The following is a 224479-nucleotide window of genomic DNA, read 5'->3' on the forward strand; positions in this document are numbered from 1 at the left end:
CCCTCCCAAGACGAGACTGTCTGGCCGGGTTTGGGCAAGTGTTTGCGTGAAGCCGGAGCGCTGCGTGGGCGGCAACAGCACCGGGTGAGCATGGCGCTGTCGAGTGAGCAGTGTGTTTCAGGGGTGTTGGAGCTACCCGCTCATCTGGTCGCCGACGAATGGGCCACCGAAGTCCAGTTGGAGGTCTCGCAATTGCTGGGCAAGCCCGCCGATGAAGTTCATTTTGATTTTTATCCTGAAATCCAAACCCACGAAGCTGTCCAGCGAGTCCATTGGGTGGGCTGCACGCAATCGCAAATAGACGACTACAAAATTTGCACACGAGCGGCCGGGTGGCAGCTCGAGAGTGTCGAGCCTGCCGTGTTGGCCGCACAAAGGGCGGTTGCCGCTTTGCAAGGCGGCATGGGCAGTGTGTTGACCCAGTCCACACAAGATTGGCAATTTCGCGTGCAATCCGTCAAAGAGTTGGCGGCACAGATGCAGGGGCACCCGCTGGATTTGATGGCCGAACCAGGACTGCATCAAGCCATGAAAACAGAGGCAGGGGCGCGACTGATGGCGGCGGGTTTGGCCTTGAGGGTGTGGTTGTGATGGCCGCCTTGAATTTGCTCAATTACCCCGGTTTGGACCGGCAACGCAGACGATTTCATCGGCGATGGACCTTGGCTGCGGGCGTTGCAACAGGGAGCTTGGTGGGCTTTTTGCTGCTGCATTGGAGTGATTCATACAGGCTGTTTTTGCAGCAAGAGCAGCAGCGCCTGAATGCCCACGTCAGCGCACAAAAACTGCAACAGCAAGCGGCCAATCAATCGAAACTTCAGCAAGGCCAAGGGCAACTGCAGTTGCAGCACTTGCAACAGGTGGCAAAGCAGCACAAGGCATGGGAGGCATTGAATCGCGCCTTGCAACAAGAGGCTGCCCAGGGTGGATTGCAATTGTTGAGTTTGCAGTTGACCTCCGATCGTCTGGAGTTGCAGGGCCGAGCCAAAGACCTCAACAGCATGAACCAATCCAGAGAGCGGCTGTCGCAACAATTGCCTTGGGTCTTGAGCTTGACCCGGGCCCAGTTTGTCGCCGATGGGCTTGGCTCCAACCCGAGTCCAGTGCTGCCCGACCGTTCGGCTGCCGTGGAGTTTGTCTGGCACGCCGATGGGCTGGGGCTGGGGGCCCGGTATGAAAAACCCGGTGCTGCTTCGCCCTCAGGCTCCCCGGAAAAGGCTTCGCCATGAGGGCCATGGCGCAGCATTCCAGCTCATTGCAAAGTATCCGGTCTCAGTCATGGACAGGGCTTTGGCAGCTTTGGCGATCTGAAGGCCCCAGTTGGCTGCAAAGACAAGCTCGGCGGATCTACCGGCGGTGGGTGTATGCCTGTACGGCTTTTTTTGCGGTGCTGTTGGTGATGGGGCTTTGGCAGGCCGAAACTTTGGAAGAACTCTGGCAAGCCCAGGGTGTGTTGGCCGATTTGCGTGTTCAGGTGGCGACGCAGCCTCGTGACTTGCCTGGAGCGTCAGACTCGGCAAAGGGGGAGGCGGCCCAGGCGCTGTCACAGAGCTTGGCCCATTTGCCGGGCGTGTCGTCGCGGTCACTGCTTTGGCCTGCTTTGCAACAAAGCTTTGAGCGCCACCGTTTGGAGCTGTTGTCCCTGCAACCTGTGAGTGACAAAGTGGCCGCGCCCTTGTCCAGTCAGGCCGTGGCCTTGCGTTTGAGGGGGCGCTTTGACGATTGGGGACGTGCCTGGACCGCCTTGAGTGAAGGCATGCCCGTGTGGACGATGGAGCGTTTGCGCATCACCCCACAAGCCCATGCGCCGTGGGTCGACATCGACGTGCTCTTGCGTGTTTGGTTGCGTGCAGACCAGGATGGGGACAAGGCATGGCGAGGACAAACCGTATCCAACACGGTGAGCACTCAGGGACCGGCCCTGTTTTTTCATGGTGCGCCCGCGGGTTCTGAGATGGTCATGGCGCTTGCGCCTGCAGGACTCGACGGTGCATTGGCAGCGCCACAAACCGCAGCGGTGGATTCGCCTGATCCCAAGCACTGGCCCATGGCAGGGGTGCGATTGTTGGGCGTATGGCATGGGCCGCAGACCGTCCACGCGATATTGGCGTTCGGGCCGCATTGGGTCAGCGCTCAGGTGGGGCATCGCGTGAGCCAGGAGGGTCACCGCTTGGTGGCCATTGGCGATCAGGCGGTGAGCTTGCGTGCAGGTCTGGAACCCGTCAGGGTGTTGACTTTTGATAAGGCCTTCAAATGAAACAGATGGTTCAGCGTTTGACGGTGTCTGCCATTTTTTTGTGCACGGTGGGGACAATGGGGGCTTGGGGGGCGGAAGTCAGACCCGATGTTGAGCGATCAGCGTCTTCCGGCGGTGTGGCGTCCCCAATGCAAACGATCAGTTTGAATTTTCAGAACATCGACATCAAGACCTTGCTCCAGGTGTTTGCCGATTTCACAGGCCTGAATTTGATTGCCACCGACAGCGTCAGTGGCCAAGTGACCGTGCGCTTGACCGAAGTCCCCTGGCCTCAAGCCTTGCAAATTGTGCTGCAGTCCAAGGGTCTGGCTTCGCGGCAAGAGGGCCGAGTGCTGTGGGTCGCACCGCAAGAAGAATGGGCCTTGCGCGAGAAAAAACAACTCGAAGCACAAGCCGCCCTGGAGGCCGTCAGCCCCCTTCAATTGATGACCGTGCGTTTGCAATATGCCCGCGCTAGCGAGGTGGCCCAGCGTTTGCAAGGAGGGGGACTTGCACCGGGCGGCAGTGGGGGGCGTTGGCTCAGCAGTCGGGGCAGCGTCTTGTCGGAGCCTCGCACCAATCAGTTGTTTGTGTCTGATTTGCCCGCCCGTTTGGCCGATGTGCAAACGCTGCTGGCGCAGTTGGATGTGCCGGTCAGGCAAGTCCTGATCGAGGCCCGAATTGTCGAGGCGGATGACCAGTTTGGTCAGTCATTGGGCATCAGGTTGGGTGCCGGTCTGGCGGTGCCTTTGCGCGTGAACAACCGCAGCAACACCTTGGCCCTGGGGGCCACCAACTCGGCCACCGGGGCGGGGGTGGTGACCGGGAATCAGGTGAATTTTCCGGCCGGGTCGGCTGGGCAGACCCTGAATACGCCCGCCAATTTTGCCGTGTCACTTTTTAACGCTGCGGCAGACCGTTTCATTAATGTGGAAATTTCAGCTTTGGAAGCCGATGGTCGTGGCAAGGTGGTCTCGCGCCCCAGGGTGGTGACGGCCGATCAAACCAAGGCCCTGATCGAGCAGGGCACCGAATTGCCCTACCAAACGGCTTCGGCCAGTGGTGCCACATCGATCACCTTTCGCAAGGCCAATTTGAAGCTCGAGGTCACGCCGCAAATCACCCCAGACGGGTCTGTGGTGCTGGATGTCGATGTCAACCGAGACAGTGTGGGGCAAATCACGCCCGCTGGGTATGCGATCAACACCAAGCACGTCAAAACTCAGGTGCGTGTAGAAGATGGCGGTACCGTGGTGCTGGGGGGCATTTACGAAGAAACAGACCGCAACAATGAGTCCAAAGTGCCCGGTTTGGGCGATGTGCCCGGCTTGGGTTGGTTGTTCAAGAACCGAGATCAGGCACAGCGCAAAAGCGAGTTGCTGATTTTCTTGACGCCTCGGGTCATGGCCGATGACCCGGCGCTGACCCCACCTTGAGTCGCACATTCCGCACAGACGTTCAGGCGTCTCAGTGTGGGCAATCGTTGGAATACACTTCAGGTTTATTCAAGAGGCGCTGGCTGGAGACCCTTGGTCAGCCCTGACTATCCTGTGCGAGATTTCATTGAGCATCATCTTTGTGGGCCTTCCGGGCTCGGGTAAAACCACCATCGGTCGGCATCTGTCACGTCGACTGGGCGTGCCCTTCGTCGATTCCGACCATGTGATTGAGCACCGACTGGGGTGTTCAATTCGGGAGTATTTCGAACACCAGGGCGAGGACAGTTTTCGCGATGTCGAGCAACAAGTGATCGATGATTTGACGCTGTCTCATCAGGGGGTGATCGCAACCGGAGGCGGTGCGGTGTTGCGCGAAACCAATCGCCGTCATTTGCATGCGCGGGGTCATGTGATCTATTTGCGGTCCACACCTGAAGATGTCTACCGGCGTGTGCGCCACGATACAGGGCGGCCCTTGTTGCAAGTCGATGACCCGTTGAGCCGCCTGAGGGCGCTGTTTGAAGCCCGCGACCCGCTTTACCGAGAAACGGCGCATTTTGTCCTGGAGACTGGACGCCCCTCGGTGGCCACACTGGTCAACATGATCATCATGCAGTTGGAGTTGGCTGGGCATTTGCCTGCCTCTGGTCTGGACCCTCAAGCCTGACTCAGAGCGACGGATGTCAGACTTTTGAAGTGGGTCAGGCATTTGGGGTCCGGCTTTGGACGTCCCCCCATTGACCTTGGGTGAAACCTGATGTGGGGGACGGTTTTGAAAAATGGTGCAAAATAGAACGATCGTTCTTTTTATGCCCCATGACCGACCCCAAACACCCCCGCAAAACCACCCCTGCGCCCAGTGCAGAAACGGGCCGCCGCGTGCTGATCAAGGGCCAGCAAACCAAGACCGTGATCATTGATGCCGCTTTGGGTTTGGCCTCTCAAATTGGCCTGGAAGGATTGTCCATTGGTGCCGTGGCCGAAGTCACAGGCATGAGCAAATCGGGTGTGTTTGCGCATTTTGGCTCGCGTGAAGAGCTGCAAATTTCGGTGATTCGCGAATACCACGACCGTTTTGAGGCCGAAGTGTTTTACGCGGCCATGCAGCAGCCCCGTGGTGTGCCGCGGTTGCAGGCGCTTTTTGACAATTGGATGGTTCAGACCTCGGCTGAAATCGATTCGGGTTGCATTTACATCAGTGGAGCCGTGGAGTTTGACGACCGCACTGGGCCCGTGCGCGATGCCTTGGCCCGTTCGGTGGCCACATGGCAAACCGCCTTGCGCCGGGCTGTGGAGCTGGCACAAATTGAGGGACAGCTCAGCCGAGCGTCCGATGCCCATCAAATCGCTTTTGAAATCCACGGCCTGATTTTGGCCTTGCATTACGAGGCTCGTTTTTTGCGTGATCCCAGCGCATCAGAGAGAGCGCGACGTGGTTTTCTGCACATTTTGGACCGCTATGCGAGCAACGCGCAGGCGGCGTCAGATCCCCAAGACCTGGTGGTCAAGCCTTGAGTTTGACTGTTTAGACACTTCACCCTTTTCAATCAGGAATACCCATGCCCGTCTACAACCCCCCCCTGCGCGACATGCAGTTTGTCTTGCACGAATTGCTCAACGTGAGTGCCGAACTCAAGGCCTTGCCCAAGCACGCCGACACCGACGCCGACACCATCAACGCGGTGCTCGAAGAAGGCGGCAAATTCGCAGCCGAAGTTGTTTTTCCCTTGAACATTTCGGGCGACACCCAGGGCTGCCAGCTCAACCGCGACACACACGAGGTCAAAGCGCCCGACGGTTTCAAGGCCGCTTATGAGCAGTACGTGGCCGGTGGCTGGCCATCGCTGAGCTGCGATCCCGACTTCGGCGGCCAGGGCTTGCCCTTTGTGGTCAACCAGTGCTTTTACGAAATGCTCAACTCGTCCAACCAGGCTTGGACCATGTACCCGGGCTTGAGCCATGGCGCCTATGAGTGCCTGCACGCCCACGGCACGGACGAGCAAAAAGCCCTGTATTTGCCCAAGATGACCAGCGGCGAGTGGACTGGCACCATGTGCCTGACCGAGCCGCATTGCGGCACCGATCTGGGGATGTTGCGCACCAAGGCCGAGCCACAGGCCGATGGCACCTACAAGCTGAGCGGTCAAAAGATTTTCATCAGCGCAGGCGAGCACGACCTGGCCCCCAACATCGTGCACTTGGTGCTGGCCCGTTTGCCCGACGCGCCCCCCGGCAGCAAAGGCATCAGCCTGTTCATCGTGCCCAAGTTCAATGTGGCCGCCGACGGCAGCATGGGCGAGCGCAATGGCATTTACTGTGGTGGCCTGGAGCACAAGATGGGCATCCACGGCAATGCCACTTGCCAAATGGTTTTGGACGGCGCGGTGGGCACCCTGGTGGGCCAACCGAACAAAGGCCTGGCTGCGATGTTCGTGATGATGAACGCCGCCCGTCTGGGTGTGGGTAACCAGTCGCTGGGTCTGACCGAAGTGGCTTACCAAAACGCGCTGGCCTATGCCAAAGACCGCGTGCAAATGCGCTCGCTCACCGGCGTCAAAGCCCCCGGCAAACCTGCCGACCCGATCATCGTGCACCCCGATGTCCGCCGCATGCTGATGACGGCCAAGGCCTATGCCGAAGGTGGCCGTGCCCTGGCCTGCTACTGCGCTTTGCTGCTGGACAAAGAGATCAACCACCCCGATGAGGCCGTGCGTGCCGAGGCCGCCGAAGTCGTGGCCCTGCTCACACCCATCGTGAAAGCCTTCACCACCGACAACGCTTGGGAAGCCACATCGGCCTGCCAGCAGGTGTTTGGCGGCCACGGCTACATCAAGGAGTGGGGCATGGAGCAGTTTGTGCGCGACGCCCGCATCAACATGATCTACGAAGGCACCAACACCATCCAGTCGCTCGACTTGCTGGGCCGCAAAGTGTTGGGCAACCAGGGTGCCACACTCAAAAAGTTCGGCAAACTGGTCGAGCAACTGGTCAAGGCCGAAATGGCCAACGAAGCCATGGGCGAGTTCATCAAGCCGCTGGCCGATCTGGGCCAAAAGCTCACGCAACTCACCGGCGAAGTCGGCATGAAAGCCATGAGCAATGCCGACGAAGTGGGTGCTGCTGCGGTGGACTATTTGCGCGTGGTGGGCCACCTGGTGCTGGGTTACTTCTGGGCCCGTTCGGCGCAGATCGCGCTGGCCAAACTGGCCGAAGCCGAAGAAGAGGCGCAGCGGCCCGATCCGTTCTACCAGGCCAAATTGCAGACCGCGCGGTTTTACTTCACCCGCCTGATGCCCGAAACCTCGACACTGATGCGCCGCATCCGCGCGGGCAGCGATGTGTTGATGGACACCGACGCCGCGCTGGCCTGAGCCCACTTTCAAAAAGGGAGAACCCCATGATCAAAAGCGCATTGACCTTGAGCTTGGGCTTGCTGAGCCTGGCCGCCCACGCCCAAATGAGCCCGGTGGGCCTGTGGCGCAGCATCGACGACGAGAGCAAGCAGCCCAAAGCCGAAATTCGCATCAGCCAAAACGCAGCAGGGGGCTTGTCGGGCGTGGTCGAACGGTCGCTGCAAAACAACCCCAACACCGAGCCGAACTGCAACTTGTGCACCGATGACCGCAAAGACAAACCCAAAATCGGCATGGAAATCATCCGGGGCGGTCAACAAAGTGACGGCAAAGCGGTATGGGAGGGTGGGAAAATCCTCGATCCCGAGAACGGCAAAAACTACAGCCTGCGCCTGACCCCGATCGACGGCGGTAAAAAACTCGAAGTCCGGGGTTTCATCGGCGCGCCCATTTTGGGACGCACGCAAACCTGGATTCGGGTTCAGTGAACCGCCTCGCCCCATTCATTTGACCTCAAGGACCACCATGTCTGACATCCTGACCCACACCGACGCGGGGGTGATGACCATCACCTTCAACCGCCTGGACAAGAAAAACTCCATCACCTCGTCCATGTACGCGGCCATGGCCGACGCGGTGGCCCAAGCCGCTGCCGATCCCGCCGTTCGGGTCGTGGTGTTTCAGGGGCACGAGAGCATCTTCAGCGCGGGCAACGACATCGGCGACTTTTTGAACCAGCCGCCTTCCACACAAGAGTCGCCCGTATTCCGTTTCCTGCGAGGCATTGCCACCTTCGAAAAGCCACTGCTCGCCGCTGTGGCAGGGCCTGCCGTGGGCATCGGCACCACCATGTTGTTCCATTGCGACCTGGTCTATGCCGGTGACAACGCGGCGTTCTCCATGCCTTTTGTCAACTTGGGTCTGTGCCCTGAGGCGGCTTCGAGCTTTCTCGCGCCGCGCATGTTTGGCTACCACCGCGCCGCCGAAGCCTTGTTGATGGGCGAGCCCTTTTTTGCCGAAGCCGCGCAAGAGGTTGGTCTGGTCAACCGCGTGGTGCCACCCACCGAAGTCAACGGCTACGCGCAGGCGCAGGCCCGGAAGTTGGCCGCCAAGCCGCTCACTTCACTCATCGCCACCAAGCGCTTGATGAAGGGCGGCGATCAACAGGCCGTGCTGCAAAAGATGGACGAAGAAGGCCAAAGCTTTGGCCGCATGCTGCGTGAGCCCGCCGCCAAGGAGGCCTTTGGTGCGTTCATGGAAAAGCGCAAACCCGACTTTTCCAAACTTTGAAGGCTTGGGGCTGCTGAGCGCGGTTCTTCCCTAGAATCGCAGGCATGCCCCACCGTTCACCTGACCCCATCGTTCTGGAACCCGAGTACATCGAAGGTTTTCGCCAGATCTACGAAGAAAAAATCGTCTTCAACAAAACCTTGGGCTTGAAGCTCGTCAAGGTCACGCCAGACGGCGTGGAGGCCCGCATCGAGATGCGGCCTGAGTTGGTCGGGCACTTTGCCTACAACCGCATCCATGGCGGCGTCATCAGCGCGGTGCTCGACGCCATTGGCAGCGCGGCCGTCATGGCGGCGTTGGCGGCCAAACACATGGACGAGCCACCCGCCAAGCGTCTGGAGCGCTTTGCCAAGCTGGGCACCATCGACTTGCGGGTGGACTACCTGCGCCCAGGCATTGGCGAGCACTTCACCATCACCGCCAACGCCTTGCGTGTGGGCTCGCGGGTGGGTTCATCGCGCATGGAGTTTTGTGGGCCTGACTGCACCTTGATGTCCACGGGTGCTGCGGCTTACATCGTGTCCTGAGCGCCACAAGCCGAATCACTCCGCAGGCACGGGCCTGGGCTTGCCTTGGTCGTCCACTGCGACATAGGTCAGATTTGCTTCAGTGACCTTGATGTACTGGCCCTGCAACTGAAATCGTTCGGCAAACACCTCCACCTTGACGGTGACCGAGGTGCGGCCCACGCGCACGATGCGTGAGAAAAACGACAGGATGTCGCCCACCTTGACGGCCTGTTTGAAGATGAACTCGTTCACCGCCACGGTGACCATGCGCCCGCGTACACGCCGCGCGGGCAACACGGCTCCGGCCAAGTCGACCTGCGCCATGACCCAGCCGCCAAAAATATCGCCGCTCGCGTTGCAGTCGGCGGGCATGGGGATGACCTTGAGCACCAGCTCTTGGTCGGTGGGCAAAGACACGGTGTTGGGGCGTTGGGGTTCAGACATGGGCACAATCGGTGGTTATCGTTGAACTGGATTGTCCTTTATGCGCCACCACGGCGAACCTGCCGCCTCTGCTTCCCCCCATTCACCCCAGACCGGCTCAGCTTCCGGCAAGGCCGCTCAGCAGCCTGCCGGGGGCGACTGGAAAACCTTGTCGCGCCTTTTGCCCTATTTGTGGCAATACAAATGGCGCGTGGTCATTGCGCTCAGCCTCATGGTGTGCGCCAAGCTGGCCAATGTGAGCGTGCCCCTGCTGCTCAAGGAGCTGGTGGACGCCATGAGCCTCAAGCCCGGTGACCCTCAAGCGGTCTTGGTGGTACCGGTGGCCTTGTTGGTGGGGTACGGCGCTTTGCGCTTGCTGACATCCGCATTCACCGAATTGCGCGAGCTGGTGTTTGCCAAGGCCACACAAGGCGCTTCGCGCAGCATTGCCCTGCAGACTTTTGAGCATCTGCACGCTTTAAGCCTGCGTTTTCATTTGGCCAGGCAGACCGGAGGCATGACACGCGACATCGAGCGGGGCGTGCGCGGCATCGAGTCGTTGATTTCGTATTCGCTGTACAGCATCATCCCCACGCTGATCGAGGTGGGCTTGGTGCTGACCATTTTGGCGGTCAAGTTTGACGCCTGGTTCGCGGGCATCACCTTGGCAGCCTTGGCGTTTTATATTTTCTTCACCGTGCGCGTGACCGAGTGGCGCACGCAGTTTCGCAAGCAGGCCAACGAGTTCGACTCGGCCGCGCACACCCGCGCCATCGACTCGCTCCTGAACTACGAAACCGTCAAGTACTTTGGCAACGAGCGCTTTGAGGCGGGTCGTTACGACGAAAGCCTGGAGCGCCTGCGCCTGTCGCGCTTGAAGGCACAAACCTCTTTGTCGGTGCTCAACACCGGTCAGCAGCTCATCATCGCCTCGGCCCTGGTGGCCATGCTTTGGCGGGCCACTGAAGGGGTGGTGGCCGGGCGCATGACCTTGGGTGACCTGGTCATGATCAACGCCTTCATGATCCAGCTCTACATCCCGCTCAACTTTTTGGGTGTGCTGTACCGCGAGATCAAACAAAGCCTGACCGATCTGGACAAGATGTTTGTGCTGATGGACCGTGAGCGCGAAGTGGCCGATGCGCCCGCTGCGCCTGCGCTGGCTTTGCAGGGTGCGCCCGATGTGGTGTTTGACCGCGTGTCTTTTGCCTACGAAAGCGACCGCCCGATCCTGAAAGACATCAGCTTCACCATCCCGGCTGGCAAAACGGTGGCAGTAGTCGGGCCTTCGGGTTCGGGCAAGTCCACGCTCGCGCGTTTGATGTTCCGCTTTTACGACGTGCAGAAAGGCTTCATTCGCATTGCCGGGCAGGACATCCGGCAGGTCACCCAAAACAGTGTGCGCCAAGCCTTGGGCATCGTGCCGCAAGACACGGTGCTGTTCAACGACAGCGTGGCTTACAACATCGCCTATGGCCGCCCGGGGGCGAGTCAGGCCGAGATCGAGGGTGCGGCGCGTTCGGCCCGCATCCACGACTTCATCGCCTCCACGCCCAAGGGTTACCAAACTTCGGTGGGCGAGCGGGGGCTGAAATTGTCGGGTGGCGAAAAGCAACGCGTGGCCATTGCCCGCACCTTGCTCAAGGACCCGCCGATATTGGTGTTTGACGAAGCCACTTCGGCGCTGGACTCCGCCAATGAACGTGCGATCCAATCCGAGCTGGCCAATGTGGCGCAAAACAAGACCACCTTGGTGATTGCCCACCGCTTGTCCACGGTGGTGGACGCACACGAGATTTTGGTGATGGATGCGGGCCAGATCATTGAGCGCGGCAACCATGCCGAGCTGCTGGCCCAACAAGGCCGCTACGCCAGCATGTGGGCGATGCAGCAATCGGGCGAGTGAACCCGGGTTCTCCTGTAGGTCGGACCTTCAGGTCCGACGTTGTGCACCACCACCTCTTGAAAATGTCGCTGCGCGAAAAGATGGCCGTGCGACCCTAAAGGCCCGACCTACGAGGGATGGTTTCGCAGGGCCTTCAGGTCCGACAAGCAACGTTTTGCGCAGCGACCATGGCGGGCGTGCTGCGCGGATTTCAGCGTTCGTCGAAACTGATCACCACGCGTTCGCTGGTGGGGCGGGCTTGGCAAGACAGGATGAAGCCTTGTTCGACTTCGGGCTTTTCGAGGGTGAAGTTCTTCTCCATCTCGGTCGTGCCTTCCATGACCTTGCAGCGGCAGGTGCAGCACACCCCGGCTTTGCACGAATAGGGCAGGTCCAGGCCCAGCGACAAGGCGATGTCCAGGATCTTCTCGTTGCGGTTCATCGGCATGTTGTAGGGCTTGCCGTCCAGCACCACGGTGAGTTGAACTTCGCCTTGTTCACGGGTGGCGGGGTGGCCCAATACGGCTTTGGCGCGGACCTCGGGGGCCAGGGCATCCAGCGTGGGTGAGCTGAATCGCTCGGTGCGGATGCGCTCGGCTTTGACACCAGCCGTCAGGAGTGCCTGCTCAGTGGCTTCGATCATGGCTTCCGGGCCGCACACAAACACCTCGTCCATGCTGCCCACAGGCAAGAAGGCGTCGATGATGGCCTGCACCTTGGCCGCGTCGATGCGCCCTTCCAGCAAAGGCACTTCTTGTGCCTGGCGCGAGAGCACATGGATCAAGGTCAGACGCGAGGGATAGCGGTCCTTCAGGTCTTGCAGCGCTTCGTTGAACATCACACTGTCCATGCGGCGGTTGCCATAGACCAAGGTGAACTTGCTCTCGGGTTGGTCTTCCAGGGTGCTGGCCAGGATGGACAGGATGGGCGTGATGCCCGAGCCTGCTGCAAAGCCCACGCGGTGAATGGCGCGGGGGCGCTGCACCACAAAACGGCCATCGGGCGGCATCACGCGCAAGGTGTCGCCTGCTTGGAGTTGGGTGGCGGCCCAGTTGGAGAACACGCCGCCTTCCACGGGGCGAATGCCCACTTCGAGCACGCCGTTCTTTTGCAGCTGGCTGCGGGCCGAGCTGATGGAGTAACTGCGGCGCACATCCGCGCCGTTGATGTCCGCACGCAAGGTCAGAAACTGGCCCGGCTGGAAGTCGAAGCTGCTGCGCAGATCGGCCGGCACGTTCAGCGTGATCGCCACGGCACCAGCCGCTTCGGGTGAAATGCGTGCGATCGGGAGGTCATGAAATCGGGGTGCGGACATGGTGCTTCAGGGCGGCAAGGCCGCTCAGTAAGGTTTGAAGTAATCGAAGGGCTCCATGCAAGCCAGGCACCGGTAAAGGGCCTTGCAGGCGGTCGAGCCGAAATGGGAGGTTTCGGTGGTGTTGGCCGAGCCGCATTGCGGGCAGTTCACCACCTCGGGCTTGGCCCCACGGGCTGCAAACTGCACCACGTTGGCCGTGCCCGAACCCGCGCTGCTGCAGGCGTGCGGCGGGGCGATGCCATAGGCGCGCAGTTTGTCTTTGGCGGCGTCGGTCATCCAGTCGGTGGTCCAAGCTGGGGCCAGTTGCGTGACCACGCGGCCTTGCAGGCCGTGGGCCTGCAACAGGGCTTTCACATCGTCCTCGATCTGGCCCATGGCCGGGCAACCGCTGTAGGTGGGCGTGATGACCACCTCCAGCCCGGCATCCCCTGCACGCACATCGCGCAAGATGCCCAGTTCGCGCAAAGTGACCACCGGAATTTCCGGGTCGGTCAAGGCGTCGAGCAGGGCCCAGGCGCGGGCCATATCGGCGGTGCTGGGCTGAGAAGTGAGGGTGGACATGGCTTGGCTTGGCTTGGGGATTACCAGGTGGCTTGAGGATGGGCGCGGGCCAGGCTTTGCATTTCGGCCAACACAAAACCCAGGTGCTCGGAATGGAGGCCTTGTTTGCCTGTGGGCACAAAACCGCCATCGGCCGGGCGCTTCAGGGTGGCCTCTTGCAGGGCCTCATTCACGATCTGGTTCCAGTCGTTTTGCAAGGCGGCCATGTCGATGCCCGTGCCGTTGGCCAGCGCGGCGGCTTCATGCGGGCTGCTGGCCCAAAACTCCTGGGTGTAGGGCATCAGCTGGTCGAGGGCCATTTGCGCTTTGGCATGGGACTCGTCAGTGCCGTCGCCCAGACGCACCAGCCAGTCGCGTGAATGGCGCAGGTGGTAACGCACTTCCTTGAGTGACTTGGCGGCAATCGCGGCCAGTTGTGTGTCTTTGGAGTTTTGCAGCTGGTCCCAGACCAGCACCATCAGGCTGCTGTACAAAAAATTGCGCGCCATGGTCATGGCGAAATCGCGGTCGCCTTGGGCCGTGGCCGACATCAAGGGCATGTGCGGCAATTCGCACAAGGTGTAGTTCTTGAAGTCGGGCACGTCGCGGAAATACGCCAGCGTGTCTTCGGTGGCGCCGCCGCCTTGCAGCTCGGCCGCGTGCTGGTAAAGCATGCGGGCTTGGCCCACCAGGTCCAGGCTGTTGTTGGACAGCGCGATGTCTTCTTCGAGGATGGGGCCGTGGCCACACCATTCGGCGTTGCGCTGTCCGAGGATCAGCGCGTTGTCGGCCAGGTGCAGCAGGTAATCGACCGGCGCGTTGAGCGCGGCCGTTGGGGAGTTGGGCGTGTTCATAAGGGTGTTGGGTGCGTGACGCTCAACGCTGAGCGCCGAACGGCTTTACATGTGGCCGACTTCTTCTGGAATCGCGTAGAAAGTGGGGTGGCGGTAGACCTTGTCGCTGGCCGGATCGAAGAATTCGGGCTTGTCATTGGGCTCGCTCGCCGAAATATTGGCCGAGGGCACGACCCAGATGCTCACGCCTTCCTGGCGGCGGGTGTAGACATCGCGTGCCATTTGCAAAGCGTGCTCTGAATCGGATGCGTGCAGGCTGCCGCAATGCTTGTGTTCCAGGCCTTGCTTGGAGCGGACAAAAACCTCCCACAGAGGCCATTCTTTCAATGCGGCGGTGCTCATGCTGCTTCCTTCATCTGACGTTGCTGTTGTTTCTTGGCGTGGGCCAGGGCCGCTTCGCGCACCCAGGCGCCGTCGTTCCAGGCCTTGACGCGAGCACCCAGGCGCTCTTTGTTGCAGGGGCCGTTGCCGTTGACGGTGGCCCAAAATTCATCCCAGTCGATCTGGCCGTAGTCGTGCGCTTGGCGGGCTTCGTTCCACTTCAAATCTGGGTCGGGCAGGGTCACGCCCAGCACCTTGGCTTGGGGCACGGTGGCGTCCACAAACTTTTGGCGCAGGTCGTCGTTGCTGATGCGTTTGATGCCCCAGCGCATGCCTTGTGCGCTGTTGGGGCTGTCGGCGTCGGGCGGGCCAAACATGGCCAAGCATTTCCACCACCAGCGGTTCACGGCGTCTTGCACCATGGCTTTTTGCTCGGCAGTGCCTTGCATCATCACCAGCAAGGCTTCGTAGCCTTGGCGCTGGTGGAAGCTTTCTTCTTTGCACACGCGCACCATGGCGCGGGCATAAGGGCCATAAGAGCAGCGGCACAGAGGCACCTGGTTCATGATGGCCGCGCCATCGACCAGCCAGCCGACCACGCCCACATCGGCCCAGTTGAGCGTGGGGTAGTTGAAGATGGAGCTGTATTTGGCCTTGCCGCTGTGCAGGGCGTCGAGCATTTGGTCACGGCTGGTGCCCAGGGTCTCGGCAGCGCTGTACAGGTACAGGCCGTGACCGCCTTCGTCTTGCACTTTGGCGATCAGGATGGCTTTGCGCTTCAAGCTGGGGGCGCGGCTGATCCAGTTGCCTTCGGGCAGCATGCCGACGATTTCGCTGTGGGCGTGCTGGCTGATTTGGCGCACCAGGGTCTTGCGGTAGGCCTCGGGCATCCACTCGCGGGGCTCGATGCGGCCATCGGCGTCGATGCGGGCGTCAAAGGCGGCTTGCAGGGCTGCGTCTTGAGCGCTCAGGGCTTTGGGGACGGCCTTCAGGCCGGTTGATTTGGCTTCCTCGGATGAGTCCGGGACGCTGAAAGATTGCGTGTACATGGGCTTCTCCCGCGCCAAACAGGATGGGATGATCGAGGCGCGGATGCCAGTATACCAATTAACCGACCGTTCGGTCGGTTAATTTGAATCCTTCATCATCAGGGTTTGCACTTATTTTTTGCGTTGAGCACTGAACTCAGCACACGTCACGCTGAACGCTCAAGACGACTCCACAGCCCAATTTTTGCCAGACCCACGCGCCAAGGCTGGGCCGACCACATCCAAAGCCTTGCGGATCTGGTCTTTGAGGGTGAAGGGTGGGTTGATGACGAACATGCCACTGGCCACCAGGCCGCCCTCATCGCCTGGCCCCCGACCAATCGCTAACGTGGCATTGAGCCAAGGCTTTTGCGACTGATTCGACAAAGTGCGCAGGCGTTTGGGCAGGTCGTGCGCCTCTGGGCGCGGAATGATCGGGTACCAAACCAAATAAGTGCCTGTGGAAAAGCGCTTGAGGTATTCCTGGATGACACTGGCGACCTTGCTGTAATCCGACTTGATCTCGTAGCTCGGGTCGATCAACACCATGGCCCGCTTGGAGCCTGTGGCCGATGGCGGTGGCGGTAGCAGCTTTTTGAGGGCCTCAAAGCCGTCTTCGCGGCTCACCGTGACCGTGCGTCCGGCTTCGAGCTGGGCGATGTTGGACATCAGGGCTTTGCTGTCGGTGGGGTGCAACTCGAACAGCCGCAAGCGGTCGCGCGATGCGTGGCGCATCAGGCGTTGCATCAAAAAGGGCGAGCCGGGGTAGATCTTGGCTTGCCCGTTGGGGTTGAAGCTGGCGATCTGTTCAAGGTAGTCTTGAACGGGCTCGGGCAGACTGTCGAGCTTTTCTGCTGCGGCCAGTAGTTTGAAGAGGCCGTCCTCGGCTTCGGCACCTTTTTGCGAATAATCACCGTCCAGGCGGTACAAACCGGCCCCAGCGTGGGTGTCAATGAGGGTGATGCCGGCCTCTTTTTGCATGAGGTGGCGCATGGTGGCAAGCAAGGTGATGTGTTTGAGCACATCGGCATGGTTGCCTGCGTGGAAAGCGTGTCGGTAACTGAACATGCGTCGATGGTAACCAATAACGCCCGCAAGTCCTTGATTTTTCGTATAATAGAAGGCTTCGCAGCGATTTTGTGGCCCCGCGGCGAAGACGCCCAGACCTGAAAAGGTCCAAGCAATCTCCCACCTAAGAGGTTCCCAACAGAGGAACACCGACCGTGGAAAAGGGCCCGACAAACCTTTCTTCAAAGAGAAAACTCATGACAACTACTTTCAGCGCCAAACCCGCTGAGGTCGTGCACGAGTGGTTTGTGATTGACGCGACCGACAAGGTCCTCGGACGAGTAGCCAGCGAAGTTGCTCTCCGTTTGCGCGGCAAACACAAGGCCATTTACACGCCTCACGTCGACACCGGTGACTTCATCGTCATCATCAATGCTGCCCAGCTCAAAGTGACGGGCACCAAGACCATCGACAAAGTGTATTACCGTCACTCGGGCTATCCCGGCGGTATCACTGCAACCAACTTCCGCGACATGCAAGCCAAGCACCCTGGCCGCGCACTCGAGAAGGCTGTCAAGGGCATGCTGCCCAAGGGCCCACTCGGTTACGCCATGATCAAGAAACTCAAGGTGTATGGCGGCGCTGAGCATCCACACACCGCCCAACAGCCTAAAGTGCTGGACATCTAAGGAGCCTTGAGATGATTGGTGAATGGAACAATGGCACAGGCCGTCGCAAATCCAGCGTCGCCCGCGTGTTTCTGAAAAAAGGCACTGGCAAGATCACGGTCAACGGCAAGGACATCCAAGCCTACTTTGGCCGCGAGACTTCGATCATGATCGCCAAGCAACCCCTCATGTTGACCAACCATGCCGAAACTTTCGACATCATGATCAACGTGCACGGCGGTGGCGAATCCGGTCAAGCCGGCGCATCGCGCCACGGCATCACCCGCGCCCTGATTGACTACGACGCTTCGCTCAAGCCTATGCTGAGCCAAGCTGGTTTTGTCACTCGCGATGCCCGTGAAGTCGAACGTAAAAAGGTCGGCTTGCACTCCGCTCGTCGCCGCAAGCAGTTCTCCAAGCGTTAATCTGCTTTGCCTGTTTGGCCAAAAAGCCGCTCCGGTTCGCCGCAGCGGCTTTTTGTTTGGCCGCTTGAGATTGGAAAAGCCCATGAGCCCAGTAGCGTTACTGGATTGGCTGAGCGGTAATTCCCGACCAGCGCGCTATACTATTTGGCATTGAACCGGAGAAACCCCATGAGCGCTCTTGCTGAAAATATCCAGACCGAAATGCCCGAACCGATTGTCTTCACCGACAGCGCGGCCGCCAAAGTGGCCGACCTGATTGCCGAAGAGGGCAACCCTGATTTGAAGCTGCGCGTGTTTGTGCAAGGCGGTGGCTGCTCGGGCTTTCAGTACGGTTTTACCTTCGACGAAATCACCAACGAAGACGACACCACCATGAGCAAAAATGGCGTGTCGCTGTTAATCGACGCGATGAGCTACCAGTACCTGATTGGCGCCGAAATCGACTACAAAGAAGACCTGCAAGGTGCGCAGTTCGTCATTAAAAACCCGAACGCCACATCGACTTGCGGCTGCGGCTCTTCTTTCTCGACCTGATCTTCAGCCAGGGTCAGTGGGCTGACCCTCAATCAACGGGGGTAAATGGCCCCCAAAACACGGGCGCCTCGGGCGCCCGTGACGCTTGGCAGGCTGGAAGTTTCGCGCCGTACCGTTTTGAACGCGAGCCAAGCAAAAGCGGCAGCTTCCACTTGCAAAGGGGGTAAGCCCCGAACTTGGCTGTTGGTCACCTGAAGACCCGGCAGATGATGGGCCAAACGGCGCATGAGTTGCTCGTTCAAAGCCCCGCCGCCACACACAATCAGCTCTCGGGCCAAAGGAGCCTGATGCTGAATGTCATGGGCACAGGCCATGGCCGTGAATTCGGTCAAGGTGGCTTGAATGTCCTGAGCCCTGTAGCCGTCGATGGGCAAGCGTGTTTTCAACCAAGCCGGGTTAAACAGGTCTCGACCTGTGCTTTTCGGGGGCAAGCGTTGTAAAAAGGGTTCAGCCATCAAGGTGGCCAACAAATCAGGGTTCACAATTCCCGTGGCCGACCAAGCACCCTTGTGGTCAAAGGATGCGCCTGTGTGGATGGAACACCAGTAATCCATGAGTGCATTTCCCGGTCCACAGTCCCAGCCGAGAACAGACCCATCAGGATGAAGCACACTCAAGTTGGCAATGCCGCCGATGTTGAGCACGGCGACCGTGGTGTCACTTTGTCCAAAAACACCGTGGTGAAAAGCTGGAACCAAGGGGGCTCCTTGACCGCCCGCTGAAAGATCCCGGTTGCGAAAATCGCAGACCACGTCCATGCCCGTGAGTTCGGCGAGCAAAGAAGGGTTGATCAGCTGAATGGTGTAGCCCACCGCGGCTTGTTGCGTTGCCGGATCACCATCGAACTCGAGAGGTCTGTGGCGCACAGTTTGTCCGTGTGCACCCAAAGCTGTGATGTCACTGGGTGTGAGTTGTGCCTGGGCGAGCAAATCATGGGCCACTTGAGCGTAATGGCGCGAAATACCATTGCCTGCGAGCGCAGCTCGGTGAAGTTCATCAGGACCGCTTTCATTGAGTTGCATCAAGAGGTCTCGGAAAGCAGGCGCAAATGGCACAAAAGAATGGGCCAGCACACGCAGTTGACCCGATGGCTCAATCTGGGCTGCTACACCATCCACACCGTCCAGAGATGTACCGGACATCATGCCCATGAAAATGGCTGGGATCATTTGGAAAATAAGAGCTGAGATTGTGCAAGAACGGACGTTCGTGGTGGTGCATCAAAAAAGGGCCTTGCGGCCCTTTTATTGGATGTTGCTTTCGCGCATTTGAGCTGCAGCCTGTAGCTGCATTCGCGCCTGGGCGACCAAGGTGTTAAAGCGGGGTTTTTCAGCTGGGCTGATGGGTGTGCTTTGCGCCATTTGAATGATTTTTTGAGGATCAACGTGAACACCGCTAACTCGGAATTCAAAGTGCAGATGTGGACCCGTGGACCAGCCTGTCGAGCCCACGGCACCCACCACTTGACCCTTTTGCACCGTTTGGCCTTTTTTGACCTGTATGCGGCTGAGGTGAGCGTAAACGGTCGAATGGTTGCCACCGTGATTCACAATCACCATATTGCCGTACCCGCCCTGAACGCCGGCAAATGCCACAACGCCATCACCAACGGATTGAGCAGGTGTGCCTGTGGGCGCTGCGTAATCCACACCTTGGTGTGCACGCATGGTCTGAAAAATGGGGTGCAGACGCATGCTGAAGCCGCTGGTTTTTCTGGAAAAAGCCAATGGTGCAGCCAAATACGCGCGGCTCAGGCTTTTGCCCTCCATGTCGTAGTAACTTCCTTTTTGACCGGGGTCCTGAAACCAGACCGCTTCAAATTGTTGGTTGTCGTTGGTGAACTCTGCACTGAGCACGCGCCCTGTTCGCAATGGCTCACCATCGGCTTCCAGAACTTCATAAACGACTGAAAAACGTGCACCTTTTCGCAAAGTTCGGTGAAAGTCGATTTGGTTCGAGAAAATTTGTGTCAATTGGTTGATCACTGGATCGGGCAGTCGCGCTTCATCGGCAGCGTCGTACAAGGATCGAGCCACAGTGCCACCGGTCATGCGCAGACTGGTGTTCATGGGAGACGCTTCTAAAGCGGCCTCGAGACCTTGAGGGGTGCGCTTGATGACCAAGCGTTGAAAAAAGGTGTCGTTTTCGTTCTTCAGCCAACGAACGCGCAAGCTGCGCAATTGTTGATCGCTGTTGACCTCCGCTGAAACAGAACGACCGGCTTGTTGAAGTGCAAGTTTCGCCAGCGGGTTTTTACGCAAAAAAGCAGCTGTTTCAGGGTCCACCAAGCCCAGACGGCGCAGCAAGTTTTCAGGGGTGTCGGCGGAGCGTGTGGTGTCGGTGCGGGTCAGTTGGAGATCTACCAAATCAAGCGATGCGGCTTGTGCCTGAATGTGGGCAATGTCAACAGGCGTGGTGATGTTGACCACTGGCAGATCTGAAATGTCTGGCCCCAAGTTGGCGACTGCAAATGCACCTCCACCACCAGCAATAAGCAAGGAAGCCAAGCTGGCCATCAGTGTTTTGGGGTATCGGGTGATCCCACGTCTTAAGGCATCAAAAGCACCTGTCAAAAACGGGTGTTGACCATCGACCCAATCGAGCAAGCGTTGCACAGCCAAAAGCACAGCACCCAAAAAAGCAGTGCAAACAAACAAAAAAGCAACGAGCAATGAGGTCAGCCGAGACTGAAGAGCAATTAAAAAGGACATCAATTTTGCGATGTTGGCAGCCACCGTGAATAACAAAGATGGGCTGGTAAAAGGGCGGACAATGGCCGCCTCTAAAATAAGCGACTTTGACGATGGCCCATTGTAGTGGGCCACCGCTTTTTGACGCCAGAAAAAACCCTTATGAATCAAGCGCTTGTTACAAAATTCCCGTTAACTGATTCGGTGGTGAATGCTTTAGAAGTCACTTTGAGGGGCTGCGAAGAGTTGATTCCCAAAGAGGACTGGTCGCAAAAGCTCGCCAAATCGGAGGCTACCGGCGTTCCCTTGCGCATCAAGTTGGGTTTGGATCCCACGGCACCGGACATCCACATCGGTCACACCGTGGTGCTCAACAAGATGCGGCAACTTCAGGATTTGGGGCATCAGGTCATCTTTTTAATTGGTGACTTCACCAGCTTGATTGGTGACCCATCGGGCCGCAACAGCACCCGCCCGCCGCTCACGCCCGAGCAAATCAAGCTCAATGCCGAGACGTACTACAAACAAGCCAGTTTGGTGCTGGACCCGTCCAAAACAGAAATTCGCTACAACAGTGAGTGGAGTCTGCCCTTGGGCTCCATGGGCATGATTCAGCTGGCGGCCAAGTACACCGTGGCGCGCATGATGGAGCGCAACGATTTCCACGACCGCTTCAAGGCCGGCACCCCGATTTCGGTGCACGAGTTCCTGTACCCGCTGATGCAGGGTTACGACTCGGTCGCGCTCAAAAGTGACCTGGAGTTGGGTGGCACCGACCAGAAGTTCAACCTGCTGATGGGGCGTCACCTGCAAGCCGAATACGGCCAGGAGCCACAGTGCATCCTGACGATGCCGCTGCTCGAAGGGCTGGACGGTGTGGACAAGATGTCCAAGTCCAAGAACAACTACATCGGCATCAGCGAAGAGCCCAACACCATGTTCGCCAAGGTGCTGAGCATTTCAGACACCTTGATGTGGCGCTGGTACACCCTGCTGTCGTTCAAGTCGATGGCCGAGATCGAGGCGCTGAAAAAAGAAGTCGAAGACGGGCGCAACCCCAAGGATGCCAAGGTCATGCTGGCCAAGGAAATCACCGCCCGATTCCACAGCGCAGTTGCGGCCGATGCGGCCGAGCAGGATTTCATCAACCGCAGCAAGGGGGGTGTGCCCGACGACATCCCCGAGCTCAGTCTGTCAGGCGCGCCCATGGGCATTGGGGCTTTGCTCAAGTCAGCGGGCCTGGCCCCGTCGACCACCGAAGCCGGACGCTTGGTCGACGGCGGCGGTGTGCGTGTGGACTCCAGCGTGGTCAGCGACAAGGGTCTGAAACTCGAAGCGGGCACTTACGTGGTGCAAGTGGGCAAGCGCAAGTTTGCCAAGGTCACGCTGTCTTGACTGGGGGCTGGCGCACGGACAGCTCATCCAGCGGGGGTATGCTCAGCCCATGAAAAGATTTGACGCGTGGATGACGCCGACCCGCATGCTGTGGGCTTCGGTGGTGGTGGCGCTGGTCACCATTGCCATGAAAACCGGGGCTTGGTGGTTGACCGACTCGGTCGGTTTGCTGTCGGACGCGATGGAGTCGCTGGTCAATTTGGCCAGTGCGGTGTTCGGCTTGATGATGGTGACGATTGCGGCGCGCCCTGCCGACGACGACCATCCCTACGGTCACCACAAGGCCGAGTATTTCTCTTCGGGTTTTGAAGGCATCCTGATCTTGGTGGCCGCCTTGGGCATCATTTGGGTCGCGGCTCATCGCTTGTTCGATCCCCAGCCGATTGAGCAGGTGGGCTGGGGCCTGGCCTTGTCGGTGGGCAGCTCGGCCCTGAACGGTTTTCTGGCCTGGCTCATGTTTCGCGCAGCCCGGCAGCACCGCTCGCTGGCGCTTGAAGCCGATGCTCGGCACTTGGTGACCGACGTCTGGACTTCGGCCGGGGTGGTGGTAGGCATTGCCCTGGTCAGCGCCACAGGCTGGCTGTGGCTGGATGCCGTGGTTGCCATCGGCGTGGCCCTGAACATTCTGAAAGAAGGCTGGAGCCTGGTTTGGCGGTCTTCGCAGGGCCTCATGGACGAAGCGCTGGAGCCTGAAGTGCTGGCCGATGTACGGCGCGTACTCGACGGCTTTGCACACCAGCGCGGCGAGACCGAGATCATCCGTTTTGACCACCTGAACACCCGCAAGGCTGGGCAGCGCCGTTTTGTGGACGTGCACATGCACATGCCCGCCAGCTGGACGCTGGGACGAGCCGCTGCTTTGCGCGCCAGCGTGGAGCAGGCACTGATGAGCGAGGTGCCCGGTTTGCGGGCCACCATCCAGCTTTTGCCCAGCGATGTGGAAGCGCACTTTGACGATGCGAGGGACTTGAAATGATCGCGGTGTTGCAAAGGGTGAGTGAAGCCAGTGTGCGGGTTGAGGGGGCGGTGATTGGCCAGATTGACGCGGGCTTGCTGGTGCTGCTGTGCGCCGAAAAAGGCGACACCGAGGCGGTGGCCGACAAGATGCTGGCCAAAATGCTCAAGCTGCGCATCTTCAGCGACGAGGCGGGCAAGATGAACCGGAGCGTGCAGGACGTGGGTGGAGGTTTGCTGGTGGTCAGCCAGTTCACCCTGGCCGCCGATGTGGCGGGGGGCAACCGCCCGAGCTTCACGCAGGCGGCGGCACCCGAAGATGGTCGGCGCTTGTATGCGCACTTTGTGGCGCAGGCCCGAGCCGCGCACCCGGTGGTGCAGACGGGTCAGTTTGCGGCCGACATGAAGGTGTCGCTGGTCAATGACGGGCCGATCACCATTCCGATGCGCATGAGCGCATGAGCGCTTGAGTTTGTCCAGGTCGGTGTGTCAACCTGCGACCCGTCGTGTAGGTCGGAGCTTCAGCTCCGACAATGACCGCTTCGGTACAGATCCGCAGTGTGGCTGAAGCCACCGACCAGGCTGTGGACAAGCATGTCGCCGAGCAACCAGCATCACCGCCACCGATAATCGGTGCATGACTGCCAAAATCCAAAACGCGACAAACGTTCGCTTTGACCAGCTTGCGCTGGCCCCTGCCACCCTTCAAAACCTTGAACAACTGGGCTACACCCAGATGACGCCCATCCAGGCGGCCAGCTTGCCTTTGACGCTCGCAGGACAAGACCTGATCGCCCAAGCCAGCACGGGCAGTGGCAAAACCGCTGCTTTTGGCCTGCCCCTGATTGAGCGCCTGCAAACGGCGGGCTCGCCCAGCGCGGCCATTCAGGCCGTGGTTTTGTGCCCCACCCGTGAATTGGCCGATCAGGTCACGCAAGAAATCCGCCGACTGGCGCGTGCCCGCCAGAACGTGAAAGTTGTCACCCTGTGTGGCGGCGTGGCTTTGAGAGGTCAGACCGTGAGCCTGGAGCACGGTGCCGATGTGGTGGTGGGCACGCCCGGACGCATCCTGGACCACCTGGAGCGCGGCTCGCTGAGTTTGGCGGGTGTGAACACGATGGTGCTGGACGAAGCCGACCGCATGCTGGACATGGGCTTTTTTGACGACATCGCCAAAGTGATGCGCCAGTGCGCCAAAGACCGTCAGACCCTGTTGTTTTCGGCCACCTACCCCGAGGGCATCGCCAAGCTGGCGGCGCAGTTCATGCGCTCACCGCAGACCGTGAAAGTGGAGGCGCAGCACAGTGCGCACAAGATTCGCCAGGTGTTTTACGAAGTGAGCGAAAGCCAACGCCTGGACGCTGTGTCGAAACTTCTGGCGCATTTCCGCCCCGAGCGCACGCTGGCCTTTTGCAACACCAAGCAGCAGTGCCGCGATCTGGTGGCGGTGCTTCAAGCCCAGGGCTACAGCGCGCTGGCGCTGTTTGGCGAGCTGGAGCAACGCGAACGTGATCAGGTGCTGGTGCAGTTTGCCAACCGCAGTTGTTCGGTGTTGGTGGCCACCGATGTGGCCTCACGCGGGTTGGACGTGGAAGGGCTTGAAGCCGTGATCAACGTGGACGTGACGCCCGACCCGGAAATCCACATCCACCGCATTGGCCGCACGGGCCGGGGCGATGCCGAGGGCTTGGCGCTGACGCTGGCCAGCATGGACGAGATGGGTGCGATCGGCAAGATCGAGGTCATGCAGGGCCGCGAGTCGACTTGGGCCCCTTTGGCCGATGTGGTGCCCGCTGCGGGTGGTTTGTTGAAGCCGCCCATGCGCACGCTGCAAATCGTGGGTGGGCGCAAAGAAAAGATTCGCGCAGGCGACGTGATGGGCGCGCTGGCGGGCGAGTGTGGTTTGACCCGCGAGCAGGTGGGCAAGATCAATGTGAACGAGTTTTCGACTTATGTGGCGGTGCAGGCGGATTTGGCCAAGAAGGTGGAAGCTCAGTTGTCGCACGGCAAGATCAAGGGCAAGAGCGTGAAGGTTCGGTTGCTCTGACGTTTTGCCTTTCGCCTGTTGCTTGGACGGTGTGTGCCTTTCGCTGGGACGGTGTGTGAGGGGATGCGGCGGGTTCCTCATACCGGGGTACCGAAAATCGTCACCCGCCGCATCCCCTCACACACCTGAGTGGTCAGTCATTGATCCGGCCCTGTGAAGTTTGCATGAACGCTTTTTTTGTGGGAGCGGCGCCCTCGCCGCGATCGAGCCTCGCGGACCACCACCCATCGCCCCGAGGGCGGGGCTCCCACAATGCCACCATCGCTGATCACTGTCCCCAAGGCAAGCCTTGCACTTCAAAGGTCACAGGGCCGGATCAATAGGCGAGAGATGGGCTGTTAAAGGGCGGTTTTTGGTTCAAACCATTGCCTCAGGTTTGGCATGACTCAGAGAACAGCGGGTTTTAAAACCGCACCTCGGCCTCGAATGGGGTGGGGCCGGGTGACGATTTTCGGTACCCCGGCATGAGGAACCCGGCCCCACCCCATTCGAGGCCTCTCTTGCTCAAACCCATCGAGGCGAGCCTACCCAGCGCAAACCGTTCGAGACCTCACCGCAACAACCAGAAAAAACGAACTCAAAGGTAAGGGTTCTTCAACCCCAACCCCGCCAAAATAGCCACCTCATAGGCCTCCATCTCTTCGGCGTCGGCGGTACTGGTCTCATGGTCCCAGCCTTGCGCGTGCAAAGTGCCGTGCACCAGCAAATGCGCGTAATGCGCCGCCAGCGTCTTGCCTTGCTCTTTGGCCTCTCGCGCCACCACCGGGGCGCACAGCACCAAATCGGCCATCACCACAGGTTCCTGCTCGTAATCAAAGGTCAGCACATTGGTGGCGTAGTCTTTTTTGCGGTAGCTCTTGTTCAGTTCTCTGCCTTCTTCTTCGCCCACGATGCGCACCGTGATTTCAGCGTCATCGGCCAAGGCATGGCGAATGGCGCGGATGACCGCGTGGCGGGGCAGGGCGGCGCGGTGGCGGGCTGCATCAGGAATGTCGCCAAATTGCAGGGACAGCTGGAGTTTTTGGAGGGCCATGGGCGTGCTGGATTCAGAGTTCAATCGTCGGTGGGCAAGGGCTTGCGGCGTGTGGTGACGCCCGCCCGCATGGCGGCGCTGCCTTGCGCGTCGTAGGCGTCCACAATGCGGGCCACCAGCGGGTGACGCACCACGTCGGCACTCGAAAAGCGCGTGAAAGCAATGCCCTTGACGCGCTTCAAGACCCGCTCGGCGTCGATCAGCCCGCTCAGTTGGCCTTTGGGCAAGTCGATCTGGCTCACATCGCCCGTGACCACGGCTTTGGCGCCAAAGCCGATGCGGGTCAGGAACATCTTCATCTGTTCGGTGCTGGTGTTTTGCGCCTCGTCCAGGATCACAAAGGCGTTGTTCAGCGTGCGCCCGCGCATGAAGGCCAGCGGCGCGATCTCGATGGCGTTGCGCTCAAAGGCCTTTTGCACCTTGTCGTAACCCATCAGGTCGTACAGCGCGTCGTACAGCGGGCGCAGGTAGGGGTCGACCTTTTGCGACAGGTCACCCGGCAAAAAGCCCAGTCGCTCGCCCGCTTCCACCGCTGGGCGCGTGAGCACAATGCGTTGCACGCTGCTGCGCTCCAGCGCGTCCACCGCGCAAGCCACGGCCAGGTAGGTCTTGCCGGTGCCAGCCGGGCCGATGCCAAAGGTGATGTCGTGGCTGGCGATGCTCTCCAGATAGGCCGCCTGCACCGGGGTGCGGGCCTTCAGGTCGGCGCGGCGGGTTTGCAAGGCGGGCAAGTCGGCTTCTTCGCCGCCGCTGTCGCCCACCAGCATGAGTTGCACCATGTCGGGTGCAATCGGGCGGTCAGCGCGTTCGTAAATCGCCTGCAAAATCTCCATCGCCCGCAGGGCCACGGCCTTGGGGCCGTCCACCTTGAACTGCTCGTGACGGTGCGCGATGCTCACCTGCAGGCCCGCTTCGATGGTGCGCAAGTGCGCATCCATGGGGCCGCACAGGTGCGACAGGCGGGTGTTGTTGTGCGGCGTGAAGGTGTGTCTGACGATCAAGTTGATAATCCTGAAAGGGCGCGGTGACAAGTGGTCGAAAACCGTGCATTTTCTCCCATCACAGGCATTTAAGGCGTCACCCCCATGATTGGCAAACTCACCGGCATCCTGAGCGACAAAAATCCACCCGAGGTGGTGGTGGACTGCCACGGCGTGGGCTATGAAGTGAATGTGCCCATGAGCACCTTTTATAACCTGCCGGCCACGGGCGAAAAAGTCACCTTGGTCACGCACTTTGTGGTGCGCGAGGACGCGCAAATCCTCTACGGCTTTGCCACCTTGAGCGAACGCGAAGCCTTTCGCCAGCTGATCAAAATTTCCGGCGTCGGCCCCCGCACGGCCCTGAGCGTGCTGTCGGGCATGAGCGTGACCGATCTGTCGCAGGCCATCACCACGCAAGAAGTCGGCCGTTTGGTCAAAGTGCCCGGCATCGGCAAAAAAACCGCCGAGCGTTTGCTGCTCGAACTCAAAGGCAAACTGGGCGGCGACCTGGGCGGCTTGTTTGCCGTACACACCCCCGACGCGCAAAGCGATATCCAGCAAGCCTTGCTGGCGCTGGGCTACAGCGACAAGGAAGCCGCTGCGGCCCTCAAGAGCCTGCCCGTGGACGTGGGGGTGAGCGAGGGCATCAAGCTGGCGCTCAAGGCCCTGAACAAATAAGCATTTGGGTAGCCTTGTGTTTGGATATCCATTGGATATACTGAAGACATGAAAACCACCGCATTGACCATTTCCACCTGGGGCAACAGCCATGGCATCCGGCTCAGCCGGGAATTGATGCAGTCGCTTGGCATCACGCCTGGCACGCCTTTGCAGGCCACGGTGGTGGCCAAAGGTTGTCTGGAGTTGCGCGCCGTGCCCCAGCGCCCGAGCCTGCAAGACAAGCTCGCCGCCTTTGACCCTCAGGTGCACGGTGGTGAGGTCATGCCCGATGGGCCGCAAGGCGTGGAGTTCGGAGCTGGCACCGAGGGCTTCAAGTGAGCCGGGCCGTTTGGGTGCCTGAGCGGCAAGACATCATCTGGATCAACTTCAACCCGCAGGTGGGCCGCGAGATGCGCGACATGCACCCCATGTTGGTGCTGTCGCCCAAAGCCTTCAACGACAGGACCTCGATCGTGATTGGCTTTCCCATGTCCACGGCAGCCTACAACGCCACCAACCCGTTTGCGATTGACAACAGCAAAACGGCCAAACAACCCAGTTACATCATTTGCAACCAGCCCAAGAGCATTGACTGGCGTCAGCGCGGCGCGACACCGCACCCCTGGAAGCGGGTCAGCGACGCCATTTTCCAAACCGCTCGTCTTGAGCTCAACGACATCATCGAGTTGGTCACCCCATGAGCATCCGCACCGACGACTTCGCCCCCCAGCCCGAACCCCGGGTCATTTCTGCGTCCCCCGTGTCCCACCAGGAAGAGGCCATTGAGCGCGCCCTGCGCCCCAAGCTGCTCGATGAATACGTCGGCCAAGTCAAGGTGCGCGAGCAACTGGAGATTTTCATCAGCGCGGCCAAGATGCGCGAAGAGCCGCTGGACCATGTGTTGCTGTTTGGTCCGCCTGGTCTGGGCAAGACCACGCTCAGCCACATCATTGCCGCCGAATTGGGTGTGAACCTGCGCCAGACCAGCGGCCCGGTGCTGGAAAAACCCAAGGATTTGGCGGCGCTGCTCACCAATCTGGAGCGCAACGATGTGCTCTTCATTGACGAGATCCACCGCCTGTCGCCTGTGGTTGAAGAGATTTTGTACCCCGCGCTCGAGGACTACCAGATCGACATCATGATCGGCGAAGGCCCAGCGGCGCGCAGCATCAAGCTCGATTTGCAGCCCTTCACCCTGGTGGGGGCGACCACCCGTGCGGGCATGCTCACCAATCCTTTACGCGACCGCTTTGGCATCGTGTCGCGGCTGGAGTTCTACACACCCGAGGAGCTGACCCGCATCGTGACCCGCAGCGCCGGGCTGCTCAAAGCGCCGATTGACCCAGAAGGCTCGTTTGAGATTGCTCGCCGCTCACGCGGCACGCCGCGCATTGCCAACCGCCTGCTGCGCCGTGTGCGCGACTATGCGGATGTGAAGGGCGACGGCACCATCCACAAGGCCATCTCGCAAAAGGCCCTGGTCATGCTGGACGTGGACCCCGAAGGCTTTGACCTGATGGACCGCAAACTGCTGGAAGCGGTGATCCACCGTTTTGACGGCGGGCCTGTGGGCTTGGACAACATCGCCGCCAGCATCGGCGAAGAGCGCGACACCATCGAAGATGTGATCGAGCCGTATTTGATCCAGCAAGGCTATTTGCAGCGCACCCCGCGTGGGCGCATCGCCACACTGGCGGCTTTCAAGCATTTGGGCGTCACGCCGCCCAAGTCGTTTGGGCAATGATGTAGCCGCTCAGGCGCTCGTTTCGTCTTGGCCCAGCGCATCCAGGTGCGAGGTGTCGCCCCAGCCCACCAAGGACAAGCCCTGCGGTGTCCACAACAGCCGGTTGACGGCGGTGTTGGTCAGTTGCCAAGTGCGAGGGGCTTGTAAATCCAATCGGGTGGCCGCGCGGTACAGAATGTCCAGCACCCCCCCGTGGGCCACCATCACGATTTGCTGACCGGGGTGCCGTGCGGCCAGTTCGCTGACTGTACCCACAATGCGCTCGCGCAACATTTCCAACGATTCGCCACCCTCAGGCGGTACCCAGTCGGGCGTTCGTTTGCGCCAGTGCCAAGCGTGATCGGGCAACTCGACTTCAATCTCGGCAAAAGTCCGACCTTGAAAGGCACCAAAGTGTCGTTCGCGCAGCCCGGGGTGCGTGGTCACGGTTTGACCCGTGGCCTGCGCAATGGCCAAGGCTGTGGTGTGGGCGCGAGACAAGTCACTGGCGTAAATCGCATCCATGGCGTCACGCTGCACCAATGCCTGGGCCAAGTGTTGCGCCTGGCGCAGACCCACGTCGTTCAGAGGGATGTCCAGATGGCCTTGCAGTCGGGTGTCGACGTTCCAGGCGGTTTCTCCGTGGCGGATGGCCAGAATGCGGGTCGGTTCCATGTCGTGTTGGCTTCAGCGCGGCAGCTCAATGTTGACCCGACGTGGGCCAGCAGGCGGGTTGGGGAAATTGGCCAGTGCAGCTTGAAACAAGGTGGCAAAAATCGGCACGCTGTCGCTCCAGGGGCCCGCGTGGCTGGCGCGGGTTTCGTACACCACCTGGCCCGATTTGAGGTCGCGCATGATCAGGCTGACCTCGCGTCGGTAATGCGTGGGCGGCGGAAAGCGCATGCCCATGCCCAATCCGATGTGCGATCCGAACCCCGATCCGATGCTGATGCTGCCCTGGGGAATCCAGCCTGGCCCGGTGATGGGGCGGCCCCACGGGTCGGCTGGGTACTGGGTGCCATTGAAGCCCACCATCACACTCAGGCTGGCACCGGCATCGTCACGCACCAAACCCACGGCTGTCATGGCGGCTTGGGCCTGTTGCTCGGCCAGACCCGCTTCGGGGTTGTTGGCTTGCGAAGGCAGGCGCTCGAAGCGGTATTTGGCCCCTTGCAAACTCATGCCGGGCGGCACCGCCGCCACAGAGACCACATCGCTGTCCACCAAGCGCATGGATGCGCAGCCGCTTAAAAGCGTCAAAGCCAGTGTGGCCAGAAACACTTGAACGAGCCGAATGATCTGCGGGGTATCTTTGAGCATGGGTGGACTCCTGAGGATCACATCGAGATGACCTGAATGCCGGGCAAGGACGCTTCCTTGAACTCTTCTTCGTCAAAGGCCTTGTCGCCTGCATCGTCGGCAATGCCGGTGATTTTCAGGTCCTTGAAGCCGTACAGCTTGGCGTCCATCAAGTGCGAAGGCACCACATTTTGCAGCGCCGCAAACATGTTTTCAATCCGGCCAGGGTGCTTCTTTTGCCACTCGCGCAGCATGTTGCCCACTTGCAGGCGCTGCAGGTTTTCCTGGCTGCCACACAGGGTGCACGGAATGATGGGGAACTGTCGGTGCTCTGCCCAACGGATCAGGTCGGTCTCGGCCACATAGGCCAGTGGGCGGATCACCATGAACTCGCCGTTGTCACTGACCAGTTTTGGGGGCATGCCTTTGAGCTTGCCGCCAAAGAACATGTTCAAAAAGAAGGTCTGCAGCATGTCGTCGCGGTGGTGGCCGAGCGCGAGCTTGTTGCACTTGAGCTCCCGTGCTACGCGGTACAAAATGCCCCGACGCAGACGCGAGCACAGGCTGCACATGGTCTTGCCTTCAGGGATTTTGTCTTTCACGATCGAGTAGGTGTCTTGCGTCTCGATGTGGTACTCCACGCCCAGCTCTTTGAGGTAAGCGGGCAGGATGTGGTCCGGAAACCCCGGCTGCTTTTGGTCCAGGTTGACCGCCACCAGCTCGAAGTCCACCGGGGCGCGAGCCTTCATCTTGAGCAGGATGTCCAGCATGCCGTAGCTGTCTTTGCCGCCCGACATGCAGACCATGATGCGGTCGCCCGCTTCGATCAGGTTGAAGTCACTGATGGCTTGGCCCATTTGGCGGCACAGGCGTTTTTCGAGTTTGTGGGTTTCGCGTTCGATCTTGATCGCTTTGGCAGCCTCTGATTCGGCTTGTGCTTGTACCCAGGCGTTGTCTGCTTCTGTATCTGTGTTCATGAGGTTCACCACTGTCCGGTTTCCATGCGAATGGCCACTTCGCAGTCTTCAAAAATTTCAAGTTTGGCAATCTTGACGCGCACGCCCAACACGCCGGGCAACTGCATCAGGCGGTTCGAGAGTTTGCCGATCATGGTTTCGAGCAGGTTGATGTGCTCGGCGGTGCATTCGTCGATGATGATCTTGCGCACTTTGCGGTAATCCAGCACCGAGTGAATGTCGTCGTCGCTGGGCAGCAGCGGCTGCGTGCCCAGGTTCAGCTCGGCATCGACCTGAATCGGTTGCGGGTCGGTTTTTTCGTGTTCTAGGATGCCCAGGTTGGCGTCAAAGCGCAAACCGGTCAACTCCAGGGTTTGGTGTCCGGCAGGGGTTTTCATGTCGGGCTTTTGATTTGAAAGATTTCAACCCCAACCGCTTCGCAGTCCGGGTACACATCGGGTTTACAGCTGGACAGGCGCACCGCTTGCACCTGCGGGTGCGCGATCAGCTCGCGCATCAGGTCATCGCACAAAGTCTCTTGCAACACGATGTGACCTTGGGCCACCCGGCGCGCAATCACCTCGCGGATGAAGTCGTAGTCCACCACCTCGGCCAGGTCGTCTTGTGTGGGAGTGGATGCGCTGTAGGGCACGAACAGTTCCACATTGAAGACGATGCGCTGGGGGCCGAGCTTTTCAAAGTCGTGCGCACCAATGCGCACGTCCACCGTGTGGTTTCGCAAAAACAGGCGGCGGCAATTCAGCGCCAAATCGGTCATCAGCTCGCTCATGCAGGGTCTTTCGGTTCACCCAAAAACATCACGTCGCGCGCCAGAGGCACCAGGTGTTGGCCGTTGTCCACACACACCGTGGTGCCCGTGATGCAGGGGTTTTGCGCCAGAAAAACGCAAGTGGCAGCCACCTGCGCCGGATCGATCGGCTCGCGCAGCAGGTTCACGCGGCTGTTGCGGTCAAAGTTCTCTTGGGTTTGTGGGCCGCTCAAAAACATCAGGCCCGGGGCCACCCCGCATACGCGCAAGGGGGCCAAGGCTTGCGCCTGTAAGGCCACAGCACGCTCCAGCGCCAGTTTGGAGACGGTGTACGAAAAATAGTCCGGGTTCAGGTTGAACACCTTTTGGTCCAGGATGTGGACCACGCTGCGCTGGCCGGGCGTGGCCTTGGGCGCGGCCTGCTGGGCCATCAGCGAGGCCAGCAGCATGGGTGCGATCAAATTCACTTCGAGTTGCTGGCGCGCGCCGGGCAGGTCCATTTGCTTGCCCTCGTCCGGCTCGAAGAGTGAGGCATTGTTCACCAAACAATCGAGCGGCCCGGTGGTCTGCATGATGTGCGCCATCATGCGCTCGACCTCAACGCTTTGTGACAGGTCGGCTTGCACCAAGCGGACGGTGGCACCTTGGGTCTCAAATTCGGTTTGCAGTGTGTTTTGCAGCGCCAAGGCCGCATCAGCAGAGCGCTGGTAGTGGCACCACACCTGCCAGCCCGCTTGCGCGAATGCCCGGCACAAAGTCGCGCCCAGACGCAGTGCGCCGCCAGTGATCAGAACGTGTTTCAAGAAGATGCCGCTGCGAAGGTTAAAAGGGACAATTATCGGCGATGGCCCTGCCGACTGCGTGGGCAGGGGGATAGCGTGTCTGTGAAAGGCAGACAAAGGATAATCGCAGCGTGACCGACGCTTACCCACTTCCCCCTGAGCTGACTCTGCGCATCCACCAAGTCATCGCGCAAGCGGGTGGCTGGATGGGTTTTGACCGTTTCATGGCCATGGCTCTGTACGAGCCAGGGCTGGGTTATTACACCAATGTCTTGCAGAAATTTGGTGCCATGCCGTCCTCGGGCAGCGATTTTGTGACCGCGCCGGGCATGTCGCCCTTGTTTGGCCAGACCCTGGCGGTGCAGGTGAACGAGGCGCTGGCCGCCACAGGCACGGACGAAGTCTGGGAGTTTGGCGCAGGCACCGGGGCTCTGGCCCTGCAGTTGTTGGACAGTTTGGGTGACGCCGTCAGCCGCTACACCATCATCGATTTGTCGGGCACTTTGCGCACTCGGCAGGCCGACACTTTGCTCAAACATGCCAACAAAGTGCGTTGGCTGGATGCCTGGCCCGGTGCCATCGAGGGCGTGGTGGTGGGCAATGAGGTGCTGGACGCCATGCCGGTGCAGCTGCTGCAGCGCACGCAAGGCGTCTGGCACGAGCGCGGGGTGGTCAGCGCTGGAGAAGAATTCGCTTGGCAAGATCGCATCACCGACTTGCGTCCGCCCCTCGAGATCGAAGGCGAGCACGATTACCTGACCGAAATCCACCCCCAAGCCGAGGCCTTCACCACCAGCCTGGCCGAGCGGCTGCTGGTCGGACGCGGCGGGGCGGCGTTCTTTTTGGATTACGGTTTTCCTGAGGCCGAATACTTTCACCCGCAGCGCCACATGGGCACCGTCATGTGCCACCAGCTGCACCAAGCCGACGACAACCCCTTGGTGGCGGTGGGCCAAAAAGACATCACCGCCCATGTCAACTTCACCGGGGTGGCCTTGGCGGCGCAAAATGCCGGGCTGAATGTGTTGGGCTACACCAGCCAAGCCTGGTTTTTGCTGAACCTGGGTTTGGCCGAGCGCATGGCAAACGCCAGTTTGGCCGAGCGCAGCCAGGCCCAGCGCCTGATCAACGAGCACGAAATGGGCGAGTTGTTCAAGGTGATCGGTTTTTCCACCTCCGCCGATGTGTCCGCCCAGGGTTTTGCCCGTGGTGACCGCTCGCACCGCCTGTAAACGTCTTCGAAGGAACGGTATGTTGCGTTGGTTGATTGTGGTGTTGCTGGTGCTCATTGTGTTCAGCGGTTTGCAGCCTTGGCTGCAAAAGTTGGGCTTTGGCCGCCTGCCAGGCGACTTCCGATTTCGTCTGTTCGGGCGTGAATTTTTCCTTCCTATTGCCAGCACTTTGCTGCTGAGCATGGTGGCTGCAGGCATCGCACGCTGGGTTTGAGCGGACTGCATTCAGCAGTTTTTCTTCAGCCATCAACCCTAAATTTTCAGGGTTTTGGTTGACTTCATAGGGGGGGGAGTGAGTAAAATTTTTACATCAAAAGTTTTACTTAAATGACGATCTCCATGTTTCTACGCATCTTGATTGCTGGCCTGTTCTTATCGGTAGTACTGCCCGCTCGGGCGGATTTGCCTATGACCGTGGAAGACCTGATTACCGACAAAGGCAAGTTCAAATTGGACTTGTCGCTGGCGTATGCCAATGCAAATCGCCAAGGGGTGTTTGCAGGTGAGCCCATCACAGTACAAACGGGAGCCACATCGTTCGTTACCTTGCCCTCGCTTGTCGGCGAGAGCACGGGCAACAGCGACACCCGCGTGGCAACGTTTGGTTTGCGTTACGGCCTCACCAGCAAGGCAGAAATTTATACACGTTTGAGTGGCACCCATTCCCAGCAGCGCATCAGCGGTGCGGGTGGATTCGCCAAAAGCAGTGACTCTGGTTTTGCCGACGCGTGGGCGGGGGTCAACTACCAATTCAAAAAGGACGATGAAACACCTGCTGTTCTGGGGTTTGCCGAATTGGCTTTGCGTGAAAAGCAAAGCAATACCAGTGCCAGTTTTAAATCCACAATGTTGGGCGTGACGGCCTACAAAGCCATTGATCCCGTGGTTTTTTCGTTCACCGGAGCCTACCGTTTCAGCCAACACCGACAAGACGGCGCACAAACTGTTAAGCCCGGCAACTTGCTCCTGCTCAACCCGTCGGTGTCCTTTGCCGTCAACGACCGCGTGACATTGACCACCGGCGTTCAATGGACACGTCGCACAGCCGAACGAATAGACGGTCAAGCCCAAGGTTTAGCCCGAACAGGGACCGATTTGATTTTGGGTGTGGGCTATGGCTTTGACAAGGGCAACACCCTCAACACCAGTTTCAAACTCAATGCATCAGGCCAAGGTGGTGCTGAATTGCGGACGAGTTGGTTGTACACGTTTTGAAAAAAAGCGGGCGGCCAACGCCGCCCGACAGGAATTGGTGGTGCTGATACACCGCCAATGAAGTTGGCCGCGCGACCACGCTGCCAAAGGTGCCTCGGGAGTCTGTTTCGAGGCTTGTTGTTGTAGTTTTCAAAATGAGGAGTCTATTATGAGTAAGTTCAAACATGCCGCACTCGCGCTGGTGGCAGCCAGCCTGATGGCGGTACAGGCGCAGGCCACTGAAGTACAGGCGCAGAGTCCGCAAGCCATGCCAGTTGCGACCTTCAGTCAGGCCGACATCAACACGATGTTCGAGCAAGCCGGAAAGCCGATGCAGTTGGTGGCCTTGTCTGGGCAGGAGATGAAGGATACCTAGGGTGCTTGGTTTTGGATGTATTTTTATGCACCCCAAATTGCGGTCGCAACGACATGGATGGCCAACACTGGATGGCGAACAATCCCCAGTTGGTACCATAGTTTCCGTCAACGCTGGTAATTCCTAATGGCCTTTCCATTCGATCTTTTGGATTTGGTATTGCCTGAGATCGCTCAGTGGATGGCAGGCAAGTCCAATTCGGAAAAGCGACGATTTCGTCGTGCCGGATTGGGCTTGTTCATTTTGGGAGTGTTATTTGCCGCCAGCTCGTTGCTTTTCCCAAAAGTAGCGATTTGGGCCTTCAACTCTTTGGAGTGGGCATATTTCATGGCATTGCTTTTTTCTGGTTGTGGGGTGGGTTTGTTGGCTTGTATTTGGTACGACCCAAAAAAGCACATTAAATTTAGTGATGAGGGCCAAACATGATGGGGAGACAAGCTTGGAGGATTTGGCTTTGGTTGGGAGTTTTGAGCCTGGGCGTCGCCCATGGCGTTCAAGCTCAAATGTCGACTGCGATGGTCAACACGCACAGCGATGTGTTGCAAGTGCCAATCAAAAATTGGAAAACTCTGCGAGATGCGCAAGTGGTCAAGCAAGACTTGGATTACTCGTGCGGTGCCGCTTCGTTGGCCACCTTGCTGAACTATTTTTATGGCCAAGATTTGACAGAGGAAGCGCTTCTCAAGGCCATGGACAAAGGCGATGGACGGGCCAGTTTTGAAGACATGGCCAAGGCCATACCGCAGTTTGGCTTCAGGGCGCAAGGATTTGCGGCCAGTTGGGAGCAGCTCACACGCTTGAAAATGCCCGTCATTGTCTATGTCAAGCATCGAAAGAACGACCACTTTTCTGTGTTGCGAGGCATCAACCAGGACACCGTGTGGTTGGCCGATCCCAGTTTGGGCAACAGGACTTACAGCCGACAACAATTTTTGGCCATGTGGCAAACGCGCCAAGATTCAGAAAACGCCGATTTATCCGGGAAGTTTTTGGCGATTTTGCCCATGCAGGCCGAAGCCAAGCAGGTGGGTATTTTTTTCACTAAAACACCAGTGCGACATACCGGTATGGCCTTGCAAATGCTTGCCCATCAAAGGCAGTCCAATTGAGTGGTTTGTTCGCGTTACAGATCGATTAAAAGGGAGGGGGTAAAAATGAAAAAAGGATTCAAAGGTTCAAATCAAGGCTATATCTGGGCTTGCTTGTTGGGGTTGGGTCTGTCGGGAATGACAGCAGTAGCGCAAGTCCATCCAAGTCCGGACAAGCCCGCTTCAGTAATGAAGCAAGACGAAGAAGCGGGCCGTTGGCTCATGACGCAGATGGCTTTGCTTGAATCTTTGCGACAAATACCCGAACAATTTGACTTGGGTTTGCAGCAGGCTCAAGCTAAGGGCATGCCGCCTAAATTGGCTAAATTGGTTTTGCGCTCAAGTCGTGAGGTTTATGACTTGAAGCAACTTGAACCCCAAGCCTTGGCCTTGCTGCTCAAAGGTCTGGGTTCTGAACATTTGCAAGCCTGGACCGTGTTTTACAAAACGCCTTTGGGCCAGAAAATTGCACTCGCCGATATCCAAGGCGCAAGCGCTCAAACCATGGGTTTTGTGATGGAGAACGCACCCAAAATCATGGCTGAATTGGCCGCAGACACTGCTCGAATGGCCTTGCTCCAATCCGTGGTGGATGCGACCATGGCGGTGGATCGGGCCGTTTCCATGAACATGGCCATGAGTTTGGCCATGGAGTGGGCGATGGTGTCGGCGATGCCCGATCAACCGGGTAAACCCACTTTCAACCAGCTACAGGACCACTTGGAGCAGCAACGGTTCGTGATGCGCAGTCAAATGTCGCAATGGGTGTTGGCGCACGCTGCGCATGTGAACAAGAGTTTTGGCATTTCCGAGCTTCAGCAATTACTGGCACAAGCCAACTCACCTGCAGGCCAGGCGCTTTTCCTCGGCTTTGGCCAAACCTTTGCTCTTTGGATGAACCAGTACGCGCAGCGCTTGAGTCAATCGGTGAGTCAAGGCCTCCAGAAACAAGGTGTCTGAAGATCAGGGTCAGGTGCAACAAGCGCGCCAAACCCCGAACGTGTTACAGTGCGACACGCCATTGGCGACTTATGCCCATCTCGCTCTTACCGAGCCGATAGCGCATCCCGGCAGAGGGATGCCAGTCTTGTCCTCCACTGTGCTCATCGCCCGCCATGCTTTTTAAGAGCTGGGCCCAGACGATTTTTTGCTTCCTTTTTGACGCACCTCTGCACGGTGCTGTTGTTGGGCAGGCCTTGCGGTCTGCGTATGGGGGCGCTTTTTTGGCAGCAGGACATGCCAAGACCCGTGCCGCTGCACAGCCCCCAAGAGGGCCGAAAAAAGCGGTTCGACCCCCTTCGTTAAAATACATGACTCTTTCATATTGTTCACACCAACCCATCTCCATGGGAAAATTCCGAATTCAGCCGTGCTCCAGGGCTTTGCCCAATGGCGCATTTGGCGCGCAAGTGTCCGTGGCCAGTGGCCGTGGCAGCGCCAGCACCGACCGCGTGATGCGGTTTGTGCCCGAATTTGCAACCCCTGCCGCCGCCAGCCAATACGCCCTCGATGAAGGCATGTTGTGGGTAGAGCGCCAGACGACAAAACCGATCCTGCTTTGAGAAAGACGTTTTAAATGGCTAAAGAAGAACTGATTGAACTGATGGGCGTGGTCAACGAGGTGTTGCCCGACACCCGTTTTCGTGTGACCTTGGACAACGGCCACCAACTGATTGCTTATTCGGCTGGCAAGATGCGCAAGAACCACATCCGCATTTTGGCGGGCGACCGTGTGACGCTCGAACTCTCGCCTTATGACCTGAGCAAAGGCCGCATCAGCTTCCGTCACTTGGCGGGTCGCGCGCCCATGGCACCCCGTCGTCCGCCCGCTCGCTGAGCTTGTCCGGCGCTTCGCCTTGACCTGAATCAGGGCGGTGAGGCCTTGAATCGTGCAGCATGGCCCCCAAGTGTTTTTGAAATACAGGGGATTCCATGACCGATTCAGCCAAAGCCTTGCACATTGTTTGTCCGCATTGCCACACCACCAACCGCGTGCGTGAGGCTGATTTGCAGCACGCACCTGATTGCGGGCAGTGCCACCAAGCTCTTTTTGACGGCCATCCGCTGGCACTGGACGCGGCCAACTTTGACAAGCACATCGGCCGAAGCCATGTGCCGGTGCTGGTCGATTTTTGGGCCCCTTGGTGCGGTCCATGCCGGATGATGGCCCCGGCTTATGAGCAGGCCGCTGGCCTCTTGGAGCCCCAAGTGCGGGTGGCCAAACTCAACACCGAAGAAGCGCAGGCCATTGCCGCCCGTTTCAACATCCGCAGCATCCCCACACTCGCATTGTTTGTTGGCGGCAAGGAAGTCGCCCGTCAGGCGGGTGCTTTCCGCACGGCGCAAGACATCGCCGACTGGACGCGTTCGCATTTGTGAGGGGATCAAAACGCATCTTGGTGTAGGAGCCTCCCCTCGTGTGCGATTGACCCGAGACACGCCCTTCAAGCCCATCGCCCACGGGGTGGGCTCCTACAAAGAAGCTGCGACCGCTTTGACGCGGGCTTTGGAGATTTGCTCGCCGATTTGCGGACCTTTGAGGCCTTGTGCGGCCGCTGCCTGCGCGATGGGTGCGGTTTCGACCGACAGCGCGGCCTGCTGGGCTTTGAGCAAGCGCTCGGCCTGTGGGTAAGCCACCTCTTCAAACCCCAGCCGTCCCCGCGCATCGCATTCGCAGGCTTGCAGCACCCGTGCAAAGCGCTCGGCTTGGCGAATGGCGTCACAACGGTCGAGCAAACGCATCAAGGCTTCTGGCCCCAGTTCGGCGCTGCGGTGGATGTTGCCGTGTTCACGCGCCACCACTTCGGCCAGTTCTTTGCCCTCGATCGGCACGCGCAGGCGCTCACACACCTTTTGCAGCAATTTGACGCTGCGCCCTTCGTGGCCGATGTGGCGCGGCAGCACCTCGGCGGGTGTCGTGCCTTTGCCCAGGTCGTGCATCAGGCAGGCCACACGCACCGACAGCGGCGTGTTCAGGCGGGCGGCCATGTCCATCACCAGCATCATGTGCACGCCCGTGTCGATCTCGGGGTGGTATTCGGCCCGCTGGGGAACACCCCACAGGCAGTCCAGCTCAGGCAGCAGCACCTTCAGAGCGCCACAGGCACGCAGCACTTCAAACATGCGCGAGGGTTTTGTGCTCATCAACCCACGCGCCAACTCCTGCCAGACGCGCTCGGGCACCAGGTGGTCCGCCTCGCCGTCTTCGACCATCTGGCTCATCAGTGCCAGGGTGTCGCTCGCCACAGAAAAGTCGGCAAAACGCGCCGCAAAGCGTGCCAGCCGCAGGATGCGCACCGGGTCTTCGGCAAAGGCGTGTGTGACATGGCGCAGCACTTTGGTCTGCAGGTCGCGCTGACCGTCAAAAGGGTCAACGATGTGTCCAGCCCAGGTGCTGGGTGGCTGGTGCGCCAGTGCCTCGGGCACAGCCATGGCGTTGACCGTGAGGTCGCGCCGGGCCAGGTCTTCTTCGAGCGTGACGTCGGGCGCGGCCTGCACCGCAAAGCCTTTGTAGCCCCGCGCCGTTTTGCGTTCGGTGCGGGCGAGGGCGTATTCCTCGCGGGTTTGCGGGTGCAAAAACACCGGAAAGTCCTTGCCCACGGGCAAAAAGCCCTGCGCGGTCATGGCTTCGGGCGTGCTGCCCACCACCACCCAGTCGCGGTCATTGACGCGTTCACCCATCAAGGCATCACGCACCGCACCGCCAACGACAAAAACCTGCATGTCCGTGTCTGCCTTCAGCGAGAAAGCCGGAAAGGCTCTTCGAAGTCGATGAAGTCCTGCTCGGCCAGCGCCTCATCGATCCAGGCTTTGACGCCAGGCAGGGCGCACACGCGCTCCATGTAGGCGGCCACATCGGCCGGCACCGGCAGGGCGTAGGTTTTCAGGCGCATGACCACCGGGGCAAAGTAGGCGTCGGCCACAGAAAATTGGCCAAACAGCATGGGGCCGCCGTGTTCTTGCAGCAGGCCGCTCCACAGGCTGCAGATGCGGCCCAGGTCGGCGCGCACAGCGGGCTTGTCGCGCAGCGCCAAAGCCCCGATGTCGGGCAGGTGCGCCTCGATGTTCATGGGGCAGGCGCTGCGCAAGCCCACAAAGCCGCTGTGCATTTCGGCGCAGATGCTGCGCGCCCGTGCCCGGGCGGCGCGGTCTTGCGGCCAGAGTTGTTTGTCGGGGAACTGCTCGGCCACATATTCGGCAATCGCCATGGTGTCCCAAACGGCCAGGCCATCGTGCACCAGCACGGGCACCTTGCCCACCGGGTTGACGTCTTTGAGCGCGGCCTTGAACTGCGAGTCGGGCGCGAAGCTGTCAAAGCGGACAAAGACCTCTTCAAAGTCGATTCCCGCCTGGCGCAGCAGCACCCAGGGGCGCATGGACCACGATGAATAGTTTTTGTTGGCAATGTAGAGCTGGATCATTGTTTTCTCCCGTGAATCAAGCCCGACATGTTAGCGGAGGCTGAGCTCATGACCTGTTGCAAGTGCCAGCCTTGCAGGCACACGGGGGCGGGTGTTGCGCGACAGGTGTACTGACAGGCTTGAGTGCGTCAGCAAAGTCCGAGATCTTGGCTGACCTGGTTTCAGCGTCCCGCGTGTTCGCGCCAGTGGTTGAGGCGGCTGCGAGGACCGCGATGGCCCAGATAAGCCGATGCCACGCCCTCAGCCGACGCGGCACTGATGCCCAGCGCCGTCAGGCCAGGCAGCTCACCTGTGGCCACGTTGTCCACCTTCATCGAAGCCAGGTTGTCCCGACTCATCAGCGGTTCGCCCGGAGCCAGTTCCATGGCCGCAGCCTGCAACCAGCCCACCCAATGCGGCAAAGCCAAGATCGGGCGACCTCGGCCGTGGTTCACACCAGCCCACTGCCCTGCACGCTGAACCAGCTCACCCAAGGTCAGCACATCGGGGCCGCACAACTCATAGGTTTGGCCAATGGTTTCGGGCTTTTGCAGACAAGTCACCACGGCGCGAGCCACATCACCCACCCAAACGGGTTGAAAACGGGTCTGGCTGCCTGCCAAAGGCATGAAGGGCACCAAGGCTTGCAGGTCGGCAAACAGGTTGAGGAACTTGTCTTCGGCACCAAAGATCACGCTGGGACGCAAGATCGTCAGGTCAAGCTTGGCATGACGCAACACCGCTTCACCCTTGGCCTTGCTTCGTTGGTACATCGAGGGCCCATGCTCATGGGCACCCAGCGCACTGACATGGACCAATCGCTGCACATGGGCGTCTTTCATGGCGCGAGCGATCTTGGCCGGCAAGTCAACATGCACCTGCTCAAAACGTGCTTCATCACCATGGAGCACAGCCACCAAATTGACCACCGCATCATGGCCGGGCATGAGGCGGGCCAGATCGGCCTCGCTGTGCACCGAAGCTTCTATCACCGTCAGGCCCGGTAAGCTTTGCACGCAGGCGGCATGCAGGGCGCGTCGCGTGGGTACGGTGATGTCATTGCCCAGACGAGCCAGTTGTTCGCAGACCTGCCGACCCACAAAACCGCTGCCACCCAGCACCAGAACGCGGGGTTTGCTCATTCGCTCAAACCCGTGATCGCCTGCTGCATGGCGTCCATGGCTTGGTCAACGATTTGGGTGCGCCACTCGTCGGTATCGACGTAAAACGCGTCCATCAGCGCCTGCTTGATTTGCTGGCGCAGGGCATCGGGGGCTTCGGGGTGCAGGTGCAACCAGTGGTCGCCACGCAGTGCGCCAATGACCAGGTCTTGCGTTTGTGTGCCGTATTCCATGGCAATGCCGGTGTATTCGGCTTGCGGGCACTCTTGGTAGGCCGACATCCACATCAGGCCTGTGAGGAAAGCCGAGGTCGACGAGCCGTCGTAAATGGAGGTGATGCCCTGGCCCCACCAGGCCTTGGCGCGGGTGTAGGCCGCTGCGTCGTCGGCGCAAGCAAAGATGCGCTCGCCCACGCCGCTGGGGCCCAGACCCGTGTGCAAGTCAATCCAGGCCATTTTTTGGCATTGCTGGCCGTACTTTTGCAGCACCTGACGCACCGTGAGGTTGCTCCAAGTGGGGGCTTGGCCGCCAAAAAACAGACCGTCAGGAAAGTCGTGTTGGCCTTTCGAGACAGCGGCCTGGAAGGCTTTCATACCACGCTGGGCAATGTACTGGGCAGTGGCTGCCGCATTGGCGGCATCCGGAGGCCAGACTTCGGGCAGCAGCAGCGGGTGGATTTCCTGGTAAGCGTCGTTGGCAGGCAGGGGTTTCGTGAAATCCTGAAAGTTGCGGTTGATGTCCACGTTTTCGTGGGTCACGCGTCGAACATGCGAAAACCCGTGCGGGTTGAGGGCGTGGATGTAAAGCACGGCCACCCCACTGGCCTTGCACGCATCGCGCCAAGCGGTGTTTTGCAGGGCGTGGATTTGCACACCCGAGCCGCAATAGCCCTCCACGCCGTGGCAGGCGCTGCTGACGATCAGCAGCTGCTGGGCGTCGGGTGCACCGTCCAGCACCACGTCCATGGCCAGCTCTTCGCCGTCACGGCCCTTCAAAGGGTGGATGTTGGCGTCAACGCTCAAGCCCGCAGACTTTGCAGCGTTCAAAAACTTCTGGCGAGCTTCGGCGTAGCTTTTGGAAAAGCCGGTTTGGATATCTGTCATGCAGGTTTTCTTTTCAAGCGGTTTGTGTCGGATTGGCCAGCCACTGTGTGGCCAATTCCACCCAATAGGTGCCGCCCAGCGGGATCAGGTCGTCGTTGAAGTCGTAGCTGGGGTTGTGCAGCGTGCAGGGGCCGCCGCCGTGGCCCATTTCGCGGTGTGCGCCATCGCCATTGCTGATGAACACATAGGCGCCGGGTTTGGCCTGCAACATGTACGAGAAGTCTTCTGCGCCCATGGTGGGCTCCTGGGCCACCACATGGTCGGCCCCCACAATGCCGCCCATGACTTGACGGGCAAACTCGGCTTCGGCAGGGCTGTTGATGGTGGGTGGGTAGTTGCGGTGGAAGTCGAATTCGCATTGCGCATCAAAGGCCGTGCAAATGGACTCGGCCACTTGCTTCATGCGCTTTTCGATCAGGTCGAGCACTTCAATGCTGAAGGTACGCACGGTGCCCTGCAGCTCGCACGAATCGGGCACCACGTTGGTGGCTTCGCCCGCGTGGATCATGGTGACCGAGATCACGCCTGCATCCACCGGCTTTTTGTTGCGGGTGATGATGGTCTGAAAGCCTTGCACCATCTGGCAGGCGATGGGCACCGGGTCGATACCGTTGTGCGGCAGCGCGGCGTGGCTGCCTTTGCCACGGATGACGATTTTGAACTCGTTGCTCGACGCCATCACGGGGCCGGCGCTCACGGCGAAAGTGCCCACCGGGGCACCCGGCCAGTTGTGCATGCCAAACACGGCCTGCATGGGGAACTTGTCAAACAAGCCGTCCTTGATCATCTCGCGGGCACCGCCGCCGCCTTCTTCGGCGGGTTGGAAGATCAAATACACCGTGCCGTCAAAGTCGCGGTGCTTGGAGAAATGCTTGGCCGCTGCCAGCAGCATGGCGGTGTGGCCGTCGTGGCCGCAAGCGTGCATCTTGCCTTGGTGTTTGCTGGCGTGGGCAAAGGTGTTGAACTCCTGCATGGGCAGGGCGTCGATGTCAGCGCGCAGGCCAATGCCGCGACCGCAAGCGCCGCCGTCACGCCCGTGCACGATGCCCACCACCCCGGTGGTGCCCATGCCGCGGTGAATCGGGATGCCCCAGTCCGTCAGCTGCTGCGCCACCACGTCGGCGGTGCGCACCTCCTGAAAGCACAACTCGGGGTGAGCGTGGATGTCTTTGCGAATGGCCGCAATGCTGGCCGCGTCGGTGAGGATGGAGTCGATGATTTTCATGCTGAACAGTCTAGCGGGACTTCCTGAGCCACGCCATCACCCCTGTGCGCTTGGGGGACATCGGGTATCAGGGTTTTCCCGTGATCCTTCGCTTGCGAAGTGGTGGCTACAGGGGGCGCAGTATTTGTAGGTCGGCGGCTTCAACCCCGACATGGGGCCTTAGCCGAAGCGAAGAATGTCGGCGCTGAAGCTACCGACCTGCGGGGGGAGAGTCTTTTGTAGGTCGGTGGCTTCAGCCCCGACATGGGCCTTAGCCGAAGCGAAGAATGTCGGAGCTGAAGCTACCGACCTACGGGGGGAGAGTCTTTTGTAGGTCGGTGGCTTCAGCCCCGACATGGGCCTTAGCCGAAGCGAAGAATGTCGGAGCTGAAGCTACCGACCTACGGGGGGAAGGTCTTTTGCAGGTCGGTGGCTTCAGCCCCGGCAAAGCCATAGCTGATACCCGACAATCTCGCTTCCAGCTTCAGCTTTGCCACATGACCACCACCGACACCCCCATCACCGTGCGAGGCGCTTGTCCACACGATTGCCCCGATACCTGCGCCTTGTTGACCACGGTAGAAAACGGCCGTGCGACCAAGGTGCAGGGCAACCCGGCCCACGCCCTGACCGATGGCGTGCTGTGCACCAAGGTGGCACGCTACACCGAACGCACTTATCACCCCGAGCGTCTTTTGCAGCCGCTCAAACGTGTCGGCCCCAAAGGTTCGGGCCAGTTTGAGCCCGTGAGTTGGGATGAAGCCCTGGACGACATCGCGACACGCCTGAAAACAATTGCTGCCCGCGACCCGCAAGCCATCTTGCCTTACAGCTATGCGGGCACCATGGGCCTGGTGCAAAGCGAGTCGATCGCGGCGCGGTTTTTCCACCAGCTGGGCGCGTCGCTCTTGGACCGCACAATTTGTGCCTCGGCCGGGGCCGAAGCGCTGACCCAGACCTTGGGCAACAAGGTGGGCATGAAGGTGGAGTTTTTTGCTGAATCCAAGCTGATCGTCATCTGGGGCAGCAACTCGATTGGCAGCAACCTGCACTTTTGGCGCATCGCTCAAGAGGCCAAGCGCAGCGGCGCGAAGCTGGTGTGCATCGACCCCCGCCGCAGCGAGACAGCCGAAAAATGCCACGAACACATCGCCTTGCGCCCCGGCACCGACGCCGCGCTGGCGCTGGCCCTCATGCACGAGCTGATCGTGCACGGCTGGCTCGACCAAGACTACATCGACCGCTACACCCTGGGCTGGGACGCCTTGAAGGCCCGCGCTTTGCAATGGACGCCCGAACGTGCCGCCGAGGTGTGCGGCGTTCCGGCCCTGCAAATCCGCCAACTGGCCCGCGACTGGGGCAGCACCCAACCCGCCGCCATTCGCCTGAATTACGGCATGCAGCGCGTGCGCGGCGGCGGCAACGCAGTGCGGGCGATTGCCTGCCTGCCTGCGCTCACGGGCGCGTGGCGGCACCGGGCGGGCGGGGTCTTGCTCAGCAGCTCGGGGCACTTCCCGGTGCGCCGGGCGGCTTTGCAGCGGCCCGACCTGCTGGGCGAGCGGCGCCCCCGCACCATCAACATGAGTACCATTGGCGACGACTTGCTTCGCCCGTCATCGCCCACGTTTGGCCCGCAAATCGAAGCCTTGATCGTTTACAACAGCAACCCGGTGGCGATTGCACCCGAGTCGGGCAAGGTGGTGCAGGGCTTTGGCCGCGAAGACCTGTTCACCGTGGTGCTGGAACATTTTCAGACCGACACGGCCGATTACGCCGACTTCATTCTGCCCGCGACTACCCAGCTGGAGCACTGGGACATCCACACCAGCTACGGTCACACCGACTTGCTGCTGAATCGCCCCGCGATTGCGCCCGTGGGCGATGCACGCACCAACACCGACATCTTCCGGGCGCTGGCTGCACGTATGGGGTTTGACGACCCGTGTTTCGCCGAGAGCGACGAAAGCCTGTGCCGCAGCGCGATTGGCGATGAAAAGGACTTTGATCAGCTGCTGGCGCATGGCTTCGCCTCTTTGCCCGTGCCCGATGCGCCCTTTGCGCAAGGCGGCTTTCCATCGACTTCGGGCAAGTGCGAGTTTTTCAGCCAGCGCCTGGCCGATCAGGGCTTGGATGGCCTGCCCGACCACCTGCCCAATTACGAGTTGGCCACGCCCGGTGGGCGCTACCCGCTGGCCATGATCTCGCCGCCTGCGCGTAACTTTTTGAACTCGACCTTTGTCAACGTGCAAAGCCTGCGTGACATCGAAGCCGAGCCAGTGCTGGAAATGCACCCTGAGGATGCAGCCGCCCGGGGCATTGCCGACGGCGCGGTGGTGCGTGTGTTCAACGACCGGGGCACCTACCACTGCAAAGCGCGGGTGAACCAGCGTGCGCGGCCCGGCGTGGTCAATGGCCTGGGCATTTGGTGGCGCAAGCTGGGGCTGAACGGCACCAACGTGAACGAGCTGACCAGCCAGCACCTGACCGACTTGGGCCGTGCGCCCGTTTTTTACGACTGCTTGGTGGAGGTTGCGACCGATACCGCCTTCAAGCCGACTGTCCATTCAGCGGCCACAGCCTGACCCTTCAAAAAACCCCATTCAAACACCATGCCCGAACTGAACATCGAACGAAAACACACCCTGGGACTGGCCGGGGCACGCGCCGTGGCCGAACGCTGGCGCGAACAGGCCGAGCAGGAGTGGGGCATGGCTTGCGAGTCAGTACCTGGCGAATCGGAAGACCGCATGCGCTTTGCACGCAGTGGTGTGAGCGGTGAGTTGGTTGTGACCGACACACGTTTTGACCTGCAGCTGAAACTGGGCTTTTTGCTGGGGGCTTATAGCGCAAAGATCGAAGAGAAAATCAAGTCCAATCTGGACGAGTTGCTGGGGCCGTCGCCGCAGGCCTGAACATGCAGGAGGCCTCTGACGATTGATCCGGCTCTGTGAAGTTAGAAGTGAACAGCTTTGCCTGAGAACCCCAATCCCTGTGGGAGCCCCGCCCTCGGGGCGATGGGTGGTGGTCTGCGAGGCTTGATCTCGGCGAGGGCGCTGCTTCCACAAAAAAGCGTTCATGCAAACATCATCGGGCTGGACCAAAAGGCTCAGTGATCAACGCTGCAATCCCTGTGGGAGCCCCGCCCTCGGGGCGATGGGTGGTGGTCTGCGAGGCTTGATCGCGGCGAGGGCACCGCTCCCACAAAAAAGTGTTCATGCAAACATCATCGCGCTGGATCAAAAGGCTTGGCGATCAGCACCCCAATCCCTGTGGGAGCCCCGCCCTCGGGGCGATGGGTGGTGGTCTGCGAGGCTTGATCTCGGCGAGGGCACCGCTCCTACAAAAAAGCGTTCATGCAAACATCATCGGGCTGGATCAAAAGGCTTGGCGATCAGCACGCCAATCCCTGTGGGAGCCCCGCCCTCGGGGCGATGGGTGGTGGTCTGCGAGACTTGATCGCGGCGAGGGCGCTGCTCCCACAAAAAAGTGTTCATGCAAACATCATCGGGCTGGATCATCAGGGCAAATCTTTGCTGGCTTCGGTCATGGCGGTGTTTCTGGGGCCGACTTGACCCAAGCGGCTTTTCAGGGATTGCGGCTGGCGCGTCAGGACCGCCGCGTAGTTGGTGGTGTTGGACAGCACTTTTTTCACGTAATCACGCGTCTCATGGAAAGGGATGTTCTCGGCCCAGATGGCCGCTTCGAGCACCGGGCCATTGCGCCAGTTGCGGGGGCGGCCAGGCCCGGCGTTGTAGGCGGCAGCCGCCATGGGCATGGAGCCTTCAAAGTCGTCCAGCACGAGCTTGAGGTAACCCGTGCCGATGGCCACATTCACCTCGCGGTCGGTGATCTGGTCAGGGGTGAAACTGCTCAGGCCGATTTTTTTGGCGGTCCATTTGGCGGTGGCGGGCATGACCTGCATCAGGCCCGAGGCCCCCACATGCGATCGGGCGTCCATGATGAAGCGGCTTTCTTGGCGGATCAGGCCGTACACATAGGCTGGGTCCAGACGGATTTGCTCAGCCCGGCGCACCACGATGTCGCGCAGGGGCAGCGGAAAGCGCTGTTCAAAGTCGATGAGGTCGCGGGTCCGGTCACTGGTGTTGATGCAGCGGTCCCACACCTGGCGCTGGCAAGCCAGGTCGGCCGCGGCCAGCAGTTCGCGGTCGTTCATGCCGCCGGGCGTGTGCAAATTGGTGCTGTAGTTCCACTCGCGGTTGCCTTCCGGGCGCAGGCCGATGTTGATGGCGTACAGCGCACGTTGCAAGCCAGGGTTGGTCAAGGCGGCGGACTTTTCCTGGGGCGTGAGGGGGGCGGGGCGCTCGGGCACGGCGATGGGCTGGCCCAGGTCTTCCAGAGCCAATTGTTCATAAAAGCCCCGCACACTGGCGATGCTGCGCAGCAGCTTGTGTGCTTCTTGTTTTTGCGCGGCATCGCTGGCGGCGGTGGCCAGCAGGGCGCGTGCACGCCAATACACCCAGGTGGGGTCTTTTTGTGATTCGGGGCTCATGGCTTGTGTGGCGCTCAGCACTTGCCGCCACTGGCCCTGGCGCATGGCGGCGCGCACCTTCCAGCCCAGCAGATCGTCGTTCAAATCACTGTCTTTTTGCACTTTGGCAAAGTAGCTGGTGGCGTTGTCCTGCAGTTTTTGGGCCGCTTGCTTGCCAATCACGCCCCAGGTCCAGTGGCGCTCTTCGGCACTGAGCATCAGGTCCCAGTGCTTGTCCAGTCGCGCTGCGGCCTCGTCTGGGTTGCTGGCGGCCAGGCGGATCAGGGCCAAAACCGCCAGCTCCTTGCGATTTCGTGTGATGGCAATGATGCGTTTGTCCAGGTACTTGGCCGGGTCGGCGTGGATCAGGGTCACTTGCTCGGACAAGCGTGGGGCTTCGATGTCCACCGCGTCTTTGGCGGGTCTGGGGCGGTTGGCGTCCATGGCCAAGCGCGCCTTGCGCCACAAGTCCAGGCCGTTGATTTGTTTGCCTGAATGCAAATGGTCGGCCACATAAGTGCAGCCATCGTCGGCCTCGCGCAGGGCGTACCACAGGCGTTTGGCTTCGTCGGCCACATGGGCCTTGCTGTTCATGGCCTCGGTGGCCAGCGCATAGCAGCGCACCTCGCGGTCATCGCGCATGCGAAAGTGTGGGTATTCGGCGGTGAAGGTGGCCCAGTCGCGGCGTTTGCCCAGCTGCAGCAGCCAGTCGTTGCGCAGCCGGTCTTCGTAGTAGCTGCCCGCATAAGCGTCCAGAAAACCGCGAATTTCGGAGTGGGGTGCCGTGTCCAGCCGTGCGCGCAGTTCCCAATAGGCGGCGAGCGGCTCCAGCACATGGCCCCGCACCTGCGGCAGCAGCGCGGCCAGGCGGACTTTGTCGTTTTTGCGCGAAGCCTGGTGCATTTCCAGCATCAGCTCATCGCCCTTGTTTTGCGCTTGCGCAGCAAAACTGGCCAGACCTGTCAGGGTCAGTGCACTCAGCAGTGTCAGAATCGGTATCAGTCGCTTGATTGAATAAGGCATGGGTTGATTATGGACAAAGCACAAGCCAAGAAAGCCTTGCGAAAGGCCTTGATTGAAGAACGGTTGAATCTGCCGGACCGATTGGCGCGGGCCGAGGCCTTGCAGCGCGTCATGCGCATCTGGCTGTTTGACCGCCCAGACACCGTGATTGGCGCTTATTGGCCCATCAAAGGCGAGTTTGACCCGCTGCCCGCGCTGCACCGCTGGAAAGAAGACGGCGAACTGCACGGCGAACCCCAGCGCCGCCGCATTGGTCTGCCTGTGGTCAACAAGCAGCACAAAACCCTGACGTTTCACACCTGGTACCCCGGCTGCCCCATGGAAGAAGACGCCTACGGCATCCCCAAACCCAAGGACACCGAAGTCATCGTGCCCACCTTGCTGTTTGTGCCCTGCGTGGGCTACGGCATTGGTGGCTACCGCTTGGGCTATGGCGGCGGCTTTTACGACCGCACCCTGGCCACTTTGCAGCCCAAGCCTTTTACGGTGGGTTTGGGTTACACCCACGGGTTTTTGGACGATCTGGAGCCCGAAGACCACGACGAGCCGCTGGACGCGATCCTGAACGACAACGGCGTGGTCTGGCCGGTTTGAACTGAAGCAATATGGCAAGACCCAAATCCGCAACCCACGACATCAAACGCGACGCGATCCTGGACATCGCAGCGCAATGCTTTGCACAGCGCAGTTACCCTGCGGCCAGCATGAATGAGATCGCCACCGCGTGTGGCACGTCCAAAGCCCGGCTGTACCACTATTACGAGAGCAAAGAGGCCATTTTGTTTGACCTGCTGGACCGCCACACCCAGCGGCTGCTGGCGCTGATTGCGCAAACCCAAGCCACCGCCCAGCGCAAAGACCTGAACGATCGGGCAGCGCTGCACGAGTTGGTGCGGGCCTTTTTGCGGGAATATGAAACCTCGGCCACCCGGCATGCGGCACTGCTCAACGACACGCAATTTTTGAGCGACGTGCCCGACCTGGCCTTGCCTGCCAACGGCTTGTCCCCGCGTGAACTGATCCTCAATCGTCAGCGTGACATCGTGGCCGCCATGACCCGATTTTTGAAGCGTGCTTATCCCGAGCGCCTGACCCCGACCAACCAGACCGCCCTGACCATGATGCTGCTGGGCATGATCAACTGGACCTTCACCTGGCTGCGCCCCGGCGGCCCCATCAGCTATGCGGCCTTCGCCGACGAGGTCATTGGCATGTTGGAAAAGGGTTTGGGTGGCGTGTGAAGGACAGGATCTGCGGTGTTTTGTAGGTCGGCGGCTTCAGCCCCGACATGGACTTTTGCCGAAGCCCACCCTGTTGGACCTGATGCCACCGATCCACAGAGAAATTGGCCAACGAAGCGCTCCTGCCGATCCCACCTTCTTGGCTTGCAAAAATTCAACAATCCGTAACGCATTTCGTTTAGGTAAAATTCGTCCCATTCATTGACCGGAGAAATTTCCATGTCCAGCGCTCCCACCAAAGCCTTCGCCAGCCAGGCCGATTTGACCGAGAAGAAGATCACCTTTGAGCAACTCAGCGAGCACTGCTGGGCCTACACCGCCGAGGGTGACCCCAATTCGGGCGTGATCATCGGTGACCGTTTCATCATGGTCAGCGACGCCACCGCCACGCCCGCCATGGCGCAAGACCTGATCAAAAAGATCCGCACCGTCAGCGACTTGCCCATCAAATACGTGCTGCTGACCCATTACCACGCGGTGCGTGTGTTGGGCGCTTACGCCTACGCCGCCGAAGGTGCGACCGAGATCATTGCCAGCGAAGGCACTTTGGACCTGATCAAGGAACGCGGCGCACAAGACATGAAGAGCGAGATGGAGCGCTTTCCGCGCCTGTTCCGTGGCGCAGACAGCATCCCCGGCCTGACCTGGCCCACCATGGTGGTGGGTGGTGGCAACCCCACAAAAGGCGAAGTGCCCGGCAAGCTCAGCATCAACTTGGGCGGCGTGGTGGTACAGATCTGGCATCCGGGCCCCGGCCACACCCGTGGCGACACCATCGCTTGGGTGGAAGAAGAAAAAGTGCTGTTCTCGGGTGATCTGGTCGAATACGAAGCCGGTGTCTACACGGGCGACGCGCAGCTTGAAGAGTGGCCCGCTACGCTCGAAGCCCTGCGCGCCCTGAAGGCCGAGTTCATCGTGCCCGGTCGCGGCGAAGCCATGAAGGGCAATGACAACGTCAACAAGGCCCTGGACTATACCCAGCGCTGGGTCACGACTTTGTTCCAGGCTGGCAAAGAAGCTGTGGCGGAAAACATGGACCTCAAAGCCGCCATGGCCCACACCCGCAAAAGCATGGACCCGGTGTTTGGCCATGTCTTCATTTACGAGCACTGTCTGCCGTTTGACGTGACCCGCGCTTACGACGAAGCCAGTGGCATCAAGAACCCCCGCATCTGGACGGCCGAGCGCGACATGGAGATGTGGAAGGCGCTGCAAAGCTGAAGACGCCCCACGCTCTGCATCCGGCCCGATGATGTTCGCATCGACGCTTTTTTGTAGGAGCGACGCCCTCGTCGCGATAGAGTCTCACAGACCACCAAACATCGTCCCGAGGGCGGGGCTCCCACACGGATCTTTCAATTCAAACTTCACAGGGCCAGATCAATCAAAGCGGTTTGCAACCGCTTTCAGCGCTCAAGGCCTGAGCAAATCTCGCAGATCCTGCTCATAAGCCCGCATCCTGCGGGCAGCCCTTTGTCGCTGTTCGGCGGTGGTGGTGTTGTGCAGCTGGGCCAAGTTGTCGCAGGCCTGCTTGGACATCTGCGCTGTGATGGCGCGGTCCGACTCTTGCGCAGGGGTCCATGCTCTTTGCCAAACGGCCAACAAGTTGGTTTCTGTTTGGGTCGCATTGGCTCTGCCCTGCGAAGACTGCCGCAAGACGGACAGCAAATCCTGCTCACGCCGCAGTCTTTCTTGGCGTCCCCACTCTGGTGTCCAAGCCGACTGGCTGACTTGAGTTTTGACCAAAGCGATTTGAGTCAGGTTGAGATCACCATAAAAAGAGCGGTAGCGCTCCAAGGTCTTCTCGACCCTGCGCTCCAGTCGCTCGCTGGCATTGCCTTGCAGCCACTCCTTGTCCCAGTCTTCGTTTTTCCTGTCCAAATGCCGCGCCAAGTGGCTCAATTGGCGTGGCCCCAGCATCTGCACCACCGGGACCGCTTGTGCCGCCGCCACACGCACGCTTCGGTCCATCAGGCCCTGCACGTCGCTCCAAACGCTGCACACCTGGCTGGCTTGCAGGTTGTTCTGGCTCAACTCGCTGACGCGTTGGAGCAAGTCGCTGTAAGTGGCCAACTCTTGTCCACGGTGCCAGCGGTAAACATTCGCCAAAGCTTCTTTGGCCCGATCGGACTGGGCGTCATTGAACGAAAGGGCGCTGTCCAGCCACCAATAGGACAAAGTGGGCAGTTGTTGGTAACCCAATTTGATGGCACTGCAACCCTGCAAAAAAGGCAGCGCCAGCCACAGCGCCCACCATCGAATCATCGGGCCCTGTCGAACTTGGCGGCCCCATAAGCCAGGTAAGCCCGAAATCCCAAATATTGAAATGAACATTTTTGATGTGCCTTGGTTGGCCGACATCATATGTCTGACAGCCAAAAGCGATAATTGATATGAATATCAATACCGTCATCCAGCGGTGGCCAAATGAGAAAGTAGACCCAGTCATGACCCCTCTATCCCAGCTCCCCATTGATGTCGTCGTGATGGCGGCTGGCAAAGGCACCCGCATGAAAAGCCGCCTGCCCAAAGTGCTGCAACGCTTGGCGGGTGTGCCGCTGGTGCAGCATGTGTTGAACACCGCCGCGCAGCTGAACGCCCGCTCGGCCGTGGTCATTACTGGGCACGGTGCCGACCAGGTCGAGCCCCTGTTGCTGGCACCGGGCCAGGCCATGGCGGTGCAGTGTGTGCGCCAGGAACCCCAGCTGGGCACCGGTCACGCTGTGCAGCAGGCCGTGCCTGCACTGGCCGACGATGGCGTGGTGGTGGTTTTGTCGGGCGATGTGCCCTTGACGCAGGCCGACACCTTGCAAGCGCTGATTGAGCAGTGCGGCGGCAAGCAGCTGGCCCTGCTGACCATCGACTTTGCCGATCCGACGGGCTACGGCCGCATCGTGCGTGAGGGCACTCAGGTGCAGGCCATCGTCGAGCACAAAGACGCGACCGAGGCGCAGCGCCAGATTCAAGAGGTGTACAGCGGCATCATGGCCGTGCCCGCCCATTTGCTCAAAGGCTGGTTAGGCCGCATCGACAACCAGAACGCGCAGGGCGAGTACTACCTGACCGATGTCGTCAAGCTGGCGGTGGCCGATGGTTTGCCGGTGGTGGCGCACAAGATTGCCGACCCGCTGCAAGTGGCAGGCATCAACAGCCCGGTGCAACTGGCCGAGCTCGAACGCGCCCACCAACTGCGCCAGGCTCAGCGCCTGATGGAGCAGGGTGTGCGCCTGAAAGACCCGGCCCGCTTTGACCTGCGTGGCCAGCTGGACTGTGCGCAAGACGTCGAGATTGACGTGAACTGCATTTTTGAAGGCCAGGTGTCTTTGGGCGAGGGCGTGAAAATTGGCGCGAATTGCGTGATTGCCAACTGCACCATTGAAGCGGGTGCCGTGATCCACCCCTTCACCCACATTGACGGCGAAAAACTCGGCGTTACGGTGGGCGAGGGTGCCTTGATTGGCCCGTTTGCCCGCCTGCGCCCCGGTGCGCAGCTGGGGGCCGAAGTGCACATTGGCAACTTTGTCGAGGTCAAAAACTCCACCTTGGCCAAGGGTGCCAAAGCCAACCACCTGGCCTATCTGGGCGACGCCACTGTGGGTGAGCGCGTGAATTACGGCGCGGGCAGCATCACTGCCAATTACGACGGCGCCAACAAACACCGCACGGTGATCGAGGCCGATGTGCACATTGGCAGCAACTGCGTGCTGGTGGCACCCGTGACGATTGGCGCAGGCGGCACCGTGGGCGGCGGATCGACCATCACCAAAAGCACCGAGCCTGGGGCCTTGAGCGTGGCGCGCGGCAAGCAGGTCAGCATCGCGAACTGGGCGCGGCCCCAGAAAAAGCCCAAGGCCTGAGCCTGGTCAGTTCAGCGGCGTGTTCAGTGGCCAGTTCAGCGTTGTTGATCGGACTTTTTCAGAGCCGCCCAGGCCATGCGATCCACCCAACTCGGGGCGATCAGCTTGAGCCAGCGGCTCAAATACCCGGTCGGGCTCATGAGCACATCGCGCTGACGTCGCTCGGTGCCTTCCAAGATTTTGCGCACGCACACGTCGACGGGCATGGCTTTGTCTTCGCTCAAGCCGCTGGAGCCTGCAGGCTGGCCCAGCGCATTGAAGCCTCGGCGGCGGATGTCGGTGTCCACCACCCCGGGGTAGGCCACCGTCACCGACACCCCATCGGCCTGCAATTCGGTGCGCAGCGCTTCCATGAAGCCATTCATCGCAAATTTGCTGGTGCAGTAAGCCGTGCGACCGGGCACACCCACCAAACCCGCCAGCGACGAGACCGCCACGATGCGGCCGCGTGAGGCTTTGAGGTGCGGCAGCGCGGCATGGGTGCACCAGAGGGTGCCCCACAGGTTGACCCGCATGAGCTCTTCGTACCAACCCAAATGGGCGGCATCCACATCTTGCAGCAGGGCGTGTGCGGAAATACCGGCGTTGTTGATCAGCGTGTCGATCCGGCCAAATTGCTGCAGGGTCCGGGCGATCAGGGCTTCGCAGTCTGCGCGCACGCTGACATCGGTCGGCACGCACAGCACTTGCGCCCCATGCGGACGGCAGGCGGCAGCCACCGCCTCGAGCTTGGCCGCCTGGCGGGCCGCCAGCACCAACGCCACGGCAGCGCCTTTTGATTGGGCCAACTGGGTGGCCATTTCAGCCCCAATGCCTTCCGATGCGCCCGTGATGATGATCACATTCATGCCTGTTCTCCTTTGGGTGGGCTTGCCGAAGATCGGCTCGCCCGGCTTGACCGGGGATTCTTTCACACCTGTGTGCTCAGGGGGCCAACTGTAAGATCTCGACCCAATCGAATGATTCATTCGTTTGGTTTTATATTGGTGCCATGCAAACCCTAACTGCCAACGAAGCCAAAACCCAGTTCGGTCATTTCATCGATCTGGCGCAACGTGAGCCCGTGCGCGTCATGCGCCGTGATCGTGTGGTCGGCGTCATGGTCTCCGCGCACGACTACGAAGCCATGCTTGAGTTTTACGCCAACCGCCTGCAGCACACCTTGGTGGACACGGCCACCAAGGCTGAGCATGCGGGCTTGACCTCTGAGCTGCTGGAAGATTTGCTGCGTGACGAGTCTTAAGCGGGTCATTGACACCAACATCCTCATCAGCGCCGCGCTCTCTTCGCAAGGCGCACCCGCCAAGCTGGTGCAGTCGGCATTGGCGCAGCACCGGCTGGTGTTTTCTCAAGCCACGTTTGATGAGCTGCGCACGCGGATTTACCGACCCCAATTTGACCGGTACATCTCTTTGGAAGACCGCGAGCGTTTGTTGCGCGACTTCAGCGCCTGTGCGATTTGGGTGGAGTCAGGAGAGCCTGGGCAGTATTGCCGTGATCGCGATGACGACCATTTCATTGAAGCCGCACTGAAAGCACCGGCGCACTGCTTGGTCAGCGGCGACAAGGACTTGCTGGAAGCGCCTGAGGTGCTGGGGCTGCGCATCGTGTCTGTTCACCAAGCGCTGGATCTCTTGGCCAACGATTGATCCGGCCCTGTGAAGTTTGCAGTGAAAGGCCTGTCTTGGGCTTAGCGGTCAGCCATGCAATCTGTGTGGGAGCCCCGCCCTCGGGGCGATGGGTGGTGTTCTTCGAGGGTTATTGCGACGAGGGTGCCGCTCCTACCAATAAGTGTTCATGCCAACTTCACCGAGTCGGATCAATGAGCGATTGGGAATACCGGCCAAGCCGTCGTGAACTTGGCCCGTTTGGTGGCAAAAAACGCTTTCACGTTGCGCACATTGGTGTCTTGCGTGAACAGGGTTTGGCTGATCGCCAGGTAGTGCGGCATGTCGCGGGCCTGCACCACCAGCATGAAGTCGGGGCCGGGCGACACGCGCCAGCACTGCTGCACGGCGTCGTGTGCCACAGCGCGGGCTTCAAAGGCGTCCAGGTGTTCGCTGCCTTGGCGGTCCAGCGACACCTCGACCAAGGCGTTCAGGCCGTGGCCCAAGCTGGCGGCCAGTTTGTCGGTGCTCAGCACCGCCACCTGACGCTCGATCCAGCCACCATCGGTCAGCCGCTTGACGCGGCGCAGGCAAGTGGGGGGCGACACGTTCACCCGCTCGGCCAGTGCCACATTGCTGATGCTGGCATCACGCTGCAGGGCGTCCAGCAGTTGCAGGTCAATGGTATCGAGTAAATTTTGTTCCATTTATGTGCAGTTAATTGAATATTGTTTCAACTGTAAATTGGGGTGAAATTAAAGTCAAATCGGGGGTTAATATTGAACTGAAATTTCTTTTGTTAAAGCCTAACATCGCCCCAGTTTGATCCAAACACCTCATTCAGGAGCTTCAACATGTGTGGCATCGTCGGCGCCGTTTCTTCCCGCAACATCGTTCCCATCCTCGTGCAAGGCCTGCAACGGCTCGAATACCGGGGCTATGACTCCTGCGGCGTGGCCGTGCACGCGGCCAGCTTGAACGGCGGCACGGGTGGTCTGCAGCGCGCCCGCAGCACATCGCGTGTGGCCGAGCTGATGGACCAAGTCACCGCCGTCCACATCGAAGGCGGCACCGGCATTGCCCACACCCGTTGGGCCACACACGGTGCGCCCGCTGTGCACAACGCGCACCCGCACTTCAGCCACGGCACAGGCGCGGCGGACGCCAAACCCGGCAAGGTCGCGCTGGTGCACAACGGCATCATCGAAAACCACGAAGAACTGCGCGCCGCCCTGCAGGCCAAGGGCTATGTCTTCAGCAGCCAGACCGACACCGAAGTCATTGCCCACTTGGTGGACAGCGTTTACGACGGCGACATTTTTGAAGCCGTCAAAACCGCCATCCGCCAGCTGCATGGCGCATACGCGATTGCCGTGTTCCACAAAGACGAACCGCAGCGGGTCATCGGTGCTCGCGCAGGTTCTCCGCTGATTTTGGGCGTGGGCCAGGGCGAAACCTTTTTGGCCAGCGACGCGATGGCCCTGGCGGGCGTGACCGACCAGATCGTGTACTTGGAAGAGGGCGACGTGGTCGACATCCAGCTGGGCAAATACTGGGTGGTGGACCGTGAGCACAAGGCCGTGACCCGCGCCGTGAAAACTGTGCACGCCCACAGCGGCGCGGCTGAACTCGGGCCCTACCGCCACTACATGCAAAAAGAAATCTTCGAGCAGCCGCGTGCGATTGCCGACACGCTCGAAGGCGTGGAGGGCATCACGCCCGAGCTGTTCGGCGACGGCGCTTACAGCACCTTCAAGGCCATCGACAATGTGTTGATATTGGCTTGCGGCACCAGCTACTACAGCGGCTGTGTGGCCAAGTACTGGATCGAAGCCATTGCCAAAGTGCCCTGTCAAGTCGAGATCGCCAGCGAATACCGCTACCGCGAATCGGTGCCCAACCCCAACACCCTCATCGTCACCATCACCCAAAGCGGCGAGACCGCCGACACCCTGGCCGCGCTGCGCCACGCGCAAAGCCTGGGCATGACACACACGCTGACCATTTGCAACGTGTCCACCAGCGCCATGGTGCGTGAATGCAAACACGCTTATGTGACCCGTGCCGGGGCCGAGATCGGTGTGGCATCGACCAAGGCCTTCACTACGCAGCTGGCAGGCTTGTTCTTGCTCACGCTGGCGCTGGCACAGACCAAAGGGCGCCTCAGCGACGAAGAAGAAGCCGGGCACATCAAGGCCATGCGCCACCTGCCTGCCGCACTGCAAGCTGTGCTGGCGCTGGAGCCGCAAATCATCAGCTGGGCCGAAGAATTTGCCAGCAAGGAAAACGCGCTGTTCCTGGGTCGCGGCACGCACTACCCCATCGCCCTCGAAGGCGCGCTCAAGCTCAAAGAAATCACCTACATCCACGCCGAAGCCTATGCCGCAGGCGAACTCAAACACGGCCCGCTGGCCCTGGTGACCAGCGCCATGCCGGTGGTGACGGTGGCCCCCAACGACCAGTTGCTCGAAAAGCTGAAAAGCAATATGCAGGAAGTGCGTGCCCGCGGCGGTGTGCTTTATGTGCTGGCCGACGGTGACACGAAGATCGAAAGCAGCGAAGGCGTCAACGTGATTCGCATGCCTGAACATTACGGCGTCCTCTCACCCATCCTGCATGTGGTGCCGCTGCAGTTGCTGAGTTATCACACGGCTTGTGCGCGGGGGACGGATGTTGACAAGCCTAGGAATTTGGCGAAGTCGGTGACCGTGGAGTGATCTGTGCCACATGCACCCCCGGCCGCCGCCCATCGTTCCACTTTCCCCCCAGCGCCCGCTCAATCTGCGCAGCCAGTTGCAGCAGCAAACCGTCTTTGGCTTGGGCGGCTTGAGCCTGGATGCCCAGAGGCAGGCCATTGTCTTGTGAGGCCATGGGCAGTGAGATGCCGGGGATGCCGCACAGGTTGGACAGTGGGGTGTAGGCGAAGTTTTGCCAGAGGTTTTCAAACCAGTCGTACACCGAGGGGTTGTCGCTGATCGTCAGGTATTCGGTGGTGCCCAGCAGGGGCGTGGGCAGCGCGGTGATGGGGGTGAGGATGATGTCCCATTGCTCAAAAAACTCGCCAAAGCCGCGCGAGGTGGTGTTGAACACGGCCTGCATGCGGGCACGTTCGGCGTAGCTGGTTTTGAGGCCTTCTTCCCAGATTTTGATGTTGATCGGCTCCACCAAATCGGCCGGGGGGCGTTCCAGCCCCAAGGGCTTGATCAGGTTGGTGATGGTCTGCGCAAAGTTGCTGATGTAGCAGGTGGTCTGCGCGGCAAACGCGGCTTCCAGGTCCACTTGGGGCAGTGCCCATTCAACGTGATGGCCCAGACTCTCCAAGAAGCGGCCCACGCGTTCGAGTTCAGCCGCAAAGTGGGGCACGGCGCGGTAGTGGCCCCACTCGTGCGACAAGGCGATGCGCAGTCGCCCCGGATCGCGCTCGATGAGTGTGCTGTAGGGCTCGGCTGGCGACCAGTAGGGCATGAACTCGCCGGGTGCGCCGCCACGGCAATGGTCCACAAAGGCAGCGGTGTCGCGCACAGTGCGGCTGTGGCAGCCTTGGGTGGACACCAGGCCTGTGAGGTCGGAGGCGGCGGGTGCGATCGAGAACACGCCGCGCGAGGCCTTGAGGCCAATGTTGCCGTTGAAGCCGGCCGGGATGCGGATCGAGCCGCCGCCGTCGGTGGCATGTGACAAGGGCAGCACGCCCGCCGCCACTGCAGCGGCCGTGCCCGCCGACGAGCCGCAGGTGGTGTAGGCCAAATTCCAGGGGTTGCGTGTCACGTACACGGCCGGGTTTTCGGCCGAGCTGCACACGCCAAATTCGGGCGTGGTGGTGCGGCCGATCACGTTGAGCCCGGCCTGCTTGATGCGCCCGGCCAGGTAGCTGTCAGCCGTGGCCCGGTTGCCACGCATCAAGCGTGAGCCCATTTCTTGCAATCGGCCTTTGAGCGTGGGCCCCAAGTCTTTCATCAGGTAGGGCACGCCTGCGAAAGGGCCTTGGGGGTTCATGCCGTCTCGGGTGGGCTCGGTCACCAAGTCTTCAAACACCTCGACCACGGCGCTCAGCTGTGGGTTAACCCGTGCAATGGCTTCGGCCGTTTGGCTGGCCAGCTCGGTAGGGGTCAGCTCGCCACGCTGGACACGCTCGGCCAGGCCGACCGCGTCGTGTTGGGCCCATTCTTCCCAGTTCATGATGCATGGCATATGGATTCACCTTTGTGCGCTGTTGGCATTGCCCTTGTTCAGGCAAATTAAAGCAGACTCAATCCGGCTGGGCTGTCGCGGTGGCTTAAAAACTTCGTGAGAAAATTCCTGCCACCCCCAAAAATGCCGCTTGCAGCGTTGCGCTCCTGGCTTTCCAAGTGAAGAAATGAACCCCGCCATGAAACTGTGCATCTTGGACAACGATGTGTTGGACCCCGCCGCCGCCCCCATTTGGGGCAGTTATGCCGCCATGTTTGAACGCTTGTTGCGCGGCGTGGGCTTTGAGGGGGAGGTGGACGTGTTCAGTGCGCGGCATGGCCAATACCCAGCTTCTTTTGCACCCTACGAGGCCGTGTTGTTGACGGGCAGCCGCGCCGATGCGTTTTCGTCAGAGCCTTGGGTCGTGGCCTTGCAGGGGCATGTGTCTGACTTGTTGGCGCAACAAAAAAAGCTCATCGGGGTGTGTTTTGGGCACCAGCTGGTGGCGCATTGCCTGGGGGCCAAGGTGGCGCGTGCAGCGCAAGGCTGGGGCCTGGGCCGCACCACCTACACATGGCACGAACCCGGTCTTTTCAGTGACCAGCCCGAGCAGGTGAGTTTGCTGGCCAGTCACCAGGACCAGGTGCTGGCGTTGCCGACAGGTGCCCGCTTGCTGGCCAGCAATGCCCATTGCCCCATAGCCGCTTACGCCATCGGGCAGCAGGTGTTGTGCATACAAGCTCACCCTGAATTTGAGCCGGAATACAGCGCTTTTTTGCTCGGCAAGCGACGCCAGGCACATGGCGAGGCCCTGTATCAAGCGACATTGGCCAACTTGCCGGGTGCACACGATGGTCCGCGCATGGCCCGTCTGATGTTGACCTTCATGGGGGCTGCATGAGAGGCACGGTGGCCGCGCGTGGTGTGCGCCAGCCGCGCATCGAGACGCGGCGCTCTGAAGTCCATGGGCTGGGTGTTTTTGCCTTGGACACGTTTGCACCAGGCGAGACCATTGTGGAATACGTGGGTGAAATCGTTGATCTGCAAGAAGCTTTGCGGCGTCACCCGCACGACCCGAATGATCCGCACCACACTTTTTATTTCCACATCGATGATCGGCGGGTGATTGACGGCTTGCATGGTGGCAACGATTCGCGATGGATCAACCATTCTTGCCAGCCCAATTGCGTGCCGGATCAGGTCAAGGGCAGAATTTTCATCAAGGCCCGGCGGCCGATTTTTCGGGGTGAAGAGCTGAGTTTTGATTACGGACTGGTCAGCGATGAACCTTTGACCGATGAACTCAAAGCGGCTTACCCGTGCTTTTGTGGTGCCAAAAAATGCAGGGGCACGCTGCTGGCCTCCAGTTTGACCGCTTGAGGTCTGCGGATCACGGCTTACAAGGGGTACTGTCGATCTTGGCGCTTTTGGTCGCGCAGCATGAACAGGTAAAGACTTTCCACTTTCTCGCGTGCCCAAGGGGTTTTGCGCAGAAACTTCAAGCTCGATCCGACGCTGGGGTCGTGCGTGAAGCAGCGAATCGGGATGCGCTTGCCCAAGTCATCCCAGCCGTAATGGTCGGCCAAGCGGTTCACAAGGGTTTCCAGGGTCAAGCCGTGCAGGGGGTTGCGCACTTGCGTGCTTTGGGGAGCCGGTGCGGGCAGCTTGTCAGGGGGCGTTTCATCGTCGTGCATGGCTTATTGTCCGCGCAAAACGACGCCAAAACGGGGGCTCAAGCCTTGGACAGGTTCCACAAACGTTTCAACAGCATCAAGCTGACCGGCTCGCGCAAGCCCTGGGCCATGAGTGCACGCGTGAGCGCCAAATTTTCCAAAGGGGTCAGGGGCTTGGGTCTGGCCTTGGCTTGGGGTGTCGGCAAGGGGGTGTGGTGATGTGGTGTCAGGTTTTTCATGGTGTTCTGGCGCGAGTGAAATGCTTGGCCACACAATTTAAGCGCCACAGCCAGGCTTGTTGGTGGGCTTGCGCACACAGGCAGCGATGGGGCATGGGCTTGGCCAAGTCATTGGGTGTGCGTTGATGTGGGGCAAGGCGGGCGCCTTACTGGTTTGAAAGTAGGGACTCACCGTTTCAGGGAATTCAATCGAATACCGTTGGGCGATAAGGTGTATAGCTAGAAAACAGCGCATGTCTGAACCGTTTTGGATGAGATGTGATCGCTTGGTTTTGCACCTCAAAGGACACGCACATGTGCATTGATTTGGTTTTGGCCGACCCACACCCGGTCATGCTCGATGGCTTGTCCGATGCGTTCAACGCTTCGCCTGATTTTTCCGTCAAAGCCTGCGTGAGCAACGGTGACGATGCTTTGCGCGCGGTGCACCAATTCAAGCCCGCCATTTTGGTGATGGATTTGTCCTTGTCCAAAAGAAGCGGCATTGCCTTGATCGAAGAGTTGAATGCGCTTGAATCGTCCACGCATCCGGTGGTGTTCACGGGTGCGAGCATTGGAGAGGTCATGCGGGTCATCGACATGGGGGTGCCCGGCCTGGTTTCAAAAGACAAATCCAAGCAAATTTTGACGGTGTGCATCAAGGCGGTGTACCAAGGTCAAAAGTGGTTAGACCGTGAACTGTCCATGAAAGCCATGTCCTTGTTGTTGGAACAACAAAAAGCCAAGCTTCAAACCCCGACCACCTTGACGCCCCGCGAATTGACCGTGGCCCGCATGGTGACGGAAGGCTGGCCCAATAAAAAAATCGCCAGCAAGTTGTTCATCAGCGAGGGAACGGCCAAGCTGCACCTGCACCACATTTACCAAAAGCTCAATTGTCCGGGGCGCATGTCTTTGCAGCGGCTCATGCAGGACAAAGGTTTGATGTAAATGTGTTTCATCGAACAAATGAAAACCAGTAGAGCGCATAAAGTGAGTATCAGCATGGCGCAACTTTGGGTTGCCCCGCAGCCTCAGCAAGGCCGTGTTTGCATGACTTTTGCTCACTGTTCGAAGGATTTAACCATGACCATTCGCGTTTTATTGTCATCAAGGCACAAAGTCGTCTCGGAGGGGATTGCAGCAGTGCTGCGAACGCACCATGACATGAATTTGGTGGGCATGGCAGACACCGATGAGCGAACGCAGGTGTTGTGCAGCGAGGTTGAACCGGATGTGATTTTGATTGGCATGCATGCCAATGGCCATCAAGATTTGAACTTGATGCACCGACTGTCCTTGCATTTGCCCGTCAAGAACATGGTGGCGTTTTCGGGAGATTCAGACCGCAACTCGATTTTGGAAATTCTCGATGCGGGGGCCAAGGGCTATGTGTCCACCACCAGCAGCATGGACGAGTTGATGTCGGCCATTCGTGCGGCCGCTGCCGGGCGGGTGTATTTGTGTCAGGCCGCTGCCACCGAGATGGTGGCGTGTGTGCGCAAGTCCAAAGCGGGTGATGGCACGGCTCGCAAACAATTGGGTGGACGTGAAGAGCAGGTCTTGCGTTTGATCGCGGACGGCTACTCGTCCAAGGAAATTGCCCGCAATTTGCTCATTGCTCCCAGCACCGTCGAGGTGCATCGCCGCAACATCATGCGCAAGGTGGGTTTGCACAAAGTGGCCGACCTGACGCGCTATGCCATTCGCAATTTGATGGTGTCGGTGTGACCCGCAAATTTGGGCGTGTCGGCCCATGGCCACCAGCCAAGGGGCAGGCTGCCGTGCCCGCTCAGGCCCCGGCCAGGATGTGGGTGGCCAGGGCTTCGGCCACTTTGATGCCATCCACGCCTGCTGACAAGATGCCGCCGGCATAACTGGCACCCTCGCCTGCGGGGTAAATGCCCCGGGTGTTCAGGCTTTGAAAATCGTCGCCCCGTGGTATGCGCAATGGCGAGGAGGTGCGTGTTTCCACCCCGGTCATCACGGCGTCGGCCATGTCGTAGCCTTTGATTTTTCGGCCAAACACGGGCAGTGCTTCACGCATGGCAGACACGGCGTAGTCGGGCAATACATCGGCCAAATCGACCAGTTTCACACCGGGTTTGTAAGACGGTTGCACGCTGCCCCAGGTGGTGGAGGGGCGCTGTGCCAAAAAGTCGCCCACCAGCTGACCGGGCGCTTCGTAGTTGCCACCGCCCACTTCAAAGGCGCGGGTTTCCAGCTGGCGTTGCAGTGCGATGCCAGCCAGTGGGTGTGCTTGGGGTGTGGGCTGGGTGGCCCAAGCCTGGGCCTCCAGTGCCAGTTGTGCCCCGTCGATGTCGCCAAAGGCGGCTTGCCAGGCGGCGGTGTCCAGGGGGTAGTCGGGCGGATCGATGCCAACCACCATGCCCGCGTTGGCATTGCGTTCGTTGCGCGAGTACTGGCTCATGCCGTTGGTGACCACGCGACCCGGTTCACTGGTGGCCGCCACCACGGTGCCGCCGGGGCACATGCAAAAGCTGTAAACAGCGCGGCCGTTTTGGGCGTGGTGCACCAGTTTGTAGTCGGCCGCGCCCAGCAGGGGGTGGCCCGCGTGACGTCCCCAACGGGCTTGGTCAATCACGCTTTGGGGGTGTTCGATGCGCACACCAATCGAAAACGCCTTGGCCTGCATGGCCACGCCTCGGCGGTGCAACATGACAAAGGTGTCACGCGAGCTGTGGCCCAGGGCCAGCACCGCGTGACGCGTGGGCAAGGTGTAGCTTTGGCCGGTTTTGGCGTCCAGCACCTGCAAACCCGTGAGCTGATGACCTTCCTCTGCGGTCGAGAGCAGCACATCGCTGACGCGTTGTTCAAAACGGATTTCACCGCCCAGGGCGATGATTTGCTCGCGGATGTGTTCGACCACCTTGACCAGTTTGAAGGTGCCAATGTGGGGGTGTGCGGCGTACAAGATGTCGGCAGGCGCACCGGCCTTGACGAATTCATCCATCACCTTGCGGCCCAGATGGCGCGGGTCCTTGATTTGGCTGTAGAGCTTGCCGTCAGAAAAGGTGCCTGCGCCGCCTTCGCCAAACTGCACATTGCTTTCGGGGTTGAGTGTTTTTTTGCGCCACAGGCCCCAGGTGTCTTTGGTGCGTTCACGCACGGGTTTGCCGCGTTCCAGCACGATGGGTTTGAAGCCCATTTGCGCCAGCACCAGGGCAGCAAAAATGCCACAGGGGCCGAAACCCACCACAACCGGGCGCTCTTGCAAACCGGCCGGGGCTTGGGTCACCATGCGGTAGGCCATGTCGGGGGTGGGGCCGATGTGCGGGTGGCCTGCATGGCGGGTCAGCAATCCGGCTTCCAAAGCGGCCTCTGCCAGCGTGAGGTCAACGATGTAAACCGCCAGCAACTCGGCCTTGCGGGCATCGAAGCTTCGCTTGAACACATGCAGGCTCGAGATGGCCGTGGTGTCAATGCCCAGTGCCTGTGCGCACAGTCGCCTCAGCGCTTCCATCGGGTGGGCCACGGGGGCTCGGTCGGCTTCGGTTTCAGAAGGTGCGTCGCTGGCGCGGCGCACTTCCACGGGCAGGGCAGACAGGGGGAGTTTGAGTTCGGTGATGCGGATCATGGCGGCTCGTGGTTATCAAGCAAGGCCACGATTTTACGTGCTGCTTCAGCGTGGTGCGTGCTGCCGGGTCTTGGACGGGCTGTAGCCGAAGCGTTTGCGGTCCCTGTGGTCCCTGTGGTCCGTGGGTCACGGTTGTCGACGTATTCATGGGCGGGTCATCAAGGTGTGCAAAATGCAGAACAATGCAATTTCACTGTGAAGCTGCTCAATGCAGATTTGCCGATTTGGTAGACAGCTTTCCAAGCGAGCGCCTGCATTCACCGCCCGCAACCCCCATACCGCAGTGCGCAGGTGCACTGTCTTCACCCATGCTGGAGAAACCACATGTCAAGTTCACAAGCCAAATCGGGTGCCCATGCGCTCAAGCCGGTGCTAGGCACCTTGCAGCTGTGGGGCATCGCCGTCGGGCTGGTCATTTCTGGCGAATACTTCGGCTGGAGTTACGGTTGGGCATCGGCTGGCACCTTGGGATTTCTGGTCACCACCCTGTTCATTGCGGCGATGTACACCACCTTCATCTTCAGTTTTACCGAGCTGAGCACGGCCATTCCCCATGCCGGTGGTCCTTTCGCCTATGCCAAGCGTGCCTTCGGCCCCTCCGGCGGCTATTTGGCCGGTGCGGCCACGCTTGTGGAGTTTGTGTTCGCCCCGCCTGCCATTGCCTTGGCAATGGGGGCTTATCTGAACGTGCAGTTCCCCTCGCTGGACCCCAAGTTGGCAGCACTGGGTGCCTATCTGGTGTTCATGACGCTCAACATCGTCGGTGTTCAGATTGCTGCCACTTTCGAGTTGTTCATCACCGTCATTGCCGTCCTTGAGTTGCTGGTGTTCATGGGCGTGGTGTCTCCCGGCTTTTCCATGGCCAACTTCACCAAGGGCGGGTGGTCTGGCCAGGACGACTTCAGCTGGGCCGCAGTTCCCGGCATGTTTGCTGCCATTCCGTTTGCCATCTGGTTTTTCCTGGCGATAGAGGGCGTTGCCATGGCCGCAGAAGAAGCCAAAGACCCCAAGCGCTCCATACCGATCGCCTACATCACCGGCATCCTGACCCTGGTGTTCTTGGCTGTGGGTGTGATGGTGTTTGCAGGTGGTACCGGCGACTGGACCCAACTTTCCAACATCAACGACCCCTTGCCCCAGGCCATGAAATTCATCGTGGGTGAAAACAGCGGCTGGCTGCACATTTTGGTGTGGCTGGGCCTGTTCGGTCTGGTGGCGTCGTTCCACGGCATCATCATGGGCTATTCGCGCCAGATCTACGCCTTGTCCCGCGAGGCATTCTTGCCTTCTTACTTTGCCAAGGTGCATCCCCGCTTCAAGACCCCGCACCGAGCCATACTGGCCGGCGGCTTCGTTGGCATTGTGGCCATTTACAGCGATTCTTTCATCACCATCGGTGGCCAGTCCCTGACCGCAAACATTGTCACCATGTCGGTGTTCGGTGCCATCCTGATGTACATCTTGAGCATGCTCAGCCTTTTTAAACTGCGCCAGTCAGAACCCTCCATGGTCCGCCCTTTCCGTGCGCCGTTCTACCCCTTCTTTCCAGCGTTTGCGCTGTTCTGTGCGCTGGTCTGCATGGCCACCATGATCTTTTACAACCCTTTGATCTTTGGTGTGTTTCTGGGCTTTATGGTCTTGGGCTATGGTTACTTTAAGATGACCAAACAACAACGTGCGGACGCCATGCCCAAGGGCGTGAGCGCCCCCACAGCCCACTAAACCCTGGTTTTTTGTGACCTGCCACTTGACCCATTCACTGACGTGCCAAGACACCCCTACCAGCACACCGTCGCAAGCCATGTCTATGGTTTTCGGGACCTCAAAGACCTCATGGCCAAGGCGACGCCTTTGCGCTCCGGAGACTTGCTGGCCGGCGTCGCAGCACACACGGCGCAGGAGCGGGCTGCCGCCCAGATGGCCTTGGCGGAATTGCCCTTGCGCACCTTCCTGACAGAGGCTTTGGTGCCCTACGAGTCGGACGAAGTGACCCGTCTCATTTTGGACACCCACAATGTTGAAGCATTTGCGGTGGTGAGTCACCTCACGGTGGGCGACTTTCGCAACTGGCTGCTCAGCGATGCGGCAGACACCGAGGCGCTGAGCGCTTTGGCACCCGGTATCACCCCCGAGATGGCAGCGGCTGTGAGCAAGCTCATGCGCAACCAGGATTTGATTTTGGTGGCCAAGAAATGCCAAGTGATCACTGCATTTCGCAACACCATCGGCTTGCCTGGCCGCATGGCGACGCGCTTGCAGCCCAATCACCCCACGGACGATGCCACGGGTATCGCCGCCAGCTTGTTGGATGGTTTGCTGTACGGCAGCGGGGATGCCGTCATCGGTATCAACCCCGCCACCGACAACGTGGCGCAAGTGATGAAGTTGGTGCACATGATGGCGGATGTCATTGCGCACTACGAGATCCCCACCCAGAGCTGCGTGCTCACCCATGTGACCAACACCATCCAGGCCATTGAGCGTGGTGCGCCTGTGGATCTGGTGTTCCAGTCGATAGGTGGTACCGAGGCCACCAACCGCAGCTTTGGTTTGAACCTGGCGCTTTTGGCCGAGGCCCGCAGCGCGGCCCTCTCGCTGAACCGGGGGGTGGTGGGTGACAACGTGATGTATTTCGAAACCGGGCAGGGCAGCGCACTGTCTGCCAACGCCCACCAAGGCATGGACCAGCAAACCTGCGAGACACGCGCCTATGCCGTGGCACGCGCTTTCAAGCCCTTGTTGGTGAACACGGTGGTGGGCTTCATCGGCCCTGAGTATTTGTTTGATGGCAAGCAGATCATTCGCGCCGGGTTGGAGGACCACTTTTGCGCCAAGCTGCTGGGTTTGCCCATGGGCTGTGATGTTTGTTACACCAACCACGCAGAGGCCGACCAAAACGATATGGATGTGTTGCTCACCTTGCTGGGGGCGGCGGGTTGCAACTTCGTGATGGGTGTTCCCGGCTCGGATGACATCATGCTGAACTATCAGACGACGTCTTTCCACGACGCCCTGTATGCCCGCAAGGTGTTGGGCTTGCGGCCCGCACCAGAGTTCGAGGCTTGGCTGCAGCGCATGAATATTTTCCAAGGCCAAGGTGCCAACTTGGTGCTGCCCCCTGGGATGCCAGCCGCGTTCGAGCAAGCTTTGTTGCCCTTGGCCTGAGGTGGTGCATGTCTGACAAACCCTTGCCCGTCACCGCCAACCCGTGGGTGGCGTTGCGCCAATTCACCGATGCCCGCATCGCCTTGGGGCGTTCAGGCGTGAGCTTGCCTACAAATGCGCACCTTGCATTTCAATTCGCCCACGCTCAGGCCCGAGATGCCGTGCACCGCGACTTGAATGGCCCTGCCTTGTCAGAGCAGCTCAGCGCTGCGTGGCCTGGTCTGCCGGGTGCGGTGCTTCAACTGCACAGTGCTGCGACCGATCGGAACCATTATTTGCAGCGTCCCGATCTGGGGCGTCGGCTGGACATGGCGTCGCGTGAGCTGTTGGCGCCTTCTGAAGGGACCTTGGAGGCGCGACCGTTTGACCTCGCGTTGGTGATCGCCGACGGACTGTCGGCTTGGGCCATTGAGCAAAACGCTGCGCCGTTCCTTGCCGCTTTGCATCAGCGCATGGCGGGAGAGCGTTGGCAGGTCGCGCCCTTGTGCGTGGTGCGCCAAGCCCGTGTCGCCATCGGTGATGAAATCGGGCAGGCGCTGGGCGCCAAAACCGTGGTGGTGTTGATCGGGGAGCGCCCCGGATTGAGCTCGCCGGACAGCATGGGTCTGTACCTGACGTGGATGCCTCGTGTGGGGCTCACGGATGCGAGCCGCAATTGCATCTCGAATGTGCGACCTGCTGGGCTGTCGTATGACGAAGCCGCCCACAAACTGCACTTTTTGCTGGCTCAGGCGCGACAGCGCCAGCTGTCCGGGGTGGCGCTGAAAGACGAAACAGCCTCAGCGGTCACCGCCCTGAACGCAGGCCACGGCAACTTCTTGCTGAGGTAAGCCGCGGCCGCAGCGCGCCTCAAGCGGGCAAATAGCCTTCGACGGAGAGGTAGCGCTCGCCGGTGTCGTAGTTGAAGCCCAAGACGGTGCTGCCTGCTGGAATTTCAGGCAGCTTCTGGGCAATGGCAGCCAACGTGGCGCCGCTGGAGATGCCCACCAACAAGCCTTCCTCGCGTGCGCTGCGGCGGCCGTACTCGCGGGCTGCTTCGGCTTCGACTTGAATCACGCCATCGAGCAAGTCGGTTTTCAGGTTTTTGGGGATAAAGCCTGCGCCAATGCCCTGAATGGGGTGTGGGGAGGGTGAGCCACCGCTGATCACCGGTGACGCAGAGGGCTCCACGGCAAATACTTTCAGCTGCGGCCATTGGGCTTTGAGCACCTGTGCCACACCGCTCAGGTGTCCGCCAGTTCCCACCCCGGTGATGATGTAGTCGACGCCGCCGGGGAAGTCGTTGGCGATTTCGAGGGCCGTGGTGCGCACATGCACATCGATGTTGCTGGGGTTTTCAAACTGCTGGGGAATCCAGGCGCCAGGGGTCTGGGCCTTGAGCTCTTCGGCGCGGGCGATGGCACCCTTCATGCCTTTTTCGCGAGGGGTCAGGTCAAAGCTGGCACCATAGGCCAGCATGAGGCGACGGCGCTCAATGGACATGCTGTCAGGCATGACCAAAATCAGCTTGTAGCCTTTGACGGCTGCAACCAGCGCCAAGCCAACACCGGTGTTGCCCGAGGTCGGCTCAATGATGGTTGCGCCGGGCTGCAGCACGCCGCTGCGCTCTGCGTCTTCGATCATGGCCAATGCAATCCGGTCCTTGATGGAGCCGCCCGGATTGGCACGCTCGTTCTTCACATACACCTTGTGGCTGTTGCCGAACAGCTTGTTGATGCGGATGTGGGGCGTGTTACCGATGGTTTGCAGAACGTTGTCAAATGTCATGGTGGGTCTTAGTGTGGGGATCGTGGTCTGGGTATTTTGATGCAAAGTTAGAAAACAGCTTCGACAATTGGGTCATATCGTTATTCCTGCACGGACAGGACTGATAATCGAGGGGTGAAGCTCGCCAGGCCACCGCTGGTGCAATTCTGGAAACAGAGCACTGGAGGAACGTCCGGACTGCACAGGGCAGCGTAGCAGCTAACGGCTGTCCACCGACAAGTCGGCCACGCCAGTGGCAGGCCCTAAGGTGAGGATCAGAGCAACAGAGACGAGCCGATTCAGTTCGGGTGAAACGGGCAATCTCTACGCGCAGCAATACCAAGTAGGCACACGTTGACGGGGCCCCCGGAGTGTGCGGGTAGGTAGCATCGAGCCGTCCGGGTGACCGGCGGCCCAGAGTAATGGTGGTCACATGGGGGAAACCCCGTGCACAGAATCCGGCTTATCGGCGAGCTTCACACTTTTTTCAGACCACAAAAAAACCCGCCGAAGCGGGTTTTTTTGTGAGTGGCCAAGAGCCCATCAGCCGCGAGACGGCATCAAACTGCCCGCCAGAGCAAAGACCGAGTTGGGCGCGGTGATTTTCAGCGTACTTTTGGGCTTGGCAAACACGCCGCGTTTGACCGATGGTGCCGGTGCTGGCTCCACTGTCACGCCTTTGGTGCGTTGCTCCGCCACCAATTGGCGCAAGCTGATGGACTGCAGGTGGGTCAGCATTTTTTCATTCAGGCTGGCCCACAGGTCACTGTTCATCCAGCCGCCTTCAGCGGCCACTTCTTCGTCAGAGGGCGCATCGACTGCGCCCACGATGTCGGCCATGGTGATTTTTTCGGCGTTGCGCGACAGCGAGTAGCCGCCGCCTGGGCCGCGGGTGCTTTCGACCAAGCCTTGTTGGCGCAGTTTGCTGAACAACTGTTCCAGGTAGGACAGCGAAATTTGGTGGCGCACGCTGATGGCGGCCAGGGAAACAGGGCCGCGGTCTTCGCGCAGTGCAACGTCGATCATCGCGGTGACGGCAAATCGGCTCTTAGTGCTCAAACGCATGGTGTGCTCCTTAGTACGTTGGACAAGCCCTCATGGGCATTGACCCGGTCACGGTTTGCGATCTTCGCTAATGTGACTGAATGGTAATTTTCTCAGACTCTTGACACAAATGGGGATTGCCCGTTTCTTTTCAAGGGTAAATCCTGTGCGTTTTTGTCGGAAATCCATCAGAAGCGTTCATAGCCTTCGAGTTGTCGCCACTGACCCACTTCAAGCGGTGCCACACCCAAGCGCCCTACCCGCTGGCGGCGCAGGTCCTGCAAAGGGCATTGCTCGTCGAGCCAGCGCCCCAGGTCCAGTCCGTCGATGTCTTTGCCCGCGATGCGCAGCACCGTGAGTTGCTCGGTTTGGCGGTTGATGCTGGCGCGGATGCCCGGGCCGTTCAGGGCCTTGATCAGACCCTCTGGCACTTCGCCGCCCACGGTGGCCATCCATTCTTGTTCCATGGGACTGCGGCGGTCTTCCAGGTGGCGCAGCACAGCCACGTCGTCCGTGAAGATGCACAGCCCGCTGGCCGGTTTGGCCAGAGGCAGGGGCATTTGCATTTTGGACAAGCGCTCAGGCCCCCAAATGCCGGGCTGGGGGGCTTTGAGGCCCACGGTGTCTTGCAGCCAGGCCAGGTTGGCCACCCGGTGCGCGGGTTTGAACAGCACCAAAGTCATGGGGGCCAGCGCCGCCATGGAAACCAAACGGTTGACCTGAACAGCCTGCTCGGGGCGCACGCGCCGGGCCGGGTCGGTGACCACTTTGCCCGCCACTTGCACGCCGCCGGCCACGATCAGGGCTTCGGCTTCGCGGCGCGAACAGTTTTGCTCGGCGGCCACGCGTTTGGCCAGGCGGATGCCTTCTTCAGAGGAAATCATCGATGCTTTCAAAAATACTCAAAGCGAATCAAGACAGGGCTTGTTCGCGGATGTGGTCCACATGCGCTTGCAGCGAACGGGCCGCCACGGGCCACAGGCGCGGCGGCACATCGTCGTAGGCTTTTTCCACCCATTCCTGCAAGCTGCCCTGGGGCAGGGCCTGCATGGCGGCGGCGATTTTGGCCTCGCGCTTGAGGCGGTGCGCTTTCAGGTGCGTGATGGCCTGGTGGGCAAAACCCAGCACATGGCCGTGTGCGGGCAAGATGAATTCGATGCCACCGGTCTCGCAGGCTGCAGCCAGTTTGTCGAGTGAATCCAAATAGTTGCCCATGTGGCCGTCCGGCGGGTCGATCACGGTGGTGCTGCCGTTGAGCACATGGTCGCCCGAAAACAGCAGGCCGTCTTCTTCCAGCACCAGGCACAGGTGGTTGGCCGCGTGACCGGGGGTGTGCACCACCCGCAGGGTGTGGGTGATTTCACCTTGGACGCCAATGCCTTGCAGCACCAGTTTTTCGCCATCGGCCAGCTCGCGCTCGGGGGTGAAGCGGCTGTTGGCGCGGGCCGTGGGCTTGGAGGCCAGGCCCAGGATGGGTGGCTTGTGGGTGCACAGCGCCTGCAAGGGGGCTGCGCCGGGGGAGTGGTCCGGGTGTGAGTGGGTGCAGACAATGGCTTTGATCTGCCCGCCTGCGGCACGCCACAGGCGCTGAAGGTGCTCGTCGTCGGCCGGGCCGGGGTCGATGGCGATGTAGCCGGTGTCCGGGTCACCCACCAAATAACTGTTGGTGCCGGGGCCGGTCATCACGCCGGGGTTGGGGGCCGTGAGGCGCTGCACGTTCTTCAGCAACGGGACAGGTTGGTCGGTCTGCCAGTCCAGGTGGTGGTGGATTTGCCCGTCGGGCGTGACCAGGGCCAGCTCGCCAAAGGGGGCTTCATGTTCCATGTAACGCGCTTCGTTGCCCGCCAGCCAACCCGCGCGTGGGCAACTGGTCCACAGCGGCTCGTCGTTGACGGCGCAGGCTTGCAGGACCGCATCCACGTTGGCAAATGCTTTGAGGCGGTCGAGTGTGCGGATGGTCGGAAAGATGATGAAGAACTGGCCGGCTGCATGGCGGTCCAGCGCATCTTGTGGGCGCACCCAGACGGGCTCGAACTGCTCGGATTCGTCGGCCACCGGGGTTTGGCCTTCGGGCATGCGGGCGACCAAAAAGGGCACGTCAAAGCGGCGCGGCAGGTCGCGGTCGGTGATCCAGTGGGCCAGCACGAACACCTGGTCGGCGGCCAGTGTCAGGCCTTGGGACTGGCATTGGGCGGCAAAGGGGGCTTTGCGGTTGATCTGCGCGATGTCCTTGTTGTCTGCCCAGCGTCCAGCGGCATGGCGGGCGAACAAGATGCCCAGCTCTTCAAAGCTTTCGCGGATGGCGGCAATCGCTTGCGTCAGGTGCAAGTCGCTTTGTTTGTCTCGGCGCGTGGCCAGGCTGTGCGCTTGGGCGTCGGCCGCGTCAATGCCCCCGCCCGGGAACACATAGGCACCGGGCGCGAAGCTGGCCGTCATGGAGCGGCGGGTCATCAGGACTTCGAGCCCGCCGGGGCCGTCGCGCAAAAGCAGCACGGTCGCTGCGGGGCGCAAAGGGGCGGGTTCGCGTTGGGGGTAGAGGAGTTGGGATGTGCGTGCCATGCCCCATTATCAGGGGCTGATGCCCCGTCCCCGGGCGATAATCGCGGCCATGCACATCCGCTTTACCAAGATGCAAGGGGCCGGCAACGATTTTGTCGTGCTCGACGAGACGCAAGCCCGCCTGGGCCTCACCACGGCCCAATACCGCTTTTTGGCCGACCGCCACTTTGGCGTGGGGGCCGACCAAATTCTGACCGTGCGGCCTTCACCCGCACCGGGGCTGGACTTTGAATACGTGATCCACAACGCCGACGGCGGCGAGGTGGAGCATTGCGGCAATGGTGCCCGCTGCTTTGTGCGTTATGTGCGCGACAAAGGCCTGACCGACAAAAGCACGGTGCGCGTGAAGGTGCAGCAAGGCGAAATCGAGCTGCGCATGAACCCCGATGGCCGTGTCACGGTGGACATGGGCGCGCCGGTGTTCGACTGGGAGCGTGTGCCCTTCAACCCCATGGGCCTCATCAGCGACCAGGTCAATGGCTGGCCGGTGTTCGATTTGGCCTTGGGGGATTTGGGCATCGCACGCGTGGGTGTGGTGTCCATGGGCAACCCGCACGCGGTGCAGCGCGTGGACAACGTGGACACTTTCCCGGTGCTGGCCCAGGGCCCCTTGATTGAAAACCACCCGGCTTTCCCCAAACGCGTGAATGCGGGCTTCATGCAGATCGTCTCGCGCAGTCAAATTAAGCTGCGGGTGTTTGAGCGCGGCGCGGGCGAGACCCTGGCCTGCGGCACGGGCGCTTGTGCGGCGGTGGTGGCCGGCATTCGTCAGGGCTGGCTGGACAGCCGTGTCGATGTGCAGACCCACGGCGGGGTGCTCACCATCGAGTGGGCTGGGCAGGCTGACAGCCCGGTGCTGATGACCGGCCCGGCCACCTCTGTTTTTGAGGGCAGCATCGACGTGCCTGACACCCTTTGAGTATCTGGAATAAGACATGAACAAGCCCGAGCCCATGAGCCCGATCACCGAGGACGACATCGCCAACTACCTGGTCAACACGCCAGACTTTTTTGAGCGACATGCTTCTTTGCTCGCTGCTGTGCAACTGACGCACCCGCAAAGCCACCGTGCCGTGAGCCTGCAAGAACGCCAGGCGCAGATGCTGCGTGACAAGATCAAGGTCTTGGAGCATCGGATCATGGACATGATCCGTCACAGCAACGAAAACATGGTGTTGACTGACAAGTTGCACCGCTGGTCATGTGAGTTGCTCGTCACGCCACCAGAGCAGCTGGCCGAATCGACCGTGGACAATATCCGTGAGTTGTTTCAGGTTCCCCAAGTGGCTTTGCGCTTGTGGTCATTGGATGCGACCCATGCGCGGTCGGATTTTGCCCAAGGTGTGACGGATGCCACACAAGATTTGGCCTCTTCCCTGGACAGTCCTTATTTAGGCCCCAACACCGGTTTTGAAGCCGTGCAGTGGCTGGCCGAGCCGGCACAGGCGGCTTCGTTGGCACTGCTGGCCTTGCGATCGGCTCCTGGACAGGCCTCATTTGGTTTGCTGGTCTTGGCCTCGCCCGATCCGCAGCGCTTCAACAGCCAGATGGGCACCGATTTGCTGGAGCGCTTGGCTGAGCTGGCCGGTGCCGCTTTGTCCATGTTGCGCAGCAAAACCTGAGAGTTTTTTGTGGTCAAGCCTGTGCCCCAAGCGCCTGAGCCCGACACGCCGTGTCAGGGGGGGGACGTCTCGTTGCCACGGGGGGCAAGGCCTGGGGTGAGCGATTTAGAGGTGCACAGCGCTGGCCCCTTGATGGATCCCTTGGTACAGCGCTATCTGGAGCATGTGCGTTTTGAAAAACGTCTGGCTGAACGCACCTGCACCTTGTACCGTCTGGACCTGATGCGTTTGCTCGACTTGGCCCAAGCGGCAAAGCTGACTTTGCTGCAGGTGCAGACTGGGCATGTCCGCCGCTGGGTGGCGCACATGCACAGCGCTGGTCGCAGCGGGCGGGGCCTGGCACTCATTTTGTCCGCTTGGCGTGGTTTTTACGTTTGGTTGGGACGGGAGGGTCTGATGACCCATAACCCGGTGGTGGATGTGCGTGCACCCCGGGGGGGCAAGCCTTTGCCCAAAGCTCTGGGGGTCGATGAAGCCGTGCAACTGGCCGAGCACTTGGAACACGATGACGATCCCTGGCTTGAAGCGCGCGATGCGGCCATGGTGGAGCTGCTGTATGGCAGTGGTTTGCGTGTGTCTGAGTTGACGGGTTTGGACGTTGTGCCCAGCACCGAGGCGGCTCGCGCTGGACGCGGCTGGATCGATGTGCCCCAAGCAGAGGTTCAAGTGCACGGCAAAGGGGGCAAGCGCCGCAGCGTGCCCTTGGGTCAGGCAGCTTTGCAAGCCTTGGCGCATTGGTTGCCTTTGCGCAATCAGATTCCTGGGATGTTGATGCAGCCCATGCCGGGTGCCTCGTCCGCAGCACTGGCACTTTTCCCGGGGCGACATGGCACGCGTTTGACTGTCCGCTCGGTCGAGCAGCGCCTCAAGCGACGCAGCCAGTTGGCGGGTTTGTCCACGCCGGTGCATCCGCACATGCTGCGCCACTCGTTTGCCAGCCATTTATTGCAGTCCAGCGGTGATCTGCGTGCTGTGCAAGAACTTTTGGGTCACGCCAGCATCAGCAGCACGCAGGTGTATACACGGTTGGATTTTCAACACTTGGCCCAAGTCTACGATGCGGCGCATCCCCGAGCCAAACGCCAATAGAGCCCTGAATGGACGGCTTCAAGGAGCCATTTGAGCGAGTCCGCATGTGCAGGTCAGTGCAAGTCCCCTGACGCGCATTCGCCTTGTAATGGTCGCTACACTCCCCAACTCTTGTTGTTGACTTTTTTGTGGAGCATTTCATGGCCTTGATTCCTGCGACCATCCTGACTGGCTTTTTGGGCTCGGGCAAAACGACGCTGCTCAAGCGTGTGCTCACCGAAGCCCATGGCCAGAAGATTGCCGTCATCGAAAACGAGTTTGGTGAAGAAAACATCGACAACGACATCCTGGTGTCCGAGACCGAAGAGCAAATCATTCAGATGAGCAACGGTTGCATTTGCTGCACCATTCGGGAAGACCTGCGTGCCACGCTGCAACTGTTGGCCGCCAAGCGCCGCAAAGGTTTGCTCAGCTTTGAGCGCATCGTCATCGAGACCACAGGTTTGGCCGACCCAGGCCCAGTGGCACAGACGTTTTTCATGGACGATGAGATCGCAGAGACTTTTTTATTGGATTCGATTCTGACGCTGGTCGATGCCAAGCATGCGGCCCAGCAACTCAATGACCGCCAGGAAGCTCGCCGTCAGGTGGGTTTTGCCGACCAGATTTTCATCAGCAAGGCCGACTTGGTGTCCCCCCAAGAGTTGGATGCCTTGCAGCACCGCCTCAAACACATGAACCCGCGTGCGCCGCAAAAAGTGGTTCACTTTGGCGAAGTGGCCTTGAAGGAAGTGTTTGACCTCAAAGGCTTCAATCTGAACGCCAAGCTGGACATCGACCCTGATTTTCTCAGCGAAGACGGTCATGACCATGTACACACTGAGCATTGCGATCATCCTTCTCATCAACACGATGACCACGTCCACACAGAGCACTGTGATCACCCTTCACATGACCACGAACACAGCCAGGGTCACGGACACCACCATCATCACGATGACGATGTGAAGAGTTTTGTGTTCAGGTCGGAACGCGCCTTTGATCCGGCCAAGCTTGAAGACTTTCTGGGTGCCATTGTCAACATTTATGGGCCACGCATGCTGCGTTACAAAGGTGTGCTCAATATGCGTGGTACTGAACGCAAAGTCATTTTCCAGGGTGTGCACCAGCTCATGGGCAGCGATCTGGGCCCAATGTGGGCTGAGGGCGAGGTGAAAATGAGCAAAATGGTGTTCATTGGCATTGATTTACCCAAAGATATTTTGTTGCAGGGCCTGGAGCAATCTTTGGTGTAAGGGGATCGAGGATTGTTTGCCTGGTCGGGCTTTTTGCACGAACTTGCCATTAATCCGTGACCTGTCATATTTCTTAGCTTCTTGTCGCTACAATCGCCCGCCTACGGCACTGCCTTTTGGCGGCGTTGCTAAGCCCCACAAGGTCTATAACAAGGGTTTGGGAGAACATGATTTGTTCACGACTTGCCTCTTGGTACGTCGTGATCAAAATGCCTTTTTACACGGCTAGGAGACAAGACGTGAAGACCTCGAAATCAACAAAAACCGATCCATCGGCAGAGAAGGCGGCGACAAAGGCTCAAGCCAAGGGCAAAGAATCTGCTCCGAATGTGCAGGTCTCTCAGTCCGACTCCCCCAAAACACCTGCCAAAAAAGTGGCGTCTGCCCAAAAGGCTAACGCCAATGCCGCGGCCCCACCTGCGTCCACACCTCCTGTGACGGCGGCCAAGAAAACCGTGCCGGTCAAAGTCAAGGCAGCAAGTCCTGCTGCCCAGCAGCCGGTTTCTCCAACCCCAGCGACTCCCCCTGTGACGGCCAAGACCGTCAAAGCAACGTCTGCCAAAAAAGAAGTTGCAGCAGCATCTCCAGCGAAATCTATGAACGTCTCATCAGTGGAAACCACCAACACATCCTCGGAAGCTGTGGAAGCAGCCGCCGTGGCCGCCCCCGATCAATTGGTACGCGCCACCCGGCCTTCTGCACGTTTGGCACAAATCACTGTGCCTTCTTTGCCACCCGCCGTGGCCTCAACAGCTGCCAAATCGAGCTTTTTGCCCAGCACATCGTCACCTGCACCCGCGGTCACTTATGTGCCTGTCAAGAAAGACCCCAAACTGGCCAACAACTGGAAAACAAAGAAGGCTGAGGAGTTGACCGATGCCGAAATTCTGGCCATGTCGGACGATGAGTACATGAACGACACGCAGATGGCGTTTTTCAGACTCAAGTTGACGCGTCTCAAACAAGACATCCTCAACAGTGCGGGGCAAACCACCGAGCATTTGCGAGAAGACACTGTGGTGGTGCCCGATCCTGCAGACCGTGCCACCATTGAAGAAGAGCATGCCCTTGAGCTGCGCACCCGGGATCGCGAGCGCAAGTTGCTCAAAAAAATCGAGCAATCCATTGTCCGCATCGATGCCGGAGATTACGGTTTTTGCGACGAAACCGGAGAATCCATTGGCGTGGGGCGCTTGTTGGCCAGGCCAACGGCCACTTTGTCGCTAGAGGCTCAACAGCGGCGAGAGCTCAAGCAAAAAATGTTTGGCGATTAAGTTGTTTTCCAGCTTAAAACCAAAAACCCCTTCTAGGGGTTTTTTTACATTTAAAGATTCATAAGTTGTATTTTTGCCAATAACTTAAAAACCTTTTTGGCTTGTGTTTTTTGATTTTTTATTAGTTGAGAGGTTACTTTCAGTGACTCTGCTAAGTCTCTAATTTACAAAGAAATTTATCAACTTCATGGTTTTAAAATCGCGGCTAAGCTGTTGATTTCATTGAAAAAAATCGATCTATACCATTCCGGAATCGGCGGTTTCCTGATACAGTGCAAAAAAGTGCAATTAAGTGGGTAAAAGTGCCCGACGTTGCCGTTTGTGACTGAAAAAAGGGTCTTTGCAGTGTTTCAAGGGGCTTCATCGCTGAGTCTGGATGCCAAAGGGCGGTTGTCTGTGCCGACCCGGCACCGTGACGTCTTGAGCGCCACTGCGCAAGGCCAATTGACCATCACCAAGCACCCCCATGGTTGCTTGATGTTGTTTCCCAGACCCGAGTGGGAGAAGTTTCGCGAACGCATTGCCCAATTGCCCATGTCTGCGCAATGGTGGAAGCGGATTTTTTTGGGCAATGCCATGGATGTCGAGATGGACGGCACTGGACGTGTGCTGATCTCCCCCGAGTTGCGCCAGGCTGCTGGGATTAGCCGGGACAGCATGCTCTTGGGTATGGGTCATCACTTTGAGCTGTGGGACAAAACCAGGTACGAGGCACAAGAGGCGCAGGCCATGCAGGGTGAAATGCCCGAGGTGTTCAAGGACTTTTCTTTCTGACCACCATGACCAACACCTTACTTACCCACACCACCGTCCTTTTGAACGAGGCTGTCAGCGAATTGCTGGAGGCCTCCGCAGGCGTGCAGGGCTCTTACGTCGATGCCACTTTTGGGCGAGGCGGCCATTCCCGTTTGATCTTGTCCAAACTCGCCAGTCAAGGGCGGCTTCAAGCCTTCGATAAAGACTTGGAGGCCATTGCAGAGGCTGAGCGAATCAATGATGAGCGGTTTTCCATCCGCCATGAAGGTTTTTCTCATTTGGGGGACTTGCCGCCTGGCAGTGTCGATGGCGTGCTGATGGACTTGGGCATCAGCTCCCCCCAGATCGACAGCCCCGAGAGGGGTTTTTCTTTTCGTTTCGATGGCCCCCTGGACATGCGCATGGACACCACGCGCGGGGAAAGTGTGGCCGAATGGCTGGCAACAGCCACGGTGGATCAAATCACGGAGGTGATACGTGACTATGGCGAAGAACGGTTTGCTTTTCAGATTGCAAAGGCGCTTGTGGCTCGCCGACAAGAGCGGGGCCCAATTTCAACCACCGCCGATTTGGCCCAGCTCGTGGCTGACACGGTCAAAACCCGCGAGCCGGGCCAGAACCCTGCAACGCGGACATTTCAGGCTTTTCGGATTTTCATCAACGCAGAGCTTGAAGAGCTCGAACAAGCGCTAGCGGCCAGCATTCATGTGCTCGCACCCGGTGGGCGTTTGGTGGTCATCAGTTTCCATTCGCTGGAAGATCGGATCGTCAAACAGTTCATGGCCAAGCACTCCAAGGAAGTGGTGGATCGGCGTGTGCCGTTTGCTGAGCCCGTGAAGATGCGTTTGAAGACCTGCGGGCGGATTCGCCCCAGCGACGATGAGGTGAAAGCCAATCCCCGCTCCCGCAGTGCCATCATGCGCATGGCCGAGCGGACCGAGGTGCCTGCATGACTCGCCTGAGCCTTTTCTTGTTGATCGCCACGGTGGCCAGTGCGTTGTATTTGGTGCACAGCCATTACGAGTCCCGACGTCTGTTCATGGCCTTGGAGATGGCACGCAAGGAAGCCAAGCGCTTTGCAGTCGAACATGACCGTTTGCAGGTCGAACAACGAGCTCAAGCTACGCCCTTGCGTGTGGAGCAAATTGCACGGCAGCAGTTGCAAATGCGCACGGCCTCACCCGCCATCACCCAGTACGTCATGATGGGGGGGCAGGGCCCAGCTCCCACTGCGCAGGGGGGTCGCCCATGAGCCGTGGTCGCAGCGTGCAGCTGTCGTCCAGTCCTTTGCTGGCCAGCAAAACACCCGTTTGGCGCAGCAAACTGATTGTGGCGGCCATGGCTTTGGGCTTCACAGGTCTGGTGGGGCGGGCTGCTCATGTGCAGGTCATTGAAAATGATTTTTTTATACGCCAAGGTGAGGTGCGTTTTGCGCGAACACTCAGTTTGGCTGCCAATCGGGGGCGCATACTCGATCGCAATGGTGTGCTGCTGGCATCCAGCGTGCCCGCCCCCAGCATTTGGGCCAATCCCGAAGACATAGATCGGGCAGACCCGGTCAAGTTGCGCCGATTGGCCAAACTGCTGGAGATGACGCCTGCCGAGTTGGACAAGAAGTTGCATGACGACGAAAAGACGTTTGTGTGGTTGCGTCGCCAGCTCGATGAGCCTGTGGTCAAAGAAATTTTGGCGCTCGGCATCAAAGGTGTTTACGACATCAAGGAATACAAGCGGCTCTACCCTGAGGGTGAGGCGGCAGCACACATTGTGGGATTTACCAATGTGGAAGACCAAGGCCAAGAGGGCGTGGAGCTGGTGTTCCAAAAGCAGCTGTCTGGCAAGTCGGGTTCGCGTCGCGTGATCAAGGACAGATTGGGCCGCGTGGTGGAAGCCGTGGGCGAAACGGTGCCCCCCGAAGATGGCCAAGACCTGCAACTGAGCATTGACAGCAAAGTCCAGTTTTACGCTTATCAAAAATTGCGTGAAGCGGTGCTGGAGCACAAAGCCAAAGCGGGCAGTGTGGTGGTGCTGGATGCCCAAACGGGCGAAATCCTGGCTTTGGCCAATTACCCCAGTTACTCGCCAGACAAGCGGGGCAATCTGGGGGGGGAGCAGTTGCGTAACCGGGCTTTAACCGACACCTTTGAGCCGGGCTCGACCATGAAGCCGTTTGCAGTGGCTTTGGCCCTTGAAAAAGGTTTGGTCAGACCTGAAACCATGATCCAGACTGCACCCGGTCGGATCAACATCACCGGGTCCACCATTTCGGATGCCCACCCGCACGGATTGCTTTCCGTCAACGAGGTCATTCAGAAATCCAGCAACGTGGGCACTGTCAAAATGGCCATGCAGTTGCAGCCGCGAGAAATGTGGGAAATGTTTGCACAAGTGGGTTTTGGTCAAAAACCCCAGCTGCCCTTTCCTGGTGTGGTGAGTGGGCGTTTGCGGCCCTACAAATCATGGCGTCCGATTGAGCAGGCGACCATGAGCTATGGGTACGGCATATCCGGCAGCTTGTTTCAAGTGGCCCGTGCCTACACCGTGTTCGCGCGAGATGGTGAAGTGGTGCCTGCTACCTTGCTCAAGACCGATGGACAGGTTCACGGTGAGCGGGTGCTCAGCGTTCAAAACGCCAAGGCCATGCGCAAGATGTTGCAAATGGCTGCAGGCCCGGGCGGAACGGCACAAAAAGCTCAAACCATGGGTTATTCCGTGGGGGGCAAAACCGGCACCGCTCACAAGCAAGAGGGCAAAGGGTACGCAGGCAAAAAGTACCGGGGGTTTTTTGTCGGCATGGCGCCCATTGAGGCTCCCCGGATCATTGTGGCCGTGATGATCGATGAGCCCAGCAATGGTCGTTATTACGGCGGTGATGTGGCCGCTCCGGTGTTCAGTCAGACAGTTCAACAAACCTTGCGCTTGATGGGGGTGCAACCCGATATTGCCGTGAAACCACAAATTGTGGCCAAGTCGGTGGAGGAGTCATTTTGATCCACACCTTGCACACCGCAACCGAGGCCGCTCAATGGTTGAGCAGCCGAGTGAGCGGTGTTTTGCGCACCGATAGCCGCATGGTTGGGCCTGGCGATGCATTCATTGCCTGGCCAGGAGCTGCCACCGATGGGCGCAGGTATTTGATGCAAGCCTTGCAACAAGGCGCGAGCGCGTGTTTGATGGAGGCCCAGGACCATGAGCCTTGGCTTGAGGCTGTGTCGCCTGAATGGCATTCGGCCTTGGCTGTCATGCCAGGTCTGAAAGCCCAGACGGGTTGGGTGGCCGATGCCTATTACCAACACCCCAGTCAAGCGCTGAGTGTGCTGGCCGTTACGGGTACCAATGGCAAGACTTCGACGGCTTGGTGGTTGGCACAGGCGCTGTCATCACCGGTGTTGCAGCAAACCTGCGGTTTGGTGGGAACTTTGGGTGTGGGTCAATTGCCGTATTTGCACAGCACGGGCATGACCACCCCTGACCCGGTGCTGTTGCAGCGCCAGTTCCGTGCGTTTGTCGATGACGGTGTACGCCATTGCGCCATCGAGGCGTCCTCGATTGGTTTGGCCGAGCATCGACTCGACGGCACCCGCATGGGTGTGGCGGTTTTCACCAATTTCACCCAAGACCATCTCGACTACCACGGGGACATGTCCCATTATTGGGCGGCCAAAGCCGCCTTGTTTGCCTGGCCGGGCCTGCATTCGGCTGTCATCAACATGGATGATGCACAAGGTGCTGCATTGGCGCGTCAACTGGAAAACACGGATTTGTCTGTCTGGACCTGTTCACGCCGTGGCCCCGCACGTTTGCAAGCGGTGGCATTGCCTCACCCACAAGGTATCGCCTTTGAAGTGCATGAGGGTCATGAAGTCCAGACCTTGTACACCGGTTTGCTGGGCGACTACAACATCGACAACTTGTTGGGCGTTTTGGGTGCCATGAGGGCATTGGGCATTGGCTTGGCGCAAGCCGTACAAGCCTGTCGCCACCTGACTTCGGTGCCAGGACGCATGCAAGCGGTGACCTTGGATCAGTCCTTGGATCCCGCCATCGGTGATCAGCAACAGCTTCCCATGGTGGTGATTGACTACGCCCACACCCCTGATGCGGTGTCACATGCTTTGCTTGCTTTGCGCTCTGTGGCCTCGGCCAGAGGGGGACAGCTGTGGTGTGTTTTGGGTTGTGGTGGCGACCGTGATGCGAGCAAACGGCCACAAATGGCTGCTGCTGCACAGGCCGCTGCCGATCAACTGATGCTCACCAGCGACAACCCTCGATCTGAATCACCAGAGGCCATTGTCAATGACATGATCGCCGGTCTGATTCGGCCAGAGCTCGTGCGCGTTCAACTTGACCGTGCGAGGGCTGTGAGTGAGGTGCTTGCTTTGGTCGATGTCAAAGATGTGGTGTTGGTGGCCGGCAAAGGCCACGAGACCACGCAAGAAATCATGGGTGTTTTCCATCCCTATTCAGACGAGTCGCAAGTTGTGTCGGCATTGAAACTGCGCTTCGCATGCCTTGATGGGGTGGTGCAATGATGGCGCATCACACCCCCATGAAGTTGAATCTCAACCAAGCCTTGCTCTGGCTCAGCCATGCACAGGGTGTGGGTTTGACGTCCGTGCTGGCCGATCGCGTGCACACCGACAGCCGCAGTTTGCAATCGGGTGATTTGTTTGTGGCCCTGAGAGGTGAGCGCTTTGATGGCCATCAGTTCATCGGCCAAGCCAAAGCGCAAGGAGCCGTGGGCGTGGTGTGTGAACCCTCGGGTCAAGATTTGGCCATCCATCATGGCTTGCCCGCTTTGATTGTCCCTGACGCCCGCATCGCCTTGGGTGAACTGGCTCAAGGCTGGCGCTCGCAGTTCAATCTGCCCCTGATTGCGGTGACGGGCAGCAATGGCAAAACCACCGTCACTCAAATGATTGCGTCCATCTTGCGCGAGCACGCAGGTGAACAGGCCTTGTCCACCCAGGGCAACCTGAACAATGACATTGGCGTGCCACTGACCTTGCTCAATCTGCGCGCCCACCACACCATTGCTGTGGTCGAATTGGGCATGAACCATCCGGGCGAGATTGCCTATTTGGCTCGCTTGGCCCAAGCCAACGTGGCTTTGGTCAACAACGCACAACGTGAACACCAAGAGTTCATGGGCACCGTCGAAGCTGTGGCCCACGAAAATGGTGCGGTGTTGCATGCCTTGCCTTCCAGTGGTGTGGCCATTTACCCTGCAGACGAAACCTTCACGCCCGTGTGGCAAGCGCTGTCGGGTGCGCGTGCCCAACGCACCTTTGCCATGCCAACGGGTGGCATCCCAACCGCTCAAGTTGCCCATTCACGCGTGGACGTCTGTGCGGATGACGTGGTTTGGCAATCCGATGCTTGGCAATTCGCGTTGGTCACGCCTCAGGGGACGGCCCCTGTTTTGCTGCACATTGCAGGCCGTCATAACGTCAAAAATGCATTGGCTGCAAGCGCCTGCGCACTGGCAGCGGGCGTGCCGTTGGCCACTGTGGTGCAAGGTTTGCAAGCATTTGAACCCGTGAAAGGCCGTTCACGGGCATGGGTTGTGCCAAGCCCATTGGGCAGCATCACCTTGGTAGATGACACCTACAACGCCAACCCTGACTCTGTGCGTGCAGCCATTGATGTGCTGGCCGAGTTGCCCGCACCCCGTTTGTTGGTATTGGGTGACATGGGCGAAGTGGGTGATCAGGGGGCCGAGTTTCATGCCGAAGTCGGCCGCTATGCAGCCGAGCGCGGCATCGAAGTTTTTTACACCTTGGGCGACTTGTCCGAGCATGCCGCTCGCGCATTTGGTGCGGCCCATCATTGCGCCAGCATGGACCAGTTGTTGGCCCTTGTGTTGCACAACATGCATCAATTTCAAAGTGTGCTGGTCAAAGGCTCGCGCTTCATGAAGATGGAGCGCGTGGTTCAAGCCCTTCTGTCACGGGGCGATGACCAGCGCACAGCACATCACGATCAAAAAGGGGAGGCCCATGCTGCTTAGTTTGGCCCAATGGTTGCAAAGTTTGTCACCCGAGTGGGGCTTTTTGCGCGTTTTTCAATACATCACCTTCCGTGCCGTGATGGCCGCGATGACGGCCTTGTTGATTGGTTTGGCCGCAGGGCCGTGGGTGATCCGTCGCCTGACATCTCTCAAAATTGGCCAGCCTATCCGAGGCTATGGCATGGAGTCTCACCTGTCCAAAAGTGGCACGCCCACCATGGGGGGGGTGCTGATTCTGTTGTCCATTGCAGTTTCCACCTTGTTGTGGTTTGACCTGTCCAACCGATTTGTCTGGATTGTGTTGATCGTCACCCTGGGTTTTGGTGCCATTGGTTGGGTGGATGACTGGCGCAAGGTCGTCAACAAAGATCCTGAGGGCATGCGCTCGCGTGAAAAGTACTTCTGGCAATCGGTGGTGGGCTTGCTGGCGGCGCTGTATTTGGTGTTCAGTATTTCAGAAGTGTCCAACATGCGCGTGCTCGACTTGTTTGGCAAATGGGTCTTGTCAGGCTTTGATGTCAACTTGCCGCCCAAGGCAGGCCTGCAAGTGCCGTTTTTCAAAGAAATCAACTACCCCTTGGGCGTCTTGGGCTTTGTGGTCATGACCTATTTGGTCATTGTGGGCGCCAGCAACGCGGTCAACCTCACCGATGGCTTGGATGGTTTGGCGATCATGCCTGTGGTGATGGTTGGTTCCGCTTTGGGTGTGTTTGCTTATGTGACGGGCAGCTCGGTTTATTCCAAATACCTGTTTTTGCCACACATCCCAGGTTCGGGCGAGTTGATGATATTTTGCGCAGCCATGGCGGGTGCCGGTTTGGCGTTCTTGTGGTTCAACACGCATCCAGCGCAGGTTTTCATGGGTGATGTGGGGGCTTTGGCTTTGGGGGCTGCGTTGGGCACCATCGCGGTCATCGTGCGACAGGAAATCGTGCTGGCCATCATGGGCGGTATTTTTGTGGTCGAAGCTTTGTCGGTCATGGCCCAAGTGGCTTGGTTCAAATACACCAAAAAGAAATACGGCCAAGGTCGACGCATTCTGAAAATGGCCCCATTGCACCACCATTTCGAAAAAAGCGGCTGGAAAGAAACGCAGGTGGTGGTGCGGTTCTGGATCATCACCATGCTGCTGTGCCTGGTGGGTTTGTCAACCCTGAAGCTGAGGTAAGCCATGCAGCTTCAGGGTCAACACGTTCTGATTCTTGGTTTGGGTGCTTCGGGCCTGACAATGGCCCGTTGGTGCGCGCATGCCGGGGCCAGTGTCACCGTGGCCGATACCCGTGACACGCCACCCCAGTTGCTGGCTTTGCAAGCCGAATGGCCTGATGTGCGTTTTGTTCCTGGGCCTTTTGCCGCGGGATTGGTCGAAGGCACTTCGGTGCGAGCTGTCTTTCGAAGCCCCGGCCTGAGCCCGGAGGTGGTGGCCCCGGTGCTGGATGCGGCCAAAGCCATGGGCTTGTGGCAAGGCGGTGAGCTGAGCCTGTTTGCAGCAGGCTTGCAAGACTTGAAAACCCGATTTGGCTACGCACCCCAGGTGTTGGCCATCACCGGCACCAACGGCAAAACCACAGTGACTTCGTTGACCGGGCAGTTGGTTGCGCGTGCAGGCAAAACGGTGAAAGTGGCAGGCAACATTGGCCCCACATTGCTCGACACCTTGACTCAGGCCATGGCCCAAGCCAAGGCCCAGCTGGCGCAGGATGAGGTTTTGGAACAAACAGAGCCTGAAGTGGTCAGCCGTGATGCCGAGGTCAGCAACGCAGACGATGCATCGCTTTCGCAAACAGAACAGATAGCGATTCCACTGCAAGCTGCAGTCGAACCCAGCACAGAGCACAACGAGGCCCCTGCGGTGTTGGACAGTGCCATGCCCTTGGACGCGCAAGCCACTGACAACGAAGAAAATTCAGCCCAAGCCCAGGCCAGCGAAGTGGAAGACGCCACCCAGATCGAGGACGAAGAGTTGACGGTCCCCCAAGCCGCGGTCATGGCACCTGTGCTGGTGCACCCCATGGCCCAAGCATTGCCGCAAGTCTGGGTGCTGGAGTTGTCGAGCTTTCAACTCGACAGCAGCGAGGGCTTTGAACCCACTGCTGCCACCGTTTTGAACCTCTCGCAAGACCATTTGGACTGGCATGGCAGCATGGCCGCCTATGGCCAAGCCAAAGCCAGAATTTTTGGTAAGCAGGCTTTGATGGTGCTCAATCGCGATGATTTGCAAGTCATGGACATGCGTCCAGCGCCCATCAAGGTCAAACTGCAAAAACCCATGGAGCGTGCCTGCTTGACCTTTGGTGCAGACATGCCTCAAAGGCCGGGGGACTTCGGCATTGAAGTGACCCATGGCATGACCTGGTTGGTTCGTGCGCTGGAGGCCGATGAAACGCGTCGCCGCCGCAAAGACGAAGCAGAAGAGTTGCACTTTCAGCGCTTGATGCCGGCCGATGCCTTGCGCATTCGGGGGCGGCACAACGCCGTCAACGCCTTGGCGGCGTTGGCCTTGGCGGCCAGTGCTGGATGTGCTTTGGGACCCATGCTGTATGGACTGCGTGAGTATCGGGGTGAGCCGCACCGAGTAGAGCCGGTGGCCATCGTCCACGACGTTGAGTACTTTGATGATAGCAAGGGCACCAATGTGGGAGCCACGGTTGCCGCTTTGCAAGGCCTGGGTGCCGAGCGAAGCGTGGTGGTGATCATGGGCGGGGAGGGCAAGGGTCAGGATTTTTCACCTCTGGCCGCGCCCGTCGCAAGGTATGTCCGGGGTGTGATTCTGATTGGTCGGGATGCGCCCGTCATTCGTGAGGCCTTGCTGGGCACAGGTGTTCCATTGAGCGATGCGCAGGACATGCACGATGCAGTGAGGCAAGCGGCTGGCCTGGCACATTCGGGTGATGCTGTGCTGATGTCGCCCGCCTGCGCCAGTTTTGACATGTTCGACAACTATGGACACCGGGCGGAAGTGTTTTGCCAAGCTGTGGCGGCTTTGGCTCAAGATGCTGGCGTGTCCATGGAGGGCGGCCTGTGAGCGAAACCTTGAACTTGGCCCAGCGCATGCAAACCACGTTGGCACGTTGGGGGGCGGTTTTTGGCGGTGCTGTGGGTGGAGCGGTCCATGCCCAGGCCTTGCCGGTCAATTTGGGTGGCTACGAATTTGCCCGCCCACCCTCCAGCACAGCAGCCAGTTTGCAGGGCGTGGACAAAGTCTTGGTCGGGGTTGTGGTGGCCTTGCTGATGTGGGGCATGGTCATGGTGTATTCGGCATCGATTGCCATGCCGGATAACCCCAAATTTTCTCGTTATACACACACCCACTTTTTGGTGCGGCATGCCATCTCGATGGTGGCCGGTTGTGTCATGGCCTTGTTGGCCTTCCAAGTGCCCATGCAAAACTGGGAGAAAGTCGCCAAGCCCTTGTTTGTGCTGTCTTTGCTCTTGCTGGCCTTGGTGTTGATTCCGTTTATTGGCAAAGGGGTCAATGGTGCCAGGCGTTGGATTTCCTTTGGCGTGATCAATTTTCAGCCCTCGGAGCTGGCGAAGTTGGCCACCATCATTTATGCCGCTGACTACATGGTCCGCAAAATGGATGTGAAGGAAGACTTTATTCGTGCCGTATGGCCCATGGGCACTGCAGTGGCTTTGGCTGGGGTGTTTTTGCTGGCTGAGCCTGACATGGGGGCTTTCATGGTGATCGCCATCATTGCCATGGGCATCTTGTTTCTGGGTGGCGTCAATGCCCGCATGTTCTTTCTGATCTTTACCGTTTTGGTCTCTGCCTTTGTGATCATGATTGCGGTGTCTCCATGGCGTCGAGAGCGAATTTTTGCCTACCTGGACCCCTTCAGTGCCGAACATGCTTTGAGCAAAGGTTACCAGTTGTCGCACTCCTTGATTGCCATCGGCCGAGGCGAAATTTGGGGTGTTGGTTTGGGCGGGAGTGTCGAGAAATTGCATTGGCTGCCCGAGGCGCACACGGACTTTTTATTGGCCGTGATTGGTGAAGAGTTTGGATTGATCGGTGTGTCCTTGGTCATCTTTTTGTTCTTGTGGCTCAGTCGGCGAATCATGGTGATTGGGCGTCAGGCGATTGCGCTGGAAAAAGTGTTTTCAGGTTTGGTGGCGCAAGGGGTCGGTATCTGGATTGGATTTCAGGCCTTCATCAACATGGGTGTGAACCTGGGCGCTTTGCCCACCAAGGGGCTGACTTTGCCACTGATGAGCTATGGCGGGTCCGCCATCATGATGAATCTGATTGCGATTGCCATCGTTTTGCGCATTGACATTGAAAACAAAAAAATGATGCGTGGAGGGCGACCATGAACACCAAGACGAAAACAGCCTTGGTCATGGCCGGGGGCACAGGGGGGCACATCTTCCCGGGATTGGCCGTGGCCCAGGCACTGCGAGACGCGGGCTGGCGTGTGCATTGGTTGGGCGCCCCCAACAGCATGGAGCACGATTTGGTGCCTGCTCGAGGTTTTGCTTTCGAATCGGTGGATTTTGCGGGCGTACGCGGCAAAGGTTTGCAGACACTGATGGTCTTGCCTTGGCGTTTGCTGCGGGCATTTTGGCAAAGCGTGCAGGTGATTCGACGTGTCCAACCCGATGTGGTGTTGGGTTTGGGGGGCTACATCACATTTCCTGGCGGGATGATGGCCAGCTTGTGGGGCAAACCGTTGATTTTGCATGAGCAAAATTCGGTGGCGGGCATGGCCAACAAGGTCTTGGCGCAACTGGCTGATCGGGTGTTCACGGCTTTTCCGGGTGTTTTCAAAACGGGGCAGTGGGTGGGAAATCCCCTGCGTCGAGCCTTTACCGAGCAGGCATCGCCCGCTGAACGCTACGCCGCCCGCACAGGTCCCTTGCGCTTGCTGGTCGTGGGGGGCAGTTTGGGGGCCAAAGCCTTGAATGACATGGTGCCCAAGGCTTTGGCCTTGTTGCCACCAGAAAGCCGTCCACAAGTGGTCCACCAAAGCGGTGCCAAACAAATTGAAGCCTTGCGAGCCAATTACCAGGCGGCGGGTGTGCAGGCTGAATTAACCCCCTTCATTGACGACACGGCCACAGCCTTTGCTCAGGCCGATTTGGTGATCTGCCGTGCGGGTGCCAGCACCGTGACCGAATTGTCGGCTGTAGGTGTGGCGGCCATGTTTGTGCCTTTTCCATTTGCGGTGGATGACCATCAAACCACCAATGCCCAATTTTTGGTGGCATCGGGCGGTGGTTGGTTGATCCCGCAATCTGAATTGACCGCTGAAAGTTTGGCAGAACGGTTGAAAGCTCTGGATCGGGACCAATTGCAGGATGTGGCTGAAAGTGCCTGGGTCCATAGAAAAACAAATGCAACAAGAGAGGTTGTGATGGCTTGTGAGGAGTTGGCAGCATGAAACACGCCATCCGTAAAATTCATTTCATTGGCTTGGGCGGCTCGGGCATGAGCGGCATCGCCGAAGTGCTGTTCAATCTTGGCTACCAAATTTCTGGCTCAGATCTGGCCGACAGTGCGTCCTTGCGGCGCTTGGCTGGTTTGGGTATTCAAACCCATGTCGGACATGCGCCCGAAAACGTGAGCGATGCCGACGCCGTGGTCACCTCGACGGCTGTCAAGTCTGACAACCCGGAAGTATTGGCCGCCAAGGCACGGCATGTGCCCATCGTGCCCCGTGCAGTCATGTTGGCCGAATTGATGCGCATGAAGCAAGGGGTGGCCATCGCAGGTACACACGGCAAAACCACCACCACCAGCTTGGTGGCCAGTGTCTTGGCCGAGGCAGGCTTGGACCCCACTTATGTCATTGGCGGGCGCCTCAACAGTGCAGGCACCAACGCTAAATTGGGCACGGGTGACTACATTGTGGTGGAAGCCGATGAGTCGGATGCCTCATTTTTGAACCTGCTGCCGGTCATGGCGGTGGTGACCAACATTGACGCTGACCATATGGAGACGTACGGCCACGATCTGGCCCGCTTGAAGGGGGCCTTTGTTGAGTTCTTGCACCGCATGCCTTTTTATGGGACAGCGATTGTTTGCAGTGACGATCCAGGCGTGCGATCCATTGTTGACCAAATTGCTCGGCCGGTGACCACATACGGTTTGCAAGCCGGTGCGCAAGTGCGGGCTGTGGACGTGAGGGCCGAAAACGGCCAGATGCATTTCACAGTCAAGCGGCAAAACGGCATCACTTTGCCGGATCTGCCCATCGTGCTGAATTTGCCCGGTGAGCACAACGTGCTCAATGCCTTGGCCGCTATTTCGGTGGCTGTGGAATTGGGTGTGGATGATGCTGCGGTGCAGCGTGCATTGACGCAATTCAAAGGGGTGGGTCGGCGCTTTCAGCGTTACGGCGAGGTGCCCACGGCCGATGGCCAAGGTCACTTCACCGTGATTGACGATTATGGTCATCACCCTGTCGAGATGGCAGCCACCCTGGCGGCCGCACGCGGGGCCTTTCCTGGTCGCAGGTTGGTGTTGGCCTTCCAGCCCCACCGATACAGCCGCACCCGCGACTGCTTTGAAGATTTTGTCAAAGTGATTGGCCACGGTTGCGACAGCGTCTTGCTTTGTGAGGTGTACGCCGCTGGAGAAGCACCCATCGTGGCGGCCGATGGTCGCTCATTGGCCAGGGCACTGCGTGTGGCAGGAAAGGTCGAACCCGTCTTTGTGGACCAAGTCACCGACATGCCCCAGGCGGTCATGGACAATGCGCGCCCCGGCGATGTGCTCATTTGCATGGGGGCTGGCTCTATTGGTGCAGTCCCGGCTCAAGTGGTCGAGTGGGCGTCTTGCAGCGCGTCCAAAAAGGAGAAGTCATGACGGACCATGTCTTGCAAGTGGGTGATGTGTCTGCGCTGAACATGGGCAAAGTGGCCGTGTTGATGGGCGGGAATTCGGCCGAACGCGAAATTTCATTGATGTCGGGTCAAGGCGTGTTGAACGCTTTGCAGAGCGCTGGTGTCAATGCTCTGCCGTTTGATCCTGCCGAACGCGATTTGAGTGAGCTCAAGCGCGAGGGTTTTGACCGCTGTTTTATTGCCCTGCATGGACGCCACGGTGAAGATGGCACGGTGCAAGGGGCGCTGGAATTGATGGGCATTCCCTATACCGGCTCAGGCGTGATGTCCTCCAGCATGGCCATGGACAAAGTCATGACCAAACGTGTCTGGCTGGCCGAGGGCTTGCCCACGCCGCGTTACGTCTTGGTGAACAAAGCCGATGTTCACCTCACATCGGGGGCAGATTTGGTGGCCAAGCTGGGTTTGCCCATGATTGTCAAACCGGCGCGTGAAGGTTCATCCATCGGGGTGAGCAAAGTCAGTCATGTTGACCAAGTGCGGGCGGCCTTGTTGGCCGCGGCCGCATGCGACAAAGACATCCTTTGCGAACAGTGCATCGTGGGAGATGAGGTCACTTGTCCTGTGTTGGGCGAAGGTCGCAACGCCCGTGCTCTGCCTGTGATTCGCATCGTGGCACCTGATGGTGATTACGATTATCAGAACAAATATTTCACGGACGACACCCAATATCTTGTGCCCAGTGGATTGCCTGCTGAGGAAGAAGCCCAGATTGAAGCGTTGGTGATCAAGGCTTACCAGGTCTTGGGTTGCAGAGGCTGGGGCCGCATCGACGTCATGATCGATGCCAGCACACGCCAACCTTATTTGCTGGAAATCAACACCTCACCGGGCATGACCAGCCATTCTTTGGTGCCCATGTCGGCGCAAGCTGTGGGACTGGACTATCAGGCGTTGTGCTGTCAATTGTTGGCCAATGCGGCCATGGATGCTCAGGAGAGGGTGGCATGAAAAAAACGGCCCCCATGCCCATCGACATCCGGCTCATGAACATGGCTTCAGCGTTGTTGCTGGTCGTGGTGCTGAGCCTTTTGTTGGGCAGTGGGTTGTGGTGGTTGCTCAGGCATCCGATGTTTGCGATACAAGCCATTGCGGTTCATGGAGAGGTTTCGCGCAACAACGCGGTGACCTTGCAGAACCATGTCATGCCGCAACTGAAAGGGAATTTCTTCACCATCAACTTGGATGAAACACGGGACATTTTTCAGTCCGTCCCTTGGGTGCGTGTGGCGGTGGTACACCGGGATTTCCCAAATCGATTGCGCACCGTTTTGCAAGAGCACCATGCCTTGGCATTGTGGGGTGAAGAGGGGACCAGCACTTTGCTCAATGAACAAGGGCAAGTGTTCGAGGCCAATATTGAGGACCTGGATGTCGACAAATTGCCTCGACTGAAGGGACCGGACGCTCAATCGATGACAGTCGCACGCATGTTCAATGTCTTGCGTCCGCAGTTCGCAGCAGTGGATATGGAAATTGACCAGCTGGAACTGACGCCCAGGGGCGGCTGGCGGGTTTTGACCCAGTACGGGGCTTTCATTGAGCTGGGTCGGGGTACGGAGAAGGAGTTGGTGGCAAGGTTGAATCTTTTCTTCAAAACCTTGTCCCAAGTGACATCTCGTTATGACCGAACTGTCACGGCATTGGCTGGGGCAGATTTGCGTCACAAGGATGGTTATGCGCTGCGTTTGAGAGGCGTCAGTACCTTGGAAACAGACATCAACAATAAGAAACCATGAGCAATCAGGTTCGCAAACACAACGGAAACGGTGGTTGAAATGGCAAAAGAGTACAAAGACTTGGTGATCGGCTTGGACATTGGCACATCCAAGGTCATGGCTGTGGTGGCCGAAGTGTTGCCAGATGGTTCATTGAAAATTGCTGGCTTGGGCATTGCACCTGGCAATGGACTCAAGCGTGGGGTGGTTGTGAACATCGATGCCACCGTGCAAAGCATCCAACAAGCCTTGAAAGAGGCTGAGCTGATGGCCGACTGCAAAATTGTGCATGTCAATTGCGGCATCACGGGCAGTCACATCCGTGGCTTGAACTCCAGTGGCATGGTGGCCATCAAGGACAAAGAAGTGACTCAGGCCGATGTCGCTCGCGTCATGGAAACTGCGCGAGCCATCAACATCTCCTCTGATCAACGTTTGCTCCTCGTGGCACCACAAGAATTTGTGATCGATGGCCAAGAAGTCAAAGAACCCATAGGCATGAGCGGCATGCGCCTGGAGGCGAAGGTGCACATTGTCACGGGGGCACAAAGCGCTGCTGAAAACATCATCAAATGTGTGCGACGCTGTGGCCTGGAGGTGGATCAGCTGTTGCTCAACCCCCAGTCGTCGAGTTTGGCCGTGTTGTCTGAAGATGAGCGCGAACTCGGTGTGGTGTGTGTGGACATTGGTGCAGGCACCACAGATGTAGCCATTTTTTCAAATGGCTCGATTCGCCACACGGCCGTGATTCCCATTGCGGGTGACTTGATCACCAGCGACATCGCCATGGCCTTGCGTACCCCCACAAAAGACGCTGAAGACATCAAGGTAGAAAGCGGCTACGCCAAGCAGTTGTTGGCCGATCCGCAAGCCCAAGTCGAAGTGCCTGGTTTGGGTGATCGGGGCCCCCGTATGCTGAGCAAACAAGCCCTGGCTGGTGTGATTGAGCCGCGCATTGAAGAGATCTTCTCTTTGGTGCATCAGGTCATCCGGGAGTCGGGTTATGAAGAAGTGCTGTCCTCCGGCATTGTGCTGACAGGCGGCAGTGCGGTCATGCCGGGCATGGTTGAGTTGGGTGAAGACATTTTTCTTAAACCTGTCCGCCGTGGCTTGCCCAAGTATTCGGGCGGCTTGGCCGACATGGTCAGTCAACCCCGGGCGGCTACGGTGATGGGCCTGCTCGAAGAGGCACGCCTTGCTCGCTTGCGTGGCTACAAGGTGACACAAAAGAAGAGTTCAGTGAACAATGCTTTTGGTCGTTTCAAAGACTTTATTGTGGGGAACTTTTGATGGAATGGAACAAAAAATTCCTGGCCCGACCCAGCCCACCCAACACAGACAGCAGTGAAGACATTGACTTCTGGCAAAAATTTTTTCACCGATCCAGACAACTTCAGAAATTCAGATTTAGGATATCACCATGACCATTGAAATGATCCAAACCGAAGAGTTCAACCAAGGCACCCAGATCAAAGTGATCGGGGTTGGCGGAGGTGGCGGCAACGCTGTTGAACACATGATTGAGCGTCAGGTTCAAGGCGTTGAATTCATCTGCGCCAACACCGATGCACAAGCCTTGGCCCGCAGTGCGGCGCATCGTTTCATTCAATTGGGACAAACGGGTCTGGGTGCAGGCAGCAAGCCAGACAAAGGCCGTGAAGCCGCCTTGGCTGCTGAGGCCGATATTCGCAGCGCCATTGAAGGTGCGCACATGTTGTTCATCACGGCCGGCATGGGCGGAGGCACCGGCACCGGTGCTGCCCCTGTGATTGCCCGAATTGCCAAAGAAATGGGCATTTTGACTGTGGGTGTGGTGACCAAGCCCTTCGATTTTGAAGGCAACCGCCGCATGAGCAATGCCGACCAAGGCATGCTCGAACTGGAAGCCTGCGTTGACTCATTGATCGTGGTGCTCAACGAGAAACTGCTCGAATTGCCCGGTGGCGATGACATGACGCAGGACGAAGCCTTCGCTCACGCCAACGACGTGCTCAAAAATGCGGTGGGCGGCATTGCTGAAATCATCAATGTCCCGGGCCATGTGAACGTCGACTTCGAAGACGTGCGCACCGTGATGGGCGAACCCGGCAAGGCCATGATGGGCACAGCAGCCGCCAGCGGCCCCGACCGTGCACGCATTGCCGCCGAGCAAGCTGTGGCTTGCCCCCTGCTTGAAGGTGTCGACCTCAAAGGTGCTCGAGGTGTTTTGGTGCTGATCAGCGCCGCCAAAGGCTCCTTGAAGTTGGCCGAATCCAAGCAGGCCATGAACACCATTCGTGCCTGTGCCTCCGAAGACGCCCATGTGATTTATGGCACGGCCTACGACGAAAGCTTGGGCAATGACATCCGTGTGACCGTGGTCGCGACCGGTTTGTCACGCAAAGCTGCGGCACGTCCGATCCTTGAAGTGATTCATACGGGCAACGGTGCCGACACGACTGTTTTCGCGCGAGGTGTTCAGGATGTGGTGGTGCCCACCATGCGAGCCCCCGCCAGCACAGGCAGTGGCAGTGGCATGAGCACACCTGCCGTGTGGCGCAACAGCCGCACCACCGCCGCAGCCCGCGTGGATGGCATGGTCAATGCCGGTATGGACGACATTGAGATTCCGGCGTTCTTGCGCAAACAAGCCGATTGAACAGCGCACCGCCCCTTCATTGCCATCCTTCAAGGGCTGACGGTCGTGACCGCTCGGCCCTTTTTTCTGTGCTTGGGTCAGGGCGGACAGCATGGCATGACTCTTGTGAGAATGGAAGTTGGGCCAGCCTCGGGGCGCAAGGCAAACCCTGTCAGCACAGCGTCTATGTCAGCGAATTAAAATGCTTTCATGCTTGCTCAACGCACCCTCAAAACCCTCACCCAGGCCGTTGGCGTGGGTTTGCACAGTGGCCAACGTGTCGAATTGACGCTGCGGCCAGCCGCACCCGACACAGGCATCGTGTTCAGGCGTGTGGACTTGCCTGAGCCGGTGGACATTCCTGTGAGGGCCGAGTCGGTGACCGACACCCGTCTGGCCTCCACCATCTCGGTCGGGCAAGCCAAGGTGTTCACGGTGGAGCACCTCATGTCGGCCTGCGCAGGCTTGGGCATTGACAACTTGTATGTCGACATCACCGCCGAAGAGGTGCCCATTTTGGACGGATCGGCCTCGTCGTTTGTGTTTTTGCTGCAAAGCGCGGGCATCGTCGAGCAAAACGCGCCCAAGCGCTTTTTGCGCGTGCTCAAAACCGTGCAGGTCAGCGAAGGCGAGGGCAACAACATCAAGTGGGCCAAGCTCGAACCCTTTCACGGCTACAAACTCAGCTTCGAAATCGACTTTCGCCACCCTGCTGTTGACTCGACCGGGCAGCAGGTGGTGTTCGACATGTCCGAGGGCGTGTATTCGCGTGACATTGCCCGGGCCCGCACCTTTGGCTTTACCAAAGACGTGGAAATGATGCGTGCCAATGGCCTGGCGCTTGGCGGAGGCTTGGACAACGCCATCGTCATGGACGACTACAAGGTGCTGAACGCCGACGGCCTGCGTTACGACGACGAGTTTGTGAAGCACAAAATCCTCGACGCCATGGGCGACCTGTACATCGTGGGCAAACCCCTGCTGGCCGCCTACAGCGCCTTTCGCTCGGGCCACGCCATGAACAACCAGCTGCTGCGAGCACTGCTGGCCCAACCCGACGCCTATGAGATCGTGACGTTTGACAGAGCCAGTCAAGCACCCAAAGGTTTTGCCGCTTTGCAGCCTGCTTGGTAAGGCTCTGGCCCATGGTTTTGACGGCCATGTGTGTATTGATTTTGTAGGAGCCCACCCTGAGGGCGATGGCACGCGCACCACCTATTGATCCGGCCCTGAGAAGTTTGAAGTGGAAGGCTTGCCTTGGGGACAGTGATCAACGATGGGGGATTTGTGGGAGCCCCGCCCTCGGGGCGATGGGTGGTGGTCTACGAGGCACTATCGCGGCGAGGGCGCCGCTCCCACAAAGAAAGCGTTCATGCAAACTTCATCGGGCCGGATCAATAGGCACGCCATGGCCCCTGTCACGGGTGAATCAGGAGGCAAAGAGGCCTTGGGATAACATGGTCTGCATGACCCTCAGCCGACAACAAATCACATTGCTCGTCACATTGACGCTGGTCTGGGGCTTCAACTGGCCCATGCTCAAACTGGGGGTGAGCTATTTTCCACCGCTCTCGTTTCGCAGTTTGAGCATGTGGATGGGCTTGCCGTTTTTGGCGCTGGTGCTGTACGTCAAAAAAATTCCCTTCAAGATCCCGCAATCTGACTGGCGAGAGCTGTTCATCTTGGCTGCGACCAACATGCTCATTTGGCATGTGCTCATCATTTTGGCCGTGCAAAATCTGTCGAGTGGGCGGGCGGCCATCTTGGGTTACACCATGCCGATTTTTTCGGCCCTGATTGGCGTGGCCGCCTACGGCGCGGTGCTCAAGTGGCGCGGTTGGTTGGGCTTGGCGGCGGCCTTGCTGGGCGTCATGCTTTTGATGTGGCATGAGTTCAGCACCATCGCGGGCAAACCGTTGGGTGTGGCCCTGGGTCTGGTGGCCGCAGCTTTTTGGGGTTTGGGCACGCAACAAATTCGGCACACCCGCATTCAGGTACCTACTCTGACCATCGTGTTCTGGATGACCTGCATGAGCACTTTGTTGATGAGTTTTTTGGCTTTTCTTTTTGAGCGTGACGCCTGGGGACCTCCCCCGTCTGTGACCTGGGTCTCGGTGGTGTACAACGCGTTTGGGGTGTTTGTGTTTGCCCAAGCTGCATGGTTGTCATTGGCCAGAAACTTGCCGCCCTTGGCCTCCACACTGAGTGTGATGTTCATCCCGGTACTGGGGGTTTTCAGCGGGGCTTATTTTTTAAACGAGGTCTTGCACTGGCAGGACTGGGCGGCCATTGTGTTGATTGTGGTGGCCATTGCCTCTGTGTTGTGGCCCAGCCGCACGCCCCAGCCTTGAGTCGTGAACACCATGCACACCGACCTGACCCTTTTGAGCGCTGCTGACTTGCACCAAGCCTATGCCTTGGGCCAGACCGACCCGGTGGCGGTGACACAAGCACATTTTGCACGCATCGCGCAGCGCAACCCGAGGCTGCACGCCTTTGTCCATGTGTGCACCGAGCTGGCTTTGCAACAAGCCCAAGCCAGTGCCCAGCGTTGGGCCAAGGGCCTGCCGCTGGGGCCACTCGATGGGGTGCCTTTGGCCTTGAAGGACAACATCGATGTGGTCGGTATGCCTTGCACGGCAGGCACGGCGGCCTATGCACAGCGCTGGCCGCAGCAAGACGCGCCGGTGTACGTCAAGTTGCGTGATGCGGGCATGGTCTTGTTGGGCAAGCTCAACATGCACGAAGCCGCTTTGGGGGCCACCACCGACAACCCCGTGTATGGCCGTTGCATCAACCCGCAGCGTGAGGGCTACACACCGGGCGGCTCCAGTGGGGGCTCTGCAGCCGCTGTGGCCGATCATTTGTGCCCACTGGCCATGGGCACCGACACCATGGGCTCGGTGCGCATTCCCGCCGCTTATTGTGGTGTGTTTGGCTTGATTCCCACGCGTCAGCGCCTGGACATGCAAGGCATCGTTCCTTTGAGCCCCACACTCGATGTGGCCGGCCCGCTGGCCAGAACCGGGCGTGACTTGGCCGAGGCGGCCGCTCGCCTGTTGGGACTGAGCCGGGCACCCGAGACAAGCACCAACATTTGGCAGGGCTTGCGCGTGGGCATCTTGCCGCAAGCCTCAGAAGTCGAAATGGACGCAGCTGTCCATCAGGCGTGGCAGAACACACAAGCGCGTTTGCAAGCCCGGGGTGCGCAATTGCGCACGCTGCAGTGGCCCGATTGGGTGCCCGCTGCCAGCCGCTTGCACGCCTTGTTGATGAGCGAGTGGGAAGGGGCCGAGTACTGGATGGAGGCATTGGGTCCTGATCTGACGGGCCTGAGCCCTGGCTTGCAAAAAATGCTCAACTACGGTGCCCGACTGAGCCCTGAAAAACGGGCCACCAGTCGGTCTGCCATTTTGGGCATGCGGGCGCAGGCCGGTGATTTGTGGGCTGATGTGGATATCCTGCTCTTGCCCACCACACCGCACACCAGCTTCGCCCACACCGAAGCCGCACCAGCCAGCCAGGCCGACTGGGCGTGTCTGGCCAACATCCTGGGGGCTCCCGCCTTGTCCTTTCCTTACCCTACAGACGGCTTGCCTGTGTCATGCCAATGGCTGGCCGCTCCGGGCCAAGACGAAAAGTTGTTGTCGCTGGCTTGCGCCATGGACAGTTTTTGGGCCTGAAAAATCGCGTCAAAAAGCGCGCATGTGCTTTCGCTTTGTACGGCTGGATGACTTGCAGGGCAGGTGCCTACAGCGCCATGTCCGGGTGATCGCAGGGTCTCCTGCGTTTTGCACAAACCCACCACGTTCAACGGGGGGTTGAGCGGATCTGCAAAAAGGCCCACAGCGCATCCATTGAGCTGCTTTGGGGCAATGCCCAAACTTGATCCACCAAGGCTTGGGCCGTATCGGAGCACCATCCACTGGCCAACAGCAAGGTGCGGGCTTTGTCGGTGACCTGCTCCGGGCGCAAGGGGTTTTCGGGGTCGCCCAGCACGCTGCTGACTTCGCTCACCCAGATTTGACCGTCGGTCAAGCGTGCGTGCAGCTTGGCACCAAACCTCTGCGGGTAAGCCTGGTTTTGCTCTGCGCCGCAACTCAGTTCCACATGTTCGCGCAAGCGGGTGCAGCTGGGCTCGCTCAGGGCATGGGCTTGTGTCGCTTCCAAACCAAAACCGCCATGGCACAAGGCCCATGCCACGCCATGCTGGAGGCTGAACTTGCCTTGTAAAGGCGTTTGGGGTGCAGCTTGGTCCGCAAACGACAAGGCCACGGCATAGGTTTCGAGGTGCAAATGTTCGATGCGTTCTGGTGAAAGACCTTGTGCGTGCAGCTTCAGGGCGCATTCAATGGCCGGGTGCACATGCCGACAAGCGGGCCAGGGCTTGAAGCTGACCTCGTGCAAACGCCAAGGCGCCTTGTGTGCCCCTTGCAGCAAAGACTCGGCACGCCCGGCGTCCAATGGCCCGCCCGTGGCCTGCAGCCAACCCAAAGGGCCTTCCAAAATGGACAAAGGACCGGTCATGCCCGCCGCCGCCATGTCGGCCGCCACCAAACCGGCTTGTGCGCTGTGCCCGGTGGCCATTTGTTTGGCCAAGCCCGGCTCCAGGCGGCACTGCCAGACACCGGCCGATTGCATGCCCGCCAGGGCCAAAGCGTGTTGTGTGCGCGTGGCGTCCAGGCCCAGCAATTGAGCGCAGGCCATGGCGCTGGCAAAAACGCCAGTTGTGGCGGTGCTGTACCAGTGCGCGTAATGGCTGGGGCCACTGAGCAGGCCCAGCAAAATGCCAGCCTCATAGCCCACCACCAAGGCATCGAGCAAAGCTGGCGCACTGGCGTTTTCGCGTTGAGCCATGGCCAACACGGCAGGCACGACCGTGTCGCCCGGGTGCACCACGGCTTCGCGGTGCACATCGTCCATTTCGTGGCAGCTGCCCAACGAACCGTTCCAGCGGGCCGCTTCGGCAGCCATCAAGCCACGGTGGCCACAAACCCATATGGGGCCGGGTGCTTGTTTCAGTGCCCAGCGCTGCAGCACTTCACCCAGTTCGGTGCTTTGCCCCAGATGCGCACAGCCCATCCAGTCGATCAGGTGCAAGGCAGCGCGTTGCCGGTCGTGTTCGCCCACGGGTTTGCGCAAGGCTTGCACCAGCCATGCGCTCCAAGACGTGGGGCTGGGGCTGCCCATCAGCGGCCCTTGAAAACAGGAGGTCTTTTTTCGTTGAAGGCCAGCACACCCTCGTGCCGGTCTTCGGTGTCCACCAACTGGTTGTAGGCCTCCACCTCAAACCGATACGCCGTGCGCAGTTCCATTTGCCCACCGTAGCGGATGGACTTTTTGACTTGGCGAACGGACAAAGGGGCGTTGCGGGCCAGGGTCTGTGCCGTGCGCAGGGCTTGGTCAAGCACTTGATCGGCGGGCAGGGTCTGATTGACCAAACCCCACTCCAGTGCTTGCTCTGCAGTAAAGGCCTGCCCGGTCAACATCAATTCTTTGGCGCGGCGCTCACCGATGGCGCGGGGCAGGTTTTGTGTGCCCCCCATGCCGGGCATGATGCCCAGGGTCACCTCGGGCAAGGCAAAGCGGGCGTTGTCGCTGGCGTACATGAAGTCGCAGCACAAGGCCATTTCCAGGCCCCCGCCGTAGGCATGACCATTGATGGCCGCTATCACCGGCAAAGGCAAATCCACCAAGGCCCAGGACATGCGCTCAAACACCTCGTGCTGCTGCGTCCATTGCGCACGCGTCATGCCTTTGCGCTCTTTCAGGTCGCCGCCCGCGCAAAAAATGCGGGACCCCGCACCGGTCAGCACAACGCAGCGCACGCCTTGCGCATCGCTGCTCAGTGCCAGCCACAGGTCCAGCAGTTCCTGGCCCATGCGGGTGTTGATGGCGTTGCCCACATCGGGGCGGTTCAGGCTCACTTGCAGCACGCCCTCTGCAGGGCGTTGCAACAACAAGGTGTCGTGGGGGGCCGAGAGGTCCATGGTTATGGGGCTTCGCTGGGGCACCGTTTGGGGGGTCAATTGGGCGCGTATTGCTGCCCACCATCGACATGCAGCACCGTGCCGCTGAGGTAGCCACAAACCGGTGAGGCACACAGCACCGCCAGTCGGGCGATTTCATCGGGTTCGGCCAAACGGCCAAACGGCAATTTTTGGGTCATCTCCAGCCAGCGCGAGGCGTCGCCCAGTTTGCTGGCCGCTTGTTGTTTGAGCACGCCTTCGATGCGGTCGCTGCGGGTGGGCGAAGGGTTGATGCCGAACACCCGCACGCCCTTGCGCACGCTGCCCGCGCCAATGCCCTGGGTGAACGAGATCAAAGCGCCATTGGCCGCCGAGCCGCAAATGTATTCGTAGCGCGGTGCCGCCCCGGCCATGCCGATGATGTTGCAAATCACGCCAGAGCCGCGTGACTCCATGGCCCCCAGATACAGCCGGGTGAGGTTGATGTAGCTGAACAGCTTGAGTTCCCACGACGCACGCCATGCGTCTTCTGCGATGTCGTGGATGCTGCCGCCCGGAATCGCGCCAGCGTTGTTGACCAGGATGTCTGCAGTTGGAAACAGTTGGAACAAAGCGCGGTCCGAGCCGGGTTGTGACAAATCAATCTCCGCGATCTCGGGTGCAGGCAAGCCCTCTTGGGCAAAGGCGGCCAAAGCGGCGTCCAGGTTGCTGCGCTGGCGAGACACCAACACCGGCTTGGCACCTTCGCGGGCAAAGTTCAGCGCAATGGCCAGACCGATGCCTTTGGAGCCACCTGTGACGATGACTTGTTTTTGATCGAGTTCGAGGTTCATGCAAAAGGCCTGCAAAGGGGGCAAGTCAATGGGCTTGCCCGGGTTTCAAAATCAAGACAGCGCCAGAGGGTTGCGCATCCCCATCAGGCGTTGGGCGCAGGCACCTGGGCGGTGTACCAGTCGGCAATCTGACCGCCGGTCTTGAAGCACACCTGGGGTGACTTCATCAGCAAGTCCAGCATGCGCTCAAAACTGGCAAAGCGGTGAGGCACGCCAATCAGGTGCGGGTGCAGGCCGATGGCCAACACGCGGGGGTGCGAGGTCGCTTCGCGCTCAAACAATGCCAGCGTGCGTGCCAGGCGCTCGTACATTTCATCGCTGGTGTGTTTCTCGATGGCGTACACGATCGAGTCGTTGATTTCCAGGTTGTAGGGCATGGCCAGCAAGGGGCCGTTGCGTGTTTGCATCCAACTGGGCACATCGTCGACCACCCAGTCAAACACATAGTCCACGCCCTGTTTTTTCAGCAACTCGGGGGTGTCGTGTGTTTCGCGCAGACCGGGGCTGAGCCAGCCTCTGGGGCGCTGGCCCGTGAAGCGCTCGATCATGTCCAGGCTCATCGCGATCAACGATTCTTCGGACTCGCCTTGGTTGTGGTTCAGGCTTTTCTGGTGTACCCCGTGGCCAATGAACTCCCAACCAGCGTCGTGCATGGCTTGCGCTGCATGAGGGTAAGCGTTGATGACCCCGGCGTTGAAGCTGGTGGAGGCGGGCAAGCCCCGCTCTTGGATGGCCCGCAGCAAACGCGGCAGACCCGCCCGCATGCCGTAGTCGGCCCAGCTGAAGTTGGGCACATCGGGCACTGTTTCTTTGCCGTGCGGCGGAGTGATGATGGTGCGCGGCATGCTCGACTCGAACTGCCAATGCTCCACGTTCACCACCAAGTGCACCATGATGGCTCCCTCAGGCGCGGCCTTGAGGGCCGGACCATCGTTGGAGAAGCGGTAGGGAATGCGGGGGTTGGCCATGTCAGTGTCGAATGAGGTTGAGGATGTCGAGTTTGAGTGCGGCAAAGGTCTCGCTGGCCGTGTCGGCCACAGTGCGTGGACGCGCCAGCGGCACGGTGATTTTGGTCTGGATGCGGCCCGGGCGGGCTGACATCACGTAAATCGTGCTGGCCAAAAAGATCGCCTCGTCGATGTCGTGTGTGACAAAGATGATGGTGGGCTTGAGCTTTTGCCACACCGTGAGCAGCAACTCTTGCATGGTCAAACGGGTTTGTGCATCCAGCGCGCCAAAGGGCTCGTCCATGAGCAACACGCGTGAGCCCAGCGTCAGGATGCGGGCAATGCCCACACGCTGGCGCATGCCACCCGACAACTGCACGGGCAGATGGTTTTTGAAATCACTCAGGCCCACGATCTTGATCATTTCATGGGCGCGGTCTTCGTATTCGCTGCGAGCCATGCCCTGCACCTTGGGGCCGAAGATCACGTTTTCCCAAACGGTCAGCCACGGGAACAAAGCGGCTTCCTGAAAGACCACGCCTCGGTCCGGGCCGGGTGCACGCACGCCTTGGCCGTCGACCAAGAGCTGGCCCTGGCTGGGTTGTTCGAATCCGGCGATCAGATTGAGCAAAGTGGATTTGCCGCAGCCCGAAGGCCCGAGCAGTGCCACCAGCTCACCGGGAGCCACTTGCAAATTGATGTCTTCCAGCGCCTTGACGGGTGTGGCACCCGGGTAGGTCTTGTAGAGCTTGTCGATGGAAATGTGGGACATAGTTGTTTCAATGGCTTTGCAGCATGCGCCAGACCAAAACCTTGCTTTCGATGAAAACGATCAGGCGATCACTTAAAAACCCCATGATGCCAATCGACACCATGTCGGCCAGCACGATGTCCATGCGCCCCACGTAATAGGCGTCCCACAGCACATAGCCGAGCCCCGACTTGACGGCCACCATCTCGGACACGATCACCGCCGTCCACGAAATGCCCAGGCCAATGCGCAAGCCGGTGAAGATGGAGGGCATGGCCGCTGGCAGCACCACCCGATACAGGAGTTGCTTGCGGCTCGCGCCCATCATGAGTGCAGCCCGCACCAGGTTGCGCTCGACATCGCGTGCGCCTTGGGTGGTGTTGACCACAATCGCGTAAAAGCCACCCAGAAAAATCAGAAAGATGGCCCCCATGTCGCGGATGCCGAACAGGGCAATCGAAAACGGCAACCAAGCGGTGATCGGGATCGGGCGCAGGCTCTGGATGAGTGGGTCAAACAGTTGTTGAACCGTGCGGCTCCAGCCAATCAGCAAGCCCAAGGGCACGCCAATCAGGGCTGCCAGAACAAAACCCTGCGCCACACGCATGGATGAGTACTGGACGTTGGCCACCCACGAACCCAGGTAAGGGTTCAGGCCCATGCCCGGCGAGCCAAAAATCCAGCCGTGCCAGCCATCCAGAACCTGCATGGGCGTGGGCAAAATGCCGGCCATGTCGGGCCGGCTACCGGCCACCTGCCAGACCAGCAGAACCGCGGCGGGCACCAACACGCCAAGCAGCGTCCGCCGAAGGGTTTCGAAAGAAGCGTTTGCCATGGAGGTGCTGCCTGCTTACTTCTTGAGTTCAACAACCATCGAGTCGTCGTACAGTGCGGCGGCTTCCTTGGTCACGTCTTTTTGCACAATGCCTTGCTTGAAGGCGGCTTCAGCCAAGCGAGAGACTTGGTCTTTGTTCAGCACGCCACCGAGCTGGATGATCTTGGCCGACTCTTTGGTCACGTTCAGGGGCAGGCCGGTGTACTTGGAATAGGCATCGGCAAACACATCCTTGTTTTTGCTCAGGGTTTCTTCGGCCTTGAGGTAAGCCCACAGGAAGCGGCGCACCAGCTCTTTCTTTTGCGTCATGGCTTCGCCCGAGGCGGCCAGCATGCCCAACTCGGCACCCACCGCACGCGATTGGCTGTACTCCAGCTTTTGCGAAAAGTAAGCATCGCCTTCGGCCACAGCCTGCGACTCAAAGGGCTCCCACAGCACCATGGCGTCGATGTCGCCGCGCTTCATGGCCTGCACAAAGGCTGTGCCGCCACCTTGCACGTTCACAGGCGTGAACGAGTTGTAAGGGATGTTCTTCTCGATCAAGGTCATGGCCCACTGGAACCAGACGGCCGAGCCGGGGGCAATGGCAATTTTCTTGCCCTTGATGTCGCCCCAGTCGTCGATCTTGGCACCTTTGCGCACCACCAGGTACTTGGGCGAGCTGCCCACACCGGTCAGACCGATCAGGTTTTTGCTGCCTTGACCGGCCACGATGGCCAGGTCACCCGCACCCACGGCCGACACGTCGACCGAGTTGGACAACAAGGCGGTGCGGGCATCGGCGTAACGCACGAACTCGGCACGCTTGACCTCGATGTTCATTTTCTTGAGCTCTTCTTCGACCAAGAGCATGGGCGAGAGGTGGCCCACTTTGACGTAGCCGACCGTGAGGGTGGCTTTGTCTTTGAGAGGCGCTGGCGCTGGGCCCAAGGCCAAGGCCATGCCGGTCGAGACCGACAGCGCAAAGCCAACGAGGGAAGTCAAAAGTTTCATCTGAATGCTCCTGGTGAGGTGGAAAGAAATGGGGCTCATTGGCCGGTGAACTGAGGGGACCGCTTTTGTGCGAAAGCCAGTCGGCCTTCCACATAGTCCTTGCTTTTGAAGCAGTCGTCGATGGCGGTTTCCACTGACGTCATGTCTTCTTCATCTTCTGCCAGTGCGACCAAAGTTTTCTTGGCGGCCTGAATGGTCAAGGGCGCATTGGCGGCGATCTCATGGGCCAAGGCGGTGCAGTGCGCAAACACATCGTCAACCACAGCAAGGACCATGCCCATGGCCTGTGCGCTGGCGGCGTCGTACACCCGGGCGGTGTAGAAAGCTTCGGCCGTGGCCTGTGGCCCCAGGTTGTTCAGGATGCTTTTCATGTTCTCGCTGTCATAGCCCAAGCCCATGCGGGCCGCAGGCATGCGAAAACGCGAATGGGGTGCGGCATAACGCAGGTCGCAGCTCAAGGCCAGGCCCAGTCCGCCGCCATAACAAATGCCGCTGATGGCGGCGATCACCGGCACGCGGCAGCAAAAAATCGCCTTTTGCGTGCGCATCACCATGTTGTTGTAATGCGCGACCGATGCTGCTGAGTTGCGCTGGGTCTCGAACTCGCTGATGTTGGCGCCCGAAACAAACGATTTTTCGCCGGCACCGCGCAACACACACACCCGCACCTCGGTGCGGCGGTCAATCTCTTCAAAGGCGGCCAGCAAGTCTGTCCACATGGACAGGCTCATGGCATTGAGTTTGGCCACGTCATCGATCGTGACCAGCGCCACATGGCCTTGCACGTTCAGATCGATGCGGCCCTGGCTCATACCACCCCCCGGCCATGAAAGCCTTCAATGTCCGTGGCCGAAAAACCCAGATCGGCCAGCACCTCGTCGGTGTGTTCGCCCCAACCCGGTGCCGGGGCCACCACCTTGGAGGGCGTGCGGCTGAGTACCACCGGCTGGGTGATGAAATGCATGTCCTTGCCAAACTGTGTGGGCAGTGTGGCGGTCACCTGCAAGTGCTTGACCTGCTCGTCCTCAAACACCTGGGGCACGGTGTAAACCGGGCCTGCCGGCACACCCGCTTGGTTGAGCAGCCAGACCCACTGGTGCACGGTTTTCTTGGGAAACTCTTCGGCAATCAGCCGGTTCAGGCGCTCTCTGTTTTTGACACGCAGCGGCTCGGTCACAAACTCCGGGTCCTGGAACCACTCGGGTTTTTGCACCACTTCGCAAAAGCGCTTCCAGTTGCCTTCGCCCGATGCGCCCAGGTTGAAGCAGCCATCGCTGGCCTCAAACAAGCCCATGGGTGAGCTGGTGGGGTGGTTGTTGCCCACCTGCACCGGCACGTCGTTGTCGTTCAGGTAGCGGGCCATCTGGAAATCCATCATGGCAATTTGCGAATGCAGCAAAGAGCTTTGCACCCACTGGCCTTGGCCCGATGTCTCGCGCTCGATCAGCGCCACCAGGATACCGATGGCGCAGTACAGCCCGGCGCTCAGGTCGGCCACCGCCAGGCCCGAACGGATCGGTCCATGCTCGGGCTCGCCCGTCACGCTCATCAGCCCGCCCATGCCCTGAATGATCTGGTCAAACCCGGGTCGCCACGCGTAAGGACCGTCTTGCCCAAAACCAGAAATGCTGGCCAGGATGATGCGCGGGTTGATGGCCTTGAGCGACGCGTAATCCAGGCCCAGGCGGTCCTTCACGTCGGGTCGCCAGTTCTCCACCACCACATCGGCCTGCGCAATCATCCGCTTGAGGATGTCCATCGCCCCCTCTTTCTTGAGGTTCAGCGTCATCGAGCGCTTGTTGCGGTTGATGTTTTGAAAGTCACCCCCCTTGCGGTTGGCGGCAAACATGGCCTCGTTCGGGTCCACGCCCTCGGGGGGCTCCACACGCACCACGTCTGCACCAAAGTCGGTCAATATGCGCACGCAATTGGGGCCGGCACGGACACGGGACAGGTCGATGACCTTGAAACGGGATAGCGCGAGAGAGGCTTGAATTTTGGGCATAAGGGGTGTGTTGGAAGACTTTAAAAACAAAGTCACCATCCATAAATATATTTATAGTCGATATCTGTATCTAAAGCAATATGACAAAATATACGTGTTTGCCCTTAGAAGAGCCCCATGAAAGTCAGCGACCAAATCCGTTTGCACCTGGAAGAAGCCATTTCCAAGGGCGATTTGCTGCCCGGCGACAGCATTGACGAGTTGGCCTTGGCCGAGCAGTTTGGGGTGTCCAAAACGCCGATCCGCGAGGCCTTGATCCAATTGCAAGCCCAGGGCTGGGTGAGCAACATGCCCCGGGGCGGCAGCACCGTGGCCAAGATGAACCTGCAGCAACTGCTCAGCCTGTGGGAACTGCTGGCCGAGCTGGAAGCCGTGGCTGTGCGCCTGGCCTGCGAACGCATGAGCGAAGAGGACCTGCAAAGCCTGCTGGCGCTGCACGCGCAAAGCCGCCTGGTGGCCGTGGCCGAAGACCTGCAAGGCTGGCAAAAGCTCAATCTGCAGTTTCATGAACTCATTTACCAAGGCACCCGCAACCCCTTTTTGCGACAAGAGGTCTTGCGCATCCGCTTTCGCACGGGCGTTTACCGACGCCACGCTTTTGGTGCCCTGGGCCGCTTGCAGGCCTCTTATGACCAACACGAACTGATCGTGCAAGCCCTGCGCGTGCGCGACGCCGATGCGGCCGTCTTGTCCATGCGCGACCACATGCGCCCCGGGCGCGACGCCAAAAGCCTGAACGACTTCATCCTCAATTTGCCCACCGACTTGCTGGCGTCGGCGTGACGGCTTCGGTTCATGGGGGTCCCTTAAAATCCTGCCATGACCTTCCTCGACATGCTGCGCTCCGCTGAGCGCCAAAACGGCTCCATGCTTTGTGTGGGCCTGGACCCGGAACCCACCAAGTTCCCCGCCGCCTACAAGGGCGACGCCAACAAAATCTACGACTTTTGCGCCCGCATCGTCGACGCCACGGCCGACCTGGTCAGCAGCTTCAAACCCCAAATTGCTTACTTTGCCGCGCACCGCGCCGAAGGCCAGCTCGAACGCCTGATGGAACACATGCGCCGGGTGGCCCCGCATGTGCCCATCATTTTGGATGCCAAGCGCGGCGATATTGGCAGCACCGCCGAGCAATACGCCAAAGAAGCTTTCGAGCGTTATGGGGCTGACGCCGTCACCCTCTCGCCCTTCATGGGCTGGGACTCGGTGGCCCCGTATCTGAAGTACGAAGGCAAAGGCGCATTTTTGCTGTGCCGCACCTCCAACCCCGGTGGTGATGACCTGCAAAACCAGCGCCTGGCCTCGGTAGACGGTCAGCCCCGTGTGTACGAACACATTGCCCAACTGGCCCAAGGCCCCTGGAACCTGAACGGCCAACTGGGCTTGGTGGTGGGCGCGACCTACCCCGCCGAGATTGAACGTGTGCGCGAAATCGCCCCCACCGTGCCCCTGTTGATTCCCGGTGTGGGCGCACAAGGCGGCGACGCCGTGGCCACCGTCAAGGCCGGCTGGCGTGCGAATGCCGACGGCTCCAGCGCAGGGGCCATCATCGTCAACTCATCGCGTGCGGTGCTGTATGCATCGAGTGGCGACGACTTTGAAGCTGCGGCGCGAAAAGTGGCGATGCAGACGCGGGACATGCTGGAAGCGGCCAAGGGCTGATAAAGGAAACCCGCGTGTACGAACACCTGATCGTCAAAGAACAAGGCCGCTTGGTTGAAGTCCATTTGAATCGGCCCCAAGTTCGGAATGCCTTGTCCCGCGCCCTGATGCGCGAGATCACCGCCGTGGCGCGGGCCCTGAGCGATCGCACGGACATTGACGTGGTCATCCTCACGGGGGATGCGCGGTGTTTTTCTGCGGGTGCCGATTTGAACGACGCGCAAGCTTGGGCCGACGACACCTTGTCCACGGTGCAGCGGCGCGACATTGCGGGCACGGGTTTTCGCATGTGCAAGGCTTGGGAAGAAATGCCGCAGATCACCATCGCCGCCATCGAAGGTTATGCGGTGGGTGGAGGGCTGGCGTTGTCCTTGGCCTGCGACTGGCGGGTGCTGGCGCAAGACGCCTTTGTGTCCTTGCCCGAAATCGCCTTGGGCATTCCGCTCACCTGGGGCACCATCCCCCGCTTGGTCAACCTGCTGGGTCCGGCCAAAGCCAAGCGTTTGACCATCTTGTGCGAACGCATCGCTGCACCTGAAGCGCTGAGCCTTGGCCTGGTCGACTACGTCAGCGACACAGGCCAAGCCTTGGTCCGCGCACAAGCCCTGGCCGCGCAAACCCTGGCCCAACCCGCCGCCACCGTGCGCATGAGCAAAGAGTCGGTCAACGCCGCCGCCACAGCCCTGAACCATGCTTCTTCGTACATGGCACACGACCAGATCGCGCTGGCCGCCTCCAGCCCCGAGTCACGCGCAGCGCGGGGTCAGGCTTTGCGTTAAAGCAGATGATCTGCCAGGCTTATGGTCGACTTTTCGCGATCCGGTGCTGTGTCATTTTGAAGAAGTCAAAGCCCCTTCTGTGATCCATGCAACTTGCCCATGCCGGTGGACGTGCACCAGTGGTCTCGCTTGCCACCGGCGTTTAGCGCCAACATGGAAGAGGGGTACGTTGGCTTGCAGGAAGAAGGTGGAGCCAAGCCCACAAAACCACTTCAAATTTTTATGACAGCCCGGGTGGCCGGTTTGCTCCGCGCATGGTCAAATTGCCGTTGGTGGCAACAGAACCTTATTTGCGAGTCAATATGTTGTCACTTTCGGATGACATACAACACAAATAACCAGCGCTCATCAATGCTCGACGACATCAAAAAGACCCTCTGGGCATCGGCCGACAAACTGCGCGCCAACATGGACGCCGCCGAATACAAGCACTTGGTGCTCGGCCTCATCTTCGTCAAATACATCTCCGACGCCTTTGTGGCCCGCCAGGCTGAGCTGACGCTGCGCCTGCGCGACCCGGCCGATGAGCTGTTTTACGGCGACGCGGCTGACGAAGACATTGCCGCCGAGCTGGAAGACCGCGACTACTACACCAGCGAAAACGTGTTTTGGGTGCCCGAAGGCGCCCGCTGGGACGCGCTGCGTGCTGCCGCGCCCCAGCCCGACATTGGCAAGCGCATCGACGACGCCTTGACCCTGATATTCGGAAGAAACTGGGGGGGCTGGGGTATGCGTTCTGAACCCACCAAAAAAGAAACCTCGGCTCCAGTCACCGCCGCGAGGAGCGGGAGAGGGAGAGGGAGTTCCGAGGCTTACCGCTTAATTCTAAGTTAAACCAAACGCGACATGCCTCACTCCTTTATCCAGCAAGTCGAAACGCATATTTCTTCCGAGCGATTGCTGGCTTATGCCATGTGCCATGACGGACACATTGACCCCAAGATCACGCTGGCTCGCTACATGTTCAACATGGCCTTGTGCGAGAGCTTCTACCCAGCACTGCAAAGAGTGACTGCCCCAATGGATCGTTTTCAATCTGTGAGGGCCGCAGGCCTGACACCCTTTCTGAACCGTCCAGTGTGGGAGCCTAAAACACCATGAACCACAGCCATGAAAAACCAATCAACGTGCTGATCGTCGATCAGCCCTTCGATGCCGACGGCAACGAAACCCCCTTTGGTCGGCGCTGGGGCGGCGAACGCTTCACCCTGACACCCGAACACCTGGCCGCCTTGCAAGCGGGCAAGACCATTGCGGTGGATGTGATGAGTGAATATGCGGTGTTTTTGAAGTTGGGGGAGGGGGTATGAGTTTTGAATTGTTGGCTAACAGCCATGAGTACCGCCATTGGCTCTCTGACCTGAAAACCCGCTATCGGCAGGTGCAGCTCAAGGCTGCCGTGGCTGTCAACACGGCCTTGCTACAGTTCTACTGGCAGTTGGGATCGGATATCTTGGTGCGCCAAGCGTCCGCCTCCTGGGGGCAGGGGTTTCTGGCTCAGATCAGTACCGACTTGGTGCGGGAGTTTCCTGGGGTGGCGGGCTTTTCAGAACGCAACCTCAAATACATCCGGCAGTGGGTGCAGTTTTGGGGGGCGGGTTCGGAGCCCGAGCCAATTGGGCAACAGGCTGTTGCCCAATTGCAGTCCATTCCTTGGGGGCACAACCTGGCCATCATTAGCAAGTGCCAAACGCGTGGAGAAGCTCTCTATTACGTTCAACAAACCCAAGCTCACGGCTGGAGCCGTGCGGTGCTGACGCACCAGATCGAAAGCGGCCTGTGGCAACGCGAAGGCCGTGCCGTCACCAACTTTGCGCACACCCTGCCAGCCCCACAGTCAGACCTGGCCCGGCAGGTGCTCAAAGACCCGTATATGTTCGACTTTTTGAGTCTGTCGCCCGAGCACACCGAGCGTGAGCTGGAAACCGCACTCATTGAGCACGTCACCCAGTTTTTGCTGGAGCTGGGCGCGGGCTTTGCCTACCTGGGGCGGCAAGTGCCGCTGCAAGTCGGTGAGCGAGACTTCTTCATCGACCTGCTTTTCTATCATGCACGCCTGCATTGCTATGTGGTGGTGGAGCTTAAAACCGTGGACTTTGAGCCCGAGTTTGCCGGCAAGCTGAACTTCTACCTCAAGGCCGTGGACGCCCAGCTGCGCCAAGACGGCGACGCCCCCACCATTGGCCTGCTGCTGTGCAAAAGCAAAGACCGGCTGGTGGCCGAATACGCCTTGAGCGACATCCAAAAACCCATGGGCCTGTCCACCTACACCCTGTCACACACCCTGCCCGAAGCCTTGCGAGGCAAGCTGCCCAGCATTGAACAACTGGAGCAGGAATTGGGGAGAGGGGACGATGCTCAATCGCCAGAAGCTAGGGGGGCTGGGGTATGAGTTCTGATTGGAGAGTGGTAACAGTCGAGGATATCGCTGCACCATACCCGACTGCACTTGCTACAGGCCCGTTTGGATCGGCAATTAGCTCGAAGTACTTCGTTAACTCTGGTGTTCCAGTTATCCGAGGCTCAAACCTTAGTGCAAAAATATCGACCAGACTAATTGACGATGGACTGGTGTTTCTTTCCCCTGAGAAGGCCGAGGAGTTTCAGCGTTCGATGGTTAAACGCGGTGATCTTGTATTTACTTGCTGGGGCACGATCAAGCTGTGGACCGAGCTGGTGGCCAGATTGGTCACGGCCGCACCGCAGATCAAGCCGCAAAAGCCATGGCCTCAGCATTGGTTGAACAATGCCATTGGCCGCGCAGGTTTTAACCTGAACCCCACCGCCAGCTACCGCGACGACCGCCTGGGTGTGGAGGTTTACATCAACCACGCAGAATCCAAGAAGATGTACCAAACCCTGTTGGCGCAACGCACCAGCATCGAGCAGGCCCTGGGCTTTGATCTGGACTGGCAAGAACTGCCCGACGCCCACGCCTGTCGCATCGCCACTTGGCGACAAGACAGCCCTATTGAAGACGAAGCCCAATGGGGTGCCTACCTCGACTGGTTTGTGCAGCGCATCGTCAAGATGAACGCGGTGTTCAGACCGGTGATTCAGGCTTTGGCTTGATATGCTCGTGACCGAATGAGGAAATCCGATGGCCTTTGACCGCTTACAACCGTACAACGATTTGCCTTTGCTGCCGCCAGTGGCAGAGTTGGAGAGCAAGGCTGTCCTCAAACAAGTGATTGCGGCGCGTACAGCTTTGGCGGATTTGCGTGGCGCGGCCAAGCTGTTGCCAAATCAAGGTGTTTTGATCCAAGCCATTGGTTTGCAAGAAGCCAAGCTGTCGTCTGAGATTGAAAACATTGTGACGACCAACGATGATCTGTTTCGAGGTTTTGCGAACGATGGCGAGGGCGCTAGCCCGCAGACCAAGGAAGTTCTCCGATACAAGGATGCTCTGTGGCAGGGGCATCAGTGGGTGAAACAAGGCATGCCCTTGACGACGCGGCTTTTTGAATCGCTTTATCAGACCGTTAAGCAAGCTGACGATGGTGTTCGTCGTCTTTCTGGTACCAAATTGGCCAATCCCATCAGTGGGCAAATTGTTTACTGCCCACCCGAGGGGGAGTCGTTGATCCGTGACAAGCTGGCCAATTTGGAGCAATTCATCAACGGCGTTTCAGAGCTTGACCCTTTGGTGCGTATGGCGGTGATGCATTACCAGTTTGAAGCGATTCACCCATTTCCCGACGGGAATGGTCGTGTCGGCCGAATTTTGAACATCCTGCAACTCCAAGCTGAGGGTTTGATGGATGTCCCCATCCTGTACCTGTCGCGCTACATCATTGAGAACAAAGCGGCGTATTACCGGGGGCTATCTGGTGTTACAGAAAATGGGGATTGGGAGTCTTGGGTGTTGTACATGCTTCGCGGTGTCGAAACGATGGCTCATGTTACCCGCCAGCGTATTGAGGCTGTGCTGGCCTTGATGGCCGAGGCGGCAGCCGGTGCCGAAAAGGTATTGCCCAAAGTCCAAGTGCCCGCCATTTTGGATGTGGTTTTTCGTCATCCTTATTGCAAAGTTCGCTTTCTTGAAGAGGCGGGCTTAGGTTCTCGCCCTACCTGTACCAAGTACCTGCGGCTGCTTGTTGGTGCAGGCTTACTCCGCGAACAACCGGTTTGGCGTGAGAACTATTTCATCAATGATGCATTTTTTGAGGCCTTGGCCCGCTAGAGTCTCATGTGCAATTTATACACATGACGCTCTTGTCATGTAAAAAAATCAAAAAAATATTTACATGATGAAGCCCTCATGTTAAATCAATGAACATGACCGAAGACCAACTCCAACAACAAGCCCTCGGCTGGCTGGCCTCGTTGGGTCACACGCCGCTGCGCGAAGGCGTTGAGCTGGAGTGCAAGGCCGCGCAAGGTGCCAATGGCCAAGGCGAAGTACCCAAGGATTTTTGGCCCACGTATTCCGCCATGGCCAATGCCCACGGCGGCGTGGTTTTGTTGGGTATTCGTGAGAATGCAGGCGTGTTCAGCGTGGCCGGGCTGAACGATCCGGCCAAGGTGCGGGCCGATTTGTTCAATAACCTGAACAACCCAGGCAAGGTCAGCACCAATTTGCTAAGTGATGTCGATGTGCAAGAGCTGGTGCTGGATGACCAGACTGTGTTGGCTGTGCGTGTGCCGCAAGCGGCCCGTAAAGACAAACCTGTTTTTTTGAACGGGCAGCCACTAGGCAACACGTACCGCCGCTTGAACGACGGCGACCGCAAGTGTGACGACGACACCGTCAAGCGCATGCTGGCCGACCAGGTGCAAGACAGCCGGGACACCCGCATTTGCAACCGCTTTGGCTTGAGCGATCTGGACCTTGAAAGTCTGCATGCGTACCGCAATCAGTTTGCCAGCCACAAGCCGGGCCACCCGTGGGTGGGCGTGGATGACACCGAGTTTTTGCGCTTATTGGGCGCGTGGCGCGATGACCGCAACACCGATGAAAGCGGCCTGACTTTGGCCGGGGTGCTGATGTTTGGACAGTGGCCCGCCATCATGGAATGTGCGCCGCTGTATTTTGTGGATTACCAAGAACAACCCGATGTGCCCGACACGTCGGTGCGCTGGCTGGACCGCGTGGTGCCCGATGGCACTTGGTCTGGCAATGTGTTCGACTTTTATCGCAAAGTCATTCGCAAACTGACGGCCGACCTGAAAGTGCCTTTTGTTCTGAAAGGCGACACACGGGTGGACGACACACCCATTCACCAGGCGTTGCGTGAGGCGCTGGTCAACACACTGGTGCATGCCGATTATTCAGACCGGGCGTCGGTGCGGGTGATCCGGCGGCCATCGGGTTTTGAGTTTCGTAACCCCGGCGCTTTGCGCGTGCCGGTGGCGCAGGCACTCAGGGGTGGCGAGAGCGACTGCCGCAACCGCACGCTGCAACAGATGTTTTTGATGATCAACCTGGGTGAGCGGGCTGGCTCGGGTGTGCCACGCATTTTGGCCAGCTGGCAGGGCGAGGGGCGCACGTTGGAATTGACGGAATCGTTTGAGCCTTATGACCAATCGGTGCTGACGATGGGCTGGACGCCGGAGAAAGCGCCGGGGAAAGCGCCGGGGAAAACGTCGGAGAAAACGTCGGAGAAAACGTCGGAGAAAACGCCAGCAGGCATCCATCGCCTATTGCGAATAAACCCTCATATGACCATCGCAGACTTGTCCGCAGCGCTGGGAAAAACCACGCGAACCATTGAGCGAACTTTGGCCGCGATGCAAGAGCAAGGAAAAATTCAGCGCATTGGGGGCGACAAAGGTGGCTCTTGGAAAGTATTGAAATGACCAAAGACCCACTCGAACAACAAGCCCTCGGCTGGCTGGCTTCGGTGGGGTTCACGCAGCTCAACGACCGCGACCCAGATCTGGACCCACTGGGCAAGTCTCAGGCGCTGGCATCTTCTGTCACGTAAATGCCCCCACTTCACCCGGTGTTCGGTGCAAAATTGTCTTTTTGATTTCAGGCAGAGCACACCATGCAACCTTTCCATTTGGCTTTCCCCGTCACTTCTTTGGCCAAGGCCAGAGCGTTTTATGGTGACCTTTTGGGTTGCCCCGAAGGCCGCTCCAGCGAGCACTGGATCGACTTCAATTTTTATGGCCACCAAATCGTGGCGCACCTGAGCCCTTCAGAGGCGGGTCACCACAACACCAGCGCGGTCGATGGCGACAACGTGCCTGTGCGGCATTTTGGTTTGGTGATGGAGATGGGCCAGTGGGAGGCCATGGCCGACAAGCTCAAAAAAGCGGGCACCCAATTTGTCATTGAGCCCCACATTCGCTTCCAAGGTCAGGTGGGTGAGCAGGCCACCATGTTCTTTTTAGACCCCTGCGGCAATGCCGTTGAGTTCAAGGCCTTTGCAAACCCCGAGAGCCTTTTCGCCAAGTAAACCTCAGTGCCTTTCAGGGTTTCAACGACTGCATCACCCGGGCGATGCAGTCGTTTGTTTTTGTACTGTCAATCCAGCGCATGATGCACACCAATTCCAGCACGGGGTCGACCCAGGTGATGGAGGACCCCGCGCCAATGGCAAACCAGGACGTGCGGGGCGCATCCTTGAACAAGGCACCGTCTTTGTTGAGCCAAATCAGGTAGCCGTAATAGGGCGCGATGTCGCAAGGCTGCTGCATCATCTGCAGCCATTGCTTGGACAAAATTTGTTGGCCTTTGAACTGGCCTTGCCCCATGAGCATCAGGCCAATCAGCGCCTGGTCCATGGCTGAGATGGAAACGCCACCGCCCCAGTGGCTGCCGCCTGGCACCGACATCATGCGTTGGCCATTGACCTCGGTCCAGCCTTGCTCGTAGCCCACCCATTGAAACGGGTCTGAACACCCCAGGGGTTGCCTGAAAAATTCTTCAAACACCTCGGGCAGTGGGCGCTTGAACAGGTGCAGCAAGGCCAATGACAGTTGGTTGATGCGCACGTCGTTGTACTCAAACCGGGAGCCGGGTTCACCCAGTGGCCGGGCATCGCCTTTTTTGCCGTCGGCTTGTCCGGCTTGGTATTCCAGCCAGCGGTACCGGTCAACTTGTTCAGGAATGCCCAAGCAGGTGCCTTCCCATTCGCTGGTTTGCTGCAGCAAATGGTGCCAGGTGATGCGCGACAGCCGATCGCCGTCGAAGCCAATGCCGGGGCATTGCTCGGCAACAGGCGTGTGAACGTTTTTGATCAGCCCTTGGTCAAAGGCCAAGCCGGCCAGCAAGGCCAAGTAGGTTTTGGCCACACTGAAAGTCAGGTCGGCCTTGTGGGGCTCGCCCCATTGGGCCAGCAACTGGTGTTGGTGAAACAAAACCCCAGACACTGGCCCCCGCCCGTGGACGGGGCCATACAAACGGTTGTAGGGAGGTGGGTCGGCTTCATGAATGCCCCAAGGTGCCGAGTTGTCACGCGACCAGGGTGTCTCGCACGACTGGATGAATTCAAGGGTTGATTCAAGTGAGGGGTTCATGTGGATGCTCGCATCAATGAAGGGGTATTGACTGGGGGCCTTTATGGGGCGGGACCCATGAAGATTGAATTGAAACGGTGCTTGCCAGCCATGTGTTTGATTTTTGTTGGAGCCCACCCTGTGGGCGATGGCTTGCAGGGCGAAGCTGAGGGCGTGTGCCACGCCCATCGCCCACAGAGGTGGGCTCCTGCAAGAGTCTTCGCTTGCTGATGATCCAAGACTTCAGGGGGCGAATCAATAGACGGGCGCTGCTTTTACCGCCTGCTGCGCTTTGTAAACCAGCTTGCGGGCCATGCTCCAGCGGTGCACTTCGCTGGGGCCGTCATAAACCCGGAAGGCGCGCATGTCCATGAAAATGCGCATCACCGGGGTTTCGGCGGTCATGCCCTGGCCGCCCAAAATTTGTACGCAGCGGTCCACCACGCGCCATTCGGCTTCTGAGCAAGCCACTTTGGCGCGGCTTGATTCGTAGCCGCCTTTTTGGCCTTGGTCGAGCAGCCAGGCGGTGTGCCAGATGTGCAGGCGGGCGGTTTGCAGGTCGATGTCGTTGTCGGCCAGCATGAAGCCCACGCCTTCGTGTTCAGCCAGAGGTTTGCCAAAGGCGTGGCGACGGCTGGCGTAGTCGAGCGCGATGTCGTGTGCCCGCCGTGCCTGGCCCAGCCAGCGCATGCAGTGCGTCAGGCGGGCCGGTGCCAGCCGCACTTGGGCATAGCGAAAGCCTTGCCCCACTTCGCCCAGCACATCGGTGGCGGGCACGCGCAAGTTGTCAAAGCGCAGCACGCCGTGGCCGCCGGTAAAGCAGTTGTCCATGGCGTCCATGCTGCGTTCAAGGTGTATGCCGGGCTGGTCCATGTCGGTCAAGAACATGGTGGCGGTGCCATCTTCCATGCGGGCCATGATGATGGCGTAATGGGCGCCCTCAGCGCCAGTGATGAACCACTTGACGCCATTGATCAGGTAGTCGTCACCGTCGCGCACGGCGGTCGTTTTGAGCATGGAGGGGTCGGCTCCAGCGCCGGGGTCGGGCTCGGTCATGGCAAAGCACGAGCGTGTGTGGCCCGCCACCTGTGGGCGCAGCCAACGCTCTTTTTGCTCGGGGGTGGCCACTTCTTCCATGAGGTGGATGTTGCCTTCGTCGGGCGCGTGGATGTTGAGCGCGGTGGGCCCCAGGTTGGAGTAACCGGCTTCTTCAAACACCACCGCTTTGGCGATGTGGCTCAGGCCCAGCCCGCCCATGTCAACCGAGGCATGTGGCGTGAGCAAGCCCGCAGCGCGTGCGCGGCCAATCAGTTCCTGGCGCAAGTCTTCAGACGGGCCGTGTGGTCCGTGGCGCGGGTCACCTTCTAAGGGGATCACCTGTTCGGCAATGAACTGCCGCGTGAGATCGCGCAGGGCTGCAATGTCCGGTGGGATGTCAAAGTTCATGGTCGCGTTTTCTCAGATCGTGGAACAGGGTCATTTGTGGGAATTGGAAGGGTTGTCTTGGTCTTGTCCTGTCCGGCCTGTGACTTGGTGTCGCCCGGGTGTCTTCGTCGGGACCTTCCTGCGGCTTGTCATCTGCGTGGCATGTCCAATGGCAGGTGGGTGCTAGTCTGCAAGAGATGACATGGGGACGGTGCCATAACCCCATTCAAAAAAGGAAACCACATGAAGCTTTACACCGCCCACCGCGCTCCCAGCCCTCGCCGGGTGCTGATGTTTTTGGTCGAGAAAAACATCACCGGCATCGAGATGGTCAACATGGACCTGAATGGCGGCGAGCACCGCACGCCCGAATACCTGGCCAAAAGCCCGCTGGCCAAAGTGCCCGCGTTGGAGTTGGACGACGGCCGCGTGATCACCGAAACCCGTGCGATTTGCACCTTGCTCGAAGGCCGTTACCCCGAGCCCAACCTGATGGGCGAGGGGGATGAGCGTGGCTTCATCGAGATGGCCGATCGGCAGGTGGAGTTGTATTTGCTGGGCGGCATTGCCAACGCGATTCGCCACAGCCACCCGGGCTTGGCAGCTTTGGAGAAGCCTCAGTTCCCCGAGTTCGGCCGCTCTCAGGCCGAGAAGGTGCGCGATGTCGCGCGGGGTTTTGACCAGCGACTGCAAACCCAGCCTTGGATCGCAGGCGTGCGTTTCACCATTGCCGACATCACCGCGTTTTGCGCTTTAGAGTTCGCGCGGGGTTTGATGAAGTTTGTGCCCGGTGACGAAGGCATGCCTGCCTTGCAGGCCTGGCGCGACCGCATGAATGAGCGGCCCAGCGCCAGAGTTTGACCAACGGCCGGGTGGCGCTGGCCTGAGCCCTTACCTGTAGGAGCGGCGTCCCCGCCGCGATAGAACCTCGTAGACCACCACCCATCGCCCCGAGGGCGGGGCTCCCACAAAGGAGAACCACATGGCGTTTGCATGAACTTTTTTTTGTAGGAGCGGCGTCCCCGCCGCGATAGAGCCTTGCAGACCACCATCTATCGCCCCGAGTGCGGGTCTCCCACAAAGGAGAACCACATGGCGTTTGCATGAACTTTTTTTTGTAGGAGCGGCGTCCCCGCCGCGATAGAGCCTCGAAGACCACCACCTATCGCCCCGAGGGCGGGGCTCCCACAAAGGGAGAACCACATGGCATTCGCATGAACTTTTTTTTGTGGGAGCGGCGCCCCCGCCGCGATAGGGCCTCGCAGACCACCACCCATCGCCCCGAGGGCGGGGCTCCCACAAAGGGAGAACCACATGGCGTTTTTAAATGGATCAGGGAATGCCGATCGGGCATCCCGTCAACTGCTCACTTAACTGAACACGCCGCCGTAGTCCTTGCGCAGGTCGTTCTTTTGAACCTTGCCGGTGCCGCCCACGGGCAGGGATTCGAGGAAGACCACATCGTCGGGCACCCACCACTTGGCCACTTGGGTGGCCAAAAAGTCCAGGATCTCTTGTTTCTCGACGCTTTGGCCCGGCTTGCGCACGATGAACAGCAGGGGGCGTTCGTCCCACTTGGGGTGCTTGACGCCAATGACGGCGGCCATGGCCACAGCGGGGTGACCGATGGCGGCATTTTCCAAGTCAATCGAGCTGATCCACTCGCCGCCGGTTTTGATCACGTCCTTGGTGCGGTCGCGGATTTGCATGGTGCCGTGCGCGTCGATGGTGGCGATGTCGCCCGTGGGGAACCAGCCATCGACCAACGCGGTTTTTTCGGCCTTGAAATAGCGCTCCACGATCCACTGGCCACGCACCATCAGCTCGCCTTGCGAGGTGCCGTCGCGGGGCAGGGTGTTGCCGTGGTCATCGACGATCTTGATCTCGATGCCCGAGACGGTTTTGCCTTGCTTGGCCACAATGGCGTGTTGCTCTGCAGCGGGGCGCAGGCGGTCAGCGCGGGTCAAGTTGCTCATGGTGGCCACGGCGGTGGTCTCGGTCATGCCCCAGCCGTGGCGCACTTCCACACCATAGGTGTCCATGAACTTGGCGATCAGCGCCATGGGCATGGCCGAGCCGCCCACGCAGGTGCGCTTCATGTGGGCAAAGCGCAAGTTGTTTTGTTCGACGTGCTGGATCAGGCCCATCCAGATGGTGGGCACACCCGCGCTGATGGTGACTTGCTCGGTGTCCATCAGCTCGTACAAGCTGGCACCGTCGAGTTTGGGGCCAGGCAAGACCAGCTTGGTGCCCGCCACCAAAGCGGCGTAAGGGATGCACCAGGCGTTGATGTGGAACATGGGCACCACGGGCAAGATGGTTTCCTGCGTGGACAGACCCAGCACATCGGGCATGCAGCCGGTGGTGGCGTTCAACACGATGGCGCGGTGCGTGTACAGCACCCCTTTGGGGTTGCCAGTGGTGCCTGAGGTGTAGCAAAGTGCAGCGCCTGTTTGATCGTCCAACTCGGGCCAGGCAAAGGTTGTGGGCTGTGGCGCAATCAGGTCTTCGTAATTGAGCACAGGGGCCACGCCCTCAATGGCGGGTGTGTTGGCCGCGTCGGCCAGGCACACCCAGGCGCGAACCTGAGGGCAATGCGCGGCAATGCCCTTGACCAGCGGCGCGAAGGTGGCGTCAAACAACACCACTTCGTCTTCGGCATGGTTGATCACATAGATCAGCTGTTGAGGGTGCAGGCGCGGGTTGCAGGTGTGCATGACCATGCCACTGCCCGAGACGGCGTAATACGCTTCGAGGTGGCGGTGGTTGTTCCAGGCGATGGAGCCGACCGCGCTGCCCGCCTTCAGGCCCATTTGCGCCAGGGCATGGGCCAGTTGACGAGCGCGTTGGGCCGCATCGGCATAGGTGTAGCGGTGCAGCGGGCCGTGCGTCTCGCGCGAGACGATGTCTTGCTCGCCAAATTGGGCAGCGCCATGTTCAAGAATGCCCGAAATGAGCAAGGGGCGATTCATCATGAGACCGGATTGGGGCATGTGGGGGTCCATAGGTTGAAGTGTTGAAACTTGATTGTCGGCCCAAAAAGGCCACGAAGTTCGGCTTGTTTCAGTCACCGATTCGCACGAATCGAGGCTGTACCTGTCCATTGAATTCACCCACTTCTGTGAACATGGCTGCGGGCCTCACCCACAGGCCTTGTTCGCCATAAAGGGCCTGGTACAGGGTCATGGCTTGCAAGTCTTCGCTGTGGCGAACGGTGCCCAGCACGCGGTATTGACCACCTTTGTAATGACGGTACAAGCCTTTGGGTGTTTCGATCAGTGAGGGCAGAGTTTCGGACATGAGTTTCCTGTTGAGAGCGTTGCGGGCCGGGCAGGAATGGGACAATACACCCCTATGCATCCAAAAGCCCTTTTAGACGCCTGTGCCGATTTGGTCAGGCTGGTCCTCCAATTTGAACATCCTGCCGACGCTGTGGTGTCGCGCTATTTTCGCGAACACCGCTCCTTGGGCCCCCGCGAACGCGCGACCTTGGCCGAAACCGCTTTTGCGGTGTTGCGCAAAAAGCTGCTGTTTGAGCAGCTGGCCCGTTCGGGCTCTGGCCCCAAAGAGCGCAAGCTGGCCATTTTGGGCTTTTTTGGCCCACGCGATTTTCTGGCCTCAGCCCTGAACGACACAGAGAAAAAATGGCTGGCCACCTGCGACGCGATTCCGGCCGACGCCCTGATGGCCCCACACCGCCACAACCTGCCCGAGTGGATGGCGCAAGCCCTGCAAGCCCAATTGGGTGAAGATTTTTGGGACTTGGCTGAGCATTTGCAGCAGCCCGGCACGCTGGACTTGCGCGTGAACATGCTGCAAACCAAGCGCAGCGACATCCAAAAAGAGCTGGCGCAAGCGGGCATTGCCTCTGAGCCCACACCCTATTCACCTTGGGGCCTGCGCTTGCAAGGCAAACCCGCCTTGCAAAAAACCGAGGCCTTCACTCGGGGTGCGATCGAGGTGCAGGACGAAGGCTCGCAGCTGCTGGCCTTGCTGGTCGATGCGCACCGGGGTGAGATGGTGGTGGACTTTTGTGCAGGTGCGGGCGGCAAAACGCTGGCGCTGGGCGCGGCCATGCGCAGCACCGGTCGTTTGTATGCTTTTGACGTGTCCGGCCACCGCCTCGATGCGCTCAAACCCCGCATGGCCCGCAGTGGCCTGTCGAATGTGCACCCGGCGGCCATTGCGCACGAGCGCGATGAACGCGTCAAGCGCCTGTCCGGCAAGATCGACCGCGTGCTGGTCGATGCGCCTTGCTCGGGCTTGGGCACTTTGCGGCGCAACCCCGACTTGAAATGGCGACAAAAGCCCCAAGCTGTTCAAGAATTGACCGAAAAGCAGCAAGCCATCCTGCAAAGCGCTTCGCGCATGGTCAAGTCGGGCGGCCGTTTGGTGTATGCCACCTGCAGCGTGTTGCCCGAAGAAAACGAGTTGATCGCGCAAGCCTTCAGCGCCGCCAACCCGGACTTTGTCCCCTTGAACGTGGCGCAAGAGCTCGACAGGCTCAAAGTGCCTCACGCAGCCAGCCTGTGCTCACCGGCCCCATCGGGCGATGCCCACCCCGATGCCTCGCCACCCGGCACATTCCTGAGGCTGTGGCCCCATCGCCATGCCACGGATGGGTTTTTTGCTGCAGCCTGGGACAGAAAGTGAATTTTTGATCCTGTCACACCTTGGATCGGCTTCGGTCGAAACTTCTGTTCTTTTGAGTTCAATAAACTTAAAATGACCAAATTGCCTGAAATCAGGCGTCAGTAGAAAGACAAACTCATGTTGTTGCCTGATTGGGCCTTTTTGGATTCTGTGATTCATTGGATGGGTCATGGCTTGTTTGATTTTTCGTGGTGGCAGATGGTGTTGATCACCTTGGGGCTGACCCACATCACGATTGCCAGCGTCACCATTTTTCTGCACCGTCACCAGGCCCACCGTGCCTTGGACCTGCATGCGATTCCTTCGCACTTTTTTCGTTTCTGGTTGTGGCTCACCACGGGTCAGGTTACCAAGGAGTGGGCTGCGATTCACCGCAAGCACCACGCCAAGTGCGAGCAGGCAGAAGACCCTCACAGTCCACATGTGCACGGCATCAAAACTGTGCTCTTGACCGGTGCCGAGCTGTATCGCAAAGAATCCAAAAACTTGGAAACCATCAAGCGTTTTGGTCATGGCACACCCGATGATTGGATTGAGCGCAACTTGTACACCCGTTTCTCGTGGCAGGGTGTTGCCTTGATGTTGATCATCGACGTGGCCCTGTTTGGTTTCTTGGGTTTGACCGTTTGGGCGGTGCAAATGGCCTGGATCCCCATCACAGCCGCTGGCATCATCAATGGCGCTGCTCATTACTGGGGTTACCGCAACTTCGAGGCGCATGACGCCAGCACCAATATTTCTCCTTGGGGCATTCTGATTGGTGGTGAAGAATTGCACAACAATCACCACACTTACCCGACCTCGGCCAAGTTGTCGGTCAAGCCCTACGAGTTTGACATTGGTTGGTTGTACATCCGAATTCTTGAAACCATGGGCATGGCCACCGTCAAGAAAACACCTCCGCGTTTGGCTTATGGCGACATTCGCCCTGTGGCTGATGAGAAGACTTTGGAAGCCTTGATTGCCAACCGCTACGAAGTCATGGCAGGTTATGCACGCAATGTCCGCGCCGTCATGCAAGAAGAGGCAGGCAAGCTCAAATTGGATGCAGACGCTTTGCAAACCGCCAAGCGATGGTTGCACCGTGACGCCGCCAAAGTGCCCGCAGCGGCCCAAGCACAGCTCAAGTTGGCCCGTGCTGCCAGTCCAGTTCTCGACAAAATGGTGCAAATGCGTGAAGAATTGAGTCAAATTTGGCTCAACACTTCTCACTCGCGTGAGCAGTTGGCGGCGGACCTCCAGGCTTGGTGCCGACGCGCCGAAGAAAGTGGTATTTCTGCATTGCGCGACTTTTCCGTCAAGTTGCGTGCGGTGCGTCAAGCGGCCTGATCATTTTCAGACGCGACTCGCACAGGGCCTTCGGGCCCTTTTTTTCTGCACATCAGTGAGGGTGGGTGTCGTTTTCGCGGCGGGGTGCTACATCGCGGCGAGGGCACCGCTCCTGCACGAAAGCGTTGATGTCAACATCAACGGGCCAGATCCGTATGCCGCTAACGGACGATGAACTGGGTCTTTTGGCCGTTCGATGGTTTGAGTTGCGACAGGGAAGGCTTTGGCTGCAACTTGATGGGGATTGAATCAGGCAACAAAAAACCCGCCAAAGGCGGGTTTTTTGTTGCAAAGCTCAGGCCGAATCACTTCAGCTTGATTTCCTTGTACTCAACGTGCTTGCGAGCTTTGGGGTCGAACTTCATGATCGACATTTTCTCGGGCATGGTTTTCTTGTTTTTGCTGGTCGTGTAGAAGTGACCAGTGCCAGCTGTGGATTGCAGCTTGATTTTTTCGCGTCCGCCTTTGGTTGCCATGGTGTATGACTCCTAATGTTCTGGGTTTAGGCTTGACCGCGTGCGCGCAGGTCTGCGAGCACGGCATCGATGCCGTTTTTGTCGATCAGGCGCAGAGCAGCGCTGGAAACGCGCAGACGCACCCAACGGTTTTCTGTTTCAACCCAGAAACGACGGTATTGCAAGTTCGGCAGGAACCGGCGCTTGGTTTTGTTGTTGGCGTGGGAAACATTGTTTCCCGTCATTGGGCCTTTGCCCGTTACGTCGCAAACGCGTGCCATGAGGACACTCCGATACTTTTAAAACAGCCGGTGCCGATGTGCCTCATGCAGACTTGCATGGGGCTTGGCGCTCCAGCCTCACCTCGCCAAGATGGGTGGCGGTATCCCAGATCGCTGTTTCTGTGATCCCCGTCGAAAAGTCGGGGCAGATCCAGCAAAGCCTTGAATTATAACCAGAAATTAACTGTGGTTCTGTTCCAAGAAGCGCTGGGCGTCCAGCGCGGCCATGCACCCTGTGCCTGCACTGGTGATGGCTTGGCGGTAAACGTGGTCTTGCACGTCGCCTGCGGCGAACACGCCAGGAACCGATGTTTGGGTGGCAAAACCTTTCAATCCGCCTTGGGTCACGATGTAGCCGTTTTCCAGTTCCAGTTGGCCCTGGAAGATGTCGGTGTTGGGCGAGTGGCCAATGGCGATGAAGCAGCCTTTGAGTTCAATGTCTTGCAGGCTTCCATCTACGGTGCTTTTCAGGCGCACACCGGTCACGCCGGAGGCATCACCCAGCACTTCGTCCAGCGTCTGGAAGGTTTGGAGCACGATCTTGCCTGCAGCGACTTTTTCCATCAGTTTGTCCACCAAGATGGGCTCGGCCTTGAATTTGTCGCGGCGGTGGATCAAATACACCTTGCTGGCAATGTTGGACAAGTAGAGGGCTTCTTCGACGGCGGTGTTGCCGCCACCGACGACGCAGCACAGTTGCTCGCGGTAAAAGAAACCGTCGCAAGTGGCGCAGCCGCTCACGCCACGGCCCATGAAGGCGGTTTCGGAAGGCAGACCCAGGTATTTGGCAGAAGCGCCCGTCGCAATGATCAGGCTGTCGCAGGTGTAGGTGCCGCTGTCGCCGATCAAGGTGAAGGGGCGCTGTTCAAGCTTGACGGTGTGAATGTGGTCAAACACGATCTGGGTGTTGAAACGCTCGGCATGCTCCTGAAAGCGTTGCATCAACTCGGGGCCCTGCACGCCGTTGACGTCTGCAGGCCAGTTGTCGACCTCGGTGGTGGTCATCAGTTGGCCGCCTTGGGCCATGCCAGTGATCAGCAGGGGCTTGAGGTTGGCTCGGGCGGCATACAAGGCCGCGGTGTAACCAGCAGGGCCGGAGCCGAGAATCAGAACTTGGGCGTGTTGGGTGGGTGTGGACATGTTCGGCAATCTGGTGAGCGCAGCGGTTGAATGACAAAGGGGCCTGACGGCGTCTTGAACGGCATTGTAAGAAACCTCCAAAACCATCGTGAGACAAGGTTTGACCTGTTGTAAGGCAGGTGCTCTGCCTTTTTGTGATCGGGTAAGCTTAAGGCATCTGATATGACTTATTCACTGAATCATTTAAAAGCCGATGCGGCATCGGCCAACCAGCTTCCCGATTCAAGAAGCTGGTGGATTCGTTTTGCTCAGGAAATCTCTTTGATTTTTGGGGCACTGTTTTTGTTGATGTTGGGTTTGTCGCTGTGGAGTTACCACCCTCATGATCCTGCATGGTCCACATCGGGACAATCAGTTGTGGCTAAAAACTGGTTGGCCGGGGCCGGGGCATGGGTGGCTGACGTGGCCTACTTTTTGTTGGGTTTTTCGGTGTGGTGGTGTGTTGCCGCAGGTTTGAAAATCTGGTTGATGGCATTGGCTCGGTGGATTCGGGGTGGGGCTGCCGTGCAGGCCCAAGCCAAGGCTTCGCAGTTGAAGAATTGGCGCAGCAGTGCGCTGGTTTTCTGGGCAGGTTTGTTGATTCTCATGTTGTCCAGCACGGCCATTGAATGGTCGCGACTGCACCGGTTTGAAGCCCATTTGCCTGGGCACAGTGGGGGAGTTTTGGGTTACTTGGTGGGGCATTTGAGTGTCACATGGTTGGGTTTTACCGGCTCAGCTTTGGTGTGCATTGTCCTGGCCTTGCTCGGTGCTGCCTTGGTTTTTCGTTTTTCATGGGGACAGTTGGCTGAGGGCATTGGGCGTTGGCTGGATGGATTGGTTCAGTCGCGTCATGTCAAGCGCGAATTGCAAGAGGATCTGGCTTTAGGGCAGCAGGCTTTGCGAGAAAGGGAACAGGCGCTGTCTCCTTTGGCCATTGAGCCGCGATGGGATGCAGACGTGCCTGCAGGGCTTGTTTCGAGTGCCCCGGCAGATTTGCCTTCTTTGTCTGAACCAGCTCCCGCTGCTTCGCGAGCACCTCGGGTCATCGAGCCTGCAGTGGTGGAGGTCCCGCGCAGTGAGCGGGTGGTGAAAGAGCGTCAGAAACCGCTCTTTAATGACTTGCCGGACAGCAAGTTGCCGCAAGTTGCTTTGCTCGACAGTTTGTCGATTCGGCAAGAAACGGTGTCCCATGAAACTTTGGAGATGACCAGCCGCCTGATTGAGAAGAAACTCAAGGACTTTGGTGTGGAGGTTCGTGTCGTGGCCGCAGCGCCTGGCCCGGTGATCACGCGCTATGAAATCGAGCCCGCCACTGGCGTTAAAGGCTCGCAGGTGGTGAATTTGGCCAAAGATTTGGCGCGTTCTCTCAGTTTGGTGTCGATCCGGGTGATCGAGACCATTCCAGGCAAGAACTTCATGGCGCTGGAGTTGCCCAACGCCAAGCGCCAGTCGATCAAGTTGAGTGAGATTTTGGGCTCACAGGTCTACAACGAAGCCAAGTCCATGCTGACCATGGGCCTGGGCAAGGACATCATTGGCAACCCGGTGGTGGCCGATCTGGCCAAGATGCCGCATGTGCTGGTGGCTGGTACCACCGGTTCGGGCAAGTCGGTCGGTATCAACGCCATGATTTTGTCCTTGCTTTACAAGGCCGAAGCTCGCGATGTGCGCCTTTTGATGATCGACCCCAAGATGCTGGAGATGTCGGTCTACGAAGGCATCCCTCACTTGCTGGCCCCCGTGGTCACCGACATGCGCCAAGCCGCGCATGGCCTCAACTGGTGCGTGGCCGAAATGGAAAAGCGTTACAAGTTGATGAGCAAGATGGGTGTGCGCAACTTGGCGGGTTACAACCAAAAGATCGACGAAGCCACCGCCCGCGAGGAGTTCATTTACAACCCTTTCAGCCTGACGCCGGACGATCCCGAGCCGCTCAAGCGCTTGCCGCACATCGTCGTGGTCATTGACGAGCTGGCCGATTTGATGATGGTGGTGGGCAAGAAGATTGAAGAGTTGATTGCCCGGCTGGCCCAGAAGGCCCGTGCGGCAGGCATTCACTTGATTTTGGCCACTCAACGGCCCAGCGTGGATGTGATCACCGGTTTGATCAAAGCCAACATTCCGACGCGCATTGCCTTTCAGGTGTCCAGCAAGATCGATAGCCGAACCATCCTGGACCAAATGGGGGCTGAAGCCTTGCTGGGCATGGGCGACATGCTCTACATGCCTTCGGGGACTGGCTTTCCGATTCGGGTGCACGGCGCTTTTGTGAGTGACGAAGAGGTGCACCGCGTGGTCAGTTACTTGAAGAGCCAAGGTGAGCCCGACTACATTGAAGGTGTGCTTGAAGGCGGCACCACAGACGATGATGGGGGCATGCTGGGCGAGGGTGATAGCGCCGAAAAAGACCCGATGTACGACCAAGCCGTGGAAGTGGTCTTGAAAAACCGAAAGGCCAGCATTTCGCTGGTTCAGCGTCATCTCAAAATAGGCTACAACCGTGCGGCCCGTTTGGTAGAAGACATGGAAAAAGCAGGATTGGTCAGCGCCATGAGCGGCAGCGGACAGCGTGAAATTCTGGTGCCCGCACGGGCAGAATGAGACCGATGAAAAACAATTTTTGGCAGCGTCGCGCTGTGTTGGCATTAGGGGCCAAGGTTTCCTTGACCGCGATGATTTTGACCTGCAATGTGACGGCCCATGCCGATGGTGTGGACTTGCTGGCCCAGTTCATGAAACAAACCCGAAGCGGGCGTGCTCAGTTCACTCAAGTGGTGACCTCACCCAGTCGGGCCGGTCAAGCGCCGCGAACCAAAACCTCCAGTGGCAGCTTCGAATTTCAGCGGCCTGGCCAGTTTCGATTTGATTACCGCAAACCTTTTGTTCAAACTTTGGTGGCCGATGGCCAGACATTGTGGTTGCATGACGTGGACTTGAACCAGGTGACAGCTCGCCCGCAGGCGCAAGTTTTGGGCTCGACTCCGGCGGCCTTGCTGACTTCAGCGTCGGATTTGCAGGCTCTGAAAAAAGACTTTCAGTTCTCGCCCGAACCCGATCGGGATGGCTTGCAGTGGGTTCGGGCTACGCCTCAATCGCCTGATGGGCAAATCCGCTCGGTGATGGTGGGCTTGCGTGCGGCCGTCAACGGGCCTGAGCTGGCGATGCTGGATGTGCAAGACAGTTTGGGGCAGCGCTCGGTGTTGAGCTTTGCGGCCTTCGAGTCCAATCCCTCGCTGCCTCCCGGCACCTTTGTCTTCAAGGCTCCAGCTGGGGCTGCCGTCATACGGCCTTGATCTGGGTGTGGTGACCATGACCGCGTTTCACTCGGGAACCCATGCCCCGTTGGCCGAGCGTTTGCGTCCACGCCATCTGGGTGAAGTCATCGGGCAGCAGCATTTGCTGGGCGAGGGCATGGCCTTGCGTTTGGCCTTTGAGTCGGGTCAGCCGCACAGCTGCATTTTGTGGGGGCCGCCTGGGGTGGGCAAAACCACCATCGCCCGCTTGATGGCGGATGCGTTTGATGCTCAATTTTTGAGCATCAGCGCAGTCTTGGGGGGCATCAAAGACATTCGTGAAGCTGTCGAGAAGGCCGAAGCTGCCCGAACGGGCTTGCACCCGCAACGCACCATCATGTTTGTGGACGAGGTGCACCGTTTCAACAAAAGCCAGCAAGACGCTTTTTTGCCGCATGTTGAGAGTGGCTTGTTCACGTTCATTGGCGCGACCACCGAAAACCCGTCTTTTGAAGTCAACTCGGCCTTGCTGTCTCGGGCAGCGGTGTATGTGTTGCAACCGCTGACCGAAGACGACCTGAGCCACATTGTGGTCAGAGCACAGGCCATTCATGCAATCCCTGTGATCGAGCCCGCTGCGCTGGCCCGATTGTTGGCCTATGCCGATGGCGATGCGCGTCGCTTGCTCAACACCTTGGAAACCTTGGCCATGGCAGCCAAACAAGAGGCCATCGATCCGGTGACCGACGCTTGGTTGATGCGGGTGCTCGGTGAACGCATGCGTCGTTATGACAAAGGCGGTGAACAGTTTTACGACACCATCAGTGCCTTGCACAAATCGGTGCGAGGCTCAGACCCGGACGCTGCGCTGTATTGGTTCGTGCGCATGCTCGATGGCGGTGCGGACCCCCGTTACATGGCCCGCCGCCTGATTCGCATGGCCAGTGAAGACATTGGCCTGGCCGACCCGCGTGCGCTGCGCATGGCACTGGATGCTGCCGATGTTTATGAGCGTTTGGGCAGTCCGGAAGGCGAGCTGACCTTGGCCCAATGCGTGATTTATTTGGCTGTTGCACCCAAGTCGAACGCTGCTTACAAAGCCTTCAAAGAGGCCAAGGCATGGGTTAAAAAAGATGGCACTCGCCCGGTGCCCATGCACCTGCGCAATGCGCCGACCCAGTTGATGAAAAACCTGGATTACGGCAAAGGCTACCGCTATGCCCATGACGAGGAAGATGGTTTTGCAGCAGGCGAGCGTTATTTGCCCGAGGGCATGCCTGATCCAGGCTTTTACAGACCTGTACGGCGAGGCTTGGAAATCAAAATTGCAGACAAACTGGAAGAACTGCGAAAGAAAAACGCAGCCACAGGGTAAGTCCTGACCGGATTGAAGACTGACGGGATACTTTCTTTCACTACAATCCCGCCACCCCGCCAAAGGTTGCAATGATCTGGCGGGGTTTTTGCTAGTTGTCATGGATCACCCAAAAGGTGATTCTTGATGCAAGAACAACAACCGAAGCTACAACCCGTTAAGCGCGGGTTAAAACACGGAGAAATTTATGGACGTCTTCTTCCAGCAGGTCATCAACGGCCTGGTCATGGGCAGCATGTACGCCTTGGTGGCCTTGGGCTACACCATGGTGTACGGCATCATCAACTTGATCAATTTTGCGCACGGCGAGGTGCTGATGGTGGGCGCTCTGACGAGTTGGTCAGCCATTGGCATGATGCAAGGTGCCATGCCCGGCGCACCAGGTTGGGTCATTTTGATTTTGGCGACCTTGATCGCCTGCGTGGTCGCTGTGGTCCTGAATTTCACGATTGAAAAAATCGCTTACCGACCCCTGCGCAACAGTCCTAAATTGGCCCCCTTGATCACCGCCATTGGCATGAGCATCTTGCTGCAGACCTTGGCCATGATCATCTGGAAGCCCAATTACAAGGCTTACCCTACTTTGCTGTCGAGCACGCCCATCAACATGGGGGGTGTGGTGATCACGCCGACTCAGATCATGATTTTGGGCGTCACAGCCGTGTCCCTGGCTGTGTTGATGTGGTTGGTCAATTACACCCGCTTGGGTCGCGCCATGCGGGCCACTTCTGAGAACCCTCGTGTAGCCGCTTTGATGGGCGTCAAGCCCGACATGGTGATTTCTGCCACGTTTGTGATTGGCGCCATCTTGGCAGCGATTGCGGGTGTGATGTACGCCTCCAATTACGGTACGGCACAACATGCCATGGGTTTCTTGCCAGGCCTCAAAGCCTTCACCGCAGCGGTGTTTGGCGGCATTGGCAACTTGTCCGGCGCGGTGATTGGCGGCATATTGTTGGGCCTGATCGAAGCCATTGGTTCCGGCTACATCGGTTACCTCACGGGGGGTGTGCTGGGCAGCCACTACACCGATATTTTTGCGTTCATTGTCTTGATCATCGTGTTGACCCTGCGACCCTCGGGCCTCATGGGTGAACGTGTGGCCGATCGCGCTTGATGGAGGTGAGCATGAAAAACAACAAAACACTTCAATACATCTTGATCGGTGCAGCGCTCATCGCCTTGCCCCTGGTCCTTCAAATCTTCGGCAACGCCTGGGTGCGCATTGCCGACATGGCCTTGCTTTATATTTTGCTGGCCATTGGCTTGAACATTGTGGTGGGCTATGCCGGTCTGCTGGACCTGGGTTATGTGGCCTTTTTTGCGGTGGGGGCCTACATGTACGGCCTGCTTTCATCGCCGCATTTGACCAATACTTTTGCATGGATCGCCGCTGCCTATCCGAACGGCATGCACATGCCCATTTGGCTGATCGTGCCCGTGGGCGCGGCCTTGGCGGGTATCTTTGGCATGTTGCTGGGTGCACCCACGCTCAAGCTGCGAGGCGATTATCTGGCCATCGTGACCTTGGGCTTTGGTGAAATCATCCGTGTGTTCATGAACAACCTGGATCACCCGGTCAACATCACCAACGGACCCAAGGGCCTGGACCAAATCGACCCGATTTCGATTTTTGGTCTGAACCTGGGTAAAAAGCTGATGATTGGTGATTTCGAGATCGCTTCGGTCTCGCTCTATTACTACTTGTTCCTGAGCTTGGTGCTGGTCACGATTTTGATCTCGCACCGCTTGGAGGTGTCCCGCATTGGCCGTGCCTGGATGGCGATCCGTGAAGACGAAATCGCCGCCAAAGCCATGGGCTTGAATACCCGCAACCTCAAGCTGCTGGCTTTTGGCATGGGCGCAACCTTTGGTGGTGTCTCGGGTGCCATGTTTGCGGGCTTCCAGGGCTTTATTTCGCCCGAGTCCTTCAGTCTGATGGAGTCGGTGATGATCGTGGCCATGGTGGTGCTGGGCGGCCTGGGTTATTTGCCTGGTGTGATTTTGGGCGCTATTTTGTTGTCGGCTTTGCCCGAAGTCTTGCGTTACGTGGCAGGTCCTTTGCAAGAGATGACGGGTGGCCGTTTGGATGCCTCCATCATGCGTCAATTGTTGGTGGCGCTGGCCATGATCGTGATCATGTTGATGCGTCCTCGCGGGCTGTGGCCTTCGCCTGAGCATGGCAAATCGCTCAAGACGAAATGAAGGAGCAGAACATGAATCCAACAGCCAACAAAGACACCGTCCTCAACGTCTCGGGCATTTCCAAGCGATTTGGCGGACTGCAAGCCCTCACCGATGTGGGCATGACCATTCAACGCGGCCAGGTGTATGGCCTGATTGGCCCCAACGGCGCAGGCAAGACCACCTTTTTCAACGTGATCACGGGCCTGTACACACCAGACAGCGGCACTTTTGAGTTGGCGGGCAAGCCTTACCAACCCACCGCAGTGCACGAAGTGGCCAAGGCGGGCATTGCCCGCACGTTCCAGAACATTCGTTTGTTTGCCGAAATGACAGCCCTCGAAAACGTGATGGTCGGCCGCCATGTGCGAACCCATTCGGGCTTGCTGGGTGCGATTTTCCGCACCCCCAGTTTCAAGGCGGAAGAAGCTGCGATTGCCCAGCGTGCACAAGAGTTGCTCGACTATGTCGGTATCGGCAAATACGCTGACTTCAAGGCCCGCACGCTGTCTTATGGCGACCAGCGTCGCCTGGAAATCGCCCGCGCTTTGGCGACTGATCCCCAGCTCATTGCCCTGGATGAACCTGCAGCTGGCATGAACGCGACCGAGAAAGTGCAGCTGCGCGAGTTGATCGACCAGATCCGCAAAGACAACCGCACCATCTTGCTGATCGAGCACGACGTGAAGCTGGTCATGGGCCTGTGTGACCGCGTCACGGTGCTCGACTACGGCAAGCAAATTGCCGAAGGCACGCCTGCCGATGTGCAGAAGAATGAAAAAGTGATTGAGGCCTATCTGGGCACGGGAGGGCACTGAGATGGCCAATGTTTTTTTGAAAGTCAAAGACCTGCAAGTCGGCTACGGCGGCATTCAGGCGGTCAAGGGCGTCAGCCTTGAAGTGCGCGAAGGCGAGCTGGTCTCGCTGATTGGCTCCAACGGTGCGGGCAAAACCACCACCATGAAAGCGATCACCGGCACCTTGCCTTTGCAAGCAGGCGACATCGAGTACTTGGGCAAAAGCATCCAGGGCCAAGGCCCTTGGGATTTGGTCAAGCAAGGCCTGGCCATGGTGCCGGAAGGCCGTGGCGTGTTCACCCGCATGACCATCACCGAAAACCTGCAAATGGGCGCTTACATCCGTTCGGACACCGCAGGCATTGCCGATGACATCGAAAAGATGTTCACCATCTTCCCGCGTCTGCGCGAGCGCAAGGACCAGTTGGCGGGAACCATGTCCGGTGGTGAGCAGCAGATGCTCGCCATGGGCCGCGCCCTGATGAGCCGCCCCAAGGTTCTCTTGCTCGATGAGCCGTCCATGGGTTTGTCGCCCATCATGGTCGACAAGATCTTTGAAGTGGTGCGAGATGTGTACGCCCAGGGCGTCACGGTGCTGCTGGTGGAGCAAAACGCCAGCCGTGCGCTGGCGATTGCCGACCGGGGTTACGTGATGGACTCAGGCCTCATCACCATGACCGGTGTAGGCAAGGACATGCTCGAAGACCCCAAAGTGCGTGCAGCCTATCTGGGTGAGTGAGCCGCGCTCAGATCAGCAAAAAGCCCGGCATGCCGGGCTTTTTGCATTCTGGGTCAGAGCGCTCTCAATCCACCCGTGCGCCGCTGGCCTTGACCACGCTTTCGTAGCGTGTCAGCTCCTTCTTCATGAAGGCGCCAAACTGTTCTGGTGTGTTGCCTACGGGCTCTGCCAGCAGTTGGCCGAAACGGGTTTTGGTCTCAGGGGTTTGCAGCGCTGCGACAAAAGCCTTGTTCAGCCGATCCACCACATCGCGGGGTGTGGCCGCAGGTGCGACCAGCCCCCACCAGGTGTCGATTTCAAAATCCTTGAGCGTTTCGCTCATGCTTGGAATGTCGGGCAGGGCGCTGCTGCGCTGTCCTGTGGTCACGGCCAGGGCTTTGAGTCGTCCGGACTTGATGTTGGCCGCTGCCGTGGCCAGGTTGTCGAAGTTGAAGTCGACTTGGCCCGACAACAAAGCCAGCTGTGCGGGGTTGCCGCCGTTGTAGGGAATGTGCACCGCAAAAATGCCCGCCGCTCGCTTGAACATTTCACCCGCAAGGTGACCGGCGCTGCCGTTGCCACCTGAGCCAAAGTTCAACTTGGCGGGGTTGGCTTTGGCATAAGCCACCAAATCGGCCAAGGTGTTGATTTTCAGGCGCTGCGCGGTCTCGGCGTTCATCACCAGCACGTTGGGCACACGCAGCATTTGCGTGATGGGCGCAAAGTCGCGGCTCGCGTCGTAGGGCATCTTGGCAAACAGCCAGGGGTTGATGGCGTGTGTGGCCGTGGCTGCGATGCCGATCGTCAGGCCATCGGGCGCAGCTTTGGCCACCAAATCAGCGCCCAGGTTGCCACCCGCGCCGGGACGGTTCTCGATGATCACGGTGCCCAGGCTGTCTTTCACCCGCTCTGCCAAGGCCCGTGCCGTAACGTCAATCGGACCGCCCGGTGCATAGGGCACGATGATGCGGATGGGTTTGGCTTGTGCCCATGCAGGGGCGGCCACACTGGCGGCGATGGCACTCAGGCAAAAATCACGGCGTTGCATGGTAAGTCCTTTTTACTTGGTCGGCGGCTTCAGCTCCGACGTGAACCTCGGCAGAAACCCAAAGTGTCGGAGTTAAAGCTCCGACTTACAGGGAGCGGTATCGGAGTCAAGAGCTCAGCCCTTGGCCTTGTCGGCCTCAGACGTGAACGAATCGGCGTAAAACTCTTCTTCGGGCAGGCCGCCTTGTGCCACATAGTCTCGCTTGGCCGAGTCCACCACGATGGGGGCACCACAGGCATAAACCTGGTAGCCCGACAGATCGGGGAAGTCCTGCAACACGGCCTGGTGCACAAAGCCTGTGCGGCCAGTCCACTGGTCTTCGGCTTCGGCATTCGAGATCACGGGCACATAGCGCAGGTTGGGCATTTCGGCCAAGCGGGCTTCCACCCATTCAGCCATGTACATGTCAGAAGGGCGGCGGCCACCCCAGTACAGCGTGGCGGGGCGGGTGATGCCCCGGTGCTGCATGTGCTCGATCAGCGCCTTGATGGGCGCAAAACCTGTGCCCGAAGCCAGCAGCACGATCGGCTTGTTGCTGTCTTCGCGCAGGTAAAAACTCCCGTACGGGCCTTCGGCACGCAGGATGTCTTTTTCCTTCATGGTGGTGAACACCGGGTCGGTGAACTTGCCGCCCGGCATGTGGCGGATGTGCAGCTCCACCGTCGGGGGTGCCACTTCGAGGGTGTGTGGGGCGTTGGCCATGCTGTAGCTGCGGCGCGAACCGTCACGCAACAAAAACTCGATGTACTGGCCCGCGTGAAACTTCATCACGTCGTTGGCGGGCAGTTGCAGTTTCAGCACGATCACGTCGTGTGACTTTTTCTCCAGGCTGACCACGCGCACCGGCATCTTTTTGACGGGCAGGCCGCCTTCAGCCGTGACTTGTTTGGATTCGAGCACCACATCGCTTTGGGCGGTGGCGCAGCAGGTCAGCACCAGGCCTTGGGCTTCTTCCTCGTCACTCAGGGCTTTGGCTTGGTGGGGGCCATGCACCACGGTGCCCGAGATTTTTTTGCATTTGCAGGAGCCACAAGCGCCGTCTTTGCAGCCATAAGGCAGGCCAATGCCTTGGCGAATGCCCGCGGCAAGCAGGGTTTCGTTGTCGTCTGCGCTGAAGCTGCGGCCGCTGGGCTGCACGGAAATTTGAAAGCTCATCTTTTCGGTATCCTAGAGGGTGTGAATATGACCCGGAACCCCTGATTTTGCCTTCAAACCAAACCCCCTTGGGCGCACGGCCTGCCCGCTTTCGCCGCCAACGTGTTTTGATCGTGGGCTGTGGTGACGTGGGCCTGCGCACAGCGGGCCAATTGGGTGCGCCGCTCACCCCGCGTGTACGCCTGATGGCGCTGACCTCATCGCCCGAGCGCGTACGTCTGCTTCGGGCCTGCGGCATCACCCCTTTGAAGGGCAATCTGGACGACGCAGCCAGTTTGAAGCGTTTGGCGGGCATCGCGCATCGGGTGATCCACCTGGCACCGCCGCCTTCTGACCGCCAAGGTGCGAACGACCGCGATCCGCGCAGCCTGGCCTTGGTGCGAGCCCTGCGCTTGCGCACACCGCCCCAAGCCTTGGTTTATGGTTCTACCACGGGTGTTTATGGCGACTGCGGGGGGCAGCAGGTGGACGAAATCCGGACGGTGAACCCCCACACCCCCCGCGCCCAGCGCCGGGTCGATGCCGAAAACCTGATGCGGTTTTTGGGGCGCAGCGGCGTGCGCGTGAGTGTGTTGCGCATTCCTGGCATTTACGCGCCTGACCGTGAAGGTGGCACCCCGCGTGAGCGCTTGCTCAGGGGCACGCCCGTGTTGGTGGCCAAGGAAGATGTGTACACCAACCACATCCACGCCAACGATCTGGCCCGCGCCTGTGCCGCTGCCTTGTGGCGTGGCAAGCCTCAGCGTGTGGTCAATGTGACCGACGACACAGATCTGAAGATGGGCGAATACTTTGATCTGGCGGCAGGTCTGTATGGCTTGCCTAAACCGCCTCGCATATCGCGCAACGACGCCAACAACGCGCTGCCCTTGATGTTGCTGAGCTTCATGAACGAGTCGCGCCGTCTGGACAACACCCGGATGAAGCGGGAGCTGCGTCTTAAGCTGCACTACCCGCATGTGCGTGACGGCTTGAGCCCCCAGGGTGCTTTGTTTTCGGGGGCCTCATGAACGCCCTGCGCATCGACAAATGGTTGTGGGCGGCACGCTTTTACAAGACCCGCAGCTTGGCCAGCGATGAAATCGGCAAAAACCGCGTGCAGGTCAATGGGCAGGATGCCAAGGCGTCCAAAGAAGTCAAACCTGGCGATACGGTGTGCCTGCGGCAAGGCGCTGTCGAGCGAACGGTCGTGGTGCAGGCCTTGAGCGGTGTGCGTGGCCCGGCACCTGTGGCGCAGCTGCTGTACATAGAAACCCCGGAAAGCATCGCGGCCCGCCAAAAAGCCGCCGAGCAACACCGCCTTGCCCGCGAGCCTGCACTCAGCATCGAACAAGGCCGTCCCACCAAACGCGACCGCCGGCAAATCGAGCGCAATTGGAACGACCGATGGAGTGCGGGGATTGATTGATGGCAGGCCCTCAGCATTGGATTGCAAAACTTCCCGAAGAACACCCCGGATGCGGCATGGATGCATCAAGGCAAGGTGTGGGAAATGGGCCCGGTGAACGTGCGGGACCACTCAAGACTCCCAAGCTGCGCGTCCTGCATGCACACGAACTTTGAAATCATCGAGCGAGCTCCCCGACATGTTCACACAACGTTCTGAATTCACCGCCCGCTACTTTGTCGAAAGCTCAATGCCCATTGAGCGAGTCGCAGACACCATCGCAGGCGAGCAATCCAGTGGAACGTTCATGGCTTTGCCAGGTGAAACGGATGAACTCAAGCAACGATCTCGTGCAAGGGTGACACGCATCGATGCGCTGGAATCTGTTGCGCAACCGTCGCTGCACAGTGCTCTCGTGCACCGACGGGGTGGACACCAGAGTTTCAACCGTGCCGAAATCGAGATTGCTTTTCCCATTGACAACGTCGGTGCCAACATTTCCACGCTGCTGGCGACCGTCGCAGGAAATCTCTTTGAGTTGGGCGAGGTCACGGGTCTTCGCCTGCTGGACATCGATATGCCGGCGGACTACGCGAAGCGTTTTTCCGGCCCCCAGTTTGGCATCCAAGGTACGCGCACGATGGCGGGTGTGCACGGCCGACCCATCATCGGCACGATCATCAAGCCCAGCATCGGTCTGTCGCCTCAGCAAACGGCAGACCTCGTCGATTCACTTTGTGCAGCAGACATCGACTTTATCAAGGACGACGAGTTGATGGCCGACCCGCCTTATGCGCCATTTGATGAGCGTCTCAAAGCCGTCATGCCCGTGATCCTGAAGCATGCCGATCGCATGGGTCGAAAGCCGATGTATGCGATCAACATCTCCGGCAGCATCGACGAGATGCTCCGGCGACACGATGCCGTGCTCGCAGCGGGTGGAACCTGTGTGATGGTCAGTGTGAACTGGATGGGCTTTGCGGCCGTTGAGCATTTGCGACGGCACGCACAGCTGCCCATTCATGCCCATCGGAATGGCTGGGGAGCCTTCACGCGGCATCCTCTGCTCGGATTTTCGTTTGCGGCTTACCAGAAGATTTGGCGCTTGGTGGGTATCGACCAAATGCATGTCAACGGGATACGAAGCAAATTTTGGGAACCGGATGATTCGGTCATTTCGTCAGCATTGTCCTGTCATGCAGACTTTGCGGGTATCCAGCCGGTGATGCCGGTTTTTTCGTCGGGCCAATGGGCCGGGCAGGCCCCCGATCTCTACCAAAAGCTTGGATCTACAGATTTGATGCACTTGGCGGGGGGCGGGATCATCGGCCATCCGGAGGGTATCGCCGCCGGTGTGGCGAGCATGCGCGAGGGATGGGAGGCCGCCATCTCCGGGGTGAGCCTCGAAAGCTATGCCCAAACTCATCCTTCATTGCAAAGGGCGCTGGCGCAGTTCAGCGCTTTGCAGCCATGAGTTCAAATGCTCACGCCGCCCCACTGCGGCTCGCCTTTTACGGTGACGATTTCACAGGGTCGACCGACGCGCTCGAAGTTCTGGCCTTTGCCGGGCTCAAATGCGCCCTTTTTCTGAGCCCGCCCACGCCAGCGCTTTTGGAGTCCCTCGGCGGCTATGACGCCATCGGGGTCGCAGGGGACAGCCGAGGCATGTCTCCCGTCGAGATGGCGCAAAAACTTCCGGCTATTTTTGAAGCGCTGGCATCCCTTGGTTCACACATCGTTCATTACAAAGTCTGTTCGACCTTCGACAGCTCCCCATCGGTCGGGAGCATCGGCCGTGCGATGGACCTTGCGCAAAAAACTTTTGGCCCTGAACTGATCCCCATCGTTGCCGGCACGCCGGCACTGTCCCGCTACTGTGTTTTTGGCAACTTGTTTGCACGATCTGGCACGGATGGACTCACCTATCGCATCGATCGCCATCCGATCATGAGTGTGCATCCAGTCACGCCGATGGACGAGGCCGACCTGGTCGTCCACCTTGGCCGTCAGACTTCGATGCCGATTGGCAAATTCACACTGCCCAAGTTCGCGCTGGGCCGTGAGGCACTGCAGGCTCAATACGCGGCTTCGAGACAGAACGTCAAGACTGCGCTGTTGATCGATTCGGCGGAAAATGCTGACCTGACCGAGGTCGGTGGCCTGCTGCTTTCACACCATCAAGACCATCGACCCGTCTTTGTGGTGGGCTCGTCGGGTGTTGAATATGCCCTCACACAGTGGTGGGCCGAACAAGGCGCTTTCTCAGACAAGAGTCGTCACTTCGAATCTTTCCCGGCCGTTCAGCAGGTTCTTGCCATCTCTGGCAGCGCGTCGGCACTGAGCGCCAAGCAGATAGACACGGCCATCGCCGAGGGGTTTGCAGCGGTTGCGATCGACGCATGTGCCTTGGTGGATGGTGAGCGTTGGGAGCAGGCGGCAGCTGCCCTCGTTGAAACCACCGTTGCGTTGCTCGCCCAAGGAAAAAGCGTCATCTTGCACACGGCACGGGGGCCAGAAGATCCTCGTATCAGCTTGCTGATCGAGTCACTGATGGCTCGCGGAGAAAGCCGTGAACAAGCCAGGTACGGCGGTGGTCGACTTTTGGGCGCTCGGCTCGGTGCCATCGTTCAGAACATCTTGCTCGCAAGCGTGGTGCAACGCTTGATCTTGTCCGGAGGCGATACATCAAGTCAAATCACCAGTGTTCTCGCACCAGATGCGATCGAGATACAAGCCCGTCTGTCCCCTGGTGCGCCCTTGTGCAGAGTGATTTCAAATAAACCCCACCTGAAAGGCCTGCAAATGGCTCTGAAGGGGGGGCAGATGGGGGACGCGTCCTACTTTGTCCGGGCGCTTCGGGGAACGCCACAAGGCGCGCCAACGTAACACGGGAGAACATGCAATGGAATCGAAACAACGCGTTGCTGTGGTCACGGGTGGGGCCATGGGCATCGGCTCAGAGGTTTGCCGACAATTGGCCATGTCTGGTTTCAGTGTGGTCATCGCAGACCTCGATGTCAAAGCCGCAAGCGACCTGGCCGGCCAGTTGACCGGTGAGGGGTATACCGCGCAGGCGCTGCAGATGGACGTCGGGCGAGCCGAGTCTATAGCACAAGGGTTTGCATCCATCGCTGAAAAGCACGGAAGATGCGACGTTCTCGTGAACTGCGCGGGGATCGCAAAGGTGTTCCCGTTCATGGACTTTCCACTGGATCACTTCATCGCGACCATGAACGTGAACGTCACAGGAACCTTGTTGTGTAGCCAGCACGCCGCACGGTTGATGAGTCAAAACAAGTGGGGCCGCATCGTCAACATCGCTTCTGTTGCGGGGATGCGGGCTGTGGGCAAGGGGCGTACTGCCTACGGTACGTCCAAGGGCGCGGTCATCGCCTTGACGCGTCAGATGGCGGTAGAGCTTGCCGATCACGGCATCACGGCCAATGCCCTTGCGCCTGGCCCTGTGGATACGCCAATGACCCGGGTTCTTCACACGGATAAGTTTCGCTCAGAGTACGCCAGCGCGATACCCATGAAGCGTTATGGGACGACATCTGAAATTGCTCACGCCGTGTCATTCCTCGTATCAGAAGGTGCCTCCTATATTTCCGGAATCGTGATGCCGGTGGATGGCGGTTTCTTGTCCGCAGGTGCGCCCAGTATTTAGAAGCAGCGACTTCCATTGCGCTCGAGCAAACCCGGATGGCGCATCGATGGCACCCGATGAACCTCACAGATCTGAACGCCATCGCCCAACAGAACCGTTTATTCCAGCATGCTTGCGCCAGTGGAGCCGACTCGCCAAGCATGAGCATCTTCACTAGGGAGCAAGCCATGAAATTTGTTGACACCTCTGTTTTGCGCATCGGGTATGAAGAATGGAACCCCCATGCGGCTCGCACGGTCGTTTTGTTGCATGGCTGGCCTGACAGTCCGCGAACTTGGGCCCAAGTGGCACCGGTGTTGGCCCTTCAAGGCTGGCGGGTCATTGTTCCTGCATTGCGTGGGTTTTCGCCAACTCGTTTTTTGAGCGATGACACGCCGCGCAGCGGGCAACTGTCTGTCCTGGGGCGTGACCTGCTGGAGCTGATAGCTCAGCTGCGATTGCACAAACCTGCCTTGGTGGGCCACGACTGGGGGGCACGCGCTGCGGGCAATGCCTGTGCCTTGCAGCCTGGCGTGGCCAGCCACCTGGTGTTGCTTTCTGTGGCCTATGGCACCAATTTGCCATCACAAGACTTGTCACTGGAGCAGGCGCGTCAATACTGGTATCACTGGTACATGGCGACACCGCGGGGCCAACGTGCTGTGCGCGAAAACCGCAATGCTTTCGCCAAAATCATGTGGGAAACTTGGGCACCTTCTGGATGGTTCACGCCCGAAGAGTTCGAAACCACAGCCCAAGCATTTGCCAATGACGATTGGCCGGAGGTCACGCTGCACTCCTATCAACACCGTTGGGGCCATGCCCCGGGAGATGTTTGTTATGCGGCCGAAGAGCAGGCCTTGAGCATCATCACGCCATTGGATGTGCCCACGCTGATATTGCATGGCGATGCAGATGGCGTCAATTTACCCGCGTCTTTCATGGGGCAATCCCAATATTTCCTCAATCGCTACGAGCGCAAACTGATGCCCGGGATTGGGCATTTTCCACAGCGCGAAGATCCAGAGCAGGTCGCTTCCGAGTTGATCAAATTCTTGGCAGTTTGAGTTGTAAAACTGGGAACGCTTTTTTCTGCCGCGCTGCAGAAGGGGGCCCTTTCGGCGACCTGTCAGTCCAAAGCCCAAAATGTCACGCAAGTGATCAGCAGTCTGGATGTCCGAGGTATCGAGAATGAAGCTACCGCCCCCGAAAGGCGTCAGACAAGAAAAAAGGCCAACCCGTTAGAGTTGGCCTTGATTCGCTTGGAACCCGCATGGATGCTGAGTTTCCAGAGTTGGTGCCCGGGGCCGGACTCGAACCGGCACGCCTTGCGGCGGGGGATTTTGAGTCCCCTGAGTCTACCAATTTCACCACCCGGGCTGGTATTTGTGAAGACCTGAATTATGACACAACATGGGGCGCTTTTTGAAAGCCATGTTGAAAAAATGCAAATCCATCGTCACGCAAGTGTCTTGTTCAAAGTCACCGCATCAAATGCGGGTGGTCAAGTTATGGCAAAGTACGAACATGATTTATTCAACCATTGAAGACGCAATTGGCAAAACACCTTTGGTGGCTTTGCAGCGCTTGGGGGCTGCCGATACGGTGGCGCGTGGCAATGTCATTTTGGGCAAGCTAGAAGGCAACAACCCGGCAGGTTCTGTCAAGGATCGGCCGGCTTTGTCGATGATCCGTCGTGCCGAAGAGCGAGGCGAGATCAAACCGGGTGATACCTTGATCGAGGCGACCTCGGGCAACACCGGCATTGCTTTGGCCATGGCCGCGGCCATCAAGGGTTATCGCATGATTTTGATCATGCCCGAGGACCTGTCGATTGAACGCGCCCAGACCATGAAAGCGTTTGGGGCCGAGTTGATCCTGACCCCCAAGAGCGGCGGCATGGAGTACGCACGCGACTTGGCCGACAACATGGCGGCGCAAGGCAAGGGCCGCATCCTGGACCAGTTTGCCAATGCCGATAACCCGCGCATCCATTACGAAACCACCGGTCCCGAGATCTGGGAGCAGACCGGCGGCAAGGTCACTCACTTTGTCAGCGCCATGGGCACCACGGGCACCATCACGGGCGTCTCGCGCTATCTGAAAGAAAAGAACCCGGCCATCCGCATCATTGGCGCACAGCCCAGCGAAGGCTCGCGCATTCCGGGCATCCGCAAGTGGCCACAAGAGTACTTGCCCAAAATTTACGACCCCAGCCATGTGGATGAGCTGATTTACGTGAGCCAAAACGATGCCGAAGAGACCTGCCGCCAGATGGCACGCAGCGAAGGCATTTTTGCGGGCATCTCCGCAGCGGGTGCTTGCTGGGTGGCCCAGCAAGTGGCCAAGACGGCGCAAAACGCCACCATCGTCTTCATCGTCTGCGATCGCGGTGACCGTTATCTCTCCACAGGCGTATTCCCGGCCTGAACGGCTGAACTTTGACAAGGCTTGAACCATGGCTGAATACCGTTTTTGTCCGATGTGTGCCAGTCCTTTGGCTTGGCTCTCGCAAATGGAAGACGGGGGCGAAACGATGCGCCTGCGTTGCACCGCCTGCGATTTCACCCACTGGAACAACCCCACGCCAGTGCTGGCAGGCATTGTGCAAGTGGGCGATCAGATTTTGCTTGCCCGCAATGCCGCCTGGCCTGGCCGGCGCTTTGCGCTGATCACCGGCTTCATGGAAGCGGGCGAAACACCCGAAGAAGGCATCACCCGCGAGATTGCCGAAGAAACCAACCTGAAGGTGTCAGCCCTCAAGTTGATTGGCGTGTACGACTTTCAGCGCATGAACCAGGTCATCATTGCCTACCATGCGGTGGCCGAAGGCGAGGTGCGTTTGTCGCCTGAGTTGGCCGAATACAAGATGTTTGATTTCAAGGATCTTATTTGCTGGCCCGCAGGCACCGGCTACGCTTTGGGCGACTGGCTGCGCACCATCGGCATCGAGCCGAAATTCATGACGTGGGAAGAGCGTGCCGCGCAAAGCCAAGAACAAAATCAGGGCTCATGATGCACATCGACAAAGAAATAGACACCAGCGGCCTGAACTGCCCCTTGCCCATTTTGAAAGCCAAAAAGGCTTTGAATGAGATGAGCAGCGGTCAGGTGCTCAAAGTAATCGCCACCGACCCGGGTGCCTGGCGCGACTTTGAGGCCTTTGCGCGACAAACGGGCAATGATTTATTGCTGCAGGAAAAGACCGAAACGGCGTTTGTGTTTGCGCTCAAACGCCGCTGAACGCGATCAGAGACTCAGGCTTTTGAGGTATTCGCGGAACGACGCACCCACCTGGGGGTGTTGCAAAGCCAGCTCCACCGTGGCTTCCAGAAAACCTTCTTTGCTGCCGCAATCGTAGCGTTTGCCTTGGTATTGGAAGGCATAGACCGCCTCACGTTGCATCAGGCGTGCAATGGCATCGGTGAGCTGGATTTCGCCGCCCACGCCGGTGGGCTGGTTGCGGATCTCGTCAAAAATGCCTGGCGTCAGGATGTAGCGACCCGCCACACCCATGCGCGAAGGGGCTTTGTCCGGACTGGGCTTTTCCACAATTTGCTCGACGCGGATCAGTTGTTTGCCAGCCGACTCACCGGCCACGATGCCGTAGCGCTTGACTTGGTCGAGCGGCACTTGTTGCACCGCCAGCACCGAGCGGCCTTGCTTGGTGTAAGCGTCCACCATTTGGGACAAGATGGACGGCCCCTGGTTGACCATCAGGTCATCGGCCAGCAGCACGGCAAAAGGCTCGTTGCCCACCAACGGCTCGGCGCACAGCACCGCGTGGCCCAAACCCAGCATGCGGTTTTGGCGCACGTAGGCGCACACCATGTCGTCGGGTTGCACCGAGCGCACCAGAGCCAGCAACTCGTCCTTGTGGGCGGCTTCGAGTTCTGTCTCCAGCTCATAGGCCGTGTCAAAGTGGTCTTCAATGGCGCGCTTGCTTCGGCCCGTGACAAAGATCATGTGACGCACTCCCGCCGCATAGGCTTCCTCGACCGCGTACTGGATCAGCGGCTTGTCGACCACGGGCAGCATCTCTTTGGGTGCGGCTTTGGTCGCGGGCAAAAAGCGCGTGCCCAGACCTGCGACGGGGAACACGGCTTTTCGGATGACGTTGTGGCTCATGGGGGTGTCCTTGGTGTGCAGGCGATCAGCCCAAGCGTTGCAGTTGTTGGCGAATTTTGTCGAGTGTGGCCCCGAAGTCGGCCACGCGCTTTCTGGTTTCGTCGAGGACGGCTTGTGGTGCCTTGGCCACAAAGGCTTCGTTACCGAGCTTGGCGTTGGCCTTGGTGATTTCACCTTCCAAGCGAGTGGCCTCTTTGGTCAGACGGATTTTTTCTGCAGCGGCATCGACTTCGATGAACAAACACAAACGTGCCTCGCCCACCACGGCCACGGGGGCGGCTTGTGCTGCAGCGATCCATTCTGCTTCGGTGTCAAAGACTTTGACTTCGCTCAGTTTCGCCAATGACTGCAGCACCGGTGCCACGCTGTGCATGAAGTCGGTGTCACCCAGCACATACAGGGGCATGCGGGTCGAGGGCGAGACGTTCATCTCGCCGCGCAGGTTGCGGCAAGCATCCACCAATGTTTTGAGCTTGGCCACATGGGCTTCGGCGGCTGTGTCGATGCGTTCGGGCTGGCTCACGGGGTAGGCCGCGATGCTGACCGACTCGCCCGGACGGCCCGCCACCACCGACACTTTTTGCCAGAGTTCTTCGGTGATGAAGGGGATGATGGGGTGCGCCAGGCGCATGATGGTTTCGAGCGTGCGGATCAGGGTGCGGCGCGTGGCGCGTTTTTGCGCGTCGTCACCGGTGTTGATTTGCACCTTGGCGATTTCAAGGTACCAGTCGCAGAACTCGTTCCAGACAAAGTCGTAAATCGTGTTGGCCACGTTGTCGAGGCGGTACTCGGCAAAGCCTTTGGCCACATCGGCCTCAACCCGCTGCAGTTGCGAGCTGATCCAGCGGTCGGCCTGGCTGAAGGTCAGATAGCCGTGCACAGGGCCTGCTGCGGTGGCTTGGCCATTGGCATCGATGCCGGGCGCAGCGCATTCGGCTTTGGTGTGTTCTTTCAGGCCACAGTCCTGGCCTTCGCAGTTCATCAGCACAAAGCGGGTGGCGTTCCACAGCTTGTTGCAGAAGTTGCGGTACCCCTCGCAGCGCTTGCTGTCAAAGTTGATGCTGCGGCCCAAGCTGGCCAGCGCTGCAAAGGTGAAGCGCAGCGCGTCGGCACCGTAGGCGGGGATACCGTCCGGGAATTCTTTTTCGGTTTGCTTGCGCACCTTGGGGGCGGTCTCGGGCTTGCGCAGGCCCTGGGTGCGTTTGTCGAGCAATGGCTCCAAGGTGATGCCGTCGATCAGGTCAACCGGGTCGAGCACGTTGCCTTCGGACTTGCTCATCTTCTTGCCTTGGGCATCGAGCACCAGGCCGTGGATGTAGACGTGTTTGAAGGGCACTTTGCCGGTGAAGTGCGTGGTCATCATGATCATCCGGGCGACCCAGAAGAAGATGATGTCGTAGCCGGTCACCAGCACGCTGCTGGGGAGGTAGAGGTCGTAGTCGCTGGTGTGGCCTTCGGTTCCGCTGGCGAGCGTGCCGGGCTCGGCCTTGCTCCCACTCGCTTCGCTCGCAATGTCGCTGCGTCCGAGCCCGGCACGCTCGCCAGCTGCGTTCTTGGTGCTTGTCTCGTTGTTGGGCCATCCCATGGTGCTGAAGGGCACCAAGGCGCTGGAGTACCAGGTGTCCAACACGTCTTCATCACGCTTGAGCGTTTTGCCCGGGGCTTGGGCTTGCGCTTCGGCTTCGTCGCGGGCCACGTACACCTTGCCGTCTTCGTCGTACCAAGCGGGGATCTGGTGGCCCCACCACAGCTGGCGCGAGATGCACCAGTCCTGGATGTTGTTCATCCACTGGTTGTAGGTGTTGACCCAGTTCTCGGGCACAAAGCTCACTTGGCCGGATTGCACGGCGTCAATGGCTTTTTGGGCGATGCTCTTACCGGTGGCGTCGCCTTGGCCCACCTGGTTCATGGCCACGAACCACTGGTCGGTCAGCATGGGCTCGATCACCTGGCCGGTGCGGGCGCAGCGGGGCACCATGAGTTTGTGCTTCTTCACTTCCACCAAAGCACCAGCGGCTTCGAGGTCTGCCACCACGGCCTTGCGGGCCACGAAGCGGTCCAGGCCTCGGTATTTTTCGGGGGCGTTGTTGTTGATGGTCGCGTCGAGGTTCAACACGCAGATCATTTCCAGCTTGTGGCGCTGGCCGACTTGGTAGTCGTTGGTGTCGTGCGCGGGTGTGACCTTGACGACGCCCGTGCCAAAGGCTTTGTCCACATAGTCGTCGGCGATCACCGGGATGGTGCGGCCGCACAAAGGCAGGTTCACTTGCTTGCCGATCAGGGCGCTGTAGCGCTCGTCTTCGGGGTGCACCATCACGGCCACGTCGCCCAGCAGGGTTTCGGGGCGGGTGGTGGCCACGGTCAATGAACCACTGCCATCGGCCAAGTCATAACGGATGTGCCACATCGAGCCGTCTTCTTCGGCGCTTTCCACTTCCAGGTCAGACACGGCGCTTTGCAACACTGGGTCCCAGTTGACCAGACGTTTGCCACGGTAGATCAGGCCTTGCTCGTACAGCTGCACAAAGGTTTCGGTCACGGTTTTGGACAGCTTGGGGTCCATCGTGAAGTATTCGCGGCTCCAGTCCACGCTGTCGCCCATGCGGCGCATTTGGCTGGTGATGGTGCTGCCGGACTCTTCTTTCCACTCCCAGACCTTGCTCACAAAGTTCTTGCGGGCTTCGGCGGGCGTGGGGCCCATGTCGTGGCGGCTGATGCCTTTGGCCTGCAGCTGGCGCTCCACCACGATCTGGGTGGCGATGCCCGCGTGGTCGGTGCCCGGAATCCAGGCGGTGTTGTGGCCCAGCATGCGGTGGTAGCGGGTCAACGAGTCCATGATGGTCTGGTTGAAGGCGTGGCCCATGTGCAGCGTACCGGTCACGTTGGGCGGGGGCAGCTGGATGGCAAACGCTGGAGCGCCTTTTTTGGGGGCTTGGGTGCCCCGGAAACCGGCCACTCCGTAGCCGCGTTTTTCCCATTCGGGGCCCCAATGGGCTTCCAGTGCAGCGGGTTCGAAGGATTTGGACAGGCTTTCAAGGCCGGGCTGGTGGGCCACTGTGGCGGGGGCGTTGCTCATGGGGCGGATTTTCCAAAAGAAACGGCAACGCAACCGATGCCGTGTGGGACAGGTGCATCCCAAATTGCTTATTTTAACGAGGCCTATCAAAGACCTTGACGCTTTGGAATGGCCTTTGCTCCACCTTGTTTTGTGTTTTTTATCTGCCGATGAGGGCGAATGGGTGCCAAGTCGTTTCAATGAGCATGATGTTTATCAAATCGCCAAGGCAATAGGCAATCTAAATTTGTGCCATTGGATCAATCAATTGGGAGACTGATCAGTTTAGGTCTAACCTGAGGGTTCTCTGGCGATTCTGCCAGGGCAATGCACCTAAAACCCACAAGGAGATATCCATGGCAGCACTCAAAGGCTCGCGCACGGAACAATGCCTGAAGGACGCCTTTGCTGGCGAATCCCAGGCCAACCGTCGCTATTTGTACTTCGCGAACAAAGCTGACGTTGAAGGTCAGAACGATGTGGCAGCCCTGTTCCGTTCCACCGCCGAAGGTGAAACAGGTCACGCCCACGGTCACCTGGAATTCCTGGAGCAATCCGGCGACCCAGCAACCGGCATGCCCATTGGCTCGACACGTGACAACCTGGCTTCGGCTGTGGCTGGCGAAACCCACGAGTACACCGACATGTACCCTGGCATGGCCAAGACTGCTCGCGAAGAAGGTTTTGACGAAGTCGCCGACTGGTTCGAGACCCTGGCCAAGGCTGAGCGTTCACACGCCAACCGTTACCAGAAAGCTTTGAACGAACTGGTGGATTGATTCCCCTTGTTCCCTCAGCCCGCTGCACCGCAAGGCGCAGCGGGTTTTTCTCAGGGCTCTGAACGCAGAACCTTCAGAAAAACCCCATAAAAATCTCACAGGAGCACAACATGGCCAAAGAAGGCAACCTCGAAGCCCCCACACGACATGCCCTTGGCTGGGAGGGTCCGGATTTTTACAACGAGGAAAAGTGCTTCGACGAGTTGGAGCGCATTTTTGACATCTGCCACGGCTGCCGCCGCTGCGTGAGCTTGTGTGGCTCTTTCCCCACCTTGTTCGACCTGGTGGACGAGAGCAGCACCATGGAAGTCGATGGTGTGGACAAGAAGGATTACTGGAAAGTGGTCGACCAGTGCTTCATGTGCGACCTGTGCTACATGACCAAATGCCCCTACACCCCACCTCACGAGTGGAACCTAGACTTCCCGCACACCATGCTGCGTGCCAAGGCCATCAAGTTCAAAAAAGGCGAAGTGGGCGCGGCTGAAAAGTTTCTGGCCTCCACCGACACACATGGCTCGTTTGCAGGCATCCCGATCGTGGTGCAAGCCATCAATGCCATCAACAAAACCGAAGCGGCCCGCAGCGTCATGGAAAGTGTGGCAGGTGTCGACAAAAACGCCTGGCTGCCCTCTTTGGCCACGAAAAAATTCCGCTCCAGCGCCCCGGATGCCAAGGCGTCCAAAGTGGTGGATGGCGAGAAAACACATGGCAAAGTGGCGATCTACTCCACCTGCTACATCAACTACAACGAGCCTGGCATCGGCCATGACCTGCTGAAGATCCTGGACCACAACGCCATTCCCTATGTGCTGGTCGAGAAAGAAAAGTGCTGCGGCATGCCCAAGCTCGAATTGGGTGATCTTGAATCGGTCCAGCAGTCCAAAGAAGCCAACATTCCGGTGCTGGCCAAATACGCCAAAGATGGTTACGCCATCATGGCGGCCGTGCCCAGCTGCGCCTTGATGTTCAAGCAGGAAATCCCGCTGATGTTCCCCGATTGCGCCGACACCCAGTTGGTCAAAGACGCGATGTGGGACCCGTTTGAATACTTCATGGCCCGCAAGCGCGACGGCTTGCTCAAGACCGAATTCCCGCAAAAATTGGGCAATGTGAGCTACCAGATCCCATGCCACGGCCGGGTGCAAAACATTGGCAAAAAGACCGAAGAAATGCTCAAGATGATCCCGGACACCGAGATCAACACCATCGAGCGCTGCTCGGGCCACGCCGGAACCTATGGCGTGAAAAAAGGCTCACACGACATGGCCATGAAAATCGGCAAACCCGTGTTCAAGGCCATGGCCACCATGAAAGACGGCTCCAAGCCCGACTTCATCAGCTCTGACTGCCCGCTGGGCGGCCACCACATTGCCCAAGGCTTTGAGGTCAACGGCTTGGGCGCCCCCGAACTGAACCACCCCTTGACCCTGGTGCGCAAAGCCTACGGTCTCAAATAAGGAACACTGCCATGCAACTGACTGGAAAAATCACACCCGAGACCTTGATGTCTTTGGAGGCTTACACCAAGTGGCGCAAGGTCCACAAACCCGATGTCATCGCCCACCGCAAGCTGCGCAGCGTGCAGTTGGGCGAGCACATCAACATGCAGTTTGAGAGCGAAACCACCATCCGCTATCAGATCCAGGAGATGCTGCGCATCGAAAAAGTCTTCGAAGAAGAGGGCATCTTGCAAGAGATCGAGGCTTATGCCCCGCTGGTGCCCGACGGCAGCAACTGGAAAGCCACCATGATGATCGAGTACACCGACATCAACGAGCGCAAGCGCGAACTGGCCAAGCTGATCGGCGTGGAAGACAGGATGTTTGTCGAGGTCGAAGGCCATGGCCGTGTGTATGCGATTGCCGACGAAGACCTGGACCGTGAGACCGAAGAAAAAACCTCAGCGGTGCACTTTGTGCGTTTTGAACTCAAGCCCGACATGTGCGCGGCCGTGAAGGCTGGCGCTGGCGTCAAGATGGGCTGCGACCACACGCATTACCCGTCACACATTGAAATCGCTGCAGATACCTTGGCCAGCCTGGCGGGCGATCTGAAGTAAGCCGTTTGCGTTTTTCCTGCCTGACCCCTGCTGCGGCCCTTGGTGCTGTTGCAGGGGTTTTCTATTGGGGCAGCTGGTGGTCGTTTTTGACCGGGCAGAGCGCCAGGCCATGGTCTACACCGTGTTGTGTTTTAAAGGCCCAGCAGCGCAGGATCACCTTGACCGTGGCGCACCAGGGTGGGTTCATCGCCGCTCATGTCGATCACCGTGGTGGGCTCGAGCGAGCAGGCGCCTGCATCAATGACCGCGCCCACTTGGTGCTCCAGTCGCTCGCGAATGTCTTGCGGGTCATTCAGGGGGGCATCTTCTCCCGGCATGATCAAGGTGGCGGCCAACAGCGGTGCGCCATGCAGGGCCAGCAGTTCTTGCAGCACTTTGTGCTCGGGCACGCGCAGGCCAATGGTTTTGCGCTGGGGATGGCTCAAGCGGCGCGGCACTTCCTTGGTGGCTTCCAGAATGAAGGTGAAGGGCCCGGGCGTGGCCTGCTTGATGGCGCGAAACTGCCGGTTGTCCACCCGGGCGTAGTTGGCCAGCTCGCTCAAGTCGCGGCACAGCAGCGTCAGGTGGTGCTTGTCGTCCACAGCGCGGATGCGGCGCAACTGGTCGGCGGCGTTCTTGTCGTCCAGGTGGCAGACCAGGGCGTAGCTGGAATCGGTGGGCACCGCCAGCACATTGCCTTGCTTGAGCAGTTGCACGGCTTGTTTGAGCAAGCGTGCTTGCGGGTTCTCGGGGTGAACAGTGAAAAACTGGGCCATGGCTGTGGGCAGTAGATTGCCGGTGATGATGGTGGACTTTACTTGAGGGCGCCGTCAGCTTTGAAAAGAGGGCAGACTCAAGTTTGCGCAGCTTGAACGGCGATGCGGCTTTCCCGCACAGTGAGCCAGGCGCCTAATGCGCCGCACAGGGCGACCAAACCCATGCCAGCAAAGGTCCATGGGTCGGGCAAATGGTTGAACACCACCCAGCCGCCCAGCACGGCAAAGCCGATCTGGGTGTATAAATAGGGCGTCAAGGTGGCAGCTGGAGTGCGGCCGTAGGCCAGGATCAGCAAAAAATGTCCAATCGAGGCCAACACCCCCATCAGCAGTAATTGCAACCAGACTGTCCAGTCTGCAGGCATTTCCCAGACAAAAGGCAGCAGCAGTGAGGCCATGGCGGTGCCGATCCAGCCGGTGTAGAAATGGGTGGTGATCGGGTCTTCGGTCTTGGCCATCTTGCTGGTCAGAAGTTGAAAGCCGGAGTTGGTTCCCACCAGCATCAGCAGCAAGAGCACGGTCCAATCAAGGTGTTGGCTGCCGGGACGGATGATGATCAGGGTGCCGACAAATCCCCCCAGCACCAGCAGCCAGCGCAGAGGTCGGATTTTTTCTTTCAGTAGCCAGGCTGCCAGCAAGGTGATGACCAGGGGTGCCAGCAGTGAGATGGCCGTGAACTCTCCCACGGGCATGTATTTGAGGCTTAAAAAAGCCAGGATGCTGCAAGCAAACAAGAGCATGCCGCGAGCAAGCTGAAAACGCGGGTGCTGTGTCTGCAAAATGCGACGGCCGCGGCCTGGCCAGACTGCGACCGTGGTGATGACGGCCTGGATGGCGTAACGGAACCACAGTGCCACCAGGACCGACAGGCCCGCGCTGACGTGACGGGTGGTGGTGTCCAGAGTGGCAAAGCAGGCCGTCGCCAAAACGGCAAATCCGATGCCCTGAAGGCTGGCGAGTCTGAGCGTGGGGGTCACTGAATGCGGTTGGCCAGCAGGTCCCAAACCGGGGTCAGTTGACCAGGCAGCAAAGGCAGGGTGCCCAGGTCGATGCGGCTTTCTTCAGGGCTGTGAAAGTCACTGCCACGCGAGGCGGCCAGATCGAACTCCAGCGCAGTTTCGGCGTAGCGCACCGCTTCGGGTGAAGAATGGCTGCCAGTGATGACCTCCACACCGCGCCCGCCGTGGGCCTTGAATTCACTGAACAGCGCGTACTCTTCGTTGGGCGTGAAGCCATAACGGGCCGGATGGGCAATGACGGCGATACCACCCGCTTCGGTGATCCATTGAACCGCTTCTTGCAAGCGTGCCCAGCGGTGGGGCACGTAGCCGGGTTTGCCTTCGGTCAGGTATTTGCGAAACACCTCCGAGGTGTCGCTGCACACGCCCGTTTCGACCAGGTGGCGGGCAAAGTGGGTGCGCGAAATCAGCTCGGGATTACCGACGTAGTGCAGGGCACCTTCGTAGGCGTTTTTGATGCCCACTTTGGCAAGGCCGTCTGACATTTCCTGGGCGCGTTCACTGCGCCCGCCCCGGGTGCGGCGCAAGCCAGCCACCAAGGCGCTGTCATGCGGGTCAAAGCCCAGGCCCACGATGTGCACCGTCTGGTGGGCAAAGGTGACCGAAATCTCGGTGCCGGTCAGGTAGGGCAGTCCCTGCGCACGGGCTGCGGCCAAGGCGCGGTCTTGCCCACCCACTTCGTCATGGTCGGTCAGCGCCCACAGTTCCACGCCGTTGGCTTTGGCACGTTCGGCCAGGGCTTCGGGGGTGAGGGTGCCGTCAGAAATGACGGAGTGGCAGTGCAAGTCGGCGTTCATCATGCGGTCCATTTTAGGCGCATGTCGCCGGGCCAGGGCGTGTTGTGGGGTCTTGTAGTGCCCAAGTTGAGGAGCAGACAACAGCCCTGCAGTCCTTCGGGCTGATGCCTGTGGCCGATAATCCGGGCATGACCACGATGCAGACTTTTGCGGAGCCCCAGCCATGGCACTGATGATCACCGACGAATGCATCAACTGCGATGTGTGTGAACCCGAGTGCCCGAACCAGGCGATCTATCTGGGTGAAGAAATTTACGAAATCGACCCGTCCAAGTGCACCGAGTGCGTGGGCCATTTTGACGAGCCTCAGTGTGTGCAGGTTTGCCCTGTGGCCTGCATTCCCGTCAACCCCCAGCACATCGAAAACCCTGAATCGCTTTGGGCCAAATACCGCAGGCTGCAGGGGTAGTGAGCCGGGTAGCCCGCCTCATTCTGCGGTGGGTACGTCTGGCGCAGGCGCTTTGACCGGCCGGGGCGGTTTGGGGCGTGGTGGCTTGCTGGTGTGGATGCGCACCATGGCCTTTTCCATGTCGCCCGACAAGAGCAGCGGCAAAGCTGCTACAGAGCGGTGGATGCTGTCGTCGATGGCTTTGCGGTGTTCGAGCATGGGCTTCTTTAAAACCCAGCTGACCACTTCGGCCTTGTCGCCCGGGTGGCCCACGCCAATGCGCAGGCGCCAATAATCGGCCGTGCCCAGTTGGGCATGGATGTCTCGCAGACCATTGTGCCCCGCATGGCTGCCGCCCAGCTTGAGCTTGGCCTCGCCCGGTACGATGTCGAGTTCGTCGTGCGCGACCAAAATTTCTTGCGGCTGAATTTTGAAGAACCGGGCCAGTGCGCTGACCGACTTGCCTGACAGGTTCATGAAGGTCTGGGGTTCGAGCAGCCACACGTTTTGACCGTTGACGGTGGTGCGAGCCACCAGACCGTGGTAGCTGCGCTCAGGCACCAGTGAGACCTTGAGCTCTCGGGCCACGGCGTCAATCCACCAAAAGCCGGCGTTGTGTCGGGTGTCGTCGTATTCACTACCCGGGTTGCCCAGGCCAACGAAGAGTTTGATCATGGGGGTTCATTGTCCTTGGTGAAGCATTCATGGGGTCGGATCAACAGCACCGGTGCCAAGCAAAAGGCCCGCTTGCGCGGGCCTTTCAAAGCAGGCTGGAGAGCCCTTAGACACGAAGATTACTTCTTGCCTTTGCCTTTGCCCTTGGCAGCTGCAGGAGCAGCGGCCACAGGTGCGACCACAATTTCTTCAACAGGTGCGACGGCCGTCACAATGACGGGGTTCTTTTTGCCATGGGTCACAGGCTTGCAACCTGTTGGCAAAGTGATGTCGTTCAAATGCAGTGACACGCCTTTGGTCAGACCTTTGAGGTCCACGGCGATGAATTCAGGCAAGTTGGCAGGCAAGCAAGCCACTTCGATTTCGGTCACCACGTGGTTGATCGTGCACTTGTCAGTCTTGACGGCTTCCGACTCTTCTTCACCGTTGTAGTGCAATGGCACTTTCATGTGCAAAGTGGTGTTGGCATCGACGCGTTGGAAGTCGATGTGTTGAACCAATTGCTTGTAGGGGTGCATTTGGTAGTCACGCAGCAAGACTTTGCTGGACTCACCATTGAACTCCATGTCCAAGATGGAGGCGTGAAACGCTTCTTTTTTCAAGGCGTGCCACAAAGCATTGTGGTCCAGTTCAATCAGCTGAGGAGCCGTTGTGGAACCATAAACGATGCCCGGTGTGCGACCGGCGTTGCGGAGACGGCGGCTCGCACCCGTGCCCTGCTTGGAGCGCTCAAAAGCGACAAATTTCATACATTTCTCCTTCTAGGGCCCACCGCGACCAGTGCGACCCTGACTCAAAAAAGCCAGCCAGTCTTGGAAGACGGCTGGCGACTGTGGGCCTGTGACCGATCAGGCGTGATCAGAAAACAGGCTCATCACCGATTCACCGTGGGCAATGCGGTTGATCGTTTCAGCGATCAATGGTGCCACGGAGAGTTGGCGAATCTTGGAACACGCAGCCGCTTGTGCCGACAAGGGGATGGTGTTGGTGACCACAACCTCGTCGAGGGCTTCGCCTTTGGCGATGCGGTCGATGGCTGGGCCCGAAAAGATGGGGTGAGTGCAGTAAGCGTAGACTTTTTTTGCGCCACGCTCTTTGAGCACTTCTGCGGCTTTGACCAAAGTGCCCGCCGTGTCAATCATGTCGTCCATGATCACACAGTTGCGTCCATCGATCTCGCCAATGACGTGCATCACTTCGCTGACATTGGCTTTGGGGCGGCGCTTGTCGATGATGGCCAGATCACAACCGAGTTGTTTGGCCAAAGCGCGGGCACGGACCACGCCACCGACGTCGGGTGACACAACAATCAGATCGTCGTAGTTTTGCTGACGCAAATCGCCCAGCAAAACTGGGGACGCGTAAATGTTGTCAACCGGGATGTCAAAGAAGCCTTGGATTTGGTCGGCGTGCAAGTCCATGGTCAAAACGCTGTCAACACCAACGGCTTGCAGCATGTTCGCCACCACTTTGGCCGAAATCGGCACGCGCGTCGAGCGTGGACGACGGTCTTGCCGGGCGTAACCAAAGTAAGGAATGACAGCGCTGATGCGTCCAGCCGATGCACGTTTGAGCGCGTCGACCATGATCAGCAATTCCATCAGGTTTTCATTGGTGGGTGCACAGGTGGACTGAACCACAAACACTTCGCGTGCCCGAACGTTTTGCTTGAGTTCGACAGTGACTTCACCATCGGAGAAACGTCCTACATCAACAGCGCCAAGTTGCGTACCCAAGTGCTTGGCGATTTCGGCAGCCAAAACGGGATTGGCATTACCGGTGAACAGCATGAATTCAGGGGGGAGCGGGGCAGGCTGCATGTGCATTCCAGCGATCAGAAAAAAGGGCCTGTACGAATGAACGTATTTGGCAGGGGAAGAAGGACTCGAACCTTCGAATGCCGGAATCAAAATCCGGTGCCTTAACCAACTTGGCGACTCCCCTACACGGGTTAACCGCTGGAACAGCGATCAACCGATCAACTTTCGCTGGATGCCCAACCTGATAAAGGATGAACTTCCATATTGCTGCAAAACCGGCTGAGAAAATGATCAGGTACTGTCACTTTCTTGGTGTTGTCCTTGCAAAGGGCAAACACTGCGCTTCCGGAACCCGTCATTCTAGCTTGTAATCCGTGATCGTTGAGCAAGTGAATTGCCTGACCGATACCGGGGCACAAGTTTTGTGCAACGGCTTGCAAATCATTGTGACCGAAGTCATATGTCTGTGCAGCGAAGACCGAAATTGTAGCAGTGTTTGTGTCACGTTTAAGATCTGGATGCGCAAATATTTGAGAAGTTTCAAGACCAGTTGGGGGCTTGATGACCCAAAAGTGGGCTGCAGGCAAATCGATGGGGGTGATTTTTTCTCCAATCCCCTCGACCCAAGCGTTGCGACCTCGCAAAAAAAATGGCACATCGGCACCCAGTTTCAGGCCCAGTTGCTCAAGTTCGGACAGATTCAGCTTGAGTTTCCACAAGCGGTTCAAGGCCAACAGGCAAGAGGCAGCGTCGGAAGATCCACCGCCCATGCCCGCTTGCGCAGGAATTTGTTTTTCAACGGCGATGTGAACCCCATCGGTGCATCCGGTGTGGTTTTGCAGCAAATGCGCAGCACGGGTGATCAGGTCATTGTCTGGCAGTGCCATCGTGAGATCCTCGCGACTGATGCCGCCGCCAGGCCGCTTTTCAAAATGCAAGGTGTCGCACCAGTCGATGAGCATGAAAACCGATTGCAGCAAGTGGTAGCCATCAGGTCGGCGACCTGTGATGTGCAAAAAAAGGTTCAGTTTGGCCGGGGCGGGCACATCGTAGAGCGATTTCATGAATGGATTATCACCATGCTGGGTGTGCTCGGATGATGATGGTTTGTGCTCAGCGGTCCAAGGCGATGCGCAGCAAAGCCCCTGGGACGGGCTGTTGGCGCACAGCCGTGATTTTGCCTTGAGCGTGTCCTGATAAATCCACTTGCCAGCCCGGTGCCTCAGCCGGACGACCTGCAAGCCATTCAAACAAGGCCGCAATGGGCAACTCGGTCCCTGTTAATCGAGCCCCTAGGCTTTGCAGATTGTTGCTTTGAGTTTGCTGCTGTCCTTGTGTCAGTTGCGCACCCTGTGCGGACCATTTGAGCAAGGCCAAGGTGGTTCCGATGGGGCTGAGCAAAACCATTTCACCTGTTTGGGCCGAGCCCTGCAATTCAAAACTGGCGCTCAAGGTTTCGGGGGGCTCTTTGAGAACTTCAATGGCCAAGCGTCCTGACCAGTAAGCGTTGGCGTCTGGTGCGCTCAAGCGAGGGGTCGAGCAGCCCGTGGCCAACAGGGCCAAGACCAGCGTTGCAGCCCATGTACCTCGCTCCAGCTGCCAGCTTGGCCTGTTTCGACCAGAAACAAGTTGTGTGCCCACCGCTGGCCAAGTTGCCTTGTTCATCATGGCTTGAAATCAAAGCGTTTGAGGGTTTCAACCAGTGTTTCGTTGTCGGCTTTGAGCAAAAGGCCTTCGCGCCAAATGGCTTGAGCTTCTTTTTGTTGACCCATGCTCCAAAGGACTTCGCCCAGATGGGCCGCAATCTCGGCATCAGGGCGGGCTTTGTAGGCGGCCTGCAAAATGTCCCGAGCTTCGCTCAACTGGCCTTGGCGAAAAGCCACCCAGCCCAGACTGTCTTGAATATAGGCGTCGTTGGGAGAGAGCTTCAGGGCTTTCATGATCAATTGCCGGGCTTCGTCGAGTCGAACGTTGCGGTCGGCCAAGGAATAGCCCAGGGCGTTGAAGGCATGGGGGTCTTGTGGTTTGAGCTGCATCAGCTCGCGCAGCAGGCTTTCCATTTCGTCAAAGCGCTTGAGCTTTTCAGTCACCATGGCCAGCTCGGACAGCAGTTCGCTGTTGGGGGCGTTGGCATTCATGGCTTGTTTAACGACGGTGTAAGCTTCATCAAACCGTTTGTTGTCACGCAGCCAAACCGACTGAACAAGGGCTTTGCGAATGGCTTGTTCGGTGTTGGTGGTTTTGATTTGGGCCAATACTTGGCGTGCTTCCTCGCTGCGGCCTTGTTGGCTGAGCAAGTCGGCCTGACGGCTGGCCAGTTTGATGGGGTCGGCCGCGGCAGGAACTTGACTCAGCCACTGCGCTGCTTGGTTCAATTGACCCAAGCGCTGGGCTATTTGTGCCAAGGCCATCAAGGCCTCGGACAATCTGGCTTGTTCATCCTTGTCTTGACTGCTTTGGACCAATTGAACGTATTGGTGCAGTTTTTTTTCGGCTTCGGACCATTGGCTGTTTTCTTGGAGCATCAAACCGTGTACCAGCCAGGCTTCTGAAAAGGTGGGGTGTTCTGCATTCAGGCGCTTGAGCTCATGCAAGGCTTGTGCTTGTTGGGCCTGACCGATCAGGTGCCTGACGTATCCAAGTCTTAATGGCGGCTGAACGTCGCCTTGCATGGCCTGTGCCAAAAATGGCGACATTTCGGCAGGGGTTGAATTGGCCAGGCTGAGCGCCAAAATCAGGGGCGCAGAGGCCTTGGCATCTGCGGCGTGGCCTTGGCGTGCTGCTTCTATGGCCAAAGGGAGTTGACCTGAATCGCGCCGCATGCGGCCAATGGTGGTCCATGTCGTGGCTGCGGTGCTGCTTTGTTTCAAGGCAAAAGCCAAGGCTTTTTCAACAGTGTCTGCCGCCATTTGTTTGTCTTGCACCCTGGAAAAAACCCGGGGCACAGACGCAATGGCCATGCTTTGTTCGACTTCGGGCAGTTCTCGGATGGAGTCGGTCAAGGCCTGTCCCGCTTCGTCAACTTTGTTCAAGGCGAGCAAAATTTGCAACACATAGCGGTTGGCTTCGGTGGCTTGGGGGATCGCTTTTTTCCATGCCTGTGCGGCTTGAAGGGCTGCATCGCCTGATCGCGACTGCAAAGCCAGATCGACGGCTCGCTGAAACAGCCGGGGGTCGTTGGTTTTGCGTGCCGCATCCAGAATCAGAGAAAAACCACTGCCTGGCGAGCCGCTGCGCACATTCAATTCACCCAGCAGCAATTGGTAAAACAAAACAGCATCAAGGGCTGATTTTTGCGCGGGGTTTTCGGCCGCGGGGGTTGCGGGTGGTGCGGCGGGTGTGGCCGGTTGTGCCCATGCGCTCAAAACGCAAGAGGAGATGACGGCGAGTCGAAACCAGAATTTCATGGCTTCATCATAATCGAGCAAGCCGCTGGCTTGAGCAGCGTCAAACAAGCCCCTTTTTGCCCCCCAGCCTATGCCTGAACTCCCCGAAGTAGAAGTCACCCGTCGCAGTTTTGTCGATCGCATTGCTTCAGCCCGAATCTTGGCCCTGCACATGGGCAAGCCACTGCGCTGGCCCTTGGGTGTGCCTGCGCTTCACTTGGTGGGAAGACAGGTTGTGGGGGTGCGCCGACGCGGTAAATATCTCTTGCTTGATTTGGACCAAGGCTTGTTGCTGCTGCATTTGGGCATGTCCGGTAGCCTTAACTTTGCGCCTGCGCAGCCCGAGCCCGGCGTGCACGACCACATGGACTTGGTGACCGATCGGGGGGTGTTGCGTTTGCACGACCCGCGCCGCTTTGGTGCAGTGGTCTGGGCCCCGTCTGAAGACTCACCTCAAGCGCAGAAATTGCTGGGACGTCTGGGTGTCGAGCCCTTGAGTGCCCAGTTTGATGTAATCGCTTTTGCGCTGGCCCTTAAAAAACGTCAGTCGGCCATCAAACAGGTCTTGTTGGCGGGTGATGTGGTGGTGGGTGTGGGCAATATTTACGCTTCTGAAGCTTTGTTCATGGCGGGCATTCGCCCTACGACCAAGGCCGCGCGTTTGTCTAAACCGCGTGTGGCCCGCTTGCACGCCGCCATTGTCCAAGTGCTGAACCGAGCGCTGGAGCAAGGCGGCAGTTCACTCAAGGATTTTGTGAGCGCCGAAGGCCGCACCGGCTACTTTCAGTTGGAAGCCGCTGTTTATGGCCGGGCGGGCGAACCTTGCCGACGCTGTGCTGCACCCATCAAGTCCATGCTGCAAGGCCAGCGCACCACCTTTTATTGCCCAACATGCCAGAAACCGTGACAACTTTGCCTGAAGATTTTGCCCGCCGCATGGTGGCGTGGCAGCGACTGCACGGGCGGCAAAGCCTGCCCTGGCAAAACACCCAAGACCCTTACCGCGTTTGGTTATCCGAAATCATGTTGCAGCAAACGCAGGTGAGCACGGTGTTGGATTATTTTTCGCGTTTCTTGGTGCGTTTTCCGGACGTGGCTGCGTTGGCAGCCGCGCCGCAAGACGATGTGCTGGCTCTGTGGAGTGGCCTGGGTTATTACAGCCGTGCCCGCAACTTGCACAAATGCGCCCAAGAGGTGATGGGGCGTTTTGGCGGGTCATTTCCGCGCCGCGCCGACGATCTGCAAACCCTGCCCGGCATTGGCCGATCCACAGCGGCAGCGATTGCGGCGTTTTGCTTTCAAGAACGTGTGGCCATTTTGGATGGCAATGTCAAACGCGTGCTGACCCGTGTGCTGGGTTACGGCGATGATTTGGCTGTGGCCAAGAACGAAAAAACCCTTTGGGCGCTGGCGCAAGACTTGTTGCCCACCCAAGCTGCCGACATGCCGCGTTACACCCAGGCCCTGATGGATTTGGGGGCCACCGTGTGTTTGCCGCGCAAGGTTCAGTGCGAATCCTGCCCTGTGCACGCTGTGTGCCAAGCCAAAGCCCGTGGCGAGCCGCTGGCCTATCCCGTCAAAACCCGCAAACTCAAACGCAGCAGTGCCACGCTGTGGTTACTTTGGGCTGTTAATGAGCAAGGGCAGGTGTGGCTGCAAAAGCGCCCGGACACCGGTATTTGGGCCGGTTTGTTCAGCTTGCCGGTGTTCGACTCGGAAACGGATTTGTTGGCCGCCTGGGCGCAAGGCACGCAGCTTGATTACAGAACACCCTGGAAGCATGTGTTGACCCACCGCGATTTGCATTTGCACCCGGTGCGCATGCTTGGGTCTGCGGCATCCAACCCGGCTTGTGCCGGACTGTGGGTGGATGCCCATGCCTGGCCCGCGATGGGTTTGCCAGCGCCGATTCGAACCTTGCTGATGGATTGACCCATGGCATGTCGGCGACCTGTGCCTGGCCTGTATTTGTGGCAACCCGCTCCTCAGGTGAGCCGCAATAGGGATGTGCAAATGAGTTGAGTCAGAGCGCGTCCAGCTCTCGGTGTCGTTTGAGGGTGAGCCACCGTGTGCCGAAGTTTTGCACCAGTTGCTCCACCATGAACACCGAGCGGTGTTGCCCTCCTGTGCAGCCGATGGCCACCGTCACGTAACTGCGATGGTCACGCTCGATCGCCGGAATCCAGTGTTTTAAAAACCCCTCGATTTGCAATTGCATTTGAACAAATTCTTCCGACTGACGCAGGTAAGCCTGAACAGGCTCGTCACGTCCCGTCAGGGGCTTGAGGGCACTTTCATAGTGAGGGTTGGGCAGCATGCGCACGTCAAACAAATAGTCGGCGTCGGTGGGAATGCCGCGTTTGAAAGCAAAGGATTCAAACACCAGAGTCAGCTGCGCCGATGGGGCGCTGACCAGCGTTTTGATGTAGGTCTGAAGTTGAGCCGAGCGCAGCAAACTGGTGTCGATGACGTGGGCACGCTCTCGCAGGTCAGACAAGAGTTCGCGTTCGAATCCGATGGTTTCCACCAGTGCTTTGTCGTTTTGAGGTTTGTCGCCTCCTGACAAAGGGTGCTTGCGGCGTGTTTCCGAATAACGCCGCTGCAAGGTGTCCGATGAGGCGTCCAGGAAGACCGACTTCACAGTCATGCCCATGTCGCGCAACAAGGCCATTTGCTCGGGCAAGAGGTGCAAGGAGTTGGCGCTGCGCACGTCAATCGCAATGGCCAGTCGTTGTTCCTTTTGTTGTTGTTCGAGCTTGACAAAGGGGATCAACAATTCGGGTGGCAGGTTGTCGACGCAGTAATAGCCCGCGTCTTCGAGTGCGTGCAGCGCCACCGATTTGCCTGAGCCGGACATGCCGGTGATGAGGATGATGTCCATGTTCAGCGTTGAGCGGCCTTGCGGCCCATGATTTTGGTGGGGTTGCCGAGCATTTCACGGGCATGTGCCAAGGTGGTCGCCGATAACTTTTCTCCGCCCAACATGCGAGCGATTTCGCTCACGCGCTCATCGCCGCTGACGCCTCGCACTTGGCTGCTGACTTGGCCCTTGGCGGCGGCTTTACTGACCAACAGATGGTGGTCAGCGCAGGCGGCTACTTGGGGCAGGTGGGTGACCGCCAGCACCTGACGGTGTTGGCCCAATTGCTTCATCAAGCGGCCCACGGTTTCGGCCACGGCACCGCCCACACCAGAGTCCACTTCGTCAAAAATCAAGGTACCTGCTTCGCCCAGTTCGCTGGTGGTCACTGCGATGGCCAGTGCAATGCGTGAGAGTTCTCCACCCGAGGCCACTTTGCCCACAGGTCTTGGCGTGCTGCCTTCGTGCCCGGCAACGAGAAAACTGACCTCTTCCATGCCGTGCTGCGCGAGTGTCTCCAAGGGTAGCAATTGCACCTCAAATCGCCCCCCCTGCATGCCCAGTTGCTGCATCGCACTGCTGACCGCCTGAGCCAGTGGTTTGGCCGCTTGTTGACGCTGACGCGAGACCGCTTTGGCCGCTTGGGTGCAGGCGTTTTGTGCAGCCATTGCGGCTTTTTGCAGACTTTGCAAGTCGGCAGCAGCATCGAGTTGAGCCAACTCTTGACGCCAAGCCTGCAGTGACAGTGGCAGTTCGTCAGGTGTTTTTTTGTAACGCCTGGCCAAGGATAACCAAAGGCCCATTCGCTCATCGAGTTTGGCCAATTGTTCGGGGTCCAGATCGGTTTTACGCAAATACGCATGCAGGCTATGGGCCACGTCTTCGGCTTGTGCCAGAGCTGAAGCCAGGACATCGGCCAGAGCGCTGAACTCAGGCTCGACGGGGCCAAGCGATTGCAAGGCCTGGATGGCACGCGACAGCTGCCTGAGTGCGCCACCTTCGCCGTCGTTTTCTTCACCTTCGAGCAAGACAGTGCCCAAATTGGCCCCATCCAGCAGGGCTTGAGCGTTGGCCAGTCGGCCATGCTGGGTGCTCAGCTCCTGCCATTCATCCACTTGGGGATTGAGTTTTTCCAGTTCACCGATTTGCCAAGCCAGTCGTTCGCGCTCACGGGTCAGGGTGCTTTGAGCTTGTTGCGCATCGGTCAGAGTTTGCTGGGCTTGTCGCCAAGTGTGCCAAGTGGTTTTCAGGGGGCGGGTGTCAATGCCCGCATACGCATCCAGCAAGCCCCGCACCGCATCGGGGCGAGTCAGGCTTTGCCAGGCGTGTTGCCCGTGGATGTCCAACAGTTGCTCGCCCAGTTCGCGCAGCTGTGTTGCGGTGGCAGGGCTGCCATTGACCCAGGCGCGGCTTTTGCCCGAGGTGTCGACTGTGCGGCGCAACAACAAAGATACATTCGTTTCAAAACCAGCCTCCTCCAGCCAAGACTGGATGGCGGGGGTGGGGTCGAATTCGGCGCAAACTTCACAGCGGCTTGCACCTTCACGGACCACGCCAGATTCGGCGCGAGCACCCAAGGCCAGCTGCAGTGCGTCAATCAAGATGGATTTGCCGGCACCGGTTTCACCCGTCAAAACGCTGAAACCACTGGCCAGGTCCAATTCAAGGGATTGCACGATCACAAAGTCGCGCAAGGTGATGTGCGTCAGTGCCATGTCTCAGTCGCCTCCATTCCAATGCATTTTCTTACGCAGGGTGTCAAAGTAGTTCCAACCTGCGGGATGCAAAAAGCGCACCGTGTGCTCAGAGCGCTTGACCACAATCCGATCACCCAAAATCAGATCGGCCAATGACTGCATGTCGAAATTGGCGCTGACGTATCGCCCGGCCACGATTTCGATGCTGATTTCAGACGACTCGGGCAGAACGATCGGCCGGTTGGACAAGGTGTGAGGTGCAATGGGTGCCATGACCCACCCACCAATGCCAGGGTGCATCAAAGGCCCGCCCACCGACAAGGAATAGGCGGTGGAGCCTGTGGGGGTGGCGATGATCAGGCCGTCGGCGCGTTGGTTGGACACAAAACGGCCATCGACCTCGACCCGCAACTCCACCATGCCCGAGGTGCCACCCCGGTTGACCACCACGTCGTTCATGGCCAAAGCGCTGAACACGCTGCGTTGGTCACGCATCACATGGGCTTGCAGCAGGCTGCGGTCTTCGGTTTGATAGTGGCCTTGCAGCATCGGCAACAACACATCTTGGTAACTTTGTAGCGGGATATCGGTGATGAAACCCAGTCGACCTTGGTTGATGCCCATCAAAGGCAGATTGAATCGGGCCATTTGCCGACCAATGCCCAGCATGGTGCCGTCACCCCCAACCACGAGCCCCAGATCACACTGCTGGCCAATGGCAGCCATGTCGAGCATGGGGTGTTGGTTCAATCCGGTGTGCAAAGCGGTTTCTTGATCCAGCACCACGTCACAGCCTTGCCGCGTCAGAAACTGGGCCACGTCGTCCAAAGCCCGGCGAGAACTCTCCAGTGCCCCACCGTGGGCGGTGGTGTGGTACTTACCAAAAAGTGCAACATGACGGAACTTGGATTTCATCTGCAAATTACATCATTAAAATGTGTCTATGCTAGATGATCGTGCCAAGTTATTGCTCAAAGCGCTGGTTGAACGCTATATTGCGGACGGCCAACCCGTGGGCTCGCGCACGCTCTCCAAAGCCTCTGGCCTGGACCTGTCGCCCGCCACCATCCGCAATGTGATGTCCGATCTCGAAGAGCTGGGCCTGATCGCCAGCCCGCACACCTCGGCAGGGCGCATCCCCACCAGTCGTGGCTATCGTTTGTTTGTGGACACCATGCTCACGGTGCAACGCGACGGCTTGGATACGCCTGCGCTCACCCCGGATCAGCCGCAAAAAGTGATCGCCAGTGCGGCCAATTTGCTCTCCAATTTGTCGCATTTTGTGGGCGTGGTCATGACCCCCCGCAGGCCTTCGGTGTTTCGGCACATTGAATTTTTACGCCTGTCCGAGCGGCGTTTGCTGGTCATCATTGTCTCGCCCGAGGGCGATGTGCAAAACCGAATCCTGTTCACCGAGACCGATTACTCCCAAAGCCAGCTGATTGAAACTTCTAATTTTTTGAACAGCCATTACGCTGGCATGGCCATTGAGCAGGTGCGCAGCCGGGTGCAGCAAGAGCTTGTGAGCCTGCAAAGCGAAATCGCCACGCTGATGCAAGCGGCCGTTCAGGTCAGCAGCGAGGCTTTGGCCGAAGACCAGAACGAGGTGGTGATTGCCGGCGAGCGCAACTTGCTGTCGGTCAGTGACTTTTCCAGTGACATGGGGCATTTGCGCCGTGCTTTCGAGCTTTTTGAACAAAAAACCCAGTTGATGCGTTTGCTGGACGTGTCCAGCCAGGCCGAGGGCGTGCGCATTTACATTGGCGGTGAAAGTCAGATCGTGCCCATGCAAGAGCTGTCGGTGGTCAGCTCGCCTTATGAGGTGGATGGCCAAGTGGTGGGCACCTTGGGCGTGATCGGCCCGACCCGCATGCCCTATGACCGCATGATCCAGATCGTCAACATCACTTCGCGCTTGGTCAGCAATGCGCTGAGCCAGTCCAAATAAACGCCCGCCAGGCCACTACAATCACGGCTTCGGTGGGGGCGTTAGCTCAGTTGGTTAGAGCAGAGGACTCATAATCCTTTGGTCCACGGTTCAAGTCCGTGACGCCCTACCATTCAATTCTTCAAGTCACTTTGTACAACGCTGCAAAGTGACTTTTTTTATGGGCGTGTTCCAAGTTGACGCACGCTGCCAGCACAGTAGTTCCACGCTGCGGGGTTGTGCCGTATGACTGAACGCCACACTGACACACCGCTGGCAATGGATGCAGCCACCGTCAAAACCAGCAAGGAACTCACTATAGATGCGTTGATACAAGCATCGCCCAGCGTCGTGCTGCTGCGAGACGGTGAATTGGTGCTTTATGGCCGCGCACGCAGTCTGCTTGACCAGTGCCGCTTCAAGTTGGCAGACCGCAAGTGGCACAGATTCTCAACACGCCGTGCCAGTTTGGAAAACGCCATGGCTGCTGCCTGGGATAGGTATGACGAAGCCAGATACCGCCAGCGGCTGGGTTTAGCACACAGAACGCCTGCTGAAAGATAAGTGGTGCGGTACAGAATCAATGGGCATAGAGGCCCATTTGCTGATGAAACTTGGAATGCCACATGGACAGAGGCGCCCGTTACCTGCGGATTTTTGTGAATGGCAATACAAATCATCGAAGCTCAAGGCCAAGGACGAGGCAGTTGACGAGATGAAGCAGACACACGCATGCTACGTGTGCATTGACGAGGCGTTGTTTGAAACAACATTCACTCAGCTGACGTCCTGCAAGTTTTTCCGTTTCTGTGAAGGCTTTCAACGACCAAGTTTGAACAGAGCCTTGAAGCGGTCAATCCGTGGCATTACATTGGTTAAGAACTAAAATTAAAAATAGTATTTATATATCTATATAAATATTTTTATAAATATAAATTAAACATAATTTAATATTAATAGTTAATGTTAACATATAATTTTCTAGCATCAATGATGATAGGCAGGTTGACTGGAATTGCAGTTTTGTCTTAAAATTTGGAAAATGAACAAAACCAAACCGCTTATTTCCGCACAGGAGTTAGATGCACTGATTGGAGGATGGGGTTATTCATCGAGCCCCGCGATGGTTGATAAATTTTTTCCAATTCGAATTGTTTTATTAATCACCTTGGGTGCTATTGCCTCTTTTAGCTTGCTTTTTTTTACAGATAATATTTTTCAAGCTTTACATAATAATTCTGAAGCTACTTGTATTAAAAGATATATGTATTTTAGAGGATGGTTTATGTTGATTTTTTTGATGATTGGATTCAATGCTTATCGAACGGGTAAATATGTTGCAATTAACTTTTTTATCATATTTATATTGGCGGCAATGAATTTTATATCTGATTTGTTCATGGTCTATCCTTCAAGATTGCAAAATATCACACCAGACTTTACGCTTATTTTACTCGGTCGCATAACGCTATTGTGGTTTTTGTTCTTAGGTGTTAAAAATGCGTCGCGGATACCGGAAAAAGGCAGTCGATTTGATGTTCTATTACCGTTTAGACGTGAAATTTAGATGTACATACTCGGAATGAGTTTCAAAAAATTCGCAGACCACAAATAAGGGGACTTGAACAAGTGTGAGACCAATGGCAGTGTCAAATGCGCACTTGTGGTGCGCACGAGTCGGTTCCTGATGCAGGTGAGCCTGCTGGAGATCAAGTCCGCCATTTCGTCCGATATGCTGCTGGGTTACTCTGACAAGCCTACTTACGTTGCTTTGCTGCAGCGTCCGAAAATCCTATCAATACCCAAGCCCGGGCAATGGCGATGCACAAAGAATGGAACGAGCGCACAGGATTTACTGTGTACTTTTTTTTACATAAGCCCGAGGGAAATGATCTCAACCGAGCAAATGAATGGCTTCATCCCACGGACGTTGCCTTCTAGGTTGACAGCCAAGGCGAGCTGGATGCGATTGCAGATGAGTTCAACAACCGCCTGCACAAAGGCTTGGGCGGACGATCATCGCTGTCTATTTGCAGGGAGCTTCCTCTGAATACACCACGATCATTGATTGAAACTCAAGGGTGAAGTGCTACACTCCAGCTTTGAATTCGTCGTTTTTGCTGATTCTTCTCATTGCTTAAATTTAAGTATTAAAAATAAAAAGTAGCAGACATATGAAAGAAAATAAACCACTTGTGAGTGCTCAAGAGCTAAATGCTTTAATTGAGGGCTGGGGAGAAACAGCGAATCAGCAAATTGACAAGTTTTACCCTTTGCGTTTTTGGCTCATAGTTTCAATTGCATTTATTTATGCATTCAACTTGTTGTTTACCCCAAATGAAATTGCATCAAGACTCTCCAATGAGCCTTTGGAAATTGCAAGGTTAACTAATTTTCTTTATTTCAGAGGCTGGTTCATAATTTTGGTGACAGCAATAGCAACCTATGCGTATCTCAACAACTGGTATATCAGTATTGTAATTTTCTGTATATTTTTGATATCGTCAGTGAACTTTATCTTTGACTTTTTTACTGTGTACAATGGTCAAATTGGTACGCCAACTACTTTGTTGACTGCTATATTGTTGTTGCGTATATTTATCTTGTTGTTGCTCTTTTTCAGTGTTAAAAACTTATCTAAAATACCAGAAAAAAAAGACAGAATGAACATCTTTTTGCCATTTGGCAAGAAAGAATGAAATAGTTGATTCGAGTAGAAATTTCAACACTGGGCGGATAAAAAGTGTAGTGCAACACCTCTTATCAGGTCTTGAATCCAAGCCGCTTTATGAACAGTTGATTCGGCCTCTTGAATGCAGGTTCTCCACATCTTGGAGCGATGGATCTGAAAGTCGATTCAGTCCATCTTGGCCCCGGACTTGATGATCACCTGCTCCCATTTGTCAATTTCGGCCTTCACAAAGGCTTTGAAATCTTCGGGGCTGCTGCCAACGGGTTCGGCGCCTTGTGCCTCCATTTTGTCTTTGATGTCTTGCGTATTGATGGCCTTGATGGTGGCGTTGTACAAGGCATTGACGATGTGCGCAGGGGTTTTGGCGGGGGCAAACAGACCATTCCAACTGGAGACCTCAAAGTCCGCAATTCCAGCCTCTGCCATGGTGGGAACATGGGGCAAAGTGCCCATGCGTTTTTTGCTGGCCACCGCGATCACATTGAGCTTTCCACTTTTGAGATGGGGAATGGCTGATAAGGCGGTTTGAAAGCTCATTTGAACCTGTCCGCCCAGCAAATCAGACATCGCAGGCGCTGCCCCTTTGTAAGGGACATGGATCAAATCAATGTTGGCGCGAAGTTTGAGAAGTTCGCCTGCCAAGTGTGGCGATCCGCCGCTCCCACTGGATGAGAAAGCCATTTTTCCTGGGTTTTGCTTTGCCAGGGCCACAAACTCGCGCAGGTTTTTAGCAGGTACTGAGGGGTGCAATGCCAAAACCGAAGGGGCAGTCATGGTCTGGGTGATGTGGATGAAGTCCCGCATGGTGTCATAACCGAGATTTTTGTAGGCGGTCATGTTGGTGGCGTTGGCGATGGTGCCCAACAGCAAGGTGTAGCCATCGGGCGTGCTGCGCGCTACAAATTCCGAGGCAATGTTGCTGCCTGCCCCCGCACGATTTTCAACAATCACAGCTTGTCCGAGCGTTTCCTGAAGCTTGATAGCAATGCTTCTGGCCACGATATCGGTGGCACCACCGGGCGCGTAGCCTACGATCAAACGGATGGGTTTATTGGGGTAGCTCGCATCTTGGGCATGGGCAGAAAATGCCAAAAGCCCCAACAAAATTGCCCAGAAGCGATTCATAAAATGACTGTCTCGTGGTGTGTAAATTTAGCCGCCAGTGTAGGTAGAGAGTGAGCCAGTCGGCAAGGGTTTGAACATGGGTGTTGACCCTTATGGGACAGAGGACGACTTTAGCCTGTCGCTAAATGAGACTTTGTGATTGCCCAATGGTCCAGGTTCAGGTGGTTGGTCACAATCAAAAAAGCAATTGATTGGGTGATCCATGGGAAAAAGCATCAGCGCACTGCAACTTGGAATTGTTTGGCAACGTTTGACGGGGCTGATGGATGAGGTCGCTCAAACCTTTGTTCGCACTTCGTTTTCAGTGGTCGTTCGTGAAAACTGGGACTTGGCCTGTTCATTGATGGATGCCAACGGCAGGGTGTTTGCGCAATCATCCCGTTCTATTCCCTCATTTTTAGGAACCATGCCACGAACTCTGGCCGCCATGCTGGAGCGCTATCCCAAACACACGCTGGAGCCTGGTGATGTCTTGATTTCCAATGACCCATGGTTGGGTACTGGACATCTGAACGACATCACCATGGTTCGGCCAATTTTTCGCGGTGTGGAGTTGGTGGCATTTGTGGGCTCAACCTTCCATACGGTTGACATTGGTGGTGCCCCCAATCCTTTTGCCAAAGACGCCTATGAGGAGGGCTTGTGCATTCCTGTTCTCAAAATTTGCAGACGGGGTGAAGAAAATTCGGATGTGGTTTCTTTCATCAAAGAAAACTTGCGTGAGCCTTTGGAAACCCTGGGTGACATCCGTGCGCAGTTTGCCGCTTACGAGTTGGCTCAAATCAAATTGTTGGCCTTGCTGCAGCAAGAAAAAATCGACGATTTGGCGGCGGTGACAGATCAGATCTTGTTGCGTTCAGAAAACAGCATGCGAAGAATGCTGGAATCCATGCCCGATGGGGAGTTCGATGACCAGGTCATGGCAGATGGGTTTGAAAAATCATTGTTGATTTGTTGCAATGTTCGGAAAAAAGGCTCCGAGTTGGTGATCGATTATTCAGGCACGGATGCACAAATCGATAAGCCGATCAACTCTGTGATGAATTTCACTTTTGCTTACAGTGCCTATGCCGTCAAGTGTGCATTTGATCCCTCATCCCCCAACAACGATGGTGGACTGCGTCCCTTGACCATCTTGGCACCGGAGGGCTGTTTGGTGAATCCAACACGGCCGGCGCCCGTCTGGGGTCGGCATCTTTCTGGGCACTATTTGCCCTTTGTCATTTTTGGAGCGCTCTCCAAAATGATGCCCAACAAAATCATTGCGGACAGTGGCTCACCGATTTGGAATGTCTATTTCAAAGGGGTCGATCGATCCAAGCGTAAGTTTGTGAAAATGTTTTTCATGAGCGGTGGTTACGGTGCCAGAGCCAACAGCGATGGTCCTGCTTGTTTGAGCTTTCCGACCAATGTCGCCAACAGCCCGATAGAGCAATTTGAAAATCAGACGCCCATGCTGGTGACTGAAAAGAGTTTGCTCGTAGACAGCGGAGGGGCAGGTCTGCACAGAGGTGGACTGGGGCAGCGGATTTCTTTCAAATCGCTGTCGCCTGAGCCTTTGGCCTTCATGATTCGTCATGAGCGGGTCAAGCATCCGCCTCGGGGCTTTCTGGGTGGACTCGATGGGGCAGCGGGGCTTGATTTATTGGACGGTGTGAAAATTCCCGCTAAATCGGTCATCAGCATGCAAGAGGGGCAGGTCGTGACTTTTGAAACCCCTGGTGGGGGTGGTATGTCACCCGCTCATCTGCGTGAGCGTTCTGCGGTCCAAAGAGATTTGATCGATGGCGTAGTTTCAGTTGCAAGCGCGCAGCAAGATTATGGTTTGTCTGAGTCCGAAATCAAACAAATGCTGATTGCAAACAAAGGCAAATTGTCATGAGCAGTGAACCGAAGGTCATGAAGGGCCCCTTCCGTATTGGGGTGGACATTGGGGGAACATTCACCGACTTGGTCATGATTGACTCGCAAGGTCTCTTGGTTAACGAAAAGGTATTGACCACACCGCATGACCCCTCTGAAGGGGTGCTGACCGGGGTTGCCCTGATCACGAAAAACAACGGCGTCTTACCCGAGCAAGTGGAGAACATCATTCATGGCACCACGCTGGTCGCCAATGCATTGATCGAACGAAAAGGTGTGGTGACCGCATTGGTCACCACACAGGGGTTTCGGGATGTTCTTCAAATTGCGCGTGAATGGCGCTACGACATCTATGATTTATTTTTAACGCCAGTCGAGCCTTTGGTGCCGCGATCACTTCGCTTCGAGGTCAATGAACGGGTCGCATTTGATGGCGCCGTGGTGGTGCCACTGGACGAAGCTGCGCTTGAGCCCATTGCACGGCAAATCCGGGAGGCCGGTGCCCAGGCGGTCGCGATTTGTTTTCTGCATGCCTTCCGGCACGATGCCCATGAATTGAAGGCCAAGGAAATATTGCAGGCGCTGCTGCCCGACGTGACCATTTGCATCTCCAGCGAAGTCATGCCTGAAATTGGCGAGTATGAGCGGACAGCAACGGCAGTGTGCAATGCGTATGTGCAGCCCCTGTTTGAAAAATACATCTCTGGTCTGATCCAGGGTCTCAAAAGCATGGGTATTCAGAAGGACTTGTACCTCATGCAATCGGACGGTGGAACGGTCCATTACACGACGGCCATGGCCTATCCGATTCGACTGGTGCAATCGGGTCCTGCCGGCGGCGTGCAGGCCACGTCATTGATTGGAAAAATGGCTGGCTTGAAAGATGTTCTGTGTTTTGACATGGGGGGTACGACCGCTAAAGCGTGTCTGATCAATGGCTCTGAGTCTCAGGTCATCAACGATTTTGAAGTCGCTCGCTTGCAGCGTTTTCGCAAAGGCAGTGGCATACCTCTGAAGGTGCCGGCGATCGACATGATTGAGATTGGCTCAGGCGGCGGCAGTATTTCCCGGGTCAATCAATTGGGCTTGATCCAGGTCGGTCCTGACAGTTCAAGTGCCGTTCCCGGTCCTGCCTGTTATGGGCAGGGTGGACAAGATCCGACGGTCACAGACGCTGACCTGGTACTGGGGTATTTGGATGCGGGGTCATTTTTGGGTGGCGACATGCCCTTGGATCTGACTGCAGCGAGCCGAGCGATCGACACTCAGATCGCGCAGCCATTGTCATTGTCCATCGTTGATGCGGCATTTGGCATCCATGAAACCGTCAATGAAGCCATGGCCCAGGCGGCCAGCATCCATGCTCTGGAAAAGGGACTCAAAGCGTCCCATTACGCCATGGTGCCCATCGGTGGTGCTGGTCCTGTACACGCTTGTCATGTGGCCATGAAACTGGACATGCGGCACGTTCTCATTCCGCGAGGTGCTGGTGTGGCATCGGCCTTTGGATTTTTGGCATCGCCCATGTCATTCCAGTTTGTCCAGGCACAGATCTCAACCTTGACGCTACTCGATGCAGACAAAGTCAAAGAGTTGGTGGACAGTTTGCACAAGAAGGGCATGGCGATGATGGCGCACTCTGGCCTGACATCGGACCAGTGTCGTGTCAAGGTCAGTGCAGCCATGCGCTATGTGGGTCAAGGATATGAAGTAGAGGTGCCCGTGGACATGGCCTCGCCACTGGGTAGTTTGGTGAGCAGAATGGCGCACGGTTTTTCTGAGTGTTACCAGCACTTGTATGGCCGTACCGAAAAAGACACGCCCGCCGAAGTGGTGTCATGGCGTGTGGTTGTGCAGGGGCCTTCCCCCGATTTGCTGCAAGTGGCAGATTCGCTGGATGAGACGGCCTTACCCCAAGCTGCCCATGCACTCAAAGGGCACCGCCCCGTCTTTTGTGTCGTGAGAAAAGAATTCGTGACCACACCTGTGTATGCCCGTCATTTGCTGGCTGTTGGCGCTGTTTTGGAAGGCCCTGCCATCATTGAAGAGCGCGAATCAACGGTGGTTATTCCCCAAATGGCCCGGGTCACTGTTGATGCGCATTTGAACTTGCGCATTGACCTTCCCCTTCAGTCTTCTTGAAAGCTGGTAAATGAAACGTTATTCGATGTTCATTGACGGGGAGTGGGTCAATCCCTCTTCCGGGCGTTGGCTGGATTCAGTCAACCCTTATTCGGGTGAAAAATGGGCTGAAATTCCTCTTGGAAATCAGCAAGATGTTGACCAAGCCGTTCAAGCGGCCGAGCGGGCCATGCGCCAGGGTACCTGGTCGCGCATGACACCCTCTCAGCGCGGTCAGGCCTTGGTGCGCTTTGCCGATGTGCTGCTGGAGCATGCGCCACGGCTGGCTGAAATTGAGGTGCGTGACAACGGAAAGCTTTACGCTGAAATGAGCAACCAGTGTAAGTATTTGGTCGAGTGGTTTCGCTATTTTGGCGGTCTGGCAGACAAGGTACAGGGGACAGTGCCGCCCATTGACAAACCAAATGTCCTCAATTTCACGCGCTACGAACCCATCGGCGTGACGGCCTGCATCACGCCCTGGAATTCACCTTTGCTGTTGTTGGCATGGAAGGTTGCGCCTGCATTGGCCGCAGGCAATGCGGTGGTGATCAAGCCCTCTGAATACACCTCTGCTTCCACGCTGGAGTTTGCGGCTTTGGCAGCCCAGGCGGGCTTGCCTGCAGGGCTGATCAATGTGGTCACCGGTTTGGGGGCGGATGTGGGCGAGGCCTTGGTCACCCATCCCTTGGTGCGCAAAGTGGCCTTCACGGGGGGGGAGTCAGGTGGTCGACGTGTCAATGTGGCTGCAGCAGCGGACTTCAAACATGTGACCTTGGAGCTGGGCGGCAAGTCGGCCAACATTGTTTTTGAGGACGCCCGGATCGAGGACGCCCTGTCAGGGGCGATTTCGGGCATCTTTGCAGCCAGCGGTCAAACCTGCATTGCCGGCTCTCGCTTGCTGGTCCACGAATCGATCCATGATGTTTTTGTTGAAAAGTTGGTGGCATTGGCCAGCACCGCGCGATTTGGCGACCCCATGTCGGCAGATACACAACTCGGTCCCATCACCACCGAGCAGCAGTACCGCAAGGTGCTCGATTACATCGAGATTGCCAAAAATGAAGGAGCGCATTGCGTGATGGGCGGGGCGGTTGCTCAGGGGCCTGAAGGTGCCAAAGGATTCTTTGTGCAACCCACCATTTTTGTGAACGTGACGCCCAACATGCGCATTGCGCAGGAGGAGGTGTTCGGCCCCGTACTGAGTGTCATCAAATTCAAGGACGATGACGATGCTGTTCGCATTGCCAATGGCACCCAGTATGGCTTGGCAGCAGGTGTGTGGACTGAAAATTTGCGCCGAGCCGTTGACATGTCCAACAGGCTGGTGGCGGGGACCGTCTGGGTCAACACATACCGTTCGACAAGTTACACCTCACCCTTCGGTGGTTTCAAGTCTTCCGGAATGGGGCGAGAAAACGGCTTGGATGCGATTCATGATTACTTGCAGGTCAAGAGCGTTTGGATTTACACCGGCGGGCCTGCCGCCAATCCGTACATCAGGCGATAAAGGGCTTTGACATGGAAAACACCATCACAACAGCCCAAGCCTTGGCACGAGCGCTCAGCGAGGCAGGTGTTCAACGAATTTTCGGCTTGCCCGGTGGCGGCTCCTCTTTGGATGTGATCGAAGCCGCCGCCCAGTTGGGCATCGATTTTGTATTGACGAAGTCGGAAAATGCAGCAGTCATGATGGCGGGTGCCATGGCCGAGACCACCGGCATACCCGGTGTGGCCATCATGACCAAAGGGCCGGGCGTTGCGAACGGTGCAAACGGTGTGGCCTACGCATCACTCGACCGTGCACCGGTTCTTGTGATTAGCGATGGTTTCACACCCAAGCAACTGAGCTACATCACCCACCAAGTGTTCAATCAAAAGGACATGTTGGCTCCTGTGGTCAAAGGCTTCAGTCGGCTCGAAGGAACTGATCCTGTGGCCGAGATCAACGCCATGTTGGCGCTGGCTGCATCTGCACCGTTTGGACCGGTGCACATTGAGTTGACGAGTGAAGCGGCCAAACGCTTGGTGCCTGCGTTAATGGTCAAGACCAAGCCCTCAGAACCCGATGCTTTTTCACCAGAGAATTTTTCTGCGGTCAAGCAACTTTTGGGTCAAGCCCAAAGACCTGTCTTGATTGTTGGATTGGAAGCCCGACAGAGCGCACAGCAAGTCAGACAATTGGCCCAACTGCTGGCCTGCCCAGTCTTGCCGACTTACAAGGCCAAGGGTGTTGTATCGGATGAGGACCCGCAGGTCGTGGGTGTTTTTACGGGTGGACTCCAAGAGGCGGAATGTATTGCGCAGTCAGACCTGATGGTGCTGGTGGGATTGGACCCGGTCGAAATGATCTTGCAGCCCTGGCGCTACGGCAAAGCCGTTTGCGAGATTGCCTCGGTGGAGCACCTTGTGCACTATGTGCAAGCTGATGCCAGAGTGACCGGATCTCTGGATGCCATCCTGGGTCAATTGAATGCCGCACTCCTGGATTACCAATCTGGCTGGCAACCCTCGCAATGGTCGGACATTCGAACCGAAGTGCAAGAGAAACTGGCCTATCCCCCAGTGAAGTTTGGGGTGGCACCTGACCGAGTGGTTCAATTGGCTGCGCGGGCGTGTGCCGACAAAAAAATTCTGCCTCGCATGTCGGTCGATGCAGGCGCTCACATGTTTTCAGCGACCGCTTTTTTTCCCAGCACCCGGCCTGGTGATGCGCTCATATCCAATGGGTTGGCTTCTATGGCCTTCGCATTGCCAGCAGCGATCGCCTGTGCTTTGGACGATCCAACACAAGCGGTGATGTGTTTTACGGGTGATGGCGGGCTGATGATGTGCATGGGTGAATTGTGTACGGCTGTCGAGACACAAGCCAAAATCGTGGTGGTTGTTTTCAACGACAGTGCACTGTCGCTCATTGACATCAAACAGCAAAGTCGACAATTGCCGACACGGGGCGTGCGCTGGGGCAGGCATGACTTTGCGGGTGCCATGCAAGCTTTGGGCGGTTTGGGTTTCTCGGTTCACAATGAAATTGAATATACGCAAGCGCTGAAGACGGCTCTTGATGCCAATGGGCCGTGTTTGATTGATGTGCAGATTGATTCATCGGGTTATTCGCATCAACTCAAAGCCATGAGAGGCTGAAGACATGTTGACGATTGGACCTGATTTCGAGCGCCCCTCCATGGACCTCGTGGCGGCTTATCGCCATTTGCCTGTGGCCACCATCAGTGATGTTTTAGGGCCTGGCCATGTCATGAATGCATCGGTTCGACCTTTGCGACCCGGTATGCGTCTGCTTGGGGCGGCTTACACTTTGAAATTGCCGCCATCAGACAATCTCGGGATGCATGTGGCGGTTCGAGAGGCTCGGCCTGGTGATGTGATCGTGGCTGAGCAATCGGGCGGTGCTTTGGGCGCACCGGTGGGTGAAATCATGGCAATGGCTGCCATGCACAAAGGGCTTGCTGGCATGGTCCTGAACGGCGCTGTTCGTGATGCGGAAAAGTTACGTGCCGAGTCATGGCCAGTTTTTGCAGCGTGCATTTATGCGCAGCAGTGCCGAAAAGATGGGCCAGCTTGGCTTCAAATGACCATGGACTGTGCCGGCGTGACGGTGCATCCTGGTGATTTGATCGTGGGGGACGACGATGGTGTCGTGGTCGTTCCCTTTTCATCGATCGCCCGTGTTGCCCAAGAAGTCGTCAAGAAAATGGACAAGGAGAGTTTGCGAATCGCGTCCATATCGCAAGGGTTCATTTCGCCTGCATGGCTAGACGATGCCATTGAGCGTGCAGGACTTGTTTTGTCTGTCAATCAATAAATGGAGACCAGCATGTCAATTTCGATTTCCAAAACAGTGATGTTCCTTGCATCACTCTGGGCATTCAGCACAGCGCAAGCCCAAGCGCAAGCGCCAGATAAATTTCCGTCCAGACCGGTCACGATCATTGTGGGCTTTGCTCCTGGTGGTGGCGGTGACATTTCATCGCGATGGATTGCTGATTTTCTCAAGGAGCGATGGAAAGTGCCGGTTGTGGTCGACAACAAACCAGGAGCGGGTGCCACGATCGCGGCGGGCCTGTTGGCCAGGGCAAAGCCTGATGGATACACCGTGGCATTGGCAACCACCAGTCCATTCACAGTGGCTCCTTATTTTCAAACCGTGAGTTATGACCCCGCCAAGGACTTCACCTACCTGTTTCAGACCTTGGTCAGTGCACAACCACTTTTTGTCAAATCGGATTCGCCCCACAAGACCATTGAAGAGATGATGTCTTGGGCCAAAGCCAACCCCAACAAATTGTTCTGGTCAACAGCCGCAACGAATGGGGGCACACACATCTCGACACAAGCCGCATTCCGCGCCGCAGGTATTCAAGCCACTTATGTGCCCTACAAAGGCGGTGCCGATGCCATGAACGGTTTGCTGGGTGGTCAGATTCAGGCACTGGTTGCAGCTGAATTCCCGCCGCACGCAGCTGCTGGAACGATTCGTCTTTTGGCCGAGAGCGGACCCGACAAAATCCCTGAATACCCACGCGTGCCCACCTACAAAGAGTTGAATTTCCCGATTTCAGTGCCGATCTTTTACGGCGTTGCTGGACCAGCAGGTCTGTCTGCCGATGTGATCAAAGAGTGGAATGCCGCTGCGGCTGACATGGTCAAAACCCCTGGATTTGCAGACTTGGTGAACAAGCTCAAGGGAACGACGGCTTATCAAGGTCATGCCGAATTCACGGCATCCGTGACGGGTGTGTACCGACAGATGGGCCGATTGATACCTGAAATTGGTCTCAAGAAGGATTGATGGTCATGTGGCAAGCCAACATCATTTTGCAAAATGGCCAATTGATGCCCTATGCGCAGGCCAAAGTCCATCCCATGACATTGGGCATGACTTACGCGACCGCTTTGTTTGAGGGGCTTCGTGCCTATCGAAATCCGGACACGGGTGAGTTCAAGATATTTCGCTTGGCTGAGCATTTGAAACGCTTGCAGGCCGGCATGAAGGTCATGCGGTTTGACCATGTTTTCGATCCGGAAAAAATGAGGCAGGAGCTGTCGGCTCTGATTCGTGCCAACGAACCCGATGACGATGTCTACATTCGACTGCTGGTGTACATCGAGGCACTGGGATTGATGGCCCAGACTGGGCCAGTGGGTTACACCGCTGCGGCCTCTCCACGAGAGCGGCCTAAATTTGCCGATACGGGCATGAGTCTGGGTGTCAGCTCATGGAGTCGATTGGCTGACAACGCCAGTCCACCTCGAGTGAAGGCAACGGCCAATTATCACAACGCCAGATTGACCCAGCTGCAAGCCAAAGCCGATGGCTATGACGGCGCATTGATGTTGACGCCCTCTGGCAAAGTGTCTGAAGCACCGATTGCTTGTTTTTTCATGGTGCGTGATGGAAAGCTGATCACGCCCCACATCGGTAGCAATATCTTGGAAAGCATCACAAGGGATACCGTCATCACCTTGTACCAAGAATCCACGGGGCGGGCCGTCGTCGAACGCGAGATAGACCGCAGCGAGTTGTACTTTGCGGATGAAGCATTTTTATGTGGGACGGGCCAGGAAATCATTCCGATTGTTCAGATCGATCGTTTGCCGGTCGGTGATGGCACGATCGGCGTGCAGACCCGAAGCATGCAAAAAATCTATTTCGAAACCGTCAGGGGTTTGACGCCCGACCGCCACGGGTGGCTCACGCCGGTTTGATGGCAGAGGTTGGCGCTTGACTGGCGGCCAACCTCAAATGGTGAATCAAATCTTCACTGAATTTGGGCAACATGCGTTGCTGCTGTTTGACCAAACTGATTTGACGTCTTGCCCAAGGATCTTCCAAAGGGATCATGTGCAAGCCACTTGATTTCGCATGGCTCAGCGCAATGGCCCGAGGGACAATGGCAATGCCCACGCCAACAGCAGCCATTTGACAGACATTTTCGTAATTTCCCACTTGGATTCTCAAATTTACCCGCTTGCCAATGCTCTGGGCTTTGCGATCCAAAAAGGACTGAATGGAGTTGAATTGGTTGAGGCCAACAAAACGGTAATCGTCCAGGATGTCGGACAATTTCACCGAAAGTTGATGGGCAATGGCTGCGCCTGAATGACAGATGACCACCAACTCATCGGCATAAAGCGGGACCACATCAATTTTGTCTGCATCAACAGAGCCTGCCACGATGCCTAAATCGGCGGCCCCCTTGGCGACCGAGGAAATGATGTCGCGTGAAGGCAGCTCTTCCAGATCAATGTCGATGTCAGGATTGTCATTCAGGAAAGCAGACAAAGCCTTCGCCAAAAAAGTGTTGGTGGCGGTGCTGTTGGCTTGAAGCCTGATCCGCCCCTTGACGCCCAAGGCGTAAGGTCTCAGATCGGCATGCATGACCTCCAATTGTTGCAGGACAAGTCTGGCGTGATTGGCCATGGCCTCACCTGCCTGTGTCAATTGCAGCCCTTTGGCTTGCCGCAACATCAAAGGTGTTTGGAAACTTTCTTCAAGTTGCTTGATCCGCAAGCTGGCGGAAGGAACAGACAAATAACATTTTTCAGCTGCCCGTGTCAGATTCAACTGTTCCCCGACATGGAAAAAAAGACGCAAATCTGTCAAGTCGTAGTGCATGAAATCCTTGGGGCGCTGTTCAATGGGCAGTCACAGGCAGGTTGGATGCGACCGATTGGATGGCATCAAACAAAGCATCCATCGTCCGGGTGTTGGGCTCGTTCTTTTTTGTGAGTAAAACAACATTCAATGCTGGCGCCCCCCTGCCTATAGGGTAAACCTTCACAGGATAGGCGATCATCATGCGGGGGTCAATCGACGGCACCATCGACACCCCCAACCCCGCATTGACCATGGACAGCACCGCATGGACGGAGGGTAAATCCATGCTTTTTTGAGCTTGGGGCATGTTCTGGCCGATCCATTGTGCGGCCAATTTCCCAGTGCTGGTGGATGCATCAAAGCGAATCCAAGGGTAATCGCAAAACAGCTGGTGTATCTTGGCGGCCTTGGCAGAAGGCGGGGCAATGACCACCAATTCGTTTTTGAACAGGTGCTGCCAATGCAGGCGCTGTGACCCACCTTTGACGGGCTGAACCACGATCGCAGCATCCAGTTCATTGGCTTTGACGGCAGCGATGAGTTCAACGGCACGCCCTCTGGCCGGTTTCAATTGCAGTGCAGGGTGTTTCTTCAACAGGTGATGAATAACGCTAGGCAACAAACTGGCCTGCATGCTTTCAATGACACCCAATCGAATCGAGCCTTCGATTTGAATGGATTTGCGACGGCGAAGCTGCTCAATTTGTTGCATCGGCAGTTGCATGACACTGGCCACTTCGTGCGCAAAAGGCATGGGTTTCACCTGCAAGCCTGAGCGATCAAAAAGCGGTTGCCCGAAAAAGACTTCCACCTGCTTCATTTGCATGCTGACAGCACTCGGTGTGAGGTTCATTTCGTCTGCGGCACGACTCAAGCTGCCAGTTCTCAGGACGGCTTCGAGTGTTTCAAAGAAAGAAAACTTCATCAAAATATTTTAAGTAGCATTCAACAAAATGTGTCATTTACTGATGAAGAAAGTTTTTATGATTTGCTGTGTCGAAACTTTTCGACAGAGTTTGGATTGCCAGGAGACCACGACATGCATCTCACCCCTATTTCAGTTCACCCTGTCCCCAGGGCTTGGGTGTCACAGGAGCTGCGCCATGATTCCTCATGGATTCATTGGCTGAGTTCTGATGCGATTGAAGGTTTTGAGAGTGCCTTGGCCCATGCCAAAAAAACGGGTAAAGACTGGCTGCAGATGACTTCAGATGACTTTCCGCTTTCTGGGGCAGCCAAAGAGGCCATTGAACGGGCATTCGATGTCACACAAAAAGATTTCGGCATGTGCTTGATCAAGGGCTTTCCTGTTCATCGTTGGTCTGTCGAGGATGCTCGACTGGTCCATTGGGGCATTGGCCTGAACGTGGGGGTGGCCAGGACTCAGAACCAAGCCAGTCAGGTCATGAACGATGTGCGCGATGAAGGGGGCAGCTACAAGGTCAAAAATGGCCGGGGCTACAACACCAATGCGGGCTTGGATTTCCATGTCGACTCATGTGACGTGGTGGCCTTGCTGTGTTTACAAACGGCCAAAACGGGTGGGACCAGCATGGTGACCAGTTCCATCGCGGTGGTCGATGAAATCAAGCGCCTGCGTCCAGACTTGATTGCCGTGATGCAGCAGCCCTTTTATTACAGCTACCAAGGTGCCAACGATCCCAAACAGCCGCCTTTTTACAAATGTCCCATTTTGGGTGACGATCCTGAATTCTTCTCTTTGCGTGCCAATCGAAAAAATGTCACGGCTGCGCAGCGCGATTTTCCAGAGGTGCCTCGGTTAACAGAGGAGCAGATCGCCTTGCTGGATTTGCTCGACATTTTGTTGCCCGATCCACGATTTTGTTATTCGATGCAGCTTGACCGTGGTGATTTGCAGCTGCTCAACAACTACGTGGTGATTCATTCGCGCACCAACTTTGAAGACCACGAAGAACCTGAACTCAAGCGGCATTTGTTGCGCCTGTGGTTGAGTCTGCCTCAGGGTCAGAGATTGCCGCCGCTCTGGAAAGAGTATTTTGGTGACATCAAGGCGGGCTCAGTCAGAGGCGGGGTTCGCGGCAGCAACATCACCGACGAGTTTCTGGCTTACGAGGCCAGACAGGCCAAACGGCTGGGTATGACGTTCCACTCGATGTGACGAGCCTGGTGGCAAGCCCAGGTGTCTGGAGTTTCATCACTCAAGACACATGGGACGCTGGAGGCATTCAGCGAATATTGAACACTTTCAGCGCGTTACCGCCTCGGATCGCTTCGCGCTGTTCTGGCGGCAGCTGTTGTGTGTTGGCAAAGGCTCCTTTGATGTCGTGCACTTGGTGGGGCCAGTCGGTACCAAACATCACATGGTCAGGACCCGCAACAGAAATCAGGTACTGCAGTGCACCCGGGTTGTAGGTGATGCAGTCGTAGTAAATGTGACGCAGGTAATCGGCTGGGTTCTTCTTCATCTGTCGGCGTTGAGGAATTTCAACTTCATTGCCCTTTTCAAATCGGCCGATCAAATATGGCAAGGTTCCGCCGCCGTGCGATGCGATGATTTTCAAGTGCGGGTATTGATCGAAAAACCCTTCAAAAATCATGCGAGTGATCGCCAAGGTGGTGTCGAACATGAAACCAACGGACCAGCTCAGATCGAACTTGGTCATGTCCATCATGTCCACGCCGGGTGGATCCGTGGGGTGTACAAGAACCGGCAAGGCTCTTTTGTCAATTTCTGCCCAGATGGGCGCAAACATGGGATCTGTCAGGCTGCGACCGGAGATATTGGCCAGCACCATCACCCCCGAGGCCCCGTTGTCGCAGGTTCGCTGCAACTCTTCGATGGCTCTTTGTGGGTATTCCCAAGGCAATGAGGTGAACCAGCGAATGCGATCTGGGTAGGTGGTTTGCGCCTGGGTCATGGTGTCATTGGATTCACGCGCTGCACGGCAACTGATGTCCTCGTCTCCCCAATAAACATTGGGGCACGTCAAGGAGACGATGGAGATGTCAATGCCCGCCGCGTTCATTTGTTGAATGCGCATGTCGTAATCAAAATGACCCTTTTGAGGAATAACGACAGGCGTGTTGCCCCGGAACACTTCTTGCTGGCCATCAGGGCGAGTTTGTATGTTGTACATACCGCCTTCTCTTTTGAGCAGTTCGAGCCATTTGGGCGTGAACATGTGGGTGTGGACATCAATGACGGGCATACCGAGACACTCCTTGAAAATTACTTGAAACAGGTTTTCGGTACGATGAAAACCCTAATTCCAAGAATCTAAATTATTGACAAACTGGTCATTTAACCTTGTCGCCCATGTTCACCTCCAAAGGATTGATGATGAAACGAAAAATGTTCAAAGTATTGCTTCTGGCCACAACGCTGGGCTCATGGGCCCTTATGGGTACAGCTCAGGCGCAGGACAAAGCCACGGTCAAGATTTTGGTCGGCTTTCCACCTGGTGGCTCGGCGGATGTGGTGGCACGTCTGTTGGCTGAGCGGATGCGAACGACACTTGATCAAAATGTGATTGTGGAGAACAAGCCTGGCGCTGCTGGCCGCATTGCATTGGGCGAGGTCAAGCGTGCAGCACCCGATGGCAATACATTGATTTTGGCCCCCAGCGGTGGCTTGGTCATCTTGCCTTGGTTGTATAAAAACTTGGGTTATGACCCGGTGAAAGACTTCACGCCCGTGGCCAGGGTGACCACATTTGACTTTGCGGTCACTGCGGGGCCAGGCGCACCGGCAGGTGACATCAAATCGGTGCTGGCCTGGATGAAGGCCAACCCAGGCAAGGCCAATTACGCGACCTCTGGTGCGGGCACTGTGCCGCATTTTGCGGGCCAGTTGTTGGCGCAGGCCACGTCGACGCCCATCACCCATGTTGCCTACAAAGGCGGGGCCCCTGCAGCCCAGGATTTGATCGGTGGGCAGATTCCGCTGATGGTGGACACCGCTTCCGAAACGATTGAGCACCACAAGTCGGGCAAGGTCAAAATTCTGGCGGTGACAGGTGAGACACGCTCCGCGGCCCTGCCTGATGTGCCGACTCTCAAGGAGGTCGGTATCAATGTGGTCGCTGATGCCTACTTCGGACTGTATGGCCCTGCCAACATGACGGCCGATCGCACGCAAAAAATCAGCGATGCCGTTGCGCAGGCTTTGAGTCAACCGGAAATCCAGAACCGTATCCGTGGATTTGGACTCACACCCAACTACGCGGGGTCTCAAGCCTTGGGTGAAACGCAAGCCGTCCACTACAAGCGCTGGGATGCGCCCATCAAGGCCTCGGGCTATACCGTTGAGCAGTGAGAACGAGGGTGCTGCGGCGGTCCTCAGTGCTCATCAAGGGGATTGAGGGGCACTTCACGCCGAAGGTCTGTGTACCTCGTTGAATTGATTTTTAGCAGGAATACAGCCTGAGGTGGTGTTCACAGTCAGCGCTTTTGTGATTGCGTCCACAGTGGCCAGCGCCGTGGCCTCGGCCGCCATCACGGTGAGCAGCATCAAATCCACCGGACCGGCTTCGGTGCCTGTGGCCAAGGCAAACAGGGTGTCGCCGTCCAGGGTGGTGTGGGCGGGGCGGATGCTGCGGGCCAGGCCGTCGTGCGCGCTCATGGCCAGGCGTTTGGCTTGGGATTTGGTCAACGTCGCGTTGGTGGCCACCACGCCAATGGTGGTGTTGGTGCCGGGCAGGGGGCGGTTGCCGCGCTCGCCTTGCAGCAAGGCGCGTTGGGTGTCCAGCAAGTTTTTTCCATCGGCCGTGCGGGCACCGGCCAGCACCTGGCCAGTAGCCGGGTCGATCACGTCGCCCACCGCGTTGCAGGCGACCAAGGCTCCCACCACCCAAGGCCCTACGCGCACACTGGCGTTGCCAATGCCGCCTTTCATGCAGCGGTCCAGGCCAAACAGTTTGCCCACGCAGGCACCCGCGCCTGCGCCGACATTGCCTGCAGCGGGTGTGGCCGTCGATGCCGCCTTGCAGGCCAGATAACCAGCCTCTGCGCCGGGCCTGACCTTGGGGTCGTCGCCCGGGCGCACCACAGGCAAGTCAAACAAAACGGCCGCAGGCACGATGGGCACGCGGCCATAGCCGGTTTCAAAACCAATGCCCTGCTCATCAAGCCAGCGCACCACGCCCGTGGCGGAATCCAGGCCAAAAGCGCTGCCGCCGCTCAGCACCACGGCATGCACTTTGTCGACCAGGTTGGCCGGGTCCAACAAATCGGTCTCGCGGGTGCCCGGGGCGGCCCCGCGCACATCCACCGCGCCCACGGCACCGCCGATGGCCAAGACCACCGAGCAGCCCGTCAGCCGTTCGCTCAGAGTGAAGTGACCGACCTGCAGGCCGGGGACATCCACAATGGAGCCCACAACCGAGCCTTGCTCGCTGTTTACAATCGTTTGAGATGTCATTCAAAACCCCGTTCATCGTTGCTCACTGACCCCAAGGATAGCGCGTGCCCCTGTTTTTTTTGAGACGGTTGCTGAGCTTTGTGCTGACCCTGCTGGCCACATCGGTCGTGGTGTTTGCCGTGCTGGAGTTGCTGCCCGGCAATGCCGCGCAGGTCATTTTGGGCGAAACGGCCACGTCCGAGTCCATTGCCGCAATGGAAGAAAAATTGGGCCTGAACCAGCCCGCGGCCACCCGTTACCTGAACTGGATGGGCGGCATGTTGCAGGGCCAGACGGGCCTGAGCATCTCTTATGACACCCCCACGGCGCAGCTCATGGCCGAGCGCATGCAGGTGACGCTGCCGCTGGCCGTGATGGCCATGGGGCTCACGGTGGCGCTGGCGCTGGCCTTGGGTATTTATGCCGCTTCGCAGCAAAACAATGCGGGCGATGTGGGCGTGATGACGCTCAGCCAACTGGGCTTGGCCTTGCCCAATTTCTGGCTGGCCATTCTTTTGATCTTGCTGTTTGCGGTGCACCTGGAGTGGGTGAGTGCAGGCGGTTTTCCGGGCTGGTCCGAGGACGATGGCGGGGGGTTGGGCGAGGGCATCAGAGCCTTGCTCTTGCCCGCGATGGCGCTGGCAGCGGTGCAAACGGCTATCTTGACGCGGGTGACCCGCTCGGCCGTGCTTGACACTTTGCGCGAAGACTTTGTGCGCACCGCGCGGGCCAAAGGCCTGTCGCGCCGCCAGGTGCTGTGGGGTCATGTGCTGCGCAACGCCATGATCCCGGTGCTCACGGTGATGGGCTTGCAGTTTGGCAACCTGATCACCAGCGCCATCGTGATTGAAAACGTGTTTGTGCTGCCTGGCATTGGGAGGCTGATTTTTCAGGCCATTGCCAACCGCGATTTGATCGTGGTGCGCGATGTTGTCATGTTGCTGTCGGCGCTGGTCATTCTCATCAACTTTTGCATCGATGTGCTGTATGCGTGGATCGATCCGCGATTGAAGGCGGGCTATGCGGGATAACAACATCTTTTGGCGACGCGCCTTGCTCCACCCGAGTTTTGTGGCGGGGGGTGGCATGGTGCTGCTGATGGTGCTGTGCGCGGTACTGTCTTTGTTTTGGTCGCCTTACTCGGTGGGTGACATCGACATCCCCAACAAACTGGCTTCGCCCAGCGCCGCGCATTGGCTGGGCACCGACAGCTTGGGGCGCGACATCGGTTCTTTGCTTTTGGTGGGCAGCCAGAACTCCTTGTTGGTGGGCTTCATCGCGGTGGGCATTGGGTTAGGTGTGGGTGTTCCTTTGGGCTTGCTGGCTTCGGCGCGGCGTGGTGGGGTGGAGGAGGTCATCATGCGGGCCTCAGACTTCACCTTCGCCTTTCCGGCTTTGTTGTCGGCCATCATGCTCACGGCGATTTACGGGCCGGGCCTGGTGGTGAGCATCGTGGCCATTGGCATTTTCAACATCCCGGTGTTTGCGCGCATTTCACGGGGCGCGGCCAACGCGGTCTGGGCGCGGGACTACACCTTGGCAGCCCGTGCCGCAGGCCAAGGCCCGCTGGCCATCACACTCACGCATGTGCTGCCCAACATCGCCAGCGTGCTGATCGTGCAAGCCACCATCCAGTTCGCGATCGCCATCCTGGCCGAGGCGGCTTTGTCTTATTTGGGCCTGGGCACCCAGCCGCCGCAGCCCAGCTGGGGCCGCATGCTCAATGAAGCGCAGTCCCAGATGTTTCAAGCCCCCATGCTGGCGGTGTACCCGGGCGCAGCCATTGCGCTGGCGGTGCTGGGGCTGAACTTGCTGGGTGATGGTTTGCGCGATGTGCTCGACCCCCGGCTTGCACGGCAAAGGTGAACATGAGCGATCGATCAAACGCCATGCCGTTGCTGCAAGTGGATGATTTGCGCGTGAGCCTGCCCACGGCCCGGGGCTGGGCGCAGGCTCTGCGCGGCGTGTCTTGGAACATGGAGCGGGGCCAGACGGTGGGGCTGATTGGTGAGAGCGGCAGCGGCAAATCGCTGACCGCTTTGGCCCTGATGGGCCTGTTGCCTGAACGCGCCCGCGTGAGCGGCTCCATCACACTGCAAGGCCAAGAGCTGGTGGGCCTGCCCGAGCCGCAGCTGTGCCAGCTGCGCGGTGCCCGGATGGCCATGATTTTCCAAGAGCCGATGACGGCGCTCAACCCCTTGCACCCGATTTGGAAGCAGATCGCTGAGCCCTTGCGCCTGCACCAACACATGAGCGCCAGCGATGCCAAAGCCCGCGCCCTGCAACTGCTCGAACGCGTGCAGCTGCCCCGGGCGCGTGAGCGGCTTGATGCCTATCCGCACGAGCTGTCGGGCGGGCAACGCCAGCGCGTGATGATCTCGATCGCGCTGGCCTGCAGCCCCGACCTGCTGATTGCGGACGAACCCACCACCGCGTTGGATGTGACGGTGCAAAAAGAGGTGTTGGCGCTCATCCAACAACTGGTGCGCGAAGACGGCATGGGTTTGCTCTTGATCAGCCACGACCTGGGCCTGATGCAGGACCAGGTGGACCGTGTGATGGTGATGTATGGCGGGGCGGTGGTCGAGAGTGCGGCCACACCCGAGTTGTTTGCGCACCGGGCACACCCTTACACGCGGGGCCTGTTTGCGGCGCGTCCGCGTCTGGGCTTGGCACGCGGCACACGTTTGACCACCATCCCGGGCAGCGTGCCCGAGCTGATGGATTTTCCGGCGGGGTGTGCGTTTGCTGACCGCTGCAGCTTGGCGGTGGAGGATTGCCACCACACACCGCCACAGGCAGAAAGCATCGACCGCGAAACCACGGATGATGCGCCCCATAGGGTGAGTTGCCCGCGCTGGAGGCTGCCATGAGCGAGAACGCTATTTCTGCGCCGCTGCTGGAAGTGAAGCACTTGGGGCGGCGCTTTGCCTTGCCCCGCGCGGGTTTGTTTCAACCCGCAGGCGCTTTGCAAGCTTTGTCGGACGTGAGCTTCACCCTGCAGCCGGGCAAAAGTTTGGGCATTGTGGGCGAGTCGGGCTCTGGCAAGTCCACGCTGGCACGTTTGGTCATGGCGCTGGACACACCCACCGAGGGGCAGGTCTTGTTCAAGGGCGTAGACGTGCACCAGACTCGTGGCCCAGCTTTGCGCCAGTTGCGCAGCGGTTTTCAGATGGTGTTTCAGGACCCGTACGGCTCTCTGGACCCGCGCCAAAAAGTGCTGGCCATCGTGACCGAGCCGATACGTAACTTGCAACATGTTTCGGGCGGCCGATCCGAGTGGCACAAACGGGCCGACAGTAAAGCCGAGCTGCGCGACCGCGCCGCTGAGGCTCTGAACGAAGTCGGCCTCAGGACGGCGGACCTCGACAAATACCCGCACGAATTTTCGGGCGGGCAACGCCAGCGCATTGCCATTGCCCGCGCCTTGATCACCCGCCCCGCCCTGATCGTTGCGGACGAGCCGGTCAGTGCGCTCGATGTGTCGGTGCAGGCGCAGGTACTGAACCTGATGATGGACCTGCAAGACCGCTACGGACTGAGTTATTTGTTCGTGAGTCACGACTTGGCGGTGGTCAATTTGATGTGCGACGATGTGCTGATGTTGCAGTCAGGCCGTGTGGTCGAACATGGTTCTGCAAACCAAATTTTTCAGAAGGCTGAGCACCCTTACACTCGGGCTTTGTTGGCCGCTGTGCCTGGCCAGCCCCCTTCTTTTTTAACGCAGGAGACCCCATGAAAAACAGTTCTTCCCTGACCCGCCGCACCCTCGCTTTGAGCTCGGCGGCCGTGTTGGTCACCAGCTTGGTGGCGGCGCCTTTGCAGGCGCAAGCCCAGTCGCGCAAAGACACCGTCACGCTCGGCATGATCCTAGAGCCCACCAGCCTCGACCCAACCATGGCCCCAGCTGCGGCCATCGGTGAAGTGGTGCACTACAACATCTTGGAGGGCCTCACCAAAATCAATGTGGACGGCAGCATCAGCCCACTGCTGGCCGAGAGCTGGAAAATGGACGCCGACGGCAAGGCCTACACATTCAAGCTGCGCAAGGGCGTGAAGTTTTCTGATGGTGCGCCATTCGACTCGGCTGCCGTCAAGTTCAGCTTCGAGCGTGCCAAAGACGCCAAGAGCACCAACAAAGCCAAAGGCGCGGTGTTCAACAACATCACCCACATCTCGACCCCCGACGCACACACTGTGGTGTTGGTGCTGACCAACCCGGATGGCAATTTCTTGTTCCGCATGGGCGAGAACACCGCCGTCATCTTGCACCCGGACAGCGCAGCCAACGCCGCCACCAAACCTGTGGGCACAGGCCCCTACAAGCTTGACAGCTGGGCCAAAGGCACGGCAGTCACTTTGTCCAAGTGGGATGGCTTTCGCGATGCCAACGCCATCAAGGTGAAGAAGGTCACTTTCCGCTTCATCAACGATTCTGCCGCCCAAGTGGCCGCCTTGTTGGCGGGTGACATCGACGGCATGCCGCGTTTTCAGTCACCCCAAAGCCTGAAACAGTTTCAGGCCGACAAACGGTTCATGGTTGAGATGGGCAGCACGGCCGGCAAAGGCATCATGACCATCAACAACCGCAAAAAGCCGTTTGACGATGTGCGTGTGCGCCGCGCCTTGTCGCACGCGGTCGACAAAAAAGCGTTCATCGACGGCGTGTTTGAAGGCCTGGCCAAACCCATTGGCAGCCACATGGCCCCCACGGATGCGGGCTACGTGGAGTTGAGCAATACCTACGCTTACGACCCCGAAAAAGCCAAGGCCCTGCTCAAGGAAGCTGGCGTGCAAACACCACTGAACGTGACCCTGACCTTGCCCCCACCGCCTTATGCCCGCAAGGGCGGCGAGATTTTGGCCGCGCAGCTGGCCAAGGTGGGCATTGTGGCCAAAATCGAAAACGTGGAATGGGCGCAGTGGTTGGGTGGCACCTTCAAGGGCAACTTTGACCTGACGGTGATCAACCACGTCGAACCTCTGGATTACATGGCTTATGCCAACCCGCAGTATTACTGGGGTTACGACAGCAAGGCTTTCCGTGACTTGGCAGCCAAACACGCGGCCACCACAGCGGCCAAAGAACGCACCCAGCTGTTTGGTGACATGCAGCGCATGATCGCCAAAGATGCGGTCAACGTGTTCCTGTTCAACGCCACCAACACAGCGGTCTACCGCAAGGGCCTCAAAGGCTTGTGGTCCAGCTCGCCCATTTTTGCCAATGACATGTCTGCAGTTTCTTGGCAATAAATTCCTGGCCAAGCTCAAAGTGGCCTGAAAAGCTTGCTATAATTCAATGCATGATGCGGCTGTAGCTCAGCTGGATAGAGTACTTGGCTACGAACCAAGGGGTCGTGGGTTCGATTCCTGCCAGCCGCACCAAAAATTAGAAAGCCCACAACGAAAGTTGTGGGCTTTTTCTATTTGCAAAACATCAAAGTCCAAACACGCGCTGTGTTCTGGCATTCCCGTTTTTCTTTTGCCCCCAAGTCCATTCCATGAGCAAAGCTTTCACCAAAGAGACCGATGGTGGCGATGACGAAGAATTGGGTTTACCCGCATTGCCCTTGGGTGCACGCAATTACATGACACCCGCAGGTTATGCCCGTTTGAGGGCAGAGCTGTTCACCCTGATCGATGACGAGAGACCCCAAGTGGTCGAGATCGTGCATTGGGCGGCCAGCAATGGTGATCGGTCTGAAAATGGCGACTACTTGTATGGCAAAAAGCGCTTGCGCGAAATCGATCGGCGAATTCGATTTTTGACCCAACGTCTGGAGAAAGCCGAAGTGGTGGACCCGGCTGTGCATCACGGGAGTGATCAGGTGTTCTTTGGGGCCACAGTGACTTATGCCGAGGTCTTGGGCGCAGAGCGCACGGTGACGATATTGGGCATCGACGAAGCCGACAGCTTGCAAGGGCAGGTCAGCTGGGTGTCACCCATTGCACGCACCTTGCTCAAGTCACGCGAAGGAGACGAACTCAAGCTCGTCACACCTTCAGGTGTGCTGGACATTGAGGTGTTGCAGGTCAGCTATCCGAAACCGCTTGAAAGGTCTGACCCTATGAAGGGTTGATGAGGCCTTTGTTGGTTTGACGATCGGCCTTGATGACCGATGATGTGCGTTTGAGGTGGCGCAGCACTTGCTCCAAATGGCTTGTGTCGCGTACCGCCACCACAAACTTCAACTCGGCCGTGTCTTGGGGCGTTTCCTGACCCATGTCGACGTGCACGATGTCGGTCTCGGCACTGGCCAGTGCCCCAGCCACTCGGGCCAAAACCCCTTTGCCGTTGACCACTGTGACATGGATGGTCGTTTCAAAATTGCGCTTGATTTCATCTGACCACTCCACACCAATGAAGCGCTCGCTGTCCTTGTGTTCGAGTTTTCGGGCTGTTGCACAGTCTCGGGTGTGCACCGCTAAGCCTTCGCCACGGCCCAAATAACCCACGATCTCATCGCCGGGCAAGGGGCGGCAGCAGCGCGAATACACCACCGACGCGTTTTCACTGCCATCCAGGGTAATGGCGCCTTGTGAGATGGACTCGTGCGCGGTAAACCGTTCGCGTGTCATTAAGAGTGCATCGGGTTTTTGACCGTTTTCAGACAACAAAGCCGTCAAGCGTTTGGCCACAATGGTGGCGATGCGTTTGCCCAATCCAATGTCCATCAGCAAATCGGCTTGGTTGCGGTTGCCGGTGAATCGGAGCAATTTTTCCCACAGGCCTTGATTGACTGGGGCATCGCTGGGCAGTTGGTCGATGCCTTCAGCCCGCAAAGCCTGCGCCAGCAATTTTTCGCCCAACTCGACCGACTCGGTTTGCGCCATGGTTTTGAGGTGGTGGCGAATTTTGGAGCGTGCGCGGCCGGTGCGCACAAAGCCCAGCCATGCGGGGTTGGGGGCGGACACGGGAGCCGTGATCACTTCAATCACATCGCCATTTTTGAGTTCGGTGCGCAAGGGGACTTGCTCGCCATTGATGCGTGCGGCCATGGCATGGTCACCCACGCGGCTGTGGATGGCGTAGGCAAAGTCCACCACCGTGGCACCCCTGGGCAATGCCATGATCTGGCTTTTGGGCGTGAACACGTAGACGGCGTCAGGGAACAAGTCCACTTTGACGTGGTCCCAAAATTCGGCGGCATCGCGCGTTTCGGTCTGGATGTCCAGCAGAGACTGCAGCCACTGCGTGCCCAGTCGGGCCGACTGGGCGCTGGCCGATTCATGTTCTTTATAAAGCCAATGGGCGGCCACACCTGACTCGGCCACCAAGTTCATGGCCTCGGTGCGCATTTGAAACTCGACGTTCACACCCGAGGGTCCCACCAGCGTGGTGTGCAATGACTGGTAGCCGTTGACTTTGGCGATCGCAATGTGGTCTTTGAACTTGCCCGGCACGGGCTTGTAAATTTGGTGGAGCCATCCCAGTGCGGTGTAGCAATCGACGACCGAAGGAACGATCACCCGAAAACCATAAATGTCGGTGACTTGGGCAAAACTCAGGTGTTTTTCGTCCATCTTCTTGTAGATGGAGTAAAGCGTTTTTTCCCGTCCACTGATGCGAACGCTCATTTTGGCCTGCGCAAAGACAGCTTCGACGTCCGCCTGTACTTTTTGGATCAGGTCGCGGCGGCGATTGCGGGCGCGTGAGACGGCTTTCGTCAGCACGGCATACCGCCAGGGCAACAAGTGCTTGAAAGCCAGGTCTTGCAGTTCGCGGTAGATTTGATTCAGGCCCAAACGGTGAGCGATGGGGGCGTAAATTTCCAGTGTTTCAGAAGCAATGCGGCCCCATTTGCTGCGCGGCATGTCCGACATGGTGCGCATGTTGTGGGTGCGGTCGGCCAACTTGATGAGGATGACACGCACATCGCGGGCCATGGCCAGCAACATTTTGCGAAACGATTCGGCCTGATTTTCTTCTCGGGTGTTGAATTCCAGTTTCTCCAACTTGGTCAGACCATCGACCAATTCGGCCACCGGAGAGCCAAAACGCTCGATCAGCGCCACCTTGGTGACGCCGCAGTCTTCCATCGCGTCGTGCAGCAAGGCCGCTGCCAAGGCTTGTGCGTCCAATTTCCATTCGGTGCACAAAACGGCCACGGCAATGGGATGGGTGATGTAGGGCTCGCCGCTTTTGCGCATTTGGCCCAAGTGGGCCTCATCGGCAAACTTGTAGGCTCGGCGCACCATGTTGGTGTCGGCATCGTTCAAATACCCCAGTTCCGCTTCGAGCAAGGCAAAGCTGGCTGCTGCCGCGTTGGCCGCAGCCGGTGCCACAGCCTTGGGGCGGCTGTGGCTGTTGGAAGTGGAGGGAATCGAAGCGGGACTCATGGCCTCAATGTAACGCAAGCTTTTGCTCGACTTTGTGGGGCAAGTTGAATGGGCGTAAAAAAAGCCCCAAAAGGAGCTTTTGTTTGAGCGATGGCCTTGCGCAAGCAAGGCGAACGGTCGAGAAAGGTGTTCAGGACACGCGCTTGAGCATCTCAATGCCCACTTTGCCAGCGGCGATCTCGCGCAGTGCGGTCACGCCAGGTTTGTTTTTGCTTTCAATGCGGGGGGTGTGGCCTTGGCTCAGCATGCGGGCGCGGTAGGTGGCAGCCAGAACCAACTGAAAGCGGTTCGGGATCTGTTCCAGGCAGTCTTCAACGGTGATGCGGGCCATGATGTGTTCCTTGAGAATTGCTGTGCGGGATTCAAGCCATTTTGAGTGCCTGAAAAGTGTCAGGCCGGGCGCGGCGCTGAACGTGGTATTTGAGCCGCTGAGCGTGAACAACCGCTTTGAGGTCAAACAGGGCACGATCAAATACTTCATTGATTATAACGAAGTCAAATTCTGGAGCCTGTGCCATCTCAATGGCAGCATTTTGCAGGCGCAGCTCAATGATGTCGGCTGTGTCTTCGCCGCGACGCTCCAGGCGTGAGCGCAGCTCTTCCCAGCTGGGCGGCAAGATGAAGATCAGCACCGCGTTGGCGTACATCTTTTTGATCTGCAGGGCGCCTTGGTAATCAATTTCCAAAACCACATCGGCACCTTGGGCCATGCGGTCTTCAATCATCTTTTTGGAGGTGCCATAGCGCTGGCCGTGCACATGGGCCCATTCGACAAAGGCGTCGCCCAGCACCATGGCGTCGAACTCTTGCGCTGAGGCAAAAAAGTATTCACGGCCATGCTTTTCCTGGCCCCGGGGAGCGCGGGTGGTGTGTGACACGGTGGGTTGTACGCGTGAGTCCAGCTCCATCAAGGCCTTGACCAAGCTCGATTTTCCTGCTCCGCTGGGAGCGGCTACGACAAACAGGTTTCCGGGGTAATCCATGCTGAGGCTCTTTATTCGATGTTCTGGACTTGTTCGCGCATTTGCTCGATCAGCACCTTCATGTCCACCGAGATGCGGGTCATTTCGAGCACGGCCGATTTGGAGCCCAAGGTGTTGGCTTCGCGGTGCAGCTCCTGGATCAAAAAGTCCAGACGCTTGCCAATGTCGCCGCCTTGGGTCAGCAGGCGGGAGAGTTCATCCAGGTGCGAGCGCAGGCGGGTCAGCTCTTCAGCCACATCAATGCGGATGGCAAAAGAGGTTGCTTCGGTGAGGGCACGGTCTTGTGCGGCCTCGGGCAGGAGGCTGCCATCGGCCAAAGCCATGGCGTCCTTCCACCGCTCCAAAAAGCGAAGGCGTTGTTGCTCGACCAGTTGAGGCACGAGCGGCACCGCTTGTTCGGCCAGGCTGCGCAGCTGCGCAATGTGGCCTATCAGCATCTCTGTCAGACGGGCTCCTTCACGGGCGCGGGCTTCGCGCAGGGCGTCCAGGGCTTGGGATGCCAGCTTCATCCAGGCGGCGTCGTCAGGGGCTGGCTGGCCCGAGCTGCCTGCGGTCATGCGCAGCACATCGGCCACACTCAAAGCGCGGGCTCCTGGCATCCAGTCTTGAATTTTGTCTTGCAAGGCCGCGATTTTTTGCAAAGCCTGGTGGTTGGGGGCTTGAAGGGTAGCCGCGTCACCGGCATCCTGGCTGGCACGGACTTCGACTTTGCCACGTTTGATGTGCCGTGTGATCAGCTCGCGCAGGCCGGGTTCCAGTTGGCGCAATTCCTCGGGCAGGCGAAAACTCAGGTCCAAAAAACGGCTGTTGACGGAGCGGATTTCCATACCAAGTCGCGCTGTAGGACCCATGGGAGCGGGGGTCTCACCGTCTGCGGGCCTTGGGCTGTGCTGCACGCTGGCATACCCGGTCATACTGTAAACTGACATCGATCAAGTTCCTTGTGACAGCGCTTGGCCACACTGACCATCAATGGCCATCCAGCGCTGCAAATGCCCAGCCTAACAGCTGAGCATGAAACGAGGCATTATCTCAAACTCTTTGGCCTGACCCGCTCGCACTTGGCTGAGCGCAAAGGGCAGCACCATTTCAGCACCAGCATGAACACCACAACTTCTTACGTCCGTACCGGTCGCGCCAGCGACGCATTGCGCCCTGTGCGCATCACCCGCGGTTATACCGTGCACGCCGAAGGCTCGGTCCTGATCGAGTTCGGTCAGACCCGCGTGCTGTGCACGGCCTCGGTCGAAGAAAAGGTGCCGGGCCACAAAAAAGGCAGTGGTGAAGGGTGGGTCACGGCCGAATACGGCATGCTGCCCCGCGCCACCCACACTCGGGGCGACCGCGAAGCCGCTCGTGGCAAACAAAGCGGCCGCACGCAAGAAATCCAGCGCCTGATTGGCCGCTCGCTGCGGGCTGTGTTTGACCTGAAAAAGCTGGGCGAACGCACCATTCACCTCGATTGTGATGTCTTGCAGGCCGACGGTGGCACGCGCACGGCCAGCATCACGGGCGCTTTTGTGGCGGCGCAAGACGCCGTCAACTGGCTCATGGCCACGGGCAAACTGAGCGAGTCGCCCATCATCGACCGCGTGGCCGCCATCTCGGTGGGCCTGAAAAACGGCACCGCCTTGCTGGACTTGGATTACCCCGAAGACTCGGCCTGCGACACTGACATGAACGTGGTCATGACCGGCGCGGGTCACTTTGTGGAAGTGCAGGGCACGGCCGAGGGCGTGGCTTTTACCCGCGTGGAGATGGACCGCATGCTGGCGCTGGCCGAAAAAGGCATTGCCCAGCTGGTGCAACTGCAAAAGCAGGCGCACGACGAACCCCAAACCTTGACTTTCAGCGCTTGAGCACCATCCCTTTATGAAAATCGTTCTGGCCTCCAACAACCCGGGCAAACTGGCCGAGCTGCAGACTTTGTTTGCGCCTTTGAACATGACGCTGGTGCGCCAGTCCGAGCTGAACATCCCTGAAGCCGCAGAGCCCTTCAAGACATTCGTTGAAAACGCCTTGGCCAAAGCCCGGCACGCCGCACAACTCAGTGGCCTGCCTGCTTTGGCGGACGACGCAGGCCTGTGTGTGGATGCCTTTGGCGGACAGCCTGGCGTGGACACGGCCTACTACGCCACCCGCTTTGGTTACCCCAAGGGCGACGACACCAACGTGAGCGCTTTGCTGGAACAAATGCAGGGCATCACCCAACGCCGTGCGGCCATGGTGAGCACCTTGGTGGCCTTGCGCAGCGCAGACGACCCCGAACCCCTGATCGCGGTGGGGCGGGTGGTGGTGCAGATCACGCCCGAGCGGCGAGGCAGCAACGGCTTTGGCTTTGATCCGGTCATGTTTTTGCCCGAGTTTGGCAAGACCTTTGCCGAGCTGCCCGCCGAAGTCAAAAACGCCCACAGCCACCGAGGTCGCGCCGCACAAGCCATGCTGGCGCTGATGCGCGAGCGCTGGATGGATGCCCCGGCTGCATAACTCTTTTTGAGCTTTCCATGAACCCCATGTTGGACCCGATGCACGCCATGCGCCCAGGCGTGTTGCAGCTCAGCAGCCTGCCGCCCTTGTCGCTGTATGTTCACCTGCCTTGGTGCATCAAAAAATGTCCTTACTGCGATTTCAACTCGCACGAGTTGCGTGCCGGGGCCGATGCACCATCCACGCAAGACGCCTACATCGATGCACTGTTCGCCGATCTCGAGGCCAGCTTGCCCTTGATCTGGGGCCGCAGCATCCAGACCGTGTTTTTGGGTGGTGGCACACCCAGCCTGTTTTCTCCTGAAGCGATAGACCGTTTGGTGGGCGGCATACGCGCCCGCGTGCGCTTGGCACCTGACGCCGAAATCACCATGGAGGCCAACCCTGGCACTTTCGAGAAAGACCGCTTTAAGGCCTTCCGCCAAGCGGGCATCACCCGTTTGTCGATTGGCGTGCAGAGTTTTGACAATGCGCATTTGAAAGCGCTGGGTCGGGTGCACGACCGCGACCAAGCCTTGGCCGCCGTGACGGAAGCTGCACAGGTGTTTGACACCTTCAACTTGGACTTGATGTACGCCTTGCCAGGCCAAACCCTGCAAGGCCTGACACAAGACATCCAAACCGCCTTGGCCTTTGTGCCACCGCACATCTCGATTTATCACCTGACGATCGAGCCCAACACCGTGTTTGCCAAGTTTCCGCCTTCCTTGCCCGAAGACGATCAGGCCTACGAGATGATGGACCGGATCACTGAGTTGACGGCACAGGCGGGTCTGGAGCGTTACGAGGTGTCGGCTTACGCCAAGCCTGGACACAGGTGCTCACACAACCTCAACTATTGGCAATTTGGTGATTATTTGGGCATTGGCGCGGGAGCGCACAGCAAGCTCAGTTTTGCGCACCGTGTGTTGCGCCAAGTGCGTTACCGCGAGCCCGCTTTGTACATGCTCCAAGCCATGAAGGGCGAGCCTGTGACACAAAGCAAGGAAGTGCCTCGCCAAGAACTGCCTTTTGAATTCATGCTCAATGCGCTGCGTTTACGGGGTGGGTTTGCGCTGGCCGATTACGTGGACCGCACGGGTTTGGCGCTCAACAGCCTTCAAAAAGGGTTGCTGGAGGCCGAGCAAAAAGGCTTGATTGGCAGAGACCTGCACCGGGTCTGGCCGACAGACAGGGGGTTTGACTTCTTAAGTGACTTACAGGCGCTGTTTTTGGCTGAAAGTGTCTGAAACCTGAAGATTTCCTTGTGCATTCACAGGGAAAGTGTTTGGTGGGCCTGCTGCATGGACTGGCCCAATGTGTTGAAGTATTCCAGCGTGCGCTCAGACGGAATCAGGAACTTGGCGCGTCGGTCTCCCTCTTGGCTTTGTGCCATGAGCATTTCTTTGTCGCGCAGGCGGGTGATGCGTTTGTGCAGAGTGGCCGGAGAGCCCAAATCTTCCAAGGCAATGGCCTCACGCACGGTCATGGGGTTTTTTTCGTACCACCTCAGCACCACCGCTTGTAACAAAGCCTCTTCGTTGGCGTCCATCTCCAATCCGACAGGAAGCACCTGAATGGCTTTGGTGAGCTTCAGGAAGCGCAAATAAGCTGCAGCGAACGGGCTATTGGTTTTTTCCATAATTTTTCGATTTTAACGAATTAATCATATGCCACGTTGCTTTTGACAACATGGCATCCATGGTGTTCAAGGTGACGTGATTTTTCTTTCTCGGATGATGCGACCCCAGGTGGCTGTTTCACTGACCATGTAACGCGCCAGCTCATCGCGCGAGCCTGGCATGGGGGTTAAACCATGTTTGTTGAGTTGTTCTACCACGTCTGATGCTGTCAATACTTTGACCAATTCGGTGTTCCATCGATCTAAAACCGGTTTGGGCACTTTGGATGAGGCCACGAAGGCGTACCAGTTGGTGGCATTGAATCCTGGATAGCCCGATTCCGCAATCGTGGGGATGTGCGGTAATGCACCCAGGCGTTGTGTGCCTGTGCTGGCCAGGGGAATGATCTTGCCCGCCTCGATGTGAGGTGCTGCTGTGGCCATGGTGGCATACCAGGCTGCCACACGGCCACCCAGCAAGTCCTGCAGTGCAGCTGCGCCGCCTTTGTAGGGGACATGCAAGGTGTCGAGTTTGGCCATGTCGTTGAGCAATTCGCCCGCCAAATGAGATGCGGAGCCTGGGCCGGTGGACGCAAAATCGAGTTTGCCGGGGTTCTTTTTGGCGGCCGCAATGAATTCGGCAAACGTCTTGATGCCCGTGCCGGGGTGCACCACCAACACGTTGGGAAAGTTCACGGCCATGGTCAGCGGGGCCAAGTCTTTCACCGGATCGTAGGGGAGCTTCATCATGTGGGGTGCAATGGTCAGCGGACCCACAGAACCCAACAAGAGCACACTGCCATCGGATGGGCCGGTGGCGGTGTACTGGTGGGCGATGTTGCCGCCTGCACCGGCTTTGTTTTCCACGGTGACGGCGACGCCCAGGTTTTCACCCAGTTTTTTGGCAATGATCCGAGCGCCTGTGTCGGCTGCGCCGCCCGGCACAAAACCCACGACCATGCTGATGGTCTTTTTAGGTGGGAACTCCTGCGCGGTGGCCTGAGTCAAGGGCGTCAGCATGGCCGCAATGGCGCAGCAGGTGGAAAGGATCAAGTGGCGTGGCATGGTGTGCATGGTTGAAAACGGGGTCAGTGTGGTTGAACAGGGGCTAGGCGGGTCGCTTGGCTGGCTTGAAGCCAGATAAAACAAACAACTCCAATGTTGTCGCAAATTGTCCCGTTCTTCGCCCCAAAGTCAGCGAACGAACAGTCGCATCAATAAAAGCATGACCTGCTCGGCGCACTGCGTTCAATTTCCCAACTGATTATTTTTCAAAATTAATTCCAAAATCAGTATCTCTGTGAAAACAACACCGCACAATACAATAATTTCGCTATTCGAAATTATGAGCAGCAAACAGACCGCCGGTCCTTCTTCGAGCCGTCGACAAACACGCCAGACCGGGGTGTTTGTGAGAACAACGCCGGGCAGCCAATCTCTGGAGCGGGGGCTGAGAATTTTGCGCACCTTCCGGCATGGTGTGGATTCACTGACCAATGCTGACATTGCCGAGCGAACGGGGCTGGTGCGGCCCACAGTGAGTCGGCTCTGCCGCTCCTTGGTGGACAGTGGGTTTCTCGAGTTTGATCGTCAGCAAAACGCCTACCGTTTGAGTGTGGCCAGTTTGAGTCTGGCTTTGTCGTTCAGGTCCACAGAGCCTGAACTGGACGTGGCGCTTCCTTTGATGCGCGAGTTGGCTCAGAGCCGGAAAGTCAATGTGAGCCTGGCCACGGCAGACCAGCTGGAGATGGTCTATGTGGAAACCGTTCGATTCAGTCGACAAGGCGTTTTCAGGCACCAAGCGGCCGGCAGTCGGATTCCGATGGCCATCACTTCCTTGGGTCGCGCCTATCTGGCGGGCATGCCTGCCTTGCAACGCCAATGCTTGCTTGAAAAAATGCAATCTGCGCAGGGCAAGGATTGGCCAAAAACGCAAGAGCAGCTGCAGCAAGCCCTCCAGCAATTCGAGCTGAGCGGCTTTTGTTACACCCAATGGCAGCCGGGCATGGGCTCAGTCGCTTCGCCCATTCAGTCACCCAGCGGCAGAACTTACGCCATCCACATCAGCTATCACATCGAATCGCCTGACTCGGAGACCCGTCAGATGGATGCGTACGCAGCACTGCTGAGCCATCTGGTGCACGACGTCAAGGCGGCATGGGCAGAAAAAATCGGCGATTGAAGACCCTCACCCCAACGCCAAGCCACAGGCCCGGTCAATGTCATTGACCCGGGCCTGTCGAGCATGGCGCTTGACGGTGGTGATGCCTTTTATGCGGTTTTGGCTCCCGCCCCTTTCAGGGCCGTCAAAACGGATTCTGGCGTGAAGGGAATGGTGCGCAAGCGCACCCCGGTCGCGTCAAACACCGCATTGGCGATGGCAGCGGGGACCGTGGTGGGGGTCTGTTCGCCCGCACCCCAGGCGGGCAGACCTGGTTGATTGATCAACACCGTTTGAACCGTTGGGGTTTCGGGGAATCGCAATATGGGGTAGCTGGCCCAATCCACACTGTCAATGGTGCTGCCATGCCATTGCACTTCCTCCATGAGGGTTCGGCTGATGGTTTGGATGACACCACCTTCTACCTGGTTCAGTACACCATCGGGGTTGATGATTTGCCCACAATCGTGGGCCACAAAAACCTTGGTGACCTGGATTTGGCCTGTGCTTCGATTGACCTCCACCTCTGCGACCGTGGCCACATAAGTGATGGCATTGTTGTAGCGCACATATGAAATGCCCCGACCGCGTGCGATGTTGCCTGCAGTCACTTGGCTGGCTGAGGGTCGCTTTGTCCAATTGGACGCCTTGAGCGCCGCTTGAATGACAGCGCTGGCGCGTGCATCGTTCAGGTGGGCCAGACGGAACTCGGCGGCATCGGCACCCGCTGCTGCGGCCAATTCGTCCATGAAGGATTCGTTGGCAAAACTGTTCTCGATACGGCCAGGACTGCGCAAATGCGAAGAACGCAAAAAAGTCTGTGCAACGTGCTTGGTGGTGACCAAGATGTTAGGCACCACATAAGGCGCTCCGGCATTCTGGAACAAGAACCCCACCCAGTTACCGGGGCGAGGAATGCCTGTGTCGCTGGCGGCCAGCAATGGAAAATCCAGTGGTTTGAATGCGGCAATGTGGTTCAAGGCGATGAAAAAATCGCCTTTCCAACCGGTGATCTTGCCCTGCTCATCCAGACTGGCTTCCAGATCCATCGAACGTGGTGGGCTTTTGGGTGCCAAGGCCGTTTCATCCTGACGCGTCCATTGCACGCGCACAGGTTTGCCAATTTTCATGGCAATCAGGGCTGCGTCCGCGGTTGCATCTTCATGGCCATTGCGGCCATAGCAGCCTGAACCGTCCAGATACACCAACCGGATGGCGGTTTTGGGCAAGCCCGTGATGACCGACAACTCGTGCTGCATGGAGTGTGTGGCCTGCGACGCTGACCAGCACACCAGTTGCCCATTTTTGAAGTCGGCCACCGCACACGACGGTCCGATGGAGGCATGCGTTTGCACCGCAAAGTTGTAGGTGGCTTTGACGCTGCGGGCTGCGCTGCCCAAGACTTGGGACACGTCGCCCACTTTTTGTGTGGCCTCTTCCTTGGCCACAGGCATTTTGCGCCAGGCTTCAAAAATAGTGGCTTTGGCAGGCAAGTCTGCACCGGAACTCCATTGGGCCTTCAAGGCATCTGAGGCCTTGATCGCTGCCCACTCGGTTTTGGCCACAACCGCCAAAAAGTTGCCTTGACGCACGGTTTGCACAAAACCCTTGATCTTTTTGGCCTGTGAATCATCGACCCCTTGCAGTGATGCCCCGATTTGGGTGGGTCGAATGACCCGGGCATGCAGCATGCCCGGAAGCCGCAGGTCGTGCACATAGAGGTGCTCGCCAGTGACTTTGGCTGGAATGTCCACGCGCGGCACCGACTGACCCACGAGTTTGTAGTCGGTGTGTTTTTTAACGGCAATCTTGGGGTCGATCTTGATTTCAAATCCTGACCCAATGAGGCTCCCGTAAGTGGCGGTTTTGCGACTGGCCTCGTGTGCGATCACCCCATCGTTGACGATCAATTCAGTTACTGGCACACCCCAATTTTTGGCTGCTCGCTGCAGCAAGGCTTGTCGTGCGTTGGCCGCAGCAATGCGCAACTCGCTGCCGCCTTGTGAAATGGTGATGGCTGCACCCGTGAGCCATTGGTCAGGTGTGGTGCCCGTGTCGCCCATGACCATGTCAATGCGGCCAAAGCCCACATCCAGCTCGTCTGCGGCAATTTGGCTGAGTGCCGTTTTGGTGCCCGTGCCCAAATCCACTTTGCCCACGTAAAGGGTAATGCGGTTGTTTTTGTCAATGGTCAGCCACGAGTCCAGTGCATCTGTGGCCACGCTCTTGGTCGGGGCCAGACCATTGGCCGCTTGGGCTGTACCCGTCAAAGAAAAGCCTACGGCCAAGACCCCAGCGCCAGCAGCACCCAAAAATTGACGTCGATTGAAGTTGCTCATCGTGCTCTCCTCAGGCGGTGATGGCGCGTTTGACGGCGGCCACAATGCGTTGATGGGTGCCGCAGCGGCAAAGGTTGCCGGCCAGGGCTTCTTGGATTTGTTGGTCGCTCGGATTTTTGTTTTTGGCCAGCAAGGCGGTGGCCGTCATGATCATGCCGTTGATGCAATAGCCACATTGCACGGCTTGGGTGTCGATGAACGCTTGTTGCAATTTGCCGGGTTTGGTCGTGCTGCCCAGGCCTTCCAAGGTGGTCACGGCTTTGCCCTGCACACTGGCAGCGGGTGTGATGCAAGAGCGGGTGGCTTGCCCGTTGACCAAGACCGTGCACGCCCCGCATTGACCCTTGCCACAACCAAATTTGGGGCCATTGAGTCCCAATTGATCGCGCAGGGCGTAAAGCAGAGGGATGTCCTGATCGGCGTCGACCGAGCGGCCTTTGCCATTGACCTTCAAATTCATTTGAGCCATGTTTTGTCTCCATTGTTTTGAAAGGCACGCAACCGGACATGCCCTGCCTCGCATTGAACGCACCAAGGTCGCTGCGATCCAATTCATTATGAGGATTGGTCCATCCTTGCGCCTTCGTGATATCCCGAAGAAAGTCCGCTAGGCGACAGTTTTGTGGGCGGGTCTGAAGATACTGCAGCGTGTGTTGTGCATGGGCCGTGGGGCTTGTCCAGCCCGTGTGCAATGGCTTCTTTTCTGGAAAGCAAGATGGCATCTCCGTTTGAAATACAGGTCACCGCCATCGGTGGGCCTGAAGTTCTGCAAAGTCGTTCGATCGAGGTTCCTGTGCCAGCACCGCATCAGGTGGTTTTGGTTCACACGGCCATTGGCGTGAACTTTGTCGATATTTACTTGCGGGCGGGGCAGGCCCATTCACACAACCCGCAGCCTCCCTTTGTGCCTGGCATCAATGCCGTGGGCGAAATCGTGGCGTTGGGATCGCAGGTCAAAGACTTGCAATTGGGGCAAAAGGTCACCTACACCAACGCAGGCGTGGGCAGCTACAGCACCCATGTGGCGGTGTCGGCCGAGCGGCTGATCCCTGTGCCGCCCGATGTGGACGATGTGCGTGTGGCGGCCGGTTTGGTGCGGGCCCTCACTTGTCAGTACCTGCTCAAGCAAATGCGCCAACTCGAGCCCGGCACCCGCGTGCTGGTGCATGCCGCTGCCGGTGGGGTGGGGCAAATTTTGGTCCAGTGGGCCAAACGCTTGGGCTTGGTGGTGTTGGCCACTGCAGGCAGCGAAACCAAGGTCCAGACCGCCTTGGCGCTGGGGGCAGATTTCGCCATCAATTACCGCAGCGAGGACTTTGTCTCCGAGGTCAAACGCATCACGCAGGGACAGGGCGTGAGCGTGGTGTTTGACTCGGTCGGAAAAGACACTTTTGACGGCTCCCTGAAGTGCTTGGAGCCCAAGGGGCTGGTGGTCAACTTTGGCACCGCGTCCGGGCAAGTTGAGGGTTTTGCCTTGCAAGACCTGCACAGCCAATCGCTGTGGGTATGCCGCCCCACTTTGCGCACGTACATCGCCAACCGCGCTGACATGCTCGCCATGAGCGTGGAGGCCTTCGGCATCTTGGGCGACCCCACGATTCGCTTGGACATTGACACCTTGCTGCCCCTGAGTCAGGCCAGTGAGGCACACCGGTTGCTGGAGAGCCGAACCACGCAAGGGGCCATCGTTCTGATTCCAGACGCCCTCATGAACCCACAGGAGTAAACCATGCACATGATCAAAACCCTTTTGACCGCCACCTTTGGCTTGGCCGCACTGGTCTCGCCAGCCAGCGCAGAGTACCCGGACAAGCCCATTCGCATGGTGGTGGGCTATGCGCCAGGTGGTGCGGCTGACAAATTGGTGCGCCCCATCACCGATCGGTTGTCACGCATGTTCAAACAGCCTTTTGTGATGGATTACAAGCCAGGTGCCGGGGCAGCGTTGGCCGCAGAAATAACCGCCAAAGCGCCTGCCGATGGCTATACCTTTCACATCACAGACTCAGGCCCCATGACGATCTTGCCGCACATGCGCAAACTCGGCTACGACCCCTTGAGCAGCTTTACGCCCATCTCGATGGTGGGGGGTGGTGGTGTGGTGGTGGTGGTCCTGCCCACATCCAAAGCAACGGACATGAAGTCCTTGGTGGAATTGGCCAAAAAAGACCCCAAAAACTGGAGTTATGGCACCTCAGGGGTGGGCGGTGTGGGGCATCTGGCGGGTGAGCAATTCAAGGCCGCCGCCAAGCTGGACATTGGCCACATTCCCTACAAAGGCGGAAGCCCTGCCATCACCGAATTGCTCGGGGGGCATGTGCCGGTGTTGTTTTCTTCGTTGGGCTCAGCAGCTTCTCACATTCAGGCCGGCAAACTGCGGGCCTTGGCCGATTCCTCCAGCAAACGCAGTTCCATGTTCCCCGATGTGCCCACCATGGCCGAAGCCGGATTTCCAGGCTTTGATGCCAGCATTTGGTTTGGCATTGTTGGGCCGGCCGGTCTGCCCAAGGAAGTGATGGACAAATGGGTCCCTGCCATGGCCAGCGTCTTGAAAGACCCGGAAGTGATCGCCGCCATCAAACGCGAAGGCTACGACCCTATGCCCATGACGCCCCAGCAAACCACAGAACGGATCAAATCCGATTTTGAGTTGTGGGGCAAAACCGTCAGAAGCGCCAACATCAAAGCCGACTGAGGGCCCTGAGCTGTTCGCAGGCCGCGACAGCGGCACAGCGGCGGGTCAGGTCAGGTGCACCTTGGAAGTGGAAATCAGGACTTCCCCGCCAGCATGGCTTCCACCAACTCCTGGACTGCCAAGGCTTCTTCGGCCGTGGCCAGTTTGTGCGGCTGGCCGCGCAGCCACAAATCCACCTCACTCAACTGACGCTGCAAAGCGCTGGTGCGCGGGTCTTCGGTGCGCCAGTCCAAGGCCTCCTCCCAGGGGCCGCCGTTTGAGCGCCACAGTTGGTAAAACTCCCTGAATTGGTGGTTCATGCGGCTGCCGCGCACCGTGACTTCTTGACGGTCGGGTTGCTGGCCACCCGTGGTGGCCATGACCGTGACGGGCTTGCCATCGGCCGTGGTCAAGCGTGCCAGCATGTCCAACTCGCACAAGGTGGGGTCTTGCGGGTAACGCGGCAAAGCCTGCTGCAAAGTCAGTGGGCCCAAAAAGCGCCCGGCCAAAAACAAGAAATGTGAGGTCACTTCGCGGGTGTAACCACCTTCCTCGCGCAGGCGCAGCCAGTCGGCGTCTTTTTGCCAAGCACGGGGCCAGGCCGGGTAGTTCACCACGATGTCAATGCCCAGCAGTTCACCCGTTTCTCCAGCGTCCATGGCACGTTGCAGTTCTTCGAAACCCCGCGACGCCGCCTGGGTGAAGTTGACCACGCCGGGCAAACGCGCTTGGCGCAGTTGAGTGACCAAATCACGGCTTTGCGCGTTGTCAGTGCCCAGGGGTTTTTCCATGAACACGCCTTGCCCAGCCGCAGCGGCTTGCAAGGCGTAGGTTTTGCGCGGGCCTGGCGGGCAGGCCAGGTACACCACATCGGCCCCGGCCATGGCGGCTTGCGCATGGGCTGCAACGGGCACCTCAGGTGCCATCTCCCGCGTTTTGGCCACCGATGCGGGCGAAGGGTCCCAGACGCCGCACACCTCAAAGGCGGGATGTTGCAAAGTGTTTTCCAGCATGCGCCGGCCCATGATGCCCAGTCCGATGATGGCCATTTTGTGTGTCATGTTTTTCTCCTGTAGGTTGCAAGCTTAGCAAGGCTGCCGCACACGCGTGTCGCCTTTGCAATGCCCCCTGCAGAGCAGCCCCACGCGTGCTTGTGCTGTCGCGAATGCTGCTGACTGGCTTCAGTCAAAGTCGTTAAATGACCCCATCCATCCATCACTGAGGAAAACGTCATGTTGCTTTCGAATTGGGTTCGTCGTTCCAACCGTCAAGCGACCCGGCTGCTGTTGGCTGCCAGCTGCTGCGCAGCAGCATTCACACCAGCTTGGGCTCAGTCCCCAAGCGACCCTGCCAAGGCCCGTGTTCAAACGATGGCCCAATCCCAAACACCCGCCTTGCTGGACACCCTCAAAACTTTGGTTTCCATCGAGTCGGGCAGCCGGGATCTGGAGGGCCTTGAAAAAATCAGCCAGTTGATTGGGCAACGTCTGCAGCAAATGGGCATGGAGGTCAAAACCATTCCCACGCAGGCCCCAGACTTTCACCCCCAACTCAAAGGCGCCAAGCTCGGTTCGGTGGTGATGGGCACCAAAAAAGGCAAGGGCCAAAAGAAAGTGCTGTTGATCGCGCACATGGACACGGTCTATTTGAAGGGCATGGTGGCCAAACAGCCCTTTCGCATCGATGGCAACCGGGCTTATGGCTTGGCGATTTCAGACGATAAAGGGGGTGTGGCCTTGATTTTGCACACCGTGCAGATGCTGCAGGATTTGGGTTTTGACGATTACGCAGAACTCGCTGTGGCCATCAACGGCGACGAAGAAGTGGGCTCGGCGGGCTCCAGCGCCTTGCTGGTCCGGTTGGGCGAGGAATACGATGCGGTGATGTCCTTTGAAGGCGGTGGTGTCGACAAAGACATGGTTCGACTGGCCACCAGCAGCATTGCCATTGTGGAGATGAAAGTCACCGGCAAAGCCTCTCATGCTGGCGCCAACCCCGAAGGCGGGCGCAACGCAGTCTACGAATTGGCGCACCAGATGCTCAAGACCCGCAACTTTGGTGACCCGTCCAAGGGACTCAAGATCAACTGGACCGTGGCCCGGGGTGGCGATGTCCGCAATGTGATTCCCGCTTCAGCCAGCGCCATTGCCGATGTGCGTTCGCTGTCCAACAAGGACCTGGATCAGATGGAGGCCAGCTTGAAAGAAGCCATCAAGGACAAGTTGGTCCCGGACACCCAAATTGACCTGAGTTTTTACAGAAGCCGTCCAGCCTTTGAAGCCACTCAAGCATCTCGGGTCATGGCGCAACACGCCTTGGGCATTTTTCAGGAAATCGGTCAAAACCTGATGGTCCAAGAGCGTGCCACCGGTGGGGGGACGGATGCCGCGTTTGCCGGGCTGCGTCCCAAAGGTGGTGTGCTGGAGAGTTTTGGACTGCGCGGCTTTGGAGCCCACTCGAACGACGACGAGTACATCTTCATCGACTCGATCGCGCCACGGCTGTATCTGTCCACACGCATGGTGATGGATGTGGGCAGCGGCAAAGTCAAATGGTGATCAAGCCACAGGGATGTTCACCATCCTTGTTGCACAGGCCGGCGCGAGTTGGCCTGTGCAGCCACCCGCGCAACCACCCATTCAGCGGGCTTGGAACTGCGGTGGTCGGCGTTCGGTCATGGCTTTGACGCCTTCTTTGAAATCTTCGGTTTTGAACTGCCAGTTTTGCTCGGCACTTTCATGCGCTACCGCTTGCTGCAGTTGCGGCACCAAGCCTTGGCGCAGGGTGGCCCGTGTGGACTGAACCGACAGCGGGGCTGAGACAGCGATTTCGTGGGCGAGTTGGAGGGCTTCGGCACGCACATCGGATTGGGCCACCAGCACATCGGCCAACCCCATGTCCAAGGCTTCTTGTCCCCCAATGCGCCTGCCCGTGAAAAACAGCAAATTGGCTTTTTGAATCCCTACCAAGCGGGGCAAAGTGACCGACAGACCAAAACCCGGATGAAAGCCCAAACGGTTGAAGTTGGCCGTGAAACGGGCTTCTGGGCAGGTGACGCGGAAATCGGCCACCAAGGCCAAGCCGAGTCCGCCACCCACAGCAGCGCCTTGAATGGCCGCCACAATCGGTTTACGGCAAGAAAAAATCCGAATGGCCTCGAAATACAAAGGATTGGTGCCTGGGTTTTCAGGGCGGCTGATTTTGTCATCCGGGCTGTTGAAATTGGCCCCGGCACAAAATGCCGTGCCCTGAGAGGCCAGCACAATAGCCCGACACTGCGGGTTCTGATCCAGGGCTTCGAAGGTATTGGCAATTTGCTGGATCAATTCAAAGTCAAAAAAATTGTGAGGTGGTCTGCAAATTTCCACCAAGGTGACATGTTGGTCCTGGGTGATGTTCAGATCAGGGGCAGTGCTCATGGGAGGTCCTGTTGTAGGAGAGGTAAGAATCGTCAGTTGCTGTTCAAAATGACGCCTTGATCGGCCAGTGCCTGGATTTGATCGGCGCTGTAACCCAACTCAGACAAGATGGTGTGCGTGTCCTGGCCTAGGCGGTGGGCCTGATGGCGCACCTTGGCCGGTGTTTTGGCAAATTTGACAGTAGGGCGCACATAACGAATGGCCCCAACGTCAGGGTGGACCGTGTCCTCAAACAGGCCCACGGCTTGTAATTGGGGGTGAGCTGGCAAGTCCTCCATGGCGTAGATGGGGGTGGCGGGAATGTCCAGTCGGTCGCAAATCTCAATCCATTCGGCGGTGGTTTTGGTGGCGGTGATTTGGTGCAAAGCGGCGTACAGCCCTTTGATGTTGGCATTGCGTGTGACGCGGTTGCTCACCCCCAAAGACTGGCCCAAGGCCTCTTGACCCGCATCTTTGAAAAAACTTTCCCAATGGTGGTTGGTGTACGGCAGCATGGCAATGAAGCCATCGCGTGTGGGGCTGGGTTGACGTCCACCACCCAACACACGGCTGTAGCCAGCGCTTTGCGTGGCTGGGTTGCGGGTCAGTCCCCCCAGGTGCTCCACCAAGGTGAAGGCCACCATGGTCTCTAGCATGGGCACTTCCACATATTGCCCTTGGCCGCTGCGCGACTTGGCCAGCAAGGCTGCCAAAACGGCGTTGACCAAAACCATGCCTGTGGTTTTGTCGGCCACCAGTGTGGAGACGTAATCTGGCCGATCGCGGTCCAGGCTGTTGACACTGGCCAATCCACAAGCTGCCTGAATGATGTCGTCAAAAGCGGGGCGGTCCTTGTCGGGGCCATCTTGGTCAAAACCTGTGGCGGCGCAGTAGACGATTTGGGGGTTGGCTTGGGCCACTGCGTCGTAGCCAAAACCGAGTTTTTCAATGGCCGAGACCCGCATGTTGTGCACCAGCACATCCACCCGCGGAATCAATTGCCGCAAAATGGCTTTGCCTTGCTCTGACTTCAAGTCCAAGGCCAAGGATTGTTTGTTGCGGTTGATGGCCAGATAAATGGAGCTCATGCTGGGCGAGAGGTTCACGCCGTTGGAGCGCATCAAATCACCTTCAAGGCTTTCGATCTTGATGACCTCAGCACCGTAATCGCCCAGAATTTGTGTGGCCAGAGGACCCAGCACCACCGAGGTCAGGTCCAGTATGCGAATGCCTGTCAAAGGCCCATCAGACAAGTCGATGTTGGCGTCACTCATGCTGTGTTTTTCTTGGGTTTGAGGCTGTCCCAGGTGCTGTCAGGCCAGTGCTGCATGTTGTAAGCCGATGCGCCTGCCGCACCTTGCAGCATTCGGCCGCCATCGATGATCACGGCCTCTCCCGTGATGAAGGCGGCACTGTCTGAAATCAAGTACACACACAAGTCGGCCAATTCATGGTGCTGCCCGACACGCCGCAGCGCCACACCTTGTTCAATGGGGGCGTCACCGATGCGTTCTTGCGGCATCAGGCGAGACCAAGCACCTTCGGTCGGAAACGGCCCTGGCACCACCCCCACGGTGCGAATGCCATAAGGGCCCCATTCGACGGCCAGGCTTTTGATCATGGCCAGTGCACCGGCCTTGGCCATGGCCGATGGCACTGTGAAGGGCATGCCGGTCAGGGCCGACTGGGTCAGGATGGACATCACCGTGCCTGGGCGTCCAGCCTCGATCCAACGGCGGCCCACGTCCAGGGTGCAGTAGGCCGAACCCTTGAGCACGATGTCGACCACCGCATCAAAAGCACGCGTGGACAGGCGTTCAGTTCGGGCCAAAAAATTGCCCGCCGCATTGTTGAGCAGCACATCCAGTGGTGCTTTGGCCCAGATGGCGTCCATCATGTCTTGCACGGCCTGCGCATCCCGTACGTCACAGACATGCGTTTCAATGTCAACACCCAAGGTGCTCTTGAACTCTTGGGCTGTTTGGCTCAACACGTCTGGGCGTCGACCACAAATCACCAAGTCTGCACCCAAAGCCACATACCGCTGGCCAATGCTTTTGCCCAAGCCTGTGCCACCACCCGTGATCAGGATGCGCTTGCCCGCCAGCAAATCGGGTCTGTACATCGACATGCCGTGGGCTTTCATTCGGGTTGCATGCCAGCCATTTTGGAAATACGTGTGAACCGCTCGAGCTCGTCTTGCTGGAATTTCAGCATCGAGTCACCAAAGTAAGGCATGTTGTCTGAACCGGAAGCTTTGTTGAAGTCCATGCCTTCACGAGAATCCCTGACTTTGACCAAGGCTTCAATGAGCTTTTTCTTGATGGCTTCTGGCGTGCCGGCCTTGACGTAAAACGACGTCCAGGAGTAGTTCACATATTCAGGAAAACCACTGTCAATGAAGGTCGGGACGTTGGGGAAATCGGGGTGTCTTTTCTCACCTGAGACGGCCAGTGCCTTGAGCTTGCCTGATTTGATCAAGGCCGCAGCCCCGCCCAGATCGGCAATGCCCACATCCAGTTGATCCCCCATCAGGTCGGTAAAAATTTGAGCGCCCCCTTTGTAGGTGATGTGGTTGAACTTGACGTCGGCCATGTTGGAAAACCATTCACCTGCCAAACGATAGCCCGCCGAGTAATTGGCCAGGCTCAATGGTTTGGTGGGATTCTTTTTGGAATGTTCCACCACATCTTTCAAATGGTTGAACTTGGAATTGCCAGACACCACCCAGACATTCATGTTGCGCGACAGACCGGCCAAAGGCGTCAAGTCGGTCATGGGGTTGTAGGGGAGATTTTTGATGCTGATGGGATTGACCGAGATGGGTGAATTGCTGGCCAACAAAATCGCGTGACCATCGGCGGGCAAAGCCAACAAGGCCTGAACCGAAATGATGCCACTGGCACCGGGTTTGTTTTCAACCGTGGCCGACTGACCCAACTGCTTGGCCAGTCGATCGCCAAAAAAGCGGGCCGAGGTGTCAGAGCCGCTGCCGGCCGTGAAGGGGACAAAAATGCGAAAAGGTTTGGACGGAAAGTCTTTGTCTTGGGCCACTGCCCCTGTGCACAGGGCCATGGCCAACGACAAAGCGCAGCCGGTGAGAAAGTTTCGCTTGAGCATGTTTTTTGTCTCCTGAGTCAGTTGAAAAAATCACAAACGCGTGAGGAAAGGCCACAGCATGTTGGCCCCTTGCTTCAAAGCCATCTCGCCGATGCGAGTCTGCCAATGGGTTTCGTTGCCAAACTCGTCACGCCAGGACCAGAGTCTGCGTGTCAGGTGGTGAAGGTTGTGCTCGCGGGTAAAGCCCATGGCACCATGCACTTGGTGTGCAATTTCGGCCCCTTTGCCTGCCGCTTCACCGGCCCTGGACTTGGCCACGGCCACGGCAAAGTCCGAAGGTTCATTCTCTGAGGCCTCAATGGCGGCATCCACAGCGGCGGCGCTGGCGGCCACATGGCCTGCCAAAACCGCCAGCATGTGCTGCACGGCCTGAAATTTGCCAATGGGGCGGCCAAACTGAACACGGTCATTGGCGTACTGCAGGCTGTACGCCAAGGCGCGTTGCAAAGCACCGGCCATTTGCACCGACCGCATCAAAGCCCCTTCGCACAACAGTCGCTCGTTCGCTTGCGCCAGGGGGGCGACCGCGGCGCAAGGGGTGTTTTGAAAGTTGAAATCAATGCGGGGTTCACCAGCCAGATTTTTGACCGCTGTGTGGGCCACTGTGGCCAGCGCCTGACGCTCGACCCGCACCACACAAGGCACGCCATCTCGCTGCGCCACCAGCACCAAATGGTCACAAGACAGCCCCCAAGGCACGCGGTGAGCCAGGCCCGACAAGCGGGTTTGTTCGCCGTCACCTTGGAGCTGCAAATGGTCTTTGGTGTGGGCCACGCTGACCGATAAAACGCCCTCGGGCACGCTCAGACCTGCGGCAGACAACAAGCGTCCAGCCAAAAAAGTCTCGGCCAGTGGCACCGGTGCGCCGTGGAAGGCGCTGCGCCGCAAAACAAAGAGCGCATCGGCATAACTCAAACCACTGCCGCCTTGTTCTTCACTCAGGCAAGCCTGGGGCAAGCCCACCTCTTGCAGTGCCTGCCAAAGGGCTTGGGGCCAAGTGCCTTCCTCGCTCGACATGAACACTTCTTTGAGGCAATGGGCCTCACAAATGCGGTCAACCGTTTTTTCAAGATCGTCACGAATATCGCTCATCGCAGTCCCAATCCTTTGGCAATCATTCCACGCAATATTTCCCGGGTTCCCCCCCGGATGGTGAAGCCGGGAGCCTTCAACATGTTCATGCCCAGCAATGCGTCAAAGTCGCTGCTGTCGTTGTCCATCACCGGCTCGGTGGGAATCAGTTGCCGAAATATTTCGGGAATTTCACGCTCAAATGCGGTGCCAATGTCTTTGACCAAAGCCGCTTCAAGAATCGGTTTTTGTCCCTGTGTGAGCATGCCGGCCACTGACGTGGACATGCGCCGCAAGGTGGTCAAGTGCGCCACAAAACGACCTATTTCATTGACCGATCTCGCATCGGGTTGGTCGCCCAGTTTTTCCATCGACGCCAGCAGCAACTGGTAGGTGCTCAAAAAGCGGTCTGGCCCCGATCGCTCGAAAGCCAATTCACTGGTCACCATGTCCCAGCCACCACCGACTTCACCCATCACCATGTCATCGGGCACAAAGCATTCATCAAAAACCACTTCGTTCCAGTCGTGTGCGCCATAGATGTTCAGGATGGGGCTCAGGCTCAGGCCGGGTGATTTCAAGTCGACGATGAATTGAGTCATGCCCGCATGGCGGTCTTCTTCTTTGGGGGCCGTACGCACCAAGGCAATCAGGTAATGCGCACGGTGGGCGCTGCTGGTCCAGACCTTGGTGCCCGAGAGTTTCCAGCCCCCCTCCACCTTGACGGCTTTGCTTCTGACGGCGGCCAAATCCGAGCCCGAATCGGGCTCGCTCATGCCGATGGCAAAAAAGCATTCACCCGCTGCAATTTGGGGCAAGATCAGGCGGCGAGCCCGTTCGCTGCCATGACGCAAAATCTGGTTGCCGCTTTGCCGATCGGCCACCCAGTGCGCCCCCACGGGGGCACCGCCAGCCAGCATCTCTTCGGTCATCACATACCGCTCCAGGGCAGTGCGTTCCTGGCCTCCGTATTGGCGGGGCCACACCATGCCGATGTAGCCAGCCTGCCCACATTTGCGGCTGAATTCGGCATCGCCTTCAGACCAGGAATTTTTGCGTGGCGTGAAACTCCCCGCATCCATTTCTCGTTGAAGAAATGCCCGAACCTGCTGTCGCAACAACTGCGCACTCTCGGGCAGCGTCACTGCAGGAAATACAAAATCATGCATGTCTCTACTTTCGCCGGTCAATGAAACTCAGCTCATCTTGAAGCTTTCAATGGGTAAGTCAAGGCAGATCGAGACAACTAGGCGACTCCAAACCCGCGTGGATGCGAGATGATGAAGCCTTCCAGTTTCATGGACATGAAAGACCACTCTCATGCGTTCTGGCCTCTACAGTTATCCCAACACGCAGCGCATTGTTTATGGCGTTCCCTTTGTGCAGGCCTTTGCCCAAGAGGTTCAAACGGTGGACGCCCAGCGGGTGTTTGTGTTGGCCAGTGGCAGCTTGACGCGCCACACCGATGTGGTGGATCAACTCAGAGGAGTCTTGGGTACACGCTGCGTGGGGGTGTTTTCTGACATGCCTGCACACACACCGCGCACAGCTGTGGTCAAGGCGGCACATGAGGCCTTGAATGCACGGGCCGATCTGATTTTGACGCTGGGGGGCGGCTCGATCACCGATGCCGGAAAAATGCTGACCCTGTGCATGAGCAATGCCATCGACTCACCCGAGGACCTGGACCGCTTGGCCACCCGGGTCCATGCCGATGGGCGTGTGGAGCGGCCCGAATTCAATGGCCCCAGCGTGCCCAGCACGGTGATCTCGACCACCTTGTCGGCGGGTGAATTCAGCGCCTTGGCCGGTTGCACCGATACGGCCAAGGGGTACAAAGAAAATTTTCTGCACCCCAAAGCGTCACCTCGTACCGTGATCCTGGATCCGGCCTTGACGGTCCACACCCCTGAATGGTTGTGGTTGTCTACAGGCCTACGCGCTGTAGACCATGCCGTGGAAGACCTGTGCTCTGTCAACACCCACCCCATGTCAGAGGCCACCTCCTTTCAGGCCTTGCGCCTTTTGGGCCGAGGTTTGCGGGCCGTCAAAAAAGACCCCTCTGATCTGAACGCCCGACTCGATTGCCAGTTGGGGGCATGGATGTCCATCATCGGCTCGAGTGCAGGCGTGCACAAAGGGGCCAGCCATGGCATTGGCCATGTGTTGGGTGGCACTGCTGGGGTGCCTCATGGGTACACCTCTTGTGTCATGCTGCCCCATGTGATGCGCTACAACCACAGCGTGAACGCCGAGCAACAAAAACGGGTGAGCGAAGCCTTGGGCGAGCCGAACAAGCCCGCTTGTGATCTGCTGGCCGAATTGGTGGCCGAACTGGGTTTGCCCAGCACCTTGCGCGAGGTGGGGGTGCCCGCCGACATGCTGGACCTCATTGCGCACAACGCCATGCACGACCGCCTTATCCACACCAACCCCAGAAAAATCCATGGCCCCCAAGATGTGCGCAGCATCCTGGATGCCGCCTGGTAGGTGAGCGGCGTGAAAACTCTGCAAGGCACCCGCCTGGTGTGGGCCATGTGTGTGGGCCAAGTGGGCAATCTATTGCCCCATGTGGTGGTACCCGCTGTGATGGTTCAGCACCTCATGCCGGTTTGGGGCATGAGCAGCACACAAGCCGGCTTGTTGGCTGCGGCCTATGCTTGTGGCTACATGGTGGCTGTGCCCGGTTTGACGGCATTGACGGACCGCTTGGACGCCAGACGCATCTTGTTTTGGGGGTCTTTGTGCAGTGCCTTGAGTACCTTGGCCTTTGCCTGCTTTGCAAACAGTTGGTGGAGCGGGATGGTGTTTTGGGCCATGGCCGGTGCCAGCTTTGCTGGGGCCTATATGCCCGGATTGCGGGCACTGACAGACCGCTTGGGGCAGGCCGATGCCTCGCGCAGCATCACCTTGTACACCGCCAGTTATTCCATGGGCGTCGGGTTCTCATTTTTGGTGTCGCAACTGTTGGCCCAATCCTGGGGCTGGCGTTGGGCGTTTGCCATCACCGCTTTGGGGCCCTTGTACATGATTGTGGTCGCTTGGAAAATGGCCCCACGGCAACCGGTTGTGGTGCCCGGTCACTTGCTGGACATTCGTCCCGTTTTGCGCAATCGACCGGCCATGGCTTACATCCTGGCTTATGGCGCACATTGCTTTGAACTGTATGGATTCAGAACCTGGATTGTGGCGTTTTGGGCGTTTGTGGTCGCACGCCATTCAGGGCTACAACTGCCTGACCCCATGTGGGTCAGCTTTGTGGCCTCTTTGCTGGCCATGCCTGCGAGCATTTTGGGCAATGAACTGTGTTTGCGCTTTGGCCGACAACGTGCATTGACCTGGATTCAGCTGGCCTCTGGCCTGACCGCTTTGCTGGTGGCTTGGGGGGCGGACGGTTCGCCTTGGTTGCTGCTGGGCTTGTTGGTGGTGTATGCCGTGACCGTACCTGCCGACTCGGGCTCCTTGACGGCCGGGATGATGTCGCACGCTCAACCATCCTTCAAGGGTCTGACCTTGGCCTTGCACTCCACCGTGGGTTTTGGCTTGTCTGCCTTGTCGGGATGGCTGCTAGGCCTGGCCTTGGATGCCCATGGCGGTATTCAAGAACCTCAAGCCTGGACAGCCGCATTTGCCGTCCTGGCCATGGGTATTTTTCTGGGACCTTGGGCTTTGCGGCTCTCAAAATCCTGAGCTCGGCTGGGGCGCTCTACAAGTCGCATGGCTCAAACAATCAGCGCACCCTGTGTGGGCAATTGACGGAAGTGGTTTTTTTGAGAGGTTTTTGCCCAGATGAGTAGTTCGAAGGGCAAGGGTGTTCAAGCTGGCGTATGTCCCAAGTGCTTGAGCTTGAAAAGGGTTGGTTTGTGAATATAAGTAAATTGATATAAATATATAAATTATTTTAATTAAAAACATTAATTAATTATATTTCCTTGAAAATTTGTAAAAGTTGCTGTCAGTCACTTTTTCATGTGTCAAGAGTTTTTTGCGATGGCGTGTGTATGATTGAATGTCACTCGAATATTTATTTAAATTTATCAAGTGATATTTTCAATAATAATTTTTCCTCTAGAGGTTTCCATGATCAAATCACGATTTTTCATTGCCGCATCTTTTGCGGCCATTTCTACGGTGTCCGCTGCTGGTACATTCGACGGTCCTTCCATCCAAGCGGGTATTGGTTTTAACGCTGCACAAACCACTTTAAAAGACTACAGCCCTGATGGCAAAGTTTCTGACACCAAAGCCGTTGGTAATCTGTCTTTGAATTATTCAAAGTCTTACGGTGCTTTTAATATGGCTGGTGGTGTTTTCACCATGCTGGGTTCACAAAAATCTGGTTCCTTGCGCAGTTTTTCCGTAGATACTGGCGGTATCTGGTCTGATGAATTCAAACTCTCCAACGTTTGGGGCATCTCCATTGAGCCAGGTTATAACCTGAATGATTCGGTTCAAGCCTATGCAAAATTCAGCATCGTTCGCGCAACTGGCAAAAACACTTTTGATTACACTTTGGATTCAACGCCAGTAGCGGGTGATGCAGGCTCTGCCAGTATGAAACACAATGGCACAGGTTTCGGTGTTGGTGTCAAGTTTAAAATCACAAATGAGTTGTACGGCACAGTTGAAATTGAAAAAATTAATTTCAACACCAAATCCTATTACACAGATGTGACTGAAACCTACAAACCAAGCCTTGTCAAAGCCGGTGTGAGCATTGGTTACAAGTTCTGATTTTATTTTAAATAAATCACGAATAAAAAAAGGGGCTCAGGCCCCTTTTTTTATTGTCTTGCATCGATTATTTATTTATTCTGAATTGCAGTCTCGTCTAATATTTTTAATCAGATGTAAAAAATTCTAAACTACTTTGAATGTTTATTTGGTGAAATAAAGGGTCTTTGCAAAATCTGAATTGATAGAAGTTCAATTTGCTTTCGGCAACAAAAAAAGCGCCTAAGCGCTTGATTTGTAATGTGATCTGGCGGAAGCGGTGAGATTCGAACTCACGGACCCTTTCGAGTCGCCGGTTTTCAAGACCGGTGCAATCGACCACTCTGCCACGCTTCCTTGGAGGTAGATTGTAACGGCTTAGATGCGGGCTTTTGAGGCAGGCGTGTTCAAAAAGAAGCGGTCCGCATCAAGCGGTGGCCAGCATGCCGCGCTTTTCGATGAAAGCCACCACTTCGGCCAAGCCGTCCAGGGTTTTCAAGTTGGTCATCACCCAAGGGCGGGTTTCGGGGTTGGGGCGCATGCGGTTGGTGTCGTCGCGCATGACTTGCAGGTCAGCGCCCACATGCGGGGCCAGGTCGGTTTTGTTGATGACGAACAGGTCGCTTTTGGTGATGCCGGGGCCGCCTTTGCGCGGAATTTTTTCGCCCGCCGCCACGTCGATCACGTAGATCGTGAGGTCACTGAGTTCGGGGCTGAAGGTGGCTGCCAGGTTGTCGCCACCGCTCTCGATGAAGACCACGTCGGCGTTGGGAAACTTTTCGAGCATGCGGTCAATCGCTTCAAGGTTGATGGACGCGTCTTCGCGGATGGCGGTGTGGGGGCAGCCACCGGTTTCCACGCCCATGATGCGCTCAGCGGGCAGGGCACCGCTCACCGTCAGCAGGCGCTGGTCTTCTTTGGTGTAGATGTCGTTGGTGATGGCGATCAGGTCCCAGCGCTCACGCATGTTTTTGCACAGCATCTCGAGCAGCGTGGTTTTGCCAGAGCCAACCGGTCCGCCGATGCCCACGCGCAGAGGAGGAAGCTTTTTGGTGCGGTGGGGGATGTGGTGCAGTGCAGAAG

General features: G+C 58.2%; 223 protein-coding genes, 5 tRNA genes, 1 other RNA gene and 1 pseudogene (2 of these 230 only partly in view). 139 read left to right on the plus strand and 91 right to left on the minus strand.

All coding sequences use genetic code 11. The features are described from left to right. From pilM to B9Z48_RS00485, 10 genes are all read left to right on the plus strand, one after another. Positions 1–591 carry the 3' portion of a pilus assembly protein PilM gene (gene pilM, locus B9Z48_RS00440; protein ID WP_233260970.1) on the plus strand. Its footprint begins 123 nt before the window's first position, so only the last 591 of its 714 coding nucleotides appear in the window; its start codon lies beyond the left edge, outside the window; it ends in the stop codon at positions 589–591. Beyond that, complete coding sequence (locus B9Z48_RS00445; RefSeq protein WP_108376811.1) at positions 591–1229, plus strand: hypothetical protein; 639 nt, start codon at positions 591–593, stop codon at positions 1227–1229. Before pilM ends, B9Z48_RS00445 begins: the two co-directional genes overlap by 1 nt. Before the next feature lie 170 nt (positions 1230–1399). After that, positions 1400–2257, plus strand: coding sequence for a hypothetical protein (locus B9Z48_RS00450; protein ID WP_146186212.1), 858 nt, complete (start codon positions 1400–1402; stop codon positions 2255–2257). A gap of 128 nt (positions 2258–2385) precedes the next feature. Then, positions 2386–3672 (plus strand): type IV pilus secretin PilQ, encoded by a 1287-nt coding sequence (locus B9Z48_RS00455; protein ID WP_233260971.1) that lies wholly within the window; start codon positions 2386–2388, stop codon positions 3670–3672. A 127-nt stretch (positions 3673–3799) separates the two neighbouring features. Continuing rightward, positions 3800–4342, plus strand: coding sequence for a shikimate kinase (locus B9Z48_RS00460; protein WP_089953421.1), 543 nt, complete (start codon positions 3800–3802; stop codon positions 4340–4342). A 149-nt stretch (positions 4343–4491) separates the two neighbouring features. Continuing rightward, the gene (locus B9Z48_RS00465; protein WP_089953418.1) at positions 4492–5190 is read left to right on the plus strand and encodes a TetR/AcrR family transcriptional regulator; all 699 of its coding nucleotides are present in this window, start codon (positions 4492–4494) and stop codon (positions 5188–5190) included. Positions 5191–5234: 44 nt separating this feature from the next. After that, positions 5235–7046, plus strand: a complete 1812-nt coding sequence (locus tag B9Z48_RS00470; RefSeq protein ID WP_108376814.1) for an acyl-CoA dehydrogenase C-terminal domain-containing protein — start codon at positions 5235–5237, stop codon at positions 7044–7046. A 26-nt stretch (positions 7047–7072) separates the two neighbouring features. Further along, positions 7073–7516: a DUF2147 domain-containing protein gene (locus B9Z48_RS00475; RefSeq protein ID WP_089953412.1), complete on the plus strand. Its 444-nt coding sequence runs from the start codon at positions 7073–7075 to the stop codon at positions 7514–7516. Between the two features lie 37 nt (positions 7517–7553). Beyond that, entirely contained in the window at positions 7554–8318 is a 765-nt protein-coding gene (locus tag B9Z48_RS00480; protein WP_108376815.1) for an enoyl-CoA hydratase, read from the plus strand. Positions 8319–8362: 44 nt separating this feature from the next. After that, positions 8363–8845 carry a thioesterase family protein gene (locus tag B9Z48_RS00485; protein ID WP_108376816.1) on the plus strand — a complete coding sequence of 161 codons (483 nt, stop codon included), beginning with the start codon at positions 8363–8365 and terminating at the stop codon, positions 8843–8845. A 15-nt stretch (positions 8846–8860) separates the two neighbouring features. Here the strand turns inward: B9Z48_RS00485 and B9Z48_RS00490 are convergent, their stop codons facing one another. After that, a complete protein-coding gene (locus tag B9Z48_RS00490; RefSeq protein WP_089953404.1) occupies positions 8861–9271 on the minus strand; it encodes an acyl-CoA thioesterase in 411 nt (136 codons plus the stop codon). Between the two features lie 40 nt (positions 9272–9311). On the opposite strand from B9Z48_RS00490, the gene B9Z48_RS00495 reads away from it, so the two are divergent. Then, positions 9312–11156 (plus strand): ABC transporter ATP-binding protein/permease, encoded by a 1845-nt coding sequence (locus B9Z48_RS00495; protein ID WP_108376817.1) that lies wholly within the window; start codon positions 9312–9314, stop codon positions 11154–11156. A gap of 190 nt (positions 11157–11346) precedes the next feature. Here the strand turns inward: B9Z48_RS00495 and B9Z48_RS00500 are convergent, their stop codons facing one another. From B9Z48_RS00500 to B9Z48_RS00525, 6 genes are all read right to left on the minus strand, one after another. Next, on the minus strand, positions 11347–12450 hold the full coding sequence (locus B9Z48_RS00500; RefSeq protein WP_108376818.1) for a 2Fe-2S iron-sulfur cluster-binding protein: 1104 nt from the start codon (positions 12448–12450) through the stop codon (positions 11347–11349). Between the two features lie 24 nt (positions 12451–12474). Next, a complete protein-coding gene (gene paaD / locus B9Z48_RS00505; RefSeq protein WP_108376819.1) occupies positions 12475–13011 on the minus strand; it encodes a 1,2-phenylacetyl-CoA epoxidase subunit PaaD in 537 nt (178 codons plus the stop codon). A 20-nt stretch (positions 13012–13031) separates the two neighbouring features. Beyond that, on the minus strand, positions 13032–13844 hold the full coding sequence (paaC, locus tag B9Z48_RS00510) for a 1,2-phenylacetyl-CoA epoxidase subunit PaaC (protein ID WP_108376820.1): 813 nt from the start codon (positions 13842–13844) through the stop codon (positions 13032–13034). Between the two features lie 45 nt (positions 13845–13889). Continuing rightward, positions 13890–14186: a 1,2-phenylacetyl-CoA epoxidase subunit PaaB gene (gene paaB / locus B9Z48_RS00515; RefSeq protein WP_089953390.1), complete on the minus strand. Its 297-nt coding sequence runs from the start codon at positions 14184–14186 to the stop codon at positions 13890–13892. Continuing rightward, complete coding sequence (gene paaA, locus B9Z48_RS00520; protein WP_108376821.1) at positions 14183–15214, minus strand: 1,2-phenylacetyl-CoA epoxidase subunit PaaA; 1032 nt, start codon at positions 15212–15214, stop codon at positions 14183–14185. The genes paaB and paaA overlap by 4 nt, the downstream gene beginning before the upstream one ends. A gap of 159 nt (positions 15215–15373) precedes the next feature. Beyond that, on the minus strand, positions 15374–16261 hold the full coding sequence (locus B9Z48_RS00525; protein WP_108376822.1) for a 23S rRNA (adenine(2030)-N(6))-methyltransferase RlmJ: 888 nt from the start codon (positions 16259–16261) through the stop codon (positions 15374–15376). 197 nt (positions 16262–16458) lie between these two features. Between B9Z48_RS00525 and rplM the strand changes: the two genes are divergently transcribed. The 3 genes from rplM (at position 16459) to erpA (ending at position 17828) form a co-directional block, all read left to right on the plus strand. Then, positions 16459–16890: a 50S ribosomal protein L13 gene (gene rplM / locus B9Z48_RS00530; protein ID WP_089953382.1), complete on the plus strand. Its 432-nt coding sequence runs from the start codon at positions 16459–16461 to the stop codon at positions 16888–16890. Positions 16891–16901: 11 nt separating this feature from the next. Next, positions 16902–17294 (plus strand): 30S ribosomal protein S9, encoded by a 393-nt coding sequence (rpsI, locus tag B9Z48_RS00535; RefSeq protein WP_053172304.1) that lies wholly within the window; start codon positions 16902–16904, stop codon positions 17292–17294. Between the two features lie 168 nt (positions 17295–17462). Further along, entirely contained in the window at positions 17463–17828 is a 366-nt protein-coding gene (gene erpA / locus B9Z48_RS00540; RefSeq protein WP_062402414.1) for an iron-sulfur cluster insertion protein ErpA, read from the plus strand. 32 nt (positions 17829–17860) lie between these two features. Here erpA and B9Z48_RS00545 read toward each other — a convergent pair whose 3' ends face one another. Together B9Z48_RS00545 and B9Z48_RS00550 are read right to left on the minus strand one after the other, a co-directional pair. Beyond that, a complete protein-coding gene (locus B9Z48_RS00545) occupies positions 17861–18997 on the minus strand; it encodes an anhydro-N-acetylmuramic acid kinase (RefSeq protein ID WP_108376823.1) in 1137 nt (378 codons plus the stop codon). Positions 18998–19072: 75 nt separating this feature from the next. After that, positions 19073–20455 (minus strand): peptidoglycan DD-metalloendopeptidase family protein, encoded by a 1383-nt coding sequence (locus B9Z48_RS00550; protein ID WP_368665909.1) that lies wholly within the window; start codon positions 20453–20455, stop codon positions 19073–19075. Between the two features lie 225 nt (positions 20456–20680). On the opposite strand from B9Z48_RS00550, the gene tyrS reads away from it, so the two are divergent. The 4 genes from tyrS to dbpA all read left to right on the plus strand — a co-directional run bounded on the left by tyrS (position 20681) and on the right by dbpA (position 24914). Continuing rightward, positions 20681–21913 carry a tyrosine--tRNA ligase gene (tyrS, locus tag B9Z48_RS00555; RefSeq protein ID WP_108376824.1) on the plus strand — a complete coding sequence of 411 codons (1233 nt, stop codon included), beginning with the start codon at positions 20681–20683 and terminating at the stop codon, positions 21911–21913. Positions 21914–21962: 49 nt separating this feature from the next. Beyond that, complete coding sequence (locus tag B9Z48_RS00560) at positions 21963–22889, plus strand: cation diffusion facilitator family transporter (RefSeq protein ID WP_089953375.1); 927 nt, start codon at positions 21963–21965, stop codon at positions 22887–22889. Beyond that, complete coding sequence (dtd, locus tag B9Z48_RS00565) at positions 22886–23329, plus strand: D-aminoacyl-tRNA deacylase (protein WP_089953372.1); 444 nt, start codon at positions 22886–22888, stop codon at positions 23327–23329. The genes B9Z48_RS00560 and dtd overlap by 4 nt, the downstream gene beginning before the upstream one ends. 175 nt (positions 23330–23504) lie before the next feature. After that, entirely contained in the window at positions 23505–24914 is a 1410-nt protein-coding gene (dbpA, locus tag B9Z48_RS00570) for an ATP-dependent RNA helicase DbpA (protein WP_108376825.1), read from the plus strand. Positions 24915–25491: 577 nt separating this feature from the next. On the opposite strand, the gene ybeY is transcribed toward dbpA, so the two are convergent. Both ybeY and B9Z48_RS00580 read right to left on the minus strand, forming a co-directional pair. Further along, on the minus strand, positions 25492–25947 hold the full coding sequence (ybeY, locus tag B9Z48_RS00575) for an rRNA maturation RNase YbeY (protein ID WP_108376826.1): 456 nt from the start codon (positions 25945–25947) through the stop codon (positions 25492–25494). Between the two features lie 20 nt (positions 25948–25967). Next, on the minus strand, positions 25968–26948 hold the full coding sequence (locus tag B9Z48_RS00580; RefSeq protein WP_108376827.1) for a PhoH family protein: 981 nt from the start codon (positions 26946–26948) through the stop codon (positions 25968–25970). A gap of 84 nt (positions 26949–27032) precedes the next feature. Between B9Z48_RS00580 and ruvA the strand changes: the two genes are divergently transcribed. Genes ruvA through ruvB form a run of 4 tightly spaced genes read left to right on the plus strand, consistent with a single transcriptional unit; the run spans position 27033 to position 29334 of the window. Further along, the gene (ruvA, locus tag B9Z48_RS00585; protein ID WP_108376828.1) at positions 27033–27608 is read left to right on the plus strand and encodes a Holliday junction branch migration protein RuvA; all 576 of its coding nucleotides are present in this window, start codon (positions 27033–27035) and stop codon (positions 27606–27608) included. Positions 27609–27656: 48 nt separating this feature from the next. Further along, positions 27657–27929, plus strand: a complete 273-nt coding sequence (locus B9Z48_RS00590; protein ID WP_108376829.1) for a PbsX family transcriptional regulator — start codon at positions 27657–27659, stop codon at positions 27927–27929. Then, the gene (locus B9Z48_RS00595) at positions 27926–28291 is read left to right on the plus strand and encodes a type II toxin-antitoxin system PemK/MazF family toxin (RefSeq protein ID WP_108376830.1); all 366 of its coding nucleotides are present in this window, start codon (positions 27926–27928) and stop codon (positions 28289–28291) included. The genes B9Z48_RS00590 and B9Z48_RS00595 overlap by 4 nt, the downstream gene beginning before the upstream one ends. After that, positions 28288–29334, plus strand: coding sequence for a Holliday junction branch migration DNA helicase RuvB (ruvB, locus tag B9Z48_RS00600; protein WP_108376831.1), 1047 nt, complete (start codon positions 28288–28290; stop codon positions 29332–29334). The genes B9Z48_RS00595 and ruvB overlap by 4 nt, the downstream gene beginning before the upstream one ends. Positions 29335–29343: 9 nt before the next feature. Here ruvB and B9Z48_RS00605 read toward each other — a convergent pair whose 3' ends face one another. Genes B9Z48_RS00605 through B9Z48_RS00630 form a run of 6 tightly spaced genes read right to left on the minus strand, consistent with a single transcriptional unit; the run spans position 29344 to position 33140 of the window. Beyond that, complete coding sequence (locus B9Z48_RS00605; RefSeq protein ID WP_089953350.1) at positions 29344–29988, minus strand: histidine phosphatase family protein; 645 nt, start codon at positions 29986–29988, stop codon at positions 29344–29346. Positions 29989–30000: 12 nt separating this feature from the next. After that, complete coding sequence (locus B9Z48_RS00610; RefSeq protein WP_089953347.1) at positions 30001–30633, minus strand: DUF4136 domain-containing protein; 633 nt, start codon at positions 30631–30633, stop codon at positions 30001–30003. Positions 30634–30650: 17 nt separating this feature from the next. Further along, the gene (gene ttcA / locus B9Z48_RS00615) at positions 30651–31589 is read right to left on the minus strand and encodes a tRNA 2-thiocytidine(32) synthetase TtcA (protein ID WP_089953344.1); all 939 of its coding nucleotides are present in this window, start codon (positions 31587–31589) and stop codon (positions 30651–30653) included. A gap of 5 nt (positions 31590–31594) precedes the next feature. Beyond that, positions 31595–31966, minus strand: a complete 372-nt coding sequence (locus tag B9Z48_RS00620) for a dihydroneopterin aldolase (RefSeq protein WP_089953342.1) — start codon at positions 31964–31966, stop codon at positions 31595–31597. Next, entirely contained in the window at positions 31963–32358 is a 396-nt protein-coding gene (locus B9Z48_RS00625; RefSeq protein ID WP_089953340.1) for a dihydroneopterin aldolase, read from the minus strand. The genes B9Z48_RS00620 and B9Z48_RS00625 overlap by 4 nt, the downstream gene beginning before the upstream one ends. Beyond that, positions 32355–33140, minus strand: a complete 786-nt coding sequence (locus tag B9Z48_RS00630; RefSeq protein ID WP_089953338.1) for an SDR family oxidoreductase — start codon at positions 33138–33140, stop codon at positions 32355–32357. The genes B9Z48_RS00625 and B9Z48_RS00630 overlap by 4 nt, the downstream gene beginning before the upstream one ends. 185 nt (positions 33141–33325) lie before the next feature. Here B9Z48_RS00630 and B9Z48_RS00635 point away from each other — a divergent pair, with 185 nt between their 5' ends. From B9Z48_RS00635 to trxC, 10 genes are all read left to right on the plus strand, one after another. Beyond that, entirely contained in the window at positions 33326–34351 is a 1026-nt protein-coding gene (locus B9Z48_RS00635; RefSeq protein ID WP_108377153.1) for a class I SAM-dependent methyltransferase, read from the plus strand. A gap of 19 nt (positions 34352–34370) precedes the next feature. Then, a complete protein-coding gene (locus B9Z48_RS00640; protein ID WP_089953335.1) occupies positions 34371–34565 on the plus strand; it encodes a DUF2905 domain-containing protein in 195 nt (64 codons plus the stop codon). A 125-nt stretch (positions 34566–34690) separates the two neighbouring features. Continuing rightward, the gene (locus B9Z48_RS00645) at positions 34691–35566 is read left to right on the plus strand and encodes a hypothetical protein (RefSeq protein WP_108376832.1); all 876 of its coding nucleotides are present in this window, start codon (positions 34691–34693) and stop codon (positions 35564–35566) included. Positions 35567–35714: 148 nt separating this feature from the next. Next, a complete protein-coding gene (locus tag B9Z48_RS00650; RefSeq protein ID WP_108376833.1) occupies positions 35715–35921 on the plus strand; it encodes a hypothetical protein in 207 nt (68 codons plus the stop codon). 126 nt (positions 35922–36047) lie between these two features. Next, positions 36048–36347, plus strand: a complete 300-nt coding sequence (locus B9Z48_RS21315; protein WP_146186213.1) for a hypothetical protein — start codon at positions 36048–36050, stop codon at positions 36345–36347. A 77-nt stretch (positions 36348–36424) separates the two neighbouring features. Next, complete coding sequence (locus tag B9Z48_RS00660) at positions 36425–37030, plus strand: C39 family peptidase (RefSeq protein WP_233260972.1); 606 nt, start codon at positions 36425–36427, stop codon at positions 37028–37030. A gap of 168 nt (positions 37031–37198) precedes the next feature. Beyond that, positions 37199–37969: a DUF2059 domain-containing protein gene (locus B9Z48_RS00665; RefSeq protein WP_158273182.1), complete on the plus strand. Its 771-nt coding sequence runs from the start codon at positions 37199–37201 to the stop codon at positions 37967–37969. Positions 37970–38355: 386 nt separating this feature from the next. Further along, positions 38356–38571, plus strand: coding sequence for a hypothetical protein (locus B9Z48_RS00670; RefSeq protein ID WP_231624533.1), 216 nt, complete (start codon positions 38356–38358; stop codon positions 38569–38571). 14 nt (positions 38572–38585) lie between these two features. Continuing rightward, a complete protein-coding gene (gene infA, locus B9Z48_RS00675; protein WP_019426546.1) occupies positions 38586–38846 on the plus strand; it encodes a translation initiation factor IF-1 in 261 nt (86 codons plus the stop codon). A 95-nt stretch (positions 38847–38941) separates the two neighbouring features. Next, positions 38942–39388, plus strand: coding sequence for a thioredoxin TrxC (gene trxC / locus B9Z48_RS00680; RefSeq protein ID WP_108376837.1), 447 nt, complete (start codon positions 38942–38944; stop codon positions 39386–39388). Positions 39389–39481: 93 nt separating this feature from the next. Here the strand turns inward: trxC and B9Z48_RS00685 are convergent, their stop codons facing one another. The 5 genes from B9Z48_RS00685 to B9Z48_RS00705 form a co-directional block, all read right to left on the minus strand. After that, complete coding sequence (locus B9Z48_RS00685) at positions 39482–40732, minus strand: multifunctional CCA addition/repair protein (RefSeq protein ID WP_108376838.1); 1251 nt, start codon at positions 40730–40732, stop codon at positions 39482–39484. Between the two features lie 14 nt (positions 40733–40746). Continuing rightward, positions 40747–41430, minus strand: coding sequence for a glutathione S-transferase family protein (locus B9Z48_RS00690; protein ID WP_108376839.1), 684 nt, complete (start codon positions 41428–41430; stop codon positions 40747–40749). Positions 41431–41591: 161 nt separating this feature from the next. Then, positions 41592–42551 (minus strand): complex I NDUFA9 subunit family protein, encoded by a 960-nt coding sequence (locus tag B9Z48_RS00695; protein WP_089953324.1) that lies wholly within the window; start codon positions 42549–42551, stop codon positions 41592–41594. After that, positions 42548–43633: a M14 family metallopeptidase gene (locus tag B9Z48_RS00700; protein WP_108376840.1), complete on the minus strand. Its 1086-nt coding sequence runs from the start codon at positions 43631–43633 to the stop codon at positions 42548–42550. Before B9Z48_RS00700 ends, B9Z48_RS00695 begins: the two co-directional genes overlap by 4 nt. 13 nt (positions 43634–43646) lie before the next feature. Beyond that, entirely contained in the window at positions 43647–44858 is a 1212-nt protein-coding gene (locus B9Z48_RS00705; RefSeq protein WP_108376841.1) for a M20 aminoacylase family protein, read from the minus strand. A gap of 476 nt (positions 44859–45334) precedes the next feature. Between B9Z48_RS00705 and B9Z48_RS00710 the strand changes: the two genes are divergently transcribed. Both B9Z48_RS00710 and B9Z48_RS00715 read left to right on the plus strand, forming a co-directional pair. After that, positions 45335–47419 carry a molybdopterin-dependent oxidoreductase gene (locus B9Z48_RS00710; RefSeq protein ID WP_108376842.1) on the plus strand — a complete coding sequence of 695 codons (2085 nt, stop codon included), beginning with the start codon at positions 45335–45337 and terminating at the stop codon, positions 47417–47419. A gap of 27 nt (positions 47420–47446) precedes the next feature. Further along, positions 47447–47749 carry a polyhydroxyalkanoic acid system family protein gene (locus tag B9Z48_RS00715; RefSeq protein ID WP_108376843.1) on the plus strand — a complete coding sequence of 101 codons (303 nt, stop codon included), beginning with the start codon at positions 47447–47449 and terminating at the stop codon, positions 47747–47749. A 450-nt stretch (positions 47750–48199) separates the two neighbouring features. On the opposite strand, the gene B9Z48_RS21970 is transcribed toward B9Z48_RS00715, so the two are convergent. Beyond that, entirely contained in the window at positions 48200–48331 is a 132-nt protein-coding gene (locus tag B9Z48_RS21970; RefSeq protein WP_255350432.1) for a hypothetical protein, read from the minus strand. 23 nt (positions 48332–48354) lie between these two features. Then, a complete protein-coding gene (locus B9Z48_RS00720; protein WP_108376844.1) occupies positions 48355–50349 on the minus strand; it encodes a lytic transglycosylase domain-containing protein in 1995 nt (664 codons plus the stop codon). A gap of 9 nt (positions 50350–50358) precedes the next feature. Here B9Z48_RS00720 and B9Z48_RS00725 point away from each other — a divergent pair, with 9 nt between their 5' ends. The 3 genes from B9Z48_RS00725 to B9Z48_RS00735 all read left to right on the plus strand — a co-directional run bounded on the left by B9Z48_RS00725 (position 50359) and on the right by B9Z48_RS00735 (position 52811). Continuing rightward, positions 50359–50943: a 5-formyltetrahydrofolate cyclo-ligase gene (locus B9Z48_RS00725; RefSeq protein WP_089953312.1), complete on the plus strand. Its 585-nt coding sequence runs from the start codon at positions 50359–50361 to the stop codon at positions 50941–50943. 11 nt (positions 50944–50954) lie between these two features. Further along, complete coding sequence (locus B9Z48_RS00730; RefSeq protein ID WP_089953310.1) at positions 50955–51590, plus strand: TetR/AcrR family transcriptional regulator; 636 nt, start codon at positions 50955–50957, stop codon at positions 51588–51590. 219 nt (positions 51591–51809) lie between these two features. Then, entirely contained in the window at positions 51810–52811 is a 1002-nt protein-coding gene (locus B9Z48_RS00735) for an MBL fold metallo-hydrolase (protein ID WP_108376845.1), read from the plus strand. A gap of 192 nt (positions 52812–53003) precedes the next feature. Here B9Z48_RS00735 and B9Z48_RS00740 read toward each other — a convergent pair whose 3' ends face one another. Then, a complete protein-coding gene (locus B9Z48_RS00740; RefSeq protein ID WP_108377154.1) occupies positions 53004–53855 on the minus strand; it encodes a DUF6279 family lipoprotein in 852 nt (283 codons plus the stop codon). A 182-nt stretch (positions 53856–54037) separates the two neighbouring features. On the opposite strand from B9Z48_RS00740, the gene glmU reads away from it, so the two are divergent. Beyond that, complete coding sequence (glmU, locus tag B9Z48_RS00745) at positions 54038–55447, plus strand: bifunctional UDP-N-acetylglucosamine diphosphorylase/glucosamine-1-phosphate N-acetyltransferase GlmU (protein WP_108376846.1); 1410 nt, start codon at positions 54038–54040, stop codon at positions 55445–55447. Positions 55448–55482: 35 nt separating this feature from the next. Here the strand turns inward: glmU and B9Z48_RS00750 are convergent, their stop codons facing one another. Continuing rightward, the gene (locus tag B9Z48_RS00750; protein WP_108376847.1) at positions 55483–56295 is read right to left on the minus strand and encodes an SDR family oxidoreductase; all 813 of its coding nucleotides are present in this window, start codon (positions 56293–56295) and stop codon (positions 55483–55485) included. Positions 56296–56438: 143 nt separating this feature from the next. Here B9Z48_RS00750 and B9Z48_RS00755 point away from each other — a divergent pair, with 143 nt between their 5' ends. Together B9Z48_RS00755 and B9Z48_RS00760 are read left to right on the plus strand one after the other, a co-directional pair. Then, a complete protein-coding gene (locus B9Z48_RS00755; RefSeq protein ID WP_108376848.1) occupies positions 56439–56690 on the plus strand; it encodes a type II toxin-antitoxin system Phd/YefM family antitoxin in 252 nt (83 codons plus the stop codon). Then, the gene (locus B9Z48_RS00760; RefSeq protein WP_108376849.1) at positions 56677–57096 is read left to right on the plus strand and encodes a putative toxin-antitoxin system toxin component, PIN family; all 420 of its coding nucleotides are present in this window, start codon (positions 56677–56679) and stop codon (positions 57094–57096) included. Before B9Z48_RS00755 ends, B9Z48_RS00760 begins: the two co-directional genes overlap by 14 nt. A gap of 170 nt (positions 57097–57266) precedes the next feature. On the opposite strand, the gene B9Z48_RS00765 is transcribed toward B9Z48_RS00760, so the two are convergent. Further along, positions 57267–57761: an Lrp/AsnC family transcriptional regulator gene (locus tag B9Z48_RS00765; protein WP_108376850.1), complete on the minus strand. Its 495-nt coding sequence runs from the start codon at positions 57759–57761 to the stop codon at positions 57267–57269. A gap of 147 nt (positions 57762–57908) precedes the next feature. Between B9Z48_RS00765 and glmS the strand changes: the two genes are divergently transcribed. Next, complete coding sequence (glmS, locus tag B9Z48_RS00770) at positions 57909–59771, plus strand: glutamine--fructose-6-phosphate transaminase (isomerizing) (RefSeq protein WP_108376851.1); 1863 nt, start codon at positions 57909–57911, stop codon at positions 59769–59771. On the opposite strand, the gene B9Z48_RS00775 is transcribed toward glmS, so the two are convergent. Beyond that, entirely contained in the window at positions 59737–61242 is a 1506-nt protein-coding gene (locus B9Z48_RS00775) for an amidase (protein ID WP_108376852.1), read from the minus strand. The two genes, glmS and B9Z48_RS00775, sit on opposite strands and share 35 nt — an antisense overlap. 166 nt (positions 61243–61408) lie before the next feature. Here B9Z48_RS00775 and B9Z48_RS00780 point away from each other — a divergent pair, with 166 nt between their 5' ends. Then, a complete protein-coding gene (locus B9Z48_RS00780) occupies positions 61409–62122 on the plus strand; it encodes an amidotransferase (protein WP_233260973.1) in 714 nt (237 codons plus the stop codon). Beyond that, positions 62119–62601 carry an SET domain-containing protein gene (locus B9Z48_RS00785; protein ID WP_108376853.1) on the plus strand — a complete coding sequence of 161 codons (483 nt, stop codon included), beginning with the start codon at positions 62119–62121 and terminating at the stop codon, positions 62599–62601. The genes B9Z48_RS00780 and B9Z48_RS00785 overlap by 4 nt, the downstream gene beginning before the upstream one ends. Positions 62602–62618: 17 nt before the next feature. Here B9Z48_RS00785 and B9Z48_RS00790 read toward each other — a convergent pair whose 3' ends face one another. Together B9Z48_RS00790 and B9Z48_RS00795 are read right to left on the minus strand one after the other, a co-directional pair. After that, positions 62619–62915, minus strand: a complete 297-nt coding sequence (locus B9Z48_RS00790; protein ID WP_089953290.1) for a VF530 family DNA-binding protein — start codon at positions 62913–62915, stop codon at positions 62619–62621. A gap of 38 nt (positions 62916–62953) precedes the next feature. Further along, complete coding sequence (locus B9Z48_RS00795; protein WP_089953287.1) at positions 62954–63133, minus strand: hypothetical protein; 180 nt, start codon at positions 63131–63133, stop codon at positions 62954–62956. Positions 63134–63427: 294 nt separating this feature from the next. Here B9Z48_RS00795 and B9Z48_RS00800 point away from each other — a divergent pair, with 294 nt between their 5' ends. Next, positions 63428–64063, plus strand: coding sequence for a response regulator transcription factor (locus B9Z48_RS00800; protein WP_089953285.1), 636 nt, complete (start codon positions 63428–63430; stop codon positions 64061–64063). 135 nt (positions 64064–64198) lie between these two features. Next, complete coding sequence (locus tag B9Z48_RS00805; RefSeq protein WP_089953284.1) at positions 64199–64843, plus strand: response regulator transcription factor; 645 nt, start codon at positions 64199–64201, stop codon at positions 64841–64843. A 61-nt stretch (positions 64844–64904) separates the two neighbouring features. Here the strand turns inward: B9Z48_RS00805 and B9Z48_RS00810 are convergent, their stop codons facing one another. Continuing rightward, positions 64905–66710: an NAD(P)/FAD-dependent oxidoreductase gene (locus B9Z48_RS00810; RefSeq protein WP_108376854.1), complete on the minus strand. Its 1806-nt coding sequence runs from the start codon at positions 66708–66710 to the stop codon at positions 64905–64907. Positions 66711–67034: 324 nt separating this feature from the next. Between B9Z48_RS00810 and eat the strand changes: the two genes are divergently transcribed. The 3 genes from eat to eutC are packed head-to-tail and all read left to right on the plus strand — an operon-like array spanning position 67035 to position 70705. Beyond that, the gene (gene eat, locus B9Z48_RS00815) at positions 67035–68432 is read left to right on the plus strand and encodes an ethanolamine permease (RefSeq protein WP_108376855.1); all 1398 of its coding nucleotides are present in this window, start codon (positions 67035–67037) and stop codon (positions 68430–68432) included. Positions 68433–68474: 42 nt separating this feature from the next. Beyond that, on the plus strand, positions 68475–69875 hold the full coding sequence (locus B9Z48_RS00820; protein ID WP_108376856.1) for an ethanolamine ammonia-lyase subunit EutB: 1401 nt from the start codon (positions 68475–68477) through the stop codon (positions 69873–69875). Positions 69876–69883: 8 nt separating this feature from the next. After that, entirely contained in the window at positions 69884–70705 is an 822-nt protein-coding gene (gene eutC / locus B9Z48_RS00825; protein WP_108376857.1) for an ethanolamine ammonia-lyase subunit EutC, read from the plus strand. Positions 70706–70724: 19 nt separating this feature from the next. Here the strand turns inward: eutC and cysK are convergent, their stop codons facing one another. After that, positions 70725–71642, minus strand: coding sequence for a cysteine synthase A (cysK, locus tag B9Z48_RS00830; RefSeq protein ID WP_089953702.1), 918 nt, complete (start codon positions 71640–71642; stop codon positions 70725–70727). A gap of 116 nt (positions 71643–71758) precedes the next feature. On the opposite strand from cysK, the gene rnpB reads away from it, so the two are divergent. Beyond that, positions 71759–72103, plus strand: an RNA gene (gene rnpB / locus B9Z48_RS00835) — RNase P RNA component class A. Positions 72104–72164: 61 nt separating this feature from the next. On the opposite strand, the gene B9Z48_RS00840 is transcribed toward rnpB, so the two are convergent. The 3 genes from B9Z48_RS00840 to B9Z48_RS00850 all read right to left on the minus strand — a co-directional run bounded on the left by B9Z48_RS00840 (position 72165) and on the right by B9Z48_RS00850 (position 75224). Continuing rightward, entirely contained in the window at positions 72165–72686 is a 522-nt protein-coding gene (locus tag B9Z48_RS00840; RefSeq protein ID WP_089953274.1) for an Rrf2 family transcriptional regulator, read from the minus strand. A gap of 167 nt (positions 72687–72853) precedes the next feature. Next, the gene (locus tag B9Z48_RS00845) at positions 72854–73549 is read right to left on the minus strand and encodes a S4 domain-containing protein (RefSeq protein WP_108376858.1); all 696 of its coding nucleotides are present in this window, start codon (positions 73547–73549) and stop codon (positions 72854–72856) included. 28 nt (positions 73550–73577) lie between these two features. After that, positions 73578–75224 (minus strand): MBL fold metallo-hydrolase, encoded by a 1647-nt coding sequence (locus B9Z48_RS00850; RefSeq protein WP_108376859.1) that lies wholly within the window; start codon positions 75222–75224, stop codon positions 73578–73580. A 49-nt stretch (positions 75225–75273) separates the two neighbouring features. On the opposite strand from B9Z48_RS00850, the gene dapF reads away from it, so the two are divergent. The 23 genes from dapF (at position 75274) to B9Z48_RS00975 (ending at position 102077) form a co-directional block, all read left to right on the plus strand. After that, a complete protein-coding gene (gene dapF / locus B9Z48_RS00855; RefSeq protein ID WP_108376860.1) occupies positions 75274–76143 on the plus strand; it encodes a diaminopimelate epimerase in 870 nt (289 codons plus the stop codon). A gap of 16 nt (positions 76144–76159) precedes the next feature. Next, positions 76160–76846: a DUF484 family protein gene (locus tag B9Z48_RS00860; RefSeq protein ID WP_089953265.1), complete on the plus strand. Its 687-nt coding sequence runs from the start codon at positions 76160–76162 to the stop codon at positions 76844–76846. Between the two features lie 132 nt (positions 76847–76978). Then, positions 76979–77935 carry a tyrosine-type recombinase/integrase gene (locus B9Z48_RS00865; RefSeq protein ID WP_108376861.1) on the plus strand — a complete coding sequence of 319 codons (957 nt, stop codon included), beginning with the start codon at positions 76979–76981 and terminating at the stop codon, positions 77933–77935. Positions 77936–78075: 140 nt separating this feature from the next. After that, on the plus strand, positions 78076–79170 hold the full coding sequence (locus tag B9Z48_RS00870; protein ID WP_108376862.1) for a GTP-binding protein: 1095 nt from the start codon (positions 78076–78078) through the stop codon (positions 79168–79170). A gap of 527 nt (positions 79171–79697) precedes the next feature. Then, entirely contained in the window at positions 79698–80444 is a 747-nt protein-coding gene (dksA, locus tag B9Z48_RS00880) for an RNA polymerase-binding protein DksA (protein WP_228769097.1), read from the plus strand. Between the two features lie 345 nt (positions 80445–80789). Continuing rightward, positions 80790–81218, plus strand: a complete 429-nt coding sequence (gene mraZ / locus B9Z48_RS00885) for a division/cell wall cluster transcriptional repressor MraZ (protein WP_108376863.1) — start codon at positions 80790–80792, stop codon at positions 81216–81218. Between the two features lie 5 nt (positions 81219–81223). After that, positions 81224–82153, plus strand: coding sequence for a 16S rRNA (cytosine(1402)-N(4))-methyltransferase RsmH (rsmH, locus tag B9Z48_RS00890; RefSeq protein ID WP_089953254.1), 930 nt, complete (start codon positions 81224–81226; stop codon positions 82151–82153). Beyond that, a complete protein-coding gene (gene ftsL, locus B9Z48_RS00895) occupies positions 82150–82452 on the plus strand; it encodes a cell division protein FtsL (RefSeq protein ID WP_089953252.1) in 303 nt (100 codons plus the stop codon). The genes rsmH and ftsL overlap by 4 nt, the downstream gene beginning before the upstream one ends. Continuing rightward, positions 82449–84191 (plus strand): penicillin-binding protein 2, encoded by a 1743-nt coding sequence (locus B9Z48_RS00900; RefSeq protein ID WP_108376864.1) that lies wholly within the window; start codon positions 82449–82451, stop codon positions 84189–84191. Before ftsL ends, B9Z48_RS00900 begins: the two co-directional genes overlap by 4 nt. Next, positions 84191–85732, plus strand: a complete 1542-nt coding sequence (locus B9Z48_RS00905) for a UDP-N-acetylmuramoyl-L-alanyl-D-glutamate--2,6-diaminopimelate ligase (protein ID WP_108377156.1) — start codon at positions 84191–84193, stop codon at positions 85730–85732. The genes B9Z48_RS00900 and B9Z48_RS00905 overlap by 1 nt, the downstream gene beginning before the upstream one ends. Positions 85733–85749: 17 nt before the next feature. Further along, complete coding sequence (gene murF / locus B9Z48_RS00910) at positions 85750–87210, plus strand: UDP-N-acetylmuramoyl-tripeptide--D-alanyl-D-alanine ligase (RefSeq protein ID WP_233260974.1); 1461 nt, start codon at positions 85750–85752, stop codon at positions 87208–87210. Continuing rightward, the gene (gene mraY, locus B9Z48_RS00915; protein WP_089953694.1) at positions 87200–88378 is read left to right on the plus strand and encodes a phospho-N-acetylmuramoyl-pentapeptide-transferase; all 1179 of its coding nucleotides are present in this window, start codon (positions 87200–87202) and stop codon (positions 88376–88378) included. Before murF ends, mraY begins: the two co-directional genes overlap by 11 nt. Positions 88379–88381: 3 nt before the next feature. Beyond that, the gene (gene murD, locus B9Z48_RS00920; RefSeq protein WP_108376865.1) at positions 88382–90235 is read left to right on the plus strand and encodes a UDP-N-acetylmuramoyl-L-alanine--D-glutamate ligase; all 1854 of its coding nucleotides are present in this window, start codon (positions 88382–88384) and stop codon (positions 90233–90235) included. After that, on the plus strand, positions 90232–91527 hold the full coding sequence (ftsW, locus tag B9Z48_RS00925; protein WP_228769084.1) for a putative lipid II flippase FtsW: 1296 nt from the start codon (positions 90232–90234) through the stop codon (positions 91525–91527). The genes murD and ftsW overlap by 4 nt, the downstream gene beginning before the upstream one ends. Then, on the plus strand, positions 91524–92594 hold the full coding sequence (murG, locus tag B9Z48_RS00930) for an undecaprenyldiphospho-muramoylpentapeptide beta-N-acetylglucosaminyltransferase (protein WP_089953245.1): 1071 nt from the start codon (positions 91524–91526) through the stop codon (positions 92592–92594). Before ftsW ends, murG begins: the two co-directional genes overlap by 4 nt. Continuing rightward, positions 92591–94021 carry a UDP-N-acetylmuramate--L-alanine ligase gene (gene murC / locus B9Z48_RS00935; RefSeq protein ID WP_108376866.1) on the plus strand — a complete coding sequence of 477 codons (1431 nt, stop codon included), beginning with the start codon at positions 92591–92593 and terminating at the stop codon, positions 94019–94021. Before murG ends, murC begins: the two co-directional genes overlap by 4 nt. Next, positions 94018–95010, plus strand: coding sequence for a D-alanine--D-alanine ligase (locus B9Z48_RS00940; protein WP_089953241.1), 993 nt, complete (start codon positions 94018–94020; stop codon positions 95008–95010). Before murC ends, B9Z48_RS00940 begins: the two co-directional genes overlap by 4 nt. Then, positions 95007–95798 (plus strand): cell division protein FtsQ/DivIB, encoded by a 792-nt coding sequence (locus B9Z48_RS00945; protein WP_089953239.1) that lies wholly within the window; start codon positions 95007–95009, stop codon positions 95796–95798. Before B9Z48_RS00940 ends, B9Z48_RS00945 begins: the two co-directional genes overlap by 4 nt. A 39-nt stretch (positions 95799–95837) precedes the next feature. Further along, positions 95838–97067, plus strand: a complete 1230-nt coding sequence (gene ftsA, locus B9Z48_RS00950; protein WP_108376867.1) for a cell division protein FtsA — start codon at positions 95838–95840, stop codon at positions 97065–97067. Between the two features lie 130 nt (positions 97068–97197). Further along, positions 97198–98415, plus strand: coding sequence for a cell division protein FtsZ (ftsZ, locus tag B9Z48_RS00955; protein ID WP_089953235.1), 1218 nt, complete (start codon positions 97198–97200; stop codon positions 98413–98415). A gap of 189 nt (positions 98416–98604) precedes the next feature. Next, positions 98605–99528 (plus strand): UDP-3-O-acyl-N-acetylglucosamine deacetylase, encoded by a 924-nt coding sequence (lpxC, locus tag B9Z48_RS00960; protein WP_089953233.1) that lies wholly within the window; start codon positions 98605–98607, stop codon positions 99526–99528. Between the two features lie 332 nt (positions 99529–99860). After that, positions 99861–100745, plus strand: coding sequence for a DMT family transporter (locus B9Z48_RS00970; protein ID WP_089953688.1), 885 nt, complete (start codon positions 99861–99863; stop codon positions 100743–100745). A gap of 12 nt (positions 100746–100757) precedes the next feature. Next, positions 100758–102077, plus strand: a complete 1320-nt coding sequence (locus tag B9Z48_RS00975; protein WP_108376868.1) for an amidase — start codon at positions 100758–100760, stop codon at positions 102075–102077. Between the two features lie 127 nt (positions 102078–102204). Here B9Z48_RS00975 and B9Z48_RS00980 read toward each other — a convergent pair whose 3' ends face one another. The 9 genes from B9Z48_RS00980 to B9Z48_RS01020 form a co-directional block, all read right to left on the minus strand. Further along, entirely contained in the window at positions 102205–103584 is a 1380-nt protein-coding gene (locus B9Z48_RS00980; RefSeq protein ID WP_108376869.1) for an MmgE/PrpD family protein, read from the minus strand. After that, a complete protein-coding gene (locus B9Z48_RS00985; protein WP_108377158.1) occupies positions 103584–104384 on the minus strand; it encodes an enoyl-CoA hydratase/isomerase family protein in 801 nt (266 codons plus the stop codon). The genes B9Z48_RS00980 and B9Z48_RS00985 overlap by 1 nt, the downstream gene beginning before the upstream one ends. Positions 104385–104419: 35 nt before the next feature. Next, positions 104420–105196, minus strand: a complete 777-nt coding sequence (locus B9Z48_RS00990) for a short-chain dehydrogenase/reductase (protein WP_108377159.1) — start codon at positions 105194–105196, stop codon at positions 104420–104422. Positions 105197–105279: 83 nt separating this feature from the next. Beyond that, positions 105280–106164, minus strand: coding sequence for a polysaccharide deacetylase family protein (locus B9Z48_RS00995; protein ID WP_108376870.1), 885 nt, complete (start codon positions 106162–106164; stop codon positions 105280–105282). A 1-nt stretch (position 106165) separates the two neighbouring features. Then, positions 106166–106915: an ABC transporter ATP-binding protein gene (locus B9Z48_RS01000; protein ID WP_089953221.1), complete on the minus strand. Its 750-nt coding sequence runs from the start codon at positions 106913–106915 to the stop codon at positions 106166–106168. A gap of 7 nt (positions 106916–106922) precedes the next feature. Next, entirely contained in the window at positions 106923–107729 is an 807-nt protein-coding gene (locus B9Z48_RS01005) for an ABC transporter permease (protein WP_108376871.1), read from the minus strand. A 15-nt stretch (positions 107730–107744) separates the two neighbouring features. After that, the gene (locus B9Z48_RS01010; protein WP_089953682.1) at positions 107745–108722 is read right to left on the minus strand and encodes an ABC transporter substrate-binding protein; all 978 of its coding nucleotides are present in this window, start codon (positions 108720–108722) and stop codon (positions 107745–107747) included. A gap of 35 nt (positions 108723–108757) precedes the next feature. Further along, complete coding sequence (locus B9Z48_RS01015; protein WP_108376872.1) at positions 108758–109534, minus strand: enoyl-CoA hydratase; 777 nt, start codon at positions 109532–109534, stop codon at positions 108758–108760. Beyond that, positions 109531–110727 carry a CaiB/BaiF CoA-transferase family protein gene (locus B9Z48_RS01020; protein WP_108376873.1) on the minus strand — a complete coding sequence of 399 codons (1197 nt, stop codon included), beginning with the start codon at positions 110725–110727 and terminating at the stop codon, positions 109531–109533. The genes B9Z48_RS01015 and B9Z48_RS01020 overlap by 4 nt, the downstream gene beginning before the upstream one ends. Positions 110728–110844: 117 nt before the next feature. Here B9Z48_RS01020 and B9Z48_RS01025 point away from each other — a divergent pair, with 117 nt between their 5' ends. From B9Z48_RS01025 to B9Z48_RS01075, 11 genes and pseudogenes are all read left to right on the plus strand, one after another. Next, positions 110845–111510, plus strand: coding sequence for a GntR family transcriptional regulator (locus B9Z48_RS01025; RefSeq protein ID WP_089953213.1), 666 nt, complete (start codon positions 110845–110847; stop codon positions 111508–111510). Between the two features lie 36 nt (positions 111511–111546). Next, a complete protein-coding gene (gene pyrF, locus B9Z48_RS01030; RefSeq protein ID WP_194944600.1) occupies positions 111547–112389 on the plus strand; it encodes an orotidine-5'-phosphate decarboxylase in 843 nt (280 codons plus the stop codon). A gap of 14 nt (positions 112390–112403) precedes the next feature. Next, the gene (locus B9Z48_RS01035) at positions 112404–113168 is read left to right on the plus strand and encodes an enoyl-CoA hydratase/isomerase family protein (protein WP_158273184.1); all 765 of its coding nucleotides are present in this window, start codon (positions 112404–112406) and stop codon (positions 113166–113168) included. Between the two features lie 351 nt (positions 113169–113519). Then, a pseudogene (locus B9Z48_RS01040) lies at positions 113520–113870 on the plus strand (type I restriction-modification system subunit M N-terminal domain-containing protein); the annotation flags it as partial. A 395-nt stretch (positions 113871–114265) separates the two neighbouring features. Continuing rightward, a complete protein-coding gene (locus B9Z48_RS01050; protein WP_108376876.1) occupies positions 114266–114478 on the plus strand; it encodes a hypothetical protein in 213 nt (70 codons plus the stop codon). Next, on the plus strand, positions 114475–115560 hold the full coding sequence (locus B9Z48_RS01055) for a YhcG family protein (protein ID WP_108376877.1): 1086 nt from the start codon (positions 114475–114477) through the stop codon (positions 115558–115560). Before B9Z48_RS01050 ends, B9Z48_RS01055 begins: the two co-directional genes overlap by 4 nt. 179 nt (positions 115561–115739) lie before the next feature. Further along, positions 115740–116240 carry a DUF4268 domain-containing protein gene (locus tag B9Z48_RS21500; RefSeq protein ID WP_199233429.1) on the plus strand — a complete coding sequence of 167 codons (501 nt, stop codon included), beginning with the start codon at positions 115740–115742 and terminating at the stop codon, positions 116238–116240. A 28-nt stretch (positions 116241–116268) separates the two neighbouring features. Continuing rightward, positions 116269–117351, plus strand: coding sequence for a Fic family protein (locus B9Z48_RS01065; RefSeq protein WP_108376878.1), 1083 nt, complete (start codon positions 116269–116271; stop codon positions 117349–117351). 95 nt (positions 117352–117446) lie between these two features. Beyond that, positions 117447–118967 carry an RNA-binding domain-containing protein gene (locus B9Z48_RS01070; protein ID WP_108377160.1) on the plus strand — a complete coding sequence of 507 codons (1521 nt, stop codon included), beginning with the start codon at positions 117447–117449 and terminating at the stop codon, positions 118965–118967. Continuing rightward, complete coding sequence (locus tag B9Z48_RS21975) at positions 118964–119095, plus strand: hypothetical protein (protein ID WP_255419462.1); 132 nt, start codon at positions 118964–118966, stop codon at positions 119093–119095. The genes B9Z48_RS01070 and B9Z48_RS21975 overlap by 4 nt, the downstream gene beginning before the upstream one ends. A gap of 63 nt (positions 119096–119158) precedes the next feature. Continuing rightward, positions 119159–119572 (plus strand): VOC family protein, encoded by a 414-nt coding sequence (locus tag B9Z48_RS01075; RefSeq protein ID WP_108376879.1) that lies wholly within the window; start codon positions 119159–119161, stop codon positions 119570–119572. Between the two features lie 13 nt (positions 119573–119585). Here B9Z48_RS01075 and B9Z48_RS01080 read toward each other — a convergent pair whose 3' ends face one another. Both B9Z48_RS01080 and B9Z48_RS01085 read right to left on the minus strand, forming a co-directional pair. Continuing rightward, positions 119586–120635, minus strand: coding sequence for a serine hydrolase (locus tag B9Z48_RS01080; protein WP_108377161.1), 1050 nt, complete (start codon positions 120633–120635; stop codon positions 119586–119588). A 234-nt stretch (positions 120636–120869) separates the two neighbouring features. Beyond that, complete coding sequence (locus tag B9Z48_RS01085; RefSeq protein WP_108376880.1) at positions 120870–122060, minus strand: acyl-CoA dehydrogenase family protein; 1191 nt, start codon at positions 122058–122060, stop codon at positions 120870–120872. Between the two features lie 222 nt (positions 122061–122282). Here B9Z48_RS01085 and B9Z48_RS01090 point away from each other — a divergent pair, with 222 nt between their 5' ends. Continuing rightward, a complete protein-coding gene (locus tag B9Z48_RS01090; protein WP_108376881.1) occupies positions 122283–122900 on the plus strand; it encodes a glutathione S-transferase family protein in 618 nt (205 codons plus the stop codon). A gap of 509 nt (positions 122901–123409) precedes the next feature. Here the strand turns inward: B9Z48_RS01090 and B9Z48_RS01095 are convergent. After that, entirely contained in the window at positions 123410–125032 is a 1623-nt protein-coding gene (locus B9Z48_RS01095; protein ID WP_089953678.1) for a long-chain-fatty-acid--CoA ligase, read from the minus strand. 70 nt (positions 125033–125102) lie between these two features. Then, positions 125103–125339: a DUF1653 domain-containing protein gene (locus B9Z48_RS01100; RefSeq protein ID WP_108376882.1), complete on the minus strand. Its 237-nt coding sequence runs from the start codon at positions 125337–125339 to the stop codon at positions 125103–125105. 54 nt (positions 125340–125393) lie between these two features. Here B9Z48_RS01100 and B9Z48_RS01105 point away from each other — a divergent pair, with 54 nt between their 5' ends. Continuing rightward, on the plus strand, positions 125394–126692 hold the full coding sequence (locus B9Z48_RS01105) for an RsmB/NOP family class I SAM-dependent RNA methyltransferase (RefSeq protein WP_108377162.1): 1299 nt from the start codon (positions 125394–125396) through the stop codon (positions 126690–126692). Positions 126693–126809: 117 nt separating this feature from the next. Further along, the gene (locus B9Z48_RS01110) at positions 126810–128021 is read left to right on the plus strand and encodes an acyl-CoA desaturase (RefSeq protein WP_089953174.1); all 1212 of its coding nucleotides are present in this window, start codon (positions 126810–126812) and stop codon (positions 128019–128021) included. Between the two features lie 305 nt (positions 128022–128326). Here the strand turns inward: B9Z48_RS01110 and rpmG are convergent, their stop codons facing one another. The 3 genes from rpmG to trxB form a co-directional block, all read right to left on the minus strand. Beyond that, the gene (gene rpmG, locus B9Z48_RS01115) at positions 128327–128497 is read right to left on the minus strand and encodes a 50S ribosomal protein L33 (RefSeq protein ID WP_089953172.1); all 171 of its coding nucleotides are present in this window, start codon (positions 128495–128497) and stop codon (positions 128327–128329) included. A 26-nt stretch (positions 128498–128523) separates the two neighbouring features. Next, positions 128524–128757 (minus strand): 50S ribosomal protein L28, encoded by a 234-nt coding sequence (gene rpmB, locus B9Z48_RS01120; protein WP_026039317.1) that lies wholly within the window; start codon positions 128755–128757, stop codon positions 128524–128526. Between the two features lie 180 nt (positions 128758–128937). Continuing rightward, the gene (trxB, locus tag B9Z48_RS01125; RefSeq protein WP_089953169.1) at positions 128938–129897 is read right to left on the minus strand and encodes a thioredoxin-disulfide reductase; all 960 of its coding nucleotides are present in this window, start codon (positions 129895–129897) and stop codon (positions 128938–128940) included. A 162-nt stretch (positions 129898–130059) separates the two neighbouring features. On the opposite strand from trxB, the gene B9Z48_RS01130 reads away from it, so the two are divergent. From B9Z48_RS01130 to B9Z48_RS01160, 7 genes are all read left to right on the plus strand, one after another. Next, on the plus strand, positions 130060–132480 hold the full coding sequence (locus B9Z48_RS01130; protein ID WP_108376883.1) for a DNA translocase FtsK: 2421 nt from the start codon (positions 130060–130062) through the stop codon (positions 132478–132480). A gap of 71 nt (positions 132481–132551) precedes the next feature. Then, on the plus strand, positions 132552–133172 hold the full coding sequence (locus tag B9Z48_RS01135) for an outer membrane lipoprotein carrier protein LolA (RefSeq protein ID WP_233261009.1): 621 nt from the start codon (positions 132552–132554) through the stop codon (positions 133170–133172). Positions 133173–133188: 16 nt separating this feature from the next. After that, positions 133189–134487 (plus strand): replication-associated recombination protein A, encoded by a 1299-nt coding sequence (locus B9Z48_RS01140; protein WP_108376885.1) that lies wholly within the window; start codon positions 133189–133191, stop codon positions 134485–134487. Between the two features lie 187 nt (positions 134488–134674). Continuing rightward, entirely contained in the window at positions 134675–135604 is a 930-nt protein-coding gene (locus B9Z48_RS01145) for a branched-chain amino acid ABC transporter permease (protein ID WP_089953161.1), read from the plus strand. Between the two features lie 11 nt (positions 135605–135615). Beyond that, positions 135616–136692, plus strand: a complete 1077-nt coding sequence (locus tag B9Z48_RS01150) for a branched-chain amino acid ABC transporter permease (protein WP_089953159.1) — start codon at positions 135616–135618, stop codon at positions 136690–136692. A gap of 11 nt (positions 136693–136703) precedes the next feature. Continuing rightward, on the plus strand, positions 136704–137489 hold the full coding sequence (locus B9Z48_RS01155) for an ABC transporter ATP-binding protein (RefSeq protein ID WP_228769081.1): 786 nt from the start codon (positions 136704–136706) through the stop codon (positions 137487–137489). Between the two features lies 1 nt (position 137490). Next, positions 137491–138207: an ABC transporter ATP-binding protein gene (locus tag B9Z48_RS01160; RefSeq protein WP_089953155.1), complete on the plus strand. Its 717-nt coding sequence runs from the start codon at positions 137491–137493 to the stop codon at positions 138205–138207. Between the two features lie 64 nt (positions 138208–138271). Here the strand turns inward: B9Z48_RS01160 and B9Z48_RS01165 are convergent, their stop codons facing one another. Next, positions 138272–139234, minus strand: coding sequence for a tripartite tricarboxylate transporter substrate binding protein (locus B9Z48_RS01165; protein ID WP_089953152.1), 963 nt, complete (start codon positions 139232–139234; stop codon positions 138272–138274). 114 nt (positions 139235–139348) lie between these two features. Continuing rightward, a complete protein-coding gene (locus B9Z48_RS01170) occupies positions 139349–140389 on the minus strand; it encodes a CDP-6-deoxy-delta-3,4-glucoseen reductase (RefSeq protein ID WP_108376886.1) in 1041 nt (346 codons plus the stop codon). Between the two features lie 47 nt (positions 140390–140436). Between B9Z48_RS01170 and B9Z48_RS01175 the strand changes: the two genes are divergently transcribed. From B9Z48_RS01175 to B9Z48_RS01200, 6 genes are all read left to right on the plus strand, one after another. After that, on the plus strand, positions 140437–141399 hold the full coding sequence (locus B9Z48_RS01175) for an SDR family oxidoreductase (protein ID WP_108376887.1): 963 nt from the start codon (positions 140437–140439) through the stop codon (positions 141397–141399). Then, a complete protein-coding gene (locus tag B9Z48_RS01180) occupies positions 141396–141797 on the plus strand; it encodes an RNA-binding S4 domain-containing protein (RefSeq protein WP_089953146.1) in 402 nt (133 codons plus the stop codon). The genes B9Z48_RS01175 and B9Z48_RS01180 overlap by 4 nt, the downstream gene beginning before the upstream one ends. Before the next feature lie 178 nt (positions 141798–141975). Beyond that, the gene (locus B9Z48_RS01185; RefSeq protein ID WP_089953144.1) at positions 141976–143250 is read left to right on the plus strand and encodes a ribulose-bisphosphate carboxylase large subunit family protein; all 1275 of its coding nucleotides are present in this window, start codon (positions 141976–141978) and stop codon (positions 143248–143250) included. After that, the gene (locus B9Z48_RS01190; protein ID WP_089953141.1) at positions 143247–144662 is read left to right on the plus strand and encodes a four-carbon acid sugar kinase family protein; all 1416 of its coding nucleotides are present in this window, start codon (positions 143247–143249) and stop codon (positions 144660–144662) included. The genes B9Z48_RS01185 and B9Z48_RS01190 overlap by 4 nt, the downstream gene beginning before the upstream one ends. A 16-nt stretch (positions 144663–144678) precedes the next feature. After that, on the plus strand, positions 144679–145443 hold the full coding sequence (locus B9Z48_RS01195) for an SDR family NAD(P)-dependent oxidoreductase (protein WP_089953676.1): 765 nt from the start codon (positions 144679–144681) through the stop codon (positions 145441–145443). Positions 145444–145610: 167 nt separating this feature from the next. Further along, on the plus strand, positions 145611–146489 hold the full coding sequence (locus B9Z48_RS01200) for an alpha/beta fold hydrolase (RefSeq protein WP_089953139.1): 879 nt from the start codon (positions 145611–145613) through the stop codon (positions 146487–146489). Between the two features lie 228 nt (positions 146490–146717). Here the strand turns inward: B9Z48_RS01200 and B9Z48_RS01205 are convergent. Beyond that, a tRNA-Leu gene (locus B9Z48_RS01205) sits at positions 146718–146802 on the minus strand. 147 nt (positions 146803–146949) lie between these two features. Between B9Z48_RS01205 and cysM the strand changes: the two genes are divergently transcribed. Genes cysM through B9Z48_RS01220 form a run of 3 tightly spaced genes read left to right on the plus strand, consistent with a single transcriptional unit; the run spans position 146950 to position 148665 of the window. After that, positions 146950–147852, plus strand: a complete 903-nt coding sequence (gene cysM, locus B9Z48_RS01210; protein ID WP_089953673.1) for a cysteine synthase CysM — start codon at positions 146950–146952, stop codon at positions 147850–147852. 28 nt (positions 147853–147880) lie between these two features. After that, complete coding sequence (locus B9Z48_RS01215; protein WP_089953137.1) at positions 147881–148438, plus strand: NUDIX domain-containing protein; 558 nt, start codon at positions 147881–147883, stop codon at positions 148436–148438. Beyond that, positions 148438–148665 (plus strand): sulfurtransferase TusA family protein, encoded by a 228-nt coding sequence (locus B9Z48_RS01220; RefSeq protein WP_194944608.1) that lies wholly within the window; start codon positions 148438–148440, stop codon positions 148663–148665. The genes B9Z48_RS01215 and B9Z48_RS01220 overlap by 1 nt, the downstream gene beginning before the upstream one ends. Positions 148666–148671: 6 nt before the next feature. On the opposite strand, the gene galU is transcribed toward B9Z48_RS01220, so the two are convergent. Both galU and B9Z48_RS01230 read right to left on the minus strand, forming a co-directional pair. Beyond that, complete coding sequence (gene galU / locus B9Z48_RS01225; RefSeq protein ID WP_089953133.1) at positions 148672–149550, minus strand: UTP--glucose-1-phosphate uridylyltransferase GalU; 879 nt, start codon at positions 149548–149550, stop codon at positions 148672–148674. 25 nt (positions 149551–149575) lie between these two features. Continuing rightward, positions 149576–152626 (minus strand): valine--tRNA ligase, encoded by a 3051-nt coding sequence (locus tag B9Z48_RS01230; protein ID WP_089953131.1) that lies wholly within the window; start codon positions 152624–152626, stop codon positions 149576–149578. A 335-nt stretch (positions 152627–152961) separates the two neighbouring features. On the opposite strand from B9Z48_RS01230, the gene B9Z48_RS01235 reads away from it, so the two are divergent. From B9Z48_RS01235 to B9Z48_RS01245, 3 genes are all read left to right on the plus strand, one after another. Next, positions 152962–153384, plus strand: a complete 423-nt coding sequence (locus tag B9Z48_RS01235) for a rubrerythrin family protein (RefSeq protein WP_089953128.1) — start codon at positions 152962–152964, stop codon at positions 153382–153384. Positions 153385–153494: 110 nt separating this feature from the next. Further along, on the plus strand, positions 153495–154844 hold the full coding sequence (locus B9Z48_RS01240) for a (Fe-S)-binding protein (protein ID WP_089953126.1): 1350 nt from the start codon (positions 153495–153497) through the stop codon (positions 154842–154844). A gap of 11 nt (positions 154845–154855) precedes the next feature. Continuing rightward, positions 154856–155446, plus strand: coding sequence for a DUF3501 family protein (locus tag B9Z48_RS01245; protein WP_089953124.1), 591 nt, complete (start codon positions 154856–154858; stop codon positions 155444–155446). Positions 155447–155577: 131 nt separating this feature from the next. Here B9Z48_RS01245 and B9Z48_RS01250 read toward each other — a convergent pair whose 3' ends face one another. From B9Z48_RS01250 to B9Z48_RS01260, 3 genes are all read right to left on the minus strand, one after another. Then, positions 155578–156201: an L-threonylcarbamoyladenylate synthase gene (locus B9Z48_RS01250; RefSeq protein WP_089953122.1), complete on the minus strand. Its 624-nt coding sequence runs from the start codon at positions 156199–156201 to the stop codon at positions 155578–155580. Between the two features lie 77 nt (positions 156202–156278). Next, positions 156279–157178, minus strand: coding sequence for a DMT family transporter (locus B9Z48_RS01255; RefSeq protein ID WP_108376888.1), 900 nt, complete (start codon positions 157176–157178; stop codon positions 156279–156281). Continuing rightward, complete coding sequence (locus tag B9Z48_RS01260; RefSeq protein ID WP_089953117.1) at positions 157175–158029, minus strand: 3',5'-nucleoside bisphosphate phosphatase; 855 nt, start codon at positions 158027–158029, stop codon at positions 157175–157177. Before B9Z48_RS01260 ends, B9Z48_RS01255 begins: the two co-directional genes overlap by 4 nt. A 151-nt stretch (positions 158030–158180) precedes the next feature. On the opposite strand from B9Z48_RS01260, the gene B9Z48_RS01265 reads away from it, so the two are divergent. Next, entirely contained in the window at positions 158181–158426 is a 246-nt protein-coding gene (locus tag B9Z48_RS01265) for a YfhL family 4Fe-4S dicluster ferredoxin (protein ID WP_108376889.1), read from the plus strand. Between the two features lie 18 nt (positions 158427–158444). Here B9Z48_RS01265 and pth read toward each other — a convergent pair whose 3' ends face one another. The 7 genes from pth to B9Z48_RS01300 all read right to left on the minus strand — a co-directional run bounded on the left by pth (position 158445) and on the right by B9Z48_RS01300 (position 164247). After that, complete coding sequence (gene pth, locus B9Z48_RS01270; RefSeq protein WP_089953113.1) at positions 158445–159080, minus strand: aminoacyl-tRNA hydrolase; 636 nt, start codon at positions 159078–159080, stop codon at positions 158445–158447. A 119-nt stretch (positions 159081–159199) separates the two neighbouring features. Further along, the gene (locus tag B9Z48_RS01275; protein ID WP_108376890.1) at positions 159200–159829 is read right to left on the minus strand and encodes a 50S ribosomal protein L25/general stress protein Ctc; all 630 of its coding nucleotides are present in this window, start codon (positions 159827–159829) and stop codon (positions 159200–159202) included. Positions 159830–159928: 99 nt separating this feature from the next. Further along, entirely contained in the window at positions 159929–160906 is a 978-nt protein-coding gene (locus tag B9Z48_RS01280; protein ID WP_194944597.1) for a ribose-phosphate pyrophosphokinase, read from the minus strand. A 41-nt stretch (positions 160907–160947) separates the two neighbouring features. Beyond that, a tRNA-Gln gene (locus B9Z48_RS01285) sits at positions 160948–161024 on the minus strand. A gap of 34 nt (positions 161025–161058) precedes the next feature. Then, a complete protein-coding gene (gene ispE, locus B9Z48_RS01290) occupies positions 161059–161904 on the minus strand; it encodes a 4-(cytidine 5'-diphospho)-2-C-methyl-D-erythritol kinase (RefSeq protein ID WP_108376891.1) in 846 nt (281 codons plus the stop codon). A 49-nt stretch (positions 161905–161953) separates the two neighbouring features. Then, entirely contained in the window at positions 161954–162508 is a 555-nt protein-coding gene (locus B9Z48_RS01295; RefSeq protein ID WP_233260975.1) for an outer membrane lipoprotein LolB, read from the minus strand. Further along, complete coding sequence (locus B9Z48_RS01300) at positions 162505–164247, minus strand: tetratricopeptide repeat protein (RefSeq protein WP_108377163.1); 1743 nt, start codon at positions 164245–164247, stop codon at positions 162505–162507. Before B9Z48_RS01300 ends, B9Z48_RS01295 begins: the two co-directional genes overlap by 4 nt. A 70-nt stretch (positions 164248–164317) precedes the next feature. On the opposite strand from B9Z48_RS01300, the gene mutM reads away from it, so the two are divergent. Together mutM and mutY are read left to right on the plus strand one after the other, a co-directional pair. After that, positions 164318–165133, plus strand: coding sequence for a bifunctional DNA-formamidopyrimidine glycosylase/DNA-(apurinic or apyrimidinic site) lyase (mutM, locus tag B9Z48_RS01305; protein ID WP_089953103.1), 816 nt, complete (start codon positions 164318–164320; stop codon positions 165131–165133). After that, a complete protein-coding gene (mutY, locus tag B9Z48_RS01310; RefSeq protein ID WP_089953101.1) occupies positions 165118–166158 on the plus strand; it encodes an A/G-specific adenine glycosylase in 1041 nt (346 codons plus the stop codon). The genes mutM and mutY overlap by 16 nt, the downstream gene beginning before the upstream one ends. 91 nt (positions 166159–166249) lie before the next feature. Here mutY and rapZ read toward each other — a convergent pair whose 3' ends face one another. From rapZ to B9Z48_RS01325, 3 genes are read right to left on the minus strand one after another with little or no spacing between them, the layout of a single operon-like run. Beyond that, on the minus strand, positions 166250–167113 hold the full coding sequence (gene rapZ, locus B9Z48_RS01315; protein ID WP_108376893.1) for an RNase adapter RapZ: 864 nt from the start codon (positions 167111–167113) through the stop codon (positions 166250–166252). Then, complete coding sequence (recN, locus tag B9Z48_RS01320; protein WP_089953097.1) at positions 167110–168801, minus strand: DNA repair protein RecN; 1692 nt, start codon at positions 168799–168801, stop codon at positions 167110–167112. The genes rapZ and recN overlap by 4 nt, the downstream gene beginning before the upstream one ends. A gap of 3 nt (positions 168802–168804) precedes the next feature. Next, a complete protein-coding gene (locus tag B9Z48_RS01325; RefSeq protein WP_089953095.1) occupies positions 168805–169698 on the minus strand; it encodes an NAD kinase in 894 nt (297 codons plus the stop codon). Between the two features lie 28 nt (positions 169699–169726). Between B9Z48_RS01325 and hrcA the strand changes: the two genes are divergently transcribed. The 5 genes from hrcA to B9Z48_RS01360 all read left to right on the plus strand — a co-directional run bounded on the left by hrcA (position 169727) and on the right by B9Z48_RS01360 (position 173409). Continuing rightward, a complete protein-coding gene (hrcA, locus tag B9Z48_RS01330; RefSeq protein WP_089953093.1) occupies positions 169727–170731 on the plus strand; it encodes a heat-inducible transcriptional repressor HrcA in 1005 nt (334 codons plus the stop codon). Positions 170732–170766: 35 nt separating this feature from the next. Then, a tRNA-Ile gene (locus B9Z48_RS01335) sits at positions 170767–170843 on the plus strand. A 146-nt stretch (positions 170844–170989) separates the two neighbouring features. After that, positions 170990–171274, plus strand: a complete 285-nt coding sequence (locus B9Z48_RS01340; RefSeq protein WP_108376894.1) for a hypothetical protein — start codon at positions 170990–170992, stop codon at positions 171272–171274. A gap of 478 nt (positions 171275–171752) precedes the next feature. Continuing rightward, positions 171753–172277: a hypothetical protein gene (locus B9Z48_RS21320; protein WP_146186215.1), complete on the plus strand. Its 525-nt coding sequence runs from the start codon at positions 171753–171755 to the stop codon at positions 172275–172277. A gap of 607 nt (positions 172278–172884) precedes the next feature. After that, positions 172885–173409 carry a hypothetical protein gene (locus B9Z48_RS01360; protein WP_089953085.1) on the plus strand — a complete coding sequence of 175 codons (525 nt, stop codon included), beginning with the start codon at positions 172885–172887 and terminating at the stop codon, positions 173407–173409. A gap of 158 nt (positions 173410–173567) precedes the next feature. Here the strand turns inward: B9Z48_RS01360 and B9Z48_RS01365 are convergent, their stop codons facing one another. Continuing rightward, on the minus strand, positions 173568–174527 hold the full coding sequence (locus B9Z48_RS01365) for a tripartite tricarboxylate transporter substrate binding protein (protein ID WP_108376898.1): 960 nt from the start codon (positions 174525–174527) through the stop codon (positions 173568–173570). Positions 174528–174729: 202 nt separating this feature from the next. Here B9Z48_RS01365 and B9Z48_RS01370 point away from each other — a divergent pair, with 202 nt between their 5' ends. The 7 genes from B9Z48_RS01370 (at position 174730) to ilvE (ending at position 184238) form a co-directional block, all read left to right on the plus strand. Then, positions 174730–176409 carry a hydantoinase B/oxoprolinase family protein gene (locus B9Z48_RS01370; protein ID WP_089953083.1) on the plus strand — a complete coding sequence of 560 codons (1680 nt, stop codon included), beginning with the start codon at positions 174730–174732 and terminating at the stop codon, positions 176407–176409. Continuing rightward, positions 176406–178532 (plus strand): hydantoinase/oxoprolinase family protein, encoded by a 2127-nt coding sequence (locus B9Z48_RS01375; RefSeq protein WP_108376899.1) that lies wholly within the window; start codon positions 176406–176408, stop codon positions 178530–178532. Before B9Z48_RS01370 ends, B9Z48_RS01375 begins: the two co-directional genes overlap by 4 nt. A 10-nt stretch (positions 178533–178542) precedes the next feature. After that, the gene (locus B9Z48_RS01380) at positions 178543–180021 is read left to right on the plus strand and encodes an aldehyde dehydrogenase (protein ID WP_108376900.1); all 1479 of its coding nucleotides are present in this window, start codon (positions 178543–178545) and stop codon (positions 180019–180021) included. A gap of 11 nt (positions 180022–180032) precedes the next feature. Continuing rightward, entirely contained in the window at positions 180033–181655 is a 1623-nt protein-coding gene (locus tag B9Z48_RS01385; protein WP_089953077.1) for a thiamine pyrophosphate-binding protein, read from the plus strand. Positions 181656–181728: 73 nt separating this feature from the next. Next, positions 181729–182334: an RraA family protein gene (locus tag B9Z48_RS01390; protein ID WP_158273186.1), complete on the plus strand. Its 606-nt coding sequence runs from the start codon at positions 181729–181731 to the stop codon at positions 182332–182334. Positions 182335–182346: 12 nt separating this feature from the next. Next, positions 182347–183321 carry a tripartite tricarboxylate transporter substrate binding protein gene (locus tag B9Z48_RS01395; protein WP_158273187.1) on the plus strand — a complete coding sequence of 325 codons (975 nt, stop codon included), beginning with the start codon at positions 182347–182349 and terminating at the stop codon, positions 183319–183321. Between the two features lie 5 nt (positions 183322–183326). After that, positions 183327–184238 (plus strand): branched-chain-amino-acid transaminase, encoded by a 912-nt coding sequence (gene ilvE / locus B9Z48_RS01400; protein ID WP_158273188.1) that lies wholly within the window; start codon positions 183327–183329, stop codon positions 184236–184238. Here ilvE and B9Z48_RS01405 read toward each other — a convergent pair. Further along, positions 184225–185136 carry a LysR family transcriptional regulator gene (locus B9Z48_RS01405; protein WP_233260976.1) on the minus strand — a complete coding sequence of 304 codons (912 nt, stop codon included), beginning with the start codon at positions 185134–185136 and terminating at the stop codon, positions 184225–184227. The genes ilvE and B9Z48_RS01405 overlap by 14 nt on opposite strands. A 31-nt stretch (positions 185137–185167) precedes the next feature. Further along, entirely contained in the window at positions 185168–186055 is an 888-nt protein-coding gene (locus tag B9Z48_RS01410; protein ID WP_108376901.1) for a LysR family transcriptional regulator, read from the minus strand. Positions 186056–186169: 114 nt separating this feature from the next. On the opposite strand from B9Z48_RS01410, the gene B9Z48_RS01415 reads away from it, so the two are divergent. Further along, entirely contained in the window at positions 186170–187270 is a 1101-nt protein-coding gene (locus B9Z48_RS01415) for a TauD/TfdA family dioxygenase (protein ID WP_108376902.1), read from the plus strand. A gap of 67 nt (positions 187271–187337) precedes the next feature. On the opposite strand, the gene B9Z48_RS01420 is transcribed toward B9Z48_RS01415, so the two are convergent. Further along, complete coding sequence (locus B9Z48_RS01420; RefSeq protein WP_089953061.1) at positions 187338–188321, minus strand: amidohydrolase family protein; 984 nt, start codon at positions 188319–188321, stop codon at positions 187338–187340. 143 nt (positions 188322–188464) lie between these two features. Between B9Z48_RS01420 and B9Z48_RS01425 the strand changes: the two genes are divergently transcribed. After that, positions 188465–189427, plus strand: coding sequence for a Bug family tripartite tricarboxylate transporter substrate binding protein (locus B9Z48_RS01425; RefSeq protein ID WP_233260977.1), 963 nt, complete (start codon positions 188465–188467; stop codon positions 189425–189427). Positions 189428–189481: 54 nt separating this feature from the next. Here B9Z48_RS01425 and B9Z48_RS01430 read toward each other — a convergent pair whose 3' ends face one another. Then, positions 189482–190531 carry a P1 family peptidase gene (locus B9Z48_RS01430; RefSeq protein WP_108376903.1) on the minus strand — a complete coding sequence of 350 codons (1050 nt, stop codon included), beginning with the start codon at positions 190529–190531 and terminating at the stop codon, positions 189482–189484. A 44-nt stretch (positions 190532–190575) separates the two neighbouring features. Here B9Z48_RS01430 and B9Z48_RS01435 point away from each other — a divergent pair, with 44 nt between their 5' ends. From B9Z48_RS01435 to greB, 7 genes are all read left to right on the plus strand, one after another. Continuing rightward, positions 190576–191541 (plus strand): ABC transporter permease, encoded by a 966-nt coding sequence (locus tag B9Z48_RS01435; protein WP_108376904.1) that lies wholly within the window; start codon positions 190576–190578, stop codon positions 191539–191541. After that, entirely contained in the window at positions 191531–192376 is an 846-nt protein-coding gene (locus B9Z48_RS01440) for an ABC transporter permease (protein WP_089953055.1), read from the plus strand. Before B9Z48_RS01435 ends, B9Z48_RS01440 begins: the two co-directional genes overlap by 11 nt. A 23-nt stretch (positions 192377–192399) precedes the next feature. After that, a complete protein-coding gene (locus tag B9Z48_RS01445; protein ID WP_108377164.1) occupies positions 192400–193383 on the plus strand; it encodes an ABC transporter ATP-binding protein in 984 nt (327 codons plus the stop codon). Further along, positions 193380–194249: an ATP-binding cassette domain-containing protein gene (locus B9Z48_RS01450; protein ID WP_108376905.1), complete on the plus strand. Its 870-nt coding sequence runs from the start codon at positions 193380–193382 to the stop codon at positions 194247–194249. Before B9Z48_RS01445 ends, B9Z48_RS01450 begins: the two co-directional genes overlap by 4 nt. Then, on the plus strand, positions 194246–195763 hold the full coding sequence (locus tag B9Z48_RS01455; RefSeq protein ID WP_199233430.1) for an ABC transporter substrate-binding protein: 1518 nt from the start codon (positions 194246–194248) through the stop codon (positions 195761–195763). Before B9Z48_RS01450 ends, B9Z48_RS01455 begins: the two co-directional genes overlap by 4 nt. 55 nt (positions 195764–195818) lie before the next feature. Next, positions 195819–195895: transfer RNA gene (locus tag B9Z48_RS01460), tRNA-Arg, on the plus strand. 116 nt (positions 195896–196011) lie between these two features. Beyond that, positions 196012–196590 carry a transcription elongation factor GreB gene (gene greB, locus B9Z48_RS01465; RefSeq protein WP_089953051.1) on the plus strand — a complete coding sequence of 193 codons (579 nt, stop codon included), beginning with the start codon at positions 196012–196014 and terminating at the stop codon, positions 196588–196590. Here the strand turns inward: greB and B9Z48_RS01470 are convergent. The 4 genes from B9Z48_RS01470 to B9Z48_RS01485 form a co-directional block, all read right to left on the minus strand. Further along, complete coding sequence (locus B9Z48_RS01470) at positions 196577–198850, minus strand: bifunctional (p)ppGpp synthetase/guanosine-3',5'-bis(diphosphate) 3'-pyrophosphohydrolase (protein ID WP_108377166.1); 2274 nt, start codon at positions 198848–198850, stop codon at positions 196577–196579. The genes greB and B9Z48_RS01470 overlap by 14 nt on opposite strands. Before the next feature lie 130 nt (positions 198851–198980). Next, on the minus strand, positions 198981–199181 hold the full coding sequence (gene rpoZ, locus B9Z48_RS01475) for a DNA-directed RNA polymerase subunit omega (RefSeq protein ID WP_062402588.1): 201 nt from the start codon (positions 199179–199181) through the stop codon (positions 198981–198983). Positions 199182–199212: 31 nt separating this feature from the next. Next, entirely contained in the window at positions 199213–199833 is a 621-nt protein-coding gene (gmk, locus tag B9Z48_RS01480) for a guanylate kinase (protein WP_108376906.1), read from the minus strand. 11 nt (positions 199834–199844) lie between these two features. Then, complete coding sequence (locus B9Z48_RS01485) at positions 199845–200762, minus strand: YicC/YloC family endoribonuclease (RefSeq protein WP_199233431.1); 918 nt, start codon at positions 200760–200762, stop codon at positions 199845–199847. Between the two features lie 171 nt (positions 200763–200933). On the opposite strand from B9Z48_RS01485, the gene rph reads away from it, so the two are divergent. From rph to hemW, 3 genes are read left to right on the plus strand one after another with little or no spacing between them, the layout of a single operon-like run. After that, entirely contained in the window at positions 200934–201692 is a 759-nt protein-coding gene (gene rph, locus B9Z48_RS01490; protein WP_108377167.1) for a ribonuclease PH, read from the plus strand. Positions 201693–201705: 13 nt separating this feature from the next. After that, entirely contained in the window at positions 201706–202320 is a 615-nt protein-coding gene (gene rdgB / locus B9Z48_RS01495; protein ID WP_108376908.1) for an RdgB/HAM1 family non-canonical purine NTP pyrophosphatase, read from the plus strand. 26 nt (positions 202321–202346) lie between these two features. Then, entirely contained in the window at positions 202347–203549 is a 1203-nt protein-coding gene (hemW, locus tag B9Z48_RS01500; RefSeq protein ID WP_108377168.1) for a radical SAM family heme chaperone HemW, read from the plus strand. 23 nt (positions 203550–203572) lie between these two features. Here the strand turns inward: hemW and B9Z48_RS01505 are convergent, their stop codons facing one another. Together B9Z48_RS01505 and B9Z48_RS01510 are read right to left on the minus strand one after the other, a co-directional pair. Continuing rightward, entirely contained in the window at positions 203573–203941 is a 369-nt protein-coding gene (locus B9Z48_RS01505; protein WP_089953043.1) for a hypothetical protein, read from the minus strand. A gap of 66 nt (positions 203942–204007) precedes the next feature. Next, on the minus strand, positions 204008–204940 hold the full coding sequence (locus tag B9Z48_RS01510) for a tripartite tricarboxylate transporter substrate binding protein (RefSeq protein ID WP_228769094.1): 933 nt from the start codon (positions 204938–204940) through the stop codon (positions 204008–204010). 325 nt (positions 204941–205265) lie between these two features. Here B9Z48_RS01510 and B9Z48_RS01515 point away from each other — a divergent pair, with 325 nt between their 5' ends. Further along, positions 205266–206102, plus strand: coding sequence for an IclR family transcriptional regulator (locus B9Z48_RS01515; protein WP_108376909.1), 837 nt, complete (start codon positions 205266–205268; stop codon positions 206100–206102). 89 nt (positions 206103–206191) lie between these two features. Here B9Z48_RS01515 and B9Z48_RS01520 read toward each other — a convergent pair whose 3' ends face one another. Together B9Z48_RS01520 and B9Z48_RS01525 are read right to left on the minus strand one after the other, a co-directional pair. Continuing rightward, on the minus strand, positions 206192–208420 hold the full coding sequence (locus tag B9Z48_RS01520) for a molybdopterin cofactor-binding domain-containing protein (RefSeq protein ID WP_108376910.1): 2229 nt from the start codon (positions 208418–208420) through the stop codon (positions 206192–206194). Between the two features lie 10 nt (positions 208421–208430). Further along, positions 208431–208889 (minus strand): (2Fe-2S)-binding protein, encoded by a 459-nt coding sequence (locus B9Z48_RS01525; protein ID WP_108376911.1) that lies wholly within the window; start codon positions 208887–208889, stop codon positions 208431–208433. Positions 208890–209135: 246 nt separating this feature from the next. Between B9Z48_RS01525 and B9Z48_RS01530 the strand changes: the two genes are divergently transcribed. Together B9Z48_RS01530 and B9Z48_RS01535 are read left to right on the plus strand one after the other, a co-directional pair. After that, a complete protein-coding gene (locus B9Z48_RS01530) occupies positions 209136–210146 on the plus strand; it encodes a quinone oxidoreductase (RefSeq protein WP_158273189.1) in 1011 nt (336 codons plus the stop codon). 3 nt (positions 210147–210149) lie between these two features. Then, complete coding sequence (locus B9Z48_RS01535) at positions 210150–211115, plus strand: tripartite tricarboxylate transporter substrate binding protein (RefSeq protein WP_089953033.1); 966 nt, start codon at positions 210150–210152, stop codon at positions 211113–211115. A gap of 74 nt (positions 211116–211189) precedes the next feature. On the opposite strand, the gene B9Z48_RS01540 is transcribed toward B9Z48_RS01535, so the two are convergent. Continuing rightward, on the minus strand, positions 211190–212155 hold the full coding sequence (locus tag B9Z48_RS01540; protein WP_108376913.1) for a Gfo/Idh/MocA family protein: 966 nt from the start codon (positions 212153–212155) through the stop codon (positions 211190–211192). Positions 212156–212326: 171 nt separating this feature from the next. Here B9Z48_RS01540 and B9Z48_RS01545 point away from each other — a divergent pair, with 171 nt between their 5' ends. Then, on the plus strand, positions 212327–213652 hold the full coding sequence (locus B9Z48_RS01545) for a glutamate carboxypeptidase (RefSeq protein WP_108376914.1): 1326 nt from the start codon (positions 212327–212329) through the stop codon (positions 213650–213652). A gap of 81 nt (positions 213653–213733) precedes the next feature. Here B9Z48_RS01545 and B9Z48_RS01550 read toward each other — a convergent pair whose 3' ends face one another. Genes B9Z48_RS01550 through B9Z48_RS01575 form a run of 6 tightly spaced genes read right to left on the minus strand, consistent with a single transcriptional unit; the run spans position 213734 to position 219852 of the window. Further along, positions 213734–214513 (minus strand): enoyl-CoA hydratase/isomerase family protein, encoded by a 780-nt coding sequence (locus B9Z48_RS01550; protein WP_108376915.1) that lies wholly within the window; start codon positions 214511–214513, stop codon positions 213734–213736. 32 nt (positions 214514–214545) lie between these two features. Beyond that, positions 214546–215766, minus strand: a complete 1221-nt coding sequence (locus B9Z48_RS01555; RefSeq protein ID WP_108376916.1) for a CaiB/BaiF CoA-transferase family protein — start codon at positions 215764–215766, stop codon at positions 214546–214548. Continuing rightward, positions 215763–216623 (minus strand): SDR family oxidoreductase, encoded by an 861-nt coding sequence (locus B9Z48_RS01560; RefSeq protein WP_233260978.1) that lies wholly within the window; start codon positions 216621–216623, stop codon positions 215763–215765. The genes B9Z48_RS01555 and B9Z48_RS01560 overlap by 4 nt, the downstream gene beginning before the upstream one ends. 11 nt (positions 216624–216634) lie before the next feature. Then, positions 216635–217612 carry a tripartite tricarboxylate transporter substrate binding protein gene (locus tag B9Z48_RS01565; protein ID WP_228769076.1) on the minus strand — a complete coding sequence of 326 codons (978 nt, stop codon included), beginning with the start codon at positions 217610–217612 and terminating at the stop codon, positions 216635–216637. Between the two features lie 30 nt (positions 217613–217642). Continuing rightward, on the minus strand, positions 217643–218704 hold the full coding sequence (locus tag B9Z48_RS01570; protein WP_089953021.1) for an acyl-CoA dehydrogenase family protein: 1062 nt from the start codon (positions 218702–218704) through the stop codon (positions 217643–217645). Next, positions 218701–219852, minus strand: a complete 1152-nt coding sequence (locus B9Z48_RS01575; protein ID WP_089953019.1) for an acyl-CoA dehydrogenase family protein — start codon at positions 219850–219852, stop codon at positions 218701–218703. Before B9Z48_RS01575 ends, B9Z48_RS01570 begins: the two co-directional genes overlap by 4 nt. A 151-nt stretch (positions 219853–220003) precedes the next feature. Between B9Z48_RS01575 and B9Z48_RS01580 the strand changes: the two genes are divergently transcribed. The 3 genes from B9Z48_RS01580 to B9Z48_RS01590 all read left to right on the plus strand — a co-directional run bounded on the left by B9Z48_RS01580 (position 220004) and on the right by B9Z48_RS01590 (position 223417). Continuing rightward, a complete protein-coding gene (locus tag B9Z48_RS01580) occupies positions 220004–221173 on the plus strand; it encodes an iron-containing alcohol dehydrogenase (protein ID WP_108376917.1) in 1170 nt (389 codons plus the stop codon). A gap of 9 nt (positions 221174–221182) precedes the next feature. Continuing rightward, positions 221183–222373 (plus strand): MFS transporter, encoded by a 1191-nt coding sequence (locus tag B9Z48_RS01585; protein ID WP_199233432.1) that lies wholly within the window; start codon positions 221183–221185, stop codon positions 222371–222373. Between the two features lie 390 nt (positions 222374–222763). Next, positions 222764–223417 carry an outer membrane beta-barrel protein gene (locus B9Z48_RS01590; protein ID WP_089953015.1) on the plus strand — a complete coding sequence of 218 codons (654 nt, stop codon included), beginning with the start codon at positions 222764–222766 and terminating at the stop codon, positions 223415–223417. Between the two features lie 248 nt (positions 223418–223665). Here the strand turns inward: B9Z48_RS01590 and B9Z48_RS01595 are convergent. Then, positions 223666–223753 (minus strand) — tRNA-Ser (locus B9Z48_RS01595). 70 nt (positions 223754–223823) lie between these two features. Continuing rightward, on the minus strand, positions 223824–224479 hold the 3' portion of the coding sequence (ureG, locus tag B9Z48_RS01600) for an urease accessory protein UreG (protein ID WP_108376918.1). 4 nt of this gene lie beyond the right edge of the window; 656 of the gene's 660 nt are visible here — the last part of the coding sequence; the start codon falls outside the window, past its right edge — the gene reads right to left on this strand; its stop codon occupies positions 223824–223826.

It is taken from the genome of Limnohabitans sp. WS1 (assembly GCF_003063265.1).
Taxonomy (GTDB): Bacteria; Pseudomonadota; Gammaproteobacteria; order Burkholderiales; family Burkholderiaceae_C; genus Limnohabitans_A.

Coding starts and splice junctions, on each gene's coding strand:
- B9Z48_RS00445 (WP_108376811.1), top strand. CDS start 591: ATGGCCGCCTTGAATTTGCTCAATTACCCCGGTTTGGACCGGCAACGC.
- B9Z48_RS00450 (WP_146186212.1), top strand. CDS start 1,400: ATGGGGCTTTGGCAGGCCGAAACTTTGGAAGAACTCTGGCAAGCCCAG.
- B9Z48_RS00455 (WP_233260971.1), top strand. CDS start 2,386: ATGCAAACGATCAGTTTGAATTTTCAGAACATCGACATCAAGACCTTG.
- B9Z48_RS00465 (WP_089953418.1), top strand. CDS start 4,492: ATGACCGACCCCAAACACCCCCGCAAAACCACCCCTGCGCCCAGTGCA.
- B9Z48_RS00470 (WP_108376814.1), top strand. CDS start 5,235: ATGCCCGTCTACAACCCCCCCCTGCGCGACATGCAGTTTGTCTTGCAC.
- B9Z48_RS00475 (WP_089953412.1), top strand. CDS start 7,073: ATGATCAAAAGCGCATTGACCTTGAGCTTGGGCTTGCTGAGCCTGGCC.
- B9Z48_RS00480 (WP_108376815.1), top strand. CDS start 7,554: ATGTCTGACATCCTGACCCACACCGACGCGGGGGTGATGACCATCACC.
- B9Z48_RS00485 (WP_108376816.1), top strand. CDS start 8,363: ATGCCCCACCGTTCACCTGACCCCATCGTTCTGGAACCCGAGTACATC.
- B9Z48_RS00490 (WP_089953404.1), bottom strand. CDS start 9,271: ATGTCTGAACCCCAACGCCCCAACACCGTGTCTTTGCCCACCGACCAA.
- B9Z48_RS00495 (WP_108376817.1), top strand. CDS start 9,312: ATGCGCCACCACGGCGAACCTGCCGCCTCTGCTTCCCCCCATTCACCC.
- B9Z48_RS00500 (WP_108376818.1), bottom strand. CDS start 12,450: ATGTCCGCACCCCGATTTCATGACCTCCCGATCGCACGCATTTCACCC.
- paaD (WP_108376819.1), bottom strand. CDS start 13,011: ATGTCCACCCTCACTTCTCAGCCCAGCACCGCCGATATGGCCCGCGCC.
- paaC (WP_108376820.1), bottom strand. CDS start 13,844: ATGAACACGCCCAACTCCCCAACGGCCGCGCTCAACGCGCCGGTCGAT.
- paaB (WP_089953390.1), bottom strand. CDS start 14,186: ATGAGCACCGCCGCATTGAAAGAATGGCCTCTGTGGGAGGTTTTTGTC.
- paaA (WP_108376821.1), bottom strand. CDS start 15,214: ATGTACACGCAATCTTTCAGCGTCCCGGACTCATCCGAGGAAGCCAAA.
- B9Z48_RS00525 (WP_108376822.1), bottom strand. CDS start 16,261: ATGTTCAGTTACCGACACGCTTTCCACGCAGGCAACCATGCCGATGTG.
- rplM (WP_089953382.1), top strand. CDS start 16,459: ATGACAACTACTTTCAGCGCCAAACCCGCTGAGGTCGTGCACGAGTGG.
- rpsI (WP_053172304.1), top strand. CDS start 16,902: ATGATTGGTGAATGGAACAATGGCACAGGCCGTCGCAAATCCAGCGTC.
- erpA (WP_062402414.1), top strand. CDS start 17,463: ATGAGCGCTCTTGCTGAAAATATCCAGACCGAAATGCCCGAACCGATT.
- B9Z48_RS00545 (WP_108376823.1), bottom strand. CDS start 18,997: ATGATCCCAGCCATTTTCATGGGCATGATGTCCGGTACATCTCTGGAC.
- tyrS (WP_108376824.1), top strand. CDS start 20,681: ATGAATCAAGCGCTTGTTACAAAATTCCCGTTAACTGATTCGGTGGTG.
- B9Z48_RS00560 (WP_089953375.1), top strand. CDS start 21,963: ATGAAAAGATTTGACGCGTGGATGACGCCGACCCGCATGCTGTGGGCT.
- dtd (WP_089953372.1), top strand. CDS start 22,886: ATGATCGCGGTGTTGCAAAGGGTGAGTGAAGCCAGTGTGCGGGTTGAG.
- dbpA (WP_108376825.1), top strand. CDS start 23,505: ATGACTGCCAAAATCCAAAACGCGACAAACGTTCGCTTTGACCAGCTT.
- ybeY (WP_108376826.1), bottom strand. CDS start 25,947: ATGGCCCTCCAAAAACTCCAGCTGTCCCTGCAATTTGGCGACATTCCT.
- ruvA (WP_108376828.1), top strand. CDS start 27,033: ATGATTGGCAAACTCACCGGCATCCTGAGCGACAAAAATCCACCCGAG.
- B9Z48_RS00590 (WP_108376829.1), top strand. CDS start 27,657: ATGAAAACCACCGCATTGACCATTTCCACCTGGGGCAACAGCCATGGC.
- ruvB (WP_108376831.1), top strand. CDS start 28,288: ATGAGCATCCGCACCGACGACTTCGCCCCCCAGCCCGAACCCCGGGTC.
- B9Z48_RS00605 (WP_089953350.1), bottom strand. CDS start 29,988: ATGGAACCGACCCGCATTCTGGCCATCCGCCACGGAGAAACCGCCTGG.
- B9Z48_RS00610 (WP_089953347.1), bottom strand. CDS start 30,633: ATGCTCAAAGATACCCCGCAGATCATTCGGCTCGTTCAAGTGTTTCTG.
- ttcA (WP_089953344.1), bottom strand. CDS start 31,589: ATGAACACAGATACAGAAGCAGACAACGCCTGGGTACAAGCACAAGCC.
- B9Z48_RS00620 (WP_089953342.1), bottom strand. CDS start 31,966: ATGAAAACCCCTGCCGGACACCAAACCCTGGAGTTGACCGGTTTGCGC.
- B9Z48_RS00625 (WP_089953340.1), bottom strand. CDS start 32,358: ATGAGCGAGCTGATGACCGATTTGGCGCTGAATTGCCGCCGCCTGTTT.
- B9Z48_RS00635 (WP_108377153.1), top strand. CDS start 33,326: ATGGGTTTTGACCGTTTCATGGCCATGGCTCTGTACGAGCCAGGGCTG.
- B9Z48_RS00640 (WP_089953335.1), top strand. CDS start 34,371: ATGTTGCGTTGGTTGATTGTGGTGTTGCTGGTGCTCATTGTGTTCAGC.
- B9Z48_RS00645 (WP_108376832.1), top strand. CDS start 34,691: ATGTTTCTACGCATCTTGATTGCTGGCCTGTTCTTATCGGTAGTACTG.
- B9Z48_RS00650 (WP_108376833.1), top strand. CDS start 35,715: ATGAGTAAGTTCAAACATGCCGCACTCGCGCTGGTGGCAGCCAGCCTG.
- B9Z48_RS21315 (WP_146186213.1), top strand. CDS start 36,048: ATGGCCTTTCCATTCGATCTTTTGGATTTGGTATTGCCTGAGATCGCT.
- B9Z48_RS00660 (WP_233260972.1), top strand. CDS start 36,425: ATGTCGACTGCGATGGTCAACACGCACAGCGATGTGTTGCAAGTGCCA.
- B9Z48_RS00665 (WP_158273182.1), top strand. CDS start 37,199: ATGAAGCAAGACGAAGAAGCGGGCCGTTGGCTCATGACGCAGATGGCT.
- B9Z48_RS00670 (WP_231624533.1), top strand. CDS start 38,356: ATGGGAAAATTCCGAATTCAGCCGTGCTCCAGGGCTTTGCCCAATGGC.
- infA (WP_019426546.1), top strand. CDS start 38,586: ATGGCTAAAGAAGAACTGATTGAACTGATGGGCGTGGTCAACGAGGTG.
- trxC (WP_108376837.1), top strand. CDS start 38,942: ATGACCGATTCAGCCAAAGCCTTGCACATTGTTTGTCCGCATTGCCAC.
- B9Z48_RS00685 (WP_108376838.1), bottom strand. CDS start 40,732: ATGCAGGTTTTTGTCGTTGGCGGTGCGGTGCGTGATGCCTTGATGGGT.
- B9Z48_RS00690 (WP_108376839.1), bottom strand. CDS start 41,430: ATGATCCAGCTCTACATTGCCAACAAAAACTATTCATCGTGGTCCATG.
- B9Z48_RS00695 (WP_089953324.1), bottom strand. CDS start 42,551: ATGAGCAAACCCCGCGTTCTGGTGCTGGGTGGCAGCGGTTTTGTGGGT.
- B9Z48_RS00700 (WP_108376840.1), bottom strand. CDS start 43,633: ATGACAGATATCCAAACCGGCTTTTCCAAAAGCTACGCCGAAGCTCGC.
- B9Z48_RS00705 (WP_108376841.1), bottom strand. CDS start 44,858: ATGAAAATCATCGACTCCATCCTCACCGACGCGGCCAGCATTGCGGCC.
- B9Z48_RS00710 (WP_108376842.1), top strand. CDS start 45,335: ATGACCACCACCGACACCCCCATCACCGTGCGAGGCGCTTGTCCACAC.
- B9Z48_RS00715 (WP_108376843.1), top strand. CDS start 47,447: ATGCCCGAACTGAACATCGAACGAAAACACACCCTGGGACTGGCCGGG.
- B9Z48_RS21970 (WP_255350432.1), bottom strand. CDS start 48,331: ATGAACACTTTTTTGTGGGAGCAGCGCCCTCGCCGCGATCAAGTCTCG.
- B9Z48_RS00720 (WP_108376844.1), bottom strand. CDS start 50,349: ATGCCTTATTCAATCAAGCGACTGATACCGATTCTGACACTGCTGAGT.
- B9Z48_RS00725 (WP_089953312.1), top strand. CDS start 50,359: ATGGACAAAGCACAAGCCAAGAAAGCCTTGCGAAAGGCCTTGATTGAA.
- B9Z48_RS00730 (WP_089953310.1), top strand. CDS start 50,955: ATGGCAAGACCCAAATCCGCAACCCACGACATCAAACGCGACGCGATC.
- B9Z48_RS00735 (WP_108376845.1), top strand. CDS start 51,810: ATGTCCAGCGCTCCCACCAAAGCCTTCGCCAGCCAGGCCGATTTGACC.
- B9Z48_RS00740 (WP_108377154.1), bottom strand. CDS start 53,855: ATGATTCGATGGTGGGCGCTGTGGCTGGCGCTGCCTTTTTTGCAGGGT.
- glmU (WP_108376846.1), top strand. CDS start 54,038: ATGACCCCTCTATCCCAGCTCCCCATTGATGTCGTCGTGATGGCGGCT.
- B9Z48_RS00750 (WP_108376847.1), bottom strand. CDS start 56,295: ATGAATGTGATCATCATCACGGGCGCATCGGAAGGCATTGGGGCTGAA.
- B9Z48_RS00755 (WP_108376848.1), top strand. CDS start 56,439: ATGCAAACCCTAACTGCCAACGAAGCCAAAACCCAGTTCGGTCATTTC.
- B9Z48_RS00765 (WP_108376850.1), bottom strand. CDS start 57,761: ATGGAACAAAATTTACTCGATACCATTGACCTGCAACTGCTGGACGCC.
- glmS (WP_108376851.1), top strand. CDS start 57,909: ATGTGTGGCATCGTCGGCGCCGTTTCTTCCCGCAACATCGTTCCCATC.
- B9Z48_RS00775 (WP_108376852.1), bottom strand. CDS start 61,242: ATGCCATGCATCATGAACTGGGAAGAATGGGCCCAACACGACGCGGTC.
- B9Z48_RS00780 (WP_233260973.1), top strand. CDS start 61,409: ATGAACCCCGCCATGAAACTGTGCATCTTGGACAACGATGTGTTGGAC.
- B9Z48_RS00785 (WP_108376853.1), top strand. CDS start 62,119: ATGAGAGGCACGGTGGCCGCGCGTGGTGTGCGCCAGCCGCGCATCGAG.
- B9Z48_RS00790 (WP_089953290.1), bottom strand. CDS start 62,915: ATGCACGACGATGAAACGCCCCCTGACAAGCTGCCCGCACCGGCTCCC.
- B9Z48_RS00795 (WP_089953287.1), bottom strand. CDS start 63,133: ATGAAAAACCTGACACCACATCACCACACCCCCTTGCCGACACCCCAA.
- B9Z48_RS00800 (WP_089953285.1), top strand. CDS start 63,428: ATGTGCATTGATTTGGTTTTGGCCGACCCACACCCGGTCATGCTCGAT.
- B9Z48_RS00805 (WP_089953284.1), top strand. CDS start 64,199: ATGACCATTCGCGTTTTATTGTCATCAAGGCACAAAGTCGTCTCGGAG.
- B9Z48_RS00810 (WP_108376854.1), bottom strand. CDS start 66,710: ATGATCCGCATCACCGAACTCAAACTCCCCCTGTCTGCCCTGCCCGTG.
- eat (WP_108376855.1), top strand. CDS start 67,035: ATGTCAAGTTCACAAGCCAAATCGGGTGCCCATGCGCTCAAGCCGGTG.
- eutC (WP_108376857.1), top strand. CDS start 69,884: ATGTCTGACAAACCCTTGCCCGTCACCGCCAACCCGTGGGTGGCGTTG.
- cysK (WP_089953702.1), bottom strand. CDS start 71,642: ATGACATTTGACAACGTTCTGCAAACCATCGGTAACACGCCCCACATC.
- B9Z48_RS00840 (WP_089953274.1), bottom strand. CDS start 72,686: ATGCGTTTGAGCACTAAGAGCCGATTTGCCGTCACCGCGATGATCGAC.
- B9Z48_RS00845 (WP_108376858.1), bottom strand. CDS start 73,549: ATGATTTCCTCTGAAGAAGGCATCCGCCTGGCCAAACGCGTGGCCGCC.
- B9Z48_RS00850 (WP_108376859.1), bottom strand. CDS start 75,224: ATGGCACGCACATCCCAACTCCTCTACCCCCAACGCGAACCCGCCCCT.
- dapF (WP_108376860.1), top strand. CDS start 75,274: ATGCACATCCGCTTTACCAAGATGCAAGGGGCCGGCAACGATTTTGTC.
- B9Z48_RS00860 (WP_089953265.1), top strand. CDS start 76,160: ATGAACAAGCCCGAGCCCATGAGCCCGATCACCGAGGACGACATCGCC.
- B9Z48_RS00865 (WP_108376861.1), top strand. CDS start 76,979: ATGGATCCCTTGGTACAGCGCTATCTGGAGCATGTGCGTTTTGAAAAA.
- B9Z48_RS00870 (WP_108376862.1), top strand. CDS start 78,076: ATGGCCTTGATTCCTGCGACCATCCTGACTGGCTTTTTGGGCTCGGGC.
- rsmH (WP_089953254.1), top strand. CDS start 81,224: ATGACCAACACCTTACTTACCCACACCACCGTCCTTTTGAACGAGGCT.
- ftsL (WP_089953252.1), top strand. CDS start 82,150: ATGACTCGCCTGAGCCTTTTCTTGTTGATCGCCACGGTGGCCAGTGCG.
- B9Z48_RS00900 (WP_108376864.1), top strand. CDS start 82,449: ATGAGCCGTGGTCGCAGCGTGCAGCTGTCGTCCAGTCCTTTGCTGGCC.
- murF (WP_233260974.1), top strand. CDS start 85,750: ATGAAGTTGAATCTCAACCAAGCCTTGCTCTGGCTCAGCCATGCACAG.
- mraY (WP_089953694.1), top strand. CDS start 87,200: ATGCTGCTTAGTTTGGCCCAATGGTTGCAAAGTTTGTCACCCGAGTGG.
- murD (WP_108376865.1), top strand. CDS start 88,382: ATGCAGCTTCAGGGTCAACACGTTCTGATTCTTGGTTTGGGTGCTTCG.
- murG (WP_089953245.1), top strand. CDS start 91,524: ATGAACACCAAGACGAAAACAGCCTTGGTCATGGCCGGGGGCACAGGG.
- murC (WP_108376866.1), top strand. CDS start 92,591: ATGAAACACGCCATCCGTAAAATTCATTTCATTGGCTTGGGCGGCTCG.
- B9Z48_RS00940 (WP_089953241.1), top strand. CDS start 94,018: ATGACGGACCATGTCTTGCAAGTGGGTGATGTGTCTGCGCTGAACATG.
- B9Z48_RS00945 (WP_089953239.1), top strand. CDS start 95,007: ATGAAAAAAACGGCCCCCATGCCCATCGACATCCGGCTCATGAACATG.
- ftsA (WP_108376867.1), top strand. CDS start 95,838: ATGGCAAAAGAGTACAAAGACTTGGTGATCGGCTTGGACATTGGCACA.
- ftsZ (WP_089953235.1), top strand. CDS start 97,198: ATGACCATTGAAATGATCCAAACCGAAGAGTTCAACCAAGGCACCCAG.
- lpxC (WP_089953233.1), top strand. CDS start 98,605: ATGCTTGCTCAACGCACCCTCAAAACCCTCACCCAGGCCGTTGGCGTG.
- B9Z48_RS00970 (WP_089953688.1), top strand. CDS start 99,861: ATGACCCTCAGCCGACAACAAATCACATTGCTCGTCACATTGACGCTG.
- B9Z48_RS00975 (WP_108376868.1), top strand. CDS start 100,758: ATGCACACCGACCTGACCCTTTTGAGCGCTGCTGACTTGCACCAAGCC.
- B9Z48_RS00980 (WP_108376869.1), bottom strand. CDS start 103,584: ATGGGCAGCCCCAGCCCCACGTCTTGGAGCGCATGGCTGGTGCAAGCC.
- B9Z48_RS00985 (WP_108377158.1), bottom strand. CDS start 104,384: ATGGACCTCTCGGCCCCCCACGACACCTTGTTGTTGCAACGCCCTGCA.
- B9Z48_RS00990 (WP_108377159.1), bottom strand. CDS start 105,196: ATGAACCTCGAACTCGATCAAAAACAAGTCATCGTCACAGGTGGCTCC.
- B9Z48_RS00995 (WP_108376870.1), bottom strand. CDS start 106,164: ATGGCCAACCCCCGCATTCCCTACCGCTTCTCCAACGATGGTCCGGCC.
- B9Z48_RS01000 (WP_089953221.1), bottom strand. CDS start 106,915: ATGTCCCACATTTCCATCGACAAGCTCTACAAGACCTACCCGGGTGCC.
- B9Z48_RS01005 (WP_108376871.1), bottom strand. CDS start 107,729: ATGGCAAACGCTTCTTTCGAAACCCTTCGGCGGACGCTGCTTGGCGTG.
- B9Z48_RS01010 (WP_089953682.1), bottom strand. CDS start 108,722: ATGAAACTTTTGACTTCCCTCGTTGGCTTTGCGCTGTCGGTCTCGACC.
- B9Z48_RS01015 (WP_108376872.1), bottom strand. CDS start 109,534: ATGAGCCAGGGCCGCATCGATCTGAACGTGCAAGGCCATGTGGCGCTG.
- B9Z48_RS01020 (WP_108376873.1), bottom strand. CDS start 110,727: ATGCCCAAAATTCAAGCCTCTCTCGCGCTATCCCGTTTCAAGGTCATC.
- B9Z48_RS01025 (WP_089953213.1), top strand. CDS start 110,845: ATGAAAGTCAGCGACCAAATCCGTTTGCACCTGGAAGAAGCCATTTCC.
- pyrF (WP_194944600.1), top strand. CDS start 111,547: ATGACCTTCCTCGACATGCTGCGCTCCGCTGAGCGCCAAAACGGCTCC.
- B9Z48_RS01050 (WP_108376876.1), top strand. CDS start 114,266: ATGAACCACAGCCATGAAAAACCAATCAACGTGCTGATCGTCGATCAG.
- B9Z48_RS01055 (WP_108376877.1), top strand. CDS start 114,475: ATGAGTTTTGAATTGTTGGCTAACAGCCATGAGTACCGCCATTGGCTC.
- B9Z48_RS01065 (WP_108376878.1), top strand. CDS start 116,269: ATGGCCTTTGACCGCTTACAACCGTACAACGATTTGCCTTTGCTGCCG.
- B9Z48_RS01070 (WP_108377160.1), top strand. CDS start 117,447: ATGACCGAAGACCAACTCCAACAACAAGCCCTCGGCTGGCTGGCCTCG.
- B9Z48_RS21975 (WP_255419462.1), top strand. CDS start 118,964: ATGACCAAAGACCCACTCGAACAACAAGCCCTCGGCTGGCTGGCTTCG.
- B9Z48_RS01075 (WP_108376879.1), top strand. CDS start 119,159: ATGCAACCTTTCCATTTGGCTTTCCCCGTCACTTCTTTGGCCAAGGCC.
- B9Z48_RS01080 (WP_108377161.1), bottom strand. CDS start 120,635: ATGAACCCCTCACTTGAATCAACCCTTGAATTCATCCAGTCGTGCGAG.
- B9Z48_RS01085 (WP_108376880.1), bottom strand. CDS start 122,060: ATGAACTTTGACATCCCACCGGACATTGCAGCCCTGCGCGATCTCACG.
- B9Z48_RS01090 (WP_108376881.1), top strand. CDS start 122,283: ATGAAGCTTTACACCGCCCACCGCGCTCCCAGCCCTCGCCGGGTGCTG.
- B9Z48_RS01095 (WP_089953678.1), bottom strand. CDS start 125,032: ATGCCCCAATCCGGTCTCATGATGAATCGCCCCTTGCTCATTTCGGGC.
- B9Z48_RS01100 (WP_108376882.1), bottom strand. CDS start 125,339: ATGTCCGAAACTCTGCCCTCACTGATCGAAACACCCAAAGGCTTGTAC.
- B9Z48_RS01105 (WP_108377162.1), top strand. CDS start 125,394: ATGCATCCAAAAGCCCTTTTAGACGCCTGTGCCGATTTGGTCAGGCTG.
- B9Z48_RS01110 (WP_089953174.1), top strand. CDS start 126,810: ATGTTGTTGCCTGATTGGGCCTTTTTGGATTCTGTGATTCATTGGATG.
- rpmG (WP_089953172.1), bottom strand. CDS start 128,497: ATGGCAACCAAAGGCGGACGCGAAAAAATCAAGCTGCAATCCACAGCT.
- rpmB (WP_026039317.1), bottom strand. CDS start 128,757: ATGGCACGCGTTTGCGACGTAACGGGCAAAGGCCCAATGACGGGAAAC.
- trxB (WP_089953169.1), bottom strand. CDS start 129,897: ATGTCCACACCCACCCAACACGCCCAAGTTCTGATTCTCGGCTCCGGC.
- B9Z48_RS01130 (WP_108376883.1), top strand. CDS start 130,060: ATGACTTATTCACTGAATCATTTAAAAGCCGATGCGGCATCGGCCAAC.
- B9Z48_RS01135 (WP_233261009.1), top strand. CDS start 132,552: ATGATTTTGACCTGCAATGTGACGGCCCATGCCGATGGTGTGGACTTG.
- B9Z48_RS01140 (WP_108376885.1), top strand. CDS start 133,189: ATGACCGCGTTTCACTCGGGAACCCATGCCCCGTTGGCCGAGCGTTTG.
- B9Z48_RS01145 (WP_089953161.1), top strand. CDS start 134,675: ATGGACGTCTTCTTCCAGCAGGTCATCAACGGCCTGGTCATGGGCAGC.
- B9Z48_RS01150 (WP_089953159.1), top strand. CDS start 135,616: ATGAAAAACAACAAAACACTTCAATACATCTTGATCGGTGCAGCGCTC.
- B9Z48_RS01155 (WP_228769081.1), top strand. CDS start 136,704: ATGAATCCAACAGCCAACAAAGACACCGTCCTCAACGTCTCGGGCATT.
- B9Z48_RS01160 (WP_089953155.1), top strand. CDS start 137,491: ATGGCCAATGTTTTTTTGAAAGTCAAAGACCTGCAAGTCGGCTACGGC.
- B9Z48_RS01165 (WP_089953152.1), bottom strand. CDS start 139,234: ATGCAACGCCGTGATTTTTGCCTGAGTGCCATCGCCGCCAGTGTGGCC.
- B9Z48_RS01170 (WP_108376886.1), bottom strand. CDS start 140,389: ATGAGCTTTCAAATTTCCGTGCAGCCCAGCGGCCGCAGCTTCAGCGCA.
- B9Z48_RS01180 (WP_089953146.1), top strand. CDS start 141,396: ATGAACGCCCTGCGCATCGACAAATGGTTGTGGGCGGCACGCTTTTAC.
- B9Z48_RS01185 (WP_089953144.1), top strand. CDS start 141,976: ATGTTCACACAACGTTCTGAATTCACCGCCCGCTACTTTGTCGAAAGC.
- B9Z48_RS01190 (WP_089953141.1), top strand. CDS start 143,247: ATGAGTTCAAATGCTCACGCCGCCCCACTGCGGCTCGCCTTTTACGGT.
- B9Z48_RS01195 (WP_089953676.1), top strand. CDS start 144,679: ATGGAATCGAAACAACGCGTTGCTGTGGTCACGGGTGGGGCCATGGGC.
- B9Z48_RS01200 (WP_089953139.1), top strand. CDS start 145,611: ATGAAATTTGTTGACACCTCTGTTTTGCGCATCGGGTATGAAGAATGG.
- cysM (WP_089953673.1), top strand. CDS start 146,950: ATGATTTATTCAACCATTGAAGACGCAATTGGCAAAACACCTTTGGTG.
- B9Z48_RS01215 (WP_089953137.1), top strand. CDS start 147,881: ATGGCTGAATACCGTTTTTGTCCGATGTGTGCCAGTCCTTTGGCTTGG.
- B9Z48_RS01220 (WP_194944608.1), top strand. CDS start 148,438: ATGCACATCGACAAAGAAATAGACACCAGCGGCCTGAACTGCCCCTTG.
- galU (WP_089953133.1), bottom strand. CDS start 149,550: ATGAGCCACAACGTCATCCGAAAAGCCGTGTTCCCCGTCGCAGGTCTG.
- B9Z48_RS01230 (WP_089953131.1), bottom strand. CDS start 152,626: ATGAGCAACGCCCCCGCCACAGTGGCCCACCAGCCCGGCCTTGAAAGC.
- B9Z48_RS01235 (WP_089953128.1), top strand. CDS start 152,962: ATGGCAGCACTCAAAGGCTCGCGCACGGAACAATGCCTGAAGGACGCC.
- B9Z48_RS01240 (WP_089953126.1), top strand. CDS start 153,495: ATGGCCAAAGAAGGCAACCTCGAAGCCCCCACACGACATGCCCTTGGC.
- B9Z48_RS01245 (WP_089953124.1), top strand. CDS start 154,856: ATGCAACTGACTGGAAAAATCACACCCGAGACCTTGATGTCTTTGGAG.
- B9Z48_RS01250 (WP_089953122.1), bottom strand. CDS start 156,201: ATGGCCCAGTTTTTCACTGTTCACCCCGAGAACCCGCAAGCACGCTTG.
- B9Z48_RS01260 (WP_089953117.1), bottom strand. CDS start 158,029: ATGGACCGCATGATGAACGCCGACTTGCACTGCCACTCCGTCATTTCT.
- B9Z48_RS01265 (WP_108376889.1), top strand. CDS start 158,181: ATGGCACTGATGATCACCGACGAATGCATCAACTGCGATGTGTGTGAA.
- pth (WP_089953113.1), bottom strand. CDS start 159,080: ATGATCAAACTCTTCGTTGGCCTGGGCAACCCGGGTAGTGAATACGAC.
- B9Z48_RS01275 (WP_108376890.1), bottom strand. CDS start 159,829: ATGAAATTTGTCGCTTTTGAGCGCTCCAAGCAGGGCACGGGTGCGAGC.
- B9Z48_RS01280 (WP_194944597.1), bottom strand. CDS start 160,906: ATGCACATGCAGCCTGCCCCGCTCCCCCCTGAATTCATGCTGTTCACC.
- ispE (WP_108376891.1), bottom strand. CDS start 161,904: ATGAAATCGCTCTACGATGTGCCCGCCCCGGCCAAACTGAACCTTTTT.
- B9Z48_RS01295 (WP_233260975.1), bottom strand. CDS start 162,508: ATGATGAACAAGGCAACTTGGCCAGCGGTGGGCACACAACTTGTTTCT.
- B9Z48_RS01300 (WP_108377163.1), bottom strand. CDS start 164,247: ATGAAATTCTGGTTTCGACTCGCCGTCATCTCCTCTTGCGTTTTGAGC.
- mutM (WP_089953103.1), top strand. CDS start 164,318: ATGCCTGAACTCCCCGAAGTAGAAGTCACCCGTCGCAGTTTTGTCGAT.
- mutY (WP_089953101.1), top strand. CDS start 165,118: ATGCCAGAAACCGTGACAACTTTGCCTGAAGATTTTGCCCGCCGCATG.
- recN (WP_089953097.1), bottom strand. CDS start 168,801: ATGGCACTGACGCACATCACCTTGCGCGACTTTGTGATCGTGCAATCC.
- B9Z48_RS01325 (WP_089953095.1), bottom strand. CDS start 169,698: ATGAAATCCAAGTTCCGTCATGTTGCACTTTTTGGTAAGTACCACACC.
- hrcA (WP_089953093.1), top strand. CDS start 169,727: ATGCTAGATGATCGTGCCAAGTTATTGCTCAAAGCGCTGGTTGAACGC.
- B9Z48_RS01340 (WP_108376894.1), top strand. CDS start 170,990: ATGGATGCAGCCACCGTCAAAACCAGCAAGGAACTCACTATAGATGCG.
- B9Z48_RS21320 (WP_146186215.1), top strand. CDS start 171,753: ATGAACAAAACCAAACCGCTTATTTCCGCACAGGAGTTAGATGCACTG.
- B9Z48_RS01360 (WP_089953085.1), top strand. CDS start 172,885: ATGAAAGAAAATAAACCACTTGTGAGTGCTCAAGAGCTAAATGCTTTA.
- B9Z48_RS01365 (WP_108376898.1), bottom strand. CDS start 174,527: ATGAATCGCTTCTGGGCAATTTTGTTGGGGCTTTTGGCATTTTCTGCC.
- B9Z48_RS01370 (WP_089953083.1), top strand. CDS start 174,730: ATGGGAAAAAGCATCAGCGCACTGCAACTTGGAATTGTTTGGCAACGT.
- B9Z48_RS01375 (WP_108376899.1), top strand. CDS start 176,406: ATGAGCAGTGAACCGAAGGTCATGAAGGGCCCCTTCCGTATTGGGGTG.
- B9Z48_RS01380 (WP_108376900.1), top strand. CDS start 178,543: ATGAAACGTTATTCGATGTTCATTGACGGGGAGTGGGTCAATCCCTCT.
- B9Z48_RS01385 (WP_089953077.1), top strand. CDS start 180,033: ATGGAAAACACCATCACAACAGCCCAAGCCTTGGCACGAGCGCTCAGC.
- B9Z48_RS01395 (WP_158273187.1), top strand. CDS start 182,347: ATGTCAATTTCGATTTCCAAAACAGTGATGTTCCTTGCATCACTCTGG.
- ilvE (WP_158273188.1), top strand. CDS start 183,327: ATGTGGCAAGCCAACATCATTTTGCAAAATGGCCAATTGATGCCCTAT.
- B9Z48_RS01410 (WP_108376901.1), bottom strand. CDS start 186,055: ATGAAGTTTTCTTTCTTTGAAACACTCGAAGCCGTCCTGAGAACTGGC.
- B9Z48_RS01415 (WP_108376902.1), top strand. CDS start 186,170: ATGCATCTCACCCCTATTTCAGTTCACCCTGTCCCCAGGGCTTGGGTG.
- B9Z48_RS01420 (WP_089953061.1), bottom strand. CDS start 188,321: ATGCCCGTCATTGATGTCCACACCCACATGTTCACGCCCAAATGGCTC.
- B9Z48_RS01425 (WP_233260977.1), top strand. CDS start 188,465: ATGTTCAAAGTATTGCTTCTGGCCACAACGCTGGGCTCATGGGCCCTT.
- B9Z48_RS01430 (WP_108376903.1), bottom strand. CDS start 190,531: ATGACATCTCAAACGATTGTAAACAGCGAGCAAGGCTCGGTTGTGGGC.
- B9Z48_RS01440 (WP_089953055.1), top strand. CDS start 191,531: ATGCGGGATAACAACATCTTTTGGCGACGCGCCTTGCTCCACCCGAGT.
- B9Z48_RS01445 (WP_108377164.1), top strand. CDS start 192,400: ATGCCGTTGCTGCAAGTGGATGATTTGCGCGTGAGCCTGCCCACGGCC.
- B9Z48_RS01450 (WP_108376905.1), top strand. CDS start 193,380: ATGAGCGAGAACGCTATTTCTGCGCCGCTGCTGGAAGTGAAGCACTTG.
- B9Z48_RS01455 (WP_199233430.1), top strand. CDS start 194,246: ATGAAAAACAGTTCTTCCCTGACCCGCCGCACCCTCGCTTTGAGCTCG.
- greB (WP_089953051.1), top strand. CDS start 196,012: ATGAGCAAAGCTTTCACCAAAGAGACCGATGGTGGCGATGACGAAGAA.
- B9Z48_RS01470 (WP_108377166.1), bottom strand. CDS start 198,850: ATGAGTCCCGCTTCGATTCCCTCCACTTCCAACAGCCACAGCCGCCCC.
- rpoZ (WP_062402588.1), bottom strand. CDS start 199,181: ATGGCCCGCATCACCGTTGAAGACTGCCTGGAACAGATCCCGAACCGC.
- gmk (WP_108376906.1), bottom strand. CDS start 199,833: ATGGATTACCCCGGAAACCTGTTTGTCGTAGCCGCTCCCAGCGGAGCA.
- B9Z48_RS01485 (WP_199233431.1), bottom strand. CDS start 200,762: ATGTCAGTTTACAGTATGACCGGGTATGCCAGCGTGCAGCACAGCCCA.
- rph (WP_108377167.1), top strand. CDS start 200,934: ATGAACACCACAACTTCTTACGTCCGTACCGGTCGCGCCAGCGACGCA.
- rdgB (WP_108376908.1), top strand. CDS start 201,706: ATGAAAATCGTTCTGGCCTCCAACAACCCGGGCAAACTGGCCGAGCTG.
- hemW (WP_108377168.1), top strand. CDS start 202,347: ATGTTGGACCCGATGCACGCCATGCGCCCAGGCGTGTTGCAGCTCAGC.
- B9Z48_RS01505 (WP_089953043.1), bottom strand. CDS start 203,941: ATGGAAAAAACCAATAGCCCGTTCGCTGCAGCTTATTTGCGCTTCCTG.
- B9Z48_RS01510 (WP_228769094.1), bottom strand. CDS start 204,940: ATGCTGACGCCCTTGACTCAGGCCACCGCGCAGGAGTTCCCACCTAAA.
- B9Z48_RS01515 (WP_108376909.1), top strand. CDS start 205,266: ATGAGCAGCAAACAGACCGCCGGTCCTTCTTCGAGCCGTCGACAAACA.
- B9Z48_RS01520 (WP_108376910.1), bottom strand. CDS start 208,420: ATGAGCAACTTCAATCGACGTCAATTTTTGGGTGCTGCTGGCGCTGGG.
- B9Z48_RS01525 (WP_108376911.1), bottom strand. CDS start 208,889: ATGGCTCAAATGAATTTGAAGGTCAATGGCAAAGGCCGCTCGGTCGAC.
- B9Z48_RS01530 (WP_158273189.1), top strand. CDS start 209,136: ATGGCATCTCCGTTTGAAATACAGGTCACCGCCATCGGTGGGCCTGAA.
- B9Z48_RS01535 (WP_089953033.1), top strand. CDS start 210,150: ATGCACATGATCAAAACCCTTTTGACCGCCACCTTTGGCTTGGCCGCA.
- B9Z48_RS01540 (WP_108376913.1), bottom strand. CDS start 212,155: ATGACACACAAAATGGCCATCATCGGACTGGGCATCATGGGCCGGCGC.
- B9Z48_RS01545 (WP_108376914.1), top strand. CDS start 212,327: ATGTTGCTTTCGAATTGGGTTCGTCGTTCCAACCGTCAAGCGACCCGG.
- B9Z48_RS01550 (WP_108376915.1), bottom strand. CDS start 214,513: ATGAGCACTGCCCCTGATCTGAACATCACCCAGGACCAACATGTCACC.
- B9Z48_RS01555 (WP_108376916.1), bottom strand. CDS start 215,766: ATGAGTGACGCCAACATCGACTTGTCTGATGGGCCTTTGACAGGCATT.
- B9Z48_RS01560 (WP_233260978.1), bottom strand. CDS start 216,623: ATGTCGATGTACAGACCCGATTTGCTGGCGGGCAAGCGCATCCTGATC.
- B9Z48_RS01565 (WP_228769076.1), bottom strand. CDS start 217,612: ATGCTCAAGCGAAACTTTCTCACCGGCTGCGCTTTGTCGTTGGCCATG.
- B9Z48_RS01570 (WP_089953021.1), bottom strand. CDS start 218,704: ATGAGCGATATTCGTGACGATCTTGAAAAAACGGTTGACCGCATTTGT.
- B9Z48_RS01575 (WP_089953019.1), bottom strand. CDS start 219,852: ATGCATGATTTTGTATTTCCTGCAGTGACGCTGCCCGAGAGTGCGCAG.
- B9Z48_RS01580 (WP_108376917.1), top strand. CDS start 220,004: ATGCGTTCTGGCCTCTACAGTTATCCCAACACGCAGCGCATTGTTTAT.
- B9Z48_RS01590 (WP_089953015.1), top strand. CDS start 222,764: ATGATCAAATCACGATTTTTCATTGCCGCATCTTTTGCGGCCATTTCT.